We start from the raw sequence: 230686 nt of genomic DNA, 5'->3' as shown, positions 1-230686 counted from the left end.
TTAAAACAAAAATTAAAAGCTAAATTATCTTATACTCTTATTTTATCTTTTTCTGGTGTAGCCTACACTACATATCATAATCAATTACCTCAAGATATTGTTGGATGGATCTTAGTATGTATTAAGTTTATTCTACTTGTTATTATTTTGTTCGGTATTCAATATTTTATTACTATAATAGCATGGAATAAATCCAATAAAATTCAATAATTATAGACAAAAAAGCTTATCTTTTAGCAAATAATGATAAGCTTTTTATTATTTTCTTCCTATCTTTTTCGTTTTAGGGGATATTTTGTTTTGTTAGCTTGATAGCGATGTGGTGTGACCCCTAGATGCTTTGAAAATCCTATCTCTTGTGTTGATAAAGCTGTAGAAATATAAAACAGAATATTCCATCTTATATTTATAAACTTCAAGTTATTTACATATTTAGGTAATAAAGTTATATTTGTGGTGATATACAATAAATGGAGGGAAGGGATCTTATATGTTTAAAAAAGTAGCTTTAGGGATTTCATCGTTAGCAATCACTACATTTGTAGGTTTAGGAATGGCAACAGAGGCATCTGCTGGTCCTGCAGCACCATTATCTTCATTAAACGTTGTACAAGTAGAGTCTGAGCAAGGTGGGATAGAGACTATCAATACTAATAGCTTTAGTACAACAAGAAACCATGGGGGAAGTTACCTATATATTTACACAAAAGAAATTGGATATGGACAAAATCCGATTGCAAAAATGAATGGTTCAGCAGTAAAGAGTATTGGCTCAACTGTAATTGGCGGCAACCCAATTGTTGGTTGGTATTATAAGTGGGATGCATCTGGACATCAACAGGGGACATATGAATATCAAAAAACCTCTATTAATTTCCCATTCAATACAATGCGCACTTCACTTTATATACAATAAATAACCAGGGGTAAATTATAGGAATAACTATTAAGGTACGAGTTCTAATGGGGTAGTTTATTCTTTGAATTGAATACTATTTCTATAATAATACTTTTCTATTGTTTTATGACTATGTTACCCATTTGTAAAAGTTCATAGTCATGATAGCTCTACGGATCTATATAAACATAGTTTTGGAGAATGGAAACCTTTAATTTTAAAAAAATACAGAATAAGAGGAGTTTTAGTATGAAAAAACAAAGTCTAGCTATAGCTACTATTCTATCATTAGGTTTAACTGTATTTGGTGGTACTACCTCTACATTTGCGATGACTGAGCCAAATGATAATGTGACGTTTCAATTTACATCAAAATATATAGGAAATATACCGTCAAAGCCCAAGGACTGTAATAATGTAGACAAATATAAGCTGTGTACAAACAAAGAAGAAGCTGATGCTTGGGGAAAAAAACAATTTAGTAAGTGGAGTAAAGAAGAGAAATCTGCCATAAGAGATTATACAAAAAATGCAAGGCCGTATAATGAATTCTTAAGAACGCATGCGGGTAAATTAGATTCTGATCTTACAATGAAGAAAAAAATTGAATCCTTAGATAAAGCATTAAATAGAAAAGAGGCAAAAATGAATGACAATATAAAAGTGTATCGAGGGGATGATGCATGGATTTTTGGAAAGGAGTATGATAATTCCATAATAAAAAATGGCAAGGTTGATAGGGAGAAATTCAAGGAAATACAAAAAAAATTCCAAGGAAAAACAATAACTGAGTTTGGATATATAAGTACTTCTATACTTATTGATGCCGGATATGCCAAAACAAGACCAGTTATGACAGAATTTAAGGTAGGCTCTGGGATTCATGGTGCTTATATGAATTCAGATGACTTGACTGCGTATCCAGGGCAATACGAATTGTTATTGCCAAGAAATACCGTCTATAAAATTGAAAAAATATATATAGCTATAGATAACAATACCCAAAAAGAACAAATAAAAGTGGAGGCTACAATTAAATAAATCTAATGAAGTTAAATTTTAAAAAATAAAGTGATTCAGAATAACTATATAAATCCGAATACGCAACGCATGTAAATAATCCAAATAAAAACCGTAAGGATTTCTAATCTTTACGGTTTTTATCATCTTAGCCAAGAAGACTCCTTCCTCAAGGAGCGTGAAGGGTTTCAGCCCAGTGAGTAGGCGGGAGATGAATTGGCTTCGAACAAGGGATGGTAGGGATCCATCTTAATTGTTCGACATATATAAAATGTTACTTTGCTATCTATCGAATATATTTTAGATAAGTTTAATTTGATATTCTTGAAGCCAGCTATTTACTTGAAGTAGATAATCAATTAAACCTCTAGCTTCATTACCAGTAATGATTTCATCTGTACCTAGTGCAACTGAACGAACCTTTTCTACGTTAATAAGAGGTAGAATAGGAGAGGTATTATCGTTTAATACATCTAGCATCCATACACTAATTCCTTGTAAATAGGCGTTATCTTTTGTACTTGGATATGCACTTTTTTTACGATAACATACATCTGTGGGAAGAACAGTCTGGAAAGCTCGACGTAAAATTCCCTTTTCAATATTATCGATACTTTTTATTTCAAACGGTACATTCCAGAGATATTCAACCAGTCGATAGTCACAAAATGGAACACGTACTTCAAAACCTGTCATCATGCTAGTACGATCTTTTCTCTCTAACATAAAAGGTAGGAAGCGTGTAATAAACATATAAGACATTTGACGTTGTTTTGCTTGTAAATCATTTTCTCCTTCTAAAAAGGGTATTTCATTTACAGCTTCTTGAAAACGTTGTTTTTGATAGTTGATAGGATTTATTTTTGTTTTTAAGTCTTCTGATAAAATTTCTGTAATATAAGAATAGTTTACATTCCAAGGGAAAATATCCGCTTTTAAAAACTCTTCTTGATGGAACCAAGGATATCCAGAAAAAACTTCATCTGCTGATTCTCCTGAAAGGGCTACTGTAGCATCTTTTTTCATTTCTTTAAAGAGAAGATACAAAGATGTTTCAAGTTCCCCAACACCTGGTAAGTCACGAGCCCTCATTGGAATTAATAAATTTTCAATGAGCTTTTCAGATCCTAATTCAAAAGAATGATGTTGTGTTCCAACATGTTCAGATACACGTTGTACCCAAGGTTCATCCCGATCACGGCGAAGAAAATCTTCTTCGAAATCTCGTTCTTCATTTGTAAAAGTTAGAGAATAAGTATGAAGTGTCTTTCCAATTTGTTTGAATTCATTTCCTGCTAATCCAGTTAAACCACTGGAATCTAAACCTCCTGATAACATTGTAACCACGGGTCTATCGGCAACTAATTGTCGTTTCACTGTATCCTCTAAAATAGATTGAATTGTATTAACTGTAGTATTTATATCATCTGTATGTGGTTTACTTTCTAGCTTCCAGTATTGCTTACTTTCAGTTTTATTAGAAGTAAACAGAATGTAGTGTCCCCCGCGCACTTCATGTAAATCTTTAAATACTGCATGACCAGGTGTTCGCATTGGACCAAGGCAGAAGATTTCGGAAAGTCCTTCTGAATCCACCTCTGCTTGTATATTTGGATGAGAAAGTAATACTTTTATTTCAGATCCGAAGATAACTGAATTATCACGTTGTGCAAAAAAGAGTGGTTTCACCCCTAAATGATCGCGGGCTAACATGAGTCGTTGCAATTTCTCGTCCCAAATACCAAAGGCGAAAATTCCGTTAAGGTGTTTTACACAATCTTCTTTCCATTCTAGATATGCATGTAATAATACCTCGGTATCTGATTTTGTTTGAAATACATGGCCCAAATGCTCTAGTTCAATACATAGCTCTTGGTAGTTATAAATTTCTCCATTAAATGTTAGTGAAACAGTTGTCTCTCCATCCTTATACAACATGGGTTGTAGACCACCTTCAGGATCAATTACAATAAGACGACGATGACCAAAAGCTGCATGTTTAGAGAACCAAAATCCTTCTGCATCTGGTCCACGATGTATAATAGAATTTGTCATGTTTTTTAAAGTTTCTTTTTGTTTAGAAAGGTCCATTGACCAATCAATCCATCCCGCTATTCCGCACATATATATTACCTACTTTCCATTTGATTAGTAAACATCATAGTATTTCTATAAATTTCTTGTTTAGTAATAAGTTATTAATCATATTAATAATGCTTATTTAAATGATGCATATCTTGATAACAGCACCCTTTGAAACAAAAGTACCTATTGATGCTAGTAAACTAAAAACAGAAGCAATATTAATAATTACACCGTGAATATTTAATTCATGCATTTTTTTAGCGGTGCAAATAATACCATGGGTTCCGTCGTGTTGATTGATATTAATGATACGACGGTAATCATTCAAGTCATGGTCTAAAACAGGAGTGGGATAGCCAATACCGGCATTGTTAAACATAATATAAATTCTTTCAAAAGCTTGAACAGTTTTTTCTATTAATCATTCAGCTTCTTCAAACTTTGAAACATTTGTTTTACAACAATCGCTTCTTCACCATGTTCCTGGATGGCTATAGCGGTTGAATTACCTAGCTCCACATAAAATCAGCTATTACAACTTAATTTTCTTTTTGAGTAAACTTTTATGAGGTCTCTTTACCAATTCCTCGGGTTCTACTTCTGATAAAAGCGACTCTTCTCGGGTTTAGTGTTATCCATCTCCTTTATTTTTATATAATGAATGTTAAATGTTTTTATACAAAATTGTTGTTAATTGAAAGATTAATAACAACTATCTGTATTGTAACTCTATTTATAATTCATTAAAATTTAGATATATTTACTAATAATTAAGTAAATCTTAATAAAGGGAGTATTAAGATGAATTTTGAACAAATGGAGTATATCGTAGCGGTAGCGAATACTGGATCATTTACCAAGGCTGCACTCCAGTCTCACGTTACTTTATCAGCAATTAGTCAATCTATTTCCTTGTTAGAAAATGAACTGGGAGTAAAACTCTTCGCACGTTCACGAGGGTTGGGGGCAGTTCCGACTTCCGAGGGGAAATCGATTATAAAAAAAGCTAGTGATATTCTACTGCAAGTAAAAGAATTGAAAGAAGAAGCGCAAATCTACAATCATACTTTAAACGGGGAGTTAAGAATTGCGACAATCCCTGGACCTATGCATGTACTAATAAATATAATTTCGACATTCAAAAAGGAGCATCCTTATGTAAATATAAAGGTTTATGAAAAAGATCATAAAAAAATACTAGAAGACCTTCAAAAAGGCGAGATTGATATTGGATTTATTGCATCATCAGAGAAGTTTAGAGAGAGGCACAATAATTTTACATTTAAAAAAATAATAGACGTTAAAATAGTTGTGGGAGTTAATAAAAATTCTCCACTCGCATTAGAGAAAATCCTTGTACCAGAACAGTTAGTAAATCAGGCTTTGGTTTTATATGATGATGAATACATTCGAGGTAGCATTAATAAGTTATTTTCTAAGTATGGGAATGTGGATATATTATTCATCTCTAATAATACGCAAGCAATAGAAAATGCAGTGAAGCAAGAACTAGCTATTACAATTGGATTGGATTATTCATTCAAACATAATCTATTAAATAATCAAAAAGAAATGGTTTCTATTGTATTAGATGTACCTAACCTTGAGCCTCTTTCTTATGGATGGGTCCTTAGTAACGACAAGCAACCTTCAAACATACTAGTGAGGTTCATTAATAAGCTTCAGTTTGAGTAGAAGATTAGTTTAAATTGCTTAGTAGACGGTATAAATGAATTTTATTAAAAATTAAGCTATTATCTGAGGTTCCTTCACATCGCCATCAAGATCGAGAAGCCAATATTAAAGTGGAGCCAGTGGAATACAAAGGCGTTTCATATTCATTTTTGTAAATTTTTGTAACTGATTACGAATATTACATTCAACCATTGTGAGTTATATTGCTAACACAATTAATAATCTAAAAATAAAAGGATCGGATATTGAAATTAAAAAAATCCAATATCCTTTAACTTTTAATTATGCAAGTAAAAGGCTAGAGATTAACTATTGAAATAGATAGTCTCTAGTCTTTTTTTTATTAGTGGGGAGAAAAGGGGATTATAAGGAGTGCTTAATATTCAATCATTTGTTAAATTGTTATTTAAAATATATAATTAAATCTCATGAAAAAATTGTGATATAAAGCACATAATATTTTTTTGAAATTCATTAATTTTAATATGAGGTGGATAGAATGGGAAAATCTCGCGAACAAACAATTGAAAATATTTTAGAAGCAGCTAAGATAAAATTTGGAGAGAGTGGATATGATGGTACAAGTATCCAAGAAATTGCAAAAGAAGCAAAGGTGAATGTTGCTATGGTTTCGTATTACTTTAACGGAAAAGAGAACCTTTACTTAGAGGTATTTAAAAAATATGGTTTTGCAAAAAAACTACCAAATTTTCTTGAAGAAACGAAACATAATCCTAAAATTGCTCTAAGACAATATTTAAATTTTTTTGTTACACATATAAAACAACATCCTGAAATTGGAACGCTTGCATATGAGGCCATTATCAAAGAAAGTTCACATTTGGAAAAAATAAAACCATATATTATTGGGAATTTTGGACAATTAAAAGAAATCTTATTGGAAGGGAAAGAACAAGGGGTTTTTCATTTCTTTTCGACAAACCATGCGATTTATTGGATTACCTCCATTGTCTTATTTCCGAAATTTAAAAAGTTTATTGATTCGATGAATCAAAGTGATTCCGACGATATGCAAACAGAGTGGATAACAGATGATCTTGTAAACAGAATTATTTCTTCATTAATACATAATCCTACACTATAAAATATCCCTTATTTAAAAATGAATCTACAACTGATTCAATTTCCCGATTCATGAAATTACTAAAAAGTATTTGCTGTTATACCCACTGGTATTTCACATCCTTAAATAATTGTAAGTGCCATTATTTAGAATGTATCGGTATAAAAGTACATAATTCTTTTTTTAGATGATAAAAAATTTAAAACTGCTAGTACCCTATGTATGTGTTGAATAGGATTAGTTACGTTATTATTTGTAAGTTTATAAATTACATAGGTAGAATTTTTAAACATTTTACATTTCTAAATAAAGTTAAAAATCAACACTCACCCACACCTACAGAGGTCTTGGTGAGTGTTGATTTTTTAATTTTTTTTGAGTAAGTGACTAAGACTTCTATGTCATAGGTTGACTCTTAATGCAGTATTTATATTGTAAAATTGTGTATACAAACATGTGGTATTATCTCGCTATATAGATATGTAATTAGGCATACTTATATTTGATGAATTATAACTATTATCTTCAAATATCTAACGAGATCTTACTAGAGAAATTAGTTTCGTATAACGAATATGTAAATCCCAAACAAAAAAATTTAATTAATTCATATGAAAGGATGGGAAGAAGAAAGTAATTCAATAATGTCACTCTCTAAATTACATTATTTATAAATATATGTAATATAATATGAAATATTACATATTTAAATAATTGATGTATGCGAAATGTTATATTATGTGATGGAATATATAATTGGAGGAAACATCATGAACAAGAATTTAAAATTTACTCAAATGATGATTGGGATTAGTACGGTAGCATTATCATTTGGAAGTATTCAAACACAGGTATCAGCAGAAGAAAAAGTACCCTATAATATCTTACAGATGAAACCAATTGGGACAGAAACTTCAAAAGATGAAATCGTACATGCTACAAAAACTGACGAAACATTGACTTTTGAAGAGCGTTTAAAAGTAGGCGATTTTTCACAACGTCCTAATCTGGTTATGAAACGTGATGAAATTCAATTAAAGCAAAGCTACTCTCTGGCAGAACTGAATAAAATGCCTGATAACGAACTCATTGATACACTCTCAAAAATTTCTTGGAATCAAATTACTGATTTATTTCAATTTAATCAAGATACGAAAGCATTTTATCAGAATAGAGAACGCATGAACGTTATCATTAATCAATTAGGACAACGAGGAAAATCGTTTACGAAAGAGGACTCAAAGGGCATTGAAACATTTGTTGAAGTATTACGTTCTGCTTTTTATGTGGGATATTATAATAATGAATTAAGTTACTTAAAAGAGAGAAGCTTCCATGACAAATGTTTACCAGCATTAAAAGCGATTGCAAAAAATCCCAACTTTGCATTAGGTACAGCCGAGCAAGATAGGGTAATAGCTGCTTATGGAAAATTAATTAGTAATGCTTCTAGTGATACTGAAACAGTGCAGTATGCGGTAAATATTTTAAAACAATATAATGATAACCTTTCTACGTATGTAAGTAATTATGCAAAGGGACAAGCTGTATATGAAATTGTAAAAGGAATTGATTATGATATACAGTCTTATTTACAGGATACGAATAAGAAACCTAATGAAACAATGTGGTATGGAAAGATTGATAACTTTATAAATGAGGTTAGTAGAATTGCTCTCGTGGGGAATATAACAAATGAAAATAGTTGGTTAATTAATAATGGCATTTATTATGCAGGACGTTTAGGGAAATTTCATAGTAACCCAAACAAAGGATTGGAAGTTATTACACAAGCGATGAGCTTGTATCCTCGTTTAAGTGGAGCATATTTTGTAGCCGTAGAACAAATGAAAACAAACTATGGTGGAAAAGATTATAGTGGAAATGCAGTAGATTTACAGAAAATACGTGAAGAAGGGAAACAACAATACTTACCTAAAACATATACATTTGATGACGGATCTATTGTCTTTAAGACGGGAGATAAAGTAACAGAAGAAAAAATTAAGAGATTATATTGGGCAGCCAAGGAAGTAAAAGCACAATATCACCGTGTAATTGGAAATGATAAAGCACTAGAACCGGGTAATGCTGATGATGTACTAACAATAGTAATTTATAATAATCCAGAGGAATATCAATTAAATAGACAATTATATGGATATGAAACAAACAACGGTGGAATTTATATTGAAGAGAAGGGGACTTTCTTTACATATGAGCGTACGCCTAAGCAGAGTATCTATAGTTTAGAAGAGTTATTCCGTCATGAATTCACTCATTATTTACAAGGAAGGTATGAGGTTCCTGGTTTATTTGGAAGTGGAGAAATGTATCAAAATGAACGATTAACTTGGTTCCAAGAAGGGAATGCAGAATTTTTTGCAGGATCTACACGTACAAGTAATGTTGTTCCGCGTAAAAGTATGATAAGTGGCTTATCATCTGATCCAGCAAGCCGTTATACAGCAAAGCAAACTTTGTTCTCAAAATATGGATCATGGGACTTTTATAAGTATTCCTTTGCACTACAGTCATATTTGTATAATCATCAATTTGAAACATTTGATAAGCTTCAAGATTTAATCCGTGCAAACGATGTGAAAAATTATGACTCATATCGTGAATCATTGAGCAACAATACACAATTGAATGCAGAATATCAAGCGTATATGCAGCAGTTAATTGATAATCAAGATAAATATAATGTACCAGAAGTAACAAATGATTATTTAATACAACACGCACCCAAGCCATTAGCTGAAGTGAAGAAAGAAATTGTGGATGTAGCAAATATAAAAGATGCAAAAATTACAAAACATGAGTCGCAATTCTTTAATACATTTACCGTGGAAGGCAAGTACTCAGGTGGTACATCAAAAGGTGAGTCTGAAGATTGGAAAACGATGAGTAAACAAGTAAATCAAACTTTGGAGCAGTTATCGCAAAAAGGGTGGAGTGGTTATAAAACAGTTACAGCCTATTTTGTAAACTATCGTGTGAATGCAGCTAACCAGTTTGAATATGATATTGTTTTTCATGGTGTTGCAACAGAGGAAAAGGAAAAAACAAATACTATAGTAAATATGAATGGACCATACAGCGGGATAGTAAATGAAGAGATTCAATTTCATAGTGATGGTACAAAAAGTGAAAATGGAAAAGTTATTTCTTATCTATGGAACTTTGGAGATGGTACAACAAGTACAGAAGCAAATCCTACCCATGTATATGGAGAAAAAGGAACATACACTGTGGAACTAACAGTAAAAGATAGTAGAGGAAAAGAAAGCAAAGAACAAACAAAAGTTACTGTAAAACAAGATCCGCAAACAGGTGAATCCCATGAAGAAGAGAAGGTACTCTCATTTAATACGCTTGTAAAAGGAAATCTGGTTACTCCTGATCAAACAGATGTTTATACGTTTAATGTTACAGATCCAAAAGAAGTAGATATTTCTGTGGTAAATGAACAAAATATTGGGATGACATGGGTACTTTATCATGAATTAGACATGCAAAATTACGTAGCTTGTGGTGAAGATGAAGGAAATACTATAAAGGGAAAATTCGTAGCGAAACCAGGGAAATATTATCTGAATGTGTATAAATTTGATGATAAAAATGGTGAATATTCACTATTAGTAAAATAAATTTATTTCCAATATGTATATAATCATTGTTTTTTTAGAAGGAGTCTGTCACGATAGACTCCTTCTGTTTTTTTATCATTTTAGCCAAGAAGACTCCTTCCACAAGGAACTCGAAGTGAGTAGGTGGGAGATGAATTGGCTTCGAACAAGGGATGGCAGAAAGCCATCTTAATTGTTCGACATACATAAAGTGTTACTTCACTATCCACCGAATATACGTTTGGTATATAATAGTCATATACTGAAATGGAGGTGAATCAAATAATAATTAATAAAGCCTATAAGTTTCGTATCTATCCAAATCAAGCACAAACAATTCTAATTAACAAAACAATAGGTTGTTCTCGCTTTGTATTCAATCATTTCCTATCCTATCCCTATGGGATTACGCATACAAAGAGACTGGAAAAGGTTTAACATATGGTACATGCTCTGCCAAACAAACTCTTCCTGCCATGAAGAAAGAGTTTGTTTGGCTCAAAGAAGTCGATAGTATTGCGATTCAGTCGTCTGTTCGCAACCTTGCGGATGCATATACACGATTTTTCAAAAAACAAAATAGTGCCCCGCGTTTCAAATCCAAGAAGAATAACGTACAATCTTATACCACAAAACAAACAAATGAAAATATTGCTGTTGTAGGGAACAAAATAAAGTTGCCGAAACTAGGCCTTGTTCGATTTGCCAAAAGTCGTGAAGTAGAGGGACGTATTGTAAATGCGACTGTTAGACGAAACCCTTCTGGCAGATATTTTGTTTCACTATTAGTTGAAACAGAAGTACAAGAACTTTCGAAAACACATTCTTACATTGGAATAGATGTAGGACTAAAAGATTTCACTATTTTGTCAGATGGAAACCCCTATAAAAATCCGAAGTTTTTCCGATCATTGGAAGATAAGTTGGCGAAAGCACAGCGTGTTCTTTCTAGAAGAATGAAAGGATCTTCTCGCTGGAATAAACAACGAGTTAAGGTAGCTAGAATTCATGAATATATATCAAATGCTAGAAAAGATTACTTGGATAAAATCTCAACTGACATCATCAAAAACCACGATGTGATCGGTATAGAGGATTTGCAAGTATTGAATATGTTAAAGAATCATAAGTTAGCAAAAGCAATTAGTGAGGTATCATGGTCACAATTTCGAACTATGTTGGAATATAAAGCAAAATGGTATGGCAAACAAGTCATTGTCGTATCAAAAACATTTCCTTCCAGCCAATTATGTTCTTGTTGTGGATATCAAAATATAGACGTTAAAAATTTAAACCTACGTGAATGGGACTGTCCTTCTTGTTGTACACACCATGATAGGGATATTAACGCAAGTATCAATATAAAGAATGAAGCGATAAGGCTTCTAACCGCAAGGACTGCGGGGTTAGCCTAATCAACTAGAGTTCGATAGAACTCTTTACTTAGGAATCCCTCACTTCTAAACGAAGTGAAAGTGGGGATAGTTCAATCATACGGTCTTGGAATCTATGAAACTAAGCTTCCAAGCAGTGTCCCAATATGGGAACATACAGGTGACATTCCAGGATTCATTACTTTTACTGAAGGTACACTTGGCGGTAAACATACGTTGGCTGTCAGTTTAAACAGTATGTGTAGTGCTAACAGTCCAAATCCTTTTAAAAATATTTTCATTGCTGAATCTAGCAGGTAGACAAAGAAAAGAGCGTGTTTTGAAAAAAATAACCAAAACACGCTCTTAATATTTTCAGTTGATTATTTTTTATAAAAAGTTTAATCATTTCTACTTATATTGCTCAACTATTTGACCCATTTCTTTAAGTTTAAAAGTCCTTGTGGAAAATTTAAGTGCTTATAGGGAATACTCAGCTAACTGTTCACCCCAAGATGATAATTCGGTTTCAATAAATCCTGCTTTTTTATATGCAAATTTTGCAGTAAGGTTTTCAGGATTATATCCAATCATGATTAACGGAATATTGGTGTAATTATTTCGTCTTATCTCATCAATAATTAGATATATAGCTTGTTTGCCTATACCTTTCCCTTGAAATTCTTCATCAATCATAAGTCTGTAAATCCAATAATTATCATCATCAGAATCTATCCCAAACATAGTAAATCCTATCATTTTTTCATCAAGATAAATACCTTTTGCATAGAAGTTATCTAGAAATTGAACTTCTGCGATAGAATAAAGGTTGGATGCAATAAATGTTTGTTGTTCCTCTTTAACAGACAGTCTAATTGCTTCTTCCCAATTACTTTTGTCAATAGGATTTAAATAAATTTTCTTCAATCTGATACTCTCCTTCTAATATTGAAGAGGAACCACGCAGTTTATGGGTTAGTGAAACGTTATCCTCTTGTTTTTTTGCCCAATCAAATAGAAGTATTTTCTCATCGACAACACCCCTTTAAAGGTATACTTAAAAACATGTTATTATATTCAATATAATTATAATTTTTCCTCTATATTTTATTGAGGATTTGATTATTCATACTAATCTCACTGTTAACTTAATAAGTGTTATTCAAGTGAACCACCCGCCACTTAGTAGCTATTACGAGCTTACTTGATTAGTCGTTACTTTTGATAGCTAACAGTCATACAAATCATAAAGTAAGAATTGATGATTTTCCTGTTCGAGGAGATGGGAAAGAGGTATGGGATACAATTGACTTTGAAAATTGGTTAGGGGAAAGTAGAAATAATGGAACATCTTTCACTCTTTTTTAAATCACCAGTTGGAACAGATGTTGGATTTGAATAAAGTTTGATTTAAAGTATGCTGCAAACTTTGATTTTATAATAGAAGAAACCCACCCATTTTGAAAAATAGATTCATTCTTGTGAATTAGTGTACAAATTTTAAAAAAGTTTTCATAAAACTTGCCACAACAATGTTTACTTTAAAATTCCTCCTCTAAAACGGTTAACATTTTATAAACATTACGAGTTCTTTCAAAATAATAAAGCATTGTTTTAACTCTTTGATTATCTAATTGAAATATTTAAAATTATATGAATATTTTTGACTTTGTATGTAATTTATTGTAAAATTGCATACATAAAAAAGTATTATAGGATAAATATGGAATAGGTATGCCTTCTAGCTTTTAATAGGCTGTAGCATATCCTTTTTGTTATTTAAAGAGGGAGAGAGAAAAAGTATGAAGGATTTAAAAAGACATACAGTAAAGGTTTTGGTAGCATCTGGATTAGCATTTTCTATGTCAGCTTGTAGTGGTCAAAACGAACCTGTATCAAAAGAGCAACAGCAAACACCAATTAAAAAAAGTGTCAAAAAGAATGAATCTGTAAATTTGCCAGTCAATATTTTTAAAGATAGTGATTATAAAATTGAAATGCAAGAAGTTGGATTTACTCGCAACATTACAAGTGTTGAAATGAAAGATTTTGATCAAACAACAGAACTTGATTTTTGGGATCGGTATACCACTTATACAAAAAGAGAAAATATTAAACTCAAAAATGATTATAAATTACTAATCATTAATATGGCACATGAGACAAACAAGAAAGCTAGAAGTCACCCTTTAGAAGCCTTTATGTTCAATAAAGGTTCAGGACTTGTATTAGGTGATGAAGAATTAGCTAGTGAGAATGAATTTTTAAAATATCAGCAAGAACATATTTCGTTCCGTTACGGAGTTCATGCTAGTCTTGAAGAAAAAGGAAACATATTATTAGCAATTCCGAAAGAATACGCAAAAGATAAAAACCTACAACTAAAAATTGTTCAAAAATTAGATAATCAAAACAAACTTGTTTATGTTGATTTGAACTAAACGAGGTGGACTGATGATAGATAGTATCATTGGTAGTATCAAAGGATTCCTTTTTGATATGTTCAAAAGTGGTGTAAAAAACTTTCTTGAAATGATTGCTGAATTTTTCTGAAAAATCCTTGATACTGTTGGTATGGAATAACGTTTGATCAAAAATGTTTTGCAAATCCTTATTTCGTAAGAACTCGAAAGAAACCATTTTGAATGGACTCTTTGTTTTATAAAAAGTCCGAATCAAGCTCATTTAGAAGTCTTTGATTAAAAGGATAAAGCATCGCATCTTTTTTAGAAACGTCGCAACTTTGTTCAAAACATCGCGTCTTTCTTATAAACATCTTGACTCTATTTCAAATTCATAACAGATGAGAACGCCCTAGATTAACATTATTATATATTATTGGAATATGCGAAGAATTTTGAAAGCGATGTGTAGTATTCTCGATAACTTTAGAGTTGAAAAAATATGAATGTAGTATTCGGGCTAGATATCAGTATTAATATCCGAAATAGAGAATTAATTAGAAAGATTTTGTTAGAAAGTGATTTCAATGCAATTTATTTAATATAAAATGACCCCCGCTAATAGTTGTGGGGGTCATTTTAAATTCTAGTGTTTTAAAGTTCATACTAGAAACCTCTAAATTTATGCTATAAATGGTTTAGTATAAAACCATCTATACTAATAAATAGGATTTTTAAAAATTATTCAATTTTATTTCTGTTTTTTTACATTTATCTCTTTTGTCATACTCAATGTAAGCTATATGACCATCGGGACGAATTAAAATGACATCTATATTTTTTAACTGAGAATCCTGTATTTCTCCTACAACCACCTTTGTGTGCGAATCAATGTTCATTTTATCTATTTCTTCTTTATAAGACGGATGTATTAATAAAATATATTTACCATCTTGCATCAATTCAAAGAGTTTATAAGTTTTCTTATTTTGAGAAGAAATAGTCAAATTTGTACATCTTTTCCCTGTCAATGGGTGCCGTTCTTTAGTATACATAGAAGTATATATAACTCCCAAGCCACTTACTCTTTCAGCTAAATCTTGATTCACCTCTGGGTATGTGAGTAAATGCGAGAATAACTCTCTTAATTCTATACCTGCATTTGAAAAGTTTATCATTAATTGTTCTTGTGCTTGTACTTCCTTGAAAAATTGTCTTCCCACAGCATGTCGTTCAATATGATAACTTTCTAATAGGCTTTCATATTTTTTTTGTTTTATAGCGAGTCCCAATTTCCATCCTAAATTAAAAGCGTCTTGTAAGCCTACATTCAAACCTTGTCCTCCTGCAGGGAAATGAATATGTGCTGCATCACCTGCCAAGAATACACGCTTATGTTGATAAGTATTTGCTAGTTTGGTTGCATTCCCAAAACGAGAAAGCCATATTGAGCCTTTAATTTGAATATGTTCACCTGTAATACTATAGATACTATCTATAAGTTCTTTTTCTGTTACAGCAACATGAACAGGTATTGTCTGATTCTTAGGATCTACAATTGCAAAGCGAAATACATTAGGTGCAATAGGTACCATTATTAGTATCCCATTTATATTAGATGTAGAAAAAAATGGGTTATTTGGTACATGTTCTAAAATGACATCGCCTAATATAGCGGTAGTTGTTGTATCTGTTCCATTAAAAGGTATATGTGATAACTCACGAACTACACTTCTTGCGCCATCACCGCCTACTACATATGGAACTTCTATTTTATATATTGTTTCTCCTTGTTCTATTTCTAGTTGTACGAATGTTTCATACTGTTTTAAATCTTTTAAAGTATGACCACGTTTAATGTCTACACCTAATTCTAACGCACGCTCTTCTAATATTTCTTCTGTAATAGATTGGGGAATAAAAAGCGTATATGGAAAATCAGTATCTAAATTTTTAAAGTTTAATCTGGTATCTAGGGCAGCAAAATGGCTTGTATCTGATTTCTTCCCTCTAGATAAAAATCGATTTTCAATACCTCTCATAGCCATTAATTCTAAGGAGCGGGGGTGAAGTGTGAGTGCTCTAGAATTTTGTATCCGATTTAATCTTCTTTCTAAAACGACAACTTTTACACCTTGAATAGCTAATTCACATGCTGTCATAAGTCCAACCGGACCACTGCCAACTACCGCTACATCATAATAATTTTCCATGTCATTACCTCCATTTTCTACTTAATTAAGAGCTAATACAAGAATTTGCACAATGGATTTGTAAACGATATCGATTGCGCAAATATAATTATACTCCATTTTAGTTTCCTCGGAAACTAAAATGGAGTATCTTGAGATATTTCCTATATCAAACATTGGATATGAAGGTTAATTGGACTCAATATGAGAAAGATAATAAGGTAATCTATTTCTAATTATTTAAAAGAAAGGGGATGTGATTAAGATGAATAATACATATAATGAAAAGGCACATAAATTGATTAAACAATTATTTAAAAAGTTTTCACCCAAATCACCTGGCTTTGCATATATTGCTAGTTTTGATAGCGGAGTAACGTATAAAGGTGCAGTTGGCTTAGCTTCTATAGAGGAAAATCTGCCGATAACCACAAAGAGCGTTTTTAATATCGCCTCAGTTTCTAAACAATTTACAGCGTTTTCTATATTGCTCTTAGAACAAGAGGGAAGGTTGAGTTTAGATGATTCAATTGTAAAGTTTGTCCCTTTTATAGGAACATATGCTGAATCTGTAACATTGAGACATCTAATTCATCATACTGGTGGGCTAGTTGATTATATGGCATTGGCTGAAGCAGCAAATATTAAATTTACTGATACATTAACTGTGGAAGAATCACTAAAACACCTTAATGGTCATCAAATTGCAAGGTTCCCTGTTGGCACAAAATTTGAGTATAGCAATACAGGATATTTTTTATTGTCACTAGTAGTAGAGAGGGTAAGTGGTAAGTCCCTACGTCAGTTTGCAAAGGAACGTATTTTTGATCCTTTACACATGAAAGACACAACGATTGTGGATTGCTATCCAACTACTATTTCAATTGCTAGTGGATATTCGAGGAATGAGCAAGGAACATATAAAATCTATGAAAGCCCTTGGGAACATTCAGGTGATGGAGCAGTTCATACAAATGTTGAAGATCTTGTAAGATGGGGAGAAAATTTAACTACAGGCACCGTTGGTGGAAAAGAACTTGTTACAAGAATGAGCGAAATAGGTCCGAAATTTTCTCCAGCTGGAGAGACGATTATTGATAATGAAGAGTATGCTTTTGGGCTAAGGCTTGCAGAAGGTTTTAACTGTCGATATTTGGAGCATTCAGGAAGCTGGGCAGGTTACCGTTCTCAATTTATGCGGTTTCCAGAAGAATATTTGTCTGTTGTAGTACTAAGTAACTATGATGGATTTGACTCTAAAAAATATGCTAATGAAATAGCAGAAATTGTTTTAGAAAAGTAAAAAATAGGGCGTAGAAGACAGTATCTAGATTTGGTTAACCTCACGTTGTTTTAGGTGTAATTGCTTATGAGAACGGAAGGCAAGCATAAGTTTATGCCTGCCTTTTTTCGTATTAAAAGGAACATAAATATTAATATTTATACAGTTAAAAATAAATTAGAAATTCTTTAAATATAGATTAATTAATGAGGTCGAACTTTAAAAAATTTTAAATAAAAATATAAAAATTATATATTAAGATTATCAAACTTAATTTTATTGAAAATTGAAACATTAATTAATATTCCCATTGCTATTAAATTGACCATTAAAGAACTTCCACCAAAACTTACAAATGGAAATGGAGTACCTGTAAGAGGAAATAGTCCTGTAATACCACCTAAATTTACAACAGATTGCATACCAATCATACATCCTATACCAATTGCTATAAAACTGCCGAATGGATCTACACATAATTGTGCAATTTTTAATGAGCGAAGTACTATAGTCAAAACTCCAACCAATAGAATAAATATACCGATAAATCCCAATTCTTCAGAAACTATTGCCATTATAAAATCAGTATGTGGTTCCGGAAGATAACCTGTTTTTTGTATGCTATTTCCAAATCCACGACCAGTGATTCCTCCAGAGCCAATGGAAATAAAAGAATTTACAAGCTGGTATCCATTTCCTTGCGCATCAAGAAAGGGATTGAAAATTGTAGTAATACGTGTCTTTTGAACTTCTGACAAACTATATTGAATCAAGAAATATAAAATAGGTAACCACAAAATAGAACTGATGATAGTTCTTTTGATTAGTAGATTTATATTTATTCCTGAGCAAAGAAATATGCTAAAACCTATACCTAATATTAAAAGTGCAGATCCTAAATTTGGTTGTTTAAAGATAAGAAAAAAAATTGTAGCTAAAAAAAATAAAAGTTTTCCGATACCACTCCAGTTATTTTTAGCTTCTTCTTGTCGTAATGCAAAAAAACGGGCTGTTACAAGTATTGTTCCTAATTTAAGAAATTCAGCTGGCTGTATTCCAAAGATCCATGATTGAGCATTATTTACCACTTTTCCTTTCCATAAAACCATAATTAATAAAAAAATCCCCCCAACCATAATACAGATTGAGACTATTCTTTTTTTCCATATTTCATATGGGAGTAAAGCACAAACTATTAACCCTATTGTTCCTAATAGTAGCTTTGTTAATTGAGAATCAACAAAATGTCTACTGTTATAACCGTAATGTTGGACAGCGACAATGGAGCTTGCACTATACATCATGATAATACCTAAAGTACATGTTATGAATAGAGGAAGGAGCAATAGATAATCGAGTTTTAATATTTTTTTCATTTTAATATCCTCCTGATTTAAAACAAAACATAATATTACATTTGCTTATGAATAGAATCTTGTTCTCGTCAATTACTAAATATGACTTTTGTTTAGGAAGATTCTATCGCTTACTCCCTGTTTTTTTACGCAAAAATCCCCCTAGTATGTAACTAGAGGGATTCAAAATGGCATGACTAAATAAGGCTTTTTTCCCCCTAGTAGAGCTTTGGCACTATACAACGTAAAGTAATGAAAATTCATTACTTAGCTATCTTAAGAAGGGCCTTAATCCGACAATTCCTGTTCTACCCATTGGCGTCTTTCGACATTTTTGGGCAATAGCCTGTGTTTGCATAGGAGCCTCACCTAACAGGTTAAGCAATATAAATTTTATGTGTTTGTTTCGTGTAGCAAGCATAAATATATTTTTTTTGCTTGTCAAGCAACCGTATTACTAGTATTTGTTTTATTGCTTTATAGTCCTTTGAGAAATGATATGAAAAAATGTATGTAATCATTCCGTATAAGTACATATTTTTGACTTGTAGTGTATTGTTTGATTAAGTAGTTTAACCATATAAATTTGATATACAGTAAATAAAATTTTAATCATAAAAGAAGATTTTTTTGACTGTTCTTTTGATATACAGAATGACTAATTATTCATCTTTTGTTATAAAGTTGGAATTTGATTAAAAACAATAAGTTTCATAAGTTTTATAACGTTTCTTCGAATTAAATCTATTTGAATTTTATGTTTTTTAAGGGGGATTTTAAATTTATAATAAAATATAATTTCATTTTCTATAAAAGATTTTTTTATGAATGGAATTGAAAGTCAGTTGACAAATATTAAATTCTGGTTTAAATTTTGAAGTAATTCAATAAACTTTGTTAGGTGAGGCTCCTGTATAGAGAAACGCTGCTGCCCAAAAATGTCGAGAGACGCCAATGGGTCAACAGGAACGGTCGGATTAAGGCCCTTCTTAATGTAGCTGGTTATAAAAACCTATGCTATACAGTGCTAAAACTCAACGAGGGAGTGGTATACGATTTGATAGAAAGGCACCTCTGTGATTTTGGCAGGGCGGTCTTAATAATCATTTATTTGTATTGTGAAAAAACCTTTACTCCTTTTTGAGTAAAGGTTTTTCTGTTTAATTTTATTTATTTTTATCTGGTCTATATTCAAAAAGGAGGTAATTCTAACTAATGAATTGATTGCAATGTAACTATTATTGCTCTAATAAAAAATTTAAGACAGATAAAATAAAACAAAACCACTCATGAAACTCTAGAGTCTCCCTTAGCAATATGAGGAGGAGTTAACATGCAGAAATTATTAAAGGAATTACTTATGACAAAAAATAAGTTGGATGCAGAGAAAGTTTTACGTCATCCATCGTATGATATTGCGCAAGAAGTAAAACAGTTTTCAATTGAAAATCAAGTCATATTACTAAATACAATACCTGTATTAAAAAGCTCTAAAATTCTTCAATATATGAGTGCAGAAGAAAAATATAATATCTTAATTCACTTATCTGAAAATAAAGCTAAAAAGTTACTAAATTTACAACCGATTGATAAATTAGTAGATTTACTGCTAGCGGTTCAGCCGGAAAAACAGGCTAAATTAATGGCGTATCTAGATAAAATTACAAAACATAACGTGAAAAAATTGATGACTTTCAAACCTGAAACGGCGGGAAGTCTTGTTACAAGTGATTTTGTTGCAGTTAGAGGAAATTGGTCAGTAAAAATGACATTGAAGTACATTAGGGAACATTCTAAAAATGTAGAATCAATATCTTATAGTTATGTTCTTGATAATCACGGTTATCTTAAGGGAATCGTTTCCATACATGAGTTATTACTAGCAACAGATGAAGAAATATTATCTACTATCATGATTCAAGAGGTAATTTCAGTACACGCTGAAGTTGACCAGCAAGAAGTTGTAAAAAAGCTACTGAATTACAATTTAGCAGCAATACCTGTCACAACAGCAAATAATAAAATGATTGGTATTATAACTTTTGATGACGTAATGAATGTTATGGAAGCAGAAGCTACAGAAGATATTCAAAAGTTAGGCGGAAGTGAACCATTGAATCAATCTTACTTTGAGGCTAGCATTTGGAGCATTTTCTTAAAACGTCTACCATGGTTATTACTTCTTTTTGTTGCTGAGGCATATACAGGTACTGTATTAAAGTATTTTGAAGACGAAATTGAAACTGTAGTTGCCCTTGCTTTCTTTGTTCCATTATTAGTAGGTACTGGAGGGAATACAGGAACACAGGTTGTAGCAACAATTACTCGTGCAATTGGTATTGGAGAGGTGAAATTTAAGGACATTTTCCGTGTAATGAAAAAGGAATTTGCAATTGGTATGCTTCTTGGACTTGCACTTGGGATAGCTGGGCTCACTCGCGCTTATATGTTAGGAGTTGGAACAGAAGTTGCACAAGTTGTAGCAATCACTTTATTATTTATTGTTATTTGGGCCTCTCTTGTTGCAGCTGTTTTACCTTTGATTCTAAGAAAATTAAAACTAGATCCTGCAGTTGTTTCAGGTCCATTTATTACAACATTTGTTGACGGAACAGGATTAGTAATTTATTTCATGGTTGCAAAAACGTTATTAAATTTGTAAGTATACACTCAAATAAATACGAAATGTAAAATAAGTATTTTGCATTGCTTGCTAAGACTTAGTGGGGAACTCGGGAATGAGGAAAATAAACGCTTTTGTCTTTATTAAAAAATATTTTAAAGGATTCATTGAATGTAATTAATACCGGAGGATAAAACTATGAAACATCTAAGAAAAATCTTCAAACGAATTTTGCTTCTATTTTCTATTTTCATGATTATTGGCATAGGAATATTATTTGGTACTAGCTATGGCCGAGAGCTTCGTATAACAATCGCTGGAAGTATACTAACTTCTCAGCATCCACAATATGCGAAATATACATTCCTAACCCAAAAGGAACTAGATAAACTGCAAGATAGAATTAATCATCCGAAATGGTCAAACAGTGATGAGCATATTTATAAAAAAATAGTAGGAAAAAGATTAGAAGAATTAAAAAATCAGCCATTAGAAATTGATGTAGAAACGATTAAAAGTAATAAAGATAGTCGCTTTCTTTTCGAAGGAAAGTTAGTCACTATTAGTAATCCTTTCAATGTTAAACTTGTTAGCCATCAAGGAACACAGGGTGCTAACAGGGGAGAAAAAATTAGTGTAATGGCAAAACGTAATCATGCACTTGTTGCTGTGAATGCAAGTGGATTTGCTGATGAAACAGGAAGGGGTGGAGGAAATGTTGCTACTGGAATTGTGATAGAAAATGGGAAAGCTATTGATACAAATATGGATAGAAATGCCCCTACAATTATTACGGGATTAACAAAGTTTGGTCAAATGATAACAGGAAATTATTCTACCCAACAACTTCTGGATAAACAAGTCGTTTCCGCAGCTGGATTTATGCCACAGTTAATTGTAAATGGAGAAAAAATGATTACAGAAGGAGACGGTGGTTGGGGTTCGGCTCCAAGAAGTATTATGGCCCAAAAAGAAGATGGTACAATTATGTTTCTAGTTATTGACGGTAGACAGACGCATAGTATAGGAGCTACGTTAAAAGAGTGTCAAGATATTCTATATGAAAAAGGAGCTATAAATGCAATGGCAATGGATGGAGGTTCTTCTGCTACGCTATATTTAGGAGGCAAGGTTATAAACTCACCTTCTACATTATCTCATGAAGATCGTTATTTACCGAATGCTTGGGTGGTAACAGCAAATCCGAAACAGAAAATAAATATGACGATAGATGAGGAAAAAGTAAATCTCAAAACATTTAATGAAATTCGTAAAAAGAAATGAGGCTATCCTATTGCCTATGTTTTTATAGAGAAATTATTTAATAAGTTTGAAATGACTTTACAACAGAACTGAAAATTTATCAACATAATAAAAGAGCCTATTTTAAAAATAAAATAGGCTCTTTTATTAATTTTACTTATCGATTAGTTCATCTAGAGAAGCTCTTGCTTCTTGTTCAGACATGAAGAAAATTCTTCTTTCAATTGGTACACTTAAGTATTTGTTAGGGGCAAAGACTTCCTTTGTATGAGAATCTACTACCCACTTAGTTGGTGCTCTATGAGAAATTCTATTTCTAAATTCAAATGGCAATTCCTCTAATGGGGAATTAGGATTCCAGATACCTTGTTTTTGATTTTTTGCTTGTACCAAAACATTCTGATATTCACCAAAATGGCTTAAATTGGGGTAAATAAAATAAGTTACTGCATAACCTTTTCGTATCATTTCTTTATTAATATCTAGATCACTTTTATAAATATGAGCCAAAAGTCGACCGAATTGGTCTTTTGGTTCTGTTCCTAATTCTATTTTTATGGTTGTTCCAACTGGTAAGAGTTGAGATAAATAATTTGTAGCTGCATATGCATGTGATCCCTGATTTCTTCCTTGAAAATTTGTTTCTGGTGTATCAATAGATAATAACCTAACATTTCTTGATCCCAGAATAGGGTGGTTTAACCGAACGGTATCACCATCTACTACTTTTTGAACTTTTGCAGTATAAACTTGTGCGCTAACTGTTGGTAAATCTAACATGAAAATTATAGTTATAAACATAATAGCTATACTTTTTTGTAAAAACTTGTTCATAATTATTCCCTCCAATTAAAATATAGTCTGAATTAGTTTGTTACGGTTAATAATCTCTATACAATCAATAAGTTGCTAAAATAAGTTGATTCTAATTTGAATATTAATTCAATACAAAAATATCTTAATGTTTATTTTATATGCCCTGCAATGAAATATTACAAGCTGATACGAATGGAAATGATTTAACTTTTTAAAACGCTGAGGCAAATAAGGATAATAGGATTAGCATTTTTAAGTATGTGGCTAATACATCAGAATGGCCTAGGAGTATATTCTACCATCCAAAAGTTTTTATGAGATTTCTTTTATAGTAAGAGTAAGCTTTTAGATTAACTGCTATCTTAGCTTGAATAAAAATAAAAATATGACACATCCTATTGTTTGAATTCTTCAAGTTAACTATAAATTTTTGCACTTTCGCATCATAGCTTTGTGCAACAGGAGAAAGATAATTATGACAAGAAAAAAACATATAATCATTATTCATGGAAGATCTACAAAACCACAACAATCTATAAAGCAAACTTTAGTTAATAACGCTCTAATAAATGGAATCCAGCGAATAAATAAAAAAATGGCAAAAGCAATTGAAGTTGGTGATGTAAAAGTAACGGTTGTATACTATGGTGATATTTTAAACCAGATATTGGTGAAAAATAGACCGGAATTAAAAAAAGAACTTGTTTGGATTCCAGATAATTGGTATGTTCCAAATAATACTTACAACAAACCCTTACAAAAACTAATAAAACGACCCCTTGAAAAGCACACAAAAGAAGATTATGATCGATTAATTGAAAAACAAGAAATTATAAAATTTGGTGATGATTTAGCTACAATTGCGAGCCCCTTCTTATCTTTAATTGGAATAACTCAAAAAGTAATAAATAAACTCCTTCCAGATTTAGGTTCTTATCTAACTAGCAGGGTAGTAGGGTCGCAAATTCGTGAACGTTTGCAACCAATTTTAAGGGAATCTTTATTAGCAAATGATGATATTGCCTTAATATCACATAGCATGGGATGCATGGTTTCTTATGACGTTTTATGGAAGTTTTCTAGGATGAGTGAATATAAAGATTTGTGGGAGAAAAAAATTTCATTGTGGATGACATTAGGTAATCCATTAGGCGAGCCTGCAGTGAAAAAAAGTCTCTATGATTCAAACGAACCAAATGATGGAATGTACCCAACTAACATTATGAATTGGATTAATATTCGAGCTGTAGATGATTTTGTAGCACATGATGGTGACATAAAGGATGATTTTCATCAAATGCTTGAGAGGAATCTTCTTAGAAGTATTACAGATGAGCCTGAAATCTACACATTTTGGGTAGATGAGAAAGGGAAATGTAACCCCCATAAATTATATGGATATTTGAATCATCCTGTTGTATCAGAAAAAGTACTTGATTGGTTACAAAATTAGTTGTAAAAGTCTTGTGCTATTAAAGGTGAGATACGTAATTTATAAATCCTGAACCATTCAAGAAAAACAGTGTTAATCTTTTACCATCAGGGAAGAGTAATATATTCTTCTCAACACTTTCAAAAAAATTTTATAATTACTTGGTTATTAGCTAAAACGTTTAATTTTCAGTAGTTGTTTGTGTATGATTGCAAACTATTATTGGATAGCCTCGATTATTTGTATACCGTAATTGAGATTTCAAAGCTAAAAAGATAGCAACTCAATAATTATTTATATATTAAATTTTAATTTTTTCAAATGACACTTCCCGTTGCGCTTTCAATTTTGCAAAAATATAATTTTCTTTTTGAAATTTTGCAATAGAACCATTTCTAAGTGAAAAGTAATTACAAAAGAATTTTTTTTTGTTAATTGGATAATACTAAATGTAGTTTTGAATTGAGAAATCTTGATTTTATGAAAGGAAGAAAAAATGCCTACATTAAAAGAACAAGTTAAGCAAATATGTAATCGACTTTCTCCGCATGGTTGGGGGAAACTATTTTATGATAAACATGGATTGGATATTTCAGCTCAAGATTTAGAAGTGGAGTTACTAAGGGAGTTGAAAATTGACAGAACTGCTAGAGGGTTTGAAGATTTTGCCTATGAAGGAAGGAGAGGTATTGAACCAGGACAACCTGCAAGGAGTTTGCTTTATCATGCACTTGCTTCACCCAATGTGACTATAGGAGTAGATGGCTCGCAATTAGAAGTGTTTCCTACGTTAGCAGAACTTGAGATTATAGAGAACTATGTTTTTGGTATTAAGCCACCTTCTAAATCTGATCTTATTTCACGTGTAGGGGATGAATTAGCACTTGTAGTCTTTGCAACTGAATATCGACCTGCACCGGAAACTGTTCATCGCAAGCATGCAGATTTATGTTTTTCTCGTACTGGTGTGGCACGAGTTGGAACAGCAGCTCCTCTTTATCATCCACCAAATAGAGGCTTTCTTCCTTTTATAGAAGGAAATGATTTTGCCTTCCGTGTTTTACCTGCTCGTTATTCAGTTTATATCGCGGTTAAACGTTTAGGAAATGAAAATGAATTTGGTCCGATGCGTTTTAATAAACATCACGAGGAAGAAGAAAAGAATGACATGGAGAGAGAATTCTGGGTTCCTATTCATAAAGTTTTTAGTGGTACAGAATGTATCAAAGATTATGATTTACATGTAACTTTAGAAGCACATCATGTTAATGAAAAGTTATATCGCGTACATCAAGAATTAAACAAAAAGTACGATAATGAACCGGAGTATTATGAATATAATAACAAAACTTTCCCTTTTATAATTAAAGATGGAATCGCTGAATTTTCCGATGAAACTAATTTTGGTTCTAATGTCCTTGTACCCATTCCACATTCTAGGTTAGTAGAAATAGCGAAAGATAATGATAAGATATTTACTTTTAATGTTCCTAAAGAACTTGAAACTTTTTATGGAAGCTTGTTGATTAATAGTCATAATGGACGGCATCGTTCAGCACCTGAATATGTTCATGTTCATCATGCTATTGTGGATGGGAAATCTAAAAGTTTTAATGATATGGATTATGATGAAGTTAAAAGCATGAAAATCAATGGATACAATGCGCCATATTATATAGACTATACAGGAGATGGATGGATTGGGGCTGTATGCAAAGGATTAGATAATGAATCGCATACAGCGTATTCAGCTTATTCTTTGGTAACGGCACCAGATTTTTTCCCAAATTGTGATCAATGGGAACTGTTGGAGTGGGGACAATCACTTCCTAAGTCTTTGCAAAATTATCTTTGGGAAATAGACCCGTATACCTTGTCGGATAATAGAGTTGCGGCCAATCTTGAGTTGAAAGAAGCCAATTTTATAGAATCGGATGATACAATGACGGCAATCATATCTTTACCTTATGGGGAGCCTGCACAAGCCACAAATATTAATGTATTAAGAACAACTAGGCATTCCTATTTACCAGATGCGGCATCTGGTGTCTTTGCACCAGGATGGGATGTGAGTGTAGACCAAAGTGACCATGATGTAGAATTTCTTGCAGCTTATGGTCTTGGTAGTCCATTCCCTGAAGATTCAAAACTTTGTGCAGCACTTAGTACATTTTGGCCTGCAGTTGCTCCAGATGCAGCACGTACATTCGAACAACCATATCCTTCAGTCAGCCCTCTTACAGATGAAGAGATTGGACAAGTAGGAAATCTTCCTTGGGATGGAGTAATAGGACCTAAAGTCATTTCAAAGAATGGGGAAGAATTTATTGAATATCCTACAATGGAGTACGTAAATTATATTGATAATGCACTGGAAAATAAATTTACTCTGTCACTTACAGGTCTTGTTGATACTAAGGAATATGCAAATCGAGTGCTCAACATGGCATTTGTTTATAAATTTTTAGGGGTTAAGTTAGAAGGGTTAGATCGGAATACTTTACGTGGACGCAGAGAAATAACTAGAAGAAAAGGGGAATGGAGGGTTTTATCATTCCAAAAAGTTTCTTCTTCTAACGATGAATTAAAAACAGCTCAATCTCAGACTGGTACTATACTAACAGAAAATATCTATCGTTTTGAAATTTATAAAAATGATGCACAACCTATTATGGTGAATTCTGTGAAAGCTAGATTTAAAATTAAAGAAAAATCTATAATTTTTATTGATGAAAAAAATATCTTATTTAAAAAAGGAAACGAAAAGTGGGATTGCGAGAATGTTAAGTTCCTCTAATTATGACATTATTATTGTTGGAGGTGGTCCAGCTGGAGTTGCTGCTGCTATTTCCTGTATTCAAAAAGGGTTAAGCGTAGTTATAGTCGAGGGAGAAAAGTTTCCACGTTATCGACCAGGGGAAACACTTCATCCGGGAATTGAGCCTCTTTTAATGAAGTTAGGTGTTTGGGAGAAAATGAAAAAAATTGGACTTCTTCGTCATAAAGGAAATTGGATAAAGTGGGATAGCAAACTTTACTTCGCTCCCTTTGGTTCAGACGAGAATGGCCCATGGCATGGTATTCAAGTTTGGCGTGCCAATTTTGATGATATTTTATTAAAACATGCAATGTCTTTAGGGGTAAAGGTAATTCAGCCTTGTCATGCATTACGTCCAATTTTAAAGGAAAATCGTGTTATAGGTTTAGTAATCCCTAATAATGAGTTACGTGCATCATACCTGATAGATGCAACTGGGAGAAGACAATGGTTAGCTCAACAGTTGGGGCTCAAAATTGAAAAATATTCACCCCAACTTATTGCACGTTTTGGATATGTGCAAGGTAAATGTCCTCCTCGAGATGATGCACCAGCTATAATTGCAGACATTAAAGGTTGGACATGGACGGCTAAGGTTCGCCCTAAAGTCTACCAATGGACACGATTGTCTGTCGCTAAAGAAAGTTTAGAAAAAAGTTGGCTTCCTGAGGAATTCCAAGGACTTACTCCTCTAGGAAAATTGAGTGGAGCAGATGTGACGTGGAGAGCGACTACTCAACCTGGAGGACCAGGGTATTTCTTAGTTGGAGATGCTGCTACTGTACTTGATCCATCCTCTTCACATGGTGTTCTCAAAGCTATTATGAATGGGATGATGGTGGGATACTTGGCCACGAAAGTATTGAAAGAAAATCAAAACGAAGAAAGTATAATTCAAAGTTATAACCATTGGATATATAATTGGTTCATACACGATGTCGAAAAACTCAGGGAACTATACTCTCTTTGGCCTAACTTTGAGAATGATTATAAAAATAATGTAAAATCAAATATATAATCTTATATCATTAAAATTGCTGATAATCAGAATAATTTGTTGATTAGAGGGTTATTTAACCACCTGTGGCTTATAGAATTAAACCAATAGGTAGTTTAAGAAGTTTGATGGATCCATAATAGAGCTCTCAAAATAAAAAACTGCACATTTTAATCTAGACACGTTAATTTTCTCGTTTTAGATTATTTGTATGAGTTTGGGTCGTATCATAGGAGAATAAATTATTATACTTTAAATCCTATTTAAAGAACTTGAAAGGACATCTCATATGTGTCCTTTCAAGTTCTCTATAAAATGTAAAGGAAACTTAGTATAAACTAATTCTTTAGGTAAATATTATTTAATAATACATTCACTATTAAGAAAAATGTAATTGCAAGAGAAAATTAGCGTGTTTAACAAATTTGTAAATAAACATAAACCAAAGTTTATGGACTTATTGTATATTAGTTGTTGGGTGAACATAAACCTCATGTTTTTCAAGAATTCAGATACATCACGATAACTCAAAGAAAAATGATAATATCAACCAATTTCTACTAATATAAAGTTTTGAGTATAGAAAATAACACTAATATTCAAATTAATGGCAAAAGAACAGTTAAAGGGGATGGATTAATGGACGATTTTCTCAAGCAATTTACAGCAGTTAATCGCTATTCTATAGCGGAGGGATTTGAAGGCGGATTTCTCTCAGGTGATTCAACCAAATCTGAATTCTATTGGAACGTTGGGATAATGAGAATTAATAAAAATTCTGAAAGTATCGTACCTAAAGAAATAGAAGAAACAGATGCTTTTCGGCTTACTAATGTAGAAGACATGATTAAAAAGGTAAATCAACTCCCAGGAATAGGAGAGGAATTTATTGGTGCCATTCCTACTTTTGAACAAGGAACGCATAATGGAATAGTAACTAACGGTGTCATTTTCATTCGAGAAAATGCAGCGGATTTGATAAGTGTTCCTGTATTAACACTTAAAAATTATGCTCAAGATATCACAACTTCTGTAAAATCTAGGTTTTTCGCAGTAAATAGGTATTTGCATGATTTAGGCACACACCCAGGTGGTTTTCCTACTTTTAGTGAAGAATCATTATTGAATGATGAAGACTCAATTAACTTAATAGCTTTTAAAGAAGGATACTGTAGTCATGAAGGGATTCCAGATATACATTTTAATGCTCAATTTTACGAATATCATGATTTTACATGGGATAATGAATTTATTATTCGAAAGGCAATTAACGAGGTAATAAGGTCATTTTCAGCATCTCCTTTTCTAAAAGATGATGAAAAATTAGCTTTAACAGAAGCATTAAAAACCAATATGTTAATCTATCCAGAAACTGATCCTACTCTAAATGGAGGTGCTTTAGGAAACAAAATAACTCTCAATTTAAATACACTTCTAAGTAGTAATAATGGTTTTACGGAATTGTGTCGGACTACTATTCATGAATTTATGCACGTTGCTGGTTACAGCCACATTAATAAACTCGATTCATTTCAAAACTATGCAGGTTGTGGTTGTACAGGATTAACAGTAGGTGTTCCATTAGAAGCATTAAAGTATTGGACTAGTGTACCCTTAAAAGCAGAATGTACTTTTGGTAATGTACAGTCTGATCATATTTAAAGCTTATTTTATCATTGTCACAACTATGTATTTTCGAATTAATTCTTATATAACATTTTAATAATGTATTTTTATTAGTATCATTGCTATAAAATAATACCTCCACTAGGCGCTTTTTATTGTATTACTCACCTAGAAAGGAATTAATCTAATCTAAAAAAAATACGAATAATGACAATTACTTTACTTTTTACAGGTATATCAAGCAATAGAATTCAATTGGAGTTAAAATTTAGAAAATATGTTTGGAGTATTTCTAGTTATGAATTTCAAATAAAAAACAACCATGAGTGAATATGTATTTGATATTGAGAGGTATCTAATTAGTATACCTACTATTGCAGCTGCACCACATTTTAAAATTAAGTGTTAATCTATGAAAACGCTATTGAAAAATTAGTTCCTAAAAATCCTTAGGATTTTAGTTACACTTTAAGGGATGGCTTCCCGTTCAAAGTAAAAAATATAGTAGACCATAGTAGATTATGCTGAAAAAATGATAATCTGATAAATTTTGGGAAACGTACAATAGTAGAGCGTAATACACGAACTGTCTTAAAAATGTAGAATTCAATCAAGACTTTTATTTAATAGTCGGTGGCTATTGCAATTATTTATAGATATATGTGCTATTCTTAAGGAAAGTGATGCTTTTTTCAAATCCATAGAATTTTAAATCCCTCGTCATGGTTCAGGTACCTTGAAAAAAATTGAAAAAATTACTGCCTTATACAAATAAAACAGAAGTCGTAGACTGGACTCCTGTTCTTGACGTACAATAAGTTTTTAAAATTTTTCGTACGTATATACTAGATAGTCACAAACCCTCGTTTAGTTTGGAACTAAGATACTTTGCAATAGAATTAACTTATTTGTTTTCAACCAATTACTTTTTAACATCATGCTAAAGAATTACTTTTATAGTATATCTTTTTTTTACTAATGTGAATGATTCATACCTTCCCCCAGTTCTTCGTGCATTTTTATCATCATATTTTTGTTTATTTCCCATCTATGATTTTCTAAATCTTGTGAGGTTAACAACTTACCTTTACTCTTAGAAACGAAGGTTTCTGCATCTTTTTTATTTTGAAAAGAAATCATGTTGTAAGCCATCGGTGTTGAAATATCCTTATCATAAACAAATGTTGCTTTTTCTAATTCAACCCAATCTTTTGAGTTGTAATCTCTTACAAATTTTGCTTGTAACTTATCCTCTTGATGTTGTTCCATCCATTTATACATACAACCAATTTCAGCAAATTTTATTGCTTTTCCATTTTCAAGAATTACTTCAGTTGCGAATTGATTATCTGTAACAGACATGTTGCAAATATCACATTTATCTTTTTTATCATCAATTGCCACTGGTTGTACCCCTTTTTTATCACAGCCAACCACTACCATTAAAAGCACAATAAAAAATGAAGTTACAAAACTTTTCGATTTCATTTTTATTACCTCCTTTTAACCTATAAAATTTGTATGTATTTCTAGAAATTTTTTTACTCAATACCCGATTTTCTATTTATTATATGAAAAATCTAGTTGCTGTTTCTTTTGTGATTTTCGTTATATAATTAATTTTTATCGAAAGTTTCAAAGTTTTATTTAACTTAAACCTCCTTCTTATAACTTTTTCAACTAGTATTTACTTTAATAATAATTTTTATACATTAATATTTAGCTTATCTAGTAACTACTTATGAAAGAAATTATCCAATTACAATATAAGATATTGTAATTGGATATAATATAAAATTTATAGTAGGGATACCACCACATGCCCATCAAGCTAACAAAATAAAATTTCTTTTAAAATAATATGCTATTCTTTCTGCAGAATAACAGGAAAGGATAACGTATTTTTTGCTTTATGGATAGTGTAAAATCTTAGCTTGACGGAGATGAAGTGGTGCCCATAGTAGGAAAGATATTTATTCTTATAGAAACACATAATAAAATTACTATATAAGAATTAATTTTTTAACAAACAATTACTATGAATTTTTAATAATTTAATTAAGATTATAATTTGTTATTAACAACTCGTTTTTTTAATGTACTATAGAAAATGCAAATCATAATGAAAACCTCAGTTTCTTAATGTGTTAAATTCCATTTTACATTTACAAAACAACTCATATCATTCCATATATTGGATGTTTAAAAAACTCTTTTCTATAGAGAATAATCTACTGAGTTGATGTCGGCATTACTTTTTTAGATTAATCCAGGTTTTCTCAATTTGAAAAAGTCCCAACTGGTATTTGTAAAAAAATTAAGTAAAAGGAGAAGTACCTTATGCATACACGAAAGGAAATACGATCAATTACTCCTAGTGAATTGCTGGCTTTACGTCGAGCAATGATAGAATTACAACGCCGAGATGGACCGGGAAGTTATATTGACTTGGCAGGGTATCACGGTGTCTCAAAATGGAATTGTCAACATCAAAATGATTTATTTCTTCCGTGGCACAGAGCCTACTTACGAATCTTTGAACAAGCACTTCAAGAAATAGACTCGACAGTTGCTATTCCTTTCTGGGATTGGACATCGAGAGATTCTTTCAATCAAGGTATAGCTAATGCTCATTCAGATACTACTTTTGATAACAATGGAAACAACCAACCTAACCCACTTCTATCAGGTCCAATTGAAAGTCGTGTTCGCCAAACTTCCAGACTTACATCACATAATTTAAATCAATTAAGAAGTATTAATTTATCTGTAGAAGAGGCGATGGCAAAAAGTAATTATATTGAATTTAATAATTTGATTGAGGGGCCACATGGTAGTATTCATGTTTGGGTCGGCGGAGATATGGGCGCAATGGATTTTGCAGCTTATGATCCTATTTTTTGGTCTCATCATGCGACAGTAGATCGACAATGGGCAATTTGGCAAAAGTGTAATACAGAACAAAATTTGTCGGCTGAGTTACTGCAAAAGGTTCTTCCAGGATTTTCTGATTGGACAGTAGCCGATACATTAGACATTACATCTTCTAGGCTTGATTATACTTATGATGGTATAAGTTCAATACCTTGTTTACAAGGAGACAGAATTGCTACAAATAATATTATTGAACATGTACAAGGGGATAAACGTCGAATTGTAGTGGAGGTACAAGATATCGCTCGAGACAAAGAATCTTTTATGGTGGATATATTTGTACAAAAAGCTCCTACTGAAGAAGAAACAGGAGTTTTTGGTGGATCATTTGGTATTTTTGGTGTTGAGGATTCTTCTATTAATAATCATGAACATGGCCATGTTCATAGCCATCATCATCCAGTAAAGGGCACCCAGCGAGTAGATATTACTGATGCGATTGAAACACTGGGATTACAAACTGATCAGGAGATACGATCAATTGAATTAAGGCTTTTGGCTACTACCAAACTTGGTGATACAGTAGATCAATCAGCACTTCCAATTGGAAGTCTTAATTTGCAAATAATTGGATAAACACATCACTTAATAAGAAACAATAAATTACTGATAAACACGATTCAAATATTGAATACTTAATGAAATTTTGCGAGCTTAAACCCTTTGACATCTGTTTGAATTAGAGAAATGAAATTTCCGAATATTTTTGTAGCACTTAAATAAAAGTTAATATATAAATTAATTTAGATAAATGAGAGGTATAATAATGTCGTTTATATTAGAAAATTTACAGTTTAACACAGTTGCAGTTAATAACGAGGTTAATAAAATTACAATAAATACAAAATTGCCAAATGCAGCTTATGATTTAAAAATCCGTTTAATTACATTCCAAGATAAACAGGCTGAAATCTTAACAGAAGTTATTCAACCTTCGGATTCTGAAATTCCTACATTGCAAGTAATTACGGAAAAGGAATTAATTACTTTTATTGATAGTAAATATAATACAACAGTAAAAGTATTAGAAGGATTCTAATAAATGTAGTAAGACAAGAAAGTGAGTACTTTCTGACCGAAAATAAAATTATTCTTTACGATTTATTATTATTTTAACAAGCCTATTTATTTAATATAAAATTAAGGCATTTGAGTAATTATAATAAAATTGTTTAATAAAAAAATCAATAACAATTAATAAAAAATTCAGTAATTGTTTAATACTTAAAACAACTACCTTTCTATAATTTTGATAGGTAGTTGTTGTATTTCTAGCCACAAAAATGTATATCTTATAGTCCTTAAAAGGGATGTTAATCAGTTTCCTAATAAACCTTACCTTTAGTTAAATGTCCACTTTGGGGATTCACTTAATTAGAAAAGAGGTTTTTATATATTAAAGCAATCAGGGAAATGCATACATAGTGTATTAAAATAAAGTCGCGATATAATTTTATACTTTTTATTTCTCATTTTTTGTTTCAAATATTTACATCCGTTTCCATATTTCATCCATTTGGAATGGAACATAGGGAATTTAAACATGAACTTAAATTTAAATGTAATGAAACCCCTGAAGATTTAGATGAACATAGTGTGTCTGGATTGTCCACCTAGAGAGAACTACTATATAATTCATTTAAAAGGCATTAAATTCTCTATATGAAACATTATTAATCGATTCTGGAACATGTATGATTACACATTGTAGTGTCTGATTAGGATTAGATTTCGTAATGGCTGTAGTATCAAAAAATGAAATTAACGTTCTAAGAAACCTTGAAGATTATATTTTCCCCATCTTAATTAAAACAGCCACTTCTACAGTCAAACAATAGACAAGCTAATAAAAGGAGTAGTTATATTTATTTATATTAATAATTTATTGTAAAGTTTTATAAAGGTGATAAATTAATTTATTATTCTTAAATCTGAATTAATTAATATATATAAATATAATGTTTGAAAACAATTTATTATTTACGATAGGGTTAAATTTACTTTTTTTCTATTAATTAAGTCAATTTTAAGACAAATAATATATAGAATATAAAGGCTTCTCCTATAAATAAAGCAAGTTCAGCAATTCTATATTGCTGAACTTGCTTTATTTATTTTCCCCTATTTTTCCTAAGCTATCTTTAATAGTTGTATCTCCAAGTTGTGTATATAGCAAAGCTGTATCTTGACTGGTATGCCCAAGTTGCTGCATTACTTGTAATGAATCTTTTTCTTCCATATATAATTTATTTGCCAACGTATGTCTTAATTTATGAGGAGACATTCTTTTTCCATAGGCTTTAGTATATTTTTCTACTATATCTTGGATAGCTCTAACTGAAAGAGGTTGTGCAGTATGTTTATATTTCGATAAAAACACATTTTTCAATTCTTTTCCTGGAGCATATTTGTTATCTCTGATTTCCATATACTTTTCAAGATCATTCAATGCAATTGGGGTAATCCATACAGAATCTTCTTTGTTTCCTTTTCGGATTACATCAATTAGTCTTTCTTTTAAGTTTATATCTTCCATACGAAGATCTGCCAATTCGCTTACTCGAATACCACTACCAAGAAAGAGGGAGAGGATGGCTACATCACGATCTTTATCTCTTAGGAAATAGAACAACTGATGTTTTGTTAAAGATTTTTCATGTTCATATTTAACGTAATTCAAAAATTCTTGATCGTCATCATTATGGAATATTTTAGATCTCATACGTTTTGCACGAGCATTTAATGTTTCTTTATCTTTATGTATTTCTATTTTAGCCATTACATTTCTATAAAAATAACATTCTCCATCTTCATTCTCTGATAGGGAGGTAAGGTACTTAAATAAAGACTTTAAGGCTGAAACTTTTCTATTAACAGAGGAATTCTGCATGTTTTGTTGTAATTTTAAGAATCTCATAAAGTTCTCAACATCTTTTTTCTTTAAATTCTCCAGATCAGAGAAGGATATGTCTTTAATAGGTTTTAATTCAATAATTTGTTCGGATAATAACCAATTAAAGAAGACTCTAAAATCATATACATAATTCAGTAGGGTGGAGGGAGAGGCATCATGCAATTCTTTGTACTCCACAAATTCTTCTATGTAAAAGGGCATTTCATTTAGATTCTCGTATAATTTTTTACGATGTACGGATTTTTGACGTTGCTTGCTGTAATCCATAAAAATCACCTCATATATACTATAACAGAAAAAACACACGAACACAAGTTCGCGTAAAATTCAATTTTTACACAAACTTATTTATATAATTAAATTATCAAATAATAAAATATACTCAAAATTGTAGTTAATCAAATAAAAATTATAGCTAACTAAGTGATAAATTTGTATAAAACCATAAAAATTAGTGTAAAAACTACATATAAATGTATGTAAAATAAAACAATTTTTATATATAAATTCATACAAAAAATCAATAAATGAAAACAGTTTAAAATTCGTTATCTAATATGAATTGGCTAATTTAATCATGAATATGAGGGATTAAATTAGATCAAAATAATAAAAAATCCTATATATTAAAAGATAATTTACTATAAAAATTTTTAACGAATAGTTTAGCATTTAATGATTTCTATATAAAGCATGAATTATATAAAAACATACCAATATGCGGAGATTCATGCAGTTAAGCTCGAAATCCCTAAATACTGTATTATATTTATATTTATCCATCTTATTGTTCGTAAAATTGGTATTTCGCGCGAACTTGTTGTTTGTTTTTAGAGTAAATAATCACCGCCCTTCTATTGTCGAATTTCACTGATTCCAATTAATCTTTCTTTATATTAAAAATACCCTATAGAATGATTTTTTTCATTTTCTATAGGGTATTTTTTTATATGGAATCTCTTATATTATTTTGATTCTGTCTTATACGAAACAAAAAAGTAAAGAAAAAAGTACATTTATATAATATAACTTCTTTTTTTGAGATATTTTATTAAAGATCGCCATTTGTTCTAACTAGTTTGTCTTCAACAATTCTAACCATGGAACCATTTGCAACTTCATTTCTTATGTGACTACTATATTGAGTAATACTCCATGAATAATTGTTGTAAGCAATCGTTCTACCAACTTCATTATTATATAGATCCATTTCCTTATCAACCCCACTAGAATATTGCTCATGGGCATCTGTCCAAACTTTTGCTCTTGCAACACCAACATCACGGCCTTTAATAGTACCTAATTCTTTAGCAAGGGCTGCATTCCAAAAAGAGTGCCTAAAAGCATCACCATTTCCTTGATAAAGTGTTGAGTTGCTGTAATATTTCTCTGAAGTTGTCTTTGCTAAAACGGAACAAGCCCCATAAGTTACAAATTCAAATGGATTTTTCTTGGCTAAATCAACCTCAGCATCAGTCAATGTACCAAAGCCAGGTATTTGAAGTGAATATGCGGAGCGAAATGATACTGATGGATTATTTTTAATCTTTTCCGCCACAATTTGATTTAACTCTTCTTCAGATTTGCTGTCAGCAATGTTTTTCACTGCTTTATATATATCATTTAAAGCAGATAGATTAATTGATTTGACTTCCTCATCAGTCAGAAATTCATTACTTTCTACGGTATCAATATAACTTAATACTTTTCCTTCTGTAGTTTTGTTAGACGAAATTGATTGTACTTTAGTTATATCCCCTTCATCTGCATACGAATTACTTGGGAGAACCCCAACACCTAATAATCCCATAGTTAATGCCGTGGCCCCTAAACGTTTTAAGCTTTGACTTTTTCTCATATTATCCCCAAAACCTTCCTTAGATTCAGATTCATATAAATTCAAATATTAATCTGAAAAAATTTTAATATTTTTATGTAAAACTTTATTTAAAAAGTTACACACTTAAGTGAAAAATAATGAAAGGATTTTACATTTTACAAAATCCTTTCATTTTTATATCTCATTTTAACATTTATACAACTTGTTTCCAATTATATTTATGGAATTTTTTAAATATTATAGACGAACAATTAGTACACCCTCCTTTAATAAAACTAAATATCCTGTCAATAATGTATATAACATTAGATTTTCTCCTTGTTCCCCCTTGGAGAAACAGCCGAGCAGTTAGTTTTTGCTAGCTGCTCTTTTATTTATGAAAAAAGATAAAATTTTTTATAATGATTCTTCTTTATTTCTCAATATAAAGAGTCCTGGATTTTCGTTAACAATCTTATAGTATATAAACAAAGAGTAAGGTAAGAGTTCCCCTTTGCCATTTTAGGAAAGGTTCTGTTGGAAACAGCGGAACCTTTTTTCGTAATTTAAAGATTCTAAGACAAAATAAAATATTTACCATGAAGGTAATTGTTAAATATTTTACGCTTATACAGTATAATGGGATAGTTATTGTGTATTGGCATTAAGAGGAGCGTCCTGATTAAGCGCTTTTCTTTTTTTTATAAAATAGCTCCAAATTACTTGGACACATTTACCAGTTTATTAAACACAAATATCATGTTAAAATCCCTTGTGAATACGACATAACTGAACTTGGTGAAGCCCTGTAATATTTCCTATGGGGCTTCTTTTTTACAAGCAGTTATTTAATTACGCTGACTACCTTATTGTGCAAAATAACGATTTTGTTCACTTTTTTGATACATTTATAAAACATTCATATGTTATCTTCAGTAAGTTCTATTTCCTTTATAATATTGTGTGAAGTATACCAACGAACGAAGCCTAAAAAACTCTAATGAAGTAATGAAAAAAACCTAATTTCTCTACAAAACATTGAAAAATTAGGCTTTTTAATAGAAAAATTAGCATTCATAAACAATGAATACAGTTTAACTCTTCAATTCTATTTTCAGAGATTCATATATTCTTCTAAAGTCAGTTTTTCCTTATATATATTTTCAGCAATATCTCCTACATAGCGAATATGCCAAGGTTCATATGCATAACCCGTAATACTTTCCTTCCCCTTAGGATAACGAATGATAAACCCTGCACGATGCGCGTTTTCTTTCAGCCATTTTCCTTCCTTCGTATTCGCAAAGGATAGCTCTAGTTCATTGTTCGCACTTTTAGAAGAAACATCCATCGTTAACCCTGTTTGATGTTCGCTATGCCCTGGCTTTGCAGAGAAGCGATCCGTATGCTCTTGCCCATTCTTTTTAACATTGCTGGCATACAGGCCTTTTTGATACTCATAGGAACGAAATCCCGACACAGCATTCAACTGTATCCCATCTTGCTTAGCTAAAAAGAATAGTTTTTCTAATGCTTCCGCTGCCTCTTTACGAAGGTGACTCTTTTCTACGGTTCCACTAAATGAGAATGGTACATTTGGTACAACTAAATCCTCTGGCTTATAGTTTTCGGGTAAACCATACTCCTTATTTACTACAGCCTGTATACTAGCAAAAGAGCTTGCTATCTTTCTTGAAGTCCCATTTTGCTTTCTATTTTTTTCATTATTTATGGAGTTTTCACTAGTTTCATGGTTTGTCTTATATGGTTCTTTACCAATAGATACATTAGTGTAAACGATAAAGACACCTAATATTACTACTATACAAGTTAAGGTTCCTACTAATTTAAGTCTCATCATTCATTTCCTTCCTGCAACGCCTACTGTTACTCATTCATCATACTGTAACCATGTCAAATCCATATTAATTCCCTGTGAACTTTTTTTCATAGCGTATTTCTTAATAAATTGATAGTATATCTTCCCGTACTTTTGACACCCTGAAAATATCAGTTCTATTCATACGTGTAGAAAAATAATCTAAAAATTCGTATAATAAGATAAGAAGTGTAGCATTCTATTATAGAAAGGTCTTGGTATAATGCTAGGTATTGATGTAAGGAAAACAAAAGAAGAGTTAATTATTTCATGGCAATTGGCGGAGGTTACGATTCCATTACGTGATGTGCTTGAGGTTACCGAAGATGCTACCTATGCTGGAGTTGAGGAACCAACTGCAATCCGTATTGGAACAGCATATGGGACAACTGAATCGACGATGCAGTTTCCAGACATACGGATATTCTTCATTATGTAGTTTTGTAGTATGTATTTATTTTCTTTTTACCTTTAATTCTAAGTCCATTTGTCGACTCTCCCAGGTATGCGTAATGAATGGTTCCTGCCTAAAATCAATCTACTACTCTAAAATCATTTGAGTGCTAATTCTTTTTATCTAGTATCTATTCCCTATGTGATAATTATAAGTTGTAGTTAGCTATAGGCATTCCATTTATCACTTTGATATAACGGTTGACCTGTGTTCCAGTCGCACATAATCCATTCCACCGTTCCACTCCCAGCATCTTTAAACTGCATTTGAACTTCTACTTTATCCGTTGTAACATGAAAAATATCCATTGCCCTTCTCTCAGTTTGTAACACGTTCTTCCCAGCTTCTTTTGGATATTTGTTCATCATTTTTTGTATGGCTACTCTTGCCATTTCCTCATTATACGGTGAAGCATCATCATTATCCTTCACTTTATCTTTATCTTTTTCTACTTGACCGACAGCTTCTTCATTTGTGTTTGCACGACTCTCTGATCCAACCTTTAATTTGTCTTCGTTTGAGCATGCTGTTAACAGTATTCCTAAACTAACAATACATGACACTACTTTTTTCACTATTTTTACACCCTTCCATTTTCAGTATGTTTCTATTATTAAAATCTATTTAATAGTATATTAATATATAATTATATATAGTATAATCGTATCATTCAAATCTGTAGGAGGAAATTATGAAAAGAAATATGCTTAAAGTAAGTAAGAACATATTATTAGCAGGTTGTACGTTTAGCTTATTGGTAGGTTGCTCTTCCAACCATTCAGAACCAAAAGAAGGAAGTAAAACAACTGTATCTGCGAATGAAAGTACAACTAAAGACCAAGTGGCCAACGGGTCAAAAATAGGGGAAACTAGTAATTCCGATTCGTCTAAAAAAGATATAAATGCCAAAGACCATAAAGAAATTACTATAGATCAATTCGGCGGAGAAAGTTTTTCTAATTTATTAGACGATAGAAAAGTGAAAGAACTGGGTGTTGCTCGAAAGGGTGATTATATTTACGTCATGTTCCAAAAATACATCCAAGAAGAGAAAAAAGATAAGACCTTTATATCAATCGGCAAAATAGACGATAAAGAAGGAAAATGGATCATAAAAGATCAACATTTTGCTAATGGAGAAGACGGCGTAACCTCTACACTCTTTGGAGATGCACACATCATTTCAAATGGTTTAGTAGCAAGAACCGCTCTTATGGATGAGAACGCTAAAATGGTAGAGATTGATACCAATCTACAAAGTTCTTCTTCTAATAATATTAGTAATAGTCAAAATACATCCAATAGATATTATTATGTACAAACCTCGAACGGTAGTGCTCTATTAGTACAAGAAGGCGAAAAGGTCTTCCTGCATTTAGATGACGGTACAAAAAAAGAAATAAAAAATCTGAAATTAAAGGATTATGGCACTAACAATATTTATATTGATTTAAAACAAAACTTACTATATGATGGCTCTGGAAAAACAGTATTTGATATAAACAAAGGCGATTATGTATATGATAAACAAGGTCAAAAATTAAAGTATGGCATAAATTACGCTCAAACCCTTGTCGCTGCAAATGCTAAATACGTTATCGCTAACACAAACAATGGTACAAAATTAAAGTTTGACGTGTATAATACTACTACTGGCGGTAATGCAGTGCGAAGTATTGAATCAGAAGCAATTCAACGTGCGAGTATAGGGGGGGTATTAAGTGGTTCTGAAGCACATTTATACCACTTCAGTTTGACAGGCGACTATATTCACTATGTAGGGCTAATCGAATACAAAGGTAAGCCAAGCATTCAATATAAAAAGATATATGCTGGAGAATAACCATTTCTAAATGCATTACTTATTAACTCCTGCCTCCTTACCATTGCTTTAATTAGGATTTATTCCAAATCTAGTTATCCTAGCATGATTAAAAAGAGAACCCGATGAGGGTTCTCTTTTGTTTTTAAGTACTTTTATACAATACCCACTATCATATAGAAACGATGCCATAAGGGAGCTGCCAAGCTCTATCAAATAGAATATGTAAAACGAAGTAAAAAGGAGGATGTCAAATGGATTTTTTGAACAAGATAGATCCTTTCGTACGTCAACTTTTTCTTGTGCCAGTTTTCGTTATCGGATTCGGCGTTTATGTTTCATACGTCACAAAACGCATATGGGTTGCACCTGTTCTTACACTTCTGTTAAATACCCTATATATTACGTGGTATGCTCTTAGCAATTATCCCGTATCATATGTCAACTGGAGCATGATTACAGCATGGTGCGTGACATTTCCCGTCATTTCATTTCTGATAAGTTATATCCTCGTGAAGGGATTCTATAAAAAGTATAAAAGCTATTTCCGTAATATTTGTTGTTATGCAGAAATTTTCACCACTCCTTAAAAATCCATATAAAATCGTAGTGTAATCAATAAAAATTAGGAGTGAAGTAGAATGGAGAAAAAAGAGAGAACTCATACACTTGAACAAAAATTCGAGGAAAAATTGTTAAAAATATTAAGACACAAAGGTTGTCTGGCTGATGCTAATGATGACGAAGTTTTGAGGAGAATAGAAGTTGATTTTGAAGGCGGAGTGATCCTTGAGATAGACGTTTGTAACGGTGTTCGTGACGATAACAGTTCGCCTTATATGAATGTAAACTGATATAAAGACAAAAGGTGTTTATATGCGTTTGATACAGATCCAGAAGGTGAACTCATTGGAACGTATGACCGTGGATATGCTTCAGGATCTTAGCTTTGATGATTCTATTTTCATTTTGTTTCTTACTCGCCCAGGTACTGGCTTCCTTGCCTGCTCGACCAATTCTGGATACTGCAGTTTACCCGTAAACTCTTCTTTTTTACAGGTACGGTCGCTGCCTTATAACTATCCTCTTCTCTCTTATTTTGCTTTGTTTCGCTTCCTTTCTGCTGGTCTTTCTCCGCTACATTTCTTGTAACGGGAATTCCAGTGTCATATTTGCTACTACAGCCTGTTACCAATCCTAAAATCATGCACAATGTAGAAATGAACCATAAAAATTTCTTTATCGTATGCCTCCCTCTCTTCTTGTTTTTCTTCCCTTACATCATAACGAAATTGGAATCAGTGTTTGAAAAACTATTGATTTCTATGATTGGACAAAGATTTATGTATAAATCCATTGCTTAACTCCTCTATTCTTTCAAACGGACTTTTTATGATACGTATGCAGGATTCCCCCATACATGTACCGAAACCCCAATAGGGAAACATTCCACTAATTACCATCCTTATTTCATACCATTATACATTCGGAGGTTAAACAGGATGAAAAAAAAGAAGTTACAAAAATCAGCACTTTCTTTTACCCTACTCTTTTCTTTAGGTATTTCTTCTTTTCCGCTTACAACAACCATTCATGCGGATACACAAGGGGTACAAACTGCAGAAAAGAAACAAGTCTCTTTAATGGAGCGTACGTCATTATTTTTTGACTATCTCCAGCAAGGTAAATATGCAGAAGCACTTCAGTTGACGTCTGCTGCTTTTCAATCCAAGTTTACGGCAAACATATTACAAAACTGGTGGACACAAAGTGGCGGGAGCAGGATTACAAGCATGGGAACACCTGTTATTAAAGAACGAAACTTAGTCCATCAAACGGTTGAAATTCCAGGAGCTATCGAAGGAACTACTATTCCACTACTCCTTAAATTCACGCCTGGCGGCAAAGTTGATGAAGTTGGCGTACGAACGATACCACAGAAATCTTATACCATCCCGCATCCTAGTTATGACCAACCTGATTCCTACCAAGAACGTGAAATCGTAATTGGAAATACAACATACCCGTTACCAGCCACATTAACGGTTCCAAAACATAAACCTGGCGAAAAAGTACCTGTTGTTGTTCTTGTTCACGGTTCGGGTCCGCAAGATCGTGACAGTACAATTATGGGAACTAAAATCTTTAGAGACCTTGCAGCCGGTCTTTCATCAAGCGGTATCGCAGTGTTACGTTACGAGAAACGTTCCTTAGAACACGGTTTTAAAATGAGTGCAGAACCTGCTACATTAGACCAAGATACTACAGATGATGCCATATATGCAGCAAAATCAGCAGCGCAGCAGGAAGGCATTGACCCAGATAATATTTTCATTCTCGGACATAGCCAAGGAGCTGGCACAATGCCGCGTATACTAAGCAAAGCACCTTCATCACTTGTAAGAGGAAGTATTTTAATGGCACCTCCTGCACGTCCTTTTACTGACATGCTCCTTGATCAGTATCAGTACCTCGGGGCACCTAAGGAATTTATTGATGAACTAAAAAAACAATTCGCTTATATTAAGGATTCTACTTTTGATCCAAATCACCCACCAGCTGGTTATAATTATCCTTCTCCACATTTCATGTATGATGTGACTCGTTGGCGTCCAGTTGAGGAAGCGAAATCACGAAAAGAGCCATTACTGATTCTGCAAGGCGCACGTGATTATCAAGTAACTGTAAAAGAAGAGTTTACGAGATGGCAAGAAGGGCTTTCAAGCCGCAGTAATGTTCAGTTCAAAGAATATCCGAAATTGAATCACATATTCACGGAGGGCGACGGGGAATTCAGTCACCCTAGTGAATACGAAGTCCCTTCCAATGTTCCTGCGTATGTCATCCAGGACATCGTTACATGGGTCAATGAGACAAAGAAATAAGAAAACAACAAAAGCCATCATGCAATCATCATTTCGTGATGGTTTTTGTGATATTAAAACATGTCATATCAGAAATTAATCACTTCTATGAATTGATATTTTTACAACGCTTATTTGCTTCATATCTTGATATTCCTGGTCCGTCAGTGCAAGAATACAAAATTTATTTCGATATGTAAGAATGCATATTATTTCTCTTGGATGTTATGATATACTCTCTTTGTGAGCTGATACAATATTTCTTTAGATTGGAAAACTAAAACCTCATTAACCCAAGTTGGGGGCGCCATTTGGCGTCTTTTTTTAGTTTTGCTCCATAGGCATTTAGCTTAGATATTGAAGTAACCCCAAAACAAAAAATAAGCTGCCCTTTTGGAAAACTTATGTATATCATTTTCGAATGCGGGAGTTCCATCTTTCAAAACTAACCTATTAAATAGGGTTAGATGTATAAACTATATTAATATCGGAATACTCTCAACTTGGGGTTACCGTAAATGCTTTCTCCTAATCATCCATATCGATAAATGACTTACTTCTGATCAATTTGCCTTTGTTGTTCTTCGTTTAAAAGGAGCTAGTTTTACATACGATAAAGCACTAAAAAACTGTGCACAAAAACCTGCATGGTAACAAGTTTTTGGCACAGTTCTATTATTTAATCCCTTTCATAAGTACCTGAATCTTTGGAGCCATGAAATATAAAATAACACTTAAAACAATGGATATTCCGCCAATTACACCGAAATAAATAATCTCTGTTTCAGGATTATATAATCGAACAAGCTGCGCATTGATAGCTTGTGCAGATGCACTCGTTAAGAACCATAAACTCATTGTTTGAGCAGAGAACGCTGCTGGTGCTAGCTTTGTAGTAATAGATAAGCCGACAGGTGATAAACAAAGTTCCCCGATTACGACTAGAAGGAAGCTAATGATTAACCAAATTGGGCTAACAAGGGATTCGGTACCATGGATATATGCAGGAATAATCATCACTAAGAATGATAAACCAGCAAATAATAAACCGACAGCAAATTTATTTGCTGTACTTGGTTGGCGTGAATTCAGCTTTACCCAAAGCCAAGCAAATACTGGTGCTAGTAAAACAATATAAATAGGGTTTAAAGATTGGAACCATGAAGATTGAACCTCCAATCCTGCAAAGTTTAACTGCGTACGTTGATCAGCATAACTAGCTAAGATGATTGCTCCCTGCTCTTGAATCGCCCAAAACATTGTAGCAGCGATAAATAATGGTATGTAAGCAATTAAGCGAGATTTTTCAACTTCTGTCGTCTTTGAACTACGGTACATAAAGACAAAGTAGCCTGTTGGAATTAGAATACCTAAGATACTTACAAGTAAAGTAAATCGATCAATCGTTAAAATACCTGTTGGAATTGTTAACACACAAACTAGTGCAATTGCGATAATACCAATACTAAACTGTATAAGGACCTTTTTTCTTTCCTTGTCTGTTAAAGGATTTGGTACTTGCGTTCCTGCTAATCCTAGATTTTTCTTTTTCGTAAGAACATACATAATTAATCCAAATAGCATACCAATTGCAGCCACACCAAAACCTAAGTGAAAGTTATACTTTTGACCGAGTGTTCCAATCACAAACGGAGATAATAGTGCTCCTAAATTAATACCCATATAGAAAATACTGAAACCTGAATCACGACGAGTATCTGTTTCACTATATAAATCACCAACAATACTAGATACATTCGGTTTTAATAACCCTGTTCCAAGTACTAAAAATACCATTGAGATAAATAATGTATTAACCGTTCCTGGTAGAGCTAAGATGAGATGACCAATCATTATTAAAACGCCACCCCAAAATATTGTTCTACTTGAACCTAATAGGCGGTCAGCAATCCACCCACCAATAATGCCAGACATGTAAACTAACGAACCATAGATAGCCATAATGGATGCAGCTGTGGCGTGATCCATCCCTAAGCCACCTTTAGAAATGGAATAGTACATATAGTAAAGTAATATTGCTCTCATTCCGTAGTAAGAAAATCGCTCCCAAAATTCTGTAAAGAATAAAGTAAATAGTCCTTTGGGATGTCCAAAGAAACCATTTTGCGGAACTGTGCGAATAATATCGCTTTTGTTAAGCTTCTCCATAAAAACACACTCCTAATATACAGATGTAATGATGTTTATTAAGTATATAACAAAAAATAGAAAATTTAAACAAATATCAATTAGTTAAATGATTAGATTTTTTAGAAAAAATAAATTATATATTGTTTTTAGTGATAATTTCATTTAAATTATATAATATAGATATATTAATTAGAATGTTAATACTGTATAAATATAAATACAAATATAGGAGGATTTATATATTGTCAATGAAAGTCGTTACGATTGAAGATATTTATCAAGAAATATTGGATGGAAAAAGGAAACGATTCCCTCCGAATACTTGGAAAGAAGATATGGATAATAAGCTCGCCCGCAGAGTAATCACATATTTATTACACAGTATCTTAAAATGGGATAAGGAAGACATCAGAAAAAAATGGAACACTCAATTACTTGTAAAATATAAATTGCGAGGATTACTTAAACATAGATACGAAAACAGCCCTTTTAAAGCAATAAATGATTTATACCCAAGTGAGTTTAAAGAGTGGGAGTTTGGTATGACTCCTTTAAATTTTTGGACGAAAGAAAAGGCATTAACGATTTTGAGATGGATGATTGAAGAAAAAAAAGGTTTATCGAACGAAAAGCTCTTACGCGTATACGGCAAAAAATGGTTGGAGAAAAACAAACTTAGTGCCCCTCTGGCTATGTACTGGAATAGTAGTCCGTTTGCAATGATTAACGATTTGTACCCTAGTCGTTTTAAAGAATGGGAATTTCTCATGACGCCCAATAACTTCTGGACAAAAGAAAAAGCATTAGAAGCATTGAAATGGACTATTGAAGAAAAAGAAAAATTATCGCCCGAACAAATACTGGATGTATACAGTATAAAGTGGCTAAAGACTCAAAGATTAGCGTCTCCATGTCAATCAATGTGGGGAAATAGTCCATTTAAAATGATAAACGACTTATATCCAGATCGCTTTAAAGAATGGGAATTTAAAGTTACACCAGTTGGCTTTTGGTCCAAATGTAAAGCACTAGAAGCATTAAGGTGGACCATTGAAGAGAAAGAAAAACTGGATGAAAAACAGCTATTAAACGTATTTAATCAACGATGGCTCATAAAACAAAAATTACGGACCCCCTTACAACGCTATTGGAAAGGAAGCCCCTACGGGATGCTTATTGCTTTATATCCAAATCGTTTTTCTAAAGGTACGTTCAAAGGGTATTGTAATAATTAAAGTAGAAATGTAGGCCTGAAAAGACTGTAGCTAAACTAACTTTTTCACATGCATATACCAACTAAGAACTTGCAAGAATATGTAATACTGAATCTAAGATATATAAGATATACTATACTACACGACAACACATGTTGTTTAACAATGTAGTTTTAAGGTGTATCAATACTTTGCTTGATACACCTGTTTTTTATGTTTTTTATCGCTCATTTATCACTACATTCAAACTCTTTATTACCACTTTTATTACTAAATTCATCAAAGCGACAAATATATTAAGTGAACTAAAATTTTTGAACTATAATAACTCAAACAAGGAGAATGGCATTGATTTCATTCTTTATTCTTCCTTCATTTCAGAAGAGAATTTTGAAAACAGAAAAGGATTTGACCTTTAAGGCCAAATCCTTTTCTGTTTCTATTATTTCGCAGCTAGTTTTTCTTTCACTTTCGCAGTAAGCTTGTCCTACTTCACTTCTTCTCAATTGGATTTATTAATAATTATGGTACATGAAATTATTAATAATAAAATAATTTTAGTTAAAACGTTTGAATTTTTTTGAGTTTTTTCTGATTTAAATTCCTGTATTGCATCTATATATACTCCTATATAATTAAAGTGCACTACTCAACACTTTTCGTTTAAGTTAGTCTATCAATTTCTAAATACCTAATTAACTTAAGTAAAAGTTATTTTAAATTATTTTGGAGGTAGAATATACGCCTATTTAGTCATCTTTTGTATACACTCTAATATTAATTATGTAATTTCCACTCGTACTTCCTGTTCCTGTAGTATTTGAACAACTAATTCTAATACAAAGCTTTGCATTAACTGGTACACATTCTCACAAAATGTACCTTCCTCTATAATATATTCAATACATTGCAAAATATAGCCTTCTATAAATAAGCTCCCGTTTTCAACCATAGCTAAATTTTGTCCTGCTTTTTTTTTTGCGGTAATAAGATTTCATTTTTCGTCAAAACAATGTCCTGTGACACTTCTTTAATTCCCATGACTTTTTCTCTAAATACCACATTTTCTCGTATACTAATCTCAGTTTTGTATTTTCCTATTTCTACTGGTAATTTTGCTATTATATAGTTATTTAATTCCACTTCGCTTTTCTTATCCAATTCTAAACTGTGAATAGGAACCCACAAAGCGGTCTCTATGTCATCATCTTCAATAGTGTCTGTCGCTTGTTGAGTTGGATATTCTAAAAGCACTCTCTTTTCATGAAGATTTGAAGAAACTAACCTACAATCAACCTCTCCATAATAATTGTATACTGTATTTAGTAATTTAACTTCCAACTCACGACAACTTTCGTTTTCTTCATTACGAAATACAAATTCTTCTTGATTTTTTTCATTTATATTAGGAATTCTCCTAAAATTACATACTTCAGAAATAATGGAAAATGGAGTTTTTACTATCATGGAACGCACTGAACTTCCTATTGCTGATTTAGAAATTAATTTCTCTTCTTTTTTTACCTTTCGGCTTAAATTATCATGAATATTAAGCTCTTTAATTTTATAAATTTTGTGCCCCATTCCCTTACCCACCCAGGGTTTATTCATCATCATCCGCTCCTTATCTGATGAATTTCATAAGATATACATGTTACTCATGACTATTTTCTTCATTATATATGTTTTAAAATAGTAAAAAAGACATTACCTTTGTAACAAAGACAATGTCTTTTTTTATTTTTACGCTTGTACTTGTTGTACCTGTAGTACTTTCAAAGTAAGATCTAGTACAATTTTTTCACGTAATGTGTCAAATGACTCATTTAAAGCTGTAGGACATGGTGAAAAATCTAATTCATAGAAATTAGCACTAATTAATTCACAATATGGTTGCTCATTGTAAAACACTGCATTTTCAAAGAAATACTTGTCCAAACGAGGTAAATCACCATTCTTAGGATTAATAAAATGAGAAGCCGCATCTGAAGAAGCTGCTATTAAAGGTAGTGTTAAAAAGTTACCTTCTGTTAGATCCGCAAATCCAGTAAAATTAACATTAGCAACACGATCATTTAAAGTTCCATTACAATCCGCGGATGCATATTCAATATTTTTACGAATATAGCCTTCTACGAATAGTTTCGCTCTTGTAACTCGACGATAATTCGTACCTGGTACTGGTGTAAAAGCTACAGGAACTAACTTACACTGTGTTAAAAATACATTTTTTAATACACGTTTAATTTCCACGGCTGGAGGATCTAAAGGAATATTTGCCTCTACAACAATTTGAACAGTTCTCTCTGCTAAAACAACTGGGACTTTTATTAATGCATTTGGTGTAACGATAGGTGCTGCAGCTTGATCAGCCAGTGGTATTTGAGTTTGTCCTTCAACTGGACATGGTACATTAATCGGACATTGTTCGCTCATATTTCATGCTCCTCTTTTTGTAAGATTTTAGAGTTCGTGGAATTTTCGAACTCATAATACTTGTATATGTCTTTGTTCTATTGATGTTTGGGTTCTATAGTAGTCTCTTTAATCATTATCGAAAAGTTGATATGATTTACTCATTTATATTGAATATTCTGAAAACATGGACGTTAATGCTTTATGAAGAGAGATAACATAGTGAAAAAATTTCTAAACTTATAGATTATACTGTTACTCTCTCACTAAAATGGTTAAATATCTTTATTAGCAATACCCTTTGTCTACATGTACATTTGTATTTGTTAAAAAAATATAATTCTTACTGATTAACATTTAATTTTTCTTATACATACAAACGTATGTTTTTATAGATTTGATACACATTTATATTAAACAAGAATATTTTATTGTATGGTGACTATCTAGTCATACAAATCTAAAGCGTTTATAAGAGCACACTTATATATGTGCTTTATTTTTTCATGACAATCAGACTTTCAAACTATATCATTCTAAAGCAATATGTATAAAATATCTTGTTTCCTCTTTCAACATAAAACTGATTTCAGAGTACAATTAAATATGTACTCTTGTAAATTGATAATACAGTTATTTAATTTTGACATATACATATAAGAGCCTTACTATATTAAATTGTAGTAAGGCTCTTATAGTTGTTTAATTCTTGTTTACCTAAAGCACTCAATAGATTTTTTAAGTGCATTCATTTATAGCTTCCTGCAATCCCTTGTTCGAAAGCAATTCATCTCCACCTAATCACTAGACTTTGGCCATTTACATTCCTTTATATTTATCATGAAACATTTCCAAAACATTCCATATTCTCACTGATTTCAATTTAATTATCAATTATTTCTCTTTGTAACTTGTCGATCACATTGCTAACTATAGTTACATCTTTAAATAAGAAGAGTCATCCAATAAGGGTGATCCCTGTCAAGTAGACAGTATTTAAAAAGCGTAACTAAGCAACCTGAGTTCTATATTTATATGGCCTCAGGTTATTTAATTTCTTTTGAAATCTTTGATGATTATAAAAATGTATATATTTACGTATGCAAGTTTAACCTCATTCGCTTTACGGAAGGAGGTTAAATGAAAAAACTCTGGTTTAAAGTGACTGAAGAAGTTTTTCATGCAAGCATTATTCCAACAGTTGCCCCTTCGAGACATACTTACCTTCATCTGATATTTTTTAATTAATTCATTATATTGACGAGATGTGTACTGGTATCCTTGATCACTATGCAAGAGATTACTAGTTAAATTTTATTCTCGTATGGTAATCCAAACCTTTTCCACTCGAGAAATCCTCCCTTTAAATTCACTACTTCCTTTATACCAGCTCTTTGTAAAATACTAGCTGCTATAGCAGAACGCAATCCAGTTCGACATTGTAAAACGATTGAGCAATCTTTTGGTATGCAATCTAGCTGCTTAAATAGATTTCCTAAAGGGATATGTATTGCATCATGAAGATGTCCTTCCTCCCACTCTTTTTTACTACGCACGTCGATTATCTTAACGTTTCCATCTTTTATATGCGGATATAATTCAATTGGTGTTTTTTCTTTGTAACTTTCAAATTTATCAAGTCTTTGTATAACTTGTAAGGGTGCAAAAGCAATAATATTATCTACCCCAATAGATTCAAAGTCTCTAATAACCTCTTCCACTCTAACCTTTTCCTCATCTAGAATGATTAAAGTTTCTGTTTTATAATCTAGTAACCATCCACACCAAGTTGTGAAAGAATTATTATAAGGTATGTTAATTGACTTCTCAATATGACCTGCAGCAAAACTCTCTACATCCCTTATATCAACTATTTGATGAACGCTCTTCAAAATTTCTTGAAGTTCTTCTACTGTATTAATAGCAGTACTTTTTCTCTTCTTACGAATTGGCGGACCATACTTATTTAAATTCTTCATTAATGAAAAATACTTTGGAGGCTCTGGCTGTCCCGTCAATAAAGTCGATATAAAATCACTTTCTTCATTACACTGAAATGCCCAATTGAACATCTTTTCATAACCTAATGTAGAAGTTGGAATTGCTCCTAATGCTTTTCCACATGCGCTTCCCGCACCATGTGATGGCCATATTTGCAAATAATCAGGAAGTATTTTTATTTTTTGTATAGAATCAAATAATTGTTTCGCTCCTATTTTTGCAGTATCTTTCATACCGACAGCATTTTCTAATAAATCCGGTCTTCCTATATCCCCTACAAATATAAAATCACCTGTGAATATTCCTATCGGCTTATCATTGGTATAGTTATTTTGACTTGTATCAGTTACTAAAAAAGAAATACTTTCAGGCGTATGCCCTGGGGTGTGAATTACATTAAATTTTATATGGCCTACTTTAAACTCTATGCCCTCTCTAACCAATTTGTATCGACCTTCGTTAAGATATTGATATTTCCAATCACAATCTCCTTCATCAGATACATATAAATTTGCATGATAAAGATTAGAAAGTTCTCTAGATCCAGAAAGAAAATCAGCATGAATGTGAGTCTCAGTCGCAGCAATTACTTCCATCCCCTCTTTCTTAGCAAACTCTATATATTGTTCTATATAGCGACCTGGATCAATTACAATTGCTACACCTTCCTTCTGACAACCGACTAAATAGGAAGCATGTGCTAATTTTTCATCATAAAAATATTTTAAAAGCATAGGTATTCCCTCCAGATAGGTATTTCAAATTGCTTTTCAATTTTTATAACCACTTTTTATCTTCTCCTATAAAATCCCTTTCAACATTAAATTCCAATACATATAGGGCAACATATATCTTTTAAGTAAAACATACTATACCGTTCTTTCGCTTGATTAAATGGAAACGTTTCTTGGGGCTCATGTTCATAGTTAAATTCAGCGAGTATAAGACTTTTATATCCTGTAACAATCGGACAGGATGTATATCCATCATATTTAGCATGCAAGTCTCTTCCGTTAAGTACGTCCATAATATTTTGTTTTAAGACAGGTATTTGTTTTCGAATTGCCGCTCCAGTTTTAGAGGTGGGTAAATTGGTGCAATCTCCAAGTCCGAAAATATTCTTATACTGTACATGCTGCAAAGTATAAGGGCTTATATCTACCCACCCCTGAGAATCACTTATCTCACTCTCTTTAATAAAATTAGGTGGCCCCATTGGTGGAACCACATGGATCATACTGTATGGTACAGTTTCTCTATTCAGTGTTTGCGTATCTTCAAAAATTGCTTCTCTCTTTTCGGCAATAATTTCTACTAAGTTTTTATTATAATTTGTTATAATTTGCTTTCTTTCTAGTACTTGTTCTAAAGTATTTGCATAACGTGGAACCTGAAATATGTTAGCGTTCGCAGTATAAAACATTACTTCACTTTTGTTTCTCACACCGTTATTAGAAAAATACTCTTCTGCTAAATACATAATCTTTTGTGGAGCACCACCGCATTTAATAGGAGTATTGGGGTGGGTAAAAATCGCATTTCCTCCTTTAAATTTTTCAATTTCTCTCCAAGTTGAATCAACATATTTATAAGAGTAATTGCTACAAACCCCATTATTCCCAATAGACTCTTTTAAGCCTTTAATACCTTCCCAATTAATTTGTATTCCGGCTGCTACAATAAGAATTTCATACTCAAGCAGCAGTCCATCATCTAAAAGTATCTTATTTTTAGATGGAAATAACTTAACAACACTTTTAGGGATCCACGTTGCTCCTTTTGGAATAAGCGATTCTTGATTACGCATCGTACTTTCCTTTGAAACAATGCCTCCCCCCACTAAACTCCATAGTGGCTGAAAGTAATGTTTTTTTGATGGATCAATAATCGCTATACTTTCTTTCAATAGGGGGACATTTCGCAACAAATGTGCAGTAGAAGATAGTCCTGCAGTCCCAGCACCAATTACAATAATTTTATAACTATCTCTGGTCTTCATTATCCTCTTCCTATCTAAAATTGATTTTTTAATTAAACCATCCTTAGCCTTATTTCATCTTATAAACAATATTATAAGTTAAAAACACCATTAATTTATCTGATTTAAATGAATATTTAGTTAAAAACAATCAACAAAATTACTATATGCATGAATCCCCCATGTTACTTCTTTAATTTGTTTCAAACACTACAAACTTTATATTTCCCAATATTATCCTGAATTCTAACTACATTTAATTACATCACATGCCAATAAACATTGGATTGTGAGTTACATGAAACGAACTGCATAGAAACATCAAATTTTCACATATACAATAATAGGATGGTTTTATATTAATTAATCACTTATATAATTTTTTCCTTACAATTTATCCTTGCCCCAATACTATCTCACAGTATCCGTTGATACTTATAAGAACCTGAATATTGAATTTAGTAATGTAAAAAGTTTGTTTTCAATCATTTTTGTTTATATAAATTTACTAATGAATTTATTGTTATTTAGTTTATATGTAACCAACAACCCATTTGCAAATCAATCCTACTGAGCTATTGCACTTTTAAAGACCTCATATGTAGTATTTTTATTTAATTTTGTTTACACTCTTAAAAAAAACGAGCATATGATACTATATACTAATCCGAAAACCATATAGTTTACTTTCTAAGAGCACTGATCTGTGTTCTTTTTTTTGAATAAAACTTGTGTTCAATTTTTCACTACATTTTTAAAACTTTCACTTGTTTCTCTTAGAAAATATTTTAAAACAGTTACATATAAATAAGATTTTTTAATTGCTCAGGATTTCCATCAATACTATCGAAAACTTTAGTTTTGTATTTTATCCTATTCAAATATCATTCATCATAGCCCCATATATCCCAATTTCTCAATTTATAATTCCGATTCATAGTATTTGGACCTTGGAATAGCTAATTACTAAGTCATAGAATATCTTTTTCATTACCCCTTCCGGCCATGTTGTATTTATTAAACCTTTGTATTATAGGATTTAGTAGTTATCTCACTGATCATAAAGAGATAATATCAGAACGTGATTTCTATTAGTCCAAGCACTTCATGTTACTTACACATACACTATAAAATGTTTGGACTTTATTATTTTAATTAAAACTTAAAATTAGGAGGATTTAATATGGCAGATTGTACAGGTTTAGCTTGTTTTTTATTCTCTACGTGGCCAACAGGAACAGTAGTTACAGTTACCACTAGATCAGGTCAAATTATCGGGCCTGCTACTTTTTCACTATTCTTTCCGAATATATGTGCAGTAGTGTTGGTAGAAGAAGATGTGATAACCCCCTCTTCAACCAATACTATATTCATTAGTTGTAAAGATATAGAAAGTGTTACTTTAACCACTCCTTAAGAAGCTTTATATTTTTCTAGCTTAATCCCTATTTAAGAAACTCTAATGACTATACTAATCAGTACACCCTGATACGTAACATTCTATTGCATCTATTATTTCAATAGGATGCTTTAATTTAAACTTTTTCTCTTCTAAAGGTTACTTGTCTACACAACGTTCTACAAAATTTCATATGATATAGTATATTGTTTAAAGGAGGGATAAATTTGTTCTTATGCAATTTATTTGGTTGTTCAGGTGGAGTATGTAGTATTTTTAAAAATTTACAACCAGGCGAAGTCGTTACTGTGACTGGTAAATCTGGGAATATTATTGGTCCTGCTGTGTTTACAAGTTTTAACCCTAATACTTGTATAGTCACATTAGAAGAGGAAAATTCAGTTACTCCTCCTACTACAAGTATTACTAAGATTAGTTGTAAAGAAATAGAAAGTATTACGTTTATCTCATAATATATTTTAAACCTAAAAGCAGGGGTTGAAATATGAAACTCTTATACATTACTTCTGGTTACTCAAAAATCTATCAATATCTAGATCAAAGCATACAAAGAACTCTTATTGATCAAAAATTCGAATGGTTAGCAGTACAGCCAAATGAATTAATACAGCAATTGGATTTCATTACAACAACGTTTCATCCCGATATTGTTTTCACCTTATTAGGTAATCATCTACCACAAAAAGCAATTCAATATTTTAAAAAAAGAAACATTAAATTAGCTGTCTGGCTAACTGAGGATCCATTTTATATAGATACTTCTCTTCTTCTATTAAAAAACTTCGATTTTATATTTACTATTGATAGCGAAGCACTTAAATATTACACACCTTTAGGATATACCAATGTATATCACTTACCATTAGCAACTAATATAGAGGTATTTAAACCTAATCTAAAAAATCCAAAATATAAAAGTGAAGTATTGTTTATTGGATATCCTTATCCTAACCGAGTAAAATTAATACAGTTTCTCTTGGAAAAAACGCCTTATCACTATACTATTATTGGTCAACACTGGAGAAATAAGTTATTAAAAAAATGGAATAATCACCGAAGAATTAAGATTATAGAAGGATGGATTCCACCTCAAGAAGTTGCACTCTATTATAATAACGCTAGTGTTATTTTAAATCCTCACCGTAGTCATCTATTTCCACAGAATAAAAATAAAAATAAAGTAAAAAATAATACAATTAATAATCGTGCTTTTGATATTGCCGCTTGCCAAGGATTTCAAATTATTGAAGAAAAACCTGACCTTTCATCTTTCTTCAATGAAGATGAAATTATATCCTATAACAGCTTTGAAGACTGTTTAAACAAGATATCTTTTCATTTAGATGATACAATTTTAAAAAGAGTAATGGTCGAAAAAATTCATGCAAGAGTCATTAACCAGCATACTTTTCATGAGAGGATTCATTTTATAACGACTATTTTACAATCACATATTCATTAATTTATTAAATTAATAATATCTTTTCTTAAATACTCATTTTTAATAAATTAAAATGTTTTTTCAGTTTTATGAAGAAGCATTTTAATTTGTCTTTTCCCTATAGAAATCAATCACGATTTTCCTAAAGATGCAATTGCACCTTCAATGAGATAGAAGATAAATTCCGTTTGGATTAATTTAACAAGTTTGCTACTACATTTTTAGTATTAAGGATTTTTTATTAGCATTTCATATTAGTGTATTCTAGTTAATTTTAGCTATTATTGAAGATGACATATCAGCGATATTTTCTTTTTTATAAGCTTTATCAGGTTCGTTTGCAAACTTTTTAACACTTTTTTATATTTATTCTATTACATCCACCTTCACAAACGTATTATACTTAGATACTAACTCATCAAGTTTCCTTTTTTGTATTTAGTATCCGTAAAAATGAATCACTGGCATTTTATCGTAATATTTCTGCTTATATATTTTGATGAACTCTTCGTACTTTTTAATTTCACTTCATTTATTAAGAGCAATCTACCTCAACTGCATGAAGTATCCCTTCTTTATAGAGATAATACACGTATTCTCTCCCTAGTGTTGTTTTACTCACATTCCGATTCAAATTTTTTAAAATACGATGAAAAACTTTATTAAAAGCGCTACTCCTACATTTCCTGTTGCATGTCCTATTCCAAAAGTTATTAAATTACATATAGAGGGTATTTGGTATGAAGAGATAGAATAAGTGTTAAGCTGGTTATACTCATACTGAGGTGAATTGTATGATTTGGGCTATCATTTCATTAGTCATCGTTTTTGGATTAGGAATAATACTTAAAGCACCCGAGGTCTCTGAAGAAGAAATTCGCATGAAACACTTAAGAGAACAAGCAAATCGTGAATATTTAGAAAAAATGGATCCGCGAAAGTTTGAATATTTAATCGCTGACTTGTTTAATTCTCGAGGATACCAAGCGCAAGTTACACCAGGTTCTAATGATAGAGGAAAAGACATTATTCTTTGGAAAGATGATGAAGTGAAATTTGTTGAAATAAAAAGATATACAAAAAAATCTATTGGACGACCATACATTCAAAAGCTACATAGTGCCATCATCGATGGAGAAGCTACAGGAGGATACTTTGTTACGTTAAGTCATTTCAATAAAAATGCGCAGCAATACGCTGCAAATAAGAACATTGAATTAATTGATGGTAACGATCTTATCGACATGCTAAATTCATAAAACAAAAAGAGCCGTCATCTAATGGCTCTTTTTGTTTACCGAATTATTCTTTTATCATATACATTTATCAGTCAATACTAAGTTCTATCTTTCTATAATATTGGATATACTATTTATACATCTAGAATATCACCACATGAGACACCTTCAGCTGGGGAAGGTGTCTTTATTATTTTCAAGTCATATTGTATATAGTGAATTCATATAATCAGAATGCCGATTGTGTTATACAGAAACAGAGTATTCCTCCCATCCAACCAGGAATGCTCTTTTTTCTGTCTTTTTAGTTATACAAAATGATTTTCTGCATTATATTACATGGTTCAAGAGAAACTACGAAACCAGAGCTCTCTCTAATTAATAATACTCTGGTTTTATTTTCATCATACTCTTGGCTATCATTACATAAACATGATACAGAACGCCATTACGGGGATAATATATCTTATAATATTCTACAAACTAAGTTCTTCTCTCGGGAAGAACCCTTTTTATTATTCTTTCATTTCACATAGGCTTCATTTGCAGTTACATAATATGTTTTTCCTTTACTGCTTGTATACTGTATATTATGTTGAGCCATTTGTACTTTTTTTCGTCAATAATAAATTATACGTTCAAAAAATTTGTCACTTTACCCATAAGTTGTCCGCAATTGGAAGCATAAAGTTGCCGGAAATCACATATTTTTGAGGAGATTTAGTTAATTATTCGAGGAAGTAAGAAGCATATCTTTGCCATGGATTAATTATTAACCCATAAGCTTGCCGTGAATGCTTTTGGTCTGTAATAAAGTTTGATCAAAAGGATGATACAAAATTTGATTTTTTATCAGAAGAAACCCAAACATTTTGAAAAAGATGAGGTAAAATGCTTGGGTTGTTTGTTGTTAGTAGATATGTTTTTATAAAAAGTTTAATCAAAACCAGAAGCGTATGTTAATTTAATAGGAATTAATAAAAAACTTCTATGCACAACGGTACGACTTTTTGTAAACACCCATACTTTTTATAAATCGTTAAACTTTATCTCAAATCAACATCTTTCTTATTTAATAACCTCTACTCCCCCCATATATGGACGCAATACTTCTGGGATTATAACTGAGCCATCTTCTTGTTGGTAGTTCTCTAAAATAGCTGCTACTGTACGCCCTATAGCTAACCCAGAACCATTTAATGTGTGTACAAATTCTGGTTTTGCGCCTTTTGTACGACGGAAACGTATGCTTGCACGACGTGCTTGGAAATCTTCACAGTTTGAGCAAGAAGAAATTTCACGATAAATTCCATAGCTAGGTAGCCACACTTCAATGTCATATGTTTTAGCAGCTGGAAATGCTATATCAGCTGTACATAATACGATCACTCGATACGGTAATTGTAACAATTGTAGTACTCTTTCAGCATTCGCTGTTAATTTTTCTAACTCATCGTATGATTCTTCTGGCTTAGTATATTTAACCATTTCAACTTTGCTAAATTGGTGCTGGCGAATAAGTCCTCTCGTATCACGTCCTGCACTACCAGCTTCAGAACGGAAGCATGGAGTATGTGCCGTAAAATTAATAGGTAATTCTGCACCATTTAGTATTTCATCACGATAATAGTTCGCTAATGGTACCTCCGCCGTTGGTATTAAAGCGTAATCTGTATCTTTTAATGTAAATACATCTTCCTTAAATTTTGGGAATTGTCCTGTTCCTAATAAACTATCGCTATTTACGATAAACGGTGGGATCACTTCCGTATATCCATGTTCTTCAACATGTAAATCCAACATAAAATTAGCTACCGCTCTCTCTAAACGTGCTCCCAAGCCATTGTAATATACGAAGCGACTTCCTGTTACTTTTGCTGCACGCTCAAAATCTAGTAATCCTAATTTCTCAGCAACTTCCCAATGTGGTTTTACTTCAAATGAAAATTCGTTTATTTCTCCCCACTTACGTATTTCAACATTATCATCTTCTGTTGCTCCAATAGGCACTGTTTCATTAGGTATATTTGGCAATGCCAATAATATAGAATTCAATTCCTCTTCTACATTACGTAACTCATCATCTAACGCTTTAATATTGCCTCCTACTTCACGCATTTCGATTATAAGTTCATCAGCATTTTGTTTTTCACGCTTTAACTTCGAAATAAGCTCAGATACTTCATTACGTTTACTTTTTAATTCTTCTACTCTTACTAACAATTCGCGACGATTTTGGTCTAATTCTTCAAATTTATCTAATTCAAAAAACTCTCCACCGCGATTAATCAATTTTTTCTTTACTTCTTCAAAATTAGCACGTAATACTTTTACATCTAACATGTCTTATCTCTCCTTTAATAAGTGACTAATGCCATCTTCTTCGTTCACGTTAAACTTTTAAGGTAGGGAATTTCACTAAAAAAACACAAAAAACTCCCGTCCCTATAAAAGGGACGAGAGTTAACCCGCGTTGCCACCCTAGTTGAAAGCATAGAAAATATAAGCTTTCCACTTAAAAAATTAACGGTTTTTAACCGGAAACGATTACTAACTTCACATTGAAGTGTTCCACATTTCGCTCAAGGACGGATTCACAAGCTCTTTCTATCGGTTTACACCACCCACCGACTCTCTAAAAGAAAAAATACCTGTTACTACTTCCTTTCATCACTTTCAAACAATATACAATTGAATTATCATTACTTTACAATAATTCTATTTATTTATCAAGGAATTATTGTAGCTTTAAAATGAAGTATAGTCAGAACTACTTTACAAACTTATATTTTATAATAAATAAAATGAATATATTTTGAAAAGGATGGATCAAAATTCATTTAGAACTCTTTAATTAAAAGGTAAAAACATTGTAACTTTTTTATAAACACCGTGACTTTTTAAAAGCGCCATTAAAAATATTCTTCAAATCCCGGAAGCATAAGTTTGCCGCAAACAAAAAGAACCAAAACCTTGCCGGAAACGCAAAGTTATGGTTCAAATCACAAAATTAGATAGATTAATTCCTTTCAAGAAAGGCTATGGCCACTTGAAAATATCATAGGAATTGCGTTTAAAATAAACATTTTTTATGAGAAGGGAATTGAATTTATGCAAAACTTTCATTTCATTTGTGATCAATTTGCTACAATCCTTAAAGGAAAAAGTAAAATAAGTCAAAATGGTTGTTCGGTGTCTTTTCATCGTGATTTTAAGGTGCTAGTTCAAGGAAAACCAAGTGCGTATGTAGTACCCGTCGGATTAAGTTTCGAATCAATGGATCAAAATGGTAATGCATTAAATTTAGGAGAAATTGCTGTTCTACAAGAAGAAATCCCTTTATTTTTGAAATCAATTGTACAACAGGGAATTATCGTTAGTGCTTTACATAATCACTGGTTATATATGATCCCCATTAATCATGTATATTCATATCCAATCAGTGGAGCCTCCGTTACATTTTGCAAAAAAATTAGCAACTTCCTTTTTATCTTTAAGTAGCTATCCTATTGCTAATAACAATGATGAATAATAAATGAATTATATATATCTAATTTTTGTTAATAGTTTTATATTAAGCTGATTTCAATCATTACGTATTACTTTATTTCAAAATGGATACCTACCCCTAAATTGGATTTGATTTCCTATTTAGGAGATTACCGTCTTCTAAATTTCTAATCAGACTTTATCTCAATTCTTTTCATTTTCAAAAATCTAAAAAAACAATCCTAAACATATTCTTAACTTTTATTTCACTTGAAACATGTATTTTTTATAATTTTTATGCACCGATAAGATAAGCCCCATCATTATCATATTTGAAAACAGTGAACTCCCTCCATATGATAAAAAAGGAAGTGCAATTCCTTTTACCGGCATTATCCCAACAATCATACCGATATTTTGGAAGATTTGCAGTGTTAAAACACTAATAGTCCCCGCACATAGGAATGTACCAAACAGATTCTCTGCTGAATAAGCAATTATAGTTACTCGATATATAAGAAGTAACAAGACCAATACAACGAGAGCCGCTATTATAAATCCACCTTCTTCAGCGATGGTAGCAAAAATAAAATCAGTATGCTTTTCAGGAATATATACACTTCCTTGACCAAATCCTTTTCCATGCAATTCACCACTTCCAACAGCTAAAAGAGATTGTTGCGTTTGATACCCCTGATCTGCATTTTCAGCTGGATTCAGCCACCCTATAATGCGTGATTGTTGGTGAGGTTTTAACCTAGTAACTAAATCTTTAAAGAAAAAATCGGGATATCTTACGTATATAAATATTAATGTAGATAGTAGAGTTACAGGTATGAATGTACAAAGTGCAATTAATTTCTTTTGAATCCCTGACATAAATAAAATACATGCAATAGATGCTGCGTATAAAAACACCATACCTGTATCTGGCTGACTGTATACTAAAGAAATAGGAGGAATCGAAACCAACATAATTTTTCCGACCAATATGAAATCAGTTTTATATGTCCGAATCATATATTTGGCGTTATGATTCACTACTAAATTGGCGACAAATATAATAAGTGCAATTTTGAAAAACTCCGATGGTTGAATTTGACCGATAACAGGAAATTGAAACCATCTTTTTGCTCCCAATTTAACAGGAGTAAACGTTGATTCTGGTAGTATTTTCAATATAACAATTGCTGCAAATCCAATAATATACAATGGCCAAGATAACTTTTGCCATTGATCCCAATCAATACTTGCAACTAATATTAACAGTACAAAACCAATTATATAGTTCCTACCTTGCTGAAATGCAAAGTTTGTGCTTCCATACTGGCCAGTTTGTTGACTACTATAAATTGCAGTGATACTAATAATACAAAACATGTATAAGATCAAAATTAGTTTTTTATCTAAACTCCTTAGTAAATCTATTATTTTACTCATGAAACCCTCCTATAATACTCAAAAAATTCCATACTTCATAATAATGACTAGCACCCTTTTTATATGCTTTTAATTATTCAAATGAAAATTATATTATTATGTTATAACGCAACATTTTATTTTTTTAAACTTTCCCTTAAGGTTTCACTTTAAATAGTTAAAGTAATAATAAGTAAATCTTAATTTTTTCTAAACTAAAATGAACCAATCTTTTTTATCCAGAATTACTTAATTTCTAACTTCTTTAAAAAATAATAGGCACTTAAAGGCCTCGATAACTCTAACTCTCTTGGTTGAGGGTCGAGCAGTTAGCTATTGTTAGCTGCTCTTTTATGATTCATCGTCACAATATGATGAAATAGTCATATATTATATTTTAAACTACTAATTTATTTTTCAATATCTCATTTCTTCCTTAAAGAGGTCTTTTTATAGATGCTCTTCTTAGGTTTTTCAGCATAAAACTAAACATTTCGTCAATACTAAAGATAGGCGAAAGCCAGAACTCATTTAACCGTCCCTGTAGTTCTTCTCTTTTCTGTATTAAGCAGCTAGCATCACTAGCTGCTCTTTTATTTACACATATCGTAAGATTTTGAATACATTATGTTTGAAAGTGCTCTGTTTTATCAAAAGGTTATCCGGTGGCAATTTTATTTTTTATTTCTCCAAAATGTAATTGCCACCAGGTACCTTTTCGTATAACATATGCAATCTTGTTAATACTATAAATGTAACTTTAGGTTACATAACTATTACTTTTAAGGGCCTAATTTTCTTTTGTGCAACAAGTGGTTAGCCAGCTTCGCTGGCCACTTTGTTGTGCCCAATGAATTTTTTATTTCTCAACACCTAACATATGGTATCAATATTCCAATAATGGTAATATAAAGGTACCTTCAGTTGTTAAATATCATGCCCTTTTTAAAGGCCCTGTTTTTAAACAGGGCCTTTAAATCATTTTCTGACAGAAGACTCTTCTTCAAAAATATGAAGGTGTGAAACACCAACTTTAGGTGGTAGATGAATGTCGGTGGGTATAGGCCAGCATGTTTGCTATCATTTATAGCATTTTTGTTATAAATCTTTCTATAAAAGCTCTCATTTCCTCGGTATCAAATTAAATCCCATGAAACAGGCGTCCCTTTTTTGATATCCTTACTCGCTTTTTTCCCGATAATTTTGGATAAGTGTTTTGGTAATAAGCCATTCCCTGGTCTAATAGCTTTAACATTTTCATTTGTAAATCTTTCTCCCGCTTTTATGTTTTCTACTACATATAATGATCTTCTAAATTTTAAAGAACCTTTTTCTATATCAGTAGGTCCATAATATACATTCCCCAAAGATTCCCATGCTTTTTCAGTTTCGCTTACTAATAATTTAAATTCAGCTGGTTCCATTGAAAATTTAGCATCAACTCCTCCGTCCGACCTTGAGAGCGTTAAATGTTTCTCAATTACTGTAGCTCCCAAGGCAACACTTGCTACAGATACACCTACTCCCAGTGTATGATCCGATAAGCCCACCTGACAGTTAAATAACTCTTTCATATGAGGTATAGTAACTATATTTGTAGATTTTGGAGATGCAGGATACGTACTTGTACATTTTAAAAGAATTAGTTCTTTACACCCTTCTTCTCTCGCAGCCCTTACTGTTTCATCTAGTTCAGCGATTGAAGCCATACCTGTCGAAATGATTATTGGTTTTCCTGTTGCGGCTACTTTACGTATGAGGGGAATATCAGTATTTTCAAAAGATGCAATTTTATAACATGAAACATTTAATGTCTCTAGAAAGTCTACAGCTGTTTCATCAAAAGGCGTACTAAATGGTATCATTCCTAATTCTATACAGCGATCAAAAATTGGTTTATGCCACTCCCATGGTGTATATGCTTCTTTGTATAAATGATAAAGTGATTTGCCTTTCCATAAACTTTTCGTATCATGAATTAAAAAATCACCATTTTCTATATTTAAAGTCATTGTATCTGGTGTATATGTTTGAATTTTAAATCCTTGTGCCCCGGCCTCCGCAGCTGCCTCTACAATTTGCAACGCTCTATCTAATGATTGATTATGATTTCCTGACATTTCTGCAATAATAAATGGTGGCAAACTATTGCCAATCTCTCTACCTCCGATATATACATTACTCATTTTTGTCACCTTCAAGCTCTTTTTTTATAGATCCTCTTCTTTCCTCCCATTGTTCACGGGACAAGGTCATTGTAATGACATCAACATAATCATTTTCCCTATAAATATAATCTTCATATCTTCCCTCTTCTTGGAAACCAAGTTTCTGATGGAAATTTAAACTAATACGGTTTGATTCTATTATTTCTGCACATACTTTGTGTATGTCTTTGATTTCAAAAATAAAATCTAATGCTAATAAACCTAATACAGTTCCGGCACGTCTTACACTTTGCTTTTCACCTATATAAAATCCCCAATAACAAGTTCGATTCATTCTATCTATTTTTGTAAAATTAACAAATCCAATTGGTTTTTCTTTATATGTTAATAATCTTGCAACCTTTGTATCATCCATTACGAGTTTTTCATACCACTTTAAATGTTCGTCTATGGTTATTAGATGATCCTCATACATAACCGCGCGAATTTCTTTTGTATTCCGCCAATTTAAAATAAGTTCTAAATCTTTCTTTTCTAAACTTTCCAATTGAAAATCCCCAATATCTAACATACTATCCTCCTAAAATAATTTTTACTATTTCATTTGTATTACTGGCACACTGTATAGAAAGAGCTTTATTAGACATTTCTTTCACTATTTTAGAATCTGATAAAAGTTTGTTTAGACATTTCGTAATTGCTTTATCCGAAACACTTTCAGCTGTGCCAATATTCCATGTAGCTCCAACCTTCGCTACAGCCTTGGTTACTTCAATTTGATTTTGGGCAGTTGTAATTGTTATAGAAGGTAATCCAAGAAAGCATCGTTCCCATGTGGTTGTGCCTCCAGCTCCTATCCCTAAATCCGCTCGTACGAGAAGCTCTTCCATATTCTCTATTTGACAATAATATGAAGCGTTAGACACACTCTTACAATAAGTTTGAATATCTTCTTTATGAGGATTTTGACTACCTACCACAACATCTATTTTTAAGTTATTTTTATTTATATTTTGTAAAGCTCTTAACGTTTTTAATGTCTCATTTGTTACATCATGGCCACCAAAAAAAATAAAAATCCTCTCAATTTTACCTGTTCTTTTTCGTGAAATCTTCTTAGCTGCATGAAATTCTGGTCGTAATATAGCGTATTTAGGCCCCAATTTTACTAATGAGTGCTCTGGTATTAAATCTTTATAGCGATCATTAAGGTTATCGTATAAATTTTGGTCTAGTAACAAATCGCAATCATGCATTCGATTTGCAAGATCATCAATTACCATAATTTTCTTTACCGTTTTTCTTAAAGCAGATTCCCACTTATTATCTAATCCATAATGATCAACAATTAACCAATCACACTTGGGAAGTTGCGACAAAATATCATTGGTCTGCTGCGCATCAACAAACCAATGATATTTTAGCCAATTTAAATAACTCCCGTTTTTTGCACTTAAGAAATTCGTATTTTCACCATCTCCATCTAATACATACACATGAAATCCTTTATTTAAAATATATTGATGCAAATCACCTTGCAGCTTATGACAAATGAAATATACTTGAGCACCTTTATTTCGCAATTCTTGGGCCAGTGTTAAACAACGCATAATATGACCGGTACCTATTTCAATAGATGCGTCGGCGCGAAAGGCAATTTTTTTCTCAAGCAAGATACTCCCTCCTCACTAAAAGCACTATAACTTATTAACTTATAATTTCGTTTCTCTATTTAGCTCATCTACTAATGATTGTTGATTTGCCCATTTCAATTTCACATGATTATTCATTTCAATAAGTTCAGGACTTCGAAGGATGTAATCTTTTATTTGATGAAAAAATAAAGGTTTAGATTTTACATTCAGACCTTTATAAAGTTCATTGAACATATCTAAATCCGGTTGTTCATCTAATGTTAACCTCCAAGTAGGGTAACAAAATGGTGGAGGAAGTTTCACTATATTGTTACGAAATAAATGTGGATTATTAATAAAATAAAATGGAAGGTATTCTGCATAGGTTAAAGGTTTTGGGGTTTGTAGTAATCGTTCAATTGCCTCTAATGTAAAAATATCGCCTGCTGTTCCGACAGGTAACGTACTTAACTCTGCCTGTGTATAATCTGCACCACTTTTCAAATGTTCATCTAGCAAAAAAGTATTAATTTCCGGTGACACAGCTGGACAATCTCCTGTAATCCGCATGACAATGTTTGCATTTTCTTGTTTTGCAGCTTGGAACATGCGATCAGCGGTATTTTCTGGATCACCTCTAAAAATCTTAACCTTTCCATCTAAATTAAATTTTTCCAAAGGGTCATCTTGTGCAATATCTGAAGTAGCAAGTATGACCTGATATTTTCCTGGAATAGCTAATGTATTTATAAGACATCGTTCAATGGAAGAAACTCCGTGTATTGGCAATATGGCTTTTAAAGGTAACCTAGTAGATTTTAAGCGGCAAAGTACAATTATTACTACCTTAGGAGGTTCAATAACCTCTTTTGTTAATGGGGTACCTGCAGACAAATTATATACAGCTACCTGAGGTAATAATTCCTCTGCTTCAAGCTTATTCAGCGCATTTTCTACAACATTTAACTCCATTGTTACTTTATTAGCTGTAATAATCTCTCCTTTTTTAATGTCAACTTTTGTAACTGCTCTTAACAATTTCTGATTTTGCAATTTTATTAACCCCCCTTTCATTTAATTTTTAGCAACACTATAAAACAAAAGAACTTTTCTCACAGCTTGTATTACATCCCACACATCAGCTTCTGTCATTTTAGGAAATAGAGGCAGCGTAATAATTTCCTCATATACGTTTTCTGCTTGCGGACAAATACCTTTTTCATAACCTAATTTTTGATAAAACGGTTGTAAATGTACGGGTATATAGTGCACATTCACACCGATATTTTCTCTTTGTAACGCTTCGTAAAATTCTTTTCGATTACATTTTAATAACTTAGTATTTAAACGAATAATATAAAGGTGCCAGCTCGAACTGGTTTGAGGCAATTGCTTTGGTATGATGATTTCAGATAAACAACTAAATTCTTTACTATAGATGTCTACATATTTCTTTCGAATCTTAATAAAAGAGTCTAATTTACTTAACTGTGATAAACCAAGAGCAGCTTGTATATCCGTAATTCTATAGTTGTAACCTAAGAATTGCATTTCATAATACCAAGGTCCATGATTTTCAAGAAGTTTTTTGGGGTTCCTTTCAATTCCATGTGTACGGAATTGAACAAGTTTTTCATAAAAAAGAGGATTATTTGTGGTAATTACTCCGCCCTCTCCGGTAGTAATATGTTTCACCGGATGAAAGCTAAACATTGTCATATCACCAATTGAACCAATCTTTTTATTTTTATAAGTGGCTCCTAATGCGTGGGCTGCATCTTCAATGATAATCAAATTATTTTTTTTTGCTATTTTTTGTATTGCTTCTAACTCTACAGGCTGTCCAGTAAAGTGTACGGGAATAATGGCTTTTGTTTTGTTTGTAATCTTTTCCTCTATAGATTTAGGACTAATGTTATATGTTTCATTGTCAATATCGGCGAATACCGGCTTTGCACCCTGGTATAAGATACAATTTGCACTTGCTACAAATGTCATTGGAGTTGTAATTACTTCATCTCCCTCAGTTATGCCAGCTGCATAGCAGGCAGCATGCAATGCAGCTGTACCATTTGAAAAGGAAACAGCGTATTTTGCTCCCACATATTTTGCTATAGCCTCCTCAAATTGTTGAACCATAGGTCCTGTTGTTAAAAAATCCCCTTTTAATACGTCTACAACAGCCTGAATGTCATATTCATCAATTTGTTGCTGACCATATGGTAAATAAGTTTCTCTAACAGGCTTTCCTCCATGAATACCGAGAATCCCCCTTACCATTACTCTTTCGCCTTAGGGTTAATTTTTAAAGATTTAATCCACTCTTCTGTTTTAATAACTCCATCTTCTAAAGAAACTTTCGGTTCCCAGTTTAATATTGTTTTTGCTTTTTCATAGTTACATAATAATTTTTGGATTTCACTTTGCGGATGGATATGAGTTACGTGTTGAATACTTACTTTTTTTCCCGTAATCAATTCTGCTAATTTATTAATGGATATATCTTGTCCTGTTCCAGCGTTGATAATATGACCATTTGCTTTTGCAGAGTATCCTGCTGCCACAACAAAATCTGCACAATCTTCAACGTATAAAAGATCTCTCGTTTGTTTTCCATCCCCATATATATTCAATGGTACATTATCTAATTTATTATTTATAAAAATGGCAACAACCCCACCTTCCCCACCTGTTTTCTGGAATGGACCATACGTATTAAATGGGCGAATAACCACTACAGGTAGCTTATAAGCATAATAGTAAGATAAAACCATGTTTTCAGCAGCAATTTTTGATCCAGCATATGGAGAAGCTGGTTTAATCGGGTCTAATTCTGATATTCCTTGTATATTAGTAGCTTTATCATATACCATACAAGTACTCATAAAGACCATTTTGACGTCATACTTAAGACATTGTTCTAACAAATTAAAAGTACCTATTGTATCATTTTCAAAAGTTGATCTAGCATCATCTATACTATCTTGAACATTGATACTCGCTGCTAAATGATAACAAAGATCAAATGAATTATTTTTAAATAATTCAGCAACTAATTTTTTATCTTTAATATCTCCTTGAATGCATTGCTTTAAATTTAGATCGTGTGCAAACTCGGTGATATTTGCAGTAGTTGAATTTGCTAAGTTGTCTAATATCCATAGTTCATGCTTATCCTGCAATAATCTCTTTACAACCCACCTACCAATAAAACCTGCACCACCAGTTACTAATATTTTCATAGTTTCTCCCCTCCTGTTAATAGTTGCTGGTTTAATATTAAATTTCTAAGCTCTTCTTTTGAAATCGCATTTTGATGATCAGAACGGTAAAATCCTGCTTTCGCCCTTTCTGCATTTTCATATTGTGTACCCTTTTTTAATGGGCTAGGAATGATAAACATATCTGGTAATTCAAAAGCCTGTAAAGACTCATCATGTGTCATAAGTTCTTCATACATTTTTTCACCAGGTTTTAATCCAATTTCTTCAATTTTTATATTCTCCTTAGGCAACCCATATAATTTTGTAACTTCTTCTATCATCACTTCACTTAAATCTTTTAATGAAATAACTGGCATTTTTAATATAAAAGTTTCACCACCCTTTGCTATTTTCATTGCTTCAATTGTTAACATAGTTGCTTGATTCAGTGTCATCATAAATCTACTCATACTAAGATCCGTTACAGTTATTTTTTGGTTTTCTTTAATTTGATTTTCAAATAAAGGAATGACAGATCCTCTTGATCCCATCACATTTCCGAAACGAACACTTGCAAATATCGTTTCACTTGAACCTTTTGAATATTCCGCTGATGTAATTAATCTTTCAGCAGTCAACTTTGTTGCACCGTAATTATTTGTTGGTGAAATCGCTTTATCAGAACTTGTAAAAACTACATTTTTTACTTTCTGAGCAATTGCGGCTTTTATTACATTTTGTGTTCCAAAAATATTGGTCAAAACTGCTTCAAACGGATTATATTCACAAAAAGACACATGCTTCATCGCGGCCACATGAAATACATAATCAATATTTTCCATCGCACTAAATACTCGATCATAATTACGAATATCCCCAATTAAATAACGAATATTTTGATTTTTATCCCTAAATTCTTCTTGTAATAAAAATTGATTATATTCACTCCTACTAAGAACCCTTACCACTTTTGGCTTTTCCTGTAGAACATTAGAAAGAATGCTTTTTCCAATTGTTCCTGTTCCACCAATAATTAAAACGTTTTTGTCTTTAAAAAACATGAAAATATATACCTCCTCATATTAAAAAATTAATTTTAGCTAAGAAAACCTCTCTTCAATTTGTGTGTAGTTCCATTAGCAAGCCATTTGTTGAGAGATAAACTGGTTTATCGGATATTAAAACACACGTTTCCATTACAAGTTTAAAATACATATTAATCATTGAAAACTGAGGATATAATCTTTTACTTCAAATATTTATAAATGGTGATGAGTTTAATCTTTTTCACCTTGAATTAAATTTATTAATCTTTTTGTGCATGCTTCTTGCGGATAGTTTTCATTAATAAATTTTTTTCTTAATTCTTTTGCTAAATTAGATTGTAAAGGATCATGTAGAACCTTTTTAATCGTACTAGTCACATCCTCCATAGAATGGTTTACAAGCCAATCTAGCGTATCGTAATATTTATAATCCCTTTCCTCTAATAAAGATTTATAAACAACTACAGGTATGTCTAATAACATTGCCTCTAATCCTACTGTTGAATTTGAGATAACCACAAGATTTGCATGTAAAATAACATCATACATGTTCACTTCATTTGTTATATATTTAACATTTGGATATGTGTTACTTAACTTAATATATTCTCCCACTAAGTTACGCCCTTTTTCCCAAGGATGAGGCTTTATAATAACCGTAATATTTTTGTCTTTCACTAACTTTTCTGTCAGTTCAGTATAAAATAAAGTTTTAAATGGCTGGGTTGCAATAAAAACTACTTTTGTAGAGGGGGCTATTTTTAATTTATTAAATAAATTCTTTTTATCCATATATACTCTATCAAAGATTTCGTCATATCTAGGGTGCCCCAGTATTTCAATTTGAGATTCACTTACCCCTTTTTGAAGGTACCAAGCTTCTTCATATTTCCCATATACGACCTGTTTTGTTGCGAAAACCGGAAAATATGCTTCTTCTCCCATTATTGCACCATGTTGCAGACATAAACTTGGTATACCCTCACTACTAGAAAGAAAAGTAAGTGCTCTACTTGTTATGTCTTCCGTAGTACCAACAACTACACCAGAAATATCTTGTTCTTTAAAAATAAAATGAGCCATGTTAAGCTTCTCAATCATGATAGGAAGGTCGCTGAGTAATTTTTTTTGAAAAAACGTGTTTGATAGTAGTGGGTGTTTATTAAACCTTAAAAAGATTTCTTTAGTTTTTTCTATATAAACATTTGCGTTATTAGGGGATTTATTTATATAATCTGGTGCACAAACTGTAGGAAGACCATAAAGTTCTGGCTTTATTGATCTTGTTAATATCTTAGTTTGATTTGGATGAAAGTGGGTAAAATTACTTACTGAAAAACGGAGATAATCTGAATTTAGCAGGATTGTTCCATTTTTATTTTTTCTTTTTATTTTTGATTGAAATGCAGAAATTATTTTTTCAAACTCAAACTGTAACTGTGTTTCCGCTATTGGCTCAATTGACAATTGCTTGTAAAAATTATCATCTTTCATTTTATTTTTTATATCTTCATCTAAATATTGATAAAAATTACTCAGTAATGGCAAAGGAATGTTATGATGCTTTAACTCTGAAAAAATATTTATATATTCTAAATTTAATAACCAGTAGTTTTTCAAATAAATGTCACTCAATTTTTCACCCTCTTTTTCTTCTTAGATCTTCTCTTAATTCTTTGCATGTTCTTTGTGGTGGTAATAATTGCACAAATTCATTTTTTTCTTCTGCAAATAACTGTGCATGTATTGAATGAGGAGTAATATAATTAATATCTAAAATTTCATCTAAGGGATAAAAATCCCAATAGTGATTTAATCTCCAAAAGAAACGTGCATCTCCTATCCGGTAAAACTGAGAATCTTCATCCCAGTAAGAATTCCACCTTTTTTCAAGAATTGGTAAAACAGATGCTCTATGCATAATAGAACAATGATCAATGGTACATGGCGCATTATTTGTAATTTTTTTGGCAGGTCTTTCAACAGTTTTAATAGGCATATCTGATTCATCTATATGAATCGTTTTTGATGCAGAGTAAATAATTTGAACATCTTCATTCTCATCAAGATAACTAGACATCTTTTTCAAGCGTTCTTCTTCATATTGATTATCATCTGTAATATAAGTTATATATTCCCCTTTAGCATGCTTAAGTGCTTCATTAATTAAAGCCGCATATCTGACTTTTTTTGTCCTTTCAGAAATATGAGCTACATTACTTTTATAAAAATGTACATTTTCCTTATTTATAAATGGTTGAATCACCTTCTGCGTTATTTCATCTGAATTATCATCCATTATAAAAAGCTCAAAATCTTGAAAAGTTTGGTTTAATACACTTAATATCGATTTTTCAACAAACGCAGGCTTATTGTAACTTGTCATTATAACTGAAATTTTAGGCAAATATCCCTCTCCTCCTTATCAACAAATACAAAAACAGTTACGTTATTATATAAATAGAAAGGACAAACCGTTCCGATAATTTTAAAAAAGATTTCTTTACCTATAAAAAATTAATAGCATTATTTATATTCACCTATATCCTTTTTTCTCCACTATAGTCCATACCATATCTATGAAAAAGTAATAAACTATTTAAAATAAAAAAGAAAGTTTTGATAAAGCTTTAATTATTATATTTCACTAGAAAAAACACATTCAATATTCTCAATAGAGGTGAAGTATTTGCAACCCAAAATATCAATTATCCTTACTAGTTATAATAAGCCGTCATTAATTAATCAAGTTATTGAAAGTGTTCTAATGCAAACTTATAAAGAATGGGAACTTTTTATTATGGATGATAACTCCTGTCCAGAAACTATAAATGTCATAAAAAATTATCTAGAGGATCCTCGAATTACTTATAAGAATAGTTTTATACAAAATGATGAACGATATAAAACTACAAGATATGCAACACTTATCAATGAGGCACTTCCATTAACATGTGGGGATTATATTTGCTATCTAACGGATGATACTATATACCTTCCAAACAGATTAGCTGAAATGTTATCTTTCTTAGAAAAACATCCTGAAATTGATATAGTGTACTCTTCCCAATACGTAAAGCATGTTGATTATAACTTACAACCTACAAATGAATTTGTGAGAGAAGCTTCGAAAATTTTATATACAGCTGCTAATGTTGTAGATCACTGTTCAGTTATGCATACTAAAAGAATATTAGTAAAAGTCTATGAAAAGTACCGTGGATATTGGGATACAAATCCTTTATATTGGTTTGTTGGAGATGCGATGTTTTGGAAACGCCTAAATACATTCCAACCTTTTTATCCCATTAACAAAGTGCTTGATATTACTTTTAAAACACCATTCTCTTTCCAAAACTTGTATGCTAACCTCCCTTCAAAAGATTTAAATGGTATTTTGTTCAGTAATTCACAGGGTGAAGTATTTTTAATTGATAATTTTAAACGTAGGCTCATTTCAAAAGAGATGCTTTCCTACTTCAAATATAATCAAAATGAAATTGTCTTAATTCCCGATCCATTTATCTACAAATATACAGAAGGACCACCCATAAGCCTTACAACATCAATACCCAATCTACGGGTTGTGCAAAATGAAAAAGGACAATTATTTTATATAGAAAATAATCAAAAACGTCCATTTATTAACACTATAGCATTTCGCAAATTTAAATTTTCAATTCAAGATATTATTAAAGTTTCACAACATAGTTTAGATCATTTTTCGGATGGACTACCTATTCATCCGAATCTATCCAATCAAACAATCCTCCCTGAAGGAAAAGTATTTATTTATCATCACAATTATTTTATTATGACAAATCACATGCTTCATCCAATAGATAAAGACATTTTACAAAAACTTTACTTATTAAAGAACTGTATACCAATTTCAAAAAATAATTTATCCTACTTTAAAATAGGCCCCCCTATTTCTTCATATCCCTCTCACTTTGTCGAAAAATACTTAGAATAGTACCCTTCTTATATTTAAAAGCATTTCTCATTAGAAGTTTCCTCATTAATAATTATTATCTAAAAGATACTACTTCTAAGAAAACTCTACTGGTCAAATGCTAACCAATAGAGTTTTCTTTTTTATCTAAGGATTCTTTTAAAAAGACAACAATTTTACTACAGTAATCCAGGACTGGTTTTTAATTTAAGTTACTGGATAGTATATAACTCTGGTGCGATATCCCTACCAGCTTTCATTCCAATAGCAACTCCATGATATAACGTCAAAGATAGAAGCTCTTAACTTAGGAATTTTAATTTTTTAAGTTTATACGATGGTCTTAGCTCAATGTACTTTGATATATAGGTCCACATCAATATGTTATTGCATCATATACTGAACACATAATTTAAATTATTTTTAAAAAGGATGATAAGGATGAATCTAGAAGATATACAAAAATCCTATGGCTTAATTGTAAGTTTAGGAGGGTTGTGTCAAGTCACCAACCAAATCAAAAGGCACCATTTAAGAACATTTTCTGGACCTTTAGATTGGTTTTATTATCCATCACTTTCAGATGTAAACAGGTTACTTCAAAATCGATTTGAAAAATTTATGAAGTTAGAAAATATGGTCATAGAAGGTTCAGAAAGTTACGGTCTTATTGAATCAGAATTTGATAATCAAACTAAATGGGCAGAAAGAATTACCTACTGTATAAAGGACACTTATTATAATTGTTTTTCAATGCATGACTTTCCAATTAACTCAGAAAAGGATTGGAAATCAACCTATCCTTCTTTTAAATCTAAATTAGGAACTAGAATTAATCGATTCCTTGAAAAAATAAATAGCAGTGAATCGATTTTATTCATTAGGATTTGGGGAAATCGAGATGAAGCAGTTGAATTACAAAACATATTATCCGAAATTACAAATAAGGATTTTAATATTCTTATTGTTAATTTTAAGGAGGGGATATCTAATATTGTTGTACAAAATTGGGGAATATCGAAGGTTTGTTCAATTGAACTCCCTCGTTATCAGGATAGATGGGAAGGTGATAATTCCGATTGGGATTATATTTTAAGCAAAATAACGTTAGCTTAATAATTTCCTTCTTACTTTTAACATGATTTTACCGGTAAATTAAAATAGGTGTAGAGAAATACAATTCCCATTTAGTTGATACACACTTAATTAATAAACCGTTCATATAATAATTCATAAGTCCTTCTTTATTGAATAAATGGTTCTTTACAAATTTAATTCAATCGCTAGAGCACCTTTATACGGTGCTCTTTTTTAAATTTATAGCATTTGACACTCCCAGCAGGTCCTACACCTTACGGTGTAACGGATGGGATTCTTGAATGACTAAGCATTCGCAGTCCATTTCTGTTTTGAACAGCCTTCAAGATGAGGGTGTGCCATCACCCCTCCTAAGACAGACCATATAGGTTCTTAGGCTGATTGACTATTACCGCCAACCACAGTTGCGTAGCGAATATTCATCGCCCCAACGATATCACGATGTTTCTCAAATCCACATTGGCACTTGTATTTTCTGTCTTGCGCCTTGTTCTTTTCAGAACATTTCGGACATGTTTGACTTGTATAAGAAGGGTCCACATATTCGACCTTTATGCCAACTAATGTCGCTTTGTACTCGATGAATTGTGCTAAACGATGGAATGACCAAGTGTGTAGATTTTTTTCGTTTTTACGGCTTGTTCGTGCCGTCTGTCTAATGTTCGTTAGTTGCTCTAATCGAATGACAGAAATATTATTATCCGTTGCAAAATCAACGATTACACGACTTACTTTGTGGTCTTGGTCTTGCATCCATCTTTGTTCTTTATCATCAAGTTGACGAAGGGCATTCAGTTTCTTAGCTTCTCCTAATTTCTTGCGAACACTGCGAAACTTACGTTTCATAAATTTGTTTTGCCTACCGTTCCCGAAGAAACGAACTTTATCATCATCTGTGATGGCTACCGCAGGAACTTTGAGACCTAAGTCTACTCCTAAAATCTTTGTTCCCGTTTTTTCGTTTGTAGGAATCGTGACAGATATTTGAGCAATCCATTTAGCAGATTTCTTCGTGATACGAAGTGTACCTAACTTGTGCTTCAACAATTCGAAATTGCGATTATATTTGTCGATTAATAAAGCGCGAACCTTTAAACGAGTTGACTTTCCGTTTACCATAAACGGAATTGAAATGTGTGTGAAGTCAAATGAATAGTTTTGGTTATTCCATACACAAACAGGTCTTTTTAGAATCGGAACGATTTTGTATTTACTCTTTTTCACCTTTGTAGAAAACACACTTTTCGCATCTTTAATGGCTTGATTTTTCACCGCACTTGGGATATTGGCCTTAATATCCTTTGTACTTTTCTTCGTGCTTTTCTTCGTGCTTTTCTTTGCTTCAACCATTTCAGATACAAGGACATTAATGACTTTTATATACTCGTGGCTACTTTGTTCCAATAGCATGATTTGTTCTTTTGTTGGAAGCAATTTAACTTTAACCGTGATGGTTTGTGGCACAAGCTTTATCCCCTCGTTTTTTGATTTTCAACATAATGTTTTATTGTCTCACTTGATACACTTCCAGCAGTAGAAACAAAATAAGAACGCGTCCATAGGCTCGGCAAGTGTTGAAGATGTAGAAACTCTTCTCTCAAACGTTTTGATGTCACTCCTTTAATTTTTGCCATTGTATCAGCAGGACTAAGTGTTGGTGGTGTATTTAAGAACAAGTGAACATGGTCTTTGTCGCATTCCATTGCAACAATAGAAACATCCAATTCTCCGCATATTTCTTGAACCAACTCCTCGAAACGCTCTTCTACTTTTGTGTTAAGAAAAATCCTTCTTCTGTATCGCGGGCAAAACACAAAATGATAGTTAATTAATGACACGGTTGTTTTGGTTCTTCTATAATCATTCATCACGTTCGCATCGTATCAGTTGGATAACAAAACTGCAACAAGAAAGATGAAAAAATAAAAGATACCAACATTTTGGATACTTAGTGTGCCACAAACCTTGCGGTTTTTAGTGCACTCCTTATCCAACCTCACTTTCATCCCATGCCTAAAGGCGAGGGGCTTTCTCGTTCGGGAAGGGCTGTAAAATGGAATATTTGTTTACTTTTCCTTTAAATAGTTAATTTCCTTCGCTATTCTTCTGCTAATTTCTTTAAAATCATTTTTACAATCAGCATGTTCTTCCTATTTAATATATTAACGACTACTTACATCCATACTTCATCTTATTTTCAGTATAATTTTATCTTCTTAGATTTTTAATTATAAGCTTCTTCAATTCTCTTGATTTCCCTCCCCTTCTTTTATCTTACGAACAAGCAATTTCTTTCATTAGTATTAAATAAACTAAAGAATTGATTTTAAAATAATCTAATTTACATAAAATTGATGAGAAACTACAGTGCGTATTCTTCACGTTTAATCAGCATTTTAACTATAAATGTAACATATATTTTTTAGTTGATTGTCATTATGGTACAACCGTGTATACATTTATCAAACAAACTACATAGTTTAAATTAGTAAAATATATAGAGAGGAAGGAAATAAATCTATGAAAGTCATAATTTTGTGTGGTGGAAAAGGGCTCCGGATGCAAGGAATTTTAGAGGACATTCCCAAACCATTAGTTCGAGTTCAAGGAAAGCCTCTCCTCTTGCATATAATGAATTGGTATAGAAAATATGGACATTCTGATTTCATTTTGCCCTTAGGATATAAAGGTGAGAAAATTAAAGAATATTTTATGGACTTTAGCTGGAAAGAAAATGACTTTAGTTTAAATTTTAAGACCAGTCAATATACGCTACTTCAGGAATTAGAAAATTGGAATATACATTTTATAGATACAGGAATTGATACAATGACCGGAGCAAGACTAAAAAAACTTGAACCCTTTGTACAGGGGGAAACATTTTTATTAACTTATGGCGATGGATTAGCCAATATAGATATTGATCAACTCATATCATTCCATAAAGAAAAAGGAAAAATTGCTACATTAACTGGCATTAAAAAAAATAGTCAATATGGTCTGTTGGCGGTCGAAGATGGAATTGCTATTGATTTTAAAGAAAAACCATTACTTGATGAAGTAATTAATGGCGGTTTTTTTGTATTTAACAAAGAAATATTTAATTATTTAGGTAATAGTGATGATTGTGTTCTAGAAGAAGATCCTCTTCGCAATTTAATAAAAGACAATGAGCTCGCAGTCTATGAACACAATGACTTTTGGGCTAGTGTCGATACACCTAAAGATTTAAAAACTGTAGATGAAGGTTGGAATCCTAATAAATTTTAGTGGAGAGGACTGAATAAGCGTTGAACTCTAATGATAAAAAAATAAGTTTACCTCGATTGTATATCCCCTCTAATGAGAAAATAGTTAACCCGCTTTCAACAGGAATTAAAGCTTCAAATCTTTCCCAAAAAAATACTCAAAAAAGAATTAATCCCCAATTCTATAATCAACAACATGATCTAAATAATCATTTCTGTGTCATTGTAGGTAGTGAATATGTCTTGAAAATCATTGCTTTACAGCAATCATTAATGCAGTACTCAGAAAAATTTACATTGTGGATTTGTTGTATAGACCCTTTTGCATATTCACTATTAAAAGCAATGAATTTAATTAATGTAAACCTTTTACAAGTTGAAGAATTAGAAGATAGTGAACTAAAAGCAATTAAGAGAAAAAGAAAAGTAAATGAATATTGTTGGACTTTAAAATCTGTCTTGATAGAATATTTATTGGTCAATTATGATTTACCATCTATTCTATATTGTGATGGTGATTTATGCTTTTTCTCTGATCCTAATATTATTTTTGAAGAATGGGGTGAATACTCTATTTTTCTTACCCCCCAAAGAGATCGTGATTGGGTAGAAAAAATGTATGGAAAATATCAGGCTGGTCTAATTGGATTTAAGAATGATCTCTATGGACTAAAAAGTGTAAGATGGTGGAAAAATAAATGCCTAGATTGGTGCAGTGCCGAGGCTGAGGAGGGGAAATTTGGAGACCAAAAGTATTTAGATTATATCCCTATATATTTTCCAAAAGTAAAAATTTCAAATAACTTAGGTATAAATGCTGCACCTTGGAACTGTATATATAATAACGATTATAAAATTGACAAGACTAAAAACGATATATTTATTGAAAACGACAAACTAGTTGTTTATCATTTTGCATGTATTACTATCTTTACTGAAAATGATTTTGATCTTTGGTCTTTGGGAGCAATTTCAATACCCAATAATATATTAAACCATATTTACACTCCGTATTTAGAAAGAATTCAATTTGTTTTAAATCAATTAAAAGATAAATTCAATAAAGATACTAAACAATTTTTAAGTAAAAAAGATATAAATAAAGCTCAAACCTTATATAAAGATTCACAATTAAGAAGAAAAATGAATCAATCCAATCATTTTATGAATTTTTCAATGATTATAAGTAAAGAACGATTAATTCAAGGATTGACCTCTTATTATTCCTTAGAAAATTTCAACGCCAAATTTACTGTATGGATCTGTTGTATGGATGATTTAACTTATCAAATATTAAAGAAATTAAAATTACAGCACGCTATACTAATTCCGGTAAAAGATATTGAAAATCATGAACTCCTCAGTATAAAAAATGATAGGAGTTTACAAGAATATTGTTGGACATTAAAAGCACCCCTATGTCTACATGTCCTGAGTCTTTATCCGGAAGTTGATCACATTATATATTGTGATGCTGATATGTATTTCTTTACAGCACCTAATATCATTCTTGATGAATGGTGGAAATACTCTGTATTCCTTTGCCCTCAAAGAAGCTCTACTGAAATTGAAAACATACACGGTATATACCAAGCTGGTTTAGTAGGCTTCAAAAACGATCAAAATAGTAAAGAGATTTTAACATGGTGGAAAGATAAATGCCTAGAATATTGCAATAATCATTATGATGTTGAAATGAATAGATGGGGTGACCAAAAATATTTAAATCATATTCCTAACATCTTTTCTAATATAAAAATCATGACTCATAAAGGTATTGATGCAGCACCTTGGAATGTCATTTTAAATAGCAGTTCTATATCCAAAACAGATAACAAAGTTTTTATTGATCAAGATGAATTAATTGCTTTTCATTTTGGAAGTATGCAAATTATTAATCCAAATGAGTTCGATTTATGGAAACAAGAAACTTTAGAATTACCTCCAGCAGTTTTAGATTATATATACATTCCTTATATTGAACAATTGAATAAGACATGTCATACCCTTCATAATACTTTTCAAAAATCTCCCTCCTCTTTATTTACTGATCAAATTGATACAACAACAATAAAAAATTATTTTAAATACTCCTCCCCTCATCAAAATTAAAACTGATACTTTCCTTGTTTAAAAATACATCTTAATAAAGGATAGATTATCACTATGATTACTTCATTAAAAAATAAAACTTTCCTTATTACTGGTGGATACGGTTTTATTGGTTCTCACTTGGCACGAAGACTTTTAAATTTACAAGCAAAAATTGTTCTTTTTATAAGAACACCATCAAACTGTTGGAGACTAAAGGATGTTCTAAAATATATTGAAACCTATGAAATAGATATACGAGATAAAAAGCAAGTTCAAGATGCAATAAAGAAAATTAATCCCGATTATATCTTTCACCTAGCAGCCTATGGTGTAAATTCTGCCCATACAGATTACATCCACGCTATAGAAACAAATGTTTTAGGGACTTGTAACATTATTCAAGCAGCAAAATTTGTGAATTGTAAAAAAATCATCAATTTTGGGAGTAGTTCTGAATACGGTAACAAGATGGAACCTATTCATGAAAATATGTTACTAAACCCTGTAGATATCTATGGAAGTACCAAAGCTGCTGCTACTATACTCGCCCATCAAATTGCTAGCGAAAACAGCATTAATCTTATAACATTAAGACCTTTTGGCATATTCGGAGAAGGCGAGGAGCCACATAAAATTTTTAGCTATATAATCTTGCAAGTATTACAAAACAAAGAAGTAAATTTAACTTTATGTAATCAATTAAGAGATTATTGTTATATAGAAAATATAATAGATGCCTGTATCCTAGCAGTAGAAAATACTACTGTACAAAATGAAATTTTCAATATTGGGAGCGGCACTATTCACCCCTTAAAACATTATGTAGAATTATTATTCAAACATTTGAAAACCAATTCCAGACCAAATTACGGTGCAATTTCCTCTAGAACAAATGAAAGATGGGTTCCTGAAGCAGATGTCCAAAAAATAAAAAACTCTCTTTCCTGGGAACCTAAAATTAATATTGAAGAAGGAATTATAAAAACAGTTAATTGGTATAAAAATAATAAACATTTATACCTAACCCCCTAAAAATAGGGTACTAAAGGAGGTGGACTAATTGTTAAACCAAAACTTTAACGATGCTTTTTACGGAAAGACAATTTTAATTACTGGACATACTGGTTTTAAAGGTTCTTGGTTATCCCTATGGTTAAATGAATTAGGTGCTACTGTAATTGGATATTCATTGGATCCTAAAAATAAAAATGATAACTTTAACATTACTAACCTTCAAAATAATATAATTGATATCCGTGGAGACATTAGAGATTTTAATAAATTAAATAAGGTTTTTACAGATTATAAACCTGAAATTGTATTCCATTTAGCTGCCCAACCTCTAGTTAAGTATTCATATGAATATCCTAGAGAAACATACGAGGTAAACGTTGTAGGAACTATGAATGTACTTGAGGCAATTCGATTACATGAATCAGCTAAAATAGGAATTATGGTGACAAGTGACAAGTGCTATGAAAATAAAGAATGGCCTTGGGGTTATCGTGAAATTGACCCTATGGGCGGCCATGACATATATAGCTCAAGCAAAGGATGCTGCGAACTTTTAATTTCTTCCTATCGAAATTCTTACTTTCCAGAAGAAAACTTTTCTCATCACAAGAAAATAATTGCAAGCGTTCGAGCTGGTAATGTAATTGGTGGCGGTGACTGGTCAATAGATAGAATTATTCCTGATTGTATACGAGCATTAGAGTCAAACAAAAAGATTATAATTAGAAACCCTACTGCTATTAGACCCTGGCAACATGTACTAGAACCCTTAAGCGGGTATTTACTCCTTACAGAAAAAATTATAAATAATGGTATCATTTATTCAGGAGCATGGAACTTCGGACCATCCCTTAGCAATATTGTTCCAGTAGAAAAATTAGTGACCAGTTTACTAGATATTTGGGGCGGCGGGGATTGGACAGCAGAAAATATAGGTCCAATAAATTTTCATGAAGCAAATTTACTAAACCTTGATATTAGCAAAGCAAAATTCAATCTTGATTGGCAGCCAAAATGGTCCCTACAACAGACTTTAGAAAATACAATAGATTGGTATAAGCATTATAATTCTTACACCAGTACAGAGATGATAAATCTATGTGTTAGCCAAATTAAACAATATTGCATGCTTTGAATTACTCTCACTCATACCTGCTGTGAGTTCCTTAAGTAAGGAGTCCTCTTGGCTAAAATAATAACAGACACATTAAATTTTATAGTCTAAATTATAAACCTACTATACCTAGAATGATATAATCGTCCATTCACAAAGATTGTATTTCTTCGGTTATATTTTAAATAAATTATTGACTTTATACTGTATAATAAAGGAATCACTAAAAAATATGTGATTCCTTTGTTCTGAGAAAATAATGCCTTGATTTAACGACAATACAGTATATGCGATTATTAATTTATTTGTTCTAGTTATGAAAAAAACTATCCCTGTCAAAAGAGCTTCGTCCAAAGAAACACCCCCCTATTTTTTTGTACTTATCCTACCCGAAAAGTGAATAAGGTAAAAACTCCACTATTTATATCTGATATTTTAGAATTATACTGAGCTTTAACAATTTTATAATTCCCCCTTCTTGTAGCTATTCCACCAAGTTGCTTGCTAATATATTGAACCAATTGTTTACTATCACCAATGGTGATGAATTCATGACTTACTTATTCTATACACAAATAACTTTTAGAATCATCTTTTTAGAACAAGTCAAGGAGACTTTCTCTTTTATAAACTTTTTCCCCTACCAGTCTTTAATTTATCTTTAATCAAAAATAAAAACAAACCTTCAAAACAGTACATCTTTTTTTGAAATCACATAATTTCCAAACATCAAAACTCTAAATGTTGATACCCGTTATATAATGAAATCCAGCTATAAATTAGATAATTTCCCTATTACGAATAATAAGATAGTCTGTTTCACCTTTTTACATTATCTAAAGAAGAACTTGTAGGAATTCCTACAAGTTCTTCTTTGCTTTCTTTATTCTTTTCTTATTTACATACGCAAAGTTTAGACATTTCGTTGTGATACACATTATAGTACCAAATAAAATAATTTTAAAATTAATACGTAATTAATCCGTTTTAAGAGAACGAAACTTCATAAATCTTCAATCACATTTTCTTGGTTCACCTAATAGAAAGTATGAGGATTCGTATCATCTTTTTAGTGACCTTTTGGTATTATAATCTAAGTACTTTCGACACGAATTGATTGTTTTTTATGAATTTTCTTGAAAAATATTGTAAAATCACTCCATTTTTTCTTCTATTTTGTTATGATGTTTATAATTAAATGGGATTAGGATATTTCTATAAGATGGGGGCGTATATTATGAGTGTCTCAGTAAAAGGAAATGAGCAGTTAACCGCTCTATTGAACGATTGGTATCGATCTATGCTATCTCAACAAGTTATAAAAGCTACTAATCTAAAAAAGAAAATTGATGAAAAAATCAGTAAATTAAGCACTGAGCCTAATCAAGAACATCAAGATCAAAATTTGTTACTATATTACTCACTACTTGAATTCCGTTACAATGTCTTAACAGATAGCCTAGGTATTCAACAAAATAGCTTTGATGCTATTAGCGAATATGCTATGCCTACAGACCATTTCCTACGCTTCTATTATCACTTTTTCAAATCCATTCATTCCACTTTTATATCAAATTATACTGAGGCAGAGGAACATTATAAACTGGCAGAAAAGATATTAGTAGACATACCAGATGAAATTGAACACGCTGAATTCTACTATAGAATTGCTACTTTTTATCATCATACCTATAACATGCTCGCTTCTATCGAATACGCAAATAAATCGAGAGCAATCTTTTCAAAGTATGAAGGCTATGAAGTAAAAACAGCCTTTTGTAATAGTTTGTTAGGTGGTTGCTGCATCTATTTAAAACAGTACGAACAAGCTGAAGAATATTTACAAAGTGCAATTGATTTACTACAAAAGAATAAGGCAGAAGATTCTTTGTTATACGTAAAAAGTACTATGGGGTGGCTGTACTCTGATCAAAGTATGTCTACTTTAGCTATTCGTCACCTTTCAGAAGTAACAGAGAAAATCCCTACACACTTCAAGGCTATCTTCCTACAAGCTAAGGAACATTATAAATTAGGAGAACAATCAACGGCTAGCAAACTCATTGTTAAGGGATTAAAGATTTGCAGAGAAATCCATAACGAAGAATATCTACATCACTTCTTTATTTTAAAAAGATTAAACGAAAACATTCCATTGGAAGAATTAGAAAAAATCATTCAAGAAGGAATCTTATACTTTGAGAAAGAAGAGTTATGGGAATATGTTGTCGAATACGCTGAATTATTTGCCACAAAATGTAGACAATTAGAGAACCACAAAAAAGTAAGTGACTATTTCCATATTTGTTATCAAGCAAGACGAAAATTAATCGAAAAAGGAGTATTAAAATAATGAAAAAAATCAGTTTATTATTATCGGGCATTGCTTTCATTGGGACGTTAATGGTGGGAATTTCTCAGTTTTCTAAAACAGATCAGCTTGCTACTCATGGGCATTATCCTACTCCTTCATATAGTGTTGGCGATTATGGTGGTGCACCACCACAAATTTAATGTAAATGTATTTAAAAACCCTCCAAATGGAGGGTTTTTAAATGGCTTATCTGCCTGTTCAATACGCATAGAGAGTACATATTATACTTTATTTACTATGTTATAAGATTTTTCATTTCCACTCTGTAACAAGATTCTAGCATTCTCTCCTATAATCTCAACTTAAATCTTAAATCCACCAATTAACTCTTGAAGTTCTTCCGCCATCTGTGCTAATTGTATTGCTGAAGAATTTATCTCTTCCATAGAAGCATGTTGTTCCTCAGATGAACCAGCTATCGTTTGCATACTTAAAGAATTCTCTTTTACAGCCATAGATATTTGATCAATCGATGTATCGACTTTCATTGCATCAGTTGTCATTTTATTTGATAGTTCTACCATACCATGCACTTTTGATACAATATCATTTGCAGATTTTGAAATCTCATAAAAACTTTGTTTTGTATCGTTCGCAACTTTAATTCCCGACTGTACTTCTACTCCCACTTCATTCATAGCTTTTACAGTCTCATGTACGTCTGCTTGTATTTCCTTAATTAAGCTTCCAATTTCCATCGAAGATTCGGATGATTGCTCTGCTAGCTTCCTAACTTCATCGGCAACAATTGCAAACCCTCTCCCCTGTTCTCCTGCTCTAGCTGCTTCAATCGCTGCATTTAATGCTAATAAATTTGTTTGTTCAGCAATATTTTGAATCGCTTCTAATATACTGCCAATTTGCTGTGATTTCTTATCTAATAATTTTATTACATTATCTGATTGAGAAACAGAGTGATGGATAGACTGCATTTGTGTTACAGTTTGTTCTACTAATTGTTCACCTTCATTGGCTTTTTGTTTAGTGTATATGGATGAAGCCGATACTTCAGAAGCATTCTCAGCTACGTATTGAATGTTTCGTGTTACCTCACCAATTAATCCAGCTCCAGACTCAACTTCATTATTTTGAATCTCTGCACTGTTCGAGATTTCTTCTATCTCTTTTGTAATTTGTTCCGTCGCGACACTTGCTTGCTCTACACTAGCAGTTAGTTCCTCAGAAGACGCAGCTACATGTCCAGCAGATGTGTTAATTTGAGAAATAATATTACGTAACGACTCTGCCATTGTATTGAAACTAACGCCTAATTGACCAAGTTCATCCTTTGAACGAATATCTATTTTCTCGGTTAAATCTCCCCGACTAATTCTTTGGGCCGAAATAACTAATTGTCTTAGTGGATTAATAATAGATCTAAGTATGAATAAAATTACAATTCCACCTAACAATAATGAAGCCCCTATTATAGTGAGCGTTTTATAAAAAATAGGATTAGTAGCTTCTTCAATTTCTTTCATAGGCATTACGCCTGCTATTTTCCAACCTGTTTTTTTGTTTGTCTTAAAGCTTATGTTTCGATCTTCTCCATTGAGGCTATAAGTAATTACTCCATCTTCTGTCTTGTACAATTTATCCGCTAAAGTTTTCTCTAATTTCTCTCCAGGCTTTAGTGATGGATGAACAACTATAGTTTTATCTTGACTAACTATAGATACAAATCCTTGCTTTCCAATTTTTATCATTTTGGATGTTTTTACGATATCTGTAATATTCAAATCTACGCCAATTACACCACTTTTATCTGCGTTTTGCTTTGCGATTGCAATTACCATATTTCCTGTAGCCTTTGATTTATATGGAGATGAAACAATAATCTCTCCATTTGCTTTTACTGCATCCTTATACCAACTACTTTCTAATGGATTAAACCCTTCTGGTATTTTTCCTACAGGTGCATGAATAAATTGATTGTTACTGGATGCTGTATAAATCGTTTCTATTTCTGGATGTAACTGTATATATTGATCAAATTTACTCTGTACATTTTGCGATTGTTCAGGATTATAATCACCTTGTGTAAGTACCTTTGCAAAATGAGTGACATCTGTATGCTTATTTTCTAATTCATCATCAACAATCTTATCTAAAATACTTATATTATCTTTTGCTGATTGTAGAATTGTTTCATTAAGATCTGTTTTTGCTTTATTATAAGATGATACTCCTACAATAAGACTTGGTATAATTAATATTGCTATAAATGCCATAGACAACTTCGTTTTTAGCTTTATTTGTCCCAATCTTTCTTTTATATTAAACACTAGCTACTTCTCCTTTTCATTTTTACTACTTTTATAGTCTATTTAAATTTTTCTCCTTTATTTTTTCCACATTCATTTATAGTACCATTAGAAACGGAACTATAATTACATCCTATTATTGATACTTTATCATTTAGCGATTTAGATTTCACAGGTAGAGTTTTATCTATCCTCCTTTTAAATATGTTATTTTTCTATATTGAGCAATTATTAGAATACGAATTATTCAATATAAACTGGATGAAACATATACTCATTTTGAAAATAATTATTGGATTCGTTTGGATAAAAATTTAGTTTAGCGCTATTCCAATCAGATGAAATCCTTACCATAATAAATTCACAAAACCTAACTAAGTACATTTATTCTTTTAATAATTATATTTAACTGCCTTTTAACCATTCTAACTGTATTACTTCATTGATTTATCTATTTATTACAACCACTTTTGTATTATTGAATCACTAAACCACAAATTCTAAATAGGAGAATAAAATAAATTAGAGAATTACATTGTAACATGTATATATGAGTTTTTAATATTTAAATTTAAAACTTTACTATTTTTTATATGCAATATTACATGCGAAAAACCTTAATTTTTTTGTTATACTATGCATGTGGATTTTTCATCCGAAAATCTACCCAGACGCATATTTATGTATATGCCACCCTAATTGATGAAAGTGAGAAGAATGTTTATCATTTTTCTCACTTTTTTATTTTGGCTCTGTTAATATTAATTATTGATAAAAAGTATTAAATATGGGAAGACACCTTAGAGTTGGTACTTCTCTTAGTTGTTGATTATTCACATTCAAATCTAAAATAGGTATTTTCTAAGCCTATTCTTTGCTTTAATGTTTTGCCCAATGCATAATTATTTGGTAATTCTTTTTCAATGACACAAATAACATAGCCTGCTTTTCCTCTTGTTAAATTAGTTAATTGTAAGTAGTTATTGTTGTCGTAGATATAAGAAATAATATATTCATAGAAATTATTTTCTTTGTCTTCTCTATTCATATCAACATTGTACAACCTAACTCTTGCTCCTGCCCAAATTTCCTCATCATCATCAACATTACTTAAAGGCATCCATTTCGAGTTATCCAATATTTCACCCTTTTCTTGATTCATTCGTTTATACACTGAATGTTGCTAGACGCAAACTATCATAAGCATCAGTCATTTCATTTATTAGACGACCACCGACAGAGCCTTTATTTAAAATGTGTGCTTTTACTTAATTCTTTAGTTAATTTTACATTTTAAATCTACGAAAATGAATTCCCTTATAAAAACTCTAACAGAGAATCTTTCTTTCAAATTTCACCTAGGGAATCATTTCTTTTCCAAAAAACCTACCAACATCTTTATCAACTCATTTTAGAATATTTAAACAATAATCTTATATACAAACTCTGCATAAATTATTCATTTTCTTTTATATAAGACCTATCTTTTTACTTTTGATAGATTATTAGACATTGGATTATTATACATAAACGCCAAAACATGAGGTATTTTGTAGAAATTTGTCTATCAATATGTATGTACACCCTTTTGTAGTGGATATAGACTGTGAGGTGTAAGGAGGTACCTTACAAAATTATGAAAAGGAGATTATAAAATGAGTAGATTAGCAAAATTCTCAAAGTTGGCATTTGCAACTTTAATCGTGGGAAGTAGTTTAAGCACCTTTGTTTCGTCACACAGTGTACAAGCTGACACCTTAGATACTAATTACCAAGATTCTGTAAAATTCATACCAACTTCTAGTGCTAGGCAAACAATGGAACAAAAAAACACTATTGTTCCCGAATCAAAAGTTATTAAAAACCATTATGTAAAGTACTCTAAAGCACATTTCCAAACTGAAGAAAGTATACCAAAAGAGATTTATTATTCTTCAGAAGGCTTTAAGGGCTATATACAGGCAAGTACCGTTTGGGATATGGGAGATCATTTCGCAACACTATATTCCGGAACCGTTATTCGATGTTAGACTTTGAACCCCTCTCTCCTAATGCTTATAATGATCAATAGCTCACTGCCAATACTGTAATATCTATTGTTCATAAAATAAACCACAAAATCTTTCGATTTCATGGTTTATCAAATATAAAGATAATGCTAAACGAATACTCTAACATTACCTTCCCCAAAGTTAATTATAGAGTATTTTCAAAAAAAAGACACTCTTGTAGTGTCTTTTTTATAGTATTTTAAAAAGAATTCCGCCTACTAACACCTTTTTGTTGCGCCTATTCATTTATTTCAATATAATACTTTTCCATCTCGTATATGCAATAGACAATGATAGCTAAACTCCAACTGACACTATAATAATTATGTGTGTAGAAGTCATATCCCGCTTGAATACCTTTCTCTATTACAACCAATGTAAATCCTAATGCCACCCATTTGTTAATTTTCATCTTAATAAACGTTAAAGAGATAATTATTAAAAATAAAATATTTGTAAGATCATTTATCATTAGCTCATATTTTTGAATGTATACTGCCATTATACAAGCAACGATATTAGTCGCAATGCCAAAGGCAATCATCGCTCCCCAAATCCTGTCCGAAAGTCCCATTCCTGAGTCAGTCCCTTCCTAAACAAATATCCTTTTCTTTAATTCGTTCCTACACCCTATTCAAGGTATGCTAAATTATCCTTGTCTGATGAATATCTATTTATCTTTTCATATAGAGTAAACAAAATCTCTACTTATAATTTTTTCTTTGTTAGGCAAACTATATCTAAGCCGTTTGAACTAGCGGCTTCACTCTTCTGGTAATGGGATAGCACAATTTATTGAATTGACTAACTCATTCAACCCACTGGCACTGGCACCGGCAGGCAACAAAATAGTTGTCTGCCATTTTCATGTATACTTTTTCTAAATTCATTACAAACCAAGTTTGTGCTGTACTGATTTCAAAAGGACGGAATTTCATTTTTTAAAATGTAAAAAAATAAGGTCCTGTCTACTTTTGGTATAGGACTTTTTCTTTTCACATATACTATTTTTGAACCTGTTTACCAATACGTGTCCTAATGGTGTCTTGAATTCCTCCTAAAAAGGGCTGCAGATACGACTGCATGCCCTTTTATTTACGTTGCTGCTCTATATTGAATAAAATAATTAAAAATTAAAAATATAATATTACATATTTTTTCTGTTCAGATTATGTTAGGATTTAATTCGTAGTCGAATTATGGTTTCGTATCTAATTCAGCAATATGTGAACTGTTTACCTAAAGAAAAGACACCCAAAAGGTATCTTTTCTTCTTTTAATCTAAAAAACATTTTTCCTTTTCAATAAGATCCAATTATCCCTCTAACCTAAACCTCATATTTAAAGGCAATTTAATCATGGTACTCAAGAGTTTTCATCCATTTCAATATGCCTATAGTTTAATTTAAAATCACATTTCCAGCACTATATTTACTTTCCTACAGATTTTCTGTCTTGTTCTTAATTCTGTCAAAGTCCTCATGTAGCTATACAAAGAATATATGCTACTATGATATTAAGAAACTATGCGTTCCCTTAACCCTGTATCCGGCCCTGTATTTATTACAGGGTCTTTGTTTATTTTTTTACTTTTAGTTAATACATACTCAATTTCAGTTAAAATTATTTATATGTTAATTAAATTTCGAAATGATATATCTATAAGCTCTTTTAGCAAATAAAATATAATATTAGACATATATAACTAACTTGGGGCTATTATTAGTTTTCTAAATATGCACTTCGTTAACACTATATAAATAGTGTTAACTATCTTAATTAAATATTGGTAATAATAAGTATAAATATTATCAATTTACTATATATTACATTTATGTAAAAATAGATGTATGTTAAGCTTTTTCAAAATCTTTCCCCTAATAAAGATTTGAAGTAGCATTTCATGATTCTCCTTACTGTTAATATGCCTTGAAAAAGAACCCTATAGGGTTCTTTTTCTTCTCATTATAACCTCAGTAAGTCCTTATTTAACATGCAAAAAGGACTGCTAATTACTTGCAGCCCTTTTACACGTTAATATACACTTGTATTTATGCCTAATAACGCAATAATTAGCAAAATTTTTTCATAACTTCCCCTTCTTTCTCTTTATATTTAACACACATAACATACCTTTGCTTTGTTACAGGAATATGAAAATCCCCCAAAAATCCCTTTTAAAATTATACAGTGGTAGTTCATTCATAAAAAATAAAGAGATAATTAGAACATTGCTTCATTTTTAAAGAAACAAAAAAGGAATCCTTTACGGATTCCTTTTTGCCTTGCACTCTTTTTCAAATAGTGCATCTTTGCACCTAATTTCATTATATCTTATAATTCACATAATATAAATAAGTTTAATTGATATTCACTTCAATATTTTCATAAAAAAAGATGTGAGTCTAGAAATTAATAATACTAGGTTCACTTACGAAAAATTTATATTCTGTCACCAACAATAAAACATCATAATTCCTTATAATTTTACGGATAAAATAGCATATTTTTAAAACTCATCCCTTGAACATTCTATTAGTTGTTCCATAGCAATCTTCCGCGCATGTTCCTCACTATCTACCAAAGTCAATCCTTGTGATATATAACTCCAAAATTCATATCCACAATCCTCCATCCATCTATACGCTTCTGTTGTGTATAGACCATCTTTTCTTTCAATGATTTGAACCTTATAGTTTTTATTAGGAGAAAAAAACTCTTGTATAACCTGCTCCATTTATGCAATATCCCCCTAAAATAAAGGCTAGGCTTTTTCACCTAACCCTACTAATATATTTACCCGTTTTTAATCAATCTCATACGGATATCTTCGTCTGCACTATAAAGTTGTAACATATTTAAATCATAATTTTGCACCTGATATCTAAAACTCTCAGTTCTTTGAGTCTTATGACCATTCTCAGTTACGCTTGTTAATTTTAATGTTAATTGTAAAGAAGGTACGTCTAACTCGTATGTTCCTTTCATTAGACTATCTCTACTTGGGAAATCCCCATACTTATAAAAAGCAAATGTCATATCACCTTTTAAATCGAGTATTGTTTTGACTCCTTCTCCTAAATCAATACCATACTTACCTACAATAGACCTTTCATTTTTAATATAACTAGATGTATTAGAATCGTTTATTCCTAACTCTTCATCAGTACCAACTATACCTTTGAACATACCTGTTTGGGCTTGGCTCTTGTCTGATTGACTTAAGTTAGGTGAAGATGATTTTGGAACAAAATTTGATGAAACGTCTTCACTAGAAGAATCAGAAGAACTTTCTACTTTTTTTGATTCATTCTTTAGTTTTTCAAACACTGGTATCCAAATACGATTACCTTCTGATAGCTTACTGTCTGCCTTTTCAAGTACTTCCTTATCAGCTTCCATTGAGAAGTCTGTTTTCTTGAATACCTTTTCTACTTCTTCAAAAGATTCCCTATACTTACTGACTGCTTTAAGGACTTCTTTGTGATCTTCCTTGTATTTAGAAGGGGCATCTATAGACTCTATCTTATCCAGTACTTTCATATAGTCTTTAATGGAAGCTAAGACTTCTTCCCTTGATTTACTACCTTTTTGGTAGTATTTTATTGAATCTTTATAAAAAATTAACCGCTTCACTAAATCTTTCTCCATGTCTAACATGTATTGTGGGTAATCCTCTTCTAAAACTCGAATCCTTTGAATATCTTTCTCGTTATCTTTTAAGCTAGTAGACTTTTTATCTTGTTCAGTGGCTTTCGCTTTGCTTAACTCTTCTGTCTTTGCTTCTTTCTTTGGTGGATCTTGAATCGTATCACACCCCCCTAATAACATAACCGGAATCGCTAATGTGATTAGTTTCTTCGATTTCATACGTCATCCCCCTCGTTAATAATCGTTGTTATTTTCTTCTCTGCTTACCTTTTTAGGATTTAATTTATGAATACGGAATCCACCTTCTGTATCATCATTTAAATTCCTTTCTACTTTCTTCTCTGCTTTACGTTTCACATCAGGGAAATCTTTATCTATTTCATCAAAAATCGGTTGCCATGTGCTCAGTACGTCTATAATCATATCATTGGCTTTGTCGAATCCCTCAGGTAATTTGTTATCAGGATATAACGGATTTTGCGCTCTCATACCAAAGTCTACAATGAGTTCTAAAGCTTCTCTTAACTTTGACACACCTTCTTCGAGTAAAGGATAGTTTGATTCGTACTTTCCGATTGGCACCAGGTTAAGTATGTAGTTTAGTTGCATATCAACCAGTTTTAATTCTTCTCTTGTGTAGTTCACGGTAGCACTACGCTCATTAATTGATTTTTCCATCCCCTTACCTAGATATTCAATTTGATACTGAAGTCGGGCATAGATTTCGTATAACTGATACGGATATCTTTCTTCCGTTACCGTTACTTTTTCTTTTTCTTTCTTTTCATAGACTGTTTCATTGTCCCCTTTCTTCTTGTCTTTCTTGGTTTCTTCTTCAGTCTCTATACCCTTGTACTTGTCATTTTCTTTCTTCTTCATTTCCTCTTCATACTTTAATTGTGCTAACGCCATTCTTAGCTGTTTCTCAATTTGTTCATCGCTATAATGCAACTGTTTCATGTCTTTTATCATCTTATCTGCTTTAAACTCTTTATCTACTTGTCTGAACTCTGACTGTGTAAGTCCATATGTTTCGGTTGTACAACCTGCTAATAACATAACAGGTAAGGTTAATGTTACAAGTATCTTTGCTTTCATTTTCTGCTACCCCTATAAAAAGCAGCAACTATACAGTTGCTGCTTCTAAAATTTCTTTTTGTATTTCAACACGCTTAACTTGGTGGGGGTCTTTTGAAAGAATTGTAAAAGCATATCCTTCACTAAATAACGTTTGTCCTTCCTGGATATCATAATTCTGCATTAGAATCCAACCACCAATTGTATCAACATCACTATCATTCATATGTAATCCTAACAAATCATTTATTTCACTAATACGCACTTTACCTTCTACGACAATATGATCATTATTCATTTGTTGAATTGGTGAAAGCTCATCACCATCATATTCATCACGGATTTCGCCTACAATTTCTTCTAGTATATCCTCAATTGTTACCAAACCAGCTGTGCCACCGTATTCATCATATAACACAGCCAATGGAATACGTTTCATTTGCATTTTTAATAATAAATCATGTATTGGTATGGTTTCTATTGCTTCAATTACTGGACGCGTATACGAGGAAATAGAATTAAATTCTTTTGATTCATTACTTATATAACGAATCAAGAAATCTTTCACATTCACCATGCCGATGATTTCATCTTTGTCTTCTCCAAATACAAGGTAGCGTGTGTACTTTTCATTACGGATTATATTTATATGATCCGCTAAAGAATTCTCTACATGAAGCCCTATAATTTCTGTACGAGGGACCATTATTTCTTTTGCAATACGATTATCAAATTCAAAAATATTATTTACATATTTATATTCAGCTTGATTAATCTCTCCACGTTCATAACTTTCCGAAAGAATCAATCGTAATTCTTCTTCTGTATGTACGACATCATGCTCTGATGCTGATCTTAAACCAAATAGTCTTGTTATCATCCTTGCAGAGCCATTCAACAATCGAATAAACGGATACATGATTTTGTGGAACCAGATAAGCGGAGCTGAAAGCAATAAAGTAACCTTCTCAGCCTTTTGAATCGCAAATGTTTTGGGTGCCAATTCACCAACTACAACATGTAAGTACGTCATAAAAGTAAAAGCAATTCCTAAAGATAATACACCTGCAATGGAAGGGTTGATATTCCACTTATCAAATAAAGGATATAAAAGTCTCTCAATGGTTGGTTCACCTAATGCCCCTAGTCCCATTGCTGTCACTGTAATACCTAATTGACAAGCCGACAAATATTCATCCAGGTTTGACGTTACTTTCTTAGCTGCCAATGCACCCTTCTTTCCTTCTAATACAAATTGATCAATCTTTGATCCTCTTACTTTTACAATAGCAAACTCAATTGCCACGAAAAACGCGGTACATGCGACTAAAACCGCTACCATAATTAAATTAAATATGTCCAACTAATCCCCTTAGTTTTGTAAAAACTAAAGGATTCACCTCCTAATATATTTTCACTTTCCCTACTTACTATTTATTAACTGCGTGTAATATAAGATTGTTTACAATCTACATTCTCAAAATAATAAGAGGTACTCTAAGAAAATCGAGGTTATTTAGCCAACTATCCGAGTCAACGTCTGAGTCCAATACATATCCACCGCCTAAATTAAATTATCTATATGTTAGCATAGGTAATAAATTACAGTCAACACTTATATTTCAAATACTTAGAAAATGATTTAAAGAACTTCCCTCCCATCATTTTCTTCCTGTACTACCTAATGTAGATAACACTGTTTATAACCTAAACACTCCAACTACATTAGGCCGCTACCTCTCTCTTTCATTCTGCGTATTTTTAATTCATATAATAAAATATTTTTTCAAAAACCACTTCATAAAAGAACGTAAGTTCGTGTATAATAAGAACGGATGTTCTCGTTGTTAGGAGGAATTATGATGTATGACTATTCAATTTTACCGAATAGAATCATTTTATGTGTTGATCTTCGTAGCTTTTATGCTTCTGTTAGTTGCATCAAAATGGGATTAGACCCACTTCATACAAAATTAGCTGTAGTCGGTGATGTGAATAGGAATGGGTCCATTGTTTTAGCCGCAACTCCACCTTTAAAAGCAATGGGAGTAAAGAAGTTGGCAAGGCTATACGAGATTCCTCGGCAAAAAGATATCCTTATTGTGAATCCAATTATGGGAACCTATATTAAGTGCTCCAATTACATAACGAAGTTAGCTCTACAATATGTTCCTATTGAAGACTTTCATCAATACAGCATCGATGAATTTTTTATGGATATTACCGATAGCATCCATCTATTTGCCCGAAATCCAAATGAATTTGCATTACAGTTTAAACGTGAAATATATGAACACACACGAATTGAATGCACAATCGGGATTGCACCTAACCTATTGATGAGTAAGGTAGCTTTAGATATTGAAGCAAAGAAAAATAAAGACGGAGTCGCTTATTGGACATACGAAGATATACCTACAAAATTATGGAGCATACGGCCGCTGAGTAAGTTTTGGGGTATTTCGCATAAAACAGAAACAAAATTAAATCAAAAAGGAATACATTCTATTGGAGATTTAGCTAATTATCCTCTTAAATATTTAAAACAAAGCTTCGGTGTGATTGGAGAAGAATTACACTTACATAGTAATGGGATTGATTTTAGTCGAATTTCAGAGAAATATGTTCCGGTTACAACTTCTATAGGAAAAAGCCAAATTTTAATGCGTGATTATACAATAGAAGAATTTCCAATTATCCTACTGGAACATACCGAAGAAGTTTGCTATCGATTAAGACAACAAAACAAACTTGCTCGAACCGTTCATTTCTCTGTTGGTTATAGCAAGGATAATGCAGGTGGCATTAGAAAAACACATAGTTTAAGCCGTCCTACAAATTTAACAATGGATATTTATCATATCTGTACATACTTTTTACATCAGCAATATACTGGTGAACCCATTCGTAGCATAAACATATCCTTAACAAACCTAATTCAAGAAGGGGAAGAACAAATTTCTCTTTTTGATGATGTCACAAAACGAGAACAAGAAGTGAAGTTGACAAAAGTAATGGATGAAATACGCACAAAGTTTGGGAAAAACAGTATTTTACGAGGGATTTCCTACACGCATAGCGCTACAGCTAGACACAGAAACACACTAATAGGAGGACATAAATCATGAGTAACGCCAATATGCCAAAAGGAAGAGGAATGGTCAAATGGTCTCCGTTCGCAGCAATGCCAGAACAATTCGCCGGAATACATGAAATAATCAAAGAGAAAAATAAAATAGCACGTCCCATTTTAACCTCTGAAGAAAAAGAACTGATTGAGAACATGCTTTTATGTTCCTTATTATCCGAAGAAGAAATACTAATTACATATTATGAAGGCGGCTATTTACTTACTAACTATATGACCATCATTGATATAGATCCGTTAAATAGCGCTATCATATGTACGGATGCTTTCTATAATAAGTTGACACTACAATTTTCGGATATACTGGATGTAAAATAGAATAGATTTAAACGTTTGGATTGTTATAAAGGAGTGTATAAAATGCAAGGGAATCAGATAAGAAAGAATACAGCAAGAACAGTTATTCATAACAATATAAATAACTATCCCTATTTAAATATACCTATGATTATTAATGAGAATGATGGAATAACTTACGAGGTTTTAAGCGCTGGTTTTCATAATAATGATGCAGTAGCAATGATAACAACTGACGGTTTCACTACAACTAGGGTAAATACACCAATCGTAACAGTAAAAAACGATGATAGTAGTATTCAGGTATTCCGTTTACCTTTAGAATTGGATTATTGGGTACTTTCATGTATGCGTGCTGCTTCAACAGGAAAAAATCCGTTCCCATGTAAAGTTGCTTTTGGAATCATTGATACTAAATTTCATGTGGAATTTAAGTGAGAAAGGAACAAATTAATTTGTTCCTTTTATCGTTTTTGGGACATTAATTTTTCTTAAGCTGATGTGCATGTAGCGGTATCCCTCACTATTAAATTTCAAATGCATGAAAATGAGGAAAAGTTTAAAATAATTTATATACAAATGAAATAATCCCGCCAGAGTATCAAACTGTATACAATTTGCCTTTTCACACTAAAAAATGATACTAAGGTCATTGAAAGGCACCTCAGGGTGTCTTTTTCTTAATTCTAATCCGCGGTAACAAATTCATATTTTTTATATAAAAAATGGAAAAAATATTTTATAATTCTATTTAGATTAATATTACGTTTTTAATATAAAATTTATAGAAAAATGGTGGTGATTGATTTTATGTTTAATATTTCAAAGGGTGCGATGGTAGATACAATAAACAATATGATTTACAACATTGCTCTTTATGTCTTTGTATTTATTATTTGCATGTGGATTTTAGTATGTATTGTTCGATTATTTGTAAGGGGATTATCTAGAGTAATACCTATAACGTATACACCTTCGTTGCAATCTAAAGGAAATGGAAAAAGAAAACAAAATAAAAAAAGGAATACGTCTTATAGAGTTCAATCAGTTGGAAAGAAAGCAAATACAAATAAAGTTGTAAATTCTGATTTGGATGATGAAGATGATTTTAACGACTATTATGACGACTACAGTTCCCCTAGCTATTATAGCTCTTCTAATAGTTCAAGTTCTGAAAGTTCATATAGTAACTCCAATTATAACAGCACTTCTAGTTACAAAAATGAAGATTCCTCTAGGTATGATAGTCCTTCTTATAATTCTAGTTATAATAGTAACTCAGATGAAAATGATTACTAATAAAATACTAACTTGCATGATAGTGCACAATCTATTTGTCATAAGAATGCACACATCCATGCATTAAAAACATATTAAATTGCAACAATTATTTTGGTTAGAAATCTTATCCATAACATTAAACTTAAGATGGTTCCATACGGAGAAAGACGCCTTTGGTGTCTTTTCTTTGTATGGATCAGTACCAAGCTTAATATATTACGTAAGAACTTGACGCTATTTTAAAGCGAATGCTGCCCCTGCTGCTACATGAATCGGTCCTCTCAAATATATCCTCCTTTCTATTATTCAAGCTTTATCTCAGCAGTTGGCGAAAATATAATACCCTTTCACCCAGCGCTCTTTTAACCATCTCAGTTTATATTCCATGCTTGGTGTATGAGTTGCTGCAGAATCCATTAAGTTATATCTATCTAAAATCTCCAAACATCTAATAGGGCTTGGTGAACTACCCGCCACTTAAGATCCTAACGGACTGTTTGAAGTGGGGGCTTCTCGGTTAGTCGTTACTTTTGGTAGCTAACGAATTCGTCCTAAGACAGCCGAGCTAACTCCCTTGTTCCAAGGGTTATTTTATTGCTATCTATGCTAACGCTAATAGGCGTATTGCTTCATTTTTGATATTGATAGCTGCGTTATAATCTCTATCGAGATTTACACCGCATATACAAGAGTAGACTCGCTCAGACAATGACATACTTTTCACATTTCCACAACTGCTACATGTTTTTGTGGAAGGAAACCATTTGTCTATTTTCACAAGCTGTTTGCCTTGTTCATTTAGTTTATAAGCTAAGAAAGAAGTGAACATACCCCAAGCATTATCAGCAACGCTTTTTCCAAAATGAAGTGCTTGCGATATTCCCTTCATATTTAGACCTTCAATAGCTACAACATCAAAATGAGTAGCTAACTCTTTAGACTTATGATGAAGGAAGTTCTTACGTTGGTTCGCTACTTTTTCATGTAATTTAGCTACACGGATACGTTGTTTATTCCAACGAATAGAATCTTTTGTTCTTCTTGATAATACTCGTTGAGCATTTGCTAATCGGTCTAACATTTCACGATAGAACTTAGGATAATTGGCTCTCTCATCCTCAGAACTGACGTATAATTGATCCATCGCAAAGTCTAATCCAACAACTGTTTCTACTTCTTTTTGTACGATCTCTTTTTCGTATTCAGTCAAAATGGACACATAGTATTTACCAGTAGGTGTCATAGAAATCGTACATGACTTGATTATATGGCCTTGTGGTATTTCTCTATGCTGTTTGATACGTACCATTTTTAGTTTTGGCAATTTGATATGACCGTTAAGCAACATAATATTTCCGTTCACTACATTCGTTGTATAAGACTTTCTGTCTTTTTTGCTTTTGAATGTTGGGAAGTCATTTAGACCACGAAAGAAATTTTTATAGGCAGTTTGCAAGTTTAGTTGAGCATTTGCCAAAGCTAATGAATCCACTTCTTTTAACCACTCAAATTCTGCTTTGTATTTCGCAGGAGTGGGAAGCTTTTGTTTCTTTAGTTGATCCTTATCATCTTTATGTTTTTCATACGCTTCTTTCCGTTCAGCTAACATTCTGTTATACACGAAACGTACACAACCGAAGGTTTTACGCATAAGATGTGCTTGGTCTTTTGTTGGATACAAACGGAATTTATATGCTTTATTCTGCTTTGTCATATCATTTCACCTCACTTTTCACTTTGACTTTCAATATATGTTTTTACTACGTCTATTGGCGAACCACCAGTAGTTAGCAAGCAAAAACTTCTTGCCCAAAACATCTCTTTCCAAAGTTTCTTTTTCACTTGTGGAAAGTCTCTTTTAATAAGTCGAGAACTTGCACTTTTATAAGCATTGATGAATTTTGTCATTTCTGTATTAGGGTGTGCCTTGAACAAAATATGAACATGGTCTACATCATGATTCCATTCAACTAATGTGATGTTATAGTTTTCAGATAATCGAACAAACATATCTTTTGCATAGTCTGACATATCATCATCAAACACATTTCTTCTGTATTTCACGACCAACACAAGGTGATAATACAACAAGAATACTGAATGGTTATTACTATCTAATTTCATTTATATACCAGCCTTTATAATTTATAAGACTGCTTATATCAGAGGCAAAATAAAAAGGAAAACCTTTTGGCTACGCCAAACCGAAATTCATCTCCCACCTACCGTTGGGCTACGCCCTTCACACGCTTGAGGAAGGAGAATTCTTTCGGGAAATTCGTTAAATATGTTCCCCATGATCCATAAATACTTCAATTGATTCTTGTTGTGGTACGTCTTTTACATTAGTAAGACCAAAAGTAAAAACGGTGGACAACATCATCATTAATAAGATAGCTTTTTTCATTTTAGCGCCCTTCTTTCTTTGCTTATTTTGTCTGCGTCTAAAGCAATGTGTAAATATTTGCTTGCCTTTTCATGATTTTTTGAATTGTAGAATTGGTCACCTAAAAGAGAAGCATATTCTTTTACCCACTCATATAATTCTTCTGCTTCAAAATAAGAAATACCTTCTATAACTAATTTCTCAAATTCTTCGAGTGGTGCTTTATTATGTAATGTCCTTAAGATTTCGAAATGATGACGATAACCTACATCACTAAGCTTATAACCTTGTTCAATATATTCATTAGCAATAGTATGCTTTCCTAGCTTGAAATGTTCTCTCGCTAAAAGAAACATAGTTTTAAAGTTATTCTCTAATGAATTCTCTAAATGTTTAACTGCTAACTCTGGCATGTTTTGACTTGCATATAAAAGTCCTAAATTATGCTTAACGCGTTTAATTAGAATTTCATCACCTGATTTTTTGAAAGTGTCTAATGCTGAAAGTAAATATTCTTCTGCACTTTCAAATTCATTTAGTCGTATGTTTGCCATTCCTAAAGTATTTAAACATGCAGCTATTTTCAATTCATATCCTGCATTATTTATAAATATTTCATTTGCCTTCATAGCATATTGAATTGCTTGAATTGGTTTCATTATATGGTAGTAGTAAACAGCAACCCAATAATTAAATTCTGCTTTTTCAATTTCATCATGCATGTAATTTAGAAGCTTTTCAGCTTCTTCAAAATGAACCCTTGCTTCACTATTGTTGGCCGTATTAATGGCGTAAATCGCTTTAAATAAATGATAATAGTACTCTAAAAATGTTTCATTTTCATCTGGTAAAGGTTCGACTTTGTCTAAAATATCTTTTGAACCCTTCGTATCACGAATTAGAAGGCTGTACCGCGCATTTAGTAAAGCATAATACATTAATATTGTTTGATCTTCCTTGATATAATTAATTTTACTTTCAATATCTTCCTTTATCTTTTCAGACTGTAATACACGTTGTGCAATCATAGCTTGATACCAGTCATTTAATAATTTGGTGATTTTTTCATTAGAAATGAGGTTAACACTCATCTGCTCCTACCCCCTTTTATCAAATATTATCACGGCATACTTGCATTTATAAATATATTCACAATATTTTAACTTGAGAAACTTATTTTTGAATATTCACAGAAGAACATGAAGAAAGTAATTCGAGTTTTTGGTATCACTCTAGAATTAGTAGCTATCTTTAGATTTAGTTTCACTTCAAGCAACAAAATAATGAACATAGGAAAATATTCTAATACAAAAAGAACCATTCTATCACAAATGGCTTCTTTCATCTCATATATTTTCTTTGCTGTACCATTTCAGATACAAGTACATTGATTGTAGAGATATATTCTCTTCCCATAGCCTTTAAGATAAAATCCTGTTCTTCTGTAGGAAATAGCTTAATTTTTCTGTCACAGATTGTTATATTTTTCTACAACTAAATCCCTAAGAAGTCTGGCTCTTTTAAGACTTTTGTATTCGTCTAAAGTTATAACTCTTACAATTGACCACGAGCCAAGCCACATCATTTTTCTGATATAACCACTCGGGATTTTAATTTGAGAAGTATCACAAGCATTTCTCCCACACAGAACAAACAAGGCATTATTGTAGTCATCTCTATATTCTCTGTTGAATTTATGGTCTTTCATAAATTGTTCAAATCCGCAATTACTACATTTAATTTGCACCTTTCTCAGCTCCTTGTTTTTTGTTTTTCTACATATTTTTTAAAAGTTGCACTCGATACATTTCCTGCGGTAGATACAAAATAACTACATGCCCATAAACTTGGAAAATGTTTAGGGTAAGGAAATTCCTCTCTCAATTTTTTGAAGTTAGTCCTTTGATTTCTGCCATAATATCAAAGGACTAAATGTTGACAGCGTGTTTAAAAACATATGTGTATGGTCTTTGTTACACTCTAAAGCGACAATGACAATTTCTAATTCGTCGCATATTTCTTGTACCAACTCCCTAAAGCACTCTTCTAAATCTGTCCGGTATGATGCTCCCTACTTTGTTCAAAGAAACCCGTTGTCCATTCTATCCCTTTCCCCTTTTAATTAAAAAGCTATCTGTTACTCTTTATTTTATATATACTTTTCTTTAATTTAGGCTTTTTATGTAACCTTACTTTGCTTCCATTAATATCAAAATCCAACTTTTCTTCTTCTAAAGCCTCCATTTTCTGCTTATGTTCTTTTTCTATTCTATCTTTTTCTTCTTTTCTCTTAGTCGCTTTAGGACCAATCACGAATAGAATTAAGAAAATACTAACCATTACAATGAACGTAGTCACTAATACTCATCCTCCCTTACCAAAACCTCATACACAAAAAGCTTTTTAACTTATTAGATTTAAATTAGAAGCCTAAAGGAGAATAAGTACTAGTATATATAGAAGGAATAAATATAGATGTTACCTTCACTATTCCTCTATCTCCTTATATAAACCAAAATTATAAATGGCGCAGTAAGGCCGGTACTAGCAATGTCATTACAAATATAAAAATTGAACTATATCTCAAACTTGAACTCCATTTTCCATATTTGGGATGTTCAAACTTCTTATAAAGCATACCTAATGCTAAAGATATCAAAAACATTAATACAGCTGTTCCTAAAATTATAGAAGTAATTAAGCCCACCATATTACTCATAAAAGTTTGAAAATCAAAAGAACGTGTTGTCAACATTAACACTGGTAGAATCCTTATTAAAAGTATGAGGATAAATGAACCTACTCCTAAATATATAGATCTTTTTTTCCACTTTATATGTTTAAACCATAACGAAGCCCCAAAAACTAATAATGATATTAAAATTACTACAGAAAGTATAAGGAAAATAACATCAAAGAATGCAGGCACACTCGCATGGACTGCACCATCTATTTTATCTCCCCCATCTTTTATTACATTACTGTCGCCATTAAACAAAGAACCAAACCAGTCTACAATCCAATCGGTCATCCAAGAAATATCGAATGGTAACTCTTCATTATTTGTTTGTGCAGGAGCAGCTGAGTTATATACCTCCAAATTATCCTCCTCCTTAATTGAAATTAAGCCCTTTACTTTAAGTATATAAACTTACCTAACCAAAACTAAGAAAATATCAAATCTTATCTTATTTTATTAGATAGAAATTCTCCTTCTTCAAATGTGTGCAGGACGATAATCCGACGGTAACAGTAAGAAGGATTTTCCTTTATGCGCATAAACAGAAAAAAGAGCACCCTATCACTAACAATAGGAGTGCTTGTATTTATTTTCATCTATTCTTTTTCTGGCCAAATTTTCGCATTTGGTTCTAATAACCACTTGTGGTCTTCCTCCATGATACGATCATTCCATGGGTTATTCTCAAGATGTCGAATCATCCAACAAAAATACATTGCATATCCAGGCGCAGTTGCTTGCGGATGGTCTAGCTCACCCGGAATTGTAATAAAACTATTATGTACAACGCGATAAGCATCCTCACCAACCATTGCACATCCAAATCCCTGTGGCTTGTTAAAGCGATAATAATATACCTCCGGTTGATCATGGTGATGCGGTGGATAACTGGACCATCTCCCTGGATAAGAAATAACTTCTCCTACAACCATGTTAGAATATGCTGCATTGTTATAGTCAAAAATTGTACGAATAACACGCTGCGCTGTTCCCTCCCATACGCCTTCTCCAGCTACGACACTTTGACAATCATTTGGAGTATATAACTTTGACGCAAATTCTTGGTCATTATCTGTTTTTTGGACAAGCACTTCACTATCTGAAAGAGCAGTAATTGTAACCTTCACATTTTTAGCCACATGTAAACACCAAGGGTTTTCTTCAAAAACAGACTGCCTTTGAATAACTTTTTCCATTCCATCCCACTCTAAACGTATTGCCCCTTCTAGTAAAAGTACTGCCGTTTCATTCTTATTATCAAATAGCACCTCTTCTTTTCCATTAGACATCTTATATATGCCTATATCCATTAACATATCACTGCATTGACCGTTCATTTCTGTTAATACATTATACCCTTCATTTAATTCACCTAATTTTCCTAACACGGCTTTCTCCCCCTTTTAATTAATGGCTACTCTATCATTCTCTATCTTTGTCAGCTAACTAAATTATGAGTTCCTTCTATTAATTAATGAAGAAACCTTTTCTGGTTGTGCTTTGTTTTCACTTCCGAAAATGAGCATATGATTTTTAACGTTTTCGTATGCGGCCTCAATTACATCTTGATGATACATAAAGTAATCTGAATAAGGAGTATTTAGGACAGCAGTGTTAACCGTAGAAACTATATTCTGAAACGTCGCTGTTGCTACATTAATTTTTCGAACACCATGTTGAATACATTGCTTGAAATCCTCTGGGCTAATGCCAGACCCACCATGTAATACTAAAGGAATATCGACTATCCCATTAATCTCCTGCAAGCGGTCTAATCGTAAATCAGGGTCTCCATTGTACATCCCGTGCGCATTTCCAATCGCAACAGCTAACGCATCAACAGCTGTTTCTTCTGCAAATCTTTTTGCTTCTTTAGTACTTGTCAGCATCATTTCAATATCTTCTGATCCGTCCTCACTACCACCTACTCTGCCAATCTCAGCCTCTACTGTCGCTCCGTACTGTTTCGCAAGCTCCACAACTTCTTTTGTCCTTTGGATATTCTCTTCTAATGGATAGTGAGAGCCATCAAACATAATCGAACTAAAACCAATTTCTAATGTCTCTTTAATTTTTCCAAACGTCATACCGTGATCAAAGTGAACTGCTACTGGAACAGTTGCTTTTTTCGCTGCAGCTACCATCAAAGGACCAATTATATGAATGGGCGAATGATTCAAACGAACTTCCGCAATTTGTAGAATGAGCGGGGAACGTAACTCTTCAGCTGCTTGAATAGCTCCCATTACCATTTCCATATTAGCGACACTAAAAGCACCAACCCCATAATTCTCTTGATTTGCCTTTATTAAAATATCCTTCATTTTAACTAATGGCATTACACATTCACCTTTTTCAATATTATTTATTAAATGTAAAATCAACCTTCTCGTCTTTTTACCCCTTTTTTAAGAAGACATGTTGATTACCATACCATTTACTTAGGGATAATCTTAAAACGCTTAAATTACAAACCTGCTTTTTCTTGTATAAATTTTCGAGCTTTTAATGCGTATTCAAAAGGATTCGCTAGAGACGGGTCTTGCTCTGCTTCTACCACAAACCAACCCTTATAATCAGAGTTTGCAAGGGTAGTAAACACTTCATCAAATACAATTACGCCATCTCCCGGAACTGTAAATGCACCATTCTTCACTGCCTGTAAGAAGCTTAATTCGTTTTCCTTTACAGCATCTACTACTTCCTGGCGAATATCTTTTAAATGTACATGTTTAATGCGAGGTAAATATTTTTTCAAAATATACAGTGGCTCTTCTCCTGAAAAAGCAAGATGACCTGTATCAAAAAGAAGGGATACAAGCTCTGGATTCGTCATATCCATTAACTTTTCAATTTCTGCCGTTGTTTGAACACCCGTACCCATATGGTGATGGTATACAATATGTAGCCCCTTTTCCTGAGCTAATTTACCGAGGTGATGTAACCCATCCGCTAGCTTTTCCCACTCTTCTTCTGTAAAAACAGGCTTATTTTTAAATAGTGGTGCATCCATTAAACCTTGAATACTATGCCCTTGCTCTGAAACAACGATGACTTTTGCACCCATATCATGTAAGAAATCCCTATGCTTAATAAATTCTTCTACCGTCTCTTCAATCGGATTCGTTGTTAAAAACGTACTAAACCATGCACTAGCAATCTCCAAGTTTCGTAATTCCAAAGATTTTTTTAATACAACTGTATTTCTCGGGTATTTATTCCCTACTTCACTTCCATTAAATCCAGCTAGTGCCATCTCACTAATACATTGTTCAAACGTATTTTCTGCTCCTAGCTCCGGCATATCATCATTTGTCCAAGCAATTGGTGCAATTCCAAGTTTAATTGCATTTTCTTTGAACATCCCCTTGTCTCTCCTCTTTACAAAATGTGATAGAATTTCGCCAAATTCTCTTAACTGGTCATTAAAAAGAGAGCTTCCTAATCAATATGCATGTAGATAAAAAGCTCTCTTTGTGCTCTAATCTAATAAGACCTTGCCTGTTGCAAGTTGCTTATTTTATCCTCGTACGCAGCTTGTACACTTTGACTATTAGATACCTCTGCAACACCTACATGCCACCATGAATCGTATCCATTTGTCATTGTTTTTGGTAATACTTTAATATCAATTAATGTAGAAACTGTTTGTTTTTTCGCATCCTTAAGCGCTTCCTGTAATTGTTCCATTGATGTAACTTGATACGTTTTTACGCCATATCCAGCCGCGCTAGCTGCAAAATCTATTTTCATAATAGCCCCGTTTAATTTACGAGTTTCCTGGTTTCGGTAACGAAACTCTGTTCCGAAGCTCCCCATTCCATTACCCATTTGTAAGTTATTAATGCAGCCAAATCCAGAGTTATCAAACAATAAAACATTAATTTTTTTGTTTTCTTGAAGACTTGTGACAAGCTCAGAATGTAGCATTTGGTAACTTCCATCCCCTACCATTGCATATACTTCCTTCGATGGTTCAGCTAGCTTTGCACCAAGCGCGCCGGCAACCTCATAACCCATACAAGAGTATCCATACTCCATGTGATATGTATTAGGTTTTCTAGGTGCCCACATTCTTTGTAAATCACCTGGAAGACTTCCTGCTGCACCAACAATAATCGAATCTTCGTCAAGTAATGTATTGATTTGTCCAATGACGGCAGTCTGTGTTAATTCTGTACCAAGTGCGTCTACATACTCATTTAAATTCTCATCGAAATGACCTTCAACTTCTGGCGTGAAACCTTGACCTGTAAAGCGAATATTATGTAGACGTGCTAATTCTGTTTCCCAAGCCTCTTTTGCATCAGTGATTTCTACTGTGTAACTAGATTGATACTCAATTGCTTGCAGTTCATCTATTAGAGCAAGAAGTCCTTCTTTTGCATCCGCTATAACCTTCAATGCATCAAGTTTGTTCGCATGAAATTCCGAAATGTTGATGTTTAAAAACTCAACCTCTTTATTCTGGAACAATTGTTTAGATGCCGTTGTAAAATCAGTAAATCTTGTCCCGATTCCAATAACAAGATCGGCTTCCTTTGCAATTGTATTAGCTGCTAAATTCCCAGTTACCCCAATGCCGCCAAGATTATATGGATGATTGCTTTCTATCGCGCTTTTCCCAGCTTGCGTTTCTCCAAATGGAATGCGGAATGTTTCAGCAAACTGTTTGAGTTCTTCTGCCGCTTCTGCGTATCTTATACCACCACCGCAAATCATAACTGGCTTTTTCTTTCTCTTAATCATTTCAACCGCATCCGCTAAGCTGGCTTTGGTAGGTAGGCGACGCTCAATACGGTGAACGCGCTTTTGGAAGAAGTAAGTCGGAAAATCCCATGCTTCCCCTTGGACATCTTGTGGTAAGCAAATTGTTACAGCTCCTGTATCTGCCGGATTCGTTAAAACACGCATGGCTTGAATCATAGCTGTCATCAATTGTTCAGGACGATTTATCCGGTCCCAGTACTTACTTACCGCACGAAAAGCATCGTTCGTAGAAATAGATAAGTCATGTGTTTGTTCAATTTGTTGAAGAACAGGATCAGGTTGTCTCGTTGCAAATACATCACCTGGAAGTAGTAAAACGGGAATATTATTTGCAGAAGCTGTTGCAGCAGAGGTAATCATATTTGCTGATCCAGGACCAACAGAAGAAGTACATGCCATAATTTGTTTTCTATGTTTTTGTTTTGCAAAAGCCATCGCAGCATTTGCCATTCCTTGTTCATTTCTACCTTGATATACTTCTAATTCTCCTGCGTCTTCTTCTAAAGCTTGACCTAGGCCAACTACATTTCCATGACCAAAAATCGTAAAGATTCCCTTAATAAACTTTTGTTGCTTTCCATCAAACTCTACGTATTGCTGATTCAAAAATCTCACCAAAGCTTGCGCCGTCGTCATTCTAACAGTTTGCATATTGTTTACTCCTTTCCATCTCTATCAGTCATTCTGCATATGAAAAAGGAGTATCAGGAATTTGATAGACTCCTAATACTTCCTTCTTATGTTTTACTACCTTCGTTACTTTCGCTTACAAACAACTAGAAAGATTCTACTTCTCTCTTCATGATTACTTTTCCCAACGAGATGTAAGCATTTTCTTTCTCGTATAAAACTCAACGCCGTCAGTACCATTCGCATGAAGATCACCATAGAAAGAGTCTTTCCAGCCAGAGAACGGGAAGAATGCCATCGGTGCTGGAACCCCAACATTCACACCTAACATACCTGATTCAATTGTTTCACGGAATTGACGTACACTTGCTCCGCTATCTGTATAAATGCATGCACCATTTGCAAAGCGAGATTCATTCGCAATTTCAATCGCTTCATCTAATGATTTCACACGAACAATGGATAAAACAGGAGCAAAAATCTCATCTTGCCAGATTTTCATTTCTTTTGTAACATGGTCAAAAATTGTTGGGCCAACGAAGTAACCAGCTCCTTTTACAGCTGTATCTTCGCGTCCATCACGAACTAATGTAGCGCCCTGCTCTACACCTGAATCGATGTAACCAATTGTACGCTCTTTATGGTTATCACGAATAACTGGTCCTAAAAATACATCTTCATCAAGACCATTGCCGATTACGATTTTATTTGCTTCTTCTAAGAGTCTTCCAACTAATTGATCTGCAATTTCTTCTTCTACTGTAACAACAGAAGCAGCCATACAACGCTCGCCAGCTGAACCGAATGCAGCACTAATAATTTGCTTTGTTGCTAGCTCAAGATTCGCATCATTTAATACAATGGAATGGTTTTTTGCGCCCGCTAGCGCTTGAACTCGTTTTAAGTTTTCTGTTCCTTTTTTGTATACATATTCTGCGACAGGCTGAGAACCTACAAATGAAATTGCCTTCACTAATTTATGTTCCAGAAGACCATTTACTACATCGTGTGCACCATTTACGATATTTAATACACCTTTAGGTAAACCAGCTTCTTCAGCTAATTCTGCTAATTTTGCTGCTAGAAGTGGCGTGCGCTCTGAAGGTTTTAACACAAATGTATTACCGCAAGCAATCGCAAGTGGGAACATCCAGCATGGAACCATCATTGGGAAGTTAAAAGGTGTAATCCCGCCTATAACACCAATTGGGTAACGATACATACCAGACTCAATACCTGTTGCAATATCAGGAAGCTGTTTTCCCATCATTAATGTAGGAGCACCCGCTGCAAACTCCACGCACTCAATACCACGAAGAACTTCACCGTAAGCCTCGTTATAGCTTTTTCCGTTTTCAATCGTAATGAGTTTCGCTAACTCTTCCCAGTTATCTACTAATAATTGTTGATATTTAAATAGAATACGAGCACGTTTTGGTACAGCAGTTTTAGACCAAGACTTGAACGCTTCATTTGCTGCTAATACAGCTTGTTCAACATCTGCTTTTGTTGAAAGTGGTACCTGGGCGATTACTTCCCCTGTTGCTGGATTGTATACAGCTTCCATCTTAGTTGAAATAGATTCTACCCATTCGCCGCCAATGTAGTTTTTTACAATTTGTGCTGTTTGTACTGTCATATTCATTCTCTCCCTTTTATGTAATGTAGAAGCGTATATAAGATACGCCCTTGCTTAATTAATGGTTTATGATGTTTCTATACAATTTCCTCAGCCGTTTCCATGAATGTAGAAATCTCTGCCCTTGTTGGCATTGCATCAGAACAGCTATGTTTTGAAATAACAATTGAAGCAGAAGCACCACCTAATCGCATCGCCTGAGGAATTTCAAGCCCTTGCATTAGGCCATAAATAAACGCAGATGCATACGAGTCGCCAGCACCAAACGTCTTTAATACCTTTGTTTTAAAGATACCGCCTGGGTGTGATTGGCCGTCTCTCGTATAAGCGATTGAACCATCCCCGCCATGTTTAATTACAACTATTTTCGCATGATGAGAAAACCATCTTTCAGCCGTAACTTGGTCATTAGACTGTTCATAGTTTAATAGTTTTTCCATCATATCGAATTCTTCACGCGTTCCAATAATGACATCAGATTTTTCAGCCGCTAGATTGTAATACACAGCCGTTTCAGCTTCTGACTGCCATGTATAAGGGCGGTAATCCACATCAAAAAATACAACTACATTATGCTTACGCGCATATTCTAGTGCTAAAAATACCGCCTCGCGAGAAGGACTTTTCGCTAAAGCTGTTCCTGAAATTAAGAGTGCTTTTGATTGTTTAATATAGTCCTCAGATACTTCTGTTGGATCAAGATTTAAATCTGCGACATTGTCGCGGTACATTAAAATACTGCAATCTTCAGGGCTTTTAATTTCTGTAAATGCTAGACCTGTCACTGCACCTGTACGGTCGATACATATCTGATCTGTATTAATATTGTTACCCTTTAGGTACCCTGTAATAAAGCGGCCCATTTGATCATCGGACACTTTACCGATAAATCCTGTTTGTAAGCCAAGACGCGCTGCACCAATTGCGATATTCGCAGGAGATCCCCCCACATACTTAGTAAACGTTCTTGTTTCTTCCATAGGACGTTGTGTTTCATTGGCATTTAAATCAACGCATAAACGTCCAACTGCAATTAGATCTAATGGACAATCTTCTTTAAAAATAAGTGGATTCATTATTTCTACCTCCCATGCTTTATGAAAGAGTGAATGATATGGTTCATATTTTTTATAAACCTACTATTCATAACTCTTTATCTATCTAGAAGTAAGCGCTCTCTTTATTGATTTAACGTATTCCCCGAAAGAATTCTCCTTCCTCAAGCGTGTGAAGGGCTTAGCCCAACGATAGGTGGGAGATGAATTTCGGTTTGGCATAGCCAAAAACTTTTGATAAACTAGCTATATGAAGTTCTTTGATAACTTGATATAGAAGGTTGCAGGAAGAAAATAGAGTGCGAAAACCAAGCCATTCGGTTCCTGCGTAAAATATCAACCGTACCAAAAGAGCATCCATGCGTTGAACATCTAGGGGTGGAACACCCCAAAGTAACGCTCAGGGAGACGAAAAGTTACTCTCGTCGTGGAACTGAGAAGCTCCCACTTCAAGCTTTGCTAAGTGGCGAGTAGTTCACTGCAGGCTGTTTATGTTCAATTTGGACAGGTTTTCCTGTTAGCAAAGATTCCTTCGCAGCTTTCGCAATTCGCTCTGCTTGTAACCCATCATTACCACTGCAGATAATAGCTTGTCCTTCTATAATTGACTTTGTAAATTGTGTTACTTCCTCAATGTAAGCCTGCGTGTAACGCTCTAAGAAGAAATAAAGTGGCTTATCTTTTACAACACCTTCTGTTTTAGAAACTTGTACTGTTGTCGGGCAACAATTATCCGCAGCAACCGCGCCTTTTTCACCAAACACTTCCACACGCTGGTCATATCCATAAACAGCTTGGCGGCTATTATCAATTACCCCTAAAGCTCCATTCGCAAACTTTAATGTGACAATTGCTGTATCAATATCATTTACTTCCTGAATGGATGGATTAATTAATGTTGTTCCATATGCAAATACTTCAACGACTTCACTATTCATCACATACCTAGCCATATCAAAATCATGAATCATCATATCCATAAACAATCCACCTGAAGAGCGAACATATTCTATACTTGGCGGTTGTGGATCTCTAGACGTAATTTTTAAAATATGTGGGTGTCCCACTTCTCCTTGTTGAATAAGATCATAGACTTTTCTGAAGTTAGGGTCGAAACGTCGGTTAAAGCCTACTTGAAGAGATACTCCTTGTTCTTTTACTACTTCTAATGCATCTAATGTTTCTTCTACCGAGAAACTAACAGGCTTTTCACAGAAAATATGTTTTTTCGCAAGAGCCGCTTCTTTAATAATTTGAGCATGTGTATTTGTTGGTGAACATATAAAGACAGCATCAATTTCTGGATCTGCTAATAAATCCTGATAGTTTGTAGTCAGAGTGGAAATCCCTTTATCCTCGGCCCACTTTTCTAGATGACTAATCACGACATCTGAAACCGCTTTAATTTTTACTTGTGGCATCAGCTGCAAATTATCTACATGCAGTTTCCCAATTCGTCCAGCACCAATAATCCCAATAGTTAAAACATTCATATGATTTCTCCCTCTTTATTTAAATTTAAGAAAAAAATGAAAGTCTATAAGGTTTAGCGTAATTATTTAAGTTAAGCGCTTTCCCTATTTTTCTTCATTATACACACTTGATTCTAAATTGAAAACATTTTTATTTTTTTGAATACTTACCTTTTCATCCGAATTTTAAGTTCCTTCAATAAACGTATTACATAAAAATAAAGAATAATAATTAGAAATAAATAATCTAAAAAGCTATAAATATATTCTTTTAAAATACTGATATAACAAAGAAAACCAAGCCTTTTAAATAGTAACCCCCATCTATAAGGTATTTCTTTCTTTTCATACTCACTATTATTTTATTGTCCAATAAGTAAATAGAATGCCTCTATAAAAGAAAGTTGTAAATTGTCAAAAAATTAAATTGACGACCTCACAATGTAAGCGTATACTTTTTTTATCAAAAATAATTAAGCGCTTAACCAAAAATAACTTATCGGTGGTGGGAGAATGAACGCTATTAGTTCAAACAAAACATTTATGGACAGGATTGGGATCCCTTCTAATTTAACTTGGGGATACATAGGGATTATTGTTTTTATGATTGGGGATGGTTTAGAACAGGGATGGTTATCCCCTTATCTCGTTGAAAAAGGACTAACGCTAGAACACGCTGCTTTCTTGTTTACTATTTACGGAATTACTGTATCTGCTTCTTCTTGGTTTTCAGGGGTATTTGTACAAATGTGGGGACCAAGAAAAGTCATGACGTTTGGTTTAGTATCATTCATTTTAGGTTCAATCGGATTCATCGGTATTGGAATTCAACATATGAATTATCCCGTAATATTAATTTGCTATGCCCTACGAGGGTTTGGTTATCCCTTATTTGCTTATTCTTTTCTAGTTTGGGTATCTTACAGTACTCCTCAGCAAATGCTTTCAAGAGCAGTTGGCTGGTTCTGGTTCGTATTCCAGCTTGGGCTTAGTGTTATAGGGGCCTTTTATTCTAGCTATATGGTTCCTAAAATCGGAGAAATCGCTACTTTATGGAGCGCCTTAATTTTTGTTGTCGTCGGTGGATTATTCTCAATTGTTGTAAATAAGGACAAGTTTAAAGCACAAACCGTAAGCACTAATAAATCAAGCGAATTACTAAAAGGCATTACCATCGCATTTGAAAACCCTAAAGTTGGTATAGGTGGTATTGTCAAAATTATAAATTCAGCCGCTCAGTTTGGATTTGTTGTTTTCCTGCCTACCTATATGATGAAATATAATTTTACGATGACTGAATGGCTTCAAATTTGGGGTACTCTATTCTTTGTAAATATGGTGTTTAATATTATTTTTGGTATTGTTGGAGACAAATTTGGCTGGGTAAATACGATTAAATGGTTCGGGGGAGTCGGTTGCGGAATTGTAACTCTTGCACTCTATTATGTACCACAAATGGTAGGACATAATTATTGGGCTGTATTATTTGTTGCCTGTTGCTACGGAGCAACACTTGCCGGCTATGTACCTCTTACAGCATTAGTCCCATCTTTATCTCCTGAAAATAAAGGAGCTGCAATGTCTGTCTTAAATTTAGGTTCAGGTTTATCAGCATTCGTTGGGCCATTAGTTGTAACTGCATTCATCGGCCCATTAGGTGTAGGCGGCGTGATGTGGATTTTTGCTGGCTTGTACTTCTTTGGTGCATTTTTAACTCATTTCCTTACTATTCCAAAGGAAAATGAGATGAAGCAGGATTTAAATACGAAAAGCGGTGAGCAATTCTCTGTATAAATCCTATATATAAAAGAAGGTCATCCTAACTATACTTAGTTACGATGACCTTCTTTTGTTACATTCAAATAGGCTTATAAAAAATCTATCATGTAATATCCTTTACTGAGGATCGCTCTACTAACTGAGGAATAATTGTAATTTTTTGCTTAGCATGCTCCTTCATTTCCATCGTTTTTAGCAGTTGTTCAAACGTACAGGCTGCCATTTGTTTAATTGGCTGTTCAATTGTTGTTAACCCTGGATCTGCAATCTCAGCATAGATTGTATTATCAAATCCGATAATTGATAAATCTTCTGGAATTGAAAGCCCTTGTTTTCTTGCTTCATTCATAAGGCATATAGCAATCAAATCTGTACAAGCAAAAACCGCTGTAGGCCTGTTAGGCAAATTAAGTAATTCCTTACTTGCACGTTTACTATCTTCCACTGTCGAATAGCAACTAACGATAGCAGCATCATCTAATGATATCTCTGAATCCATAAGAGCTTGTTTAAAACCATTCAGTCTCCCTAAGCTACTTTTTCTATCCTTCTCCATCATAATCGTTAAAGATGTATGGCCTTTCTGCGTCAGATAATTTCCAGCTAGATAGCCTCCCCTCATATCATCAGTTGTCACAACATGAGTCGTGATGGATGGATGATCTACAGTGAATAAAACAAGTGGCAAATCTCGATTCACGATTTTTTTAACAAGTTTATAATCATTTAGTTCCGTCGCAATAATAATGCCATCTACTTGCTTTTTAAATAATAAATCAATGTATTCATGCTCACGTTTTGTTTGATGGTCTGTACTACATAAAATGAGTGTATACCCTGATTCTCGTGCACTATTTTCAAAAGCTCTTGCTACTTCTGCAAAAAATGGGTTTGAGATATCTGGGACAAGTACCCCAATTGTATATGTTTTTTTACCTGTTAACGCTGCTGCTACACTACTAGGCTGGTAATCTAATTCATCCATTATCTGATTTACTTTGTTTATTGTTTTTTCACTAATACGACCAGTTTGATTAATTACCTTGGATACAGTTGCTATTGATACACCTGCTTTTTCCGCAACATCATAAATTGTTGGTTTCACTTTAATTGTCCCTTCTTAATCATCTTTTTCTATATTTTATCATAAATATATTTTGCTTCTTGGTACACAAATGGAATTCTTTTAAAATTTGTAAGTATTTCTATCTTATAGCGTAACGCTTCATACTTACGAGCTAATCAACCTTGATAAAGCACCGGTAGAAAAGTATTTGACTAATTTGATTATTAGACATTTAATATCCACATGCAAGACACTACAATATTACTCATAAAATTATGTAATACAATTGACTACATCTTAAGTCGCTAAAAAGAATTATCTCCTTTATTTTTTATCGTCACCCTTCCATAGTACCTCCATATGTTGTATAGAGATATCTCCTTCTACATTTCATTGATGCCTCTTTCAAGTCCTAATACACACCTTAAAAAGAGCACTTTTAAAAAGTGCTCTTTTTACTTTGAATGTCACTCATCCTACAATGAAGTAAGATCTTAACTTATGAATAATTTATTGAACCCCTGCTAATAATATAAATAAATTGGTAATAGCCAATCTGTATCCATAATGAATCTCTAATTTTCTTGAATTCTCCCTGAGGCAAGGCGGCTATTTTTTATAGCTGCCTTTCTTGTATGAATTTTGAACTACCCCCACTTTCACTTTGTTTAGAAGTGAGGGATTCCTAAGTAAAGAGTTCTATCGAACTCTAATTGATTAGGCTAACCCCGCAGTCCTTGCGGTTAGAAGCCTTATCGCTTCATTCTTTATATTGATACTTGCGTTAATATCCCTATCATGGTGTATACGACAAGAAGGACAGTCCCATTCACGTAGGTTTAAATTTTTAACGTCTTTATTTTGATATCCACAACAAGAACATAATTGGCTGGAAGCAAATGTTTTCGATACGACAATGACTTGTTTGCCATACCATTTTGCTTTATATTCCAACATAGTTCGAAATTGTGACCATGATACCTCACTAATTGCTTTTGCTAACTTATGATTCTTTAACATATTCAATACTTGCAAATCCTCTATACCGATCACATCGTGGTTTTTGATGATGTCAGTTGAGATTTTATCCAAGTAATCTTTTCTAGCATTTGATATGTATTCATGAATTCTAGCTAACTTGACTCGTTGTTTATTCCAGCGAGAAGATCCTTTCATTCTTCTAGAAAGAACACGCTGTGCTTTCGCCAACTTATCTTCCAATGATCGGAAAAACTTCGGATTTTTATAGGGTTTTCCATCTGACAAAATAGCGAAATCTTTTAGTCCTACATCTATTCCAATGTAAGAATGTGTTTTCGGAAGTTCTTGTACTTCTGTTTCAACTAATAGTGACACAAAATATCTGCCAGAAGGGCTTCGTCTAACAGTGGCACTTACAATACGTCCCTCTACTTCACGACTTTTGGCACATCGAACAAGGCCTAGTTTCGGCAACTTTATTTTGTTCCCTACAACGGCAATATTTTCATTTGTTTGTTTTGTGGTATAAGATTGTACGTTGTTCTTCTTAGATTTAAAGCGCGGGGCGCTGTTTTGTTTTTTGAAAAAGCGCGTATAAGCATCCGCAAGGTTGCGAACAGACGACTGAATCGCAATACTATCCACTTCTTTGAGCCAAACAAACTCTTTCTTCATGGCAGGGAGTTTGGCAGAGCATGTACCATAGGTCAAGCCTTGCCCTGTCTCTTTGTATGCGTGATCCCATAAGGATAGGAAATGATTGAATACAAAGCGGGAACAACCAATCGTTTTGTTGATTAGAATTGCTTGTGCTTGATTTGGATAGATACGAAACTTATAGGCTTTATTAATCATCATTTCATTCACCTCCATTTCGGTATATAACTATTATAAACCAAACGTACATTCGATAGATAGTAAAGTAACACTTTCTATATGTCGAACAATTAAGATGGCTTCCTGCCATCCCTTGTTCGAAGCCAATTCATCTCCCACCTACTCCTGGGCTGTTGCCCTTCACACACTCCTTGAGGAAGGAATCTTCTTGGCTAAAATGATAAATATATACACATACTATTAACGGAAGGCTTGAATCATTGTCATTGAAAATGTTCAGCACTTCCGCTCCTTAAGAGAACAGTCTACGCAACTGTTCTCTTTCCTATTTCCTTTTTTCACGCATATAATCTGACAAGCATTATTAACTCTAACTCTCCTACAATCAATCGCATTGCAACATTTTCAATATTCCCTCAACAAATTCTCAATATTTTTCATGGACAACAGCACACTTTCTCAACGGTTTTAATATCTTAATATTAGATACTCAAAGGAGGTGTTGAAAAATGACTTGGTTCATTATTTTAGGATTTATGCTTATTTTAATAATAAGCGGTTTTCATGCACATAGTATTCATATCGTTTTCAAAATAGGTTCAGATACAAAAGCTGTGCCAAGTTGGTCTTTCGTTAATAAAATAAACTTCCAAACATTAAAAGAATTAATAAAAGGACTAAATAAGGATAAACTTAAAATCCTTACAATAGGAGAACTTGTTATTCCTTTAAGTTTCTTTAATAGATTATTTAGCAAAACATTAATTTTTCTATTCCTATTCTTTTACTCTCAATACTTAAACTAACGTAATTTAAGATCAGTTAAAGAATAACAATCACTAATCTTAGCAAGCCAACATTATTCAATCACCTATGATGAACTGGCCCCAAAGAGTTAAACAAAAATTAAGCGACCATCTGAATGTGAGTCCGGTATTGTACTGGACTCATTCCTTTTAACTGTACTTTGATTCTTTTGCGATTGTAATGACCTAGATAATTATCTAATACTATCTTAATATGTTCCATACTTTCAAATTTCATAAGATAAATTACTTTTGCTTTGTCTTGTTCTGGAATTCCTTCTCTTTTTCAACTAAAACCTTTAACTTTTTTAAATAATCTATTTCCATACGTAAACATTCATTTTCACCTTTTAATGCCTCTATAGCCCCTTCAATAGCTGCATTATCTAACTTTGATTTTGTATTTGTAATTCCCATAGCTGGATCCCCTTTCTTCTTTTATATAGGAAATCCATGTCTTATAAATCATATATTTCCCTTCATCTACGGACTATTTCAATGAATTCCTTAAGACAAACGATTCATTTATTTCCTTTGAATTTAATCTATTTATAAACATTTCAGATATACTCTTTGATAGATCCCACTATATTCATTCCATATTTTTCTCTCCTAAATGAATCATAGTACATATTATCCTCAATACATTTATAGGTTTTTATAGGATTTTTAACAAAATCTTCTTACATTTAAATAGACATACTACTTTAATCTGTCAACTCCACCTATATTAATAAATACGAAAAAACAAATATATTTGACGTTTCGATGACTTCTAACAGGAAAATATATACATTAAATGAAACCTGATATATCTTTAGTTTGTAAGTTGTAGTTAGTTGGCCAACTTTCCATACAATTTAATAATTTAAAATATGGGGGATCTAAAATGAATCAAGTATTAAGAAAAAGTAAGAAAAAAATGATGTATCTAGTTGGTTCACTTCTAATTTCTCTATCAATGTTTTCAACTACTAGTTTTGCAGCTACAGAAGGTGCTGTAAAAAGTGTTACAAATAGTACCTATACTGGGATTGCAGGTGATATAAATCTACCAAAATCAGTTGTTGTTAAAGATGGATATGTGAATTGGTATTTAGGTATTGGAGCATCTAAAGTTGAGGGTGGCATTTCAAAAACACCAAGTGGATATAAAGTATTTCTTAATTCAGGATATAATGAATCAGGTCAAAACAGTAAGTATTGGAACACACAATATGATACATCAATTAAAGATGGTGATCGGGTAAACCTTAAAATAATTAATAACGGAAATGGTACGGTTACTATGTATGTAAATGGAAGCCCTAGATATGCAAATCAGCCTGTATATGGCTCATTTTCTCAATACGAACCAGTAAAAATGGTTCAGGGTGTTGAAGATGCTGGACGTAATTCTTTTAGCCAGGCTAGCTTTTCAAACGTACTTCTAAGAGCCGATACATCTGGATCTACCTACAAAAGTTGGAACGGTTCAATTTCTTCCTCATTTTCAAGACACGGTACTTATGGTAACAATTTCATAGTTTATTCCCAAGTACCCTTAAGCGCAAGTCTACGCTAAAAGTGTTATGTGCATAATAATGTTTATGTGAAAAGGTAGTTGCACTTGCAGCTACCTTTTTTCATATAGGGTACATTGTAATAGATATTCGCGGCAACATAAATACCATCTTTCAACTTTTTCAAAAAATAAGTTATTTATTTAAATGTTATGTACAAAAAACGTAGAAATATTTAATTCCTACGTTTTTTATAGGTTGATCACTTCATTCATTTACTATTACAATTCCTCAAATTCATCAATTTCAGCTTTACGCTTTAAAAATATTTCAATATCTTTATTTACTCTTTCCATTAAACCAAGAGCGTGTCTATCATTTAAAGCTAATTCTTTATAATCCCATATATATTCTATTGTTGTCGCTTTACTTTGTTTATGATCTGCAAAATACCATTCTAAAGGCTGTAAAGGATTAGATACTTCAAACAATTCAGCTGGGTACCATGAAGGCAGGTTTTCATCTTCACCTAAGATTAGATAGTCTAATTCTCCACCCAATGAACTAATACCATAAACCACATATTCCTTATAGATTTCTAAATTTATTATCGAATTTCGATTATATTCTTGTTTTAATAACCCCTCTGAAAATGTATCTCCTGAATTTTTTATACATTTTACTTTCATATACAAACTCCTATCAACAAAAAATTAATTTTTAAAATTAAAATCATCGAAATTGATATAATAAAAACCGCAGAAATTAAATATCCCCACGGTTTTATGTTTACCTAAGGCTCTTTTCATTATTTTACAACAATATAGAATTCACCTATCATTTCTTCTTGAGCATCTTGAAATGTTTCTAAAATCAAATCCGCTTCTGCGGCCTAACATATTCTTACTATCTTTAAAAAACTCCCATTCTATTGTTAAAGGAAGAGTAACCCATGCTGTTAACCAATCCCACAACGCATCAGCATTCTCTCCATAATAATTCGGTAGACCTAATTTATTTTTCAATATTTTATGCATTATCTCTTTACTTGTAAATTTCCGTTATCTAATTGGATTGTTTCTATAATAAATATCCTCTCCATTTCATCTCAGTATAGAAACAAAGTCTATGGATGTTGTCATGAATTGATTAGCAGACTTTTAGCCCGCTATAAACTCAGCGTTTTTTTCCGTTGGAACACCCGGATCATATAACACATTACATAAATCAATGTTATCAATATTTCTCGCAGCTGGAATATCAATCTTATGGCTTGCTATTCTATTAGCTCAGTCCGTAAATGCATTTGCAAGATTTATTCCCATATTGAAACCTGTGAGAAATTCTGGTGTTTTTTACATCCAATACTTGTGAATTTTCCACAAGTATTGGATAGTTTTTCATTATAATACTTATCTTTCAATTTTTATATCCTTACACCATATTTCTAATTTCATAGGAGGCATAATTATATTACAGGTATATAATTTCAAGCCCTCTTTTTCTACTTCACCAATTTCAATATCATGAAGAAAATATGGTAACTGTTCATATGTAAATGTTTTTATTGGTTTTTCCTTTACATACCCCATGCTATGTTTGAAATCTATTCTATAGCAACCGCTAAATTGAAAATCTACGTCGTCATTTTCATCCTTATATGTTAGGTGTACCTCATCACCAAAATAGTCGCATACTAATTTAGTAACCCATGCATCACAATAGCGTAACTTTTCAAATTCTGCTTGTATTCTCTGTACGTTCATTTTCGACCTCAATTCTTACTTTTTATATGGAATATGAGCATCTGGACTTTTAGCATCTACTATACTCATATTTACATCTAATGGATTTTTATTCTCATCATATAAATGTACATGATTATATTTTATTACTTTATCTGGTGGATCTATTCTCATCCTTTCCTCCTTCACCCAGCCGTTTCAATTGCTATTCCTGGTACAAAAAATTCTAATCAAGTTAAAGAAAACTCTTCACATTTAATTCGTCCATTATTATTAGATAATGAAATTGAATTCATTAAACTACTTTAATCAAGTGCTTATTCTTCCATAAAAAATTATGCTGATTTTTCTACCAAATCCATGCTACTACTTCTTCTCCACTAGAACATATCTTTAACACTTCCACCCTATTCTTCTCTTTTTCCAACAATATCCACAGTTTATACGGTAGTTGAGCCCTTATATTCAACTACCTTATAATAGTTCTACATTATATTAAATTATCTACTACATTAGTTGAATACATGCTAGGACATCATGCAAACCAAATAAACAATTAATTCAGAAACATTTTTAGAAACTTCATTATCTCACAATTACTTTTTTTAAAATAAATCAAAAAATTTTTCTTTACTTTAAATTCCATAGTTCATATAATTTTCTATAGAATTACATTTTTTTCTAAATAGCTCCTCATTTCTAAGTATTCAAAAGGGAAATTACAAATTATTATACCCTTATGTTTAACCAAGTAAAATAAAAATCCAGTTTTTCACAAGGAGAAGTGACTGCATGCAAGATATTTTAAAATTATTTCCGAGCGTTGACGGAAATGAAGAAAAACAACAACTTTTATTAGAATCTATGCAGAAAATAATTAAAAATCTTGACCGATTAAAAAATGAAGAGCGAGCTACTTTAGGTAAATGTGAGGAAAAATCAGAAGGATACTATAATAGCTTAATTCACCAAAGTCATATACCACTAGATGGAATCACTATGTCTGAGGTTATAGAAGAGCTAAACCAATTTATGAATGGCCATCCTTATCCAAATAAATACTACTTGTCTAATGCTGTACCACTACCAAGTATTCCATCACTACTGGGTATACTAACCATGGCACTTTTAAATGGTAATGGCGTTTGGGATGTCTATGGCCCAGGGGCAGCTGAAGCAGAAGTAAAAGTTGTATCCATGCTTTCAAAACAGATTGGTTATAATCCGCATAATAGCGGTGGTTATACAACATGGGGTGGACAAGGTTGTGTATTTTCGAGCTTACGTTTAGCAATTTCTAAACAATTCCCATCAGCAAAAGAACATGGTGCTCCACAAAATGTTTATTGCTTTGCTTCTGAAAATGCACATTATAGTTTATTAAAGTCAGCTGAAGCAACTGGCATTGGATCAAATCACTTAATTAAAGTGAAAACTGATCCTTATTCAAATTCTATGGATATAGATGATTTAGAGGCAAAGATGGTACAAGTTATTAATAATGGTGGTATCCCCCTTTATATTCTAGCTACTATGGGGTCAACAGATACTTTTACCATTGATGATATAAAAAAAATTAAAGAGAGCGCTGAAGCAATACAAAAAAAATATAAATTAAAACCTATTTATATCCATGCGGACTCTGCAATGGGTGGATTCTATAGTTTCTTTAATAATTATAATTTCGAAGAAAATCCACTTTCATTTGAACCTAACTTAAAAAATGCTTTACTATACGTACAAGATAAAATGCAATATATGGCACTTGCTGATAGTGTATGTTTTGATTTTCATAAATTAGGACAAACACCTTATGCTTCAAGTATTTTAATCGTAAAAAATCATACTGATTTACAACTGATGGACATTGAACAAGATGACACACCTTATCTTGGTAATAGGTCATATGGAAGTTATCATACAGGCTATACCTTAGAATGTTCACGATCTGGTAGTGCTATTCCAATGTATATCAATCTATTAGCCCTTGGAATTGAAGGATATCAAAAATTATTAGCAAATTATATTCGTGTAAATCTATTATTTAGAGAGAAGTTGCGCAAGGCCCTCCCTCAAGTCGCAATTACAAATGATTTTACATATGGACCAATTACAACCTTTCGGTTCTATATGAATGGAGATGGCCAAGAAAATTGGGAAAAAGAACGAATAGGTCTTGCAACAAAAGAAGAAATTGAGGATACAAATCAGTTAAATATAGAACTATTTAATTATCTAGGAAAAAATCGCGATCAAATATTTTTAGGCGATACAACTCGCTCATGTGTAGTAGACGCAATAAACAGTTGTGATAGAAATCCGATTTCTACATTAAAATTCTTTTCTATCTCCCCATATACAACTGTTGAATGTTTAGATGAGGTCGTAGCATTTCTTTATGAACATATTTCGATTGCTACTAAACAGATTTATTCATATGTTTAATAATCATATTTGTTAGCGCTTTAATAGTTAAACTTAACTAAATTAAATAAAATTTTTAATCCTTTTAATTACTATTAACTATATCAGGAAAGAGGAAAAACATATGAATATAGAGCTACTTGATACACACCACGTGAAAGATGCAGCACATTTACTTGCACATTCTTTTGTGAATAATGAACCTCTTGTAAGCAGTTTACAAATTCCTTTTGCTCCTTTTCACAAAATGTGCGAAGAAATGATGAAACAAGCTGTATCTCAAGCCATGTCATTTGTAGCAATAGAAAATTTTCAAATTGTTGGAGTTCTTTTAACAAAAAAAGTAACCCAACCACTAATAGATACAGAGAAAGCGATTGAACTATGCCCGCAAATGGAACCTATTTTTCAACTTTTAGATACATTAGAGACAGAATCTATTGAGTTTTCTCATTTAGATAAAGAAAAATTGGTCTATCTAGATATGGGCGCTTGTCATCCAGATTGGATGGGAAGTGGTATAGTCACTACCCTTCTTTCACATGCCATTCAAGAAATAAGTAAAAGAGATTATGATTTTATTGCTGCTTGTACAAATAAAATTTCTCAAAAAATCCTTAAAAAACTGTATACAACCTTTGAAATGAATGAAATAGTGTATAGTAAATTTCTTTATAAGGAAGCATATCCATTTGCTAACACAACAACTTCCTTAGCAGCTCAATTACTATATATACCTCAATCTCAATTCGTCATTAAAGCCATATAAATTTGTGAAGAAGACTAGCTGTACTTTTGTGCAGCTGCTTTTTTATATGGAGTAAATAAGTAATAGATATTCAGGTTAACATAAGTGAAACTTTTCACATTTTAACTTCTTCGAATTCAATAGCCACTTTCTAAGCCTAACCTATCGAGATCACTCTTATATTTGCTTTAACATGTTTTAATTTCATACGCCCCACTATTTCATCTATAAAAGCAACTTACTTAGACACTTCTCCCTATTCTAATGTCTAATTTTTTACTTTTTAATTAACGAGTGATACATATCTTCCTACTCTTAAACACTTTAAGACATATTGCCTGATAACCTCTTAATATTCTCTATAATTTTAACGGTTAAAAATCTCTTTAATTTCGTTTTTCTATTCATTCATATCCCATTCCATATGAAGATTTCTTAAGGAAAAAGAGTGTAATCTAATAATTTCTCCTTTCTTCTCATTATTTTTAAGGAGTTTTAAGCAGATTCCTACTACATTCCTACTAGATAACATGCTCACTAACTATATAAAGACTCTACTAAATCATTAAAGGATTCTCCTTTCCCCTATCGAATTATTGTAGAGGAAAGGAGAGGAATACATGGAAATTCTAGGTTTAGATCCTCGGGCATTAGCGACTTTAGGTGCACTTGAATACACCAATCGTCGTAATAAATTAATCGAAGACTCGGAGAATAATATATACGAGTGTAAAGAAATAAAAGAGATACTTCAATCACTCCCTAAAGAGAAGCAGATTGAGGTTCTTGAGAATCAAGCTCATTTTGAAGCTGTGGCAAAGATGATTGAACAAAACAATTTAATTCTTTTAGAACAGATGAAAGTTCTACAGCTAATTCAGAAATAACAAACTTATGATTAATTAATTCTACATATGCTTCTATATATAATGTCTCTTTATCTATACTACCAGCCTCTGTTTTTACAGGGGCTTTTGTTATGCGTTGATTCATATTTTGAATTTGGATGGTTTCTTTCACATGTATGAATAGATCTTCTAACAAACCTGGTGTAGACCCTAATTCCTGCTTTTCAATTTCCTCTGTGACGGCACTGATAAATTCCCATAGTACTTTTGCACCTAGTAGTTCTGCTAAACGTGTTTCACGCATTTCAAATGTTTTCATGTTCATGTAAATACACTCCTATAATTTATATATAGTGATAAAAATATTATATTCTTATGTAAAATTGCCTAAAACTCTTTCTAAACTTACATTTCTTAAAAATCAATACATAATCTTAAAAATCAAATATTTTTAAACACACTTCGTGTTGTTCTGAATCAAAAAAAATTGTTTGGACTGTAACACCATAAAAATTCGCTAATTTTATTTTTATATTATCCCGTGGAATTCTCTGACCATTTTCATACATTTGCAATGTACTAACACTGATCCCCACAGCCTTTGCGACTTCTTCTCTGGATTTTTCCTTTCTTAAATTAATTAGATTTTTGGCCACTCTTTCATAATTCATGTCTTCTCCCCCTAAAACCACATTTCGTGTTGTTACTTAAAATATAAACTGCACACTTTGTGTTGTCAATAGATTCTAATTTTCAACTTTTAAAAATTTTAATATATTAACACATATTGTGTTAATATATTATCAGGTGATAGAATGAAAACGTTTGGAAATATAATTCGTGATTTAAGAAAAAAAAGAGGAATTACGCAAAAAGAACTTGCTCACTCGCTTCAGTTAAGTGAAAGTACAATTGGTATGTACGAACGGAATGAACGTCAACCTGATTACAATACCTTGATACGTATAGCAGATTACTTTAATGTATCTACTGATTTTCTTTTAGGGCGAGATTTTAATGTTACAGAGGACGGAAACAAAATAGAACTAGATCAATGGCTAAAAGATATAAAATTTGCACCATCCCAAAAGCGTGAAGAATTAAAACGTTTTTGGAAATTTTTAATGCAAGAAGAAGAGTAATCAAATAAACCGCCACCCTGACAGGATGGCGGTTTATTTGATTACCCTCATATTTTATAACACCAATGATTACATTACCTACAAAATCTATTCAATTATGTTAATTGTATGCTCTTGCATCGTTCACAGCACACGACAGGAAGTATTTAATGTGATTTTGATGTTACTATAACTTTTAATATCTCAGAAATAATTTTCACATTCACATTCTTATCTTGTAGTAGCGTTGCATGAGTATGACGTAAATCATAAAAGCGAACCTTAGGAACGGCAGCCGCTTTATAAATATCTAATTTTTTACATCTTATATAATGCAGTAATACATAGGATATTTTCTATACTTTTATAAAAAAGGAAGTCCTCCTTTGAAACTTTAGTTTTCAAAATCCTCCCATTTTTCTCATCATCTCAATAAGTGTACTCTGAGAATAGCAGTTCCTCATCTCGATTATGTATCTTCGGGTCTAAATATGAGATTATACAACTCATCAAAACACATTCCTCCATCCAATTCAAAGTTTTCTTAAACAAAATTCACATTAATTCATTATCTTAAATGAATAACTTCTCCTGATATAAATTCCAAATATATCCTCCGCTTTAACAATTAATATAGGAAGATTGCACCATATATTTTTATATAAATATTTTTAAAGAAAACAGCATGTTTAAGCCTGCTCTCTAAATATGTTCCTTCTCCAGTTCATTTGTAAGCAAATAATATAGGAAGAATTTTATTAATTTTGTGTAACCGATGTAACACTATATGTTCAATTACACACTCTAATTTACCTTTCTCTTGCAATTCATCGAGGTAGTTTTATTAGATAAAATGTATTAAATTCCCGTTTTGTCTCGAATATTTTCTATTCACCGTATCGTGTGAGATGAGGCGATAACAACATTGCATTTGAAGAAGGAAGGATGCATACAAAAAAAGAGCAATCTCATGAATGCTCTTTTAAATGCGATATCTAACTCTTATTCTATAATTTTTGCTTCAATATGAGGTAGCGTAATTTTATAATTAGCTGTTGATTCATATGTATGAGACCCCATTACCCTTCCATATACTGTAACTATATCTTTATCAACAAATTGCGTCGTGCCATCATAAGTGACATAGATGATATCATTAGAATTATAGCCATAGGACTCTTTTGTAACAGCTAATCGTATAATTGTAGAGTTTCCACTTTCCATTATTTGCAATATCTCACCTTGATACTTTACAAATTCCATTTTAAATTTATCAGGTTTTTTCTTAAATTCTGCATAACGAATTTGTTTAGCTTCTTGCTTCTGTTTCTCTCTTGATTTTTTATCCGATTCTTCTTTAGTATAAGCATTTGCTATCTCCAGCTCGCCTAATCTGTTAAACCTAATTTCGTAATTTTTAGCATCAAAAGAAGATTCTTTTATTTCTCCATTCTCTACAGCCACTTTCTTTTGAATATCTTTATAATTTCCATATTTTTGATGAAATTCTTGATTATTTGCACTATCGACATACATAGTAGCAGTTACTTTATAGCTTCCATTTACTATAAACTCATAATCTCCTAGTTCAATATGAATTTTACCATCTTTAACAGGCACATTTCCTCCATAATGCTCTTTTGTTGTTTCATCTTCGATTGAAACACCAACTGTTGTACCTTCTGGTATATTAGTATTCGCATTAACGGTAACAATATCTTTGTCTTTTTCGTATGCAATATTCTCTAATTTGAAATACATGGTTTCTTCTTTTTTTATTTCAGCTGTTTTTTCAGTTTCAATTGTTTCTTTATCTTTAGCAGAGACTACTTGTTCCCTCTTCTCTTTACCAGTAGAATTTTCGTCAGTATATTGAGCACACACCACCCATAAAATTAAACAGCCTATAGTTAATCCAAACCATTTCTTCTGATTACCTTTTCTTTTTAAAAGGGACATTATACCCATAATGAATAGGACAATTGCTCCTAAAAAACTAATTAAAGACAAAAAATCAGACATTCTAAAGTTCCCTCACATTCTATGTATTTATTTAGCGTTTTAATTAAAAATCCTAATAACTTAATAAATTGACATTTCGATAACCCAAAGTAATAATAACATTGGGATGCTAAATATAACAATAATTTCTTTTAAAAACCAATAAAGTAAAATTACTCAAAACAACAACAACAACAACAACAACAACAACAACAACATTAAAAAAAGAAATTCATAAGGTCATTTTTATTTGGTGGGCTGAACTAACTGATACATGCGGCAATAAATTAGGGATCTGGCTAAATACAAATAATTCGTGATGACTTAGAAAAAATTACATTCGATCACTTTGATTATAAAAAAACCTCTAAATTCGTTACAAAATACTGGGAATCTCCTGCGTATAATAGAATATAATTAGCATTAATATTCTTTTTGAAAGGTGGTGATTGCTATGATGATTTTTGATGATATCAATTTACCTATTGCTCTCTTTTTCTTGTTTTTCATTATTTTTCTTGGGAACAAAGGAAAAGATGCCAGCACATTATGTTTATCACTTTTATTCGGTGGGATGGTGGTGGATTACTGGCTAAATATAAAAGGACTCAACGATACGTATATTAGTACGGCTTGGAATGTATTCTATTGTACTATAATGATCATTCTAATACCTATAATGATTCATAAAACTATTAAAAATATAAAATACATAAAGGAAAAAATAAAAAGAAATTGAGCTATATAAAAATGCGACCGCCCGTAATAGGCGGTGTTTTCTACGTTCATTAAGGTGCGTTACTAGCGTATATTTACATAAGTCGAACCAGCCGTAATGTATCAAAAAGACTGCCACCTTGTTAAGGTGGCAGTCGCTAATTCGAATCCAAACGAGATTATACCTAAGAACCCCTCCTTGATATTTAGGAGGGGTTCTTAGGTATAACAATGGAACAGCTCTTTTAAGGAAGAAAACCCCATTTGACTTAAGCTTCTTTTCGATATTTAGCTAATACTTGTTCTAAACGTTTACGTTCACCTTAGGCGCATTCTTTTCTAATGCTATTTCCATTGCCTTGAGAACAAGTTGTACATTCAAATTTTCAATCCCCGTATTAATCCCTTCAGCCACAAATGGTTTACTAACTCCAAAGTTTGCTCGTTGAATGCTATTGGATTTTCTTCTGCTACTTTTTTATCACATAAGCAGCTTGCTGCTTTTTTTCCTTCATATCAAAAGCCTTTAAGCTAATTTTGCTCGCTTTAGGTTAGAGCCATCTTGTTAGTTTATTACGCATAGATTCTTTTTTTCTTATCCTATATTTCTGACCTTTTAATCTGTCCATTTCCACGAATCACATATTATGATTACATTTATAAATCACCCTTACAATTGAACTACCCCCACTTTCACTTCGTTTAGAAATGGAGGATTCCTAAGTAAAGAGTTCTATCGAACTCTAATTAATTAGGCTAACCCCGCAGTCCTTGCGGTTAGAAGCCTTATTGCTTCATTCTTTATATTGATACTTGCGTTAATATCCCTATCATGGTGTGTACGACAAGAAGGACAGTCCCATTTACGTAGGTTTAGATTTTTAACGTCTTTGTTTTGATATCCACAACAAGAACATAATTGGCTGGAAGCAAATGTTTTCGATACAACAATGACTTGTTTGCCATACCATTTTGCTTTGTATTCCAACATGGTTCGAAACTGTGACCAAGATACTTCACTAATTGCTTTTGCTAACTTACGATTTTTTAACATATTCGATACTTGCAAATCCTCTATACCGATAACATCGTGGTTTTTGATGATTTCAGTTGAGATTTTGTCTAAGTAATCTTTTCTAGCGTTTACCATGTATTCATGGATTCTAGCTACTTTTACTCGTTGTTTATTCCAGCGAGAAGATCCTTTCATTCTTCTAGAAAGAACACGCTGTGCTTTTGCCAACTTACCTTCTAATGATCGGAAAAACTTCGGGTTTTTATAGGGTGTTCCATCTGACAAAATGGCAAAATCTTTTAGTCCTGCATCCATTCCAATGTACGAACTTGTTTTCGGAAGTTCTTGTACTTCTGTTTCGACTAATAATGACACAAAGTATCTGCCAGAAGGGTTTCGTCTAACAGTCACATTTACAATACGTCCCTCTACTTCGCGGCTTTTGGCAAATCGAACAAGACCTAGTTTTGGCAATTTTATTTTATTTCCTACAACGGCAATGTTTTCATTTGTTTGTTTTGTGGTATAAGATTGTACGTTATTCTTCTTGGATTTGAAACGCGGGGCACTATTTTGTTTTTTGAAAAAGCGTGTATACGAATCCGCCAGGTTGCGAACAGACGACTGAATCGCAATACTATCCACTTCTTTGAGCCAAACAAACTCTTTCTTCATGGCAGGAAGTTTGGCAGAGCATGTACCATATGTTAAACCTTTTCCAGTTTCTTTATATACGTGATCCCATAGGGATAGGAAATGATTGAATACAAAGCGAGAACAACCTATCGTTTTATTAATTAGAATTGCTTGTGCTTGATTTGGATAGATACGAAACTTAAAGGCTTTATTAATTATCATTTGATTCACCTCCATTTCGGTATATGACTATTATATACCGAACGTACATTCGATGGATAGTAAAGTAACACTTTCTGTATGTCGAACAATTAAGATGGCTTCCTGCCATCCCTTGTCCGAAGCCAATTCATCTCCCACCTACTCACTTCGCGTTCCTTGAGGAAGGAGTCTTCTTGGCTAAAATGATAAATTAGTCCCATTTAAGGTGATTTGTATTACAAATATGCATGGTTTTATTTATTGTATTTGCCGTATAAGATAATTCAGTAATAGCTAATCCATGGTCTACAGGTTTTAAATCTACATACGTAGTAACAATAAAAGAGATGGCTTATACCATCTCCTCAAATTTAATCTCTTGTTGTTTTTCAACTATACTATCTATTTCATATACCCTTTTGGCCATACGCTCAATTAACCCTACAACTAGCGCATTTCCCATACAGAAATACCGCATTCGATTGGACATACCTGTATTAGTCCAATCATCCGGGAAGCCATTTAGTCGTTCACACTCAATCGGAGTTAAAAATCGAAATCCTTTTTCATCTTTTACTACATGCGTGCTTCGATTTATACTCGCTTCACTTGTTAGCATTGTTCTGCCAGGTTTATCTAGCAATTCTGGGAATGCCATACCACCCTCAGCAAAGATATATTTATGACCATTTGCTGCGGTTCTTTCGATTTTTTTAGGACCTTTTAAATACTCAAATTTTTCGATAGCCGTCTCACTTAAGTAATAGTTATCATCTACATTTTTTTCTAATATAGATCCTAATGGGATAGGAGTTTCTTCAATCGGTATAAGTTGCGCTGTATATATCCTTCCTTCTCTCATAATCCCAGCATTCCAGTACCCTGCTGAAAAATTATCGGATACATCAACAATATCAAGCGGTAACTCAAGCTCTTTAGCTGGGTGTTTTGGTGAGGATTCCGCTTGTACAGGAAATGGAATAGCGAAGAAGCCCTTATGATGCAATAAACTATAATCTGTCTCATCCTTATGCGTAATCACATAAGGTATGTCATTTCGATACGCAAAAATAAAAATACGACGCCTTCTTTGTGCTTGTGCATACTCAGCTGCATTAATGACACGCCATTCTACATGATAGCCTAAATCTCTAAACGTAGCTAACATTACAGAAAAATCTCTACCTCTTTGTTTAGATGGTGACTTTAATAATCGGTCTACATTCTCGAGCAGCACGTACTTAGGACGTTTTATATTTACTAATCTCTTAATTTCCCAAAATAATACGCCTTTTTTTCCTTGTATGCCCTTTTCTCCAGATAAGCTACGCGCAACTGAATAATCTTGGCACGGAAAACCGCCTACAATCATTTCTGCATCTATTTTTTGAATCTCTTCGTCGGTTACAGTAGCAATATCCTTATTACAATGGATACCCTTATCCTGAAATCGTTGTGCATAACAATGAAAAGCATCTTGTGCCTTTTTTGAAGGTTCCCACTGGTTTCCCCATACGACTTGAAAGTGGTTCATTTTCTCTAATCCGATTCTAAATCCGCCCACTCCTGCAAATAGTTCTATAACATTTATCATATTTCACGAACATCCTTTCGATATATTACTCCAGTATAGACGAAAAGAATCTAAATGAACAGAAAGTACGGCAATATTTCATTTGGTCTTCCATATCATTATCAGATGTTGTACTTAATCAATACATATCCATTACTTGTTTTCTCAAGCAAAGCAACTAACGAAATATTTTTTTAGCTTATGTTCCTGAAATAATTGTTCAAATTCATTTACGAATTGATGTAAGACAAAAACCTCAACTACATGACCGTTTTCATCCTTCATTTGAATGACATACAAAAACTCTGATGCTGTTGTGTTTCTTTTCTTTTGTGCTCCCACCAATATGCCTCTGAAATGAATATAAGGAGTCCATTTTTGTAACAAAAGACCTTGTTCTGTTTTCGTATCCATAGATTCCTTCCTTCATCGTACCTAGTTTTATAGCCGTCGTATCAGTTCCAGTTGCTGTGATGTCATATTTCATCATAACCGTAGGCTTCTTGCTTTCATCTTTCACGACAAACTCTATATGATAATTAGTATATTTCCTGTCTGCATAAATTTTTTTATGCACCTTTATGACCTTCCCAATCATGTGAAAAGAATCAATTCTTTTCACAATCTTTTCTTCCTTGGTTTGTTCTTGTTTTGTTAGTAGCTCTTGTACCCTGGCAGAGTGCAGGTTTTGAGATTGTTTAGACTGCAAAGATAGATTGAGATTTGCTGTGGTTAATTGTATATCAAAGCGTTCTACACCAGGAAGTGTATCTACTTCTGTTTCCTCCATCATGGCTAAACCATAAAGTGACAATGTCGCTCGTCTCTTGGCCTTGGTTTCACACATCATAAGTGCATGAGCTAACTGAACTGGACTCAGTTTCCTTCCATCTTCCGTACTAATAGGAACCGTACCCATAGCTGTATCTTTCCGTCCACTTTTATCTGTAACCTTTACTTCTACGTAAACTGCCGTCTCTATCTGACCACGATGTACGATCTCAGCATCAATGCCATGTATCTTCCGTAACTGATCCGAACAGTTTTTTCGTGCATACAGCTGTAGTTTATTACTATCTCGAAACCTAAAAAAAGCAAAAGGGTTTGTGAATGGGTCTAGTCCGTACTTACGACATACAAAATAATAATATTGACGTTTTTCTTCCTCCGTTAATTGTGACAAATCACTATTTAATGCCAATCTATCTATAATATTTTGTATTTTATTACTCACTACGGTTCACTCCTTTTTATAAACTCATCACTCATCCTTCTTAATAAAAAAGAATAAGAAAATCCAAACGTGTAAACGCTTTAGAATCTCCTTATTCTTTCATACAACCTTTTTCTCAATGGGTGTTTTATCATAAGTTATGAAATAATATCCTTCTTCAACCTTTTGCATATTTTAAAATTTAAATCTCTTATTACCTTACTACAATTCTTGAAAAATCAAGACATTTCATCACATCCTTATTCGTACATTACTCGTCTACTTCCTACAACGCAAAAAAACTCTCAGGAATACATTCGTATCACAAATTAGCGTATATGTTCTATACACTTCCTTGTAATGAATCGTAAACCCGAAAGGTTTGTGGTCATTTTGAAGTTGTCAAAAAGGAAAAATTTTCTTAGTACCATTATTAAGTAAACTGAATGTACTTTCAATAACAATCCTCAGTAAAATACATTAGAATTTTTTATTGAAGAAGACTACTCTTTTAAATTATCCTATAGAAACTACAACTCTAGCTTGAGTTACATTCATTTTTCAAACCAATACTTTAATGATAGCTAAACCATAATTAAAGGCTTTTTTAATTTTTTTGTTATCAAAGTGTTGTTGCTAGCCTATATTCTCTATTGATTTAACCCAACAATTTTTCTTATATATTCTTTATTAATGTATAAGGCTTTTTTCTTTACTTTTAACCCAGTTGGTAATATTACAAATATACTTTCACCTGAACCTTTCGGGCGAATTTGAAATGGTGGATAGTCTGCCTTTCCTCCAGGTAAATTATCAGACCATCTCCCATGTTTTCCTACTGTTTCATCAATGTCTACTCTTACGGAATCCGTATTAAGCATATTTTTAATTTGATAATAAAGTTCTGATGCTTGCTTTATTAGTGCATCATCAGGGATCCAAATCGTATAACCTTTAAATCTGTTTTTTCCCACTTCATATTCATCCCATACAGTTAGTATATATTTTGTTTCTGCAAACCAACCATTCCAAGTAGATTCCTCAAACTCGTCATTTGATATTTCAGTAAAATCAATATTTGGAAATGACATATCTTGATTTTTACCACTAGCTAGTCTGTTGCGAACTGTTTTTATCGCATATCCTTCTTTCAAAAATTCCTCTGTATGATTCAGATTATCCCCTTTAGTCCCAAACATGAAACCAATTAAATTAAATATACTACTTTTACCGTTTACTGCTTTTTGTAATTCAAATTGAATTTCTTCACCCGTTTTACCGACATATTTATCTAAAGTTTCAGTAACCGTATCAAGAAAGCTTTTTTGAGGCGGAATATGAATATGTTCAATCTGTTCAGGTGTCATTAGATTTCTAAAATAAGCAGACATATAGCCAACCTTATAAGAGTATGCCCGCGATTTTGCTTGTTCTGTAGAGCACGGTTGGGCAACCCAGTCCTTTCCTTTACCTTGCCCTTTTGTGCATGCTCCCATTATTTTCTGTTGTTTCTCACTAATTTCATGCGCTTTTCCTTTCTGAATGTTATCAACTATTGTTTGATAATCTAATCGTACTTGCGCTTCATCAGATTTGGGCAACTGAAAACGAGCTGTCTTAATAATCTTGAATTCTTCAACGGGCTTATTTTCCTCATGAAGGTAAAAAACCAAAAGCATATTTTGTGCCTTTTTGTTTACAATACTTTCTTCAAAAGGAATTTGATAATCTTCCATATAGTTAATCATTCCTAATACAAGACGCTCTTTTGAACTGTATCCAGCCTTTACTTTCTTAAGAATTGGTGTTACTTTCAATTCGATGTGATGATGTTCGAAATCAGCACCTTTTATTGAGTTTGCTGGAATTCCGAAAAAATCAGATTGAATCATATTTCCAATATTACCTTTATCTTTTTTCTTTTTTAACCAACCTGATTTATCTAAATCACCAAGTTTTTTTCCAACAAGCTCTTCTGCTACATCGAATATTTGTTGCTCGGTCCAAGATTCAGAATAAATATATGACATTTTATCACCTCGTATTATATTATATAGATGTTATAAGTTTATTAATACGTTTTTCCTTCTCTATGAAAAATCAAGTCATTCTCTCACGCACTATTAGTGAATCACCCGTCTTATTCCTTAAACGCGCAAAAAACCTTTCAGGAATATATTCGTCTCACAAAGTAACGTGTATTTTATATACACATACCTGTAATTAAACGTAAACCCGAAAGGTTTATGGTCATTATTGAATAAGTAAAAAAGGAAAAAATTTCTTAATGTTATTATAAAACAAACTGAATTTCCATTCAATTATAACTCTCAATATTCTTTCCTAACAGTAGCTTTAATAATTGAAACCCAATAGTTTAAATTAACTTCTGTATAAACAATTTAGCTAAATTACCCACAAATTTTCCAATCATCTCCACCAATACCATTGATGCTTAATATATTCAACCCTATCTCGTGAGTTATAAACCCTGCAATTCCCCAAATACCCCTTCTTTAATAGCGTTAGATGTAGATGACTGTTAATTTTTATTAACTTCAATCAAATTTTTATATGCCTTGAACTTGTCCATACTTTCTTTAAGTTTAAAAATGTCAGGAGTCGTATTATTTTCCTTATCCTCAATATCTAATACATCATGCTTCAATATCAAATCTTTAAACTTATGATTCTTGCTGTACAGCGAATTAATTAGGATTAATTCAAATTCAGCATTTGACCATTGGGCACGTAGCATACCAAAGTAATATCTTTTATCTCCTATTATTGTTTCACGCTCCGTCTCTTTTTTTATTTTTATCTGCTCATTCTCATCATTTACTATATTATTTTCTATAAATTTTACAATTCTATAGTTAAATCTCATATAATGACCAATGTCATTTCCAAAATTATCATGAAATTGTTTATACAATACATCTAGCTCCGCCTGACTAATATAATCAATACTAGGATGCTTCAAAGTATATTGTTCTTCGTAAGCTGTCTTTAACCACTTAATCACTTCTCTGCCTATATATTCATATTTTTCACCATCATCAGGACGATTTGTTACTCTCATATTATTAACTATTTGTTGAAGTAGGTTAAGCATATTAAAAAAAGTTGTTTCAAATTGTTGTTTTTTCATCGTATCATTAGTTATTTGAGTTTCTTTCCTTGCTTCTTCAGCTTGTTTTACTGATGCTTCGGTTTGTTTAACCAATTCTTCAATACTTTGCTGACTAATTTTAATCTCTTTACGCTGCATGATAATAGTAGCTAGTAGTAAAACGACACTAGCTGCAGTTAAGAATGCAACAGTGGTTCCTCCTATAAAATCCCCTATTGGCCCCAAATCAGCTATAGTATGATAATCCTCTATTTTTGATTTAAAATAGTCCCTTATCCTAAAAGGCATCATAACTGCAGTTATTAATAAGAGTATTCCTAATATGGTAAACAACCAAATCCCTATATCAGCTAGTGTATTCTTGCTCATTTTACTTTTAAATCGAACACCTGATACTATTATTGTAAAAATAGTAAAAATGACCAATATACTAAGCCTTAATAAAAAATCATTCAAAAAAATCCTCCACCTTTACCAGTTGTTCAAGCAATATAACTTGCACTTTTTGAATATTATACCAATAAATATATTCACATTACTATAGGTCACTAAATAAATAGAAATGTTTTTTAATATTTTATTAAAATAACCTTTTTCATCATATACATGGTCTCAATGTCAACCTCTGAAAATGGTTCGTCAACCGTTCTTTTCTGTATGAGACGTTCCATAACTGTAGATAAGTGTTCGCGTATCCGTTGCTTTGTCTGATCATTCATTTTCTTTCTCTCCCTTTACATCCATAAATTGCATAATTCCATTATTCCACAAGAAAAAAAATAAAAAGCCATAGTATATCTATGACTTTTTACACTTCTAATGTATGTCGAATTGCATTACCTAAAATTTTTGCTAAGCGAACAGGTACTGCATTTCCAATTTGTGTATATTGCTTCATCAATGTACCTGCTACACAATAATTATTTGGGAACTCCTGAATAGCTAAATACTCTTCAAGGCTCAATGGACGATTTTCAAATGGATGTCCTAAGTTGGTACTCTTTTGAGCTGGTGATGTTAGTAAAGTCGGAGACGGCTTATCTATATTTAATCGACGAAAGAACCCAACTTTTCCTCCTCCACTCGTATAGGCTCCTCCCATAGCATCTTTTACTACGTCTTCTGGAAGGTCACGCCAATTCCCACCACCTGTTGGAATCATCTTCATATATTTTAATCGCTCTGGAGAATACGCCTGAAAGCGATGCTCTTTTATTTCAATTTCTTTTAACACTTTTCCCACTGTAACCCACGGCTTCTTTCCATCCGTTCCTTTTTCATTATGTGTAGGCTCAGGAAATACAAATGTTTTACCTAAATCGTTGCGAATCCCTACAATAAATACACGCTCACGTTTTTGAGGTACCCCATAATTCGCTGCATTTAATAGGGTAGGTTCTTGAATAGTATACCCTTCAAATTGTTGTAATAAATATGCCAATGCACTTCCTGGCTGCTCTTCCTCCGTAAGTGGCAAATCATCTTTTCCTCTTTCACTTAATGGTCGATGCTTTAAAGCTGCAGATAATAAACCTCGAACATTCTCAATCATAAAAGCTTTCGGTCGAATATCTCGAACAAGCTCTGCAAACTTCAACATCGCTTGTCCACGTGGATCTGAAAAGGCTTGACGCTTTCCCGCTGTACTAAAGGATTGACATGGACTGCCACCAATCATCAAATCTACTTCACCATCATGCAAATTCGCTTGTTCCAATACTTGTTCTTTTGTATATGTCATAATATCACCCTCTACTACATTCCAATCAGGGTGATTTAATCGCAATGTTTCACAGTATATAGATTCAAGCTCCACAGAAACTCGTACATCAAAACCAGCTTCGTGAATCCCCATATCTAGTCCACCTGCACCTGCAAAAAAACTAATACAGTTCATATATCTTACCTCCGAGTCTAAAATCCTAGAAGTAGTATAACACAGAACATAGAATCGGTCCAGTAGTAAAACTTGTAAGGTTACAGAAATAACTTTAAACGTTTTATCGTCTCTATATTTGGTCTATCTCTTCTATTTCTTTATTCTTCAACATTTTGTTTATCCATTAATCTTTTTAGACAAATATAACCTCCAAAATTATATCCCTTTTAGTTTCAAAAATAAAATTAGCAGAAAATGTAAAATTATTATTTGTAATAAAATTGATGATATTGATAAATTTACAGAAATATTTACCTGATACTTATCATGACCAAAGAGGCTTAGTCAATACTATATTGAATGAAGATTTTATTTATTTATTTATTTATTTATTGATATTAGAAATTAAACACATAAACCTAAAAAAATTTCATAAGGCAAAAGTTTTTGGCAATGATGTATTAGCAACAGCTATTTGGGATTGTCTTTTACAACATGCGATTACGTTTAATATTAAGGGCGAATTTTATCGTCTACAGGAAAAGAAAAAAGCAGGAATTTACCCTGCCTAAATAACCACTTAATCGTTCATAAATGCGGAATTTTCAAGCTCTGTTGACAATTAAGGTAACTATCAATATTTTGGTCTTTTCTACTTACTCGAATATATCCAAATATTTTTTATGGCAACAAGATATTAAATTACTTTCAAAATACGGTCATCACATAAATTTATTAAATAACTACCTTTAGCATTACCTTGTGTGTCATTTACTCTATCATTATAAGCATGATAAGGAGCGGTTTTAATAATTTCATCTAAATCTTTAAATGAGACTTTCCAAACTCCATACATCGGTTCAACTTGGACATCTGTATCCGAATACCATTTATTAGTGCTCTTCTTAAAGTATCTAACAGCTATCCAATCGACCCAAAAAAATATATCTATATCAGAGTATTCATTTCTATACCTTTCTGCGTCCTTCTTGTTAAAAGTAACTGTATATTGTGGGTTACAGCCATATTTTTCAGCAGTGAAAAACGGGGTATTTTGAGTTTTTAAATCTGCTAATTCAGCACCTCTAAAATCAGATAAATCAGGAGCATATATATTTGATTTCTTTTCAGGATTTATAACTAATCCTAAAATATTACCATAGTTTCTAACAAAAATATTTTCTTTTCTTTCCCCATGAGCACACCATGCACCTTTATTTTGCAAATCATTGTTTGTAATCACATTTCCAGTAATATCGTAAATTTGACCCTTTGCCATAAAAACACATCCTTTTTATATTCTTAAATATCGAACACCAGGATTTATTAAAATTACATATTTTCTTCCAAAAATCCATTCCACATTCCCCCACCAGATTCTCCATATTTATACACGAATTGGTCAGTTAGTTCTTCACGTTTCATTTCTATTAATTCCTTAAGTGTAAGCCCACCTTCGTCTTTGAAACTCTCAGCAATGGAAATGGTAAGATACCATAGTTTCCTATAACATTCGGGATCATTCGAAATAAACTCCCAAAAATCACGTCCTGCTTCGAAATCAAAACTCAAGTATTGCTGGGTAACTCCACTTACGCGGTCAGCTTTCCCATATGTAATACCCAGAAGCCCTGCAGAACCCGGCGCACGTCTTACGGCGGATTGTAAGTCACTGCTAATTTGAATACAGATATCTTTATTAACAGTGTTTGGTCCTGATTTCATTTGTATATACCATCGGACAGGCACTCCAAATTCATTGGGTTTTACAATTGAAATGTCTGCCCCTTCTACTCCTGTTTTTTCACAAAAAACAGTTGCTATTTTTTGAATGGTCATACCAAAGCCAGTGCTAGTGGAGCGTTCAATTCGAGCATTGAGCATATATTCTACTAAATCTTGTGCCGTGTTTAATTCAGCAGCCGTCCCTACCAATTTCATCAAAAGAGGATTCGGAGTCAAGTCATCGAGTTTTAGTTTTCGTAAATTTTTAAAGACTTTCTTTAAGTACTTTAACATTATTTCTTGTATTTCGAGTGTGATATCTGTGCCATCTATTTTTCGAATGCGATTATGGTTCATAAACTCTTCCTCCTCCAAAAAAAGAATACAGGAAATATTCCTATATTCTATCTTATCGTGTTTAAGATATACTAAGTAATTTTCCAATAAAATTTATCTTGCCATTTATTATTTTTTTCGCGCTTAATATAATATTTCCTCTGGTCGTCTATTTTTTATCTCATAATTATTTTTAAGTTTACTAAGATAATTGTGCACTTCCATAGTATTAGAAGTTTCTAAACCGATTTTTACCATTTCTTTTTCGATTTCTTCACTAATTCTTTTTCCATTAATAAATATAATTGGATAACCATCTTCTAACGACTCAACTTGAACATTTTTAGAAAAAAATCCTGTTGTTACGTAAACACCTATCCATCCTCTTTTTAATCGAGCAACCAATCTAGCAATATCTTTTCCATTTGTTGGTTTATTTATTTTTTCACACTTTGCTTGACCTATCGTAATAACCTTTAGACGGGAAAAACCACTTCCTATGTCTAATCTTCCAATAAAATCTTTTCCACCATCCGAAGATTTTTTAGTTAGCCAACCAGTAAAATAATTTTGATTACTTTCTTTCAAAACTAATTCCGTTATATAGGCAGCAAGATATTCAAAGTCATGCTTTTTTCCATTGTAATAGTTATAAATGTCATTTAATAACTTTTCTTGTTGTTTAGGCAAATTAGTTTGTCCAGTGCCTTTTGTCACTTCAAGTTCAGCTAAATTTCTTCTACAAGAATTCAACTTTCCCTTTCCATATCTAACCCAATTTTTCCATGAGGTGGGTGCCTTTTTTAAAGTTATATCAATTGGGATTCCCCCAGTCCGCCTTTCATTTATCCACTCCCAATTAAATAACTCATTTTCATTCTTAGTGTGAAAAACAGTAAAATCAAATGCATAATTGGTAAACATTTGTTGTAATTTATTTTTTTGAGTTACCAACTCAACTTTATCAATAATTCCAAATCCATGAAATTTATAAATTCCTATTTCAAGTTGCTCAAAAAAAAGAATAGGAGGTGCTTGTTTTCTTATTTTTACATCATGGCTTTCATACATACCGTATGCTTCAAGCAGAACTTTATTTTTTTCGGAAGTGTCAGGAGATTTCCCGGGTGTTTTATTGTCTCCAAAATACCTTATATGACCACGATCCGAATCAAAAACATCTTTCCAAGGCGTATTCTCCTTCCCCGCAGAATTTGGATGACCAAATATCAGTATTGCGGGAATTACCTTTTCTCCCCCACTGATAATTACTCTTTCATAATTAAAAATTCCTTTTTGGGTATTTAAACATTTGTTGATTTTACTTATTTTTGTATTCCGCCTCATATATGTTGCATACTTTAAAGATTTAACCTGTTTCTTTTGATATGTGCCATATCTACCTGTTAACTTGCCTTTTGCTGGATTAAAATCACACTCTGCTTTATTTGAAAATATTTCCCCCATGTAAAAATTTCTCATAATTTTCTCCCTTTTCCAACCGCCTCTTTTAATGAAACATTTGTTTACTTTTATGACTAACAGAAAATAATTAGAAAATACCATAATTATTAGGTATGATCTGTTGTTTCACTACGCTTTCCTATTTCTAAATATTACAGATAACCATATATAGGTTCTAATATAAAAGGATATAAGGATTTCTTCCCATATCCTATCTTACCATATCTCGCACCCGCTCATGTGCCTTTTTAATTTTATTTAACATTTGGTAAATTGATTCACTTAACAACACTTGGGCCAAACGTGTAGGAACCGCATTACCAATCTTTTTATAGTGCTGAATGAGAGTTCCAGCCATTTAATATCCTTCGAAAAATTTCAGAATCTCTAAGTATTCCTCTATACTTAATAAACGACTATCGAACAGATGACCTATATTTATGCTCTTAGAAGTAAGGAGAGTTGGAGCAGGCTTATGGATATTTACACGTCTAAAAAAAACTACTTTCCCTCCACCCGATTCATTTGCCCTCCCCATCGCTTCTCTTACAATATCCTTATCATACTGACGAAGATCCCATCAATTTCATCCACTATTAAAAAATGCTAAATAAATAAGTTAGCAAGGAAACCATCTAAAAAGATGAATAATACCCCAAGTTCTATAAAACATCCCCCTTTAAATTTATCAAAGGAGGATGTTAAAAAATTATTTTTTTCGAATCAATTTCTTTAAACACAAATTTTATTTTATAAAAATGTTTAAATAATTACCAGATAAATGAATCCTCCTGATTTTTTCTTTCTATAGTATTCATTATTACCCAGTTTGGCCTTCTTATTAGATCAAAAATATCGTAATTCATTATCATATGTCCCAGTTTTTCAAAACTTTCAGTCACCTCTAATAAGCTACTTCTAAATTCCTTTCGGTCTCTTTTTTCCCAAAAAGGATGTACGAAGATTATAGAAACTGGCTTATCAGGAAACGGTAGGGTTAAAATAGGTAAGCCACTTCTCCATTCAACCGACGTTCCACCGTAATTAGCTAAAATACTATTAATTGCATTATTCACTGTACCCTTCCATTTATTATCTATACTAGGAATAAATGTACTATCTTTAAATATGGAAGCTACATCTAGCGCTAGTCTCCAATCTAATATTGGATGGTATCCCATATTCTCATATGTTCTTAAGCAATCATAACATGATGTATCACAATTATGCTCTTTAATAATAGGAATATGAATATGTTTTTCTGTTAAATCTGTAATAATTTCATCTAAGATTTTGTTATTGGACAAGTGTTTTGAATAGCCTGCACCATTTATAAGCCTATCAGCTATAAAAATTTCCCCTACGGTACGATTTTGGATGGAGTCGACTTTTGACCTAATTCCAATTTGAAGTTCATCTGCATCAACATCCAGAATTGATGTTGCAACTCGTCTAAATAAATACCCAAAGGAAATAAGTCCTGATTTGACTCCCAAATTTATTGGGTCAAATGTTATTCCAGACATAGTATCTCTAGGGGCAATAACTAACACCTCAGTATTTTTAATTGAAGCTAATGCAACTGTCTCGGTATCATCTTCAGAAAGAATAGGCCTAAAACCATTTTTATTTACAGTAGTTCTTTCTATCCAACCTTCGTATGGATTATTTGCTTTTTGGAAAGTAAATAATTGGCCATTATTGTCATTGATTGAATATACATTTCCCTCTTGTGATGAATATTTAATATTATATAATTGTTTGATATTTTGGTTTATTAAAGCATCATCAGCCAACCTTGGAATTGAACTACGGGAACTCCATTCGAATTCTTCATTATAATCCCTTTTTACCCACTCACTTCTAAATCCTTGTGGTTCTGAAATAGGTATTTTTCTAAAAATAAAATTATTATCTTCACCCAATGGAGAACTACAAGAAGGACAATTCATAGGGAATAATGTTTCCTGGTCAAACAATATATGGCAGTTTGTACATATTGCAATATTCCGTATGTTTCCTAAAGGATTCTCTTCAGCAATAATTTGTCTTCCCCGTACCCAGTAATGTGCAATTCCTACAGCTTTGTGTTTGACTTTGTCTTTTATTAATTCTGATCCCGGTGAGTACTCACTAATAGCTATTTCCAAGTCTCTGTCAACTGTTCCGCTTTCTAGAGATTGAGGAGGCATATTTCGTGTTCTTTTTTCATGGTGAAATAGCCTAACCCTAGTTGGAAATCCAAACATTGGAAGCAAACCGGCAGCAGCTAAGTTTTCACTTAATGAGTTGGAAGAAAATCGAGAATCGTTCGAAATATCAGTGATTCTCTTGGAAAGTTCACCTTTTATAATATAAGTTTTAAGTTTTTGTTTTTCATCCTCTTCTACTTTAGATTGGTGCGATAAACTAAGTAATATATTACTTAACTGCTTAATACCCTCATTTGACTGAAAATAAGATTGAATCCTATCTTTATATAAATCCCAATCGTTTTTATGGCCGAATTCACCATGCACACTCTCTCCACCATCAATTTCATCTATTAAACCAGTATCAGCAAATGCATGAAATAATATTTCTTTAAATAATATCCTAGAAAATATTTTTTCAGATTTCAAATCTATATATGGCTGAGGAGGCGGATCACCTGTTATTTTATCTAAATTGTCAAAATACCAATCATCATGACTACGCCCCCTACATAAAGTAAGACTTATTGAAAGTGCCGTACCTCTTCGCCCACAACGCCCAACACGTTGTTGATAGTTAAATCTTTGTGGAGGCATATTAGACATTGCTACAAGTTGAAGAGAACCTATATCTACTCCAGCCTCCATTGTTGTGGTAACACTTAAAATGTCTATTTCATCAACTAATGGAATATCATCAAAATCATAAATTGATTGAAACAGCTGCTGCCTCCTTGAAGCAAGTTCAGAATCAGTTTGACCAGTCATCTCTTCAGAGTGAAATCTTCTATATGTTTTCTTGTCTTTCGATAAAAACCTATAGTAATCATTAATTTTTATATCCTCTAATGTGTTTTCCTCTAGTATGGAAAAACAATCTGTACAAACATTACATGATGCATGGAGATGATTTCTTCCACACTTTATGCATTCATGAACTTGCTGACCTGCAGGGACTATATATATTTCATCGGAATAAATTAAATAATCCTTTACACCTCTTAAATTTTCAAAAATTCTTTTTCCATATAAAATTAGCTCTTCCTCATTTAAATTATTCGTTTTTGCAACTGCCTTCCAATATTTTTTTAACAAACTAGGTGGGTTATCTGATTGAACCCTGTTACCGTCATATCTTCTTAACCCACCCAGTATCCTTATTGAACTATCGATAAGCTGCCTCCAAAATTCAGGTTGTTTCCCCATATTTTCTGTTAATTCCAAATCGAAATCAGTCGTAAGTCTTGCTAAACATAATGATTCTAGATCTCTTTTTCTTTGTGAAAATAAAACATTGGCTAGAACATTATCCTTTAAACTTCCCCTAATTTGCTCTCCTAATTGATCGAGTTCTACTGGGAGTGTATCAAGCCTCGGTATTGGTCGTACCAAGTTACTCCAATCATAAAGCTGTACCCATTTATAACTACCATGTTCATTTAATGATTGGTCAGTACCCCCAGGGTTTATACCCAATTTTATTAGACTAAGCTCAATAGGTTTCCATAATTCCATAAGCTTCACAGGTTTATCCATTGAATCAAGTATTTTTTTTACTTGTTCTTTCTGCTGTTCCAGTAGAGCTCCATGATAATACAGTTGTAACAGCATTGCCTGAGTTTGATGGTTATATAGGTATTCTTCTGCCTCTAATTTCTCATTTTCATCTAAAACCTGTCCTTGAAGCTGCTTTACAAATGACTTTAGTGGGTTATGTTCATTTCCCATTACCGAAACAACAATGTACCTTAAAATATGATAATAATGATTCAATTCAATTTTGGCTGAAAGTTTAGCTGCATCTTGTCTGCTATCAGAGAATAAAACGGCTTTAGGCGATTCATTTTCTGGTAATTCCCTCATAAGGGTATCTAGCATAACTTGAGCTATCATATCAAAACCTGTTTTTTGACCTCTTATTGGAGATCGAGTTCTCTTTGTACTCTCTAATGGTTCATTTTTTATGTTAGGATTTTTAGATTCCCAGTCGTCTGCACAATGAGGGCATTTTATCGGAAATGCAGGCATTTGATTTCTACTTTTTTCATCTTCTCCTTCTATTAAAAATAAATAAGCATTATGTTCAAGAAAACTTATATCCCTATTAATTTTTCCAATTTTATTTTCATAGTTAGCCTTTACCCATGAGAACTTTAATTTACCTTTACCATTATCGAGTGTTCTCTGCCATGTTTTAATATCATCATCAATATTTGCAGATGGCCAAATTAGAGCATATTCACCGTATTTCTTTTGAAAGGGAATTTTATCCGGTAATAAATCCAGATTTGGATAATCTGCAGATAGGTAATAAAGATCGGCTCCCTCTCCTTTACTTTTATATCCTCCTAAAAATGAATCACCACAATTTTGACAATAATAATAATCCAATACCCTCGAACCACAGCTACATTGAACTTTAGGCTGGTTATATAGCTTCCCTATCTTCCTATCACTATACTTAAATTTCTCATCCACAACAGAACACTCGGGATTCGTACAAGCCCAAAGCCCTTGGAAATTTCTAAAAAACAAATGTGCTCTAATAGGTATTACAGCCTCATCATCTTTCCTTGCATTAGTTATTGCATGAAGGAGCCCGCCAATTGCGTTAATTGATTCATTCTTTGAGCCAAATATCTTATCGTTAAGCTCTTTTATAGATTTTGGCTTTTCACATTCTTTAATAAATTCATGTAAAATTCCAGATTTATCAAGTACCTTGTATAAGGATTCATCAACATTATAGCTATTGAAAGGTTGGTTAAACTCTTTACATAGTTCTTCGACTGCTTTCACGTAATCCTTATTACACAAATCATAATAATTCATGAATGATTCAGGATTATTTCTAAAATAATCACCTTGTTCAAATAAGTTCGTTCCTTCTCTAGCTCCTGTAATAATCTCAAATTTATTAACAGGTATACCAAAAAATTCTTCTAGGAACTCTTTACCACCTTCATCTAGGGAGGCACTAGTGGCAATTACTCTAAGTTGCGGACTTTCAGGTGATAGTCCAAGGCGGCTTAATAACGTTCTAATAACATAAGCGACCTCTGTTCCTGCTGTTCCCCTATAAGTATGTAATTCGTCAAGGACTAAATAAAATATATTATTAGAGTCTTTTTCCAACCACTGTTTTGTTTTTTCAAACATTTTCTGTTCAATTGATCTAGTTAAAACAATGTTTAACATACTAAAGTTAGTGATTAAAATATCAGGTGGATACTCCTGCATATCCCATCTGGACAGCATTTCTGACCCGCCAACTTGATTAATAAATGTTAATTTTTCGTGATACTTTTGCTTGAGCTTATTTCTAATTAACAGTATTTCATCATTGCTCCAATTATCAGAATTCAACAGATTCCTATTAACTTCACTTTGCAATTCAAGTTTTACTTTTTGTTTAGTTTCTTGAGTAGGTTCACTTATGACACTTTGAATTAAATCCCCAAAATGTTTTTCTAATTGATTTTGCTTTCTATGCATCAATTTACTTATTTCTTTTAATTTGTTTACTTTATTTCTATTGGAAGGTTCTCCGGGAACAGGGGTTTTTCCTGTATATCTACCAAAATGAATCCTATTTCCACCTCTATTTTTGTCAAGCCACTCCTTAGCTTCCTTGCTATCTAAAGCTTTTCTTAACCTTACTAATTGATCCTCAACTAAGGCATTTAACGGATATAGTATCAATCCTCTAATAGCTGGTGTACGTGTTTCATTACTTCTCAGAGGTTTCCACTGATTCCCTTCTTGCCACCAAGGATTTGTTTTTTCTCCTGGGCTTTCCCAATTTTTTGCTTCATCTAAAATATTTGCAATGAGAGGGAGCAAAAAACTCTCAGTTTTCCCAGAACCTGTTCCCGAAGTAACAACAACATTTTTTTTATTTTTTAAAACTTGATTAAAAGCTTCGAATTGATGTAAATGTAAATTATGGTTGCTACCAAATAGCCCTTTCGAAGCAAATTCACCAAAATCGGTAGGCCATCCAATAGATTCACAAGAATTTACAACATTCTTATTAGAACTTTTAAAAGGTGGCATAGCTTCAATATAAGGATATTGATATATATTACCTTCCTTACTCAAAATTTCTTCCCGCTCTGCCATTAACTTTTCATGCCCTAAGGCATATGGGCTATCCATATACCTTATATACATCTCTTTCATTCTGTTGAATGCACCAAGTACATCATTCATTATTACACCACCTAAACATAGTAATTTAACTGAAAACCTAACTTATATGCTAAGGAAATAGCAATTTCATGTGGAACATTTCTGTAAACCTTATAACCATTTCCTTCTCCCGGACATTGTCCTACACATGAAGTTAATACTCTTTCATAAAGCTCAGGTAATTCATATCCTTGTTTAACTCTTAATTCATAATTTTTATATTGTAAAAGTGAAACCCCTTGTTGCCGTGCATAGTATAGTTTTCCTATTTCTTTGTTTAATTTTACCGTTTTTCTGTTAGATGTTTTGTATAAACAAAAGTTTTGACCAAAACCATTTAAATACATCTTCAATGGGGAATCTTTATCTTTAATCCATTTATGGCTAAAAAGATCCCATCCTTTAACTACCCAATAAGTATTATTACTTATTGGTTCTTGATATTCCGAAGCATTATTTATATATTCATTTAATATAGGTAAACATCGTAATAGATCGTAACTAAAATAATCCAATCCCCAGTTGAATTTAATACTTAAAGTGTTCAAAAAATCTTTTAAACTATCTAAGGTATTTCCCAATAAATATATTGATATAGGTTCATAATGTGAATTAGGAATTGCTTGAAAAACCTTTATCATTCCTTCGGCAAATCCCTGTAGTTGTTTAGTTGATTCTCTTGTACGTCCACCAGTTAGGTAGACAATAGGGTCTTTAGAAGGAAGAACTGCAATAGACATCGGGATTACATTCCAAAAATATTTATTTGAATCACCTTCCACTATAAATTCAACAAACCCTAATTGGGAAAGTTTTTTCCTAACTTTATACGCTGTTAAGCCTATATTCTCTGAACCAAAACACCATTTTACCCCTTTTAGAAATGAATCCCAGTTTCCCTCTTTTCTAATAGTTAAATATTCAAAGAATAAGTCTATTGGTCTTACTTTAGTAAGTCCGTTGGTACATAAATGAACCCCCATATTCAAATAGTCACGATCTAAACTAAAAGGCATAGCATTAATAAACTTTGGAATTATTTTTGTACTATTTGTATTTTTAGTACTTAAATAAGCCTTAAATCCTTTTTGCTTATATGGTCTAGGGTAGTTCTCCAATGCATCATAAATATAGGTGCCCGCAATTTTAAGTTTCCCATCCGAAAACTCTTTAGGTTTAAATTGAGAAAATGTTATCAAATTTTCGTAGTTATTCTTTAATAGAATTGTTTTCTCAATATCATTGAATCTAATTCTATAAATTCGAGATTCCTTTAAATGAATATTTTGGAGATTAATTGTATCCTCTCCGTTTATTAAACTAAATACTGGTACATCATTAATAAAGATTGTGGTTTTTGGGGTGGTAATAATAGATACCTCCGGTGGTGCATCTAATAACCATTCCATATTACCTACTTTGAGTCCTTCTTGAAATGTGATTTTATCTTGTGCTTTAGTAAAATAGAATTGTTTTTCTAATTCTTGCGTAATTAAAATATCTTTTTCATGCACTTTCACTAATAAGCATTTCCATGAAGAAGATAGATTTGAAATTACAATTTCCTTATATAAGAAATCATTCAAATAAACCCAAGTTCTTACAACCTTTTCAGCCTCGGAGCTAAATAATACAATGTGATCCTTCCCCTGTACTATGCTATCCCTATTTATCCAACCATTAATCCCTAAATCAGTCCCACGATGAAGAAAAAATAAATTCCCACCTTCAAACACTAATTCTAGCTGGTTATAAAGAAGTGAATAGAGATTTTTATCTATTAATGTATCTTGATTTAAATTAACTTCTTTATAAAAAGTGTTGTTATTATAACGAAAGCCTTTAAGTTCTTCATTCTCCATATTTTCATTAAAAATAATATTTTCATCAACAATTGCAAAGTATCCCAATTTTAACTTTGGATTAAAAAAATTGGTCTGTTTATCTTCATCAATACGCAAAAATAAATTATACTTCTTCGGCTTATTTTTTTCTTTTATATCTAGTAAAAACTCCTTATTATCTAGTTTTTTAATCCCACTCCAGTTTTGATATTCAAATAGCACTGCCTGAATAATCCCCTCTTGTATTCCTTTGCTTTTATTAAAAAACAATCTAGATAGCCTGCAAATTTTTGTTGAAAGATACAATTCAAATTGCTCCCTCATCGAATTTGAATTAACTTCTAATCCCGGTCGAAGTCCTGCCCAATAAAAAAACTCGTAAAGTAGTTGTCTATCGGCATCTTTAACTAGACACTGTGACATTGGATAACCTACATATGGTTGGCCATATCTAAAAACGTTCGTATACCCAAATCTCCCATTATTCTCCTTTTGCCAAGAAGTAAGGTAACTCCATAATGTTTTTGTATGCTGAAAGGAAAAAGGCCTACCTTCTCCCTCAATTTCCAGTAGGCTTCTTAATCTCAGATAATAATTTCCCGCGCCTATCCCTTTTTCTCTATTTCCTTTCATCTTAGTAGCTGCTAAAACTGTTAATGCCAAAACAGCAATAAACGGTGGATACCCGTTGATTCCTTGGTTAAACCATTTTCTGCCCCATATACGTGCCTTTTCAAACACCTTGTCAGGTTCATTTCTTCCAAATAATCTGACACTTTTACAAAACGAGGACATGGCATCGTCTTCACTTACTCCCAACTTAGCGCCTAATTTTTTTATAAGGTTTTCGTTTACATATAGGTAAACTATTTTATTCTCATTATTTTTACTAAAAAAATGTTCACATAAAACTTTATTCCAATTCTCATAGTTGATAAGGAAAATTTCATTTGATGTGATTTTTGTTTTCAATCCTATCCCTTCTTCCTATATATAGGTTATTTATTATTTTACAAAAAATGTATGTAAAAACCCTTTTTCATCCTTCACTCATTCAATATGGAAAAGTATATTATTATTTATTCAGGAAACTAATCATATCATTAGGAACATTTTCATTCTTATCATGAAAGAATCAAATAGCTATTCCAATAAATTAATTAATTTATTGTTAAGGTAGATTCGTTAGTTTGTCCTTCGCACACCACTTGGAAACCGCTTACAAAACAGTATTTATAAACACAAATATCTTGCTTTTCATGTACATTACCAATAGTGAAACGGTGAACACTTTCCGGATTTTGGTTAATTCCTTAAATCTTAAAATTTTATCCCCCTCAATAGAGAAAACATACTATATTTTAATTTTATTCCTATAAAGTTATCATTACAAGCCTATTTGGATATAATCATCTACTTTCTTACCAAATATTATCAGCTGGTGTAATAGTGGCAGTCATCATTTACTTAATACTTGTTTTTTGCAGCGAAAAAATACAAAGTTGAGAAGTATGTTGAATTTATATGTGTGATTATTTTTTCAATCTTTCTTAATCTGAAACGGCTTAACTTGGAGCCACTACACGCATAATCCTCCTGCTAAGAACCCATTTGCCAAAGGAAGGGCAAGCAAGGTACCATCTAAATATCGTTTCACCCCTTCAATTTTTTCTTTTGAAGAAACTTTATCCATAAAAAATGCCCCCCAATTGTTAGACTGTGTCTAACAATTGGGGGGCACTTCATTTATACAGATGGCTTACCCTAATTCATAATAAGTTTGGAATTTTTCACGTAATGATTTTAAATCTTTTTCCTTCGCTTCAATATCCGCACGTAAAAACAAAATAATTCCCCCTAATTAATCCCATTATTTTTCTACAATAAATACACAGGATTATTAAAGTGGATATAATATTCATCTCACTATTTAAAACATCTCCCTTTGATTTACATTTAGTCTATGAATCAAAGTTCATTTTTATATTCCGTTTATATCGTTAATTAAATGTTTTAAATTATCATAAACTAATGCAAAAATCTTACCTTACTCTTTTCCATGCATTCAATGCCTTTTCAAACTAGAAACTTTGAAAAGGCATCGAATTTTAATAAAATATACAATAAAAATTTTCTGGTATCCAGGAATAATTATTTATAACCTCGATAACCTTAAATTATAACTAATTTTAAATTACCTTTACACTAGTAATTTAAAATTAACTAGTGAAATTATATTTATAAAATATTTTGTTAACACAAAACAGTAATACGTTTACTCTAATTTTTAAAAAATCAACCAAGGTGAAAAATATTTCCTTTATAATTAAAAATCACAATTTAAACATATTTATTTGCTCACTCTGATCAATTTCAGCATTATAAAAAACTGATGCAACTACGATATCTGCATCTATAAATTTAACTTTACCTTCTCTTCTAGCTATATTTATCCATATATTTAGTTGTCCTTCTTCTACCTCTAATATATCACTTAATTTTTTCACATTAATTGGCTTCCTTAAATGTTTTTCAATTAACGGCCAAACCAGAGTATATATTTCAGAACGTTTATCAGAAGAATCAGTGACCATTTTAAATTCATTAGCTACAGACTCATTCTTCAATAAACCTCTTATAGTAGTTTCTTTAAAATTATGTAAAGATAATGTTTTAGCACCTAATTTTGCTAATTCCAAAAGACCCATTGATGAATCGTCTTGTCTGACATACATTGGTACCCAATTATTTTTTATATTTTCTGTTGCTCCAGACCATGTACCACCTTTTTTAAAATCACTTGCTGTCGCTACTGTGAGCTTAGAGAGGCCATATATATACTTATTTCTTTCTAAGGCTGTATAACTATAAAAACGTGAATTAGGATGATACGGAGATATTACTACCAATTGCTTATTTAATATGCAATTTAAGTTATCTTTATTTTTTATAAATTTAGATAGCCCATCAGATAAAACTGCAATCGTTTTTCCTCCACTATCAATCGCTGAATTATGAGCAACTGAATCTATCCCTTTAGATCCTCCTGATATTACTGTGAAATCTTCAAAAACCGCTAGTTCAGAAAGTTTTTTAGTAAATTCTATAGAATTCACATCTGCATTTCTAGAGCCGACAATTCCTATAGATTCACTGGCTAAAATATCAACATCTCCTGCTCCGTAAAGGATATTAGGCGACATACCTTTGAGAACCTTTTTAAAACGTTTGGGATATTGTTCATCAGCGCGAGTAATTATCCAAATACCCATTGATGCAAATTTTTCTACTTCTAGTGCCATAGAAGTACTTCTAGATAAAAGTGTAATAATACGATTCGCTTCGTAAGTATTAATTCTTAACTCTTCAATTAGTTCTGTAATAGACTTATTGTAAAGGTTAGAAGGACGAGCAATATCAGATTTAGCAATTTTAGTTGATAATTTAATCCATTCTTTTTGTGTAAACGGTTTATAATCATTTACTATTTTTTCCTGTGGTTTTACATAAGTACATAAAAGTAGCGTAACAAAACTATCTTGCGAAATAGGTTTAAGCACTTTCTATCCCCTTTCTAGTATAAAAATTAAGTTTTTGAAAGAGCAAGGGGTGTTATACTTTCACATCCTGCTTCTTTTAATTTCATAGCACATATTGCAAATGTCCAACCAGAATTCATTATATCATCTATGAGTAAAACTGGACCTTCAAGTAAAGCATCACTTATAGTAAATGCATCCATAATATTTGCTGCTTGTTTATTAGCATTTTTCATATATTTTTGTTCCGGAGTATCTTCGACTTTTAACAATACTTGTTTATATGGAATATTTAATAATGCAGCTACTCTTTCAGTGAACTTTGGAACTAAATCTGGATTTCTAAGGGATGGAACAGCTGTTATCCACTTTGGACTATTTAGTTCCTCATAATGATCCTTAATATATTGTACACAGTTTGCGACTAACTCATCACCAAAAAATCCATTTTGATATCGGTCTCGTATAACTAGCTCTCCTAATCCCTCGTTTTGATAAAGACATAAAGCACGCCCTTCAAAGAATCTTAAATTTTCCGGAATCTTCCCTTTAAATCCCTTACTCCCACCAATTGGCCATTTATCTTTCGGTTTAATTAATAGGTGTTGTTGATTTATGAATTGTTCAGCTTGTTGTATTGAAACTGTGTTAAATTCTGTCAGAATCGTTGGCACCCTGTGACAATTTTGGCATTGTCCACATCTTTTAATTTCAGATTCTCCTAAATGATTTATTATATAATTCATTAAACACTCACTATGATTTTCTGCATACGCCACCATTAAGTTTAATTCATCTAGTTTAGCTTGACGAATTCTAGAATTCTGTATTAAGGATAATGAATTCATATTTGCAGATTTATAATATTTTTTTGTATTTTCATCTTTATAAATTAGCGTTTCTGCTTCTAGTAAATCTATTATTTTCGTAATTTGGTTTTTATGTAGATTATATAGCTTCATTAAATCATATATAGAAGCTTCTGTCTGGCCAATTAATTCTAAAATGTTTAGATAATCTTTCTCATCTGCTATACCAGAATTAATCATTCGTTCTAACATATCCTTATCATTCGGGCAATAAAGTAAAACAATTTCGGCCCCCTTATTGTCCCGACCACCACGACCGATTTCCTGGTAATAAGTTATCAATGAAGATGATAAATTATAATGAATTACAAAACGGACATCTTTTTTATCAAATCCCATTCCTAAAGCAATAGTTGATACTACCACTTTGAGTTTATTATTAATAAGTTTTTTTTCAATCTCCTCTTTTTTTGTTTTGTCTTTAATACCAGAATGGTAATAATCAGCATCTATTCCCCTAGATATTAACCATCTTGTTACTTTTTCACATTCTTTCTGAGTCGTACAATAAACAATTCCAGATCCTTTCAGGTTATCATTACTCAAATGGTAATCCAACCATCCCATTTTTTCATAAGAATTCTTTGCAGAGATAATTTTCAAATACAAGTTCTCTCTAATTAAAGATCCACGAATAATTTCCACATTATTTTCCAATTGAGTTTTTATATCTTCCGCTACTCTAGCATTTGCTGTCGCAGTAGTAGCTAACATTGGAATCTGTTTTTGCAAAGTATTAACAAATTGAATAATTTTTTTATATTTCGGCCTAAAGTCATGCCCCCAGTCAGATATACAATGAGCTTCATCTACAACAATTAAGCCAATACCTGGGCCTTTTTCAATTAACGGCAGGGTATCTTCCCTAAACGAATCACTATGAAGTCTTTCAGGAGCCACAATCAGTAAATCACAATGATTATCCACAATTGCTTTATTAGCAGTTTCCCACTCCTCGGTATTATCACTATTAATTGTATAAGCGTTCAATCCCATTTGAGCTGCTGCTTCAAGTTGGTTTCTAATTAACGCAAGTAGTGGGCTTATAATAATAGTTATTCCCTTATTTTGTTCTCTAAAAAGTTTTGCGGCAACAAAATAAACAACGCTTTTTCCCCAGCCAGTTGGTTGGATAACTAAGGTTCGTTTATTCTCTAATAATAAATTTATAGCTTTCCATTGATCGGGTTTCAAGTTATTATTGGGTAAATAAGATTTAAAAATTCTTTCTGCATGGGCTTTCATAATCAACTCTCCTTTATTTGTAAATTGAACAATTCTATTATACAAAATATAAGTTAAATAGAACATTATTAAAATAGAAATTACATTTCTTCCTACCACCTCCCTCGAATATAAAGCGCTTACTTATCCCTGAAAAATTATTAATCTTATTTCTGCTCCTTTTCTAAAATCTATCTGATATTTTTTCTTTTTATTTTTAAAGAATTCAATACTATTTTTCTTTCATTTATAATTCTCCTACCCTATTTTCTACGATTTTTTAGATTTCAACACTTTTAGTTGATTTTCCACTCGAATTTTATAATCAATTAAACCTTTATATTATTTGAAACCTTTGTATTATTCATTGGAGCCATTTATTTAAACTATATAGACAAGAATTTAAATAATTTACTTGCAGAAAACATAAAAGTAGTAGTTATTTTATGCACTACTGTTTTCTTGAACTAGAGATATCAGTTTTCTCATTTTAGGGTATATTGTTTCTTAGTTGGATAGCAATCCTTAATTTTAACATTTCTGTAATTACCGCCCGCTAACAATACCTTTTTGAATTTTAGGTTACTGTGACGTATAATTATCAAAAATTCTAAGGGGTTATAGATATGGTTAATATAAAAGTAATAGCTGAGGTATTAAGGATAGGGTTACAAATTGGTTTATTTTCAAAAACTGAAGTAATCAAGTGGGCTGATCATAAAATTGAAACATTAGATAGTCCTTCTATTGAAATTATAGAAGTTGCTTTATCCAGTAATGATAAGTTAGTTGATATTGTATCTAAATTAAAAAACATAAAAGGAACGTATGATAAAAAATTACCCGTAAAAATTATACTGGGACTGTTATGTAAGGAATTTATGATAAATGAAGAAAATGTATTGAAAATTCAACCATTTATATCTGATTTAATACATAATAATTGCTGTGAGGGATTCGATTATGTAGATGAACAGCTGTATTATTTTAATGAGGAAATTAATTTAGCCGCAGATAATATATATGGAAATTTAGAAGATATTAGTCAAGAAATAAAAAGCTTTTTATCTCCCTATAAAGATTATGGTTCGCTCTTTCGTTTTGAGGATACTCGAAAATATTAACTTGGTGAAAATGGGATTTTTACTAGATAGTGCGAATCAATTACAATCAGTAAAAGCGGATCCTTATGAAGATTCTACTTTTACTGATTATAATTATCCTATATTTACATATACTTAATTAGCAGTGACATGGTATTACTTTACTGCTTTGTACTTTGTATTGATAGGTTGAATTCATAATTTACTAGATAAATATAACTATACAAAATAATTTACCTAATTAAATTCAACATATAGTAGATAAATATCTAATTAATAATTTAATAACTACTTTTTCTCAATAATATCAATTGATACTTTATTATTATTTGTATAGATTTTTGCAAATTCAGTAGCATTACTAATAGGATTAATAGGCTTATTATCTATTAAAATATCACTAAACGTAGCTCTATATTGGGTATTTACTTTAATATTTTTCGTTTGACTGTCATCTTTTACTGCAATTGTAGATAACGCTTTCCAATTGTTAACTTTACTAATATTAGTATTCTTGATTTCAGAAATTAATCTTCCTGTATTGCCTTTTCCATTTGTTCCCCAGTAGGTTGCCCTAGTGTTGCCATTTAAGTTTTTATAAATCGTAAGTTGGACTTCAGTTCCTGGTTTAAAGCCATTCAAGTTCGTAAACTCATCTTTCCCCTCAATATAAATAGGGTATTTATCTTCACCTACTTTCATATAGGGTTTCCAAACATTATATGTTTCACTATACAAAAATCCAATATCTGATTCCACCGGACCAGAAAAACCAGAATAAATATAAAGTTCGCCACCTTTCGCTTTAAGAGTTCCATTACTATTTTTGATTTCTGGTAATGTTACTTTGGTAGTTAAAACTGAACCTGTACTATTTAAGGTTGCTCGGCCACCAATCCCTTTTTTAATTGGTTCCGTTTGGAGTGCCTTTACATATGAATGCGCTCTCATTTCATCGGCACTGGCTTGAGTTGTACCAATCCCCCCCAATCCACTAATTACCATCCCACTTACTAACGCAACACCCATTATTTTTCTGAATTTACCCATTATAATTCCTCCTCTTAATTTTATATATTACAATTAAAATATATCATACATTTTATTCCATGGGATTATATAACATTTTTATAAAATCCAGACTAATTATTAAGAAAATTCAATTTTTAATTGAGTTTTTTGTTCAATAAAAATGTTTTATTAACCAAATAGAACCGAATTAAAATAAACTTCTTTAAATAATAAATTCCATTTCAATCTTTAGATTGATACTTGCATTAATATCCCTATTATGATGTGTAAGGCAAGAAGGACAGTCCCATTTACGTAGGTTTAGATTTTTAACGTCTTTGTTTTGATATCCACAAAAGAACTAAAAGAATTACTTATGAATGCGTGATATAAACGGGAGGCATCTCTATAAAAGTTGTACGTTCTATATTTAATTACATAGAAATAAAAAAAGCCGCCCAAACTGATGTGCACCCCAATTGTTAGACACGAAAGACAATTGGAGGTGTACTTTTTTATGGTTAAATTTTCACAAGAAAAAAAATTAGAAGTGGTAAGACAATATTTAGATGGCAGTGATAGCGTGAAAAAACTTGCGAGATCTATAAAAACTCATCCAAGTGTAATACAACAGTGGGTTAAGCAATACAAAGCAGTAGGTGAAAAAGCTTTTGAAAAACGCTATACAAGCTATTCCCTTCAGTATAAACTGGATGTACTTAATTATATGGATAAACAAGGGACATCTATTAGAGAAACAGCAGCTATTTTTAATATTCCATCTTATGAAACAGTTCGTAGGTGGAAAGAAGCATATGATTTAAATGGCGTGGATTCCTTGATTACAAAGAAAAGAGGACGTCCAGCTACGGAAAACAAAAATATAAGACCAAAATTAAATCATAAGGTTGTCAAAGGATCTATAGAGGCATTACAAGAAGAAAATGAACGGTTACTTATGGAAATTGATTATTTAAAAAAGTTAAATGCCTTAATTCAGAAAAAGACAGCATTACAGAACCAGACAAAGCAAAAGTGATTTATGAATTAAGGCACAAATACAAGATCATCGATCTTGTGAAAATCGCTGGTATCGCTCGGAGTACGTACGATTATTGGATTAAACAAATGAATCGTCCAGACAAATACGAGAAAGCTAAAGAACTGATAAAAGAGATCTTTGATGAACATCACGGTAGATATGGCTATCGTCGTATTACATTAGAATTACAAAATAGAGGATATTTACTAAATCATAAAACAGTTCGCCGCTTGATGATTTCTATTGGGTTAAAGTGTCTTGTACGGATGAAGAAATACCGTTCGTATCGGGGGACTGTAGGAAAATTCGCTCCTAACATTTTAAAACGTCAATTCCACGCTTCAAAACCTAATGAAAAATGGGTGACAGATGTGACCGAATTTCATTTGCATGGTAAAAGGTTGTATTTATCTCCTATTTTAGACTTATATAACGGGGAGATTATAGCTTACAATATAGAAGATAAGCCTGCATATTCTCTCGTTTCTAAAATGATAGATAAGGCCTTTAAATGCTTGAACAATGGGGGAACCCCTATCCTTCATTCAGATCAAGGGTGGCACTACCAAATGAAGCGATATCAACAATCGCTAAAAGAGCATGGGGTTGTTCAAAGTATGTCCCGTAAGGGTAATTGTTTAGATAATGCAGTCATAGAAAACTTCTTTGGCTTATTAAAGTCTGAATTATTGTATCTTGAAGAGTTCGAGAGTATGGAACATTTTAAGATAGAATTAGATAATTATATTCATTATTATAATCACAAAAGAATTAAAGCAAAGTTAAATGGAATGAGTCCAGTTCAATACCGGACTCATATTCCATCAACTGCTTAAATTTTTTGTCTAACTTTTTGGGTTCATTTCAAACAGGACGGCTTATGTTTTATTTCAAATACTCGTACCACCAGTTTCTTTCGTCCATCCAAGCTGTAATCTTATCAAGCTCACCATTTGGTAACACTTCGGTTTGCAAGTATGCTAAACCAGTTAATGGATTAGAAATAACTTGTCCTTTAGTTCCACGCTCATTCATAGCATATAGAGCTTCTTGAACCAATGAAATACCAAAACCACCAGATTTAACATATTGATAACCGCCATTAGCAACAGATTGTTTTGATTGTTTCTCTCCGGTAAACCAATCCAGCGTTTTGTCACCTTGCAATAAATTAATATCCACTTTTCCAATACCATCAATATAACCATTATCGGTATATTGCCAAATGTCACAAGTATAGGCTGGTTTCTTCTGTGGACTGCCGTCATTTGTTCCGTATCGTGGTAACCAAACAAAATCAGCTTGTACACTTTGTAAATTATAGTCACCGTACATATGGTGTGCTACATAAAATCCTACTTTCCAACCTGCAGCTTTACATGTATCAATAAAAGCTTGTGATGCTTTAGCTAAATCACTAAGGTTACCTTTGCTTTTCATTGACTTTACTGTGTCATCTTCCACATCTAATACAAGGAATTTAGCATTAGGATTTACTCTTGCTAAGAAATCCTTAGCTTCTACAATTGCATCTGCTACTGATACGAAACATCCATAAGCATATGCAGCATGTGGAATACCGTATTGTTCTGATTTGGCTACATGCTCATTATACAAATGATCTACTAGATTTGAACCATATTGTACCCTAGCAATTACTAAATCTAATTGTGCTGCTGCTACATCCCAATTAATACTTCCATTCCATTTTGAAATATCTACAATGTTTCCCATTACTGAACATCTCCTTCAAATAGTTTTTATTTAATTCCTGTTACGTCTTTAGAAATAGATCCAAAAGTTTTTGCCTATTCTTCAATAACTTCCTGGTTCTTTTGAATAACAGCTTGGTACTACTCTTCACGCTGTTCATTCTTTTTTTGTGTAGGAAAAAGCATCCACACAAATAATGCTGTGCATGCTCTCTGTTGAATAACTGAAATAAAATCTCGATAAACAAAAAGAGCAACTCAATTGAGACTGCTCCTTTTGCTATCATTTTTTATATTTGTCTTTGTTTAACTTTTTTCTTTTCTAGAGTTTGATCTTCTAATTTTCGCTTCAATTTCAGAAGATACACTTTCTAACAACCAAGTAGGAATCCATTTATCCCAGCCAATCCGTACACAATTGGCTGTAAAGCTATTAAAAATATGATAAATTAAACCACCCGTTACCATAAAAAAGAAAAACTCTGGTAGTTTAAATGCAATATCAAATAAATGCGCTAAAGAAGGTAATAAAAAGAGCACCACAGTTCGTGCAATGCCCTCAATTCCATATTGTGATGAATACGTACCATCTAATTTTGAAGCCTTACTACCAGTTATCCAATCTAATACAACTACCCATACTAAAATGATAATCCAAATTAAATTAGATTTACCATATAAAAAATTAAATATAGTTCCCAATCCTCCACTAATTACGGAAGCAACTTTAAATTGGGTGGTATTAATAACATCCATTACATTTAATGTTTTTACAAGTTCATGAATCCTTTCCAAACTTTCACCCCCTTTTTACATTTCAAAGCAAAATAAAAAAGCCTGCTTTGGCACGCTATCGTATAAAAGATTTACATATTCATTTTCTTCCACGCATACTCTAGTGGTTCAGTTCGTGGTGGCTTCATTACTTCTTTTTCAGCAGTTCCTTTCTTACCTTGAGATAAATTGTGCACAACACCTTGACGGGTGGAAATCTGCCTAATACCTGTTCGTATCCAATCATCAGGATTTAAAATAACCCCTCGATGTGTTAGGAGTTGCCTTACTCCTGTATGTGAAAAATCAATTGGATTGACTATGGTACCTTGACGGGTGGAAATCTGCCTAATACCTGTTCGCATCCAATTATCAGGATTTAAAATAACCCCTCGATGTGTGAGAAGTTGCCTAACTCCTGTATGTGAAAAATCCACCGGATCGACTATATTACCTTGACGATGTGTATTTATTTCACGTAATCCGGCATGAGATAGCATTGTTGGAGATATGATCATACCTTGAAGTACTGCCATATACTTACCTCCTACTTATTCAATCCGTAAAGCTACATAGTAATCACTAAATGAATTAAATTGATTAGATATAGGGGCCGACGTGTAAAATAATTTGTACTTATGAATTTCCTCATTTTCAACAACCTCTGTAATATCACCATAAATAAAACCGCTACCTCTATAGATGTAAAAGCCATCGTACTTCCCTCTAAATCCTTCACGACTATCTCCCATGTATAAAGGAGTGAAAACTATCTTTCCTTCATTAGAGGGTGCCTTTAGAAGGACTTTATCCCAATAAAATGTAGAGTTTGTATCAGAATATGGAACGGAACCTGAAAATTTACTTCTATCAGTTATATGTGTAGCTGTTTGACCGCGAGAACCGCAGCTAAACATAACACTGAACGGGCAAGAATACGGTGAAAATAATTCCGGTTGATAGTATTCGTCTGGAAGGCCTATAAAACCAATCACTGTCTTTCCTTTGTGAGATGGGATTTCATCATCATTTGCATATACACAATAAATGACAGTATCTTTATCGACGTATAGATATAGGTCAACCATATATTTTTCATAATTTAAAGCAATTGCCCCACTAGAATAATTTGCTTTCCCTTGATGGAATACTAAAGAGAACCAAGCTTCTTCTCCAGTTCCACTCCCACCCTCTTTATCGTAACCTCTGATTAGTCTGTAACTACCATCTGTATATTTCACATTCGGTTCTCTTATGTCATACGAACTTGATAATGAAGAATTTTTTGAAAGCGTATCATAAGGACGCAGCTCAATATAATTGTTTTTGGTTCCATCATTACCTGTAGAATACATAACAAAAATATTATTCTTATCCGGTTTGTCAGCATTTAATTGCTGCCATCCAGCCTTTTTCATTTCATCGATAATCTTCATAAAGACTTCTCTGCGCTCTAGTCTGTGTAACCTACAAATTTTATTTGTCATTTTATATGTTCCTCCTTAATTTAAACGTATTGCTTTCATAGAAACATTAAAAGTAGAGGTTGCTACGCCCTATTTTCTATATAAAGATGTACCTAGTTTGTATGATCTTTATCCTCACAAGGAATAGCCAAAATATCATATGTTCTTTTTTCTGATAAGTTTTTATAGACTTGATTCCCATTCTCTTTTTGATCGTACATAAATAACATTGCTTCAACGTTTGAATCATTTGTAACTTAAATCGTACGAATATCGTATTTGTTACACCCTACATCCAGTGGCGTATATAGAACTTTCCCTGGTTCAATTGTAATTTGTATACTCATCTCAATAAAATTTGTAATTATTTTACTTGCTATATGTTCGCTTTTTCCATGGTGATTCTAATGGTTCTTTTCTTGGTAAATTCTGCTCATAAATTTCTTCTTTTGATAAAAATGAGTTCTGCAAAAAGAATCCTTCTGTATCCCTGGGGGTTACTCGAACACCACCAAGGTAGAAAAACCGTACAAAGTAATCACCTGCCTCATTAAGCATACTCATTGCTTCACCATCACCATACCATACTGCCGGAAATTCACTCATCGTATTATTCTGAGATAATTTGTCACCAGAATAATACGTTGTAAGAACAAACTCACTCGCTCTATGAAGATATATTTTTGAATAGTTATTTTGAACTAACAAAGGAGTGAAATACTGAGCTTTAAATACCTCCATTGATATCCCCCTACCCTATTCTAATTGCTATGTTAGTACCAAAAAATGAACCTGTAGATTTATAATTAGAGTCACTACCAAAATATCCAGAAGGATGAACTATATACAAATAACGTTCTATATTATTCTCAGTGGTCACCTCAATAATATCACCATTTACTATTTTACCATTAGAAGGACATATCTTTATAAATCCTAATTTACCTCTTAATCCTTCCGTTGGTATATTTAAATAAAAGTCCGTAAGATACATCATACCTTCGGGTCCTGGACTTATCCCCATATAGTCGAACCTTGCATAATATGGACTATTATTAGTAATAACATTTGCAGGTTTATCCATTATAATATACGGATAATTATCTGCCCCCCATGTTGAATCAACGTTGTAATAAGAAGTTGATGATGCAGCATGAATAACAAATGAGTAACTTGGTTCATTCCTCTCTTCCAAGTAAGACTCTTCTGGTATTCCAAAAAAGTTAATATGAGGTTGAATAACTTGCCCCCATGCCTGATAACTTGATCCCCCTGGCTTATACGTAGTAAAATCATTATTGTCAGGTACGGTTACAAATATTACTCGATCCAAATCACAATAATAGTAGTAATCTACTTTAATATCAGAACGCATAGAGATATATCCAGACGAGGAAGTGGTAGGATATCTACCATTGAAGAAATTAAATCTTTGATAGCTAGAACCTCCTATCCCCTTTTTCTTCTCGTCATCCCAGTTTGTAAAGTATCGATATAAACAGTTTGACCCATAGGTCCCTCTTCTTATATCGTAGCTGGCATTATCAAATACGTTAGTACCTTCATATGGAATAAATTCAATATACATAGGTGTATTTCCTAAACTACCTTTTGAGTGAAGGACTACACTACCGTCAGCCGACACCTTAATGCCTTCATTCATAACTTTCCAACCTACGTCCTTCATTATATTAATAAATGTATCAAATAACCCAGCTTTTGTCGTTGAACCCTTTGTAAAAATCGCTTCCATTTTATATCACCTCATTCTACTCGAATTGCTACTGCTTGTGTAGGGAACGATGTATAGGTCTGATCAGCCGCTCCCAGTGTTGTATAGCGATATCTTTGAACTTCGCTATTAATCGTAATTTGAATAATATCACCATCAAGCATCCCACCCGGCGGTAATGCGTATACTCTCCCTAGCCGTGCACGCATTCCGATATTGTTACCATAACTAATAAATATTTCACTTAAACAAAACTTATTATCTAGGTTTGGTGACATTTGAGGTATTAAACTGTTTACAGAATGTGGTTGGCTTGTTAAAGTAGCTAATTCTGGTAGATTTTTCGGGTTGTCTACAACCCGAATACGCTTAGAACCAATCGTTGTCCCAGCATGACCACTATTAGCATAAATTCCACCTGAAAATGGTTTAGTGTAGTTTCGTTGAGCTTCCTCCACAAACGACTGTTCAGGAAAGCCAAAGTACATAATAGTATTTTCTTTTCCTGTATATTTAAATGGTAAAATAACAAAGATAACACAATCCTTATCTGCATAGTAATAATAATCAATATCCCAGTTTAACTCGTAACCTGCACGATTGTAGCTACTTCCATTTTGCCACGTATCATATCTCCGCCCTGGGAAGAATGCTAATGTATCCCATTGATCTCCACTACGGAAAGCTATAGAATTGTTTGAAGGATCTTTTGTAACACATCCTAATTTAAAAACCCCATCTGCATATGTTGTCTTTCGAATATCTGCAGCAGTTACGAAACCATCCTCCCAACATAAATTAATAGCAAAATGCCTGTTACCGTTTTTACCGTTTGTGTACAAAACGGGATATTGAGTTGGCGTATCTTCGTTATGGTATATCCAACCTGCATTTTTCATAATATTAATTAAAGTTTCGAATAATTCAGATTTCTTGCAAGTTCCTTTTGTAAAAATAGCTTTTGTCATAAATTATCCTCCTCACTGTTTCTATTGATAACCCAAAACTACTTGTATATATAAAACTTACTTTATACTAACGTCGTTACTTTTAATACCACAGTATACAACGAAGGAACATTACTAAAATTTTCAATAAATAGGTGACAAGACTTTGTTTGATCTTTATCGTCACAAGGAATATTGATTATATCGTATGTTCTTTTTTCTTTAATACTGCTGTACTGAATTTGTCCATCTTTTTGTTTATCAAAAATTGTACACTCATAATCATTATTTGCTGTATTTTCAATAAAGATTGTCCTAAGTTCATACTTGTTTATACCTAGTTCAATAGGTATATACTTCTTTTCATTACTATTAATCTCAACCTTTACTTTTTTTTCGATAAGCTTTGGAAGAATATTTTCTGTTTGTTCTTCTTGCTTATAATATCGATTTACGACCATTGATGTTCCCATCATTTCACCTCCAACTACTCATGTTCAAGATGTATTTGAAATTGTAATGGAGCAAGGCCAACATAATCTGTTCCCTTTGTTACTTTTAACCAAAACTTTATTGTTTTTTCTGGATTTACATAAGGAATATTGATACTATCTTGATATTGACCTGGTCTACCATTACTGTCTAACGCAAGATCCGCCCATGACCATCCAAATTTATCTTCATATTGAGCAATACTTAAATTCACATTATTTGCTCGTGCAACTGAAGGATTCACAAGTTCTAGCATAATTTCTGATTTCCCTGATATCATATCTGGCAATCGAGTTTGTGCTAATGTTGAAAGCTCCTCACCTGAAAATTTAATTTCTAAATTAGATCCGAATCCATATACATCTCCACCATAAAATGTAGTCTTAATAACACCTAATTCTTTACCTTCTACATTTGTCAAAATAACCTTACCTGTAAATTCTAGTGACGGGAGAGTAATTTGAATACCAGTGTTATACCCTGTATTTCCATTGAAAATAATTCCCCCAAATTTATCTTCCATCTGCACACTTATATTCGGCGCTATATTAGCAATGGTTAACTTTCTTCCTCTTGTAGCAATAATGGAATCAATATCAAGATTCACAAATTTTGAATTCGATCCTTTTTTTAATACAACACCAAACTTACTACAGTTCATTCTATCTGAGTCATAAAAATTAAAACCTTCGCCATAATCAGAAAAAAACGTCCAATCTTCATTATCTTTGCACGCCATCCACTTCAATTCAGTTGTTTCTCGAGTACCATCTTCTGTTTCTAAGAACTCGATATTCTCCTCACCGTTTTTCCAAACGATAATACCGCCTTTGTCATCTTCATGGGTTGGCGTATAATCAGCAGATACTTCAAATGCAAATTCTTTCTCATTTGGAAGATCTGCAAGTAATAATGTGTCACGCGAAACATTGTGTAGCATTCTAAAATATCCTTTTCGATCAATTAAAGAATAGCTACCGACAGGAGATGCAATCCATCTGGAATCGAACGTATCAAAATCATCCTTAAAGATTAAACCACTTCTTATTTGATATGGTTTTAATTTCTCATCAGGTAGTTTTAATAGTGTTGCACCTTCTTCTAAGTCAATAGCATCGATACTGATGTATTTCCCTGACAACTCAATAACGTGAATCATATCTTCAAGGTTTTTCTTTTCATATGCAAGTGTTTGATATTGCATATCTTCTCCTGAAAGTTTAAGGATTTCCTTTTGGCCATCAATTTTCAATTCAATGTCTTCCGGATAAGATGGACTTGTCATACTAATTAATCGAAACTTAGTACCCTTGAATAAAAATCTAGCTGATATGGTGCTATCATTATTGTCTTCCTTACTCTTCCAATGATGAGTATTATTGTAGCAACTAACATCACCTTCAGTTGTTTTCCAGAAACCGTTGTATTCAATATTCTTATGAGTATCATCGAAACGTACCCAACCAGGTTCCGGCTCAACTAACTGGTCACCTAATCTAGCAAGTAAGTATCCGTCAGCGTCAATGTCAATGGAATCTAACGACATAGCTTTACCAATCACTTTTACAGTATGCTTGCCACGGTCTAAACCTATTTTCTCGTAACGTATGACTTGGTTACCTGAAGGACTATTGTAAACCATAGTTTCTTCTTTACCATCAATAAGTATTTTAGAAGTTGCATCGTAACCACTGTCGCCATAAGCTAGGAGTCTAAGTTTAGTACCTACGAACTCAAATTCGAAACTCGTGTCAAGTTTCTTGTCGAGATTGTAATGAGTTGTCTTGTTATAGTGCTTATCATTACCCGTGGTTAGTTTCCAGTTACCGATATAACGAATTAATGGATCGGTATCATCAATCCGTTTCCAACCTTTTTCAGGCTCTGTAAGAACAGTACCTACACCAGGTCGTGAAACAAGAGTACCAGTGTCATCAATATCAATAGCATCCATTCGGAAGTCATATTCTAAAGCACCGGGTTGAGTTGTGATAACTGTTACCGTTACATCGTGCTCAATATCTTCTAAACCGAGTTTCTCATATTTCAAGACTTGGTTTGTATCTTGTGGTGCAATAGCGTCAAAATACTCTTCCGGTAAGTCATCAATTTTTAATCTGATTCTATCTGAATAATATTGATTAGTAGCACAACCAACAATGAGTCGTAACTTAGTACCTTTAAATTTGAATACCATACTTGCATTTTTACCCTTTTTAGCACAAGTACTTTTTCCGCCATAAGCACCATTATAGGCTACGTTTTTACTCCAGTTAGCATCATATTGAATGTATGTGGCGTTGTCATCATAACGTTGCCATCCATAGTTTGGATAAGTAGAAACATCACCAATACTTACAGGTAGTCTATCAATGTGTCCAGTAGCGTCGATATCAACACCAATAAATTGAGGGTCCCAACCTTCATGAGTTCCACCGTTGACTGTTACCACGTGATATCCTTCATCTAGATTAAGTACTTCACAAGCAATTTTAGCTGGTCCGGATACAGGGAACATATTAACAGGATACTTTACTCCATCAATTAATACGTGACCAAGTTGGTCTTCATTTGAGCCTAAGTTAGACGAATAAATTAATCTAAACTTTGTACCGAAGAATCTAAACTGAATTTTATCGAACGAGTACTTGATTGGTGGTGTTTGATTTTGGTAATCCATGCCACCGGTATAATCGAAATACATATTCTCCTTCGTGAAACGTTTCCAACCGTCTTCTGGTGTAGCTAAGAAATCTCCAACTGTTATAGGTGGTTTTTCAATATAACCATCTGCATCAATGTCAATTGCATCAATATTAAGTCGATAAGTGCCTTTAGTTCCACACTGAATTTTAACTCTATGCTTCCCTTTAGTTAAGCCTAACTTCTCATATGCAAGACCTTGATATACCTTAGCAGATGCTATCTCGCTATACTTTTCTGTCACGCCATCAATTGTAATTGATATGTCATCTGTACGATATGATGCAACATCGAAGCAAGTAATAATTCTAAGCTGAGTTCCATAAAAATCGAATTCAACTGCACCGGTAGAGTCCTTATCTGCTACATAATGGCAAGTACCATTATACCAAGAAGAATGTGAACCTTTTTCCCAAGTACCTTGGTATTTAAGTAACGAGTCAGTATCATCAACTCGTTTCCAACCAACTTCAGGTTGTAAAAGTTGATCCCCGATCTTAACTGATGACTTACCTCCAATTGAACCAGATTCATCAATGTCGATAGCATCAAGATTTATATATTTACCTTTTATTTCAACAGTATGCAATTTATTTGATAAACCTAACTTCTCGTATATTAACGACTTGTAGACAGCAGCTAAGCCTGAAGGTCTAAAGAAGTTGATAGTTTCTTCTACTCCATCGATTAAAATCTTAGCGTCAGGGTCATACCCGTATACTCCAATTCCGATAATTCTAAGTTTTGTTCCTGTAAAGTTAAACTTTATCGAAACCGGGTTAGCATCAGCTGGTGTGTTTGAAGTTGCATGTTTATAATGAATAGTGTTCTTGTAGCATCTACCATCAGCATCGCTTGTTGCCCATACACCAGTATATTGAATATTACTATCCGTATCGTCAATTCGTTGCCAACCTGGTTCAGGCTCAAATAATACATCACGAAGGTTTGTAGGAGTTCCTACTAATTCTCCTCCTTTTATATCAAAAGCATCGAATGTACATTGAGTACCTGAAAGTTTTACTTTATGAACGCCGTCGGGTAAGTGTTTCTCGTATAGTATAACCTGATAATGATTCTTGGCTGGGTCAGTTGTAGTGTTAACCTTATATTTCTCAGTCACACCATCAATTGTAATGGAAACATCCTCCCAAGAACTCGTGGAGTAGGTTGCTGAAATGACACGAAGGCCTGTACCTTTGAAAGAGAACTCTACTGTCCCTAATGTCCTGTTCGAGTAGTCAGGAACTCTATAAGTTGCTGTTTTATTGTATCCGCCTTCATACCCTCCATCCTTAGCTAAAGTCCAGTAATCGCCTCTGTAATGAATTAGCGGATTTGTATCATCTACACGAGTCCATCCTGGTTCAGGTTGTAATAAAATGTCTCCTACTTTAGCAGGTGGGTTTGGTTTTACTAAAGACCCCGTTTTGTCAATATCGATTGCATCCAGCGTTATGTCTATACCAGATAACTCAACTAAATGCTCTTTATCTTCAAGTTCAGTTGCTTCGAACATTAAAGTTTGCTGAACTCCGTTAATTGGTGATCTTCCTTCAACCTTAGTTAAGTCGTAAGATATTCCGTCGATCTTTAAAATAGCTTTTTTCTGGAAGTAATTGCTTAATGCTACAAGTCTTAACTTAGTACCTTTAAATTTAAAGGTAGCAGACGCTTCTTCTGTACTCCCCGATGGTGCAGAATAATAATGAATAGTTTCATTGTATGCACCTTTCTGAGTAGTTATGAAATTCCATTTTCCATCATATTGAATATTTGAATCTGCGTCATCCATACGCTTCCATCCAGATTCTGGTTGGAGTAATTGGTCCCCTACTTTAACAGGTGGTTTTTCAATACTTCCGTCACTATCAATATCAATAGCATCAAAAGTTAACGGGAAAGGCGAATTAGTTCCGGATTTAATAACCACATCGTGAACACCTTCTGCCAAACCTAATTTCTCATAAACCAATGTTTGATATCCAACTTTAGTAGCTTGCTCACTGTAAAATTCCTCTTGACCATCGATTATAATCTTAATATCGTTACTTCGATACTGGGACTCGTGTATACAACCAATAATTCTAAGTTTAGTGCCTGAAAATTGGAATTGTACTTCCCCTGAAGCTCCGTCAACATAGTGGAATGTATTGTTAAACCATTCAGTAGTAGTATTACCCGACTTCCACCAATCACCTACATATTTAAAACTAGAATCGGTATCGTCAATACGCTTCCAACCCGCCTCCGGTTGTAATAATTGGTCTCCTACTTTAATAGGAGGTTTACTCATTGAACCATTGTCGTCGATGTCTATAGCGTCAAGTGAGAGTGCACCAGGGTTTTCACACTTAATAGTAACTTCGTGAACGGCATCAGTTAATCCTAATTTCTCGTAGCATAAAACATTTCCATAAGCTCTATCTACAACCCTTGACTCTGAATAGTACTGAACTTGACCATCTATACTTATTGCAACTTTGTTACTATGATTCTCATAAACAGAACACATCAATCTCAGCTTAGTACCTTTAAAATTAAATTTAATTTGAGCTGATTTATCGGTGTTCAAGTTGTTATGGCAAGTGTTATTGTAGTACTGTCTGGTAGAATCTGAATCACTTGTCCAATTGCTACCTAGATACTGAATATTTGTATCTATATTATCAATTCGTTTCCAACCCGGTTCTGGTTGAATTAATTGGTCACCTACTTTAGCAGGTGGTTTTTCAATACTTCCGTCACTATCAATATCAATAGCATCGAAGTTTATATTAAGACCGGATAGTTTAACTTTATGCTCACCGTTTGCTAAACCTAGTTTCTCATAAACTAAGGACTGATATTGAGCATTTTGTTGCTCGAAGTTTATAGTCTCAACCGGTTGTTCGTCAATCCAAATTTGACCTTCCCTATACCCAGCAGAAAGTAATCCTATTATTCGTAACTTAGTGCCATTGAATACAAACTCAACAGTAGCAAGTTTATCTGAGTTGGGGCAATAGTGAGTAGATCCTCCAGACCATTTGGCAGCTGAATTAGTTGCCCATCCGTCTCCTGTATATTTAAAGTTTGAATTAGAATCTTCAATTCGTTTCCAACCAACTTCAGGTTGTAATAGAACGTCCCCAACTTCAACAGGCGGTTTAATCATCGAACCAGTTTCATCTATATCAATAGCATCTAAGTTTATATACAGTCCTTTTATTTCGACCTTATGAACTCCTTGAGGTAGATTCAGTTTTTCATAAACTAAACGTTGATATATAGTATCAGTTGACGAGAAGTTTATTACTTCTTCTCTGCCATCAATCAGTATTTTTGCATCAGAGTCGTAAGGATTAACTGTCAAGGCTATAATTCTTAATTTTGTACCTTCAAAGTCGAAACGTATCGATGCTGGGTTATTATCTACTTCAGGAGCTTTATAATGACATGTAGAGTTATAAAGACTTGAGTTAACAACATCGTTCTTCCAAACTCCTCTATACTTAATATTTACATCAGTATCATCAATTCGTTTCCAACCAGTTTCAGGTTGAAGCAGAACGTCACCTACTTTAGCAGTTTTCACTAATTCTCCATCAAGAACGTCAATAGCATCCATTATAATTCCTTCAGGACCCTCAAGTTTAACTGAATGAACTTCATTTTTTAGACCTTCTTTATTGTAAAGTAGAACTTTCAAGTTATCGGAACCTAGTACTGGATTGTAAGATTCTTTGACACCGTCGATTGTTACATCTACAGGACCATAACCTAAATTAACACTTTTAGAAACAAGTCTGACACCTGTACCCTTAAACAAAAATTCTACAACTGCATTTTGAGTAGAGAATACCGCGGTACTACTATAGTATCTATCATCAGTGAATCTATTCCAAGCACCATCACCATACTTAATTAATGGATTAGCATCATCAAAACGATTCCAACCAGGATCAGGTTTATCTAATATCTCCCCTACTTTTTTGGGTGTAAATACATAACCATCAGAATCGATATCAATTGCATCAAGATTTAAGTATGTACCTAGAATCGTTACTGTATGCGGCCCTTTATTAAGATTTGTTTTCTCATATATAACAGCTTGCCTTGTTCCCTCCCATGCATCATAATCTAATCTCTCTGTATTGCCATCAATAACGATTGTTGCATATCTATCATAACCACCATTATTAACAAGTCCAATAAGCCGAAGTTTAGTACCTACGAAAGAAAATTTAATCTGTACTGAGTTTGATGGTTGACTAGAACTTTTATAGTGGAATGTTTTCAAATAATTATCAGAGTATTTAGAGTATCCACTAAACCAATTTTCTCCTTCAAAGATAATATTCCTATCGCTATCATCAATACGCTGCCACCCTGGTTCGGGCTGAGTTAATACTCTCACCATCATATCACCTCTCCATTTTTATCTTAAAATAATTTCAATTGCTCCATCAGTAGCAATTACTATGCCCTAACTATTTGTATTAACAGCTTGATGGATCAATAAATTTAAATATTTCATGCATAACAGAAAGGAACTAATTTACTTACTAAAAGACATTTAAAATACAATTGAACTGCTTAAGCTTTTACTTTTACAACAGCTCTAGCAGTTCAATTTTAAAAATTACATAATGCCATAAAATACAAATATTCGATATCATATACTTAAATAAAAACTAATCTAGCACTCTACTTTATTATCTCGTTTTCTTCCAATTCCAATTATTCCACCAAGATTCCCGGCTATGTTTTAACCATATTTTTGGTTCTTCTTCGATTAATATATCGCTTTCCTCAAATTCAACCGGTTCTTCTGCCTGATAGATATTTTCTAATTTAAACGTATCGTTTTCAGCAAGTATACTTTCGTTGTCTAAAATGCGATTAAATTGTTCTATTTCATCTATATTCGTATGAACGAGATTTCTTCTATTCACTGGGGTTGATTGGATCTCTATACTAGATAATTCTCTTACATTTTCAAACATACCGTATGTATTTATGGATGCTTTATGAGTTGATTTTCTTTCCCATTCATATAGCTCATGTATATTTAAAGCCTCTTCAATTGGCTTCCGATGCATATCCTTCAATTCTAAAATATTCATCATTATATTTCGTACTGTACGTTCTACTTCTTCATTCTTCACTACATTTGTATTAAATTCTCTTACATCTTTATGAAATTGATCCGTGACTACTATATTTGCCTCTGCCTCTTTCATAAGCTTTTCCATTGGGGCAGATGTAATATTCTTTACATACCAGTTTCGATCATTCATTGCAGTTTCATATTGTTCAATACTAATCTGTAACTCTCTGTCAATGATCTTAAAATTCTCTTTATCAATTATTTTTGCAGCTAATTCTTTTACGACTTTTACATTATCTATCGTTGCAACAGTCGCATCAACTTCTTGCAAGACATTACCAAACTGATAGAATGAACTAATTTCTGCTCTTGTTTCATTTTCTTTATTCATTATTTCATACGTATCTATATTTGTTTGTAATTCTCTTTGGATTCTTGCAAACAAATCATAATCTGGTAAATAAACTGTAATCCCTAATCCTTCGAATAGATCAAACTCTTCATACAATGCTTCTATTTCTTTTTCTTTTTCTAATACAAAAGTATCACTCTCAACAAGTATACTTTCGCTGTCTACTGTTCGGCTGGATTGTTCTATCTCACCAATAGTAGTATTAAAAGTATTGTACTTATTCGTTAAAGTTGTACGGATTTCTTCACTAGCTAGTTCTCTTTCAGACTCACTTACATCATATTCATGTATTGATGCTTTATTATCTGCTTTTCTTTGCCATTCGTCTGCTTCAAAAATATTTGACTCGTACTCATTATTAATTTGTCGCATATCATCAAAATGCTTAATTTTCATTATGAGTTGTTTCGTAAGTCGTTCAAACTCTTCATCCTTGATTACATTTGTATTACGTTCTTTTATTATTCTCTCGAGTTGATCAGTAGCCATTATATGCGTATCTATTTCTGGCACTTGCTTTGCCATCGGATCAAATATAATACTTTCTGCATACCAATTTCTATCATTCGTTGCGGTTTCATATTGTTCAATACTAGTTTGTAACTCTTTCTCAATATGTCCTATATCATTACTATCAATTATATTAGTTGCTACTTCTTTCTCTAGATTACCAATCGAATCAACCGTATTAATTTCTGCTTCTATATTATTTTCTCTATTAGCTATTTCAGCTGTCTCTATATTCGTTAGTAATTCCCTTTGAATCCTTGCGAATAAATCATACTCCGGTAAGTAAACTGGAGTTCCTATTAAATCAAAAAGATCAAATTCTTCGTAACGAGAATCCTGTTCTTTTACGTGTCTACTAACAAGGTCATATCCTTCTTCATTATGTGCTATCAATTGTTCTTGCTTTGTAAACTCTACAGGGCTAATACATTCTGATTCATTATCGACTTTAACTCTTTCACTTGTTATTGGTTCATTACTTTCTTCACTTATAAACAATCGATCATACAATACAGAATTCGCTACTCTATCATCCTCCACTAACAACTCATGAAGGTCGCGCTTTGCTAATTCATACGCATTTGTAAATGGAGTTTCTATTTCACCTAGAATCCGATTCATGGACGATATATCTGCTTGAGCAGTATGATACTGTCCATTTACTCGATTGAAATGTTCATATCCATATATCCCCATATCTTCTTGCTCACCTATAACTCGATTAGAAAGTTCATAAGAAGGTACATTCACTTCCATTTGTAATACTTTTCTATCAATAGCAGCTACATCGAAAAAGACTCCCTCTTTCTCTTGCATGATTCTATCTGCTAAATCCGTATCACGAACATTACCATATACTGAACGTATGTCTCTTTTAGCTGAATTAACTGTTATTTGTTTCGCTTGTAGTTCTCTCTGTACACGAGCAAATAAATCATAGTCTGGCATATAAACTGGGATTCCTAAACTATTAAAAAGATCAAATTCCTCATAAAATCCAGTCAATTTTTTGATTTGTCTACTAGCAAATTCATAGTTATCTTGAATAGTCCCAAATAATTGTTTATGTATTAGGTCCATTTCCTCATGGTGTATATATTCAGTCCATACATGTTTCGTTTTCTTATTAACTTGTTCGTCTTCAGCTAATTTTACTTCTACTTCTTTTGTGAGCACATTACTCTGTATCATTTCTGGAAGATTATAATCCATGTACAAATGATTCTGACTTGATACCATCAATGTTTCTACTAAATTTACCTCATTAGAATGGTACTGTCTTTCCAATAACTCATATTCATTTATGAATTTACTTTCATATTCATGCGTTATATGATTCATGTCATTCATTTCTATGCGAGATGAATCATATTCTATTAATAGTTTTTGAGCGTTATTATATACATGGCCACCATATGTATATATGTCTTGTATTATGCGGTCCGCATATGACACATCATATTCATTAGTTTGAAGTTCTAACTTTTTACGCTCTAAATCTTCTATATTAATAAATCTTCCATCTATCTTCAGTGCTTTTCTATTTACAAATTCAAAATAATTCATTTCACCATTCCGCTGAATGGCATTTCTATTCGCTGTATTGTAATTTATATTACGAGTCTGTATTTCTCTTTGTTTACGAGCAAACAAATCATAATCTGGCATATAAACCGGAATTCCTGTATCAGTAAATAAATCAAATTCTTCATAAGAAGTAGTTACTTCTCTTGGCAAGTTATTATAAAGCTCAAAATCACTTATCTCTTGTACAGGTAATTCTTTTTGGCTAATCTCTACATAATCCACATTTCTAACTACAGTACTACATATTTCTTTTTCTCTTCTTTCAGTCAATATTGTTTCATAAAATCCTTCGCCATATAAAATACGTGCAACCTGTACCCATCGCGGTATTTCATCTACATTGGTTGCAAATTCTCGTAATTTCTGTTTTACTCTCTCTTGCTCAATTGGGAGCATATTACCTGCTTTATATATCTTACGATCTGTACTAGACATTTCTGTTACATCTGCATACTTTGTATCTAATCTGCTTCCATTGTTCCCTTCCATATGTTCCATATCAAAAGTTCGGTCATGTTGCATTGCTTTCTGATAGTAATGAACATCTGCAAGAATTTCTTTAAGCGGTTTAGAATCCTGTATGCTTAACAGTTCCATGTTGATACTCCGCATTAGGTTTGCAATATCCACTTTAGCAATATTAGCAGTCACCTCAACTTGCCTTATTGCCTCTACAACAAGGTCTGTTAATATACCTTTTCCCTTTACTATTTTGGTTGCAAATACCCCAGCATCTTCTTCCTTAACAGCTTTGAATCTTGAATATGGTGGCAAACTGACTGGAAAATTATTCGCATTTTTTACAAAAGGATTTAAAACAGAAAGCGAGAGACTATATGTTTTCTTCATTGTTGATCCCAAAGGAATCGAAACAACATGACTCTTCTTTTTCGTACATAAAGAAGGGAAAGCAATAGAATAAATTTTCTCACTCACTCTCTGCATTCCCCCTTATATGATTAATGATTAAATATCTTCTTTATAAATAGCTAGACCAATCGGATTAAATGGCGTTGCTTTCGCTTGTGTCATTGGAGAGACTGCGGTAGTCGGCAACGTATAACGATATAATTGTGCAAATTCATAACTTGCTGTAATCTCTACCCCGTTAATTGGGATTTCTTTAAACGTCACTGTTTTATCATCTTCATTTAAAATAAAGTCAGTATCAGGAACTAGAGTACATGCATTTAACAACTTAAGTGTTCCTGCTTTCGGTTTATGCTCTAAATGGAAAACTTTTCTCATTCCATTTCCTTTTCCTAAAGATTCACTTATAACTTCCTTTTCAATTTCCAATTCATCGGCCTGTTGAATATTTTTTGGGTGAACAGCATAAACATCATCTAATTTCCCAACATATCCATCATTAGGATGAACGATATAAATCTGTGACAGATGATATTTCCCACTATAGACAGATGGATTAAATCGACCTTGTCCACTATCAATATCCATATCGTGCGTAATAAATGATAAATAATGTTTTTGATACATTGCACCTGTGTATGATTGAGCTAATAATACAGAATCATTTCCATTACCTGTATTTTCTCCGTAGTCTAAATTTGCATTTCCAATTTTTTTATTAGGCGCATAATTATATTGATCTCCGTTACGACAACCACCAATAATTACAGTGTTTTTACGCGGTGCATTATCAAATGTGTACATTCTTCCAATATATAATGGTACAAATAATGCTCGAACAGGACTTGGAGTTGGATCTACACGCATAAACATAACAATACGGTCTTTGTTTCCATTTCCATACATATAAACGACAGAATCACGTTTCCAATCTTTTGTAAAACGAGCATCTGGTGTAAAACTAATTGGTGTATAAGGCGAAGGGTTTACAAAATTAACTGTAGAATATACTTCAGCCATAATACTTTCCATTTTTTGCACGTCAAATGATGTCTTTGCTACTAAAGTATCTAACGTCCCGTCTGCCTTTGGTGCTAAAAAATACACTCCAGAAAATTTAATGTTCTCAGAACTTTTTGGGGCAGTTTGAAATTCAATTGCTGTATCTGAAATTGTATATTCCCCCGGATCGACCATCTGATTATTTCTATAAACCATAAAACGACTTTCATCAAAATTTGAAAATGGCAAATTAAATGATTTTTTTGAACCGGTACCGTTTCCTAAATCACTTTCAGCATCTGATAACTTTACTTCCTTCTCAATAAAATATTGGTTAAACGTAAAGAAAATCATATCATTATTTGGTTCGTATGCATCATTTGTTAATCGATACTCACAGGTGATTTTATCTCCTTTTGCAATCGCTTGATTAAAAATAACTTTCCCCGCTTTAGCATCAACTTTATATTTATCCTTTTCTAGTAAAATGCTATTTACATACACTAATAAAGAACTTTCAACTACAGGAAATGTCGGAATTTGAAATTCCTTTTTCACTCCATCTCCCATGCCTAGCTTTCCTAATGGAGAATCCACAGGAATAAATCTACCATCTGTAAAATCAGAATCGCTCGTATCATAAGCATTTGCCACTCCAAATCTGCGCCATTCTCCATCGCTACCTAACGATTCAAATAATCGAACATCAATAAATTTATTAATACCACTTCTAATTTTAAAGTATAACTTTCGACTCCATCCTCGCTCTGTAATCATTTTCTCTAATTCAACCGGTAATGTTTGTAAATAAGCTACTTTATCAAACCACATGTTTTTCTCTCCCCTTTACATTGACTTCTCATAAATTCCTAATCCAGCTGGACGATATGGTGTCGCTGGTCTTTTTGTAATTGGCGAAATCGCATCAACATTATAAAAACGATAAATATCAAATGTATCTGGACAAGTATTTTTTCGCACTTTTAATTTATCCCCATTCAATAATCCTAAAGGAGATAGTAAAACCATATGAGGTAAGAAACCTCGCACACCTTCATCTGGATGAACAATATAAGCACGAGATGTATGAACTCGACCACTATATACCGAAGGATTAAATTGATACTTGTATTCATCATTATCATGAGACTGCCAAGCTAGTGGATATTGACCACCATTTACTCCTTTTCTATCAGGCGGCATCTCATTCGGAGCAACATTCCAAGCAATATAATGCGCTTGATATCTAGCCCCTAATCGCGAACGCTTAATAATAACGTTATCAATACCATTACCCGGTGATTTAGGATACGTTTTTAAAATTGGCAAACTATCATTCACATTTCTATATGGTTTCTTATCATTAAAATCAAATGCATGTGAGCTATTTTCTGTACCTGTATCAAATGCTGTCCCAGCCCAAAGTGCGTCACCAATTTGATCATCTTTCGCATAGCTTTCAATTTTGCCCATGTATAAAGGTGTAACCGGAACTACATTATTTTCAAATGCAGGTGTATTATCTGCTTGAATTAATAAAACTACACGATCCTTATCTACTTGGCCAGTCACTCTAACTAATGAATCAGGCCACCAATTTGTTTTTACATCAACCCCTTCTAAATTCGGGTTACGTAATGTAATTTTTACAAACGGTGACATCATAACATCCGTATTAGCACTGGTATAATCTATACTTGGATAGCCATTCTTCATAAGAATATCCGTTTTACTCACTTCTACATCTATTAAAATTTTTGTGAAAGAATCATAAGCTACTGCTATCGCTGTCCCATCTTTAAATTCAGGATCTTTTTCAATCATATAAACATAAAAACAGGAACGATCAAGATTTTTACTATATCTTAATTTTGCATCCTTAATAAACTCCGCTTTATCCTCCTCCGTATTAAATTTATACGAAAGATCCTTTTTAGCAATATCCCAAGATGCGATTTGGACTAATCCATACATAGCCCCTTCTGCATTTTTAATAATCGTATGTTCCGCAATTCCAAAACGGTATAATGTTTCATTTATACCAGAATTCCTTAAAATTTCTAATGGATAACCTGCTTTTTGAAACCTTTTAACCTTTGTCCATCCGTTACTAGTTGCTACATTTATAAGATCATCTAAGAAACTTCCTTCTTGAAATACCTTTTCAATAAACGCCACTTTACTTCACTCCTAATCTTTTAAAAATTGATAATTAAGCCAAATAGCTTTTTTCTCTAAAGATTTATTTATATATTCAAAACGGATAATCGCTTTCGCAGGAATTTGTTTAACAACAGAAAAATTGAATCCTTCGGGAACATCTTTCATATAAATTTCATCTGCTATTTTTTCATTATTAATATATAAATTCCAATAATCATTATCGTTATATTTTGATGCGCCAATAGAAAATGCAATCATTTCCATATCAACTGGTGCTATAAATTCATTATGATGAATATTTTCATAAACACCTATTCTTCTTCCTTTTATAAAAGGAAGCGTTTTGGTTGGAAAGTATGGAGCATCTAATCGGCCACCCGCCATATAATTTACAGCAAAACTCATAATCTCCCTCCCATTACTTCAAAAACTGTAAAGCAATCCATACTTGCTTATTATTAATTCCTTGGTTATGAAATTTAAAAATAATTTTATCTCCGGCCTTTAATTGCATATAGGACATAAGACTTATACCTTCTGGTATTTTTTTTGTATAAATATCCTCACAAACAATACCGTCATTTACAATAAGCGACCATTTATCATCGATTTCATACATAGAACTACTCACGCTAATGGCATAAAACTCCATGTCAATTGGTAATACGTATTCCATCTTATCTTCTGTCCATGCTTTAGAATCCATTATAAAACCTTTCATATACGGAAAAGTTTTCGTTGGATAAAATGGCGCATCTAATCGGCCACCAGCTATATAAGTTGTTTCAAACAAAGGTAATCACCCTTTTTATTGTATTAAAAAATCCCCATACATCATTACGACACATCGGGAATTGGTAAATCTGATAACATACCGTTACCTTTATTAATAAGCCTTGGTTGTACTCGATCCAATTGTTTATTTGCGTTATAAATTAGTTGAATCTCCATCTTTTTACCTGTTATTTTATGGGATATAATGACCTTTTCAAGTAGTGCTTGTCCATTAAAAACCAAATCGTAGTGCAGATATTTATCTCCATCAACTGCCGATAAACGAGCACCATCACGAACCAGTGTATACCCTTCGGTCATAGCCTCTTTAAAAACATCATTTGGATCGTTACCAGGCATCGGTTTTCCACCGCTGTAAAATTCTCTATCAATTAATCCTTTCATTAAATACATAATAGGATCATATAAGTTCTTTTGCATTATCATAGAATCACCCCTAATTTACCCTTGTAACAGACCAAGTTTTTGCTGGCCTTTGGGTATAATAGTGATCTTTATCTTGATTTACTCGAGGAAATGATAAATCTGGTAAGGAACCATAATCGAACAAGATATTATTCTTGGTATCTAGTACTTGCAAACGGCCTGTAAGAATCCCTTTAGGATTTCGAACCGCTTCAAATACAATGATATTTACTCCATATTCAAGCGAAATATCAACGTATGTAGGATTGTTCCGAATAAAATAATTTTCTTCGACTAATTTATTGTTACAATAAATATTTAATAAATCTCCATCCTCTACATCCCAATCCCAAAGCTTTAATCTTAATGTATCAACATTTACTGTGATTCCTGCTATATCTGTATATGGGGTAGGTTCATACCCATAGTTAACAGATAAATCTAAAGTTTGATAGAATCCATCATCAGCAGAAATCATTGTGTTAATTCCTTTAACAAAGTAGTTCCATTGTTGCCCAGAATCCCTATTATAGACGGAAACCACATCAAACAATTGAATTCGCGGATCCCCTATCACAGCAACTGTTAATGTTCTGAACTTTTGAATCGCTTTTAAATGATAAGCTGCAGCAACTGCCCTTCTTGCAAAGAATGTTGTTGCCCAAGGTACTTCTATCATTTCCTCTCGCAAATCCCCTAAAGAGACATTTTTAAGTAAGAATGAATTAATAAAACCATTAGCATAATCTCCACATTTAATAACAATACTGTTACTAATGTCCTGATCTGTTAATTGCATATCTAAAGAGATAAGGTTTTCGCCTTCTCTAAAACTAAACTTTGCAGGCTCATTAATTGCATAGTCTGGCATTTTCATAAATGTACAACTTCCATCTGGTTCATGTTTAATGTAGTGGAATGTTGTATCTATAATATCCCTTACAATTTCATCCCACTTTTGAAACCTCTTTCCAGTTGCCCCTTCAACAATCCAGCTTTGATTTGTACCGGGAATATTTACCCTACTACCGTGTAATGTAACTCCTGCTTTTTCAAGGAAGAATTTCACTACATCATACACATTTCCAGTCGGTGCAACAATTTCATCTGATCCCGGCGTTGGAATTACTGATTTTTGTAGAACCTTTTTATAAGATGTTGTGCAGGTAACTGATATTGTGCCGCTTTCGGCATTCACCTTTACGTCAGATACAAAACCATGTATATACGGTAAAGCTTCTTCACCATAACCGATAGAAACCTTAAATTCAGTCTGCGGATATAGTTGGTTTGTGTTTGTTACTTCACTGTTGTAAAACCATTCTTGAATGGAAGAAAACTTACCATACCAGTTATCAGGTGCCATTTGCCCATATTCATTAGCAAAGGTAATAGAAAATGTACTTGCGAACTGATCTGCGTTCTCTTGCACTTCCAGGCTTACTACACGATGTTGTATTTGTACATAAGAAGAAGATTCTCTTTTTTTCATATAAACAATTAAATTAGGAGCATTATTCCCCACTTGGAAATAGCTCCCCAACATTCTGATTAAAGAAATAGATCCTTCTCTCACATTCCATCAACTCCAATACCTGCTTGTGACATAGATATTAATTTACACTTTGCTATTACTAGTGTTCCTTTACGTATTGCATCAACTTCATTAGGCGGTATTATACCACCATAGGTACCGTAATCACCTGTAATAATATGAGGGCGATATATTTCACTCATGAACTCACGCCAATGACTGATATCATTGAATAAAGCAGTAAATTCTACTTCACATCCTTTATTACCAGTACTTTGGTAACGAGGATATCCATGCATAACATTGTAATTTTTTAATCCGTTTAAGGATTTAGGCATTTTCGTTTGTTCAATCATTGCAATTGTAGGTATCGGTCCATATGCATGATAATAAACATCGCGCAAATAGGCTACGTCAGAAGAACCGTAACCGATTGTTGTAAATTCAATTGTTTGTGGCCCTGCACCAACAAAAATTTCTCTTGCTTCCCAGGCATAAGCACCTCTTGCTCTAAATTTTTCAATACCATTTACTCGAACAATAAAGTATTTATCTGGTAACATACCATCAGAACCAATAGGAACTTGGGACATAAAAGAAAAATTATATGTCCCAGGCCATGAAAAATTAATAGTATATTTAATTGTACTTTTTAATTCTGTAACATCCCATAAGAGATGATATGAACCAGCTCTTCTATGCAATGTTTTTAATATACTCATACATTACGCACCGCCATTCCCATTAGATCGTCAGCAACTACGTTTTGTAGTAATTTTCTCATTTTCACAAAATCCTCTGCAGTTTGCAATTTTTCAACAGCAACTTTGAATGTAGCATTTTGAATTGTAACACCTTTATCTGTTTTCTTTTCAACAGAAGAGTGTCCAGCAAATGGATGTGCAGATTTTCCAATCATATCAGCAGAATGTGCCCCCATTTGTCCAATTCGGGTAGATACATCCGTTACTAGTTGCATCGGTTTCGGTGGAACAACCGCTTTATTTAACAATCCAGAAGCCTTGTCCACAGCCGGGATCATTTTTTCCATCCCTACACCAAGACCTTCTGTAATATATCCGCCGTACTCCATCATTAGACGAGAAGGAGATTTTATACCAAAGAAACTTTTAACTGCTTTTGGTATTCCGTCTACAACGCCTTTAGCTTTATCAACAACCCAGCCAGCCATAGATGTCATACCTTTACCAATACCAGCAATAATATCTTTCCCCCAGCTTACAGCGTCGTTTGCTATCCCTTTCACTATAGAACCAACTTTACCGAATACATCCTTTACTGTATCAACAATGCCGTCAAACGCTCCGACGATAGCTTTTTTAATTGCTGCAAAGTTACTTACTATGAAATCTCTAATAGCACCAACAACACTAAATATTGTGTTTTTTATCTTATTAAAGTTATCCACCACAAAGTTAACAAATGTCCGAACAGCAACTATTATTGTTTCTTTAATAAAATTCCATGCGGTTACAATAATAGACTTTACGATATCCATTACAGTCGTAATTGTGTTTTTTATAAAATGAAATGCTGTAACCACAAAATTCTTTATAGTCTCTAATACAGTTATAAAAACTGTTTTAATTACATTCCAAATCGTAGAAATAACCGTCTTTATTCCATTCATTACAGTTGTAATTATGCTATGAATTGCTTGAAACACACTACTTACAACTGATTTTAAGAAGTTTAATACAGTCGTAAAAATTGCCTTTATTCCATTCCACACTGTAGAAATGACGGTTTTTATCCCAGTCATCACAGTCGTAATTATGCTGCGAATTGCTTGAAATGCACCACTTATAAATGTTTTCAAAAAGTTTAGCACCGTCGTAAAAACTGTTTTTATAATATCCCAGCCAGTTTTAAAAATATTTTGCCATGTTTTAATAGCAGTAGAAATATAGCTTTTAATAAATTCTAAAGCAAACTTAACAACACTTTTTATTACGTTTAGCACTGTATTAAATATCGTTTTTATTAAATTCCAACCAATTTCAAATGTCTTTTTCCATATGTTGATATACATTGTAATTACAGTAGTAATTATTTTCCATGCCCCGCTAAGTATTTTATCTATAAACGATACCGCAGATTGGAATACTTTTTTTGTTCCTTCCCAAAAACTTGAGAAAAACTTTGACAAGCTATCCCATACTGACTTCGCAACTTTAACGATAGCATCCCAGGCTTTAGAACAAATATCACTGATCCATTGCACTGCCTGCTTTGTATATTTCACAATTGAATCCCAATTTTTATACAGCACATATACTAAACCAACCATTAAAAGTATTGCAATGCCCCATGGACTTAATACTAATGAAAACATTGATTTTCCAAGACCAGTCAATATCTGTGCGAACTCACTAAAAACTTTAATTAGTTTTAAGGCATCTTTAATAATCGCCGTAATTGCACCCGGTATTTGCATTAATGTTTTAACTATATTTACAAGGCCACCAATGATTTCACTCGCCTTAGATATAAGACTAGAAACAGATTTGATTAACTCAACCGTTTGCTTCAACGATGGTATTACTATATTGGAAATCTTCACGACTTGTTGAGCGATAGGTTGAATAGTTCCAGCCAAACTCTTTGCATCTTTTTCAGTTAACCCAAGCATATCCTGTAGTTTTTTTTGAGAACCTTCCACATCGGTAGCAAATTGTAAAGCTTTGCTATTGACTTGTTCTATAGGTTTTGTAACTTTATTTGAAATAGTGTCACCAAATGTTTGCATTTGCTTACTAATATTCCCAAGAGAATCTGCTGATTTTTGGATTTTTTCTTGCATTGTATTAGAGGCTTTTTGCACTCTCTCTTCAAACTTTTCTACACCTTTATATGCCTGATCCGCTTTGTTACCAATCTTCCCAAAAACATTGGTCGCTCCGTTACCAAATTTTTGAATTTGGCCATTTATTTGATTAAGTACTTCTGCTGGTTTTTGAAATTTTTCTTGTATGTTCTTAGAAGCCTTTTGTAAACTTTCCTCAAACTTTGCTAAATCCTTATAAGCTTCATCTGCTTTAATTCCAATTGTACCAAACAACTGGAATACTTCTGTAAACATTCACTCCCCCCTTTCTAACTAGGAAGTTTTTTATTCCTTATCGTCTTCAAACTGAAACTCTGCAATCAGCTTATTTGCATGGTCGATACATTCCTCTTTGGACCAAACTTCCATAGTCTCATTTTCTTCCCCATCCGACGTAGATTCCGTAAGTCCAAAAGCTTGCAAATAGTCCTGAAAAGTTGTTCCTTCTTCTAATTGCCTTGTTTGAAATCCGATAAAGGCCATCTTTTTCCATTCATTTAATTCTTCTTGCTGCTCTTCCTGACTAATAAAAGAAAATAAGTCCATTAAACGAGAATACGGTATGGATAAGACATAATCATCTGTCCATCCATACCGTTTTTGGACTTTATCAAAAGCCCTTAGCATATTTTGCTCTGTTTCTTCTATGTATTTATTAGAGTCATTTTCTACATTTCTTGTTTGTTCCACTTGAGACTTTGAGATTTGATTAGACCCTTGACCTGATTGAAAAAAGACATTAAATCTTCACTTTCTAATAATCCCTCAATAACTGCTACCATGGCTTCTGGTGGTAACTGATCGAATTCTTCACGCTTAATCTGTAATAGACTAGAGAAAAATTCCGAAAACTCATCTTCACATTCCGGAATCATAGACAATAATTGAAAGACAAACTCTAAACCCTTTTCTTTTTTTTGTTTTTCAATTTCATTTAACTGTTCTTGTTGCTCTTCATTCATTTGAGCCAATTGAATTTTTTCATCAATTTCATTCTTTTCTTTCCCAAACTCCATAAAATCAGTCATTGCATGACGACCAACTTTAGAAATAATCTTAGTAAAACGCCAAACATCTTTTACATTTAAACGTCTCATCTTCATCTTCTGACCTGAAATTGTAATTTCTGTACTATTATGCATCATTTTTTCTAGCATTGTTGTCATATTCAATATCTCCTTTTATAACCTAAAAATAAAACCTACAACTTATTTACTTGTTGTAGGTAATTTAGGTGCTTTTTTCTTTGGTAAATAAATTTCATAAGGGGGTGTATTAGGCGAACTTTCACTATAATGACCAATAAATTTGCATTTAAGTCCTACAGTTCCTTTACCATCTTTTAAATCAATTTCTACAGAAGAAACTACCATTGCATTTCGGATAACAAAAATAACCGGAATATCACTTCCTGAAACTACACCTACTATTGCAATATCACTATAACTTGCGTCTTTAATTTCATTGGTTGGTTTTACAATGTTATAATCGTTATCAGTCGTACTATCTACATCTACGCCTGGTAGAGCTAACTCTAAATTTTCTTTCGTAAATTCTACTAGTGTAACCTCCATATGTGGTTCATCTTTTAATAGCCATTTTCCGCGAACTAGTTTTCCTAAAACACCATCAATATCAGCATCATAGTATTCTCTAGTAAACCCGACTTTACAGCCACCTGTAGTAGCTCCTAACATCTCACCTAGGTCTTTAACACTTTTAAAACCTTTATACATTACACCCGGTCCAATAACAAAATTATCAGTTGTACCCTCACGTACACCATTAATAAGCTTCCAACTCATTTTTTTCCCTCCTTAATATAATTCCATTCTTCCTACCCGTACAAGAAACTTAATACTAATATGAATAATTGATGGATCTTCATCTGGAACTGTAATACTGCCTGCTCGATGAATTGTAATAATACCAGAATCTCTTAACAATCCCGCTTCTCTGTCTAACAAATGTTCTATTCGCCTTGAAATTACATCCGCTTTTTCATAATCACCTTGGCCACAATATATATCAAAAGTGAGGATCATACGATCAATTACCTCTATATCATCTGGATTATTAGATTCAATTCTCATTACCACATAAGGCATTTTCATATCATTTTGTGCAGTTTGAAATGTCAGAGCGGGCTCTCCTTCATATTTCGATAAATTACTTTGCACAATTGTATCTTTCTCAATAATATTTCTAATTGTTGCAATCGCTTTTGTCGTCATTGTTCTCCTCCCAATGTCCTTTTTAATTCCCCACGCTCTTTTTCAAACGTTTTTAAGAAAAAAGGTCGGGCTTCTACAGTACTTGTACCATTTTCGACATACACCGCTCTTTTTAATTGACTTCCAATCGTACCTACTACTTCGGTATCTGTAATATGTAAGCCATATTTAATAGAATCTTGTAATTCTCCCGTTCTAGAAGCAAATGTCTCTCCTGGTTTTGAAGCAATATATGTGCGACTTGATCGTGGAATTTTATACTTCACACCATTGTGACTACCTGATACTGTTTGTTTCATTTCTCGTTGCAGTTGATTGCAAGCACTTATAATTCTTTCTACCATCATTTTATTGAGTTGTTCTTTAACCTGTTCTACATTACGTGTAACCATGAATTCCGATGTATTCGTCATTTTATTCCAACAACTCACAATACAATTCAATATGGTGATTTAAAAATGATGGATTTCTTGGTTCTCCCCTTACCTCAAATACATAATCATGAAAATAAATTACATCATTTGTATGGATGTTATGTTCTGCAGAAGTATAAATTTTAAAATTCGGCTCAAAATTTTGTTTATTTCTTTTTAACCTTTCATTATCTACTGCTGTGTGTGTCGTTACCCGACACTTCATTCTTTCATAAATAATGACAGGCTCTTCTTTAAAATTTCCTGCCGGCTGTTTTACCTTTTGATTCCTTTTCACAGTTACTTCATGTATATATAATTCTTCCATATCTAATGCTCACAGCCTATTCTTTCATTCATAATGCTATTAAAGGGTTTCTACTTCGGTATTTTTTTAATACTTTTAAAATCTTTTTATTAACAGTTTCTTCATCTAGCGATTCAATATTTATTTCATATGAATAATCTCCGATATTTGCTGATTTTTTCATATTTTCATATTGTAGATTTGTTCGAATTACCGCATAACACGTCATATCGATGATGCATTTTTTCATTAAAGTCAAAAGCCCATCATAATCTTGTATGGTATACTCAAATTCATATAATTGATTCTCACTTAAACCATATACAGTGCAACCATCAGAAAAAACTGAACTGGTAACTTCTTCTCCAGAACCAATATGGATTACCTTGATTAAATTTTCTGCTCGAAAAGAAAGCCAAGCCAATTTACTTGTTCTAACTTTCTCTTTCATTGGGTTACTTGGCTTACTTCTCAAATAGTTTTTAGTAATCAATTCATATTGACTAATGAGCTCCTGGATTACCGTATCGGGCATTCGTTGAACATTTACCCTGTTCTTTATGTCCTGTACAGTAATTTCCATCCTTCCACCTCTTTTACTTCTCTTTCTTTTTAACCTCTATACTATCTATTAACTTAAAATGTCCTGTACTTAGTAAATAGTTTGCTTTCTCATTTGCAACCTTTTCCTTTACTCCGTTAAAAAAAGTATAGCCATATGCAGTATATGTACCGCCTAATTTTAATTCTATAATCTTCATATACAAATTACCTTACTTAATTTCCAAATTTATCAGGTATATTAGTAAGAATTGCTACTGCGTCCATTTCTTGAATAACTGCATCATCATCCAAATGAATAACATAGAAACGCTTATCTTCCATAACAGCAGATTTACCTTCTACAGTCTTACGAACTCGCGTGTCATACGTATTTACCGCAATAAAGTTTTTAGGATCTGCAAAAATAATTACATCATCTTGAATAGAAGGGACTGTGACAATCTCATACCCCAACGGCTTATTCACTTGATCCCCTGTACCTAATAACGCAGCATCTCCTAAACCAGTTGAACGAGTTGTTAAATATTCAATCCACTTTTCTCTACGAGCAGGTGACATAATCCACTTTAAACCTTCATTTTTATATTTATTAGGCATCGCCTTAGATAAATTAAAGATTGAGTCTTTACTAAACCCAGCGCTAGCTTCAGCATCTCCCGTTCCCGTCACTAATTTAAAATGATCGACAATATGAGATTTACTTGATTGTTTAATTTGTTTTAACCAGCCATCATTAATTTGTAGAAATGGGTCCTCTGAAGTTACATCCCCATTCCAATGAAGGTCTTCAAGGTCAATACCTAACTGAGTTGACATTAATGTCATAACAGTATCTTCATATCCTTCACCTTCGATATTTTCTCGAAGTAGCTCCTCCGTAATCTCCCATGGTAAACGAATAGAAACTGTATCATATTCAACTTTCGACGTTTCTACACCTGCTCGATAGCCATCATCACTATTTTCCATTTTCCTACGTAAAATTCGACCACCGATTGCAATTTTATCTAATTCACCTTTTTTCGCTTTGCGAATCTCTTTACGATGCAATTGAGAAAATGGAGTTGCATCAAATACCATTCGGAAAAATTCTTTACTTTGTTCCGGATATAATAGCCCCGCTTTCATTCCTCCTGTTGTCATTGTACTCTTTTCAATTCGTTCAATACGTGCTAATAATTCTTTATTATTCATAGATTCATTTCTCCTTATCTTTATAGATCTAATCCTACCCATTTATTTACTGGTTTTCTCATCTCGTTTGTTGGTTTGGCATCAGCCCCAAGACTTTTACGAACTTGTGCTGATCGCTCAATTACTTCAAGTCTCTTTGAAATGGGGTCTATTACCTTCTGAATAAATTCACTTGTCTTTTTAGATTCTCTGTCATTTTCTAATTCATTAGTATCATGAGTTGATTCAAGTTCTTTATTTAACTGTTCTTCCAACTCCTGTAATCTCTCAAGAAAAGGACCCATTTCTCTCTTTACAATGTCTGCAATCTCATCTGAATTTTGATCTGCGTTTTTTTGTAACTTATTTTCTTTAATTTGGTTCATCAAAGAAATCATTTCATCAAATTTTTTATCATTTTTCTTATATAAGATTTTGCCTACTTCATTTATGGAATTAATAGTAATATCATCCGGCGAGAAATCTGTATCACCACCCTTCATTGTATTTAAAATGTCCTTCATTTCATCTAAGGTGGAAACCATTCGCTTAATATCTACATTTCCCTCCCAAATCCCAACATAAAATACATCTTCAAACAAATTAAATACATTTTGCATCTTAGAGTTTTGTTTACTATTTACTGACTGATTATCCATCTCCTGAGTTTGTTCCTCGTCATAATGTGACTTAAAAAAATTAAACATCTTACGAATTACACCTTTCTCATCTTGTGTAAACTCATCCATTTGTGGCATCTCCATTCTTTCTCCAACCCCTCCCATCGAAAAGCCTGTAATTTTCCCTTTTTTGATCTCTTTCCATGTTTCACTATCGTCTACTCGAACAGTCATAAGCCATGTTCCTTTTTTAATATTTTGTTTTCCAACAACCGTATTATTTTTAGAAATCCAGCTTTCTACTACTGTTCCTTTTCCTGCCAACTCGTCATGGTTTTTATCTATATATCTATATTTCTCCAAAAAATTATAAGCTGCTCTTTCAATTTCTTCAGCCGTCATGATATCACCATGTGCATCTTCTATATTTGGTTCATAAACAACCCCTGTTACAAGTTGTTTTTCATCTTCCCTCTTTAAAATAGGGACATTTTTCAAAACGTTAGAACCATTCATGTTCATACCCTTCATAATTGCAAATGGCCTACCATTAGCCCCCTTTGTTACTAATGAAACATAACTAATTTCTACATTTTTCAATTCATTTGGCATAATATATTCCTACTTTCTAGCAAGACTACTAAATCGAGTTTGAATCTTCATTTAAAAATTTATCTCCTTCTAGAACTGGTTCGTATCCAATAACTTTTCGGCATTCATTTCTTGTTAATATACTCTTTTCGTATCCATCTATTGCGTATTGCATATCACTTGCTCGATCATCTGTATCAATTTCATTTAATTGAAACTGCCAGTCCAATTCCCCCAATGTTCCTGTAAACTCTTTAAATAATTGTGTATTTAATCGATGTTCTAAAATTTGTTGACCTGGTTCAATAATTGATCTTTTATACATTTCATTCATTTCTTTTGCTGTCGTCTGTCCAAGTGATCCTGTCATAGCCCAACCAATTCTATATGGTGGAACTCGATGAGCTACACAAATTTCCATAGCATTATCTTGGCGATATAAACGAAAACTCGCTTCTTTGACATCAGGCCCTAATTTCTCTAAGCGAGCTTTGGCTCCTTCAGGGACAGGAACAACTGCTAACTTATGATGTTCTCCTTTTGTTTCGACAGAGAAAAATGTTTTTAATTCTCTTTCAACTGAATCATCTATTTCATCAACACCCTCAACAAACAAAACAGCATCTGGAATTGTTTTACCAGTGAAATAATTAATATTGTAATCTCTTACAGCTTGTGATCCTACAATGGAACCAATAGAACTCACATAATCGGGAATACCATAGTATGATGATCTAGAACCAAATTTACGAATTACAATAACTTCACCAGCTTTTTCTTCAGTGTCTAATAACGAGTTTTCATCTAAGCTATCACTAATGATTTCTCCATCTACTAACCTAAAATCATATGGATAACTAAATCTTTTAAACCATCTCTCCTCATTATTTACAATCTGTGCAAATCGAATCTTATCTTTATGCGCACGTACCGTATGTGCTGGAATATGGTGAAGCTGCGTTGGTTCTCCTTTTAAATTACGAACAACCTCTATAATTCCCCAACCTACAGTTTCATAATCCTCCCAAACTGCCCTAAGTATTTCGCTACTTGTCATTTCATTGTTGCAATACCTCATAAAACGCTTTAATTCTTTATATTGTTCTTGATTTGCCTCTGTCACTTCATCTAGCGGTGCAAAATCAAATCCCATACCAGCAATATCATTTACTTTTGCACTAATACATGCCGAGTGAATAGGGTTACTTTCTCTCAAATTTAATAATACTTGCATATCATATGGAGGCTTTACTAGTTCTTTATCACCGTACACTTGTGCAAATGGATCAATTGCCATTTGTTTACTTTGAAGTTCCTCATTACGTAAATTCATCTCACGATTTTGTAATTTAAGTACTTTCACATTCTTAATTGCTTTCTTCTCAACCATAAAACCTATGCCTCCTTTCATATACAAATCATCTATTCAATGTTTTTCATAAAAACTTTACCAATATAAAAAAGCTGAACATTACATGTTCAGCTAAACTCTTTTTATTTTTCCACCCATTATTTTTTTTTGCTTAGTAAAAAAGTATTCTAAGGCTTGTGACGTTGTATCTACTTGATCATTATGCTTACCAGATGGGAAAGAAGCTAATTCATCTACATAATCATATACCCAAGATTGTATTTTAGGATTAGGTATATATACATTTCCAGATTGAAATTCAGGGGATATCGCCTCAGCACGTGTTTCTTTTGAACCCTGTGGATTTATAGGAATAATACCACTTATTTCATTCTTCAATGAACTAATAATGGCAGGGCCATTTGCTTTTTTTTCAACTAATTTCGGAATGGACTTTTTAAAACCAGAATTCCGAAGAATCGACTCATATTTATGATGAAAAACAACAAATGCTTTCTTTGTTTCTAGGAAATTCATTTGCGCTCTCACTTGATCAATTAAATATTTGTCTCCATCTATTTTTCCCCAAATCTGTCCAACCACAAATGAACTTTTATTTGTAGTATTATCAAAAGCCATATCCCAGGAAGTAATGATTTGATCAAATTGTTCCCAATTTGGTAACACATCATAATATTGAAACCAGTTCCTTTTAAAAATATTCCCTATATCACTTGATGGTTTTTGTTGCCATAAAGATAACCAAGAGCGTGCAGAGGAAAACTTCTTTTTATCTTCATAATAATTTTGGCCATAGTGTTCAACCCATAAGCCTCTTCCTATTTCTCTGTTCAATGGATCATCCCTTGACTCTGCTATAGCAGGAATTGATAACACAGTCCATTTCTCCTGTTCTTTCTCTAACAATCTACCAGCTAAATCGTCCTCATGCCATCGCGTCAAAATTAGAATTACCTTTGCACCTTTTTGTAAACGTGTAGATAAAGTATCTTCCCATTCATCCCATAGTCTATTTCGGTATGTAATTGATTCGGCCTCTTGGCGATTTTTAATAGGGTCATCAATAATTAATAAATCTGCTCCTTCCCCTGTAATCGAACCACCAACTCCTACAGACAACATTCCACCAGAGTGGTTATGTAGTGCCCAATCTGTTACGGAACCTTGTCGCTCATCAATTCTAATATTAAATATTTCTTTACCAAACTCTTCAATCTTAGCACGATTTCTTCTACCAAACTTTTCAGCTAAACTTGATGCATAAGATACCTCTATAACTCTCTTATTTGGATACTTTCCTAAATACCAACTTGGCAATGTTTCTGTTATAGACTGTGATTTTGAATGCCTAGGTGGCATAAACACCATTAATCTATTAGTCGATAATTTCTCTTCAATTAAATCTTGGCAAATCTTTGTTATTAATTTTGTGTGCTTTGCATGTTTATAGAATCCCTTATGTGTATACTGAACATAGAAAGGGGTAGTTCACTTTTGCCAATTCCTTAAATGTATTTTCATCTATTAACTTATGCACATTCATCCGTGTCATGATTGTAATTCTCCTCCTTGAACTTTCTCAAATAATTTCATAGCTAAATCAAGCATTTCCTCATCACACCCAATTTTCATAGCCATTTTATTATGCTCTACTTTCATTTCTCCTGAATGATTTACGTTTGCTTGCAATTGATCTTTTCTTCCCCATTTAGTTGGGAATTTTCTTTCTAATCTCCATGCTGCGGCTTTCCAATTAGATTTTGCATGCTCCCCAATTGTCTCAACGTCTCTAGCTTCACTAAATGCTAATGCCTGATCAATTTCCATGACTAACTTCACATAAATCTTATCTTTTCTCGGTACTACTTCACCTGTCTTTTCACTCGTTTCAATTGCCCTACGCCCTTGTTTTAACCAAACATAAACTATACTTCTACTTATTCCAACTAACGCACATGCGGTTTCAATATAATTCCCTACTTTAATATATTGGGTCAACCTATTTATCAGCTCATCATTCAATTTCATTGGTCGCGCCACTAGCATTTCCTCCCGTTTTAACTCATCATTTGTATTTCTTTTTCTAAACACTCAATACATATTGTTGTTATATTGTCGTCAACTACCTCACGAATTAACATTTGTTCACAATACTGAATTGTGATTGGAAATTTCAAAACCCACAAACATTTTTCAAGGCAAATTGAACATATTGGCATAGTATCTATATCTTGTTCTAACATCTAATCGCATCCTTCTGTAGTTTTTCATGTACTACTGCCTATTTTGTAGTAAATAAAAAGATGCCGTCACTTTTAAAATCTCTCATTTAATTTATAGATATCCTTTGGATTACTCTTTCTTTTTGCTAGTATCCATTCTTCATTTTTTATATTTCATTTAAACTTATTTTATTACTCTCTATTTATAGGTGGCACTATGGTGACAAGAATGTATTTGTAAATAAAAAAAGCCTTAACTACTTTCGCAGAAAAGACTTTTTCTTACTTGTTTAGCAATTTTTATTTCAGATCTATATAGAATCGTTTTAATTGTGCTTCTTGAAACATTCAAATATTTAGCAATTTTCTCTTGTGTAATGCCTCTTCCTCTTGACATGATATATATTTCTCTTTCATATTTTGTCAAAGTAGAGAGCGCATCTTCTAGTTTTATTCTTTCCCATTCTGAAATGACACTTTCTTTGTTTTCATCATCCCATTCATATGTTGTATCAGTACTACGAAAATATCTTTGCATTAACAAGGAATCATATGATTTCTCTCGTTGATAAGCAGCTCTACGTTCTATTCCCCTGCGATTACCTGGCATCTTTGCATTCTTCATCCACTCCAAAGCATATGTGACATCACTAATCATACTTGTTAATATTTTAATCTCTTCTTCTTTTGCACTTATTTTTGCACTCTCTAGCTTACATAACGTTTCTTTATATTGGATAATTAAATCTCGCATATACCATTCCCACCCTTATAACAAAGCAAAATTGTTAAAAATAGAGACCATCTAAATCTACATTTAATTTCCATTTATTTTTTCTCATCAAAAACTAAAATTATTTTTAAAAAATCTTCCTTAATACTATTTATCATTGCTACTTTGTACTTATATGATATATGTATATAACGATTCATTTTTATCTCTTTTTCATCATTTTTTTACATAAAAATAACCACCTGTTTGTTTACACAGGTGGTTATAATCCATATTAAAAACTTATTTATGATTAATAATCTTAACACTCCTCAACCTCAATCCCTAATGCATATGCATAGTTGTAAAAAGCAGTATTTCTTTTTCTATAATAATCTCCCTCGGATAAATTCAACTCTTTCATAACCTCATATCTATTAACTCGATTCTTTAACAAATATTTTTGAATAATTATTCTATCACTTTCAATATCTAGCTTTTCTAACCCTTTGTTCATCGCAATAATATAATTGACCCGCTCTTCTTTCGCGTTTTCTTTTAATATATTTTCTTTCGAGAGTACCGTTTCATTAAGATAATTACACTTCATAAATAATCTGTATTTCTTTATAGCTTTCAGTACATTTTCTTTAGTAGCTTCTTTATTTAATACTGGTAATTCTATATTTAACATGTTAAGCCCCTTTCTTATCATTTATCCTTAATCATAATTTAAATTTCACATATCAAAATCATTACAATGATTTGCTATTAAGGCTTATATCCTTCATGTATTATTTCATACATTGTATTGCTAACATTTATTTTCTTATCCTTATGATTTTTGATTAATTTTATTAACTCATCACTATTTAATTCGTACAATTGCTTATCCTTATATTTGTAAATTCCATTTTCAATAAGTTGATTAATTAAAAATAACTTCACCTTGCTACACCACCATATCTTCAACGAAAAATTGAATCTCAATATCTTTTGAATTATAATAACAAATTGCGCCCCCATTAATCGGAACACATCCTACTACAATTTGAGATTCACTTCTACTTTTTACAATAGCCACTTTATACAATTTATTATCTCTTTCAACTACATCACCAAGTCTAAACTCATTTATTTTACGCCCTTTAATAGCGAATAATTTTGCCCGTTCAAATAATAATTTTTCACTTTTTTCAGCTTTCCTAATTTTTAATTTCGTACTCTTTTCAAAATGACCATAATGATTAGAGAACTCCTCTCCATTAATCCAGAACCAACTACCATGCTTTATTTCTTTTTCATTTTCTTTACAATATTCAGCGATGAATTTTTCACTTTTTTCATTTTCAATATACAATAGTTCTCCTTTTCGAATTGTTTCTCTACAATCTATAAATTCATTCTCAAAAAAGAAATTAATTTGTTGATAGCTTTCTTTTTTACCTAAATAATCAGCAATCACTCTTTCACCTTCTATCTTCCAACACATCGGTGTCTCTTGTACTGTTGTAATCCAATTTGTTTTCATTCGTTTAATTGCTTCAAATCCTTTATATGTTCTCATTTTCAAGATGCCTCCATTTAATTATTTAAAACATATAGAATAAACTTAAAAACTGCTTTCAATGTACATACATGGAATTTCTAATCAAATACTCTTTCCGTTCCTCATATTCTTTCTTAACTTCCGAACCAATTCATACATTACAAATTTCTTGAACAATATGTTTTTATCTGTATATATATTCTTTTCTTAAAAAGGTAATTTTCTCTTACGCTTATCTCTTGTTTTTTTAAATTCTATGTGTCGATATGTATTAAACATACGAGATGTAACTCTTTCATCGTACGCTTTTATAATTGCCTCACCTGTTAAATTCGTTGTAATAATTGTTTTTTTCCCTTGTCGTCCATCAAATAGTTTAAATAACACACGATTTACAAATGCTGTGGCTTTTAAATCATTAATATCCATATCCCCTAGCTCTGCTCCTAGATCATCAATGACTAATAAATCCATAGAAATTAGCATATTTGTTATGCTATGCTCTGTTTCACAAGATTGCGTATTAAATGTCGAACGTATGTAATCAAAGAGTTCTGAACTTGTAACATACATAACTTTATCCGAACTTTGTTCATTCATTTCATGCGCTATAGAGTATGCAATATGACTTTTTCCGGCTCCAACTTTCCCCACAAGAATCAAATTAAATCGAATATCATTTAAATAGTCTGTAAGAGCCTTTTTAGCTAAAATTAAATTCTTTTCATCCTCTTCACATTCTGATATAAATGTCGAAAATCTAGCTAATTTAATCGTTTCATCTTTAATAAGACTCTGATCGTAAAATATACTTTTACGTTTTCTTTCCTCTTTCTCATAACGAAAAACATTCATTTCTTTTTCTAACCTTCTATTTTCTTCTTCTAAACGACATACTGGACAAATCGTTTCACCCTGAATCTCCATCAATCTTACAATTCGCTTCCTCTCCTGATTACATATCACACATGTTTCAGAAAGGAAGTTCATTTTCTTCGAAAGACTTTGTACTATATCTGTTACCTTTGTTAAAGCCATTTGATTTCACCATCTTTCTCTGCTGCAAATATCCCTCAAATTTAGTTCCAAATAAGGTTTCTGGTCTTAAATATTTTGCCTGTTCTGTATAAAGCCATTCTTTCGCCTTCGTCTCAATAACTTCTTTGAAATCATTTATATTAAATCCCTCTTGTAGTCTAGATTTAATTAACATTTGTGTCTTTTTAGTTGAAATACGATAACTTGTATTACATACACTGTTGAGATAATTAATTATCTCTACTATATCTTTTTGAGTGGTATTCTCTGAGTTAATCTTTTGTGTAGTCTCTGGTATTGGTTGAGACATATTATCATTTTCCATCATGACAATATGTTCTTTTCGTTGAGACAATTTGTCACAATCGTTATCTATTTCTAATTCAACTAGTCTGTCATAATTTATTGAATACCATTTTGTTTTATCAAACTTTAATTTGTTATAGTTACCACTTATCAATAAATTAAACTCTTCTAGATTTTTAACAATACGTTTCAACGTTCTTTCATTCCAAAACGGGAATTGTTTATGCCAATTTGTAATGCTATTATAGACCCAATAACGATCATCATAATAATGTTTCGAGCGCTTGAGCCAATAATGTATTTGTTGAAGAAAAATTGCCTCGTTCAATCCAATCTTACTTGCTAATCGAGGTAATACTAATAATGGCTCATCCTGTATTAGCAAACTACTCATTTTATCTTCCTCCAGATTTTTTCTTAAAATCAATATATTAAGCTTCTTAAATATTAAAAGTTTTATTCTCCAAAACCTTTAAATTTCCCAACCTATTAATACTTTTATAGCTTGATTAGCTTGCTTCCTTGTAAGATCACTCAGTGATTGAATTTTAAGTTTTACTTTTAATTTATTTTTGATTTCCTCTTTTGAAATTACTCCATCATATTTCAATGCTATTATATGAATTTTGGCATAAATCATTTTTAACTGTTTATTCGAATGTTTTTCTGATTCGAAACAACTAGTATTTCTAAATTCTTTATTCTCATTAGTACTCTTGCTGACATATCCTTTTTTTGTCACTCTAAAAACCATGATTAATCCTCCTTACAATAGGATTTCCTATAAGATTTGTTTTTTTAAGACGATAGTCTTTCTTTTCTTACACCACATTCTCTGTTAGCCAATTTAATAAAAATGCCTTCGTTTCTTTAGCCGAAAAATACCATTTCCCTTCCACTTTAAATTTTTGTAAACGCTGATCAAAATAGAATTCTTTTTGAATAGTAATCCTCGACATGCACGTTCTTTTTTAAAATTCCCTTGTATCCCAAAATAAAAATTCTGCACCCACTTCTTTAAGCTTTTCTTCTAATTTTTCTAAATATAATCTTTTGATCACTCTTTCACCTACTTGAATATTTAGCATTCTATATTTCATCTCGATTTTTATATACCAAATACACTTTAGCGTTTCATTTTTTAGATTTCTTTCCTTCTTTTCTAAGTAAAAACTATATATAAAGTACCTTTAATAGTAGGATTATTAGATATTTTGTTTAAAATACCTCAAAAAACATCCTATAATCCATATATAAATACGTGCATTTTTGTCACAAATTATTTAAAAAAAGATCAGGGAATAATTCTTCTATAGATTTCTCTAAATAGCACGATAACATATGTGCCTCTTTCAGAGTGAATTCACTTTTATTATGTTCTTTTGCCCAATATGTACGTGGAGAAACATTAAGAAAATCAGCAACTTCTTCAATAGTTTTTCTCTTTAATTTTCTTTCTAAAAATATCATCTTGTGCATTTTTGTCACCTCTTTTCAAATTCAAATATAGTACTACGTGACAAAACAGTCAAGAATTTTTTTACCAAATCACGAAGAAAGTTGCATTTTTGTCACACCAATTATATAATCAATCAAGACGGAGGTGACAAAAAGTCATGAAATCATTCGGTTTAAAATTATCTCAATTGATGAAGAAAAATAATATGACAGACGAGCAATTAGCTGAATTATTATCTGTTAGTAGAACTACTGTTTTGCGGTGGAGAAATGGTGAAAGAAGCCCTAAAATGTCAAAAATATCTCAAATCGCTAAGATATTAAATGTCTCTGCAACCTACTTTATTGATGAAAATGAATCCTATTGTCCTGAAGATCACGCAATGACCAAACGGAATATTCCCATTTATGGTACAATCGCAGCTGGTAAACCAATTGAAGCTATAGAAAATGTAATTGGGGATATACAGGTACCTGATATCATTTTAGATAAATATGGATTTGAAAAACTATTAGCACTTCGTATAAACGGAGACAGTATGAATAGAATTGTACATGATGGACATATAGCTGTACTTGAGAGGACAACAAATATAAATAATGGCGACATAGCCGCTGTACTCATCAACGGGTATGACGCCACTTTAAAAAGAATTTACAAAACCAATAATAGAATTATACTTGAACCAGATTCTTTTAATCCTAGTATACATCCATTAATGTTTGATTGTACAGATATAGAAAATTGTCCAGAAATAAAAGTAGTTGGAAAATACATTTGGAGTTGTGCACCAATTCAATAATATTTCATCGATGAATTAAGTTATTTTGTAATAAATTTTAAAGTAAGGGGGCTTTCTCCCCTTCTTTTTTATAGCAGGGATTTTATCTTGTCTAGTTTCAGGAAATCTTGATTTTTTATGTGAGCGTTTTGTGGGTGAATTACTCTTCTTTCAAATAAAAGTGTTTTACCCACAACATAAAAAAACTCAGCACGTTTTGTGTCAGGAATTTGAACCTCTTATTATAGAGACATATACTGCCCGCTTTCGCCTCTTAAACGTTCAATCATACTTGATATTTCTTCAAAATCTATACATGATTGCTTTTTCTTGCTCAATACAAAATACCTTCCTTACAAATTATAATAAATTGAATCTTAGTAAAACAAAAAGAGATGTCTTAGTAGTATACCTCGGACATCCTCTTCATTTTATAATATCTAGATTCTATACATCCCTATCAATTAAATTTTTATTCTACCTAAAACATCGTATTATCATTAGCTGCTTCACTTGGAATCTCTTGAATTACATCCCAGTGTTCGACAATCTTTCCATCCTTGTTACGAAATATATCGACTATAGCAACTTCCCTTATCTTGAGAATTAGTACGAGAATGTACATGAAGAGCAACTGTATCCCCTTCAGCTACTACACGTTTAATCTCTGCAGAGGAATTAGAGTTTTTAACAAGATCTTCCTCAAAGAAATCCATAAAGGCTTTTCGTCCATCAGCAACAAAAGGATTATGTTGCTTATACTCTTCACCTACATATTTTTAGTAAAAAACTCATAGTTGAATTTAATATATCTAATTCCTTTTATTATCAGAATAAGCCTTTACAACAACTATTGATTATTTTTTATATCATTAATTCTATAATTTCTTTAATACACTTACCATTATCCATTGCTATATCTAATTTCCGTTTAAATCCCTTATTTATAAGTTTATACCTATACATCGTGTTAAATTGTGTGTGGCAAGATAAAACAAGCTGCTAAATTGAATTATTGTTAGGTAGTTTCTACGGTATGATATTATCACACAATTAGTTATACATATAAAAAGATTTCCTGCTTTGTAACAGGAAACCTTTTATGTATCTTTAACCTACAAACCTAAAATTTCAACAATCTGACGGGCCTTAGCATTATCTATATAATAATGCATCTCTAACCCTCTTCTTTCTGAGCGGAGTACGGTTCCCCTCAATTTTGATAAATGTTGTGAAACAGTGGATTGTGGAAGTCTCAATATCTCCGTTAACTGTGTAACATTGCATATTTTATGGTGCATTAATTCATTTACAATTTGTAATCGAACAGGATGTGCCATTACTTTTAATACATCTACATCGTCTTCATGGATTTCAGCTAGATTTCTTTCAGATATTAATGTTATCATTTCGCATTCTCCTTTATTATTAATTTCTATTTTCCTGTTGTCCTTATAATTAATACTTATAGCTAATTACCATTTGTCCTGTTGAGAAAATATATTCTCTTTTTAAAACAAAAAGGACACCAATTCATAAAAACGTTTTTTACTGCTTTAATGAATTGATACCCTCTAATTTTTTGACCAGAATATATCTTGTTTTAAAGGATATTTTCAATTCCTTTTTCTCAAATCTAGTAAAAAATTTGTATTTTCTTTAAAATCCATATTAAGAATATTCTTCAAATCCTGAAAGCATAAGTTTGCGGCAAACTTATGCTTCCTATCACATCCCACACCAATCAGGATAATTAACACTATCAATGTAGTACTAACTATCTTAATTGAATATTAGTAATAGTGAGTCTAAATATTATCAATTTACTTTATATTACATGTATGTAAAAATAATGACATGATAAGCTTTTTCAAATTTTTCTCCTTGTAAAGATTTGAAAATAGCATTTCAACAATCTCCTTACTGTTAATATGCCTAGAAAAAGAACCCCATAGGGTTCTTTTTCTGTTCATTCCCTAAAATCCCATATTAATAAAAAAAGAAGAGGGATATATCCTCTCTTCACCAATAAAATCGAACATCTTTACATTTAAGGAAGGGCATCCATTCATCAAGAGATGAAAGGAACAATAATAGTTCACCTAGTGAATTATAACACAAACACAATTCCATTAATAGGTAATATTAACATTATTGGAATAATTGTGGCAAATTTGTTAAGTATCTTAATATTAAAAGGCTTTATATGTATGTAAATTGAAAGTGGATAGTGTAAGGATAAAATATAAGGGGGATATATCATGTTTAACAAAAAACAAACATTCGTAACAACGGTAACAGCTTTAACACTAGGTTGTGGATTTACATTCGGATTAACACCGGCCTTTGCAGATTCTAACAAGATTTCCGCAAACAATATTCCTGTTCATTCTATTCAGAACCAAGAACAAGAACCTTTTACTGGATATGTTATTTCAGTAGAGAACAATTATTTGGTAGTTGCTGCTACGTCTACAAAAGATGAAGCTCTTGCTTATCAACATAATTGGTGGAATCTAGTTTCTCAAAATAAGATTTTAAGGGTCCCTGTTTCAGATAGTGAAAACTATACATTAGGTGAGAAATTAAATGTATATGCAGCTGCATGGACTAAATCCCTACCACCAATAGCTGTTATGCCCACAATTGAAAAAGTATTTCATTAGATTATATTTAAAATAAGAAGGGCATCATTCTAATTAGAATGATGCCCTTTATCCCACCAACCTTTTTCTCTTATTAATAAAGCTGTCTAGCGATAAATAAGAAATGGTTACAGGAAGAAAATAGAGTGCGAAAACCAAGCCATTCGGTTCCTGCGTAAAATATCAACCGTACCAAAAGAGCATCCATTCGTTGAACATCTAGGGGTGGAACACCCCAAAGTAACGCTCAGGGAGACGAAAAGTTACTCTCGTCGTGGAACTGAGAAGCTCCCACTTCAAGCTTTGCTAAGTGGCGAGTAGTTCACTAACTGATTTACCTTTCACAAAAAGTCTTTCTCATTATTCAAATAGATCCTTATGATTCAATGAAAGATCATTTCAAAGAGCATTATATAAAAATTGAGCATACTGTTCACGAGTTGCTGTCATAAATGGAGCAAATTCTCCTATCTCTACTCCTGCAAAAATATAATTAGAGTAAACTACACTAATTGCTTCTTTTACCCAAAATTTAGCAGGTATATCTTTAAATTAATGCGGAGCTTTCACACTGTAGGGAAAAGCATTTTTAATTATTTGTTCCACCTCCGCGCGTGTAAACGCACCCCTTTTGATCTCTTTTAAAAATCCCTAACTCTGTCACAATCAAAAATTCTTTTAAAAACATTGTTGAGTTTTCATTAATATCATGATAAGGATTAGCAAATAACGACTTCCCTTGAATATGTAGTATCTGATCATCTTTCACATATCCCTTTAAATGCGCTCGATAAAGTAGTGCAGCTACTTGTTCACGGGTCACATTATCTCCCAATATACCATTTTCGTATCCTACAATAATATTTCCCTCGTTAGATAAATTATATATTGTATACATGACCAATAATCCATTGGCACCTCATCAAACAGAATTCGTTCCACTTTTACTTCAGCAAAACCTGTACTAGTTAATAGTCCCCCTTATAATCGTATTGCCCTTAACACTTTTTTCACTCTTATTATTCTATATATCATAATTTTATATAAAAGCGCAAAAAAATTATACACATATTTTATTATTCATGTTAATATAACAATATTGCAATTTTATTATTAGTAATTTATGACAGGAGATGAAAAGATGAAAGGACTTGAATTTTCAACCAGCCTATTATTCTTTTGGATAAAAGGCAGAGTAGACGTTGATAATAGGTTTGTAAAAACCAACTTATCAAACACATTATTGGGTTTTATTCCTGCTGGTAAAGACCAACAAAACATTCCTCTAAAAAATATTTCTGGAGCAATGTTATCTACCAAGTATTTCTTTAAACCAATGATTTTAGGAATACTAATTTTCTTGTTTGGATTAGGTACTTTAAGTGATAGTTTTATTGGTGGATTAATTTTACTACTATTAGGTATTGGAATTGCGGGTAGCGGCATCCAAACAATATTAAGAATTGAAAAAGCAGGAACACCTTATCATATTAGTGTCCCATTCTTTGAAAAAGAAAAAATGCAATTATTAAATGATATTATACAAAATGCTTTAGCAGACGACACAGACAAAACAGATTTAAATTTATTCTTCGATAAAAAATCACAATAAATATTTTTATATTTAAAATAAAACCTTATAATCTAATTATATTATTTAATTAGATTATAAGGGTTTTTAAGTTCATCTTGCCAACAAGTTTTTCTCAATAAAAATTCTACTTTTACCTTCTCTTCTTGTAAAATCTATAAGATTTGCCATCCCATCTCGCCTTTTACAAAATAATTTTTTATTTCTCAACATAAAATGATTAGAATTAAATTCTTAATCATAGTACCTACAGTTGTCAATTATCCTTCCTTATTTTATATTTTAAAATAAAAAACGTATCTCCACCTATATTTATCTATACGAATTTAAGAAATAAATAGTTCAAAAAGAAAAATAAAAATACTACAACAAAGAATGTCCATTTGTTTCTTTTTGTTGGTTTTCCAGCATGTTGTATATAAAAAAATAAGGCAATACCTGTCATGATAATTAAAAAGATTTGATAGTAATCAATCATCTGTAATACCCCTCCATATAAAAATAAGAAGTCTCCTTTTAAGAGACTTCCCATTTCTAATACAAACGACATACATAGGATAAATATACACAATATTATCAGGATGGTGTGCTTTGTTGCCCTTTTAGCATAACACACAATATCTCATTTTTGTTTAATAATTCCAAATTATAAAACTTTATCAACATTAAAATATTTCATTTAAAGCAAACGAACAAAAATAAACTCAACGAAATATTCACTTATAAACCAACGTATGTAAAAAATAGCTACAATTCCATTCATAGTTTTAAAAATTTGTCCTCCTCTTCTTCTAAGAATATTCTAAATCTCAGATAGATTATCTTATATCGCCACCTTATGTATGCAGAATTACATATCGAACTCTATTGAAAATCATTCTCATTGTAACTATAATGGTTTCAAGGAGTGGTATTTTCACTTCCTTTTCAAATCTCAAAATATATTAAAGGAGGAACTAGCATTATGAAAAAAGCTATTTTAGCAGGGGCACTAGGAATTGCAGTACTATCAGGTATGAATTTACCAGGAGCAGAGGCACCAAAAGCGAGTGCGGCAACTACGAATTTAGAAATTCAAGAAGTTACAAAATATTACTCTATGAATTCCTATGAAATTTCTCAAAAAGAATCATTTAATGTTAGTAAAGGGGAAGAACTTACAGTCTTTGTACAAAATTCCGGGTTCCCAATTTCTTATACAGTCTTTGATGCAGATAATCAAGTAATTGGCACATACAATGCTAATTCACCATATGGTCGCGTATTCAAAGCACAAAAAGACGGTAATATTTCTGTTCAATTTCAAGCAGGAGTAAATTCTTCTTACATGAAGAAAATGAACTTTACAGCTAAATTTGCAGTTTCTAAACTTAACCAACAATAAAAAATTTAACGATCCTCTTTAAAGGCAAATTAAAAAGGTATATCCCTTCAATGGGATATACCTTTAACTTTAGTGAATTTTATATTGGCCAGATAACTGCTCTTGCGCCATACGAACTAAACGTTTCGTAATCTCTCCACCTACTGAACCATTTGCTCGTGATGTTGAATCTGGTCCAAGTGTAACGCCAAACTCCTGAGCAATTTCGTACTTCATTTGCTCAATTGCACTTGCTGCCGCTGCTACCAAAATCTCGTTTGAATTATTATTTTCTCGAATTTGCATTTCTAACACACCTCCATTTAATTGGTAATATCATGCTCTATTTCCAATTAAATATGCAAAATTTATATTATTTAAGTAAGTGTGTGATTTACATTATTAAATTCAAATTTCAAAAAGGTTTTTCAATAAAATTAATCTCATACTTATTAATTTTATTAAATTTTAAACTCTCCAATTAATTCTTGTAACTCTTGTGATAGCCACCTTAATGCTGTTGCTAATTCTGCAATCTCTTGTACATACATTTCTTACTCTTTCATACTAGTCTCTACATTGCTACTGTTATTCACATATGTATTGGAAATATGTGATAATTCATTTACAATCTGAACAATTTTATAAATTATATTTAGTCTTTGTTAACGGCCAGAGGAGTGAAATAGGTATGAAAGAGTAATTAATTCGCTAAAATATCCAAATAATACTTATTTTAATGGACTTATTGGTGAGGAATGGAGACTGGTTTTAATTTGATTTTTTTCGAAAGTAAAAAAGAGACCTATTTATTAGATCTCTTTTTTACTTTATCCCAGCTTAATAATTCTATTTTCTTACTTAAAATTCTAATATCCCCATAACTTCTTTTGTAAATAGTTTAAAATCAGTTAAATGTTTTTCAATAATTTGCTTAACAATATCTAAATTTACACTTTGATAATCATGTACAGCGATATTTCGAAATCCAACCATTGCCTTTAACTTATTTGCCAGCTCTGCGCTAAGTAGTCCTGCTGTAACTAATAAATCAAAAGCTTCTCGACTAGATTGAGGTAGTCCTAGTTTTTTCCCAGCAACAATATGCATTGCTAAATCAATACTCGCTTCACAAGCTCTTTGTATATTCAAGATTATTGAATCTTGCTTTGTGTAATCCTCCAAATTTTCAGGGTCATTTCCATACACGTCTTGGATTCTTTTTATACAACGCTCTATTGTGGAAATTTTATTTAAAATAACCTCATTCTTCATATATTGAACCTCTTTTCTTTATATCATCGAATACTATCTTGCGTTCCTCATTCAATTTTGAATACATTTTTAAGGTTTTCATTTCAAAAATGATTTTCCGTTCTTCATCAGAACAAAATATTGTCTTTCCTGTATGTATAATCTGAGCTTGAAAAACTGTAGAAGCCTCGGATAAATCAACTAAATCAACATCTCTATGAACAATGTTAGCTAACTCCTGTGCTAATAAAAAACGTTCATAATTCCCTAAAGTTGTATCACTTACATAAGCTATATCAATATCACTATCTTCCCGTTCTCTATTCTCAGCCGTTGATCCAAACACAATTATCCAATAGGGATTCACCGTTTCTTGTAATTTTTCTATAATAGCTGTTATCATGCTTTGAAAAATCATTTAATTAATCCCCCTTATTATACTTGAATTTTATTATATCATAACCATTACGAAATCCATTAAGCTTCAACAAATACATAAACAAAATTAAAATAAACCTTCTTAATACTTAAAGCACCTCAAAATTACGTGCTTATTCCTGTAAAAGCAAAAGACTAACAATAACTGTCAGTCTTTTGCTTTTGAAACTCTAAATAAATAGGGGCTATATTTCTCTAGCAATGGCGTCTTTTATATGTTAATTTACCTTTAATTTACCTTTAATTTTTCTTTTACTTTTGTAGGGAGTTCGTCTTTTTTAACCTCTTCCCAAGATTTCACACATTTTTTTCAGAGTAGTATATAAGTAAAAATACTTCTTTACGAAGATTTTTTAACGTATTCCCCGAAAGAATTCTCCTTCCTCAAGCGTGTGAAGAGCGTAGCCCAACGATAGGTGGGAGATGAATTTCGGTTTGGCATAGCCAAAAACTTTTGATAAACTAGCTATATGAAGTTCTTTGATAACTTGATATAGAAGGTTGCAGGAAGAAAATAGAGTGCGAAAACCAAGCCATTCGGTTCCTGCGTAAAATATCAACCGTACCAAAAGAGCATCCATGCGTTGAACATCTAGGGGTGGAACACCCCAAAGTAACGCTCAGGGAGACGAAAAGTTACTCTCGTCGTGGAACTGAGAAGCTCCCACTTCAAGCTTTGCTAAGTGGCGAGTAGTTCACTGCTGTAAACTTCATTTCTTTTTCCTTACCGCCTTTATCAATTCCAGACAATTTATATTGATAAGTCGTATCACCATTAACATTTTTCTCTTTTAATTGTTCGCCATCCTTAGTAATTTGAACATAATATTTATCTGTACCAAGTCAATTTAAGTTACACCCCAATAAAAACACAGTAAACATCACAAAAATTATATCCTAATCTGCTTACTACCAAAATCCATTAATATTACATTTTCGTAATATAGGCTTTTCTATCAAATTATAGCCTGGAATCTCTTATTAAAGCAGGAATCGAAAAAAATGATATAGATGTTATGTCACTTGCTTCTTTCCTTTCTTCTTCAATGAAAGAAGCTATTATGGCTAGTCGAGTATGAAAAAATAATATATACCATCATTATTTTATAGAACAAATAAGACATCTTCTGAATTCATATTCTGCATAAAGAATGCAAAAGAAAACTCAAAAAAAGATTAGACTCTTCTTTTGAGCTCTTTTCTTTTCATAATGCAATTTATTATTTTAAATCTACGCAAATTCTATCCTTTAACGCAGGGTAAATTTATAGCCTGTGAAAATGTTATTTCATTTTTGAAGACCTCTTCACAAACTCCTTAATATCCTTTAATTTTTTTCCACTAATATTATCTTTGATGGTTGAATCTATTTCATTTTCAATATAAAAAGTTTTCTCTTTAACCTTTACCTCAAATTTATATTTATTTTTATTTTTATCCCAATCTATTAAATTGCTTTTTAGTTGCGCAATATCCCTTAAATCAAACTGAATCATAAAAGGTTCTACAGCTGGATAAAAATGTCCAAGTTTACTATTCTCTTTTAAAAAAACTATATATGTGTCACCAGATTTAGGTTTAATATACAATGGATCTTTATTTTTTACTTTTTTTGTAAACACTTTCGTAGCACCTTTCAGAATTATTCCATTGTCATCAATAACTTCATTACTTTCCTCTAATACGAGGCTTTCTGAGTATCTATGATTTATTAAAATTTTATTCTCTACAGAGTCCCCTTTTAAAATTTCTTTAACATGAAAATTAAACAGATGGCCTTCGACATCTTCATCTTGAATCTCATATGATGAATTGTTTGCCATATTCCATTTAGAGTGTAAGCCGTCATATTTACCTAGTACAATTACATCTGCTTCTTCTACCATTTCACTTAAATGATTTGTAGTTTTGAATGTCTTACTTAATACTATAGTTTCAGAATTCGATGAAACATTAGACACTTCTGCTATGTCTGTATTTGACCAAATTGTTTTGCCAATAATAATTAAAAAAGTAAATATTAATAAACATAGACTCCATTTTATTACTTTATGTTTAAACATTATAATAACGTCTCCTTAAAAGATATTTTATACCATTTTCTCAATATTAATATTCAGAATTTTTAAAAAATATTAATTCAAAACAAGATAATGATGCTATAATTCTCTTGTTAAAAATAATCTTTGGAGGGATAATATGAATTTTAGAAAAGGAATTACTGCATTTTTATTAGGTAGTGTATTTGTCTTTTCCAGCGTTGGAGTTTCAGAAGCTTATGTAAAAGAAGGATGGAAGCTACCTTCAAAATCAGCTACATATAAGTGGGGAGACAGATTAGACGATGGCTCCAGTATCATTAAATCCGGTTGGCAAGCTGCAGATTCAGCCTGGTACACTGCTTCTCGTATTAACTTTACAGTTTCTTCTTCTTCAGTGAACAAATTAAACTCTTGGTTTGAAAGTTCCTCTACTTATTATGGAAGAATGAACACAACTTATAATACATCCACTAAAAAAGTAACGAAATTCGCTGGTGATATTAATGCAGGGAATACAAATATTACAAAATCTAATGTTGCTAAAAGTACAGGAGTACATGAGTTTGGTCATGCAATAGGAATAGGTCACAACAGTGGCACTTCAATTATGAACAGCAATCGTAATCGTACTACTATGCATGTCCCTCAAACTGACGATAAAAATGGTGTGAATGCAATCTATTAACAGAAAAAGGAGATGATTTCTTAATGTTAAGTAAAAAAGCAAAAACTATAGTAATTGCAATTCCTTTAGCTGCAGTGATTGGTTTTGGAGGATATTCAGCATATAATAGTCACTTCTCCAATATTGCTGGCGAAGATAATAATGCTGAAACTGTCATTCTCAGTAAAGATTTCCCTGCTACAAGTGATTTAAATCAAATGATTAATGAAGCCGATCTAGTTGTAATTGGTGAATATGGAGGTCTTGACTCTAAGTGGAATATGGCGCGTAATCCAAATAATCCCTCGGAAGAGGACAAAGAAAATTATGTTGAAGGACATCTATATAATTTCAATATTTCCGAAACAATTAAAGGTATAAATGAAAATAAACAAATAAAAATCAATCATCGTTTTGCTGAAACAGTTAAGCTTGAAGATTCTAATGCAGTTGTTGCACCAGATGGCACAGTTACAAAACAAGCTACTAAGGTAACTACTAAAGAGGTTCAAAATAAGGATCCTTTATATATCGAGCCTAAAGTTAATAAAAAATATATGATGTTTTTGAAGAAAGATCAATTATTTGGAAACTACTACGGAGCAATTGAACCATTTGCAATTACTTTTGATGAAAATAACAAAGCTGACCTTCAAACAAACATAGAAACTATTAATGAAAGTAAAATGTCTTCCAAGGCAGAAATTGCAGGTAAAACAATTGTATTAAAAAATGAAATACATGAAACTATTACTGACAATATTAGCGGTAAGACCCTTAATGAATTAAAAGATCAAGTAAAACAAAATGCTAAATAATAACCATAACTTATAATAATTTATCCTAATTCATACGATAGTAAAAATTAATTTATTAAAGTTGTCATAAATTAAATACAAACTATCTTGAACTACTCCTACTTCCACATCGTTTAGAATTTTGGGATGAATGTCATGAAATAATAAAAAAGAAAGGGCTTATCTTTAAGTAATCCTTAACATAAGCCCCTCCTTCTATCTAATTATTTAAACACATTCGTTTCCATCACTCTATACAGCAATTTCTATAACAATGCATTACCTATTTCAAATAGTGAAAACTACAAATTAGTTGAAAAATTAAACGTTTATGCAGTTGGTGGGACTGCACTATTACCACCAATTTCCATTATGCATATAATTGAAAAATTAGTCCATTTCTAAATTTATAATGAGGCTACACTGAATATTATTAGAATGTTGATATAAGACACTTCACTACACTAAAAATATACCCAGAAGTACTTTCCACCTCATATGATTAAAAGTACAACATATAGGCTCTTATGCTATTACACATAAGAGCCTATATGACTAGTATTATAAACAACTATTTATATAAAAGTCTTTCATACTAAATAAAAAAGACATCTACAATTATTCTGGGAAAATGAAGCTAGAGTTCCCTTCACTATTAGCTGAATCCTCTTTTGGGAATGTAATAGTAGATCCTTCATTTCCCTTATTTCCATTATTTATTTCTTGTTCCTCAGGAAATACAATGGAAGAATCGTTATTTAAGTTTGGTGAAAAACCAAGTTTAGATAAAATGGCTTTTAAGTCAGGTAACACACCAATTTTATCGGCAGTTGGATCATTAGATTTCGTTCCAGTACTAGAATCACTTAAAATATCCCTAAGCTGTCTTGGTGTATATACTCTCCCCTGATTATTTTTTACAATTCCTTGAATTGATGCTGCAGCACCAGCAATAATAGGCGATGCACTAGATGTTCCAGCAAAACTAGATGTATATAGATTTGTTATAAATTCACTTGGTTTAGCATCTGTAGTATCTACTGCATTCCCCCATCCATACACATCCACTCTACTACCGTAATTAGAAAAATATGAACGCTTATGAGGAACCCTTGCAGAAGCTGCCCCAACCATAATTGCCCCTGAATCTTTAAAATCAGGACTATTACGATTTAAAACTTGTTTACCATTACGGTCTCTAAATTGATCCAAGTCATTTCCACCGTTTGCACCTGCTTCAATAATAATAATTCCCTTATTTGTTCCCATACGAATTGCATCAAATATGTCTGGTTTTACTTCCACTGGAAAATAGTTCTTATCTCCATATCCATCGTAAGTTGCTTGTGCCTCTAGTAAAAGAATATCTCCAGCTTGCATATTGTTAACCGCACTTAAAATAGCATCAGCTGTATTATAATTTCCGTTATCCCTAATCTGGGATACAACCTTTACCTTAGCCTTTGGTGCAATCCCAATTCCACCTATGTTATTATCCTCTGCAGAAACAATTCCTAAGACTGAGGTACCATGATCATGGTGTTCACTCTTATTCTGTCCGGACATCAATTCAATCTTTTGATTCACTAAATCTTCATGACTTAATAACCAACCATACTCCATATCTACGAAAGTAGTTCCTTTTCCGTCCCCACCTTTTATACTCCAGGCATAAGGTGCATTAATTCCTAATGGTGCTGGTTCAAGGTAACCTTGTCTTGTAAGTCTAGGCTCATCATATGGATTAACAGATAAATTTGGTAAACGCTCTTCAGGTGGCGTTTCTTCTTCCTGTAAATACGCCGTTTCAATAAGAGATGATTTCTCAAACTTTGCAAGTAAGGCTTGTACATCAATATCACCTTGGTTTTCTACAATATAATAGTTTAGCAAATTGGAAGAAATATGTTCGGAGTCGTTTATTTCTCTACCTAAATTTTTAATTTCTTTAGGATTTAAAGAACTAAAAAGTCGATTTATAGTTACATTTGGGTATTCGTTTAAAATTCCAATTAATTCAGGATCTTGTTTTTCTTCTTTAATGAATTTTTCTATTCCATCCTGATATGGCAAATTTGCCTCATTTTTAAATTTCAAAATTAATTGTTTCGTAACTTGCTTATGTACAGTAGAATTCAATTGCTTATTTGAATAATTGTAACTAGCTGCATAGGCAACTTCTGATTTATCACTTGGAAGTAGCCCACCCACCCCATTAAATGCTGTTAACGCAATTGAAGAAACTATAATTCCCTTAAAAATTTTCAAAATGTGCACCTCTTTTAATTTATATATGATTATAAAATGCTTTATATGGCCTTAATTCTTTTTATATAAGCTTCTTATATTTCCAACTCCGTTCATTTTTTAATATTTGCTTAAACATCATTAATGCAACTACTTCACACCATTAAACCTATTAATTTAGCCGCATAACTGTAACCATTATAGTTACAACTATAACAAATAGTCAATCTAATTTTTTATGCAATTTCGCATTTTAAAGAATGTCTAATTGTATCCACTTAGTCCTAAATATTTTAAATAGATGTTAGGCTTCTATCATTATAGGTAATTGCATATATGTAATATAAAGCATATAAGGAGGTTAAAACGTGGTAATCTCAAGACAAGATTCCTGGACTAACGATAACGATTTACTTCTCGCATCAACAGTACTCCAGAATATTTGTAACGGTGGAACACAGTTAGCTGCATTCAAAGAAGTAGCAAAACTACTAAATAGGACACCTGCAGCTTGTGGATTTCGTTGGAATTCATACGTGAGAAAACAATACCAAGAGGAAATACAACAAGCAAAACAAAATCGAAAAGTGGGAAACAGTATTTCCCCCTCTCAACAAAAAAAAGAAGCAAACTCTTTATCTATGACATTAGATGATATTATTCTCTTTCTACAAAATTATAAAAAAACAAATGAATTTACAAACTTACAAAACCAAATAAAAAATTTAGAAGCAGAAAACCAGTCCCTTCTACAACGTGTAACTATGTACGAAGAAGAGTATCGTATGTTACTTAATCATATTGATAGGTCAAGAAGTTTAGTTGTAATTGATTAAAAGAAGCAGTAAATTACTTTTATACACTTAGGTCATAACCTAAAAAATTTATATATATGAGTTAATTTAAATACTAATAAATAAAGTGCACGTTTACTAATAATAAACGTGCACTTTATTTAATTCTTAAAACATAAAATTTAATTTTCAACTTATTAACAATATTAAACTTAAGATGTTTGTTTTATAGGTATTTCTTTACTTCTATTCTCAATAAGTCTATCTAAAAGTAAGTAAACAAATCCAGAAATAATACAACCTACACCTAAGATTGTAAATAACATATGCCCTAAAAGCTGATCCAGTAATACACCGCCTAGAAGAGGTCCAAATACATTACCTGTAATCCATTGCAGATTAGCCGCTCCCATATAAGTTCCCCTCAAATGTTCTGGAGCTATATTAGCAACAAATGTCATTTGAACAGGTGACATAATCATTTCCCCTACTGTATAAACTGTATAAGCTATTAATAATGAGCTTAGGATAACTAAATCATTTGCGTCTATTACATGAAACCACTTTGGTAACCACCCTATTGCTAAAAGGCCAATGCCAAAAAGAATGGCACCATATAGCATTGATTTACCAATTGATTTGTGAGTTAACCACTTTGAAATTGGAAATTGAAAACATACAACCAATAAGCCATTTACAGTCATTAAATATGGAAATGGATTACTATTTCCAAAAATCATTGTATCCTCATTACTAAAATGAAGTGGTAACATACCTTCCGATTGTGAGAATCCCATAAATATAATGATTCCTGTCACTATATAGAATAGAAATATTCTATCTCTTATAACAACTCTTAACGTAAATCTTATTGACTGTTTATGTGCTTCCTCATGTATTATGATATTTTTAGGTTTTGTTTCCTTTAGAAACAATAACATTAATATTGTATAAAACAGCATGGTTCCAGAAGTAATCAAAAATATGACATCTTTTGATACAACCACAACTGCTGCACCAATGATAGGGCCTATCGCAGCTCCTATATTATGAGCCATTCTAAGTAATCCATATGCCTCAGTTCTTTTTTCGGGTTCTGTTACATCGGTAACCATTGCAGATGCCGCTGGTTCAAAGAAAGAATTACATAGCCCTAAACCAATAGATAAAATGGCATATGCTATAAAACCATCAATAAACAAAAAAACAAGCATTAGTAGCCCATTACTGGCCATAGAGAGTACCATAGTTGGTTTCCGACCATAAGTATCCGCTATATGCCCTCCAATTAATGAACCAAAACTTGCCGCGATTGGGGATAAGGCTATAATTATACCTACCTCAAGTAGAGAATCCACTTTGTCCTTCAAATATAATGCAAAAAATGGCATTAACATCATCATTGCAATACCATTTAAAGCTTCTCCGATAAAGCGGATCCAGACATTAAGGTCCATCCCCCTTAATTCTTTCCATGTACTCCTCATATAGTTACCTCGCCTATGCTCAAAGTATATTTTTATCCCAACAAAAGTTTTACTATATTATTATTAAAATCTAAATTTAGTCGGCTATGCTGAAACCTCCGAAAAACCTATCTTTTGATAAAGTAATACAAACTTGTCCCTATAATTTCTAATGCCTCCTGCATACGTTGAGGAGAAATATTTTCTAAAACGGTATCTTGAGGTGTATGGAATACCTTTTCAACATGATAAATTAGAGGATTCCAGCTCTCTACATCCATCCAAATAAATAGTGCCGAGGAAATTCCAGCTTCGTTAAATGGTACATGATCACTAGAATCAAACTTTCCAGTTAATACAACCGATTTCCCTAATGCTTTACTAGTAGCTACCGCAGTATTTGTTACTTCATTTTGAGAACCATCTAGTGTCATTGCATATAAATCCTTAGCCTGGTGATAACTAGTCGCTATCATATCTGCATTAAAAACCCCTAGAATATGTTTCTTATCTGTTGTAGATAACTGATTAACATAATGGTAAGCACCTAAAGATTCATTTTCTTCTGCTCCAAAGGCTATGAATTGAATTTCTTTATTAGTCTCTATATCTTTAAAATTGTATGCTAACTCTAATAAAAGTCCTACGCCGGAAGCATTGTCATTTGCTCCAGGTGCTCCGATAACACTATCATAATGAGCACTCATTATTGCTACATCCTCTTTATCTGTCTTGTATTTGGGCTTTTTTTTCGCAATAACATTTAATGAACTCAAATTCATTTCGTGTTTTGCCTTTAAACTAACTATATTTTTATTATGCACTATCTTATCTTTCATTCTTATTCCCTGATTATAAGCAAGCCCAAATACAGGTATTTCTTGTTTCTTTTTTAGAACTGGGTTAAAGGCTTCTCCATAGTTGCCTCTATCCCCAATCGTACTATATAACAATACAGCTTTTGCTCCCTTTTCTGCTGCATACTCAACTTGTTCATTATATTTCTCATACGTATCAGCTTGTTCCAATAATACTATTTTCCCATGAATTGGTTCAGGTGAATTTTTAATATCATTCTCTTTTCCTATAGAAACTACCTGCCCCACGACAGGATCTTTAGGTATAGATGCATTAGATGCTGCTCCAACTTGCCATTCTTTTTCCCCATACATACTAAAAGAGATACTTCCAATATATTGATCTGGTACAGGAAATGCCTGATACTCCACTTCATACCCTAATTTTTTCAATGTATCTCCAATGTATGTAGCTGCTTTATGTTCTTCCTTAGTCCCACTTGGACGTGGACCAATTTTCTCAGACAGAAAACGTGTATGTTCAATAGCTCGACTAGCACGAACTTTATCTGCCATGCGAGAACTTTGGTCGTTCTTATTCATAGCATGTACTAGTATTACATCCTCAGATAAATTACTAAAAAGGAAAAGCAACAAAATCCCCAAAGTTACAATAAGCTTCTTTATAAGAGTTAGTTTTTTCATTTGTCCTCCCTATGATTAAAAAAGATTAATAGTAAAACCTTCCCTCCTAACACACTTACTTAGAAGAAAAGGTTCATTAAAATAATCTCTAACTCAAGTTTCATGTAAAAAATAAATAAGCCGATAGTGCCTTTTATATCTCCAAATAATTCATTTTTGTTTGCATATCAGTAATGTTCTTATGAAACCAATTAAGAGTCTCCCATGACCTCTTTCTATTCGTATAATCAGTTTCCTGAACCTCAAATACAATTCCTATGTTTTTATCCAAGGTATTGTTCTTCACTTTTAATAAAGCTTCATGTAATAAATTTTCATCAATAGATCCATTAACCGGATTCTCTCCCTCAAAGCAACGTACCTCACTATAAGGAATCGTTAAATGCTTAAAAGAACTAAAATGAAAATGTTTAATATGATCCATTAAGCTTAAATACTTATGAAAATCCTTATATTCAATTTCCTCTTGCCTTAATAATTTAGAAATACCTAAACGTGTAAGATAGGTTATAGACCAATGACATATATCCCATGTTATTCCAACGTTAGATAACTCCAAATTAACCAAATCAGTAAAATCTTCGGGATATATAAATATAGGATCAAAATCATCGCCCAAGTTTCCAATAATGGGTAGGTTTTCAACGCCAATCCATATATCAGTTCCTTTTATTTCTTCATCTAGCATGTTAAAGAACTCTATAATCCTTTTTCTATTATCAAGAAGATTATAGCTCTGAAATTCCGCGACATTCATGAATTGATTAGCATGCACCGTTATACCAGATGCATTATACTTTATAGCAAGGTCAATAAATTCATATAGTTGCTTTTTAATAAATTCATCATTGAGATAGTCTGCATTATCAGTAGGAAAATGCAGCGTTAACAAGGATGGATTAAGGGTTTGAACAAAAGAAAGAACCTCTGAAAACCTTTTTGTATATGAGTTATCAAATAAAGATTTTCCATCAAAAATATTTGCTTCTAATCCATAGCCTTTTTCAACCCATTTTAAGTCAATTTGTTTACTATCTAAACCAAAGAACGGGACCTGTGGTATTAACATATTCTCTTCACCTACCATGTCCCCCTTACTAACATAAATGCCTCAGCCGCTTGGTATCCAGATTTGGCACCCCATACCATTGCGTTATGTCTCATTGCTTCTATAGAGCGTGGATGAGGAAATTCCCTTAACTCAGATTCATAATGTCTCATTGCACTTAATTTCTCCTCCAAATGATCTTCAATATTCACAAAATAATTAGGAAGAAACTTATCTTTTTCATTATAATTCCACTCTGTAGAAGATAAAGTTTCATATGCAAATACCCATTTGATATTAGTATCTGGCAGAGGGCGTGTCGCTGTCATTACTGCTCTGTAAACAACAGTATGATCAATATTTATATCTCCACCATATTGAGTATAAATAATTGTAGGGTTTATTTTTTCAATGTGACTTTCAATCTCTTTCACTACATCAAGTAAAGGTAATGTATCAAGACGATTATCAGGGAAATCTAGTCTTGCAAAACTCTTTACACCAAGTGTAGTACATGCCCCCTCTGTTTCTTTATAAGATAAGTTCTTAACCTCTAAATCTAGCTCTTTATATTCTTTAGCTCTAGAAGATTTTCCCTCTGCAAGTATTACAACATGTACATCATCACCTTGTTTCACGTGTTTCGCTATTGTTCCACCAACACCAATTATTTCATCATCCGGATGAGCGGCAAATACAAGTACATTCATAGAATTTTAGACTCCTTTAATTAATTTTTCTGTTTCCTTTGGCCCACAATTTAGTAAAATATCTAAAATAGACAAATGTGGTATAAATTCCCCAAATAATTGCTTGTAGGAATAATCTCTTATTCTTTGGTAGATAATTTCTATATTCTCATTCTCAAAGTCATTTTTGTTTAAATAATCTTGCCCTAAACTTCCAGAATAATAAGTACTGGCATTAAATTTCTGACACAATTCTAATACAAAATCACTTTTCTTACCTGTAATCCCTTCTAGATCTGATACATAATATAGCTCCGTATCAATATTTAATTCACGGATAATAAAATGAATAAAATTCATGTTCATATCATTTAAATTAATCCAATCTTCTGAATAAAAACCTTCTAAATAATCCTTATATACATTAAAATAAGGTGCATTAGAATAATTAATTCTTATCGTTTTCCAATGCTTCCGTTCCCAATCTTGAGTATTGTCTATCTTTAACTCATTAAATGGAATTTCTTTATAATTCTTCGTTTGTATTGGAACCGTTAGCCAAGACGCTCCTTGTGAAGTCTTAATACGATTCCTATTTAAAAAACCTTTTTTTTCAAATTGTGCTATATCATGAAATACAAACACATCTGATTTATGAATTTTTTCAAAAAAACCATACCAAGGTAAATAACTTGGTTGGTGGCCACTAATAATCATAGTTTAAATCCTTTCTTTTAAACAAAAACATTTTTTCAAAGCTGCCCCCCAGTATATCTTGGGTCTAGCAATCCCTTTATTATGTGAATATCCTAAATCCGCATACTTTAATTTATTATGAATTGCTAATTCAAACGCATCATTTAGTAGTAAATATGAAGATTGCGAATTTTTTCCTTTGGTATTATTAATATTAATCCAGTAATATAAAACCTGTTTATCCATTATAAAAAGGCTAGAACTAATTAGTTCTTCTTCTAAGAATGCCCCTAAAAAAAGAATTTCTTCTTGTAAATTAAGAACTAAATGATAAAAAAACTCTCTACTAAATGAATAACTAGCTCCTATACTGTTATTATGTTCTTGATATAATTGGTAAAACTCATCTAATTCCGCTACAGTTATAGGACGAATTTCAACATTCTGTTTACGTGCATACCTAACACTTGTCCTAGCTTTCCCAGAACACGATGTCCATAAATCCTCAAACTTATTTGGTAGATCTAACATATAAGTTTCTTTATAATCCCACTTTTCCTTACTATAACTTTGAAAAGGATTTATCGTTATAGGTAATAAAAGCTTTTGAATTTTATTTTCAAACTTCTTATTTATTATGGATTCATAAACTGAAAAATCTAATTTATCTTGGCCGATTATTATTGGGCCACCATAACCAATTAAACTTCCCAATAGCCTACCATCTTGTACATACATAGGAGATAAAACTACTGTATCTCGTGTTTCTATTAGTACTGGGAAAAATTGAACACCAGGTAATAATTCCATTAACTTTCCCCATTCGAAACTATGAAATACAGAACCATTATATTCTTCCATACAAGAATCCCAGTATTGGGCGTCAGTACATATTTCGATTTCCATATAATCACCTTTTAATTCTTATTCTCTAAATATTTTAGAATTTGACTACATATATACTTAAGGTCCTTGTCTACTAAAGGATATTTAAAAGGTATTGATAATACCCTTGGCCATAAAAAATCTATATTTTCTGACTCGGTTGCGTACTTCGAAAAAATAGGGATTTCACTCAGAGGTAAATAGTTCCAACAAGTTTGTATACCTTTTTCCGCTAAATGTACAGAACACTCATACCTATCAGATGGTTCTTTGAATATAATGGTAAAATAGTTCAAATAAACGTTCTGAGTTGAAAATATAATCTTAACGCCATACTTTTCTTCAATTTCCTGCAGCATTGTATAACACAGACTAGCGTTACATATATTCATTTCTAAAATCTTCTTTGTTTTCTGTAGGTGTTTATCAATTAACAATGAACGTACTATAGACATTCTTTTTGGGTTTATAACTTCCGTTTTCTCCGGTAAAGAATCTAATTTACTATTATTATAGGAGGGCAGAATCTCTAATTTCCTCCAATAATTAGTAAATAAGCTCAGTACTCTACTCTTTTTTATTCTTATACCTAATTGTGTTTTTAAATGATTCTTATAATCTAAAATCACTTCTTCCTTCTTTTCTTCATCCATGTCACACAATTCACTTATTGTACGATTAAGAAGTAACGCTCCTCCCCCAATACTTGGGATTGGTTTCGTTCCCCCAAAACTTAAAATACCAATGTCGCCTAAACTACCAACTGGCTTTCCATTTTGATAAGAAAACATTGCTTGTGCAGCATCATCGATGATATAAATATTATTTTCTCTAGCCCAGTCAATAATTTCTAAATCATCATGACATCCATACAAGTGCGTAAGAATAATTGCCTTTGTATTAGCATTCAAATGTTTTTTTATTTTATTAAGAGAAATTGAATGATTAGTGTTTAAATCAATTAATACAGGTTTTGCTCCCACCGTTAATATTGCTTCTATCACATTAGGACAATTAAAGTTTGATAGAATCACTTCATCTCCCTTTGCTACTTTTAAGTACTTTAAACCAACCACTAATGCAGATGTACCGCTATTAGTTAATACAATTTCTGCATCCGGATAAAGAGCTTGAAGACTTTTTTTAAGTTTAGAATCATTAGGTCTATATACACTTTTCAAAAAAAATACATGATCAGATATACTCCAAAGAGAAGAATATATGGGATACTTAATTTTCTTTGGATTCTTAGGATATAGATACTGTGTTTCCATACTTCTCCCCTATTATTATCTCTAGTCCTTTATCTAATGAAATAATTGGTTGATAGTTTAAAAATAATTTAGCTTTCTCTATTGAAGGGATTCTTCTAAAGATTTCAATGCTAGAATTTCTGACTCCCTCTTCACCTAAATCAAGAAATTTAATTTTACTTTTATTTCCCATTAATTCATTAATTTTTATTGCTAGTTCTTCCATAGATATAGGTTTGTTATTGCCAACATTAAAATCTGCAAATTTCTCTCCTTCATATTCAAAGGCTAGTATAGTTCCGTTAACAATATCACTTATATAACTAAAACATCTAATTTGCTGTCCATCTCCATAAATAGTAATATCTTCACCACTATGAGCTTGTTTTAAAAACTTAGAAATTACAAAGTTATCATTTTGTTGTGAACCGTATACATTAAAATAACGTACCACTCTGACTTTCAAACTATCACTAGCATATTCTTTCAAATAGTCTTCGGACATTAATTTAGCTTTTCCATAAGCTGATTTTGGAATTTTAATATCATTTTCTTTAAACGGAACACTCACGCCATCCCCATATACCTCTGAACTGGAAGAAAACAATAATTTTTCTATACCATTTTCGTTACATATCTGTACAATATTTTTCGTGCCTTCAAAGTTCACCCTCACTACATCTTCTTCATTTAAACGGCAATTATCAACACCCACTAATGCAGCTAAATGGATTACCCCATCGACATTAATAAGATTTTCTCTTAATGTTGCAATATCTAAAATATCAATTTCCTTAAAAGGAACATCAATACTCGGTTTAAATTTATCAAATATAACTACTTCATACCCCCTTGCTAATAACTCCTTTGTAACATGTTTACCAATAAATCCGCTGCCACCAATAACCCCGATTTTCATAAATATTTACCTCCCTATTTTTAATTGATATAGACTTTTTAAAGACGTTATAATATGTTCAACTTCATTGTCTGTAAGAGCACTATACAGAGGTAATGAAATAATTTGATTAAATATTTCTTCCGTTTTAGGTAAATATACGTTAAATCTCTCTTCATAATACGGATGCATATGAACAGGGATAAAGTGAACACTAAGTCCAATATTTCTCTTTTTCATTTCCTGAATTACCTGATCTCTACTAACAGGGGAATTAGAATTAATTTTTATAACAAATAAATGCCATGCGTGTTTTACACTTGGATCGTTAGTATAATTAGGTAACGTTATATACTCTTGAACCTCCTTTAATTCCTCTTGGTACCTTTCAGCTATTCTCTTGCGTTTTTCAATCATTTCATCAGCTCTTTTTAACTGACTAATACCCAAACTAGCTTGTAGATCCATCATGTTATATTTAAACCCAGGTAATAGAACATCATAACGCCAGCTTCCTTCTTCACCATAACGATTCCATGCATTTTTCGTGATACCATGCCAACCATATAATCTAGCTTTTTCAGCAATCGATTCATTTTTAGTGACTAACGCTCCGCCTTCACCTGTTGTTATATTTTTTGTTGCATAAAAACTAAAACAAATGACATCTCCATGTGTACCAATTAAAGTATTATCATATTTTGTTCCTAATGCATGCGCTGCATCCTCTATCAAAAACAATCCGTATTCTTTACATAATTTTTGAAGTTCTTTTAATTTAGCCGGGTATCCAGCAAAGTGAACTGCAATAATTGCTTTCGTTTTTTTAGTGATTTTTCTTTTAACATCTTGAAGATCAAGACATAAATCCTCTTCATCTATGTCTACAAATACAGGTTTTGCACCTACATGCATAATAACGTTTACACTTGAACAAAAAGTAAAACTTGGAACTATTACTTCGTCTTCTAATCCAACTCCCAGAGACAGTAATGCTAAATGTAATGCGGCAGTCCCTGAATTACAACTTACTACATGTTCAGTATTCAGATATTCTTTTAAATTCTCTTCAAACTCTATCACTTTTGGCCCCTTTGAAAGCCATCCAGATTTAAGGGCAGAAACTACCCTATCTATATCTTCATCATTGATTTCTGGTCGATAAAAAGGAATAAACTCTACCATGTAATCACCTACAAACTTATAATATTTTTTTTATATACTGATTCATCTTTAAATATGTTTCTTGTGTCTAAAATTAAACAATTTACCTCATTAAGCAATTTAAAATTAATGCAATCATGATCTGTATGAACAATAATTAAAGTGTATTTGTCTAATTGACTTATGTTTAAATCTATAGATTTTTTCAATGTGTTATCGCCCACAATGAGTTCCTCTATAAACGGATCGTAATAATCCACGTTATAGTCTTCTATCATTAAATCATTCATAATATCCAAAGCTGGCGATTCCCTAGCATCATTAACATTCTTTTTATATGCTACCCCAACCATAAGAATATTCTTACCATCTTTATCATGTAGTAACTGTAGTGCTCTATTAAGAACATACTTAGGCATGTTTTCATTAATTTCTCTTGCCACATCAATCATTTTTGTTGCTAAGTCCTTATTATTTGCAATCCACTTAAAATAAATAGGATCAATCGGAATGCAGTGTCCTCCTACGCCAGGACCAGGATAGAATTTTTGAAATCCAAATGGCTTAGTTCCTGAGGCATCAATTACTTCCCAAATATTTATATTTAACTCATTACAAATTTGGGTCATTTCATTAATAAAAGCGATATTTATAAAACGATACGTATTTTCTAATAACTTAGCTGTCTCTGCTACTTCTGGACTGCTTACCTTATGAATATCCTTAATTAAATTACTATAGAAGGCTGCTGCACAATCGGTACAATTAGATGTAACTCCACCTACGATTTTTATAATATCTTGAATTGAAAACGATTGATTTGCAGGATCGATTCGCTCTGGAGAGTATGCTACAAATATATCTACACCAATTTTAAAATTAGTTTTCTGTTCTAATTTGTATAAAACTTCTTCTCTTGTAGTACCTGGATAAGTAGTACTTTCTAGAATAATTAATGTACCTTTTTTAATGTATTTAACTATTTCATCAACTGCTGAATGAATATATGTTAAATCTGGTTGTTTACTAGTTCTTTCTAATGGTGTAGGAACACATATAACTACAACATCACATTCGTTTATATCATTCATTTCTGTACTAACAAAAAATCTATTTGTATGTAAAGCATCTTGGATTTCAGTATCTTGAATATCGCTGATATAACTTATTCCACGTTCTAGTTTTCTTATTTTTGCTGAGTTTTTATCAAAACCTCTTACCGCATAACCTACTTCTAAACATTTAAGAGCTGATGGTAGTCCAACATAACCTAGGCCTACATATCCAATACACGCATTTTTATTTGCAATTTTTTCAACTAATAAACTTTTAGTTTCATTATTTAATACTGTGACCATTACTTATCACTTCCCCAAAAGATTTGATATTAAAATGCCAACTAGCAAATAATAACTGTGCGTTCTAAAATCCCATGGATGCATATAAAATACTGAATTAGCAACAAACTACATTCTAGCACTATCAATCCTCCTAATTTAATAAACATCTAAATTTGTAGAAATTCATGTGAAATATCAAGGTGTAATTTATATCTATAATATTCACACGTTATTTTTTGGGATTCAATTGATATTTTTCTATTTTTTTACTTTCTCAATATATAATAATATTTATAATTCAGAAAATTCTTTTTTGAAAAAACCAAATATTTATATATCATTAAAACAATATAATAGTTGTTATATCTACATTTAGTACGATTTTCATCCTTGAATAAATAAAAAAATCACGCCAATAATTATCCAATAAGTCCCATCAGTTGGTTGTTTAAATGAACATTTACCATAACTAAAATGGATGAATTTTATATTTTTACTTTTTATTAAAATTAATGGAAAAAGAACTATCTGAATTATAAAAAACAATTTGAAATATATTCAAATTGTTGACATAACAGATGAATTTATTAACACTTGTTGATTTTGTAATAATTCTCAAATACATATACTCCCTAATGCTACCCATAAATCATAATGACGCATTACATCAAAAAAATCGCAACCCTCTACATTTAAAGGGTGTTGCGATTTTTTTGATGTAAATAATTTTTATAAATTTTGCGTTAACCTAATCATATCCATACATTGAATACCATTTTCATATATTTCTTCATTATAATTTCGTAAGAAAAAGTCCTTATCCACACTAGTTATTCTAAAACCACATTTTTGATAAAGGCCTAATTGCATTAAACTAGAATTTCCTGTGCCTATTTCTATAGTTTTATATTTTTCTTTTTTAGCATAATCTATAGCAAATTTAAGTAGGTATTTCCCATATCCTTTTCCTTGCTCTTTTTCGGAAACTGCTATATTAATAATCTCAATTGTTTCAGTTCGGGTAGGAATTAAAATCATAATACCTACAGTAACAGCATCTTTTTTTAAAACAAAACAATCTCCCTTTTTAAGATACCCATTAACTACTTCTGTAGAGGGATCGGCTAGCAATAATAACTCCATTTCTTCCATGTTAATACTTGCACTTTTTTCTATATTAATTCCATCCCCATTATTTAATTCCATTTCTAACATCCTCCCAATTAATATTTTCAATTAATATCTTAAATGAATTCCTTCTTATAAGACAATATCAACAACAATATTAACATTTTATAATAGACAG

General features: G+C 32.3%; 186 protein-coding genes, 24 pseudogenes, 2 riboswitches and 1 other annotated feature (1 of these 213 only partly in view). Of the genes and pseudogenes, 61 read left to right on the top strand and 149 right to left on the bottom strand.

Annotation, left to right across the window (positions count from 1 at the left end):
• The 3 genes from N2V79_RS28885 to N2V79_RS28875 all read left to right on the top strand — a co-directional run.
• Positions 1-210 carry the 3' end of a DUF6773 family protein gene (locus N2V79_RS28885; protein ID WP_340720530.1) on the top strand. The gene continues 264 nt to the left of window position 1, outside the view, so 210 of the gene's 474 nt are visible here — the last part of the coding sequence; its start codon lies off the left edge, out of view; the stop codon is at positions 208-210.
• A 280-nt stretch (positions 211-490) separates the two neighbouring features.
• Positions 491-916, top strand: coding sequence for a DUF4879 domain-containing protein (locus tag N2V79_RS28880; RefSeq protein WP_340720529.1), 426 nt, complete (start codon positions 491-493; stop codon positions 914-916).
• A gap of 231 nt (positions 917-1147) precedes the next feature.
• A complete protein-coding gene (locus N2V79_RS28875) occupies positions 1148-1939 on the top strand; it encodes an ADP-ribosyltransferase (protein WP_340720528.1) in 792 nt (263 codons plus the stop codon).
• Positions 1940-2218: 279 nt separating this feature from the next.
• On the opposite strand, the gene asnB is transcribed toward N2V79_RS28875, so the two are convergent.
• Positions 2219-4042, bottom strand: coding sequence for an asparagine synthase (glutamine-hydrolyzing) (asnB, locus tag N2V79_RS28870; protein ID WP_340720527.1), 1824 nt, complete (start codon positions 4040-4042; stop codon positions 2219-2221).
• Between the two features lie 97 nt (positions 4043-4139).
• Complete coding sequence (locus N2V79_RS28865; RefSeq protein ID WP_445661894.1) at positions 4140-4421, bottom strand: SDR family NAD(P)-dependent oxidoreductase; 282 nt, start codon at positions 4419-4421, stop codon at positions 4140-4142.
• A gap of 383 nt (positions 4422-4804) precedes the next feature.
• On the opposite strand from N2V79_RS28865, the gene N2V79_RS28860 reads away from it, so the two are divergent.
• The 5 genes and pseudogenes from N2V79_RS28860 to N2V79_RS28840 all read left to right on the top strand — a co-directional run.
• Positions 4805-5698 (top strand): LysR family transcriptional regulator, encoded by an 894-nt coding sequence (locus N2V79_RS28860; protein WP_098818841.1) that lies wholly within the window; start codon positions 4805-4807, stop codon positions 5696-5698.
• A 499-nt stretch (positions 5699-6197) separates the two neighbouring features.
• Positions 6198-6803, top strand: a complete 606-nt coding sequence (locus tag N2V79_RS28855; protein ID WP_109737684.1) for a TetR/AcrR family transcriptional regulator — start codon at positions 6198-6200, stop codon at positions 6801-6803.
• Between the two features lie 749 nt (positions 6804-7552).
• The gene (gene colA, locus N2V79_RS28850; RefSeq protein ID WP_340720525.1) at positions 7553-10435 is read left to right on the top strand and encodes a collagenase ColA; all 2883 of its coding nucleotides are present in this window, start codon (positions 7553-7555) and stop codon (positions 10433-10435) included.
• A 246-nt stretch (positions 10436-10681) separates the two neighbouring features.
• Positions 10682-11829: pseudogene (tnpB, locus tag N2V79_RS28845) on the top strand (IS200/IS605 family element RNA-guided endonuclease TnpB).
• A gap of 78 nt (positions 11830-11907) precedes the next feature.
• Positions 11908-12108 (top strand): annotated as a pseudogene (locus tag N2V79_RS28840) (peptide hydrolase); the annotation flags it as partial.
• 159 nt (positions 12109-12267) lie between these two features.
• On the opposite strand, the gene N2V79_RS28835 reads toward N2V79_RS28840, so the two are convergent.
• Positions 12268-12714, bottom strand: a complete 447-nt coding sequence (locus N2V79_RS28835) for a GNAT family N-acetyltransferase (RefSeq protein WP_340720524.1) — start codon at positions 12712-12714, stop codon at positions 12268-12270.
• Positions 12715-13589: 875 nt separating this feature from the next.
• On the opposite strand from N2V79_RS28835, the gene N2V79_RS28830 reads away from it, so the two are divergent.
• Positions 13590-14228 (top strand): hypothetical protein, encoded by a 639-nt coding sequence (locus N2V79_RS28830; RefSeq protein WP_340720523.1) that lies wholly within the window; start codon positions 13590-13592, stop codon positions 14226-14228.
• Between the two features lie 695 nt (positions 14229-14923).
• On the opposite strand, the gene N2V79_RS28825 is transcribed toward N2V79_RS28830, so the two are convergent.
• Positions 14924-16402: an FAD-dependent monooxygenase gene (locus N2V79_RS28825; RefSeq protein WP_340720522.1), complete on the bottom strand. Its 1479-nt coding sequence runs from the start codon at positions 16400-16402 to the stop codon at positions 14924-14926.
• A 244-nt stretch (positions 16403-16646) separates the two neighbouring features.
• Here N2V79_RS28825 and N2V79_RS28820 point away from each other — a divergent pair, with 244 nt between their 5' ends.
• Positions 16647-17684, top strand: coding sequence for a serine hydrolase domain-containing protein (locus N2V79_RS28820; protein ID WP_340720521.1), 1038 nt, complete (start codon positions 16647-16649; stop codon positions 17682-17684).
• 227 nt (positions 17685-17911) lie between these two features.
• Here the strand turns inward: N2V79_RS28820 and N2V79_RS28815 are convergent, their stop codons facing one another.
• On the bottom strand, positions 17912-19039 hold the full coding sequence (locus tag N2V79_RS28815; protein ID WP_340720520.1) for an FtsW/RodA/SpoVE family cell cycle protein: 1128 nt from the start codon (positions 19037-19039) through the stop codon (positions 17912-17914).
• Positions 19040-19225: 186 nt separating this feature from the next.
• A riboswitch (M-box (ykoK) riboswitch) is annotated at positions 19226-19402 on the bottom strand.
• A 502-nt stretch (positions 19403-19904) separates the two neighbouring features.
• Positions 19905-20070, top strand: a riboswitch (M-box (ykoK) riboswitch).
• A gap of 281 nt (positions 20071-20351) precedes the next feature.
• On the opposite strand from N2V79_RS28815, the gene mgtE reads away from it, so the two are divergent.
• Together mgtE and N2V79_RS28805 are read left to right on the top strand one after the other, a co-directional pair.
• Positions 20352-21680, top strand: a complete 1329-nt coding sequence (gene mgtE / locus N2V79_RS28810) for a magnesium transporter (protein WP_340720519.1) — start codon at positions 20352-20354, stop codon at positions 21678-21680.
• A 159-nt stretch (positions 21681-21839) separates the two neighbouring features.
• Positions 21840-22925 carry a phosphodiester glycosidase family protein gene (locus N2V79_RS28805; RefSeq protein WP_340720518.1) on the top strand — a complete coding sequence of 362 codons (1086 nt, stop codon included), beginning with the start codon at positions 21840-21842 and terminating at the stop codon, positions 22923-22925.
• A gap of 132 nt (positions 22926-23057) precedes the next feature.
• Here the strand turns inward: N2V79_RS28805 and N2V79_RS28800 are convergent, their stop codons facing one another.
• Positions 23058-23738 carry a thermonuclease family protein gene (locus tag N2V79_RS28800; RefSeq protein ID WP_071729500.1) on the bottom strand — a complete coding sequence of 227 codons (681 nt, stop codon included), beginning with the start codon at positions 23736-23738 and terminating at the stop codon, positions 23058-23060.
• 457 nt (positions 23739-24195) lie between these two features.
• Here N2V79_RS28800 and N2V79_RS28795 point away from each other — a divergent pair, with 457 nt between their 5' ends.
• From N2V79_RS28795 to N2V79_RS28780, 4 genes are all read left to right on the top strand, one after another.
• The gene (locus N2V79_RS28795; RefSeq protein WP_071729502.1) at positions 24196-25173 is read left to right on the top strand and encodes a hypothetical protein; all 978 of its coding nucleotides are present in this window, start codon (positions 24196-24198) and stop codon (positions 25171-25173) included.
• 475 nt (positions 25174-25648) lie between these two features.
• Positions 25649-27949, top strand: a complete 2301-nt coding sequence (locus N2V79_RS28790) for a hypothetical protein (protein WP_340720517.1) — start codon at positions 25649-25651, stop codon at positions 27947-27949.
• Positions 27933-28988, top strand: a complete 1056-nt coding sequence (locus N2V79_RS28785) for an NAD(P)/FAD-dependent oxidoreductase (RefSeq protein ID WP_071729506.1) — start codon at positions 27933-27935, stop codon at positions 28986-28988. Before N2V79_RS28790 ends, N2V79_RS28785 begins: the two co-directional genes overlap by 17 nt.
• Before the next feature lie 618 nt (positions 28989-29606).
• Positions 29607-30629: a hypothetical protein gene (locus N2V79_RS28780; RefSeq protein ID WP_071729508.1), complete on the top strand. Its 1023-nt coding sequence runs from the start codon at positions 29607-29609 to the stop codon at positions 30627-30629.
• Positions 30630-31568: 939 nt separating this feature from the next.
• On the opposite strand, the gene N2V79_RS28775 is transcribed toward N2V79_RS28780, so the two are convergent.
• Positions 31569-32081, bottom strand: coding sequence for a nitrous oxide reductase accessory protein NosL (locus tag N2V79_RS28775; protein ID WP_071729510.1), 513 nt, complete (start codon positions 32079-32081; stop codon positions 31569-31571).
• A gap of 852 nt (positions 32082-32933) precedes the next feature.
• Between N2V79_RS28775 and N2V79_RS28770 the strand changes: the two genes are divergently transcribed.
• Both N2V79_RS28770 and N2V79_RS28765 read left to right on the top strand, forming a co-directional pair.
• Positions 32934-34103: a tyrosinase family protein gene (locus N2V79_RS28770; protein ID WP_340720516.1), complete on the top strand. Its 1170-nt coding sequence runs from the start codon at positions 32934-32936 to the stop codon at positions 34101-34103.
• A gap of 190 nt (positions 34104-34293) precedes the next feature.
• Positions 34294-34566: a hypothetical protein gene (locus N2V79_RS28765; protein WP_071729514.1), complete on the top strand. Its 273-nt coding sequence runs from the start codon at positions 34294-34296 to the stop codon at positions 34564-34566.
• Positions 34567-35634: 1068 nt separating this feature from the next.
• On the opposite strand, the gene xerS is transcribed toward N2V79_RS28765, so the two are convergent.
• The 3 genes from xerS to N2V79_RS28750 form a co-directional block, all read right to left on the bottom strand.
• Positions 35635-36708 (bottom strand): tyrosine recombinase XerS, encoded by a 1074-nt coding sequence (gene xerS, locus N2V79_RS28760; RefSeq protein WP_151527168.1) that lies wholly within the window; start codon positions 36706-36708, stop codon positions 35635-35637.
• A gap of 784 nt (positions 36709-37492) precedes the next feature.
• A complete protein-coding gene (locus N2V79_RS28755) occupies positions 37493-38299 on the bottom strand; it encodes a DUF6973 domain-containing protein (protein ID WP_340720515.1) in 807 nt (268 codons plus the stop codon).
• Positions 38300-39374: 1075 nt separating this feature from the next.
• Complete coding sequence (locus N2V79_RS28750; RefSeq protein WP_340720543.1) at positions 39375-40118, bottom strand: M15 family metallopeptidase; 744 nt, start codon at positions 40116-40118, stop codon at positions 39375-39377.
• A 244-nt stretch (positions 40119-40362) separates the two neighbouring features.
• Between N2V79_RS28750 and N2V79_RS28745 the strand changes: the two are divergent.
• Positions 40363-40533, top strand: a pseudogene (locus N2V79_RS28745) (SunI/YnzG family protein); the annotation flags it as partial.
• A gap of 221 nt (positions 40534-40754) precedes the next feature.
• Here the strand turns inward: N2V79_RS28745 and N2V79_RS28740 are convergent.
• Positions 40755-41168, bottom strand: a complete 414-nt coding sequence (locus N2V79_RS28740; protein ID WP_340720514.1) for a hypothetical protein — start codon at positions 41166-41168, stop codon at positions 40755-40757.
• Between the two features lie 116 nt (positions 41169-41284).
• Here N2V79_RS28740 and N2V79_RS28735 point away from each other — a divergent pair, with 116 nt between their 5' ends.
• The 3 genes from N2V79_RS28735 to N2V79_RS28725 all read left to right on the top strand — a co-directional run bounded on the left by N2V79_RS28735 (position 41285) and on the right by N2V79_RS28725 (position 45300).
• Entirely contained in the window at positions 41285-42436 is a 1152-nt protein-coding gene (locus tag N2V79_RS28735) for a hypothetical protein (protein WP_340720513.1), read from the top strand.
• A 620-nt stretch (positions 42437-43056) separates the two neighbouring features.
• Positions 43057-43269, top strand: coding sequence for a hypothetical protein (locus N2V79_RS28730; protein WP_151614135.1), 213 nt, complete (start codon positions 43057-43059; stop codon positions 43267-43269).
• 648 nt (positions 43270-43917) lie between these two features.
• Positions 43918-45300: an alpha/beta hydrolase family protein gene (locus N2V79_RS28725; protein WP_340720512.1), complete on the top strand. Its 1383-nt coding sequence runs from the start codon at positions 43918-43920 to the stop codon at positions 45298-45300.
• A gap of 654 nt (positions 45301-45954) precedes the next feature.
• Here N2V79_RS28725 and N2V79_RS28720 read toward each other — a convergent pair.
• Entirely contained in the window at positions 45955-47448 is a 1494-nt protein-coding gene (locus N2V79_RS28720) for a peptide MFS transporter (protein WP_340720511.1), read from the bottom strand.
• A gap of 176 nt (positions 47449-47624) precedes the next feature.
• Between N2V79_RS28720 and N2V79_RS28715 the strand changes: the two genes are divergently transcribed.
• Entirely contained in the window at positions 47625-48665 is a 1041-nt protein-coding gene (locus N2V79_RS28715; RefSeq protein ID WP_445661893.1) for a DUF4046 domain-containing protein, read from the top strand.
• A 760-nt stretch (positions 48666-49425) separates the two neighbouring features.
• On the opposite strand, the pseudogene N2V79_RS28710 reads toward N2V79_RS28715, so the two are convergent.
• The 6 genes and pseudogenes from N2V79_RS28710 to N2V79_RS28690 all read right to left on the bottom strand — a co-directional run bounded on the left by N2V79_RS28710 (position 49426) and on the right by N2V79_RS28690 (position 55059).
• Positions 49426-50261: pseudogene (locus tag N2V79_RS28710) on the bottom strand (BC_2427 family protein).
• Between the two features lie 126 nt (positions 50262-50387).
• Positions 50388-51080 (bottom strand): CsxC family protein, encoded by a 693-nt coding sequence (locus tag N2V79_RS28705; RefSeq protein ID WP_259591398.1) that lies wholly within the window; start codon positions 51078-51080, stop codon positions 50388-50390.
• Positions 51081-52068: 988 nt separating this feature from the next.
• Positions 52069-52149 (bottom strand): hypothetical protein, encoded by an 81-nt coding sequence (locus tag N2V79_RS29315; protein ID WP_431140633.1) that lies wholly within the window; start codon positions 52147-52149, stop codon positions 52069-52071.
• A gap of 119 nt (positions 52150-52268) precedes the next feature.
• Positions 52269-52355, bottom strand: a pseudogene (locus tag N2V79_RS28700) (hypothetical protein); the annotation flags it as partial.
• A gap of 11 nt (positions 52356-52366) precedes the next feature.
• Positions 52367-53794: an MBL fold metallo-hydrolase gene (locus N2V79_RS28695; RefSeq protein ID WP_340720509.1), complete on the bottom strand. Its 1428-nt coding sequence runs from the start codon at positions 53792-53794 to the stop codon at positions 52367-52369.
• A 66-nt stretch (positions 53795-53860) separates the two neighbouring features.
• Positions 53861-55059: pseudogene (locus N2V79_RS28690) on the bottom strand (FAD/NAD(P)-binding oxidoreductase).
• Positions 55060-56221: 1162 nt separating this feature from the next.
• On the opposite strand from N2V79_RS28690, the gene N2V79_RS28685 reads away from it, so the two are divergent.
• The 4 genes from N2V79_RS28685 to N2V79_RS28670 all read left to right on the top strand — a co-directional run bounded on the left by N2V79_RS28685 (position 56222) and on the right by N2V79_RS28670 (position 59158).
• Positions 56222-56455, top strand: coding sequence for a CGEA protein (locus N2V79_RS28685; RefSeq protein WP_340720508.1), 234 nt, complete (start codon positions 56222-56224; stop codon positions 56453-56455).
• Positions 56456-56664: 209 nt separating this feature from the next.
• On the top strand, positions 56665-56910 hold the full coding sequence (locus N2V79_RS28680; protein WP_340720507.1) for a CGEA protein: 246 nt from the start codon (positions 56665-56667) through the stop codon (positions 56908-56910).
• A 32-nt stretch (positions 56911-56942) separates the two neighbouring features.
• Positions 56943-57920 carry a CgeB family protein gene (locus N2V79_RS28675; protein ID WP_340720506.1) on the top strand — a complete coding sequence of 326 codons (978 nt, stop codon included), beginning with the start codon at positions 56943-56945 and terminating at the stop codon, positions 57918-57920.
• A gap of 773 nt (positions 57921-58693) precedes the next feature.
• The gene (locus N2V79_RS28670; RefSeq protein ID WP_340720505.1) at positions 58694-59158 is read left to right on the top strand and encodes a restriction endonuclease; all 465 of its coding nucleotides are present in this window, start codon (positions 58694-58696) and stop codon (positions 59156-59158) included.
• Between the two features lie 1047 nt (positions 59159-60205).
• Here the strand turns inward: N2V79_RS28670 and serS are convergent.
• Complete coding sequence (gene serS / locus N2V79_RS28665; RefSeq protein ID WP_340720504.1) at positions 60206-61480, bottom strand: serine--tRNA ligase; 1275 nt, start codon at positions 61478-61480, stop codon at positions 60206-60208.
• A gap of 106 nt (positions 61481-61586) precedes the next feature.
• Positions 61587-61817: a binding site (T-box leader), on the bottom strand.
• Positions 61818-62248: 431 nt separating this feature from the next.
• On the opposite strand from serS, the pseudogene N2V79_RS28660 reads away from it, so the two are divergent.
• A pseudogene (locus tag N2V79_RS28660) lies at positions 62249-62669 on the top strand (DUF1259 domain-containing protein).
• Positions 62670-62887: 218 nt separating this feature from the next.
• Here the strand turns inward: N2V79_RS28660 and N2V79_RS28655 are convergent.
• The 10 genes from N2V79_RS28655 to N2V79_RS28610 all read right to left on the bottom strand — a co-directional run bounded on the left by N2V79_RS28655 (position 62888) and on the right by N2V79_RS28610 (position 74503).
• The gene (locus N2V79_RS28655) at positions 62888-64066 is read right to left on the bottom strand and encodes an FtsW/RodA/SpoVE family cell cycle protein (RefSeq protein WP_340720503.1); all 1179 of its coding nucleotides are present in this window, start codon (positions 64064-64066) and stop codon (positions 62888-62890) included.
• A 1115-nt stretch (positions 64067-65181) separates the two neighbouring features.
• A complete protein-coding gene (gene pseI, locus N2V79_RS28650) occupies positions 65182-66231 on the bottom strand; it encodes a pseudaminic acid synthase (protein WP_327890473.1) in 1050 nt (349 codons plus the stop codon).
• Positions 66224-66784: a UDP-4-amino-4,6-dideoxy-N-acetyl-beta-L-altrosamine N-acetyltransferase gene (pseH, locus tag N2V79_RS28645; protein WP_340720502.1), complete on the bottom strand. Its 561-nt coding sequence runs from the start codon at positions 66782-66784 to the stop codon at positions 66224-66226. The genes pseI and pseH overlap by 8 nt, the downstream gene beginning before the upstream one ends.
• Before the next feature lies 1 nt (position 66785).
• Entirely contained in the window at positions 66786-67886 is a 1101-nt protein-coding gene (gene pseG, locus N2V79_RS28640; RefSeq protein ID WP_340720501.1) for a UDP-2,4-diacetamido-2,4,6-trideoxy-beta-L-altropyranose hydrolase, read from the bottom strand.
• Between the two features lie 39 nt (positions 67887-67925).
• Positions 67926-68921 carry a cytidylyltransferase domain-containing protein gene (locus tag N2V79_RS28635; protein ID WP_340720500.1) on the bottom strand — a complete coding sequence of 332 codons (996 nt, stop codon included), beginning with the start codon at positions 68919-68921 and terminating at the stop codon, positions 67926-67928.
• Positions 68922-70127: a UDP-4-amino-4,6-dideoxy-N-acetyl-beta-L-altrosamine transaminase gene (gene pseC / locus N2V79_RS28630; RefSeq protein ID WP_000251476.1), complete on the bottom strand. Its 1206-nt coding sequence runs from the start codon at positions 70125-70127 to the stop codon at positions 68922-68924.
• Complete coding sequence (locus N2V79_RS28625) at positions 70127-71089, bottom strand: dTDP-glucose 4,6-dehydratase (RefSeq protein WP_340720499.1); 963 nt, start codon at positions 71087-71089, stop codon at positions 70127-70129. The genes pseC and N2V79_RS28625 overlap by 1 nt, the downstream gene beginning before the upstream one ends.
• Positions 71086-72111, bottom strand: coding sequence for an SDR family NAD(P)-dependent oxidoreductase (locus N2V79_RS28620; protein WP_340720498.1), 1026 nt, complete (start codon positions 72109-72111; stop codon positions 71086-71088). Before N2V79_RS28620 ends, N2V79_RS28625 begins: the two co-directional genes overlap by 4 nt.
• A gap of 216 nt (positions 72112-72327) precedes the next feature.
• On the bottom strand, positions 72328-73731 hold the full coding sequence (locus N2V79_RS28615) for a CDP-glycerol glycerophosphotransferase family protein (protein WP_340720497.1): 1404 nt from the start codon (positions 73729-73731) through the stop codon (positions 72328-72330).
• 4 nt (positions 73732-73735) lie between these two features.
• Positions 73736-74503: a glycosyltransferase family 2 protein gene (locus N2V79_RS28610; RefSeq protein ID WP_340720496.1), complete on the bottom strand. Its 768-nt coding sequence runs from the start codon at positions 74501-74503 to the stop codon at positions 73736-73738.
• Between the two features lie 282 nt (positions 74504-74785).
• On the opposite strand from N2V79_RS28610, the gene N2V79_RS28605 reads away from it, so the two are divergent.
• Together N2V79_RS28605 and N2V79_RS28600 are read left to right on the top strand one after the other, a co-directional pair.
• A complete protein-coding gene (locus N2V79_RS28605) occupies positions 74786-76072 on the top strand; it encodes a glycosyltransferase family 2 protein (RefSeq protein WP_340720495.1) in 1287 nt (428 codons plus the stop codon).
• Between the two features lie 420 nt (positions 76073-76492).
• A complete protein-coding gene (locus N2V79_RS28600; protein WP_340720494.1) occupies positions 76493-77167 on the top strand; it encodes a papain-like cysteine peptidase in 675 nt (224 codons plus the stop codon).
• 354 nt (positions 77168-77521) lie between these two features.
• Here N2V79_RS28600 and N2V79_RS28595 read toward each other — a convergent pair whose 3' ends face one another.
• Positions 77522-78613 carry an RNA-guided endonuclease InsQ/TnpB family protein gene (locus N2V79_RS28595; protein ID WP_340720493.1) on the bottom strand — a complete coding sequence of 364 codons (1092 nt, stop codon included), beginning with the start codon at positions 78611-78613 and terminating at the stop codon, positions 77522-77524.
• A 5-nt stretch (positions 78614-78618) separates the two neighbouring features.
• Positions 78619-79020: an IS200/IS605 family transposase gene (gene tnpA / locus N2V79_RS28590; protein WP_340720492.1), complete on the bottom strand. Its 402-nt coding sequence runs from the start codon at positions 79018-79020 to the stop codon at positions 78619-78621.
• Positions 79021-79669: 649 nt separating this feature from the next.
• On the opposite strand from tnpA (N2V79_RS28590), the gene N2V79_RS28585 reads away from it, so the two are divergent.
• The 6 genes from N2V79_RS28585 to N2V79_RS28560 all read left to right on the top strand — a co-directional run bounded on the left by N2V79_RS28585 (position 79670) and on the right by N2V79_RS28560 (position 87133).
• Positions 79670-80419 (top strand): sugar phosphate nucleotidyltransferase, encoded by a 750-nt coding sequence (locus N2V79_RS28585; RefSeq protein WP_340720491.1) that lies wholly within the window; start codon positions 79670-79672, stop codon positions 80417-80419.
• Positions 80420-80439: 20 nt separating this feature from the next.
• Entirely contained in the window at positions 80440-82509 is a 2070-nt protein-coding gene (locus N2V79_RS28580) for a glycosyl transferase (RefSeq protein WP_340720490.1), read from the top strand.
• Positions 82510-82563: 54 nt separating this feature from the next.
• Positions 82564-83523, top strand: coding sequence for an NAD-dependent epimerase/dehydratase family protein (locus N2V79_RS28575; RefSeq protein ID WP_224414197.1), 960 nt, complete (start codon positions 82564-82566; stop codon positions 83521-83523).
• A gap of 28 nt (positions 83524-83551) precedes the next feature.
• Positions 83552-84640, top strand: a complete 1089-nt coding sequence (rfbG, locus tag N2V79_RS28570; RefSeq protein WP_340720489.1) for a CDP-glucose 4,6-dehydratase — start codon at positions 83552-83554, stop codon at positions 84638-84640.
• A gap of 1216 nt (positions 84641-85856) precedes the next feature.
• Complete coding sequence (locus tag N2V79_RS28565) at positions 85857-86972, top strand: Rap family tetratricopeptide repeat protein (RefSeq protein ID WP_098852886.1); 1116 nt, start codon at positions 85857-85859, stop codon at positions 86970-86972.
• Positions 86972-87133, top strand: a complete 162-nt coding sequence (locus tag N2V79_RS28560) for a Phr family secreted Rap phosphatase inhibitor (protein ID WP_000724104.1) — start codon at positions 86972-86974, stop codon at positions 87131-87133. The genes N2V79_RS28565 and N2V79_RS28560 overlap by 1 nt, the downstream gene beginning before the upstream one ends.
• A 162-nt stretch (positions 87134-87295) precedes the next feature.
• Here N2V79_RS28560 and N2V79_RS28555 read toward each other — a convergent pair whose 3' ends face one another.
• Both N2V79_RS28555 and N2V79_RS28550 read right to left on the bottom strand, forming a co-directional pair.
• Complete coding sequence (locus tag N2V79_RS28555; RefSeq protein ID WP_142340509.1) at positions 87296-89278, bottom strand: methyl-accepting chemotaxis protein; 1983 nt, start codon at positions 89276-89278, stop codon at positions 87296-87298.
• A gap of 808 nt (positions 89279-90086) precedes the next feature.
• Positions 90087-90377, bottom strand: coding sequence for a hypothetical protein (locus tag N2V79_RS28550; protein WP_050845376.1), 291 nt, complete (start codon positions 90375-90377; stop codon positions 90087-90089).
• 535 nt (positions 90378-90912) lie between these two features.
• Between N2V79_RS28550 and N2V79_RS28545 the strand changes: the two genes are divergently transcribed.
• Positions 90913-91287 carry a hypothetical protein gene (locus N2V79_RS28545; protein ID WP_050844956.1) on the top strand — a complete coding sequence of 125 codons (375 nt, stop codon included), beginning with the start codon at positions 90913-90915 and terminating at the stop codon, positions 91285-91287.
• Positions 91288-91546: 259 nt separating this feature from the next.
• On the opposite strand, the gene N2V79_RS28540 is transcribed toward N2V79_RS28545, so the two are convergent.
• The 6 genes and pseudogenes from N2V79_RS28540 to N2V79_RS28515 form a co-directional block, all read right to left on the bottom strand.
• Positions 91547-91882 (bottom strand): hypothetical protein, encoded by a 336-nt coding sequence (locus N2V79_RS28540; protein WP_017658069.1) that lies wholly within the window; start codon positions 91880-91882, stop codon positions 91547-91549.
• A 1478-nt stretch (positions 91883-93360) separates the two neighbouring features.
• Positions 93361-93476, bottom strand: a pseudogene (locus N2V79_RS28535) (cellulase); the annotation flags it as partial.
• 341 nt (positions 93477-93817) lie between these two features.
• A complete protein-coding gene (locus N2V79_RS28530; protein ID WP_259591405.1) occupies positions 93818-94045 on the bottom strand; it encodes a hypothetical protein in 228 nt (75 codons plus the stop codon).
• 59 nt (positions 94046-94104) lie between these two features.
• Entirely contained in the window at positions 94105-95178 is a 1074-nt protein-coding gene (locus N2V79_RS28525; protein WP_340720488.1) for a DUF7018 domain-containing (lipo)protein, read from the bottom strand.
• A gap of 671 nt (positions 95179-95849) precedes the next feature.
• A pseudogene (locus N2V79_RS29310) lies at positions 95850-96057 on the bottom strand (hypothetical protein); the annotation flags it as partial.
• 28 nt (positions 96058-96085) lie between these two features.
• Positions 96086-97399, bottom strand: a complete 1314-nt coding sequence (locus N2V79_RS28515) for a hemolysin family protein (RefSeq protein WP_031312980.1) — start codon at positions 97397-97399, stop codon at positions 96086-96088.
• Positions 97400-97898: 499 nt separating this feature from the next.
• Here N2V79_RS28515 and N2V79_RS28510 point away from each other — a divergent pair, with 499 nt between their 5' ends.
• The 4 genes from N2V79_RS28510 (at position 97899) to N2V79_RS28495 (ending at position 100780) form a co-directional block, all read left to right on the top strand.
• Positions 97899-99164 carry a Y-family DNA polymerase gene (locus tag N2V79_RS28510; protein ID WP_000272552.1) on the top strand — a complete coding sequence of 422 codons (1266 nt, stop codon included), beginning with the start codon at positions 97899-97901 and terminating at the stop codon, positions 99162-99164.
• Positions 99161-99502 (top strand): YolD-like family protein, encoded by a 342-nt coding sequence (locus N2V79_RS28505; protein ID WP_340720486.1) that lies wholly within the window; start codon positions 99161-99163, stop codon positions 99500-99502. The genes N2V79_RS28510 and N2V79_RS28505 overlap by 4 nt, the downstream gene beginning before the upstream one ends.
• A gap of 42 nt (positions 99503-99544) precedes the next feature.
• On the top strand, positions 99545-99919 hold the full coding sequence (locus tag N2V79_RS28500) for a hypothetical protein (RefSeq protein ID WP_069603944.1): 375 nt from the start codon (positions 99545-99547) through the stop codon (positions 99917-99919).
• A 372-nt stretch (positions 99920-100291) separates the two neighbouring features.
• Positions 100292-100780 (top strand): hypothetical protein, encoded by a 489-nt coding sequence (locus tag N2V79_RS28495; protein ID WP_340720485.1) that lies wholly within the window; start codon positions 100292-100294, stop codon positions 100778-100780.
• A 583-nt stretch (positions 100781-101363) separates the two neighbouring features.
• On the opposite strand, the gene N2V79_RS28490 is transcribed toward N2V79_RS28495, so the two are convergent.
• From N2V79_RS28490 to iolG, 14 genes and pseudogenes are all read right to left on the bottom strand, one after another.
• A complete protein-coding gene (locus N2V79_RS28490) occupies positions 101364-102476 on the bottom strand; it encodes an RNA-guided endonuclease TnpB family protein (protein ID WP_340720401.1) in 1113 nt (370 codons plus the stop codon).
• Positions 102477-102487: 11 nt separating this feature from the next.
• Entirely contained in the window at positions 102488-102886 is a 399-nt protein-coding gene (gene tnpA, locus N2V79_RS28485; RefSeq protein ID WP_340720402.1) for an IS200/IS605 family transposase, read from the bottom strand.
• Between the two features lie 157 nt (positions 102887-103043).
• A complete protein-coding gene (locus N2V79_RS28480; protein WP_017658030.1) occupies positions 103044-103169 on the bottom strand; it encodes a hypothetical protein in 126 nt (41 codons plus the stop codon).
• Complete coding sequence (locus N2V79_RS28475; RefSeq protein WP_071731142.1) at positions 103166-104239, bottom strand: response regulator aspartate phosphatase; 1074 nt, start codon at positions 104237-104239, stop codon at positions 103166-103168. The genes N2V79_RS28480 and N2V79_RS28475 overlap by 4 nt, the downstream gene beginning before the upstream one ends.
• A 661-nt stretch (positions 104240-104900) precedes the next feature.
• Positions 104901-105204 (bottom strand): annotated as a pseudogene (gene tnpA / locus N2V79_RS28470) (IS200/IS605 family transposase); the annotation flags it as partial.
• A 74-nt stretch (positions 105205-105278) separates the two neighbouring features.
• The gene (locus N2V79_RS28465; protein WP_071732440.1) at positions 105279-105506 is read right to left on the bottom strand and encodes a hypothetical protein; all 228 of its coding nucleotides are present in this window, start codon (positions 105504-105506) and stop codon (positions 105279-105281) included.
• A gap of 160 nt (positions 105507-105666) precedes the next feature.
• Positions 105667-106266, bottom strand: coding sequence for a hypothetical protein (locus N2V79_RS28460; protein WP_340720542.1), 600 nt, complete (start codon positions 106264-106266; stop codon positions 105667-105669).
• Between the two features lie 218 nt (positions 106267-106484).
• The gene (locus tag N2V79_RS28455) at positions 106485-107276 is read right to left on the bottom strand and encodes a 5-deoxy-glucuronate isomerase (RefSeq protein WP_098630121.1); all 792 of its coding nucleotides are present in this window, start codon (positions 107274-107276) and stop codon (positions 106485-106487) included.
• Positions 107277-107339: 63 nt separating this feature from the next.
• Positions 107340-108227 (bottom strand): class II fructose-bisphosphate aldolase, encoded by an 888-nt coding sequence (locus N2V79_RS28450; RefSeq protein WP_340720484.1) that lies wholly within the window; start codon positions 108225-108227, stop codon positions 107340-107342.
• Positions 108228-108355: 128 nt separating this feature from the next.
• The gene (iolE, locus tag N2V79_RS28445) at positions 108356-109252 is read right to left on the bottom strand and encodes a myo-inosose-2 dehydratase (protein ID WP_340720483.1); all 897 of its coding nucleotides are present in this window, start codon (positions 109250-109252) and stop codon (positions 108356-108358) included.
• Positions 109253-109374: 122 nt separating this feature from the next.
• On the bottom strand, positions 109375-111309 hold the full coding sequence (gene iolD, locus N2V79_RS28440) for a 3D-(3,5/4)-trihydroxycyclohexane-1,2-dione acylhydrolase (decyclizing) (RefSeq protein WP_340720482.1): 1935 nt from the start codon (positions 111307-111309) through the stop codon (positions 109375-109377).
• Between the two features lie 154 nt (positions 111310-111463).
• Complete coding sequence (locus N2V79_RS28435) at positions 111464-112927, bottom strand: CoA-acylating methylmalonate-semialdehyde dehydrogenase (protein ID WP_340720481.1); 1464 nt, start codon at positions 112925-112927, stop codon at positions 111464-111466.
• A gap of 77 nt (positions 112928-113004) precedes the next feature.
• Positions 113005-114003 carry a 5-dehydro-2-deoxygluconokinase gene (iolC, locus tag N2V79_RS28430; RefSeq protein WP_340720480.1) on the bottom strand — a complete coding sequence of 333 codons (999 nt, stop codon included), beginning with the start codon at positions 114001-114003 and terminating at the stop codon, positions 113005-113007.
• Between the two features lie 428 nt (positions 114004-114431).
• Complete coding sequence (gene iolG, locus N2V79_RS28425; RefSeq protein WP_340720479.1) at positions 114432-115475, bottom strand: inositol 2-dehydrogenase; 1044 nt, start codon at positions 115473-115475, stop codon at positions 114432-114434.
• A 492-nt stretch (positions 115476-115967) separates the two neighbouring features.
• On the opposite strand from iolG, the gene N2V79_RS28420 reads away from it, so the two are divergent.
• On the top strand, positions 115968-117248 hold the full coding sequence (locus tag N2V79_RS28420; protein WP_340720478.1) for an MFS transporter: 1281 nt from the start codon (positions 115968-115970) through the stop codon (positions 117246-117248).
• A gap of 88 nt (positions 117249-117336) precedes the next feature.
• On the opposite strand, the gene N2V79_RS28415 is transcribed toward N2V79_RS28420, so the two are convergent.
• Positions 117337-118338: a LacI family DNA-binding transcriptional regulator gene (locus tag N2V79_RS28415; RefSeq protein ID WP_340720477.1), complete on the bottom strand. Its 1002-nt coding sequence runs from the start codon at positions 118336-118338 to the stop codon at positions 117337-117339.
• 678 nt (positions 118339-119016) lie between these two features.
• Positions 119017-120138 carry an IS200/IS605 family element RNA-guided endonuclease TnpB gene (gene tnpB / locus N2V79_RS28410; protein ID WP_340720540.1) on the bottom strand — a complete coding sequence of 374 codons (1122 nt, stop codon included), beginning with the start codon at positions 120136-120138 and terminating at the stop codon, positions 119017-119019.
• A 488-nt stretch (positions 120139-120626) separates the two neighbouring features.
• Here tnpB (N2V79_RS28410) and N2V79_RS28405 point away from each other — a divergent pair, with 488 nt between their 5' ends.
• Positions 120627-120923, top strand: coding sequence for a hypothetical protein (locus N2V79_RS28405; RefSeq protein ID WP_050844914.1), 297 nt, complete (start codon positions 120627-120629; stop codon positions 120921-120923).
• A gap of 100 nt (positions 120924-121023) precedes the next feature.
• Here N2V79_RS28405 and N2V79_RS28400 read toward each other — a convergent pair whose 3' ends face one another.
• A complete protein-coding gene (locus tag N2V79_RS28400; protein ID WP_170966131.1) occupies positions 121024-121146 on the bottom strand; it encodes an IS3 family transposase in 123 nt (40 codons plus the stop codon).
• Positions 121147-121169: 23 nt separating this feature from the next.
• The gene (locus tag N2V79_RS28395; protein ID WP_167754534.1) at positions 121170-121340 is read right to left on the bottom strand and encodes a hypothetical protein; all 171 of its coding nucleotides are present in this window, start codon (positions 121338-121340) and stop codon (positions 121170-121172) included.
• A gap of 472 nt (positions 121341-121812) precedes the next feature.
• Here N2V79_RS28395 and N2V79_RS28390 point away from each other — a divergent pair, with 472 nt between their 5' ends.
• Positions 121813-122487 (top strand): hypothetical protein, encoded by a 675-nt coding sequence (locus N2V79_RS28390; RefSeq protein ID WP_340720476.1) that lies wholly within the window; start codon positions 121813-121815, stop codon positions 122485-122487.
• A 219-nt stretch (positions 122488-122706) separates the two neighbouring features.
• Here N2V79_RS28390 and N2V79_RS28385 read toward each other — a convergent pair whose 3' ends face one another.
• From N2V79_RS28385 to N2V79_RS28370, 4 genes and pseudogenes are all read right to left on the bottom strand, one after another.
• Positions 122707-123114 (bottom strand): hypothetical protein, encoded by a 408-nt coding sequence (locus N2V79_RS28385; RefSeq protein ID WP_340720475.1) that lies wholly within the window; start codon positions 123112-123114, stop codon positions 122707-122709.
• A gap of 119 nt (positions 123115-123233) precedes the next feature.
• Positions 123234-123509, bottom strand: a pseudogene (locus N2V79_RS28380) (barstar family protein).
• Between the two features lie 328 nt (positions 123510-123837).
• Positions 123838-124191, bottom strand: a complete 354-nt coding sequence (locus N2V79_RS28375; RefSeq protein ID WP_340720474.1) for a hypothetical protein — start codon at positions 124189-124191, stop codon at positions 123838-123840.
• A 15-nt stretch (positions 124192-124206) separates the two neighbouring features.
• Positions 124207-124344, bottom strand: coding sequence for a hypothetical protein (locus N2V79_RS28370; RefSeq protein ID WP_340720547.1), 138 nt, complete (start codon positions 124342-124344; stop codon positions 124207-124209).
• Between the two features lie 6 nt (positions 124345-124350).
• On the opposite strand from N2V79_RS28370, the pseudogene N2V79_RS28365 reads away from it, so the two are divergent.
• The 3 genes and pseudogenes from N2V79_RS28365 to N2V79_RS28355 form a co-directional block, all read left to right on the top strand.
• Positions 124351-124479: pseudogene (locus tag N2V79_RS28365) on the top strand (aldo/keto reductase); the annotation flags it as partial.
• A gap of 483 nt (positions 124480-124962) precedes the next feature.
• Entirely contained in the window at positions 124963-126615 is a 1653-nt protein-coding gene (locus N2V79_RS28360; RefSeq protein WP_340720473.1) for a pyridoxal phosphate-dependent decarboxylase family protein, read from the top strand.
• Positions 126616-126718: 103 nt separating this feature from the next.
• On the top strand, positions 126719-127363 hold the full coding sequence (locus N2V79_RS28355) for a hypothetical protein (protein WP_098612317.1): 645 nt from the start codon (positions 126719-126721) through the stop codon (positions 127361-127363).
• 741 nt (positions 127364-128104) lie between these two features.
• Here the strand turns inward: N2V79_RS28355 and N2V79_RS28350 are convergent.
• Together N2V79_RS28350 and N2V79_RS28345 are read right to left on the bottom strand one after the other, a co-directional pair.
• A complete protein-coding gene (locus N2V79_RS28350) occupies positions 128105-128515 on the bottom strand; it encodes a hypothetical protein (RefSeq protein ID WP_340720472.1) in 411 nt (136 codons plus the stop codon).
• 109 nt (positions 128516-128624) lie between these two features.
• Positions 128625-128861 carry a helix-turn-helix domain-containing protein gene (locus N2V79_RS28345; protein ID WP_340720471.1) on the bottom strand — a complete coding sequence of 79 codons (237 nt, stop codon included), beginning with the start codon at positions 128859-128861 and terminating at the stop codon, positions 128625-128627.
• A gap of 144 nt (positions 128862-129005) precedes the next feature.
• Between N2V79_RS28345 and N2V79_RS28340 the strand changes: the two genes are divergently transcribed.
• Positions 129006-129332 (top strand): helix-turn-helix domain-containing protein, encoded by a 327-nt coding sequence (locus N2V79_RS28340; protein ID WP_340720470.1) that lies wholly within the window; start codon positions 129006-129008, stop codon positions 129330-129332.
• Between the two features lie 123 nt (positions 129333-129455).
• Here N2V79_RS28340 and N2V79_RS29305 read toward each other — a convergent pair.
• Both N2V79_RS29305 and N2V79_RS28335 read right to left on the bottom strand, forming a co-directional pair.
• A pseudogene (locus tag N2V79_RS29305) lies at positions 129456-129619 on the bottom strand (site-specific integrase); the annotation flags it as partial.
• A 694-nt stretch (positions 129620-130313) separates the two neighbouring features.
• Complete coding sequence (locus N2V79_RS28335) at positions 130314-131333, bottom strand: hypothetical protein (RefSeq protein ID WP_340720469.1); 1020 nt, start codon at positions 131331-131333, stop codon at positions 130314-130316.
• 433 nt (positions 131334-131766) lie between these two features.
• On the opposite strand from N2V79_RS28335, the gene N2V79_RS28330 reads away from it, so the two are divergent.
• A complete protein-coding gene (locus N2V79_RS28330; RefSeq protein ID WP_340720468.1) occupies positions 131767-132051 on the top strand; it encodes a hypothetical protein in 285 nt (94 codons plus the stop codon).
• A 294-nt stretch (positions 132052-132345) separates the two neighbouring features.
• Here N2V79_RS28330 and N2V79_RS28325 read toward each other — a convergent pair.
• From N2V79_RS28325 to N2V79_RS28290, 8 genes and pseudogenes are all read right to left on the bottom strand, one after another.
• Positions 132346-132536: pseudogene (locus N2V79_RS28325) on the bottom strand (DnaD domain-containing protein); the annotation flags it as partial.
• Positions 132537-132780: 244 nt separating this feature from the next.
• Positions 132781-133902, bottom strand: coding sequence for an IS200/IS605 family element RNA-guided endonuclease TnpB (tnpB, locus tag N2V79_RS28320; protein ID WP_340720467.1), 1122 nt, complete (start codon positions 133900-133902; stop codon positions 132781-132783).
• Between the two features lie 331 nt (positions 133903-134233).
• Positions 134234-135475 carry a DNA (cytosine-5-)-methyltransferase gene (dcm, locus tag N2V79_RS28315; RefSeq protein ID WP_340720466.1) on the bottom strand — a complete coding sequence of 414 codons (1242 nt, stop codon included), beginning with the start codon at positions 135473-135475 and terminating at the stop codon, positions 134234-134236.
• Positions 135476-135728: 253 nt separating this feature from the next.
• Positions 135729-136688 (bottom strand): hypothetical protein, encoded by a 960-nt coding sequence (locus N2V79_RS28310; protein ID WP_340720465.1) that lies wholly within the window; start codon positions 136686-136688, stop codon positions 135729-135731.
• A gap of 629 nt (positions 136689-137317) precedes the next feature.
• The gene (locus N2V79_RS28305; protein WP_213747229.1) at positions 137318-138697 is read right to left on the bottom strand and encodes a Sau3AI family type II restriction endonuclease; all 1380 of its coding nucleotides are present in this window, start codon (positions 138695-138697) and stop codon (positions 137318-137320) included.
• A gap of 512 nt (positions 138698-139209) precedes the next feature.
• Positions 139210-140256, bottom strand: a complete 1047-nt coding sequence (locus tag N2V79_RS28300) for a putative phage abortive infection protein (RefSeq protein WP_250159889.1) — start codon at positions 140254-140256, stop codon at positions 139210-139212.
• Between the two features lie 113 nt (positions 140257-140369).
• Positions 140370-140519 (bottom strand): hypothetical protein, encoded by a 150-nt coding sequence (locus tag N2V79_RS28295; RefSeq protein ID WP_250159888.1) that lies wholly within the window; start codon positions 140517-140519, stop codon positions 140370-140372.
• A gap of 89 nt (positions 140520-140608) precedes the next feature.
• Positions 140609-141697 (bottom strand): DNA cytosine methyltransferase, encoded by a 1089-nt coding sequence (locus N2V79_RS28290; RefSeq protein WP_213747228.1) that lies wholly within the window; start codon positions 141695-141697, stop codon positions 140609-140611.
• Between the two features lie 422 nt (positions 141698-142119).
• Between N2V79_RS28290 and N2V79_RS28285 the strand changes: the two are divergent.
• Positions 142120-142251 (top strand): annotated as a pseudogene (locus N2V79_RS28285) (ATP-binding protein); the annotation flags it as partial.
• Between the two features lie 125 nt (positions 142252-142376).
• Here N2V79_RS28285 and N2V79_RS28280 read toward each other — a convergent pair.
• From N2V79_RS28280 to N2V79_RS28245, 8 genes are all read right to left on the bottom strand, one after another.
• A complete protein-coding gene (locus N2V79_RS28280; RefSeq protein ID WP_340720464.1) occupies positions 142377-142958 on the bottom strand; it encodes a hypothetical protein in 582 nt (193 codons plus the stop codon).
• Positions 142959-143011: 53 nt separating this feature from the next.
• Positions 143012-143761: a PmeII family type II restriction endonuclease gene (locus N2V79_RS28275; RefSeq protein WP_213747227.1), complete on the bottom strand. Its 750-nt coding sequence runs from the start codon at positions 143759-143761 to the stop codon at positions 143012-143014.
• A gap of 123 nt (positions 143762-143884) precedes the next feature.
• A complete protein-coding gene (locus tag N2V79_RS28270; protein WP_340720463.1) occupies positions 143885-145222 on the bottom strand; it encodes a restriction endonuclease in 1338 nt (445 codons plus the stop codon).
• A gap of 193 nt (positions 145223-145415) precedes the next feature.
• Positions 145416-145562, bottom strand: coding sequence for a hypothetical protein (locus tag N2V79_RS28265; RefSeq protein ID WP_213747225.1), 147 nt, complete (start codon positions 145560-145562; stop codon positions 145416-145418).
• A 412-nt stretch (positions 145563-145974) separates the two neighbouring features.
• The gene (locus tag N2V79_RS28260; RefSeq protein ID WP_340720462.1) at positions 145975-151608 is read right to left on the bottom strand and encodes a DEAD/DEAH box helicase; all 5634 of its coding nucleotides are present in this window, start codon (positions 151606-151608) and stop codon (positions 145975-145977) included.
• Positions 151609-151619: 11 nt separating this feature from the next.
• Entirely contained in the window at positions 151620-154403 is a 2784-nt protein-coding gene (locus tag N2V79_RS28255; RefSeq protein WP_340720461.1) for a hypothetical protein, read from the bottom strand.
• A gap of 1361 nt (positions 154404-155764) precedes the next feature.
• Positions 155765-156991 carry a DNA-processing protein DprA gene (locus N2V79_RS28250; protein ID WP_213747222.1) on the bottom strand — a complete coding sequence of 409 codons (1227 nt, stop codon included), beginning with the start codon at positions 156989-156991 and terminating at the stop codon, positions 155765-155767.
• Between the two features lie 26 nt (positions 156992-157017).
• On the bottom strand, positions 157018-159084 hold the full coding sequence (locus N2V79_RS28245; protein ID WP_213747221.1) for a RecQ family ATP-dependent DNA helicase: 2067 nt from the start codon (positions 159082-159084) through the stop codon (positions 157018-157020).
• Positions 159085-159689: 605 nt separating this feature from the next.
• On the opposite strand from N2V79_RS28245, the gene N2V79_RS28240 reads away from it, so the two are divergent.
• Positions 159690-160187, top strand: a complete 498-nt coding sequence (locus N2V79_RS28240; RefSeq protein ID WP_340720460.1) for a hypothetical protein — start codon at positions 159690-159692, stop codon at positions 160185-160187.
• Positions 160188-160454: 267 nt separating this feature from the next.
• On the opposite strand, the gene N2V79_RS28235 is transcribed toward N2V79_RS28240, so the two are convergent.
• Together N2V79_RS28235 and N2V79_RS28230 are read right to left on the bottom strand one after the other, a co-directional pair.
• Positions 160455-161216 (bottom strand): YrpD family protein, encoded by a 762-nt coding sequence (locus N2V79_RS28235; RefSeq protein WP_340720459.1) that lies wholly within the window; start codon positions 161214-161216, stop codon positions 160455-160457.
• A gap of 184 nt (positions 161217-161400) precedes the next feature.
• A pseudogene (locus tag N2V79_RS28230) lies at positions 161401-161532 on the bottom strand (zinc ribbon domain-containing protein); the annotation flags it as partial.
• Between the two features lie 162 nt (positions 161533-161694).
• Between N2V79_RS28230 and N2V79_RS28225 the strand changes: the two are divergent.
• A protein-coding gene (locus N2V79_RS28225; RefSeq protein WP_340720458.1) for an IS3 family transposase occupies positions 161695-163055 on the top strand; the annotation gives its coding sequence in 2 pieces (ribosomal slippage) (positions 161695-162151 and positions 162151-163055; 1362 coding nt in all).
• Positions 163056-163104: 49 nt separating this feature from the next.
• Here N2V79_RS28225 and N2V79_RS28220 read toward each other — a convergent pair.
• The 42 genes and pseudogenes from N2V79_RS28220 to N2V79_RS28010 all read right to left on the bottom strand — a co-directional run bounded on the left by N2V79_RS28220 (position 163105) and on the right by N2V79_RS28010 (position 203843).
• Positions 163105-163953 (bottom strand): GH25 family lysozyme, encoded by an 849-nt coding sequence (locus N2V79_RS28220; protein ID WP_098818651.1) that lies wholly within the window; start codon positions 163951-163953, stop codon positions 163105-163107.
• Between the two features lie 26 nt (positions 163954-163979).
• Positions 163980-164162 (bottom strand): annotated as a pseudogene (locus tag N2V79_RS28215) (BhlA/UviB family holin-like peptide).
• A 75-nt stretch (positions 164163-164237) separates the two neighbouring features.
• Positions 164238-164726, bottom strand: coding sequence for a phage holin family protein (locus N2V79_RS28210; RefSeq protein WP_098818650.1), 489 nt, complete (start codon positions 164724-164726; stop codon positions 164238-164240).
• A gap of 71 nt (positions 164727-164797) precedes the next feature.
• A complete protein-coding gene (locus N2V79_RS28205; protein WP_257207113.1) occupies positions 164798-165241 on the bottom strand; it encodes a hypothetical protein in 444 nt (147 codons plus the stop codon).
• 15 nt (positions 165242-165256) lie between these two features.
• Positions 165257-166192 carry a hypothetical protein gene (locus tag N2V79_RS28200; RefSeq protein WP_340720457.1) on the bottom strand — a complete coding sequence of 312 codons (936 nt, stop codon included), beginning with the start codon at positions 166190-166192 and terminating at the stop codon, positions 165257-165259.
• A gap of 15 nt (positions 166193-166207) precedes the next feature.
• A pseudogene (locus tag N2V79_RS28195) lies at positions 166208-166551 on the bottom strand (hypothetical protein).
• Positions 166541-166912, bottom strand: coding sequence for a hypothetical protein (locus N2V79_RS28190; RefSeq protein ID WP_000451643.1), 372 nt, complete (start codon positions 166910-166912; stop codon positions 166541-166543). The pseudogene N2V79_RS28195 and the gene N2V79_RS28190 overlap by 11 nt, the downstream one beginning before the upstream one ends.
• A 10-nt stretch (positions 166913-166922) precedes the next feature.
• Entirely contained in the window at positions 166923-167924 is a 1002-nt protein-coding gene (locus N2V79_RS28185; protein ID WP_098818648.1) for a hypothetical protein, read from the bottom strand.
• Between the two features lie 11 nt (positions 167925-167935).
• Positions 167936-168871, bottom strand: a complete 936-nt coding sequence (locus N2V79_RS28180) for a hypothetical protein (protein ID WP_098818647.1) — start codon at positions 168869-168871, stop codon at positions 167936-167938.
• A 62-nt stretch (positions 168872-168933) separates the two neighbouring features.
• Complete coding sequence (locus N2V79_RS28175; RefSeq protein ID WP_098818646.1) at positions 168934-169323, bottom strand: hypothetical protein; 390 nt, start codon at positions 169321-169323, stop codon at positions 168934-168936.
• Between the two features lie 14 nt (positions 169324-169337).
• Positions 169338-176450: a hypothetical protein gene (locus N2V79_RS28170; RefSeq protein ID WP_340720456.1), complete on the bottom strand. Its 7113-nt coding sequence runs from the start codon at positions 176448-176450 to the stop codon at positions 169338-169340.
• A 292-nt stretch (positions 176451-176742) separates the two neighbouring features.
• Positions 176743-180582 carry a hypothetical protein gene (locus N2V79_RS28165; protein WP_340720455.1) on the bottom strand — a complete coding sequence of 1280 codons (3840 nt, stop codon included), beginning with the start codon at positions 180580-180582 and terminating at the stop codon, positions 176743-176745.
• Positions 180583-180612: 30 nt separating this feature from the next.
• A complete protein-coding gene (locus N2V79_RS28160; protein WP_109736974.1) occupies positions 180613-182349 on the bottom strand; it encodes a hypothetical protein in 1737 nt (578 codons plus the stop codon).
• A 15-nt stretch (positions 182350-182364) separates the two neighbouring features.
• Positions 182365-183696, bottom strand: coding sequence for a hypothetical protein (locus tag N2V79_RS28155; RefSeq protein ID WP_109736975.1), 1332 nt, complete (start codon positions 183694-183696; stop codon positions 182365-182367).
• A gap of 12 nt (positions 183697-183708) precedes the next feature.
• The gene (locus tag N2V79_RS28150) at positions 183709-184086 is read right to left on the bottom strand and encodes a Low copy number virion structural protein (protein ID WP_109736976.1); all 378 of its coding nucleotides are present in this window, start codon (positions 184084-184086) and stop codon (positions 183709-183711) included.
• Between the two features lie 13 nt (positions 184087-184099).
• Complete coding sequence (locus N2V79_RS28145) at positions 184100-184474, bottom strand: hypothetical protein (protein ID WP_000464270.1); 375 nt, start codon at positions 184472-184474, stop codon at positions 184100-184102.
• Between the two features lie 44 nt (positions 184475-184518).
• On the bottom strand, positions 184519-184902 hold the full coding sequence (locus N2V79_RS28140) for a hypothetical protein (protein ID WP_069603979.1): 384 nt from the start codon (positions 184900-184902) through the stop codon (positions 184519-184521).
• A 10-nt stretch (positions 184903-184912) separates the two neighbouring features.
• Complete coding sequence (locus N2V79_RS28135) at positions 184913-186457, bottom strand: hypothetical protein (protein ID WP_001206668.1); 1545 nt, start codon at positions 186455-186457, stop codon at positions 184913-184915.
• Entirely contained in the window at positions 186454-187137 is a 684-nt protein-coding gene (locus N2V79_RS28130) for a hypothetical protein (protein WP_000025596.1), read from the bottom strand. Before N2V79_RS28130 ends, N2V79_RS28135 begins: the two co-directional genes overlap by 4 nt.
• Positions 187134-189518, bottom strand: a complete 2385-nt coding sequence (locus N2V79_RS28125) for a phage tail protein (RefSeq protein WP_340720454.1) — start codon at positions 189516-189518, stop codon at positions 187134-187136. The genes N2V79_RS28130 and N2V79_RS28125 overlap by 4 nt, the downstream gene beginning before the upstream one ends.
• Positions 189519-189548: 30 nt before the next feature.
• The gene (locus N2V79_RS28120) at positions 189549-189953 is read right to left on the bottom strand and encodes a hypothetical protein (RefSeq protein ID WP_000438520.1); all 405 of its coding nucleotides are present in this window, start codon (positions 189951-189953) and stop codon (positions 189549-189551) included.
• Positions 189932-190429, bottom strand: coding sequence for a hypothetical protein (locus N2V79_RS28115; RefSeq protein ID WP_000210326.1), 498 nt, complete (start codon positions 190427-190429; stop codon positions 189932-189934). The genes N2V79_RS28120 and N2V79_RS28115 overlap by 22 nt, the downstream gene beginning before the upstream one ends.
• A 42-nt stretch (positions 190430-190471) precedes the next feature.
• On the bottom strand, positions 190472-191068 hold the full coding sequence (locus tag N2V79_RS28110) for a hypothetical protein (protein ID WP_000118565.1): 597 nt from the start codon (positions 191066-191068) through the stop codon (positions 190472-190474).
• Positions 191069-191080: 12 nt separating this feature from the next.
• On the bottom strand, positions 191081-191497 hold the full coding sequence (locus N2V79_RS28105) for a hypothetical protein (RefSeq protein WP_000208342.1): 417 nt from the start codon (positions 191495-191497) through the stop codon (positions 191081-191083).
• Complete coding sequence (locus tag N2V79_RS28100; protein ID WP_025117878.1) at positions 191494-191910, bottom strand: HK97-gp10 family putative phage morphogenesis protein; 417 nt, start codon at positions 191908-191910, stop codon at positions 191494-191496. The genes N2V79_RS28105 and N2V79_RS28100 overlap by 4 nt, the downstream gene beginning before the upstream one ends.
• A 1-nt stretch (position 191911) precedes the next feature.
• Positions 191912-192238: a hypothetical protein gene (locus N2V79_RS28095; protein ID WP_000392019.1), complete on the bottom strand. Its 327-nt coding sequence runs from the start codon at positions 192236-192238 to the stop codon at positions 191912-191914.
• A 28-nt stretch (positions 192239-192266) separates the two neighbouring features.
• The gene (locus tag N2V79_RS28090) at positions 192267-192800 is read right to left on the bottom strand and encodes a hypothetical protein (RefSeq protein ID WP_000406978.1); all 534 of its coding nucleotides are present in this window, start codon (positions 192798-192800) and stop codon (positions 192267-192269) included.
• Between the two features lie 13 nt (positions 192801-192813).
• On the bottom strand, positions 192814-192978 hold the full coding sequence (locus N2V79_RS28085) for a YqbF domain-containing protein (protein ID WP_000691127.1): 165 nt from the start codon (positions 192976-192978) through the stop codon (positions 192814-192816).
• Between the two features lie 16 nt (positions 192979-192994).
• Positions 192995-193975 (bottom strand): phage major capsid family protein, encoded by a 981-nt coding sequence (locus N2V79_RS28080; protein ID WP_001060156.1) that lies wholly within the window; start codon positions 193973-193975, stop codon positions 192995-192997.
• Between the two features lie 20 nt (positions 193976-193995).
• A complete protein-coding gene (locus tag N2V79_RS28075; protein ID WP_340720453.1) occupies positions 193996-195186 on the bottom strand; it encodes an XkdF-like putative serine protease domain-containing protein in 1191 nt (396 codons plus the stop codon).
• Positions 195187-195214: 28 nt separating this feature from the next.
• Positions 195215-196555: a phage portal protein gene (locus N2V79_RS28070; protein ID WP_340720452.1), complete on the bottom strand. Its 1341-nt coding sequence runs from the start codon at positions 196553-196555 to the stop codon at positions 195215-195217.
• A 93-nt stretch (positions 196556-196648) separates the two neighbouring features.
• Positions 196649-197896, bottom strand: coding sequence for a phage terminase large subunit (gene terL, locus N2V79_RS28065; RefSeq protein ID WP_002094259.1), 1248 nt, complete (start codon positions 197894-197896; stop codon positions 196649-196651).
• Positions 197897-198085: 189 nt separating this feature from the next.
• Positions 198086-198583, bottom strand: coding sequence for a hypothetical protein (locus N2V79_RS28060; protein ID WP_069603977.1), 498 nt, complete (start codon positions 198581-198583; stop codon positions 198086-198088).
• Positions 198584-198594: 11 nt separating this feature from the next.
• On the bottom strand, positions 198595-198780 hold the full coding sequence (locus N2V79_RS28055; RefSeq protein ID WP_000892959.1) for a hypothetical protein: 186 nt from the start codon (positions 198778-198780) through the stop codon (positions 198595-198597).
• 232 nt (positions 198781-199012) lie between these two features.
• The gene (locus tag N2V79_RS28050) at positions 199013-199513 is read right to left on the bottom strand and encodes a sigma-70 family RNA polymerase sigma factor (RefSeq protein ID WP_001205173.1); all 501 of its coding nucleotides are present in this window, start codon (positions 199511-199513) and stop codon (positions 199013-199015) included.
• A 280-nt stretch (positions 199514-199793) separates the two neighbouring features.
• Positions 199794-200165 (bottom strand): hypothetical protein, encoded by a 372-nt coding sequence (locus N2V79_RS28045; protein WP_000931950.1) that lies wholly within the window; start codon positions 200163-200165, stop codon positions 199794-199796.
• Positions 200166-200242: 77 nt separating this feature from the next.
• The gene (locus N2V79_RS28040; protein ID WP_000765291.1) at positions 200243-200419 is read right to left on the bottom strand and encodes a Fur-regulated basic protein FbpA; all 177 of its coding nucleotides are present in this window, start codon (positions 200417-200419) and stop codon (positions 200243-200245) included.
• 4 nt (positions 200420-200423) lie between these two features.
• A complete protein-coding gene (locus N2V79_RS28035) occupies positions 200424-201038 on the bottom strand; it encodes a hypothetical protein (RefSeq protein WP_340720451.1) in 615 nt (204 codons plus the stop codon).
• 189 nt (positions 201039-201227) lie between these two features.
• Entirely contained in the window at positions 201228-202058 is an 831-nt protein-coding gene (locus N2V79_RS28030) for an ATP-binding protein (RefSeq protein ID WP_048538558.1), read from the bottom strand.
• Positions 201994-202758: a conserved phage C-terminal domain-containing protein gene (locus tag N2V79_RS28025; protein WP_340720450.1), complete on the bottom strand. Its 765-nt coding sequence runs from the start codon at positions 202756-202758 to the stop codon at positions 201994-201996. Before N2V79_RS28025 ends, N2V79_RS28030 begins: the two co-directional genes overlap by 65 nt.
• Before the next feature lie 78 nt (positions 202759-202836).
• Positions 202837-203118 (bottom strand): hypothetical protein, encoded by a 282-nt coding sequence (locus N2V79_RS28020; protein ID WP_340720449.1) that lies wholly within the window; start codon positions 203116-203118, stop codon positions 202837-202839.
• A gap of 518 nt (positions 203119-203636) precedes the next feature.
• Positions 203637-203843 carry a helix-turn-helix transcriptional regulator gene (locus N2V79_RS28010; RefSeq protein WP_000549412.1) on the bottom strand — a complete coding sequence of 69 codons (207 nt, stop codon included), beginning with the start codon at positions 203841-203843 and terminating at the stop codon, positions 203637-203639.
• A 137-nt stretch (positions 203844-203980) separates the two neighbouring features.
• Here N2V79_RS28010 and N2V79_RS28005 point away from each other — a divergent pair, with 137 nt between their 5' ends.
• Positions 203981-204625 carry a LexA family protein gene (locus N2V79_RS28005; RefSeq protein ID WP_098630062.1) on the top strand — a complete coding sequence of 215 codons (645 nt, stop codon included), beginning with the start codon at positions 203981-203983 and terminating at the stop codon, positions 204623-204625.
• Between the two features lie 460 nt (positions 204626-205085).
• On the opposite strand, the pseudogene N2V79_RS28000 reads toward N2V79_RS28005, so the two are convergent.
• Positions 205086-205383: pseudogene (locus N2V79_RS28000) on the bottom strand (nuclear transport factor 2 family protein); the annotation flags it as partial.
• A 336-nt stretch (positions 205384-205719) separates the two neighbouring features.
• Positions 205720-206013, bottom strand: coding sequence for an ArsR/SmtB family transcription factor (locus tag N2V79_RS27995; protein ID WP_000631352.1), 294 nt, complete (start codon positions 206011-206013; stop codon positions 205720-205722).
• An 852-nt stretch (positions 206014-206865) separates the two neighbouring features.
• Here N2V79_RS27995 and N2V79_RS27990 point away from each other — a divergent pair.
• On the top strand, positions 206866-207270 hold the full coding sequence (locus N2V79_RS27990) for a DUF3221 domain-containing protein (RefSeq protein ID WP_340720448.1): 405 nt from the start codon (positions 206866-206868) through the stop codon (positions 207268-207270).
• Between the two features lie 378 nt (positions 207271-207648).
• On the opposite strand, the gene N2V79_RS27985 is transcribed toward N2V79_RS27990, so the two are convergent.
• The gene (locus N2V79_RS27985; protein WP_227751923.1) at positions 207649-207792 is read right to left on the bottom strand and encodes an S-layer homology domain-containing protein; all 144 of its coding nucleotides are present in this window, start codon (positions 207790-207792) and stop codon (positions 207649-207651) included.
• Positions 207793-207838: 46 nt separating this feature from the next.
• Positions 207839-208147, bottom strand: a complete 309-nt coding sequence (locus N2V79_RS27980) for a hypothetical protein (protein ID WP_340720447.1) — start codon at positions 208145-208147, stop codon at positions 207839-207841.
• A 243-nt stretch (positions 208148-208390) separates the two neighbouring features.
• On the opposite strand from N2V79_RS27980, the gene N2V79_RS27975 reads away from it, so the two are divergent.
• The gene (locus N2V79_RS27975; protein WP_139848198.1) at positions 208391-208861 is read left to right on the top strand and encodes a hypothetical protein; all 471 of its coding nucleotides are present in this window, start codon (positions 208391-208393) and stop codon (positions 208859-208861) included.
• Between the two features lie 295 nt (positions 208862-209156).
• On the opposite strand, the gene N2V79_RS27970 is transcribed toward N2V79_RS27975, so the two are convergent.
• Positions 209157-209318, bottom strand: coding sequence for a hypothetical protein (locus N2V79_RS27970; protein WP_213747202.1), 162 nt, complete (start codon positions 209316-209318; stop codon positions 209157-209159).
• Between the two features lie 486 nt (positions 209319-209804).
• Here N2V79_RS27970 and N2V79_RS27965 point away from each other — a divergent pair, with 486 nt between their 5' ends.
• The gene (locus N2V79_RS27965; protein ID WP_340720446.1) at positions 209805-210224 is read left to right on the top strand and encodes a hypothetical protein; all 420 of its coding nucleotides are present in this window, start codon (positions 209805-209807) and stop codon (positions 210222-210224) included.
• A 69-nt stretch (positions 210225-210293) separates the two neighbouring features.
• On the opposite strand, the gene N2V79_RS27960 is transcribed toward N2V79_RS27965, so the two are convergent.
• From N2V79_RS27960 to N2V79_RS27940, 6 genes and pseudogenes are all read right to left on the bottom strand, one after another.
• On the bottom strand, positions 210294-210509 hold the full coding sequence (locus tag N2V79_RS27960; RefSeq protein WP_001167052.1) for an alpha/beta-type small acid-soluble spore protein: 216 nt from the start codon (positions 210507-210509) through the stop codon (positions 210294-210296).
• 155 nt (positions 210510-210664) lie between these two features.
• Positions 210665-210844: pseudogene (locus tag N2V79_RS27955) on the bottom strand (hypothetical protein); the annotation flags it as partial.
• A gap of 220 nt (positions 210845-211064) precedes the next feature.
• A complete protein-coding gene (hepT, locus tag N2V79_RS27950) occupies positions 211065-211478 on the bottom strand; it encodes a type VII toxin-antitoxin system HepT family RNase toxin (protein WP_340720445.1) in 414 nt (137 codons plus the stop codon).
• Positions 211468-211875, bottom strand: a complete 408-nt coding sequence (gene mntA, locus N2V79_RS27945) for a type VII toxin-antitoxin system MntA family adenylyltransferase antitoxin (RefSeq protein ID WP_050845253.1) — start codon at positions 211873-211875, stop codon at positions 211468-211470. Before mntA ends, hepT begins: the two co-directional genes overlap by 11 nt.
• A 249-nt stretch (positions 211876-212124) precedes the next feature.
• Positions 212125-212249: pseudogene (locus tag N2V79_RS29300) on the bottom strand (YxeA family protein); the annotation flags it as partial.
• Positions 212250-212591: 342 nt separating this feature from the next.
• Positions 212592-212777 (bottom strand): annotated as a pseudogene (locus N2V79_RS27940) (YxeA family protein); the annotation flags it as partial.
• A gap of 86 nt (positions 212778-212863) precedes the next feature.
• Here N2V79_RS27940 and N2V79_RS27935 point away from each other — a divergent pair.
• Positions 212864-213043 (top strand): annotated as a pseudogene (locus tag N2V79_RS27935) (TetR/AcrR family transcriptional regulator); the annotation flags it as partial.
• 135 nt (positions 213044-213178) lie between these two features.
• Here N2V79_RS27935 and N2V79_RS27930 read toward each other — a convergent pair.
• Positions 213179-213958 (bottom strand): hypothetical protein, encoded by a 780-nt coding sequence (locus N2V79_RS27930; RefSeq protein ID WP_340720444.1) that lies wholly within the window; start codon positions 213956-213958, stop codon positions 213179-213181.
• A 136-nt stretch (positions 213959-214094) separates the two neighbouring features.
• Between N2V79_RS27930 and N2V79_RS27925 the strand changes: the two genes are divergently transcribed.
• The 3 genes and pseudogenes from N2V79_RS27925 to N2V79_RS27915 form a co-directional block, all read left to right on the top strand.
• The gene (locus tag N2V79_RS27925) at positions 214095-214622 is read left to right on the top strand and encodes a matrixin family metalloprotease (protein WP_001011319.1); all 528 of its coding nucleotides are present in this window, start codon (positions 214095-214097) and stop codon (positions 214620-214622) included.
• Positions 214623-214645: 23 nt separating this feature from the next.
• Positions 214646-215419 carry a cardiolipin synthase gene (locus tag N2V79_RS27920; protein ID WP_340720443.1) on the top strand — a complete coding sequence of 258 codons (774 nt, stop codon included), beginning with the start codon at positions 214646-214648 and terminating at the stop codon, positions 215417-215419.
• A 258-nt stretch (positions 215420-215677) separates the two neighbouring features.
• Positions 215678-215803 (top strand): annotated as a pseudogene (locus tag N2V79_RS27915) (DUF3221 domain-containing protein); the annotation flags it as partial.
• Positions 215804-216016: 213 nt separating this feature from the next.
• Here the strand turns inward: N2V79_RS27915 and N2V79_RS27910 are convergent.
• Complete coding sequence (locus N2V79_RS27910; RefSeq protein ID WP_340720442.1) at positions 216017-217666, bottom strand: S8 family peptidase; 1650 nt, start codon at positions 217664-217666, stop codon at positions 216017-216019.
• 347 nt (positions 217667-218013) lie between these two features.
• Between N2V79_RS27910 and N2V79_RS27905 the strand changes: the two genes are divergently transcribed.
• A complete protein-coding gene (locus tag N2V79_RS27905) occupies positions 218014-218481 on the top strand; it encodes an RsfA family transcriptional regulator (RefSeq protein ID WP_322373609.1) in 468 nt (155 codons plus the stop codon).
• 170 nt (positions 218482-218651) lie between these two features.
• Here N2V79_RS27905 and N2V79_RS27900 read toward each other — a convergent pair whose 3' ends face one another.
• From N2V79_RS27900 to N2V79_RS27850, 11 genes are all read right to left on the bottom strand, one after another.
• Positions 218652-219926, bottom strand: coding sequence for an MDR family MFS transporter (locus N2V79_RS27900; protein ID WP_098851821.1), 1275 nt, complete (start codon positions 219924-219926; stop codon positions 218652-218654).
• Positions 219927-220033: 107 nt separating this feature from the next.
• Complete coding sequence (locus tag N2V79_RS27895; RefSeq protein ID WP_340720441.1) at positions 220034-221407, bottom strand: M28 family metallopeptidase; 1374 nt, start codon at positions 221405-221407, stop codon at positions 220034-220036.
• A 133-nt stretch (positions 221408-221540) separates the two neighbouring features.
• Positions 221541-222476: a TIM barrel protein gene (locus N2V79_RS27890; protein ID WP_340720539.1), complete on the bottom strand. Its 936-nt coding sequence runs from the start codon at positions 222474-222476 to the stop codon at positions 221541-221543.
• 11 nt (positions 222477-222487) lie between these two features.
• Positions 222488-223165 (bottom strand): PIG-L deacetylase family protein, encoded by a 678-nt coding sequence (locus N2V79_RS27885; RefSeq protein WP_098562112.1) that lies wholly within the window; start codon positions 223163-223165, stop codon positions 222488-222490.
• Positions 223166-223171: 6 nt separating this feature from the next.
• A complete protein-coding gene (locus N2V79_RS27880) occupies positions 223172-223861 on the bottom strand; it encodes a WbqC family protein (RefSeq protein WP_340720440.1) in 690 nt (229 codons plus the stop codon).
• Positions 223862-223864: 3 nt separating this feature from the next.
• Complete coding sequence (locus N2V79_RS27875) at positions 223865-224746, bottom strand: GNAT family N-acetyltransferase (RefSeq protein WP_340720439.1); 882 nt, start codon at positions 224744-224746, stop codon at positions 223865-223867.
• A gap of 11 nt (positions 224747-224757) precedes the next feature.
• A complete protein-coding gene (locus tag N2V79_RS27870) occupies positions 224758-225999 on the bottom strand; it encodes an aminotransferase class V-fold PLP-dependent enzyme (RefSeq protein WP_098562111.1) in 1242 nt (413 codons plus the stop codon).
• Positions 225974-226897, bottom strand: coding sequence for an NAD-dependent epimerase/dehydratase family protein (locus tag N2V79_RS27865; RefSeq protein ID WP_000690428.1), 924 nt, complete (start codon positions 226895-226897; stop codon positions 225974-225976). The genes N2V79_RS27870 and N2V79_RS27865 overlap by 26 nt, the downstream gene beginning before the upstream one ends.
• Before the next feature lie 6 nt (positions 226898-226903).
• On the bottom strand, positions 226904-228061 hold the full coding sequence (locus N2V79_RS27860; RefSeq protein WP_098255196.1) for a DegT/DnrJ/EryC1/StrS family aminotransferase: 1158 nt from the start codon (positions 228059-228061) through the stop codon (positions 226904-226906).
• An 8-nt stretch (positions 228062-228069) separates the two neighbouring features.
• Positions 228070-229398 (bottom strand): nucleotide sugar dehydrogenase, encoded by a 1329-nt coding sequence (locus tag N2V79_RS27855; RefSeq protein WP_327898244.1) that lies wholly within the window; start codon positions 229396-229398, stop codon positions 228070-228072.
• Between the two features lie 711 nt (positions 229399-230109).
• Positions 230110-230586: a GNAT family N-acetyltransferase gene (locus N2V79_RS27850; RefSeq protein WP_109737176.1), complete on the bottom strand. Its 477-nt coding sequence runs from the start codon at positions 230584-230586 to the stop codon at positions 230110-230112.
• Positions 230587-230686: the final 100 nt, after the last annotated feature.

Source organism: Bacillus sp. CH_70 (genome assembly GCF_038007045.1).
Lineage (GTDB): Bacteria > Bacillota > Bacilli > Bacillales > Bacillaceae_G > Bacillus_A > Bacillus_A cereus.
Note: the sequence above shows the minus strand (reverse complement) of the source record. Positions and strands in the feature narration are given on the sequence as shown.

Bases quoted from the DNA above. Each gene is read 5' to 3' on its own strand.
- N2V79_RS28880 (WP_340720529.1), top strand. From the start codon at position 491: ATGTTTAAAAAAGTAGCTTTAGGGATTTCATCGTTAGCAATCACTACA.
- N2V79_RS28875 (WP_340720528.1), top strand. From the start codon at position 1,148: ATGAAAAAACAAAGTCTAGCTATAGCTACTATTCTATCATTAGGTTTA.
- asnB (WP_340720527.1), bottom strand. From the start codon at position 4,042: ATGTGCGGAATAGCGGGATGGATTGATTGGTCAATGGACCTTTCTAAA.
- N2V79_RS28860 (WP_098818841.1), top strand. From the start codon at position 4,805: ATGAATTTTGAACAAATGGAGTATATCGTAGCGGTAGCGAATACTGGA.
- N2V79_RS28855 (WP_109737684.1), top strand. From the start codon at position 6,198: ATGGGAAAATCTCGCGAACAAACAATTGAAAATATTTTAGAAGCAGCT.
- colA (WP_340720525.1), top strand. From the start codon at position 7,553: ATGAACAAGAATTTAAAATTTACTCAAATGATGATTGGGATTAGTACG.
- N2V79_RS28830 (WP_340720523.1), top strand. From the start codon at position 13,590: ATGAAGGATTTAAAAAGACATACAGTAAAGGTTTTGGTAGCATCTGGA.
- N2V79_RS28825 (WP_340720522.1), bottom strand. From the start codon at position 16,402: ATGGAAAATTATTATGATGTAGCGGTAGTTGGCAGTGGTCCGGTTGGA.
- N2V79_RS28820 (WP_340720521.1), top strand. From the start codon at position 16,647: ATGAATAATACATATAATGAAAAGGCACATAAATTGATTAAACAATTA.
- N2V79_RS28815 (WP_340720520.1), bottom strand. From the start codon at position 19,039: ATGAAAAAAATATTAAAACTCGATTATCTATTGCTCCTTCCTCTATTC.
- mgtE (WP_340720519.1), top strand. From the start codon at position 20,352: ATGCAGAAATTATTAAAGGAATTACTTATGACAAAAAATAAGTTGGAT.
- N2V79_RS28805 (WP_340720518.1), top strand. From the start codon at position 21,840: ATGAAACATCTAAGAAAAATCTTCAAACGAATTTTGCTTCTATTTTCT.
- N2V79_RS28800 (WP_071729500.1), bottom strand. From the start codon at position 23,738: ATGAACAAGTTTTTACAAAAAAGTATAGCTATTATGTTTATAACTATA.
- N2V79_RS28795 (WP_071729502.1), top strand. From the start codon at position 24,196: ATGACAAGAAAAAAACATATAATCATTATTCATGGAAGATCTACAAAA.
- N2V79_RS28790 (WP_340720517.1), top strand. From the start codon at position 25,649: ATGCCTACATTAAAAGAACAAGTTAAGCAAATATGTAATCGACTTTCT.
- N2V79_RS28785 (WP_071729506.1), top strand. From the start codon at position 27,933: ATGTTAAGTTCCTCTAATTATGACATTATTATTGTTGGAGGTGGTCCA.
- N2V79_RS28780 (WP_071729508.1), top strand. From the start codon at position 29,607: ATGGACGATTTTCTCAAGCAATTTACAGCAGTTAATCGCTATTCTATA.
- N2V79_RS28775 (WP_071729510.1), bottom strand. From the start codon at position 32,081: ATGAAATCGAAAAGTTTTGTAACTTCATTTTTTATTGTGCTTTTAATG.
- N2V79_RS28770 (WP_340720516.1), top strand. From the start codon at position 32,934: ATGCATACACGAAAGGAAATACGATCAATTACTCCTAGTGAATTGCTG.
- N2V79_RS28765 (WP_071729514.1), top strand. From the start codon at position 34,294: ATGTCGTTTATATTAGAAAATTTACAGTTTAACACAGTTGCAGTTAAT.
- xerS (WP_151527168.1), bottom strand. From the start codon at position 36,708: ATGGATTACAGCAAGCAACGTCAAAAATCCGTACATCGTAAAAAATTA.
- N2V79_RS28755 (WP_340720515.1), bottom strand. From the start codon at position 38,299: ATGAGAAAAAGTCAAAGCTTAAAACGTTTAGGGGCCACGGCATTAACT.
- N2V79_RS28750 (WP_340720543.1), bottom strand. From the start codon at position 40,118: ATGAGACTTAAATTAGTAGGAACCTTAACTTGTATAGTAGTAATATTA.
- N2V79_RS28735 (WP_340720513.1), top strand. From the start codon at position 41,285: ATGAAAAGAAATATGCTTAAAGTAAGTAAGAACATATTATTAGCAGGT.
- N2V79_RS28730 (WP_151614135.1), top strand. From the start codon at position 43,057: ATGGAGAAAAAAGAGAGAACTCATACACTTGAACAAAAATTCGAGGAA.
- N2V79_RS28725 (WP_340720512.1), top strand. From the start codon at position 43,918: ATGAAAAAAAAGAAGTTACAAAAATCAGCACTTTCTTTTACCCTACTC.
- N2V79_RS28720 (WP_340720511.1), bottom strand. From the start codon at position 47,448: ATGGAGAAGCTTAACAAAAGCGATATTATTCGCACAGTTCCGCAAAAT.
- N2V79_RS28715 (WP_445661893.1), top strand. From the start codon at position 47,625: ATGTTAATACTGTATAAATATAAATACAAATATAGGAGGATTTATATA.
- N2V79_RS28705 (WP_259591398.1), bottom strand. From the start codon at position 51,080: ATGAGCGAACAATGTCCGATTAATGTACCATGTCCAGTTGAAGGACAA.
- N2V79_RS28695 (WP_340720509.1), bottom strand. From the start codon at position 53,794: ATGCTTTTAAAATATTTTTATGATGAAAAATTAGCACATGCTTCCTAT.
- N2V79_RS28685 (WP_340720508.1), top strand. From the start codon at position 56,222: ATGGCAGATTGTACAGGTTTAGCTTGTTTTTTATTCTCTACGTGGCCA.
- N2V79_RS28675 (WP_340720506.1), top strand. From the start codon at position 56,943: ATGAAACTCTTATACATTACTTCTGGTTACTCAAAAATCTATCAATAT.
- N2V79_RS28670 (WP_340720505.1), top strand. From the start codon at position 58,694: ATGATTTGGGCTATCATTTCATTAGTCATCGTTTTTGGATTAGGAATA.
- serS (WP_340720504.1), bottom strand. From the start codon at position 61,480: ATGTTAGATGTAAAAGTATTACGTGCTAATTTTGAAGAAGTAAAGAAA.
- N2V79_RS28655 (WP_340720503.1), bottom strand. From the start codon at position 64,066: ATGAGTAAAATAATAGATTTACTAAGGAGTTTAGATAAAAAACTAATT.
- pseI (WP_327890473.1), bottom strand. From the start codon at position 66,231: ATGAGTAATGTATATATCGGAGGTAGAGAGATTGGCAATAGTTTGCCA.
- pseH (WP_340720502.1), bottom strand. From the start codon at position 66,784: ATGTTAGATATTGGGGATTTTCAATTGGAAAGTTTAGAAAAGAAAGAT.
- N2V79_RS28635 (WP_340720500.1), bottom strand. From the start codon at position 68,921: ATGAAAGGGGGGTTAATAAAATTGCAAAATCAGAAATTGTTAAGAGCA.
- pseC (WP_000251476.1), bottom strand. From the start codon at position 70,127: ATGGTAAGGGGGATTCTCGGTATTCATGGAGGAAAGCCTGTTAGAGAA.
- N2V79_RS28625 (WP_340720499.1), bottom strand. From the start codon at position 71,089: ATGAAAATATTAGTAACTGGTGGTGCAGGTTTTATTGGTAGGTGGGTT.
- N2V79_RS28620 (WP_340720498.1), bottom strand. From the start codon at position 72,111: ATGTTTTTTAAAGACAAAAACGTTTTAATTATTGGTGGAACAGGAACA.
- N2V79_RS28600 (WP_340720494.1), top strand. From the start codon at position 76,493: ATGAATCTAGAAGATATACAAAAATCCTATGGCTTAATTGTAAGTTTA.
- N2V79_RS28585 (WP_340720491.1), top strand. From the start codon at position 79,670: ATGAAAGTCATAATTTTGTGTGGTGGAAAAGGGCTCCGGATGCAAGGA.
- N2V79_RS28575 (WP_224414197.1), top strand. From the start codon at position 82,564: ATGATTACTTCATTAAAAAATAAAACTTTCCTTATTACTGGTGGATAC.
- N2V79_RS28565 (WP_098852886.1), top strand. From the start codon at position 85,857: ATGAGTGTCTCAGTAAAAGGAAATGAGCAGTTAACCGCTCTATTGAAC.
- N2V79_RS28560 (WP_000724104.1), top strand. From the start codon at position 86,972: ATGAAAAAAATCAGTTTATTATTATCGGGCATTGCTTTCATTGGGACG.
- N2V79_RS28550 (WP_050845376.1), bottom strand. From the start codon at position 90,377: ATGCCTTTAAGTAATGTTGATGATGATGAGGAAATTTGGGCAGGAGCA.
- N2V79_RS28545 (WP_050844956.1), top strand. From the start codon at position 90,913: ATGAGTAGATTAGCAAAATTCTCAAAGTTGGCATTTGCAACTTTAATC.
- N2V79_RS28540 (WP_017658069.1), bottom strand. From the start codon at position 91,882: ATGGGACTTTCGGACAGGATTTGGGGAGCGATGATTGCCTTTGGCATT.
- N2V79_RS28530 (WP_259591405.1), bottom strand. From the start codon at position 94,045: ATGGAGCAGGTTATACAAGAGTTTTTTTCTCCTAATAAAAACTATAAG.
- N2V79_RS28525 (WP_340720488.1), bottom strand. From the start codon at position 95,178: ATGAAATCGAAGAAACTAATCACATTAGCGATTCCGGTTATGTTATTA.
- N2V79_RS28510 (WP_000272552.1), top strand. From the start codon at position 97,899: ATGTATGACTATTCAATTTTACCGAATAGAATCATTTTATGTGTTGAT.
- N2V79_RS28505 (WP_340720486.1), top strand. From the start codon at position 99,161: ATGAGTAACGCCAATATGCCAAAAGGAAGAGGAATGGTCAAATGGTCT.
- N2V79_RS28500 (WP_069603944.1), top strand. From the start codon at position 99,545: ATGCAAGGGAATCAGATAAGAAAGAATACAGCAAGAACAGTTATTCAT.
- N2V79_RS28495 (WP_340720485.1), top strand. From the start codon at position 100,292: ATGTTTAATATTTCAAAGGGTGCGATGGTAGATACAATAAACAATATG.
- N2V79_RS28490 (WP_340720401.1), bottom strand. From the start codon at position 102,476: ATGACAAAGCAGAATAAAGCATATAAATTCCGTTTGTATCCAACAAAA.
- tnpA (WP_340720402.1), bottom strand. From the start codon at position 102,886: ATGAAATTAGATAGTAATAACCATTCAGTATTCTTGTTGTATTATCAC.
- N2V79_RS28480 (WP_017658030.1), bottom strand. From the start codon at position 103,169: ATGAAAAAAGCTATCTTATTAATGATGATGTTGTCCACCGTTTTTACT.
- N2V79_RS28475 (WP_071731142.1), bottom strand. From the start codon at position 104,239: ATGAGTGTTAACCTCATTTCTAATGAAAAAATCACCAAATTATTAAAT.
- N2V79_RS28450 (WP_340720484.1), bottom strand. From the start codon at position 108,227: ATGCCATTAGTTAAAATGAAGGATATTTTAATAAAGGCAAATCAAGAG.
- iolE (WP_340720483.1), bottom strand. From the start codon at position 109,252: ATGTTCAAAGAAAATGCAATTAAACTTGGAATTGCACCAATTGCTTGG.
- iolD (WP_340720482.1), bottom strand. From the start codon at position 111,309: ATGCAAACTGTTAGAATGACGACGGCGCAAGCTTTGGTGAGATTTTTG.
- N2V79_RS28435 (WP_340720481.1), bottom strand. From the start codon at position 112,927: ATGACAGTACAAACAGCACAAATTGTAAAAAACTACATTGGCGGCGAA.
- iolC (WP_340720480.1), bottom strand. From the start codon at position 114,003: ATGAATCCACTTATTTTTAAAGAAGATTGTCCATTAGATCTAATTGCA.
- iolG (WP_340720479.1), bottom strand. From the start codon at position 115,475: ATGAATGTTTTAACTATTGGGATTATTGGTGCTGGACGAATTGGGAAA.
- N2V79_RS28420 (WP_340720478.1), top strand. From the start codon at position 115,968: ATGAACGCTATTAGTTCAAACAAAACATTTATGGACAGGATTGGGATC.
- tnpB (WP_340720540.1), bottom strand. From the start codon at position 120,138: ATGATGATTAATAAAGCCTATAAGTTTCGTATCTATCCAAATCAAGCA.
- N2V79_RS28405 (WP_050844914.1), top strand. From the start codon at position 120,627: ATGACTTGGTTCATTATTTTAGGATTTATGCTTATTTTAATAATAAGC.
- N2V79_RS28400 (WP_170966131.1), bottom strand. From the start codon at position 121,146: ATGGAACATATTAAGATAGTATTAGATAATTATCTAGGTCATTACAAT.
- N2V79_RS28395 (WP_167754534.1), bottom strand. From the start codon at position 121,340: ATGGGAATTACAAATACAAAATCAAAGTTAGATAATGCAGCTATTGAA.
- N2V79_RS28390 (WP_340720476.1), top strand. From the start codon at position 121,813: ATGAATCAAGTATTAAGAAAAAGTAAGAAAAAAATGATGTATCTAGTT.
- N2V79_RS28385 (WP_340720475.1), bottom strand. From the start codon at position 123,114: ATGAAAGTAAAATGTATAAAAAATTCAGGAGATACATTTTCAGAGGGG.
- N2V79_RS28375 (WP_340720474.1), bottom strand. From the start codon at position 124,191: ATGAACGTACAGAGAATACAAGCAGAATTTGAAAAGTTACGCTATTGT.
- N2V79_RS28370 (WP_340720547.1), bottom strand. From the start codon at position 124,344: ATGAGAATAGATCCACCAGATAAAGTAATAAAATATAATCATGTACAT.
- N2V79_RS28360 (WP_340720473.1), top strand. From the start codon at position 124,963: ATGCAAGATATTTTAAAATTATTTCCGAGCGTTGACGGAAATGAAGAA.
- N2V79_RS28355 (WP_098612317.1), top strand. From the start codon at position 126,719: ATGAATATAGAGCTACTTGATACACACCACGTGAAAGATGCAGCACAT.
- N2V79_RS28350 (WP_340720472.1), bottom strand. From the start codon at position 128,515: ATGAACATGAAAACATTTGAAATGCGTGAAACACGTTTAGCAGAACTA.
- N2V79_RS28345 (WP_340720471.1), bottom strand. From the start codon at position 128,861: ATGAATTATGAAAGAGTGGCCAAAAATCTAATTAATTTAAGAAAGGAA.
- N2V79_RS28340 (WP_340720470.1), top strand. From the start codon at position 129,006: ATGAAAACGTTTGGAAATATAATTCGTGATTTAAGAAAAAAAAGAGGA.
- N2V79_RS28335 (WP_340720469.1), bottom strand. From the start codon at position 131,333: ATGTCTGATTTTTTGTCTTTAATTAGTTTTTTAGGAGCAATTGTCCTA.
- N2V79_RS28330 (WP_340720468.1), top strand. From the start codon at position 131,767: ATGATGATTTTTGATGATATCAATTTACCTATTGCTCTCTTTTTCTTG.
- tnpB (WP_340720467.1), bottom strand. From the start codon at position 133,902: ATGATAATTAATAAAGCCTTTAAGTTTCGTATCTATCCAAATCAAGCA.
- dcm (WP_340720466.1), bottom strand. From the start codon at position 135,475: ATGATAAATGTTATAGAACTATTTGCAGGAGTGGGCGGATTTAGAATC.
- N2V79_RS28305 (WP_213747229.1), bottom strand. From the start codon at position 138,697: ATGTCATATATTTATTCTGAATCTTGGACCGAGCAACAAATATTCGAT.
- N2V79_RS28295 (WP_250159888.1), bottom strand. From the start codon at position 140,519: ATGAATGATCAGACAAAGCAACGGATACGCGAACACTTATCTACAGTT.
- N2V79_RS28290 (WP_213747228.1), bottom strand. From the start codon at position 141,697: ATGAACTGTATTAGTTTTTTTGCAGGTGCAGGTGGACTAGATATGGGG.
- N2V79_RS28280 (WP_340720464.1), bottom strand. From the start codon at position 142,958: ATGGCAAAGGGTCAAATTTACGATATTACTGGAAATGTGATTACAAAC.
- N2V79_RS28275 (WP_213747227.1), bottom strand. From the start codon at position 143,761: ATGAACCATAATCGCATTCGAAAAATAGATGGCACAGATATCACACTC.
- N2V79_RS28270 (WP_340720463.1), bottom strand. From the start codon at position 145,222: ATGAGAAATTTTTACATGGGGGAAATATTTTCAAATAAAGCAGAGTGT.
- N2V79_RS28265 (WP_213747225.1), bottom strand. From the start codon at position 145,562: ATGGCTGGAACTCTCATTCAGCACTATAAAAAGATTGGTAATGCGGTT.
- N2V79_RS28260 (WP_340720462.1), bottom strand. From the start codon at position 151,608: ATGAATGATGTACTTGGTGCATTCAACAGAATGAAAGAGATGTATATA.
- N2V79_RS28245 (WP_213747221.1), bottom strand. From the start codon at position 159,084: ATGAAAGCCCATGCAGAAAGAATTTTTAAATCTTATTTACCCAATAAT.
- N2V79_RS28240 (WP_340720460.1), top strand. From the start codon at position 159,690: ATGGTTAATATAAAAGTAATAGCTGAGGTATTAAGGATAGGGTTACAA.
- N2V79_RS28235 (WP_340720459.1), bottom strand. From the start codon at position 161,216: ATGGGTAAATTCAGAAAAATAATGGGTGTTGCGTTAGTAAGTGGGATG.
- N2V79_RS28220 (WP_098818651.1), bottom strand. From the start codon at position 163,953: ATGGGAAACATTGTAGATATTTCAAAATGGAATGGAAGTATTAATTGG.
- N2V79_RS28205 (WP_257207113.1), bottom strand. From the start codon at position 165,241: ATGGCAGTACTTCAAGGTATGATCATATCTCCAACAATGCTATCTCAT.
- N2V79_RS28200 (WP_340720457.1), bottom strand. From the start codon at position 166,192: ATGACAAATAAAATTTGTAGGTTACACAGACTAGAGCGCAGAGAAGTC.
- N2V79_RS28190 (WP_000451643.1), bottom strand. From the start codon at position 166,912: ATGGAGGTATTTAAAGCTCAGTATTTCACTCCTTTGTTAGTTCAAAAT.
- N2V79_RS28185 (WP_098818648.1), bottom strand. From the start codon at position 167,924: ATGGAAGCGATTTTTACAAAGGGTTCAACGACAAAAGCTGGGTTATTT.
- N2V79_RS28180 (WP_098818647.1), bottom strand. From the start codon at position 168,871: ATGACAAAAGCTATTTTTACAAAAGGAACTTGCAAGAAATCTGAATTA.
- N2V79_RS28175 (WP_098818646.1), bottom strand. From the start codon at position 169,323: ATGGGAACATCAATGGTCGTAAATCGATATTATAAGCAAGAAGAACAA.
- N2V79_RS28170 (WP_340720456.1), bottom strand. From the start codon at position 176,450: ATGATGGTGAGAGTATTAACTCAGCCCGAACCAGGGTGGCAGCGTATT.
- N2V79_RS28160 (WP_109736974.1), bottom strand. From the start codon at position 182,349: ATGTGGTTTGATAAAGTAGCTTATTTACAAACATTACCGGTTGAATTA.
- N2V79_RS28150 (WP_109736976.1), bottom strand. From the start codon at position 184,086: ATGAGTTTTGCTGTAAATTATATGGCGGGTGGCCGATTAGATGCTCCA.
- N2V79_RS28140 (WP_069603979.1), bottom strand. From the start codon at position 184,902: ATGATAATGCAAAAGAACTTATATGATCCTATTATGTATTTAATGAAA.
- N2V79_RS28130 (WP_000025596.1), bottom strand. From the start codon at position 187,137: ATGAGTATATTAAAAACATTGCATAGAAGAGCTGGTTCATATCATCTC.
- N2V79_RS28125 (WP_340720454.1), bottom strand. From the start codon at position 189,518: ATGTTTACAGAAGTATTCCAGTTGTTTGGTACAATTGGAATTAAAGCA.
- N2V79_RS28115 (WP_000210326.1), bottom strand. From the start codon at position 190,429: ATGACAACAATGCTAGAAAAAATGATGCATAATAGTACAGAAATTACA.
- N2V79_RS28110 (WP_000118565.1), bottom strand. From the start codon at position 191,068: ATGAGTTGGAAGCTTATTAATGGTGTACGTGAGGGTACAACTGATAAT.
- N2V79_RS28105 (WP_000208342.1), bottom strand. From the start codon at position 191,497: ATGACGACAAAAGCGATTGCAACAATTAGAAATATTATTGAGAAAGAT.
- N2V79_RS28100 (WP_025117878.1), bottom strand. From the start codon at position 191,910: ATGACGAATACATCGGAATTCATGGTTACACGTAATGTAGAACAGGTT.
- N2V79_RS28095 (WP_000392019.1), bottom strand. From the start codon at position 192,238: ATGGAAGAATTATATATACATGAAGTAACTGTGAAAAGGAATCAAAAG.
- N2V79_RS28090 (WP_000406978.1), bottom strand. From the start codon at position 192,800: ATGGAAATTACTGTACAGGACATAAAGAACAGGGTAAATGTTCAACGA.
- N2V79_RS28085 (WP_000691127.1), bottom strand. From the start codon at position 192,978: ATGAAGATTATAGAATTAAAATTAGGCGGTACATATACTGCATATGGC.
- N2V79_RS28080 (WP_001060156.1), bottom strand. From the start codon at position 193,975: ATGAATAATAAAGAATTATTAGCACGTATTGAACGAATTGAAAAGAGT.
- N2V79_RS28075 (WP_340720453.1), bottom strand. From the start codon at position 195,186: ATGCCAAATGAATTGAAAAATGTAGAAATTAGTTATGTTTCATTAGTA.
- N2V79_RS28070 (WP_340720452.1), bottom strand. From the start codon at position 196,555: ATGGTTGAGAAGAAAGCAATTAAGAATGTGAAAGTACTTAAATTACAA.
- terL (WP_002094259.1), bottom strand. From the start codon at position 197,896: ATGCCACCTAGGCATTCAAAATCACAGTCTATAACAGAAACATTGCCA.
- N2V79_RS28060 (WP_069603977.1), bottom strand. From the start codon at position 198,583: ATGCTAGTGGCGCGACCAATGAAATTGAATGATGAGCTGATAAATAGG.
- N2V79_RS28055 (WP_000892959.1), bottom strand. From the start codon at position 198,780: ATGTTAGAACAAGATATAGATACTATGCCAATATGTTCAATTTGCCTT.
- N2V79_RS28050 (WP_001205173.1), bottom strand. From the start codon at position 199,513: ATGCGAGATTTAATTATCCAATATAAAGAAACGTTATGTAAGCTAGAG.
- N2V79_RS28045 (WP_000931950.1), bottom strand. From the start codon at position 200,165: ATGTTAAATATAGAATTACCAGTATTAAATAAAGAAGCTACTAAAGAA.
- N2V79_RS28035 (WP_340720451.1), bottom strand. From the start codon at position 201,038: ATGAGAACATATAAAGGATTTGAAGCAATTAAACGAATGAAAACAAAT.
- N2V79_RS28030 (WP_048538558.1), bottom strand. From the start codon at position 202,058: ATGGCTTTAACAAAGGTAACAGATATAGTACAAAGTCTTTCGAAGAAA.
- N2V79_RS28025 (WP_340720450.1), bottom strand. From the start codon at position 202,758: ATGAGTAGTTTGCTAATACAGGATGAGCCATTATTAGTATTACCTCGA.
- N2V79_RS28020 (WP_340720449.1), bottom strand. From the start codon at position 203,118: ATGGTTTTTAGAGTGACAAAAAAAGGATATGTCAGCAAGAGTACTAAT.
- N2V79_RS28010 (WP_000549412.1), bottom strand. From the start codon at position 203,843: ATGCACAAGATGATATTTTTAGAAAGAAAATTAAAGAGAAAAACTATT.
- N2V79_RS28005 (WP_098630062.1), top strand. From the start codon at position 203,981: ATGAAATCATTCGGTTTAAAATTATCTCAATTGATGAAGAAAAATAAT.
- N2V79_RS27995 (WP_000631352.1), bottom strand. From the start codon at position 206,013: ATGATAACATTAATATCTGAAAGAAATCTAGCTGAAATCCATGAAGAC.
- N2V79_RS27990 (WP_340720448.1), top strand. From the start codon at position 206,866: ATGTTTAACAAAAAACAAACATTCGTAACAACGGTAACAGCTTTAACA.
- N2V79_RS27980 (WP_340720447.1), bottom strand. From the start codon at position 208,147: ATGTATACAATATATAATTTATCTAACGAGGGAAATATTATTGTAGGA.
- N2V79_RS27975 (WP_139848198.1), top strand. From the start codon at position 208,391: ATGAAAGGACTTGAATTTTCAACCAGCCTATTATTCTTTTGGATAAAA.
- N2V79_RS27970 (WP_213747202.1), bottom strand. From the start codon at position 209,318: ATGATTGATTACTATCAAATCTTTTTAATTATCATGACAGGTATTGCC.
- N2V79_RS27965 (WP_340720446.1), top strand. From the start codon at position 209,805: ATGAAAAAAGCTATTTTAGCAGGGGCACTAGGAATTGCAGTACTATCA.
- N2V79_RS27960 (WP_001167052.1), bottom strand. From the start codon at position 210,509: ATGCAAATTCGAGAAAATAATAATTCAAACGAGATTTTGGTAGCAGCG.
- hepT (WP_340720445.1), bottom strand. From the start codon at position 211,478: ATGAAGAATGAGGTTATTTTAAATAAAATTTCCACAATAGAGCGTTGT.
- mntA (WP_050845253.1), bottom strand. From the start codon at position 211,875: ATGATTTTTCAAAGCATGATAACAGCTATTATAGAAAAATTACAAGAA.
- N2V79_RS27930 (WP_340720444.1), bottom strand. From the start codon at position 213,958: ATGTTTAAACATAAAGTAATAAAATGGAGTCTATGTTTATTAATATTT.
- N2V79_RS27925 (WP_001011319.1), top strand. From the start codon at position 214,095: ATGAATTTTAGAAAAGGAATTACTGCATTTTTATTAGGTAGTGTATTT.
- N2V79_RS27920 (WP_340720443.1), top strand. From the start codon at position 214,646: ATGTTAAGTAAAAAAGCAAAAACTATAGTAATTGCAATTCCTTTAGCT.
- N2V79_RS27900 (WP_098851821.1), bottom strand. From the start codon at position 219,926: ATGAGGAGTACATGGAAAGAATTAAGGGGGATGGACCTTAATGTCTGG.
- N2V79_RS27895 (WP_340720441.1), bottom strand. From the start codon at position 221,407: ATGAAAAAACTAACTCTTATAAAGAAGCTTATTGTAACTTTGGGGATT.
- N2V79_RS27890 (WP_340720539.1), bottom strand. From the start codon at position 222,476: ATGTTAATACCACAGGTCCCGTTCTTTGGTTTAGATAGTAAACAAATT.
- N2V79_RS27885 (WP_098562112.1), bottom strand. From the start codon at position 223,165: ATGAATGTACTTGTATTTGCCGCTCATCCGGATGATGAAATAATTGGT.
- N2V79_RS27880 (WP_340720440.1), bottom strand. From the start codon at position 223,861: ATGATTATTAGTGGCCACCAACCAAGTTATTTACCTTGGTATGGTTTT.
- N2V79_RS27875 (WP_340720439.1), bottom strand. From the start codon at position 224,746: ATGGAAATCGAAATATGTACTGACGCCCAATACTGGGATTCTTGTATG.
- N2V79_RS27870 (WP_098562111.1), bottom strand. From the start codon at position 225,999: ATGGAAACACAGTATCTATATCCTAAGAATCCAAAGAAAATTAAGTAT.
- N2V79_RS27865 (WP_000690428.1), bottom strand. From the start codon at position 226,897: ATGAAAATCGGGGTTATTGGTGGCAGCGGATTTATTGGTAAACATGTT.
- N2V79_RS27860 (WP_098255196.1), bottom strand. From the start codon at position 228,061: ATGGTAGAGTTTATTCCTTTTTATCGACCAGAAATCAATGATGAAGAT.
- N2V79_RS27855 (WP_327898244.1), bottom strand. From the start codon at position 229,398: ATGGTCACAGTATTAAATAATGAAACTAAAAGTTTATTAGTTGAAAAA.
- N2V79_RS27850 (WP_109737176.1), bottom strand. From the start codon at position 230,586: ATGGAATTAAATAATGGGGATGGAATTAATATAGAAAAAAGTGCAAGT.